General features: G+C 62.5%; 193 protein-coding genes, 1 rRNA gene, 1 other RNA gene, 5 pseudogenes and 1 riboswitch. Of the genes and pseudogenes, 75 read left to right on the forward strand and 125 right to left on the reverse strand.

All coding sequences use genetic code 11. The annotated features are described in order from the left end of the window. The 18 genes and pseudogenes from VQ071_RS16255 to rpoE all read right to left on the reverse strand — a co-directional run. Positions 1-224: ribosomal RNA gene (locus VQ071_RS16255) — 16S ribosomal RNA — on the reverse strand; the annotation flags it as partial. A gap of 366 nt (positions 225-590) precedes the next feature. Then, a complete protein-coding gene (locus tag VQ071_RS16260; RefSeq protein WP_340515155.1) occupies positions 591-857 on the reverse strand; it encodes a pro-sigmaK processing inhibitor BofA family protein in 267 nt (88 codons plus the stop codon). Beyond that, positions 854-1,147 (reverse strand): DUF2508 family protein, encoded by a 294-nt coding sequence (locus tag VQ071_RS16265; RefSeq protein ID WP_340515378.1) that lies wholly within the window; start codon positions 1,145-1,147, stop codon positions 854-856. Before VQ071_RS16265 ends, VQ071_RS16260 begins: the two co-directional genes overlap by 4 nt. A 152-nt stretch (positions 1,148-1,299) precedes the next feature. Then, complete coding sequence (gene recR, locus VQ071_RS16270; protein ID WP_340515156.1) at positions 1,300-1,899, reverse strand: recombination mediator RecR; 600 nt, start codon at positions 1,897-1,899, stop codon at positions 1,300-1,302. A gap of 17 nt (positions 1,900-1,916) precedes the next feature. Next, on the reverse strand, positions 1,917-2,228 hold the full coding sequence (locus tag VQ071_RS16275) for a YbaB/EbfC family nucleoid-associated protein (protein ID WP_340515157.1): 312 nt from the start codon (positions 2,226-2,228) through the stop codon (positions 1,917-1,919). A gap of 15 nt (positions 2,229-2,243) precedes the next feature. Then, on the reverse strand, positions 2,244-4,055 hold the full coding sequence (gene dnaX / locus VQ071_RS16280) for a DNA polymerase III subunit gamma/tau (protein ID WP_340515158.1): 1,812 nt from the start codon (positions 4,053-4,055) through the stop codon (positions 2,244-2,246). 35 nt (positions 4,056-4,090) lie between these two features. Then, positions 4,091-5,263 (reverse strand): ATP-binding protein, encoded by a 1,173-nt coding sequence (locus tag VQ071_RS16285; protein WP_340515159.1) that lies wholly within the window; start codon positions 5,261-5,263, stop codon positions 4,091-4,093. A gap of 161 nt (positions 5,264-5,424) precedes the next feature. Continuing rightward, an RNA gene (ffs, locus tag VQ071_RS16290) (signal recognition particle sRNA large type) lies at positions 5,425-5,688 on the reverse strand. 85 nt (positions 5,689-5,773) lie between these two features. Then, positions 5,774-6,196 carry a hypothetical protein gene (locus VQ071_RS16295; RefSeq protein ID WP_340515160.1) on the reverse strand — a complete coding sequence of 141 codons (423 nt, stop codon included), beginning with the start codon at positions 6,194-6,196 and terminating at the stop codon, positions 5,774-5,776. 74 nt (positions 6,197-6,270) lie between these two features. Continuing rightward, positions 6,271-6,468, reverse strand: coding sequence for a 50S ribosomal protein L31 (gene rpmE, locus VQ071_RS16300; RefSeq protein WP_090117667.1), 198 nt, complete (start codon positions 6,466-6,468; stop codon positions 6,271-6,273). 153 nt (positions 6,469-6,621) lie between these two features. Beyond that, positions 6,622-7,041: an ROK family protein gene (locus VQ071_RS16305; protein WP_340515379.1), complete on the reverse strand. Its 420-nt coding sequence runs from the start codon at positions 7,039-7,041 to the stop codon at positions 6,622-6,624. A 75-nt stretch (positions 7,042-7,116) separates the two neighbouring features. Beyond that, entirely contained in the window at positions 7,117-8,385 is a 1,269-nt protein-coding gene (locus tag VQ071_RS16310; protein ID WP_340515161.1) for a radical SAM protein, read from the reverse strand. 1,331 nt (positions 8,386-9,716) lie between these two features. Further along, a pseudogene (rho, locus tag VQ071_RS16315) lies at positions 9,717-11,063 on the reverse strand (transcription termination factor Rho); the annotation flags it as partial. A 70-nt stretch (positions 11,064-11,133) separates the two neighbouring features. After that, positions 11,134-12,384, reverse strand: coding sequence for a UDP-N-acetylglucosamine 1-carboxyvinyltransferase (locus tag VQ071_RS16320; RefSeq protein WP_340515162.1), 1,251 nt, complete (start codon positions 12,382-12,384; stop codon positions 11,134-11,136). 192 nt (positions 12,385-12,576) lie between these two features. Then, positions 12,577-13,431, reverse strand: coding sequence for a class II fructose-1,6-bisphosphate aldolase (gene fba, locus VQ071_RS16325; protein ID WP_340515163.1), 855 nt, complete (start codon positions 13,429-13,431; stop codon positions 12,577-12,579). A 188-nt stretch (positions 13,432-13,619) separates the two neighbouring features. After that, the gene (locus VQ071_RS16330) at positions 13,620-14,018 is read right to left on the reverse strand and encodes a response regulator (protein ID WP_340515164.1); all 399 of its coding nucleotides are present in this window, start codon (positions 14,016-14,018) and stop codon (positions 13,620-13,622) included. A gap of 135 nt (positions 14,019-14,153) precedes the next feature. Continuing rightward, positions 14,154-15,761: a CTP synthase gene (locus VQ071_RS16335; protein ID WP_340515165.1), complete on the reverse strand. Its 1,608-nt coding sequence runs from the start codon at positions 15,759-15,761 to the stop codon at positions 14,154-14,156. Between the two features lie 334 nt (positions 15,762-16,095). Then, positions 16,096-16,683: a DNA-directed RNA polymerase subunit delta gene (gene rpoE, locus VQ071_RS16340; RefSeq protein WP_340515166.1), complete on the reverse strand. Its 588-nt coding sequence runs from the start codon at positions 16,681-16,683 to the stop codon at positions 16,096-16,098. Positions 16,684-17,141: 458 nt separating this feature from the next. On the opposite strand from rpoE, the gene VQ071_RS16345 reads away from it, so the two are divergent. Beyond that, positions 17,142-18,314: a S8 family peptidase gene (locus VQ071_RS16345; RefSeq protein WP_340515167.1), complete on the forward strand. Its 1,173-nt coding sequence runs from the start codon at positions 17,142-17,144 to the stop codon at positions 18,312-18,314. A gap of 1,098 nt (positions 18,315-19,412) precedes the next feature. Here VQ071_RS16345 and argS (VQ071_RS16350) read toward each other — a convergent pair. Next, on the reverse strand, positions 19,413-21,086 hold the full coding sequence (gene argS / locus VQ071_RS16350) for an arginine--tRNA ligase (protein WP_340515168.1): 1,674 nt from the start codon (positions 21,084-21,086) through the stop codon (positions 19,413-19,415). 4 nt (positions 21,087-21,090) lie between these two features. After that, on the reverse strand, positions 21,091-21,486 hold the full coding sequence (locus tag VQ071_RS16355) for a DUF1934 domain-containing protein (RefSeq protein ID WP_340515169.1): 396 nt from the start codon (positions 21,484-21,486) through the stop codon (positions 21,091-21,093). A gap of 661 nt (positions 21,487-22,147) precedes the next feature. Between VQ071_RS16355 and argS (VQ071_RS16360) the strand changes: the two are divergent. After that, positions 22,148-23,524: pseudogene (gene argS, locus VQ071_RS16360) on the forward strand (arginine--tRNA ligase); the annotation flags it as partial. A 450-nt stretch (positions 23,525-23,974) separates the two neighbouring features. Beyond that, a pseudogene (locus VQ071_RS16365) lies at positions 23,975-24,232 on the forward strand (DALR anticodon-binding domain-containing protein); the annotation flags it as partial. An 862-nt stretch (positions 24,233-25,094) separates the two neighbouring features. Here the strand turns inward: VQ071_RS16365 and VQ071_RS16370 are convergent. Next, positions 25,095-27,323, reverse strand: a complete 2,229-nt coding sequence (locus VQ071_RS16370; protein ID WP_340515170.1) for a methyl-accepting chemotaxis protein — start codon at positions 27,321-27,323, stop codon at positions 25,095-25,097. 247 nt (positions 27,324-27,570) lie between these two features. Then, entirely contained in the window at positions 27,571-28,398 is an 828-nt protein-coding gene (speE, locus tag VQ071_RS16375) for a polyamine aminopropyltransferase (RefSeq protein WP_340515381.1), read from the reverse strand. Positions 28,399-28,569: 171 nt separating this feature from the next. On the opposite strand from speE, the gene VQ071_RS16380 reads away from it, so the two are divergent. Continuing rightward, entirely contained in the window at positions 28,570-30,678 is a 2,109-nt protein-coding gene (locus VQ071_RS16380) for a transglycosylase domain-containing protein (protein WP_340515171.1), read from the forward strand. 1,264 nt (positions 30,679-31,942) lie between these two features. Here the strand turns inward: VQ071_RS16380 and VQ071_RS16385 are convergent. The 3 genes from VQ071_RS16385 to VQ071_RS16395 form a co-directional block, all read right to left on the reverse strand. After that, positions 31,943-32,458, reverse strand: a complete 516-nt coding sequence (locus VQ071_RS16385) for a YwhD family protein (protein WP_340515172.1) — start codon at positions 32,456-32,458, stop codon at positions 31,943-31,945. Positions 32,459-32,761: 303 nt separating this feature from the next. After that, positions 32,762-33,625 (reverse strand): hypothetical protein, encoded by an 864-nt coding sequence (locus tag VQ071_RS16390; protein WP_340515173.1) that lies wholly within the window; start codon positions 33,623-33,625, stop codon positions 32,762-32,764. 55 nt (positions 33,626-33,680) lie between these two features. Then, the gene (locus tag VQ071_RS16395) at positions 33,681-33,836 is read right to left on the reverse strand and encodes a hypothetical protein (protein ID WP_340515174.1); all 156 of its coding nucleotides are present in this window, start codon (positions 33,834-33,836) and stop codon (positions 33,681-33,683) included. A gap of 99 nt (positions 33,837-33,935) precedes the next feature. On the opposite strand from VQ071_RS16395, the gene VQ071_RS16400 reads away from it, so the two are divergent. The 3 genes from VQ071_RS16400 to VQ071_RS16410 all read left to right on the forward strand — a co-directional run bounded on the left by VQ071_RS16400 (position 33,936) and on the right by VQ071_RS16410 (position 37,876). After that, on the forward strand, positions 33,936-36,074 hold the full coding sequence (locus tag VQ071_RS16400; protein ID WP_340515175.1) for a M1 family metallopeptidase: 2,139 nt from the start codon (positions 33,936-33,938) through the stop codon (positions 36,072-36,074). A gap of 13 nt (positions 36,075-36,087) precedes the next feature. Beyond that, positions 36,088-36,906, forward strand: a complete 819-nt coding sequence (locus VQ071_RS16405) for a hypothetical protein (RefSeq protein WP_340515176.1) — start codon at positions 36,088-36,090, stop codon at positions 36,904-36,906. A gap of 353 nt (positions 36,907-37,259) precedes the next feature. Continuing rightward, positions 37,260-37,403: riboswitch (cyclic di-AMP (ydaO/yuaA leader) on the forward strand. 5 nt (positions 37,404-37,408) lie between these two features. Continuing rightward, positions 37,409-37,876 carry a C40 family peptidase gene (locus VQ071_RS16410; RefSeq protein WP_340515177.1) on the forward strand — a complete coding sequence of 156 codons (468 nt, stop codon included), beginning with the start codon at positions 37,409-37,411 and terminating at the stop codon, positions 37,874-37,876. A 214-nt stretch (positions 37,877-38,090) separates the two neighbouring features. On the opposite strand, the gene VQ071_RS16415 is transcribed toward VQ071_RS16410, so the two are convergent. Genes VQ071_RS16415 through VQ071_RS16425 form a run of 3 tightly spaced genes read right to left on the reverse strand, consistent with a single transcriptional unit; the run spans position 38,091 to position 41,482 of the window. Continuing rightward, a complete protein-coding gene (locus VQ071_RS16415) occupies positions 38,091-39,392 on the reverse strand; it encodes a hypothetical protein (protein ID WP_340515178.1) in 1,302 nt (433 codons plus the stop codon). After that, positions 39,389-40,516, reverse strand: coding sequence for a DUF58 domain-containing protein (locus VQ071_RS16420; RefSeq protein ID WP_340515180.1), 1,128 nt, complete (start codon positions 40,514-40,516; stop codon positions 39,389-39,391). Before VQ071_RS16420 ends, VQ071_RS16415 begins: the two co-directional genes overlap by 4 nt. A gap of 3 nt (positions 40,517-40,519) precedes the next feature. Then, the gene (locus VQ071_RS16425) at positions 40,520-41,482 is read right to left on the reverse strand and encodes an AAA family ATPase (protein WP_340515181.1); all 963 of its coding nucleotides are present in this window, start codon (positions 41,480-41,482) and stop codon (positions 40,520-40,522) included. Between the two features lie 288 nt (positions 41,483-41,770). Here VQ071_RS16425 and VQ071_RS29330 point away from each other — a divergent pair, with 288 nt between their 5' ends. Further along, a complete protein-coding gene (locus VQ071_RS29330) occupies positions 41,771-41,902 on the forward strand; it encodes an AraC family transcriptional regulator (protein WP_445293303.1) in 132 nt (43 codons plus the stop codon). 77 nt (positions 41,903-41,979) lie between these two features. On the opposite strand, the gene VQ071_RS16430 is transcribed toward VQ071_RS29330, so the two are convergent. The 3 genes from VQ071_RS16430 to VQ071_RS16440 all read right to left on the reverse strand — a co-directional run bounded on the left by VQ071_RS16430 (position 41,980) and on the right by VQ071_RS16440 (position 44,041). Then, a complete protein-coding gene (locus VQ071_RS16430) occupies positions 41,980-42,843 on the reverse strand; it encodes an ABC transporter ATP-binding protein (protein ID WP_340515182.1) in 864 nt (287 codons plus the stop codon). Between the two features lie 108 nt (positions 42,844-42,951). After that, entirely contained in the window at positions 42,952-43,746 is a 795-nt protein-coding gene (locus VQ071_RS16435) for a polysaccharide deacetylase family protein (protein WP_340515183.1), read from the reverse strand. Positions 43,747-43,834: 88 nt separating this feature from the next. Beyond that, the gene (locus VQ071_RS16440) at positions 43,835-44,041 is read right to left on the reverse strand and encodes a DUF1657 domain-containing protein (RefSeq protein WP_340515184.1); all 207 of its coding nucleotides are present in this window, start codon (positions 44,039-44,041) and stop codon (positions 43,835-43,837) included. A 196-nt stretch (positions 44,042-44,237) separates the two neighbouring features. Between VQ071_RS16440 and spoVAC the strand changes: the two genes are divergently transcribed. The 3 genes from spoVAC to VQ071_RS16455 are packed head-to-tail and all read left to right on the forward strand — an operon-like array spanning position 44,238 to position 46,620. Next, positions 44,238-44,711, forward strand: coding sequence for a stage V sporulation protein AC (gene spoVAC, locus VQ071_RS16445; RefSeq protein WP_340515185.1), 474 nt, complete (start codon positions 44,238-44,240; stop codon positions 44,709-44,711). 9 nt (positions 44,712-44,720) lie between these two features. Next, positions 44,721-45,752, forward strand: coding sequence for a stage V sporulation protein AD (gene spoVAD, locus VQ071_RS16450; RefSeq protein WP_340515382.1), 1,032 nt, complete (start codon positions 44,721-44,723; stop codon positions 45,750-45,752). Positions 45,753-45,756: 4 nt separating this feature from the next. Beyond that, positions 45,757-46,620, forward strand: coding sequence for a DUF421 domain-containing protein (locus tag VQ071_RS16455; RefSeq protein ID WP_340515186.1), 864 nt, complete (start codon positions 45,757-45,759; stop codon positions 46,618-46,620). Positions 46,621-46,639: 19 nt separating this feature from the next. On the opposite strand, the gene VQ071_RS16460 is transcribed toward VQ071_RS16455, so the two are convergent. The 3 genes from VQ071_RS16460 to VQ071_RS16470 all read right to left on the reverse strand — a co-directional run bounded on the left by VQ071_RS16460 (position 46,640) and on the right by VQ071_RS16470 (position 49,271). After that, a complete protein-coding gene (locus VQ071_RS16460; protein WP_445293304.1) occupies positions 46,640-47,635 on the reverse strand; it encodes an ABC transporter ATP-binding protein in 996 nt (331 codons plus the stop codon). Between the two features lie 71 nt (positions 47,636-47,706). Further along, the gene (locus tag VQ071_RS16465) at positions 47,707-48,498 is read right to left on the reverse strand and encodes an ABC transporter permease (RefSeq protein WP_340515188.1); all 792 of its coding nucleotides are present in this window, start codon (positions 48,496-48,498) and stop codon (positions 47,707-47,709) included. Continuing rightward, positions 48,495-49,271, reverse strand: coding sequence for an ABC transporter permease (locus tag VQ071_RS16470; protein ID WP_340515189.1), 777 nt, complete (start codon positions 49,269-49,271; stop codon positions 48,495-48,497). Before VQ071_RS16470 ends, VQ071_RS16465 begins: the two co-directional genes overlap by 4 nt. 403 nt (positions 49,272-49,674) lie before the next feature. On the opposite strand from VQ071_RS16470, the gene VQ071_RS16475 reads away from it, so the two are divergent. Continuing rightward, positions 49,675-50,301 carry a DUF975 family protein gene (locus VQ071_RS16475; RefSeq protein ID WP_340515190.1) on the forward strand — a complete coding sequence of 209 codons (627 nt, stop codon included), beginning with the start codon at positions 49,675-49,677 and terminating at the stop codon, positions 50,299-50,301. Positions 50,302-50,332: 31 nt separating this feature from the next. Then, complete coding sequence (locus VQ071_RS16480; RefSeq protein ID WP_340515191.1) at positions 50,333-51,412, forward strand: DUF4190 domain-containing protein; 1,080 nt, start codon at positions 50,333-50,335, stop codon at positions 51,410-51,412. Between the two features lie 179 nt (positions 51,413-51,591). On the opposite strand, the gene VQ071_RS16485 is transcribed toward VQ071_RS16480, so the two are convergent. The 9 genes from VQ071_RS16485 to VQ071_RS16525 form a co-directional block, all read right to left on the reverse strand. Next, positions 51,592-51,855 carry an HPr family phosphocarrier protein gene (locus VQ071_RS16485; RefSeq protein ID WP_340515192.1) on the reverse strand — a complete coding sequence of 88 codons (264 nt, stop codon included), beginning with the start codon at positions 51,853-51,855 and terminating at the stop codon, positions 51,592-51,594. Then, complete coding sequence (ptsP, locus tag VQ071_RS16490) at positions 51,855-53,576, reverse strand: phosphoenolpyruvate--protein phosphotransferase (protein WP_340515193.1); 1,722 nt, start codon at positions 53,574-53,576, stop codon at positions 51,855-51,857. Before ptsP ends, VQ071_RS16485 begins: the two co-directional genes overlap by 1 nt. Before the next feature lie 69 nt (positions 53,577-53,645). Next, positions 53,646-54,803, reverse strand: coding sequence for a mannitol-1-phosphate 5-dehydrogenase (locus tag VQ071_RS16495; protein WP_340515194.1), 1,158 nt, complete (start codon positions 54,801-54,803; stop codon positions 53,646-53,648). Then, positions 54,800-55,237 carry a PTS sugar transporter subunit IIA gene (locus tag VQ071_RS16500; protein ID WP_340515195.1) on the reverse strand — a complete coding sequence of 146 codons (438 nt, stop codon included), beginning with the start codon at positions 55,235-55,237 and terminating at the stop codon, positions 54,800-54,802. The genes VQ071_RS16495 and VQ071_RS16500 overlap by 4 nt, the downstream gene beginning before the upstream one ends. Before the next feature lie 5 nt (positions 55,238-55,242). Then, positions 55,243-57,378 (reverse strand): BglG family transcription antiterminator, encoded by a 2,136-nt coding sequence (locus VQ071_RS16505; RefSeq protein WP_340515196.1) that lies wholly within the window; start codon positions 57,376-57,378, stop codon positions 55,243-55,245. A gap of 143 nt (positions 57,379-57,521) precedes the next feature. After that, the gene (locus tag VQ071_RS16510) at positions 57,522-59,018 is read right to left on the reverse strand and encodes a PTS mannitol transporter subunit IICB (protein ID WP_340515197.1); all 1,497 of its coding nucleotides are present in this window, start codon (positions 59,016-59,018) and stop codon (positions 57,522-57,524) included. Positions 59,019-59,446: 428 nt separating this feature from the next. Beyond that, positions 59,447-60,871: an MFS transporter gene (locus VQ071_RS16515; RefSeq protein WP_340515198.1), complete on the reverse strand. Its 1,425-nt coding sequence runs from the start codon at positions 60,869-60,871 to the stop codon at positions 59,447-59,449. A 131-nt stretch (positions 60,872-61,002) separates the two neighbouring features. Next, positions 61,003-61,401, reverse strand: coding sequence for a hypothetical protein (locus VQ071_RS16520; RefSeq protein WP_340515199.1), 399 nt, complete (start codon positions 61,399-61,401; stop codon positions 61,003-61,005). A 28-nt stretch (positions 61,402-61,429) separates the two neighbouring features. Further along, positions 61,430-61,963, reverse strand: coding sequence for a TetR/AcrR family transcriptional regulator (locus VQ071_RS16525; RefSeq protein WP_340515200.1), 534 nt, complete (start codon positions 61,961-61,963; stop codon positions 61,430-61,432). 241 nt (positions 61,964-62,204) lie between these two features. On the opposite strand from VQ071_RS16525, the gene VQ071_RS16530 reads away from it, so the two are divergent. The 3 genes from VQ071_RS16530 to VQ071_RS16540 all read left to right on the forward strand — a co-directional run bounded on the left by VQ071_RS16530 (position 62,205) and on the right by VQ071_RS16540 (position 64,135). Continuing rightward, positions 62,205-62,546, forward strand: a complete 342-nt coding sequence (locus VQ071_RS16530) for an antibiotic biosynthesis monooxygenase (protein ID WP_340515201.1) — start codon at positions 62,205-62,207, stop codon at positions 62,544-62,546. A gap of 158 nt (positions 62,547-62,704) precedes the next feature. Continuing rightward, the gene (locus VQ071_RS16535) at positions 62,705-63,544 is read left to right on the forward strand and encodes a 3'-5' exonuclease (RefSeq protein ID WP_340515202.1); all 840 of its coding nucleotides are present in this window, start codon (positions 62,705-62,707) and stop codon (positions 63,542-63,544) included. Positions 63,545-63,745: 201 nt separating this feature from the next. After that, a complete protein-coding gene (locus VQ071_RS16540; protein ID WP_340515203.1) occupies positions 63,746-64,135 on the forward strand; it encodes a hypothetical protein in 390 nt (129 codons plus the stop codon). 154 nt (positions 64,136-64,289) lie between these two features. On the opposite strand, the gene VQ071_RS16545 is transcribed toward VQ071_RS16540, so the two are convergent. The 9 genes from VQ071_RS16545 to VQ071_RS16585 form a co-directional block, all read right to left on the reverse strand. Beyond that, complete coding sequence (locus VQ071_RS16545; protein ID WP_340515204.1) at positions 64,290-64,721, reverse strand: DUF6157 family protein; 432 nt, start codon at positions 64,719-64,721, stop codon at positions 64,290-64,292. A 256-nt stretch (positions 64,722-64,977) separates the two neighbouring features. Further along, complete coding sequence (locus tag VQ071_RS16550) at positions 64,978-73,140, reverse strand: S-layer homology domain-containing protein (protein WP_340515205.1); 8,163 nt, start codon at positions 73,138-73,140, stop codon at positions 64,978-64,980. 419 nt (positions 73,141-73,559) lie between these two features. Continuing rightward, positions 73,560-73,916, reverse strand: coding sequence for an STAS domain-containing protein (locus VQ071_RS16555; protein ID WP_340515206.1), 357 nt, complete (start codon positions 73,914-73,916; stop codon positions 73,560-73,562). Then, positions 73,913-74,368 carry an ATP-binding protein gene (locus VQ071_RS16560; protein ID WP_340515207.1) on the reverse strand — a complete coding sequence of 152 codons (456 nt, stop codon included), beginning with the start codon at positions 74,366-74,368 and terminating at the stop codon, positions 73,913-73,915. The genes VQ071_RS16555 and VQ071_RS16560 overlap by 4 nt, the downstream gene beginning before the upstream one ends. A gap of 381 nt (positions 74,369-74,749) precedes the next feature. After that, entirely contained in the window at positions 74,750-75,883 is a 1,134-nt protein-coding gene (locus VQ071_RS16565) for a PP2C family protein-serine/threonine phosphatase (RefSeq protein WP_340515208.1), read from the reverse strand. Then, the gene (locus VQ071_RS16570) at positions 75,880-77,562 is read right to left on the reverse strand and encodes a PP2C family protein-serine/threonine phosphatase (protein ID WP_340515209.1); all 1,683 of its coding nucleotides are present in this window, start codon (positions 77,560-77,562) and stop codon (positions 75,880-75,882) included. Before VQ071_RS16570 ends, VQ071_RS16565 begins: the two co-directional genes overlap by 4 nt. Positions 77,563-77,566: 4 nt before the next feature. Then, the gene (locus VQ071_RS16575) at positions 77,567-79,492 is read right to left on the reverse strand and encodes a BTAD domain-containing putative transcriptional regulator (RefSeq protein ID WP_340515210.1); all 1,926 of its coding nucleotides are present in this window, start codon (positions 79,490-79,492) and stop codon (positions 77,567-77,569) included. Positions 79,493-79,726: 234 nt separating this feature from the next. Next, a complete protein-coding gene (locus tag VQ071_RS16580; protein ID WP_340515211.1) occupies positions 79,727-81,805 on the reverse strand; it encodes a sensor domain-containing protein in 2,079 nt (692 codons plus the stop codon). 30 nt (positions 81,806-81,835) lie between these two features. Continuing rightward, the gene (locus VQ071_RS16585; RefSeq protein WP_340515212.1) at positions 81,836-82,123 is read right to left on the reverse strand and encodes an STAS domain-containing protein; all 288 of its coding nucleotides are present in this window, start codon (positions 82,121-82,123) and stop codon (positions 81,836-81,838) included. A 151-nt stretch (positions 82,124-82,274) separates the two neighbouring features. Here VQ071_RS16585 and VQ071_RS16590 point away from each other — a divergent pair, with 151 nt between their 5' ends. Further along, positions 82,275-83,066, forward strand: coding sequence for an exodeoxyribonuclease III (locus VQ071_RS16590; protein WP_340515213.1), 792 nt, complete (start codon positions 82,275-82,277; stop codon positions 83,064-83,066). A gap of 166 nt (positions 83,067-83,232) precedes the next feature. Here the strand turns inward: VQ071_RS16590 and VQ071_RS16595 are convergent, their stop codons facing one another. After that, entirely contained in the window at positions 83,233-83,520 is a 288-nt protein-coding gene (locus VQ071_RS16595; RefSeq protein ID WP_340515214.1) for a DUF4183 domain-containing protein, read from the reverse strand. A 1,030-nt stretch (positions 83,521-84,550) separates the two neighbouring features. Here VQ071_RS16595 and VQ071_RS16600 point away from each other — a divergent pair. Beyond that, positions 84,551-84,961 carry a DUF4183 domain-containing protein gene (locus VQ071_RS16600; protein ID WP_340515215.1) on the forward strand — a complete coding sequence of 137 codons (411 nt, stop codon included), beginning with the start codon at positions 84,551-84,553 and terminating at the stop codon, positions 84,959-84,961. A 53-nt stretch (positions 84,962-85,014) separates the two neighbouring features. Here VQ071_RS16600 and VQ071_RS16605 read toward each other — a convergent pair whose 3' ends face one another. From VQ071_RS16605 to hflK, 3 genes are all read right to left on the reverse strand, one after another. Continuing rightward, complete coding sequence (locus VQ071_RS16605) at positions 85,015-85,968, reverse strand: stalk domain-containing protein (RefSeq protein ID WP_340515216.1); 954 nt, start codon at positions 85,966-85,968, stop codon at positions 85,015-85,017. Between the two features lie 65 nt (positions 85,969-86,033). Then, entirely contained in the window at positions 86,034-86,906 is an 873-nt protein-coding gene (gene hflC / locus VQ071_RS16610; protein ID WP_340515217.1) for a protease modulator HflC, read from the reverse strand. Beyond that, positions 86,903-87,955: an FtsH protease activity modulator HflK gene (hflK, locus tag VQ071_RS16615; protein ID WP_340515218.1), complete on the reverse strand. Its 1,053-nt coding sequence runs from the start codon at positions 87,953-87,955 to the stop codon at positions 86,903-86,905. Before hflK ends, hflC begins: the two co-directional genes overlap by 4 nt. 269 nt (positions 87,956-88,224) lie before the next feature. Between hflK and VQ071_RS16620 the strand changes: the two genes are divergently transcribed. Further along, the gene (locus VQ071_RS16620) at positions 88,225-88,806 is read left to right on the forward strand and encodes a hypothetical protein (protein WP_340515219.1); all 582 of its coding nucleotides are present in this window, start codon (positions 88,225-88,227) and stop codon (positions 88,804-88,806) included. Positions 88,807-88,966: 160 nt separating this feature from the next. Here the strand turns inward: VQ071_RS16620 and VQ071_RS16625 are convergent, their stop codons facing one another. Together VQ071_RS16625 and VQ071_RS16630 are read right to left on the reverse strand one after the other, a co-directional pair. Beyond that, entirely contained in the window at positions 88,967-89,905 is a 939-nt protein-coding gene (locus VQ071_RS16625; RefSeq protein ID WP_340515220.1) for an aldo/keto reductase, read from the reverse strand. A gap of 18 nt (positions 89,906-89,923) precedes the next feature. Continuing rightward, complete coding sequence (locus VQ071_RS16630) at positions 89,924-90,925, reverse strand: Gfo/Idh/MocA family protein (protein ID WP_340515221.1); 1,002 nt, start codon at positions 90,923-90,925, stop codon at positions 89,924-89,926. Between the two features lie 133 nt (positions 90,926-91,058). Here VQ071_RS16630 and VQ071_RS16635 point away from each other — a divergent pair, with 133 nt between their 5' ends. Next, positions 91,059-91,898 (forward strand): helix-turn-helix transcriptional regulator, encoded by an 840-nt coding sequence (locus VQ071_RS16635; protein WP_340515222.1) that lies wholly within the window; start codon positions 91,059-91,061, stop codon positions 91,896-91,898. Positions 91,899-92,088: 190 nt separating this feature from the next. Here the strand turns inward: VQ071_RS16635 and VQ071_RS16640 are convergent, their stop codons facing one another. Next, positions 92,089-92,466 (reverse strand): winged helix-turn-helix transcriptional regulator, encoded by a 378-nt coding sequence (locus tag VQ071_RS16640; RefSeq protein WP_340515223.1) that lies wholly within the window; start codon positions 92,464-92,466, stop codon positions 92,089-92,091. 118 nt (positions 92,467-92,584) lie between these two features. Between VQ071_RS16640 and VQ071_RS16645 the strand changes: the two genes are divergently transcribed. Continuing rightward, positions 92,585-93,598 carry a zinc-dependent alcohol dehydrogenase family protein gene (locus VQ071_RS16645; RefSeq protein ID WP_340515224.1) on the forward strand — a complete coding sequence of 338 codons (1,014 nt, stop codon included), beginning with the start codon at positions 92,585-92,587 and terminating at the stop codon, positions 93,596-93,598. 45 nt (positions 93,599-93,643) lie between these two features. Here VQ071_RS16645 and VQ071_RS16650 read toward each other — a convergent pair whose 3' ends face one another. The 5 genes from VQ071_RS16650 to VQ071_RS16670 all read right to left on the reverse strand — a co-directional run bounded on the left by VQ071_RS16650 (position 93,644) and on the right by VQ071_RS16670 (position 99,104). Next, positions 93,644-94,546, reverse strand: coding sequence for an aldo/keto reductase (locus tag VQ071_RS16650; protein WP_340515225.1), 903 nt, complete (start codon positions 94,544-94,546; stop codon positions 93,644-93,646). A 113-nt stretch (positions 94,547-94,659) separates the two neighbouring features. Continuing rightward, entirely contained in the window at positions 94,660-96,189 is a 1,530-nt protein-coding gene (locus VQ071_RS16655) for an extracellular solute-binding protein (RefSeq protein ID WP_340515226.1), read from the reverse strand. Then, entirely contained in the window at positions 96,186-96,821 is a 636-nt protein-coding gene (locus tag VQ071_RS16660) for a DUF4367 domain-containing protein (protein ID WP_340515227.1), read from the reverse strand. Before VQ071_RS16660 ends, VQ071_RS16655 begins: the two co-directional genes overlap by 4 nt. Next, positions 96,818-97,462 carry a sigma-70 family RNA polymerase sigma factor gene (locus tag VQ071_RS16665; RefSeq protein ID WP_340515228.1) on the reverse strand — a complete coding sequence of 215 codons (645 nt, stop codon included), beginning with the start codon at positions 97,460-97,462 and terminating at the stop codon, positions 96,818-96,820. Before VQ071_RS16665 ends, VQ071_RS16660 begins: the two co-directional genes overlap by 4 nt. Positions 97,463-97,628: 166 nt before the next feature. Beyond that, positions 97,629-99,104 carry a carboxylesterase/lipase family protein gene (locus tag VQ071_RS16670; RefSeq protein WP_340515229.1) on the reverse strand — a complete coding sequence of 492 codons (1,476 nt, stop codon included), beginning with the start codon at positions 99,102-99,104 and terminating at the stop codon, positions 97,629-97,631. 171 nt (positions 99,105-99,275) lie between these two features. Between VQ071_RS16670 and VQ071_RS16675 the strand changes: the two genes are divergently transcribed. Then, positions 99,276-100,088, forward strand: a complete 813-nt coding sequence (locus VQ071_RS16675) for a DUF6492 family protein (protein ID WP_340515230.1) — start codon at positions 99,276-99,278, stop codon at positions 100,086-100,088. 333 nt (positions 100,089-100,421) lie between these two features. Continuing rightward, positions 100,422-100,979 (forward strand): NADPH-dependent FMN reductase, encoded by a 558-nt coding sequence (locus tag VQ071_RS16680; RefSeq protein WP_340515231.1) that lies wholly within the window; start codon positions 100,422-100,424, stop codon positions 100,977-100,979. 131 nt (positions 100,980-101,110) lie between these two features. Here VQ071_RS16680 and VQ071_RS16685 read toward each other — a convergent pair whose 3' ends face one another. Beyond that, positions 101,111-102,349, reverse strand: a complete 1,239-nt coding sequence (locus tag VQ071_RS16685; RefSeq protein WP_340515232.1) for an MFS transporter — start codon at positions 102,347-102,349, stop codon at positions 101,111-101,113. A 164-nt stretch (positions 102,350-102,513) separates the two neighbouring features. On the opposite strand from VQ071_RS16685, the gene VQ071_RS16690 reads away from it, so the two are divergent. Together VQ071_RS16690 and VQ071_RS16695 are read left to right on the forward strand one after the other, a co-directional pair. Then, positions 102,514-102,861 carry a winged helix-turn-helix transcriptional regulator gene (locus tag VQ071_RS16690; RefSeq protein WP_340515233.1) on the forward strand — a complete coding sequence of 116 codons (348 nt, stop codon included), beginning with the start codon at positions 102,514-102,516 and terminating at the stop codon, positions 102,859-102,861. A 75-nt stretch (positions 102,862-102,936) separates the two neighbouring features. Beyond that, positions 102,937-103,641, forward strand: coding sequence for a hypothetical protein (locus VQ071_RS16695; protein WP_340515234.1), 705 nt, complete (start codon positions 102,937-102,939; stop codon positions 103,639-103,641). Positions 103,642-103,657: 16 nt separating this feature from the next. Here VQ071_RS16695 and VQ071_RS16700 read toward each other — a convergent pair whose 3' ends face one another. After that, complete coding sequence (locus VQ071_RS16700) at positions 103,658-104,110, reverse strand: SRPBCC family protein (protein WP_340515236.1); 453 nt, start codon at positions 104,108-104,110, stop codon at positions 103,658-103,660. A gap of 127 nt (positions 104,111-104,237) precedes the next feature. Here VQ071_RS16700 and VQ071_RS16705 point away from each other — a divergent pair, with 127 nt between their 5' ends. After that, on the forward strand, positions 104,238-105,053 hold the full coding sequence (locus VQ071_RS16705; RefSeq protein ID WP_340515237.1) for a helix-turn-helix domain-containing protein: 816 nt from the start codon (positions 104,238-104,240) through the stop codon (positions 105,051-105,053). 47 nt (positions 105,054-105,100) lie between these two features. Here the strand turns inward: VQ071_RS16705 and VQ071_RS16710 are convergent, their stop codons facing one another. Beyond that, entirely contained in the window at positions 105,101-105,910 is an 810-nt protein-coding gene (locus tag VQ071_RS16710) for an NAD(P)H-binding protein (RefSeq protein WP_340515238.1), read from the reverse strand. A gap of 304 nt (positions 105,911-106,214) precedes the next feature. Next, entirely contained in the window at positions 106,215-106,658 is a 444-nt protein-coding gene (locus VQ071_RS16715; protein WP_340515239.1) for a MarR family winged helix-turn-helix transcriptional regulator, read from the reverse strand. Positions 106,659-106,816: 158 nt separating this feature from the next. Between VQ071_RS16715 and VQ071_RS16720 the strand changes: the two genes are divergently transcribed. Genes VQ071_RS16720 through VQ071_RS16730 form a run of 3 tightly spaced genes read left to right on the forward strand, consistent with a single transcriptional unit; the run spans position 106,817 to position 108,458 of the window. After that, positions 106,817-107,383: an Hcp family type VI secretion system effector gene (locus tag VQ071_RS16720; RefSeq protein ID WP_340515240.1), complete on the forward strand. Its 567-nt coding sequence runs from the start codon at positions 106,817-106,819 to the stop codon at positions 107,381-107,383. Between the two features lie 39 nt (positions 107,384-107,422). Beyond that, a complete protein-coding gene (locus VQ071_RS16725) occupies positions 107,423-107,575 on the forward strand; it encodes a hypothetical protein (RefSeq protein ID WP_340515241.1) in 153 nt (50 codons plus the stop codon). Between the two features lie 37 nt (positions 107,576-107,612). Beyond that, positions 107,613-108,458, forward strand: coding sequence for a type VI secretion system tube protein Hcp (locus VQ071_RS16730; RefSeq protein WP_340515242.1), 846 nt, complete (start codon positions 107,613-107,615; stop codon positions 108,456-108,458). A 60-nt stretch (positions 108,459-108,518) separates the two neighbouring features. Here VQ071_RS16730 and VQ071_RS16735 read toward each other — a convergent pair whose 3' ends face one another. Then, positions 108,519-109,982: an alpha-amylase gene (locus tag VQ071_RS16735; RefSeq protein WP_340515243.1), complete on the reverse strand. Its 1,464-nt coding sequence runs from the start codon at positions 109,980-109,982 to the stop codon at positions 108,519-108,521. A gap of 212 nt (positions 109,983-110,194) precedes the next feature. Here VQ071_RS16735 and VQ071_RS16740 point away from each other — a divergent pair, with 212 nt between their 5' ends. Beyond that, a complete protein-coding gene (locus tag VQ071_RS16740; RefSeq protein WP_340515244.1) occupies positions 110,195-111,223 on the forward strand; it encodes an agmatine deiminase family protein in 1,029 nt (342 codons plus the stop codon). 271 nt (positions 111,224-111,494) lie between these two features. Continuing rightward, a complete protein-coding gene (aguB, locus tag VQ071_RS16745) occupies positions 111,495-112,370 on the forward strand; it encodes an N-carbamoylputrescine amidase (RefSeq protein WP_340515245.1) in 876 nt (291 codons plus the stop codon). Positions 112,371-112,972: 602 nt separating this feature from the next. Here the strand turns inward: aguB and VQ071_RS16750 are convergent. From VQ071_RS16750 to VQ071_RS16765, 4 genes are all read right to left on the reverse strand, one after another. Continuing rightward, positions 112,973-113,422 (reverse strand): YdeI/OmpD-associated family protein, encoded by a 450-nt coding sequence (locus tag VQ071_RS16750; protein WP_340515246.1) that lies wholly within the window; start codon positions 113,420-113,422, stop codon positions 112,973-112,975. A 31-nt stretch (positions 113,423-113,453) separates the two neighbouring features. Continuing rightward, the gene (locus VQ071_RS16755) at positions 113,454-113,858 is read right to left on the reverse strand and encodes a hypothetical protein (RefSeq protein ID WP_340515247.1); all 405 of its coding nucleotides are present in this window, start codon (positions 113,856-113,858) and stop codon (positions 113,454-113,456) included. A gap of 193 nt (positions 113,859-114,051) precedes the next feature. Next, positions 114,052-114,627 carry a DoxX family protein gene (locus VQ071_RS16760; RefSeq protein WP_340515248.1) on the reverse strand — a complete coding sequence of 192 codons (576 nt, stop codon included), beginning with the start codon at positions 114,625-114,627 and terminating at the stop codon, positions 114,052-114,054. A 283-nt stretch (positions 114,628-114,910) separates the two neighbouring features. Continuing rightward, entirely contained in the window at positions 114,911-116,026 is a 1,116-nt protein-coding gene (locus VQ071_RS16765) for a citrate synthase (protein WP_340515249.1), read from the reverse strand. A gap of 469 nt (positions 116,027-116,495) precedes the next feature. Here VQ071_RS16765 and VQ071_RS16770 point away from each other — a divergent pair, with 469 nt between their 5' ends. The 3 genes from VQ071_RS16770 to VQ071_RS16780 all read left to right on the forward strand — a co-directional run bounded on the left by VQ071_RS16770 (position 116,496) and on the right by VQ071_RS16780 (position 119,743). Continuing rightward, on the forward strand, positions 116,496-117,914 hold the full coding sequence (locus VQ071_RS16770) for an RtcB family protein (protein ID WP_340515383.1): 1,419 nt from the start codon (positions 116,496-116,498) through the stop codon (positions 117,912-117,914). A 7-nt stretch (positions 117,915-117,921) separates the two neighbouring features. Then, positions 117,922-119,268, forward strand: coding sequence for an ATP-binding protein (locus tag VQ071_RS16775; protein WP_340515250.1), 1,347 nt, complete (start codon positions 117,922-117,924; stop codon positions 119,266-119,268). A 91-nt stretch (positions 119,269-119,359) separates the two neighbouring features. Next, positions 119,360-119,743: a DoxX family membrane protein gene (locus VQ071_RS16780; RefSeq protein WP_340515251.1), complete on the forward strand. Its 384-nt coding sequence runs from the start codon at positions 119,360-119,362 to the stop codon at positions 119,741-119,743. Between the two features lie 233 nt (positions 119,744-119,976). On the opposite strand, the gene VQ071_RS16785 is transcribed toward VQ071_RS16780, so the two are convergent. Then, positions 119,977-120,546, reverse strand: coding sequence for a spore coat protein (locus VQ071_RS16785; RefSeq protein WP_340515252.1), 570 nt, complete (start codon positions 120,544-120,546; stop codon positions 119,977-119,979). Between the two features lie 190 nt (positions 120,547-120,736). Between VQ071_RS16785 and VQ071_RS16790 the strand changes: the two genes are divergently transcribed. Further along, positions 120,737-121,405 carry a hypothetical protein gene (locus VQ071_RS16790; RefSeq protein WP_340515253.1) on the forward strand — a complete coding sequence of 223 codons (669 nt, stop codon included), beginning with the start codon at positions 120,737-120,739 and terminating at the stop codon, positions 121,403-121,405. Positions 121,406-121,547: 142 nt separating this feature from the next. Here the strand turns inward: VQ071_RS16790 and VQ071_RS16795 are convergent, their stop codons facing one another. The 11 genes from VQ071_RS16795 to VQ071_RS16845 all read right to left on the reverse strand — a co-directional run bounded on the left by VQ071_RS16795 (position 121,548) and on the right by VQ071_RS16845 (position 139,018). Further along, positions 121,548-121,949, reverse strand: a complete 402-nt coding sequence (locus VQ071_RS16795; RefSeq protein ID WP_340515254.1) for a hypothetical protein — start codon at positions 121,947-121,949, stop codon at positions 121,548-121,550. A gap of 147 nt (positions 121,950-122,096) precedes the next feature. Then, positions 122,097-124,124: a beta-N-acetylhexosaminidase gene (locus tag VQ071_RS16800; RefSeq protein WP_340515255.1), complete on the reverse strand. Its 2,028-nt coding sequence runs from the start codon at positions 124,122-124,124 to the stop codon at positions 122,097-122,099. Next, positions 124,121-126,400, reverse strand: a complete 2,280-nt coding sequence (locus tag VQ071_RS16805) for a beta-glucosidase family protein (protein WP_340515256.1) — start codon at positions 126,398-126,400, stop codon at positions 124,121-124,123. The genes VQ071_RS16800 and VQ071_RS16805 overlap by 4 nt, the downstream gene beginning before the upstream one ends. A 951-nt stretch (positions 126,401-127,351) precedes the next feature. Beyond that, the gene (locus VQ071_RS16810) at positions 127,352-130,153 is read right to left on the reverse strand and encodes a glycoside hydrolase family 3 N-terminal domain-containing protein (RefSeq protein WP_340515257.1); all 2,802 of its coding nucleotides are present in this window, start codon (positions 130,151-130,153) and stop codon (positions 127,352-127,354) included. A gap of 101 nt (positions 130,154-130,254) precedes the next feature. Continuing rightward, positions 130,255-131,139, reverse strand: a complete 885-nt coding sequence (locus tag VQ071_RS16815) for a carbohydrate ABC transporter permease (protein WP_340515258.1) — start codon at positions 131,137-131,139, stop codon at positions 130,255-130,257. Positions 131,140-131,151: 12 nt separating this feature from the next. Next, positions 131,152-132,021, reverse strand: a complete 870-nt coding sequence (locus VQ071_RS16820; protein WP_340515384.1) for an ABC transporter permease — start codon at positions 132,019-132,021, stop codon at positions 131,152-131,154. A 295-nt stretch (positions 132,022-132,316) separates the two neighbouring features. After that, positions 132,317-133,870 carry an ABC transporter substrate-binding protein gene (locus tag VQ071_RS16825; RefSeq protein WP_340515259.1) on the reverse strand — a complete coding sequence of 518 codons (1,554 nt, stop codon included), beginning with the start codon at positions 133,868-133,870 and terminating at the stop codon, positions 132,317-132,319. 79 nt (positions 133,871-133,949) lie between these two features. Further along, positions 133,950-135,593 carry a response regulator gene (locus tag VQ071_RS16830; protein WP_340515260.1) on the reverse strand — a complete coding sequence of 548 codons (1,644 nt, stop codon included), beginning with the start codon at positions 135,591-135,593 and terminating at the stop codon, positions 133,950-133,952. Then, positions 135,568-137,346: a sensor histidine kinase gene (locus VQ071_RS16835; RefSeq protein ID WP_340515261.1), complete on the reverse strand. Its 1,779-nt coding sequence runs from the start codon at positions 137,344-137,346 to the stop codon at positions 135,568-135,570. Before VQ071_RS16835 ends, VQ071_RS16830 begins: the two co-directional genes overlap by 26 nt. Before the next feature lie 776 nt (positions 137,347-138,122). After that, entirely contained in the window at positions 138,123-138,680 is a 558-nt protein-coding gene (locus VQ071_RS16840; RefSeq protein ID WP_340515262.1) for a DUF2812 domain-containing protein, read from the reverse strand. After that, positions 138,680-139,018, reverse strand: a complete 339-nt coding sequence (locus VQ071_RS16845; RefSeq protein ID WP_340515263.1) for a PadR family transcriptional regulator — start codon at positions 139,016-139,018, stop codon at positions 138,680-138,682. Before VQ071_RS16845 ends, VQ071_RS16840 begins: the two co-directional genes overlap by 1 nt. Before the next feature lie 205 nt (positions 139,019-139,223). Between VQ071_RS16845 and VQ071_RS16850 the strand changes: the two genes are divergently transcribed. After that, positions 139,224-139,562: a CARDB domain-containing protein gene (locus VQ071_RS16850; RefSeq protein WP_340515264.1), complete on the forward strand. Its 339-nt coding sequence runs from the start codon at positions 139,224-139,226 to the stop codon at positions 139,560-139,562. Here VQ071_RS16850 and VQ071_RS16855 read toward each other — a convergent pair. Beyond that, positions 139,549-140,442 carry an AraC family transcriptional regulator gene (locus VQ071_RS16855; protein ID WP_340515265.1) on the reverse strand — a complete coding sequence of 298 codons (894 nt, stop codon included), beginning with the start codon at positions 140,440-140,442 and terminating at the stop codon, positions 139,549-139,551. The genes VQ071_RS16850 and VQ071_RS16855 overlap by 14 nt on opposite strands. Positions 140,443-140,569: 127 nt before the next feature. Here VQ071_RS16855 and VQ071_RS16860 point away from each other — a divergent pair, with 127 nt between their 5' ends. Together VQ071_RS16860 and VQ071_RS16865 are read left to right on the forward strand one after the other, a co-directional pair. Then, a complete protein-coding gene (locus VQ071_RS16860; protein WP_340515266.1) occupies positions 140,570-141,436 on the forward strand; it encodes a phytanoyl-CoA dioxygenase family protein in 867 nt (288 codons plus the stop codon). Continuing rightward, positions 141,417-142,229, forward strand: coding sequence for a TIM barrel protein (locus VQ071_RS16865; RefSeq protein WP_340515267.1), 813 nt, complete (start codon positions 141,417-141,419; stop codon positions 142,227-142,229). Before VQ071_RS16860 ends, VQ071_RS16865 begins: the two co-directional genes overlap by 20 nt. A gap of 3 nt (positions 142,230-142,232) precedes the next feature. Here VQ071_RS16865 and VQ071_RS16870 read toward each other — a convergent pair whose 3' ends face one another. Beyond that, entirely contained in the window at positions 142,233-142,913 is a 681-nt protein-coding gene (locus VQ071_RS16870; RefSeq protein ID WP_340515268.1) for an aspartate/glutamate racemase family protein, read from the reverse strand. Between the two features lie 140 nt (positions 142,914-143,053). After that, positions 143,054-143,560 carry a GNAT family N-acetyltransferase gene (locus VQ071_RS16875; RefSeq protein ID WP_340515269.1) on the reverse strand — a complete coding sequence of 169 codons (507 nt, stop codon included), beginning with the start codon at positions 143,558-143,560 and terminating at the stop codon, positions 143,054-143,056. A 171-nt stretch (positions 143,561-143,731) separates the two neighbouring features. Between VQ071_RS16875 and VQ071_RS16880 the strand changes: the two genes are divergently transcribed. The 8 genes from VQ071_RS16880 to VQ071_RS16915 all read left to right on the forward strand — a co-directional run bounded on the left by VQ071_RS16880 (position 143,732) and on the right by VQ071_RS16915 (position 150,891). After that, complete coding sequence (locus VQ071_RS16880) at positions 143,732-144,496, forward strand: SDR family oxidoreductase (protein ID WP_340515270.1); 765 nt, start codon at positions 143,732-143,734, stop codon at positions 144,494-144,496. Positions 144,497-144,733: 237 nt separating this feature from the next. Then, on the forward strand, positions 144,734-145,009 hold the full coding sequence (locus VQ071_RS16885; RefSeq protein WP_340515271.1) for a suppressor of fused domain protein: 276 nt from the start codon (positions 144,734-144,736) through the stop codon (positions 145,007-145,009). An 88-nt stretch (positions 145,010-145,097) separates the two neighbouring features. Then, a complete protein-coding gene (locus VQ071_RS16890; protein WP_340515272.1) occupies positions 145,098-145,748 on the forward strand; it encodes a GntR family transcriptional regulator in 651 nt (216 codons plus the stop codon). A gap of 196 nt (positions 145,749-145,944) precedes the next feature. After that, a complete protein-coding gene (locus VQ071_RS16895; protein WP_340515274.1) occupies positions 145,945-146,766 on the forward strand; it encodes a metallophosphoesterase family protein in 822 nt (273 codons plus the stop codon). Between the two features lie 120 nt (positions 146,767-146,886). Further along, a complete protein-coding gene (locus tag VQ071_RS16900; RefSeq protein ID WP_340515275.1) occupies positions 146,887-147,672 on the forward strand; it encodes a tyrosine-protein phosphatase in 786 nt (261 codons plus the stop codon). Between the two features lie 50 nt (positions 147,673-147,722). Then, positions 147,723-149,063, forward strand: coding sequence for an ABC transporter substrate-binding protein (locus tag VQ071_RS16905; RefSeq protein WP_340515276.1), 1,341 nt, complete (start codon positions 147,723-147,725; stop codon positions 149,061-149,063). 20 nt (positions 149,064-149,083) lie between these two features. Beyond that, complete coding sequence (locus VQ071_RS16910; protein ID WP_340515277.1) at positions 149,084-150,055, forward strand: carbohydrate ABC transporter permease; 972 nt, start codon at positions 149,084-149,086, stop codon at positions 150,053-150,055. Between the two features lie 17 nt (positions 150,056-150,072). After that, complete coding sequence (locus VQ071_RS16915) at positions 150,073-150,891, forward strand: carbohydrate ABC transporter permease (RefSeq protein WP_340515278.1); 819 nt, start codon at positions 150,073-150,075, stop codon at positions 150,889-150,891. A gap of 45 nt (positions 150,892-150,936) precedes the next feature. Here VQ071_RS16915 and VQ071_RS16920 read toward each other — a convergent pair whose 3' ends face one another. From VQ071_RS16920 to VQ071_RS16960, 9 genes are all read right to left on the reverse strand, one after another. Continuing rightward, positions 150,937-152,046 (reverse strand): Ger(x)C family spore germination protein, encoded by a 1,110-nt coding sequence (locus VQ071_RS16920; protein WP_340515280.1) that lies wholly within the window; start codon positions 152,044-152,046, stop codon positions 150,937-150,939. Further along, entirely contained in the window at positions 152,043-153,137 is a 1,095-nt protein-coding gene (locus VQ071_RS16925; RefSeq protein WP_340515281.1) for a GerAB/ArcD/ProY family transporter, read from the reverse strand. Before VQ071_RS16925 ends, VQ071_RS16920 begins: the two co-directional genes overlap by 4 nt. Then, a complete protein-coding gene (locus VQ071_RS16930; protein ID WP_340515282.1) occupies positions 153,134-154,561 on the reverse strand; it encodes a spore germination protein in 1,428 nt (475 codons plus the stop codon). Before VQ071_RS16930 ends, VQ071_RS16925 begins: the two co-directional genes overlap by 4 nt. 235 nt (positions 154,562-154,796) lie before the next feature. Then, positions 154,797-156,116 (reverse strand): extracellular solute-binding protein, encoded by a 1,320-nt coding sequence (locus VQ071_RS16935; RefSeq protein ID WP_445293300.1) that lies wholly within the window; start codon positions 156,114-156,116, stop codon positions 154,797-154,799. A 65-nt stretch (positions 156,117-156,181) separates the two neighbouring features. Further along, positions 156,182-157,036: a carbohydrate ABC transporter permease gene (locus VQ071_RS16940; protein WP_340515283.1), complete on the reverse strand. Its 855-nt coding sequence runs from the start codon at positions 157,034-157,036 to the stop codon at positions 156,182-156,184. 3 nt (positions 157,037-157,039) lie between these two features. Continuing rightward, complete coding sequence (locus VQ071_RS16945; protein ID WP_340515284.1) at positions 157,040-158,008, reverse strand: carbohydrate ABC transporter permease; 969 nt, start codon at positions 158,006-158,008, stop codon at positions 157,040-157,042. A gap of 69 nt (positions 158,009-158,077) precedes the next feature. Then, entirely contained in the window at positions 158,078-159,478 is a 1,401-nt protein-coding gene (locus VQ071_RS16950; protein WP_340515285.1) for an ABC transporter substrate-binding protein, read from the reverse strand. Between the two features lie 108 nt (positions 159,479-159,586). Then, positions 159,587-160,375 carry a response regulator transcription factor gene (locus VQ071_RS16955; protein ID WP_340515286.1) on the reverse strand — a complete coding sequence of 263 codons (789 nt, stop codon included), beginning with the start codon at positions 160,373-160,375 and terminating at the stop codon, positions 159,587-159,589. After that, the gene (locus VQ071_RS16960) at positions 160,372-162,153 is read right to left on the reverse strand and encodes a cache domain-containing sensor histidine kinase (RefSeq protein ID WP_340515287.1); all 1,782 of its coding nucleotides are present in this window, start codon (positions 162,151-162,153) and stop codon (positions 160,372-160,374) included. Before VQ071_RS16960 ends, VQ071_RS16955 begins: the two co-directional genes overlap by 4 nt. Before the next feature lie 206 nt (positions 162,154-162,359). Between VQ071_RS16960 and VQ071_RS16965 the strand changes: the two genes are divergently transcribed. The 3 genes from VQ071_RS16965 (at position 162,360) to VQ071_RS16975 (ending at position 164,896) form a co-directional block, all read left to right on the forward strand. Then, on the forward strand, positions 162,360-163,358 hold the full coding sequence (locus tag VQ071_RS16965) for a glycoside hydrolase family 43 protein (protein WP_340515288.1): 999 nt from the start codon (positions 162,360-162,362) through the stop codon (positions 163,356-163,358). A gap of 90 nt (positions 163,359-163,448) precedes the next feature. After that, positions 163,449-163,877 (forward strand): hypothetical protein, encoded by a 429-nt coding sequence (locus VQ071_RS16970; protein ID WP_340515289.1) that lies wholly within the window; start codon positions 163,449-163,451, stop codon positions 163,875-163,877. An 809-nt stretch (positions 163,878-164,686) separates the two neighbouring features. Next, complete coding sequence (locus VQ071_RS16975; RefSeq protein WP_340515290.1) at positions 164,687-164,896, forward strand: DUF378 domain-containing protein; 210 nt, start codon at positions 164,687-164,689, stop codon at positions 164,894-164,896. 131 nt (positions 164,897-165,027) lie between these two features. On the opposite strand, the gene VQ071_RS16980 is transcribed toward VQ071_RS16975, so the two are convergent. The 4 genes from VQ071_RS16980 to VQ071_RS16995 form a co-directional block, all read right to left on the reverse strand. Further along, positions 165,028-166,710, reverse strand: a complete 1,683-nt coding sequence (locus tag VQ071_RS16980; protein WP_340515291.1) for a helix-turn-helix domain-containing protein — start codon at positions 166,708-166,710, stop codon at positions 165,028-165,030. Then, positions 166,703-167,674: an ABC transporter substrate-binding protein gene (locus tag VQ071_RS16985; protein WP_340515292.1), complete on the reverse strand. Its 972-nt coding sequence runs from the start codon at positions 167,672-167,674 to the stop codon at positions 166,703-166,705. The genes VQ071_RS16980 and VQ071_RS16985 overlap by 8 nt, the downstream gene beginning before the upstream one ends. 209 nt (positions 167,675-167,883) lie before the next feature. Further along, positions 167,884-168,735 (reverse strand): NAD-dependent epimerase/dehydratase family protein, encoded by an 852-nt coding sequence (locus tag VQ071_RS16990; RefSeq protein WP_340515293.1) that lies wholly within the window; start codon positions 168,733-168,735, stop codon positions 167,884-167,886. After that, on the reverse strand, positions 168,732-169,814 hold the full coding sequence (locus tag VQ071_RS16995; protein ID WP_340515294.1) for a DMT family transporter: 1,083 nt from the start codon (positions 169,812-169,814) through the stop codon (positions 168,732-168,734). Before VQ071_RS16995 ends, VQ071_RS16990 begins: the two co-directional genes overlap by 4 nt. A 139-nt stretch (positions 169,815-169,953) precedes the next feature. Between VQ071_RS16995 and VQ071_RS17000 the strand changes: the two genes are divergently transcribed. Continuing rightward, positions 169,954-171,297: an aminotransferase-like domain-containing protein gene (locus VQ071_RS17000; RefSeq protein ID WP_340515295.1), complete on the forward strand. Its 1,344-nt coding sequence runs from the start codon at positions 169,954-169,956 to the stop codon at positions 171,295-171,297. A gap of 387 nt (positions 171,298-171,684) precedes the next feature. On the opposite strand, the gene VQ071_RS17005 is transcribed toward VQ071_RS17000, so the two are convergent. From VQ071_RS17005 to VQ071_RS17015, 3 genes are all read right to left on the reverse strand, one after another. After that, positions 171,685-176,235 (reverse strand): DUF7948 domain-containing protein, encoded by a 4,551-nt coding sequence (locus VQ071_RS17005; protein ID WP_340515297.1) that lies wholly within the window; start codon positions 176,233-176,235, stop codon positions 171,685-171,687. 293 nt (positions 176,236-176,528) lie between these two features. Continuing rightward, positions 176,529-176,717 carry a hypothetical protein gene (locus VQ071_RS17010; RefSeq protein WP_340515298.1) on the reverse strand — a complete coding sequence of 63 codons (189 nt, stop codon included), beginning with the start codon at positions 176,715-176,717 and terminating at the stop codon, positions 176,529-176,531. A gap of 483 nt (positions 176,718-177,200) precedes the next feature. Beyond that, entirely contained in the window at positions 177,201-178,025 is an 825-nt protein-coding gene (locus VQ071_RS17015; protein WP_340515299.1) for a sugar phosphate isomerase/epimerase family protein, read from the reverse strand. A gap of 183 nt (positions 178,026-178,208) precedes the next feature. Between VQ071_RS17015 and VQ071_RS17020 the strand changes: the two genes are divergently transcribed. Next, complete coding sequence (locus tag VQ071_RS17020) at positions 178,209-179,090, forward strand: AraC family transcriptional regulator (protein ID WP_340515300.1); 882 nt, start codon at positions 178,209-178,211, stop codon at positions 179,088-179,090. 953 nt (positions 179,091-180,043) lie between these two features. Here VQ071_RS17020 and asd read toward each other — a convergent pair. The 3 genes from asd to VQ071_RS17035 form a co-directional block, all read right to left on the reverse strand. Continuing rightward, positions 180,044-181,141, reverse strand: coding sequence for an aspartate-semialdehyde dehydrogenase (asd, locus tag VQ071_RS17025; RefSeq protein ID WP_340515301.1), 1,098 nt, complete (start codon positions 181,139-181,141; stop codon positions 180,044-180,046). 476 nt (positions 181,142-181,617) lie between these two features. Continuing rightward, a complete protein-coding gene (locus VQ071_RS17030; protein ID WP_340515303.1) occupies positions 181,618-183,390 on the reverse strand; it encodes a methyl-accepting chemotaxis protein in 1,773 nt (590 codons plus the stop codon). Between the two features lie 371 nt (positions 183,391-183,761). Beyond that, the gene (locus VQ071_RS17035; RefSeq protein WP_340515304.1) at positions 183,762-184,469 is read right to left on the reverse strand and encodes a tyrosine-protein phosphatase; all 708 of its coding nucleotides are present in this window, start codon (positions 184,467-184,469) and stop codon (positions 183,762-183,764) included. Between the two features lie 342 nt (positions 184,470-184,811). Between VQ071_RS17035 and VQ071_RS17040 the strand changes: the two genes are divergently transcribed. Then, on the forward strand, positions 184,812-186,227 hold the full coding sequence (locus tag VQ071_RS17040; protein ID WP_340515305.1) for a GNAT family N-acetyltransferase: 1,416 nt from the start codon (positions 184,812-184,814) through the stop codon (positions 186,225-186,227). 288 nt (positions 186,228-186,515) lie between these two features. Here the strand turns inward: VQ071_RS17040 and VQ071_RS17045 are convergent, their stop codons facing one another. Then, positions 186,516-186,887 carry a DUF4180 domain-containing protein gene (locus VQ071_RS17045; protein ID WP_340515306.1) on the reverse strand — a complete coding sequence of 124 codons (372 nt, stop codon included), beginning with the start codon at positions 186,885-186,887 and terminating at the stop codon, positions 186,516-186,518. Between the two features lie 51 nt (positions 186,888-186,938). After that, entirely contained in the window at positions 186,939-190,088 is a 3,150-nt protein-coding gene (locus VQ071_RS17050; protein ID WP_340515308.1) for a hybrid sensor histidine kinase/response regulator, read from the reverse strand. Positions 190,089-190,326: 238 nt separating this feature from the next. Between VQ071_RS17050 and VQ071_RS17055 the strand changes: the two genes are divergently transcribed. The 6 genes from VQ071_RS17055 (at position 190,327) to VQ071_RS17080 (ending at position 195,056) form a co-directional block, all read left to right on the forward strand. Next, positions 190,327-191,052, forward strand: a complete 726-nt coding sequence (locus tag VQ071_RS17055; protein ID WP_340515309.1) for a 3-ketoacyl-ACP reductase — start codon at positions 190,327-190,329, stop codon at positions 191,050-191,052. A gap of 20 nt (positions 191,053-191,072) precedes the next feature. Further along, complete coding sequence (locus VQ071_RS17060; protein WP_340515310.1) at positions 191,073-191,915, forward strand: AraC family transcriptional regulator; 843 nt, start codon at positions 191,073-191,075, stop codon at positions 191,913-191,915. 93 nt (positions 191,916-192,008) lie between these two features. Then, entirely contained in the window at positions 192,009-192,998 is a 990-nt protein-coding gene (locus tag VQ071_RS17065; protein WP_340515311.1) for an aldo/keto reductase, read from the forward strand. A gap of 149 nt (positions 192,999-193,147) precedes the next feature. Next, positions 193,148-193,720: an ImmA/IrrE family metallo-endopeptidase gene (locus VQ071_RS17070; RefSeq protein ID WP_340515312.1), complete on the forward strand. Its 573-nt coding sequence runs from the start codon at positions 193,148-193,150 to the stop codon at positions 193,718-193,720. Positions 193,721-193,728: 8 nt separating this feature from the next. After that, entirely contained in the window at positions 193,729-194,550 is an 822-nt protein-coding gene (locus tag VQ071_RS17075) for a hypothetical protein (protein WP_340515313.1), read from the forward strand. Next, a complete protein-coding gene (locus tag VQ071_RS17080; protein ID WP_340515314.1) occupies positions 194,547-195,056 on the forward strand; it encodes an NUDIX hydrolase in 510 nt (169 codons plus the stop codon). The genes VQ071_RS17075 and VQ071_RS17080 overlap by 4 nt, the downstream gene beginning before the upstream one ends. A gap of 320 nt (positions 195,057-195,376) precedes the next feature. Here the strand turns inward: VQ071_RS17080 and VQ071_RS17085 are convergent, their stop codons facing one another. Next, the gene (locus VQ071_RS17085; RefSeq protein ID WP_340515315.1) at positions 195,377-195,862 is read right to left on the reverse strand and encodes a heme-degrading domain-containing protein; all 486 of its coding nucleotides are present in this window, start codon (positions 195,860-195,862) and stop codon (positions 195,377-195,379) included. 98 nt (positions 195,863-195,960) lie between these two features. On the opposite strand from VQ071_RS17085, the gene VQ071_RS17090 reads away from it, so the two are divergent. Further along, positions 195,961-197,001 carry a LacI family DNA-binding transcriptional regulator gene (locus VQ071_RS17090; protein WP_340515316.1) on the forward strand — a complete coding sequence of 347 codons (1,041 nt, stop codon included), beginning with the start codon at positions 195,961-195,963 and terminating at the stop codon, positions 196,999-197,001. Between the two features lie 103 nt (positions 197,002-197,104). On the opposite strand, the gene VQ071_RS17095 is transcribed toward VQ071_RS17090, so the two are convergent. After that, a complete protein-coding gene (locus tag VQ071_RS17095) occupies positions 197,105-197,938 on the reverse strand; it encodes a 3-keto-disaccharide hydrolase (RefSeq protein WP_340515317.1) in 834 nt (277 codons plus the stop codon). Positions 197,939-198,440: 502 nt separating this feature from the next. Between VQ071_RS17095 and VQ071_RS17100 the strand changes: the two genes are divergently transcribed. From VQ071_RS17100 to VQ071_RS17130, 7 genes are all read left to right on the forward strand, one after another. Then, entirely contained in the window at positions 198,441-200,147 is a 1,707-nt protein-coding gene (locus VQ071_RS17100) for an extracellular solute-binding protein (protein WP_340515318.1), read from the forward strand. An 82-nt stretch (positions 200,148-200,229) separates the two neighbouring features. Then, a complete protein-coding gene (locus VQ071_RS17105) occupies positions 200,230-201,147 on the forward strand; it encodes an ABC transporter permease (protein ID WP_340515319.1) in 918 nt (305 codons plus the stop codon). A gap of 14 nt (positions 201,148-201,161) precedes the next feature. Further along, on the forward strand, positions 201,162-202,061 hold the full coding sequence (locus VQ071_RS17110; protein WP_340515320.1) for a carbohydrate ABC transporter permease: 900 nt from the start codon (positions 201,162-201,164) through the stop codon (positions 202,059-202,061). A 26-nt stretch (positions 202,062-202,087) separates the two neighbouring features. After that, a complete protein-coding gene (locus tag VQ071_RS17115; RefSeq protein ID WP_340515322.1) occupies positions 202,088-202,996 on the forward strand; it encodes an NAD-dependent epimerase/dehydratase family protein in 909 nt (302 codons plus the stop codon). 50 nt (positions 202,997-203,046) lie between these two features. Beyond that, the gene (locus tag VQ071_RS17120) at positions 203,047-203,499 is read left to right on the forward strand and encodes a VOC family protein (protein ID WP_340515323.1); all 453 of its coding nucleotides are present in this window, start codon (positions 203,047-203,049) and stop codon (positions 203,497-203,499) included. Positions 203,500-203,534: 35 nt separating this feature from the next. Then, a complete protein-coding gene (locus VQ071_RS17125) occupies positions 203,535-204,419 on the forward strand; it encodes a TolB family protein (RefSeq protein ID WP_340515325.1) in 885 nt (294 codons plus the stop codon). Positions 204,420-204,460: 41 nt separating this feature from the next. Beyond that, the gene (locus VQ071_RS17130; protein ID WP_340515327.1) at positions 204,461-204,904 is read left to right on the forward strand and encodes a VOC family protein; all 444 of its coding nucleotides are present in this window, start codon (positions 204,461-204,463) and stop codon (positions 204,902-204,904) included. Positions 204,905-205,085: 181 nt separating this feature from the next. On the opposite strand, the gene VQ071_RS17135 is transcribed toward VQ071_RS17130, so the two are convergent. The 6 genes from VQ071_RS17135 to VQ071_RS17160 all read right to left on the reverse strand — a co-directional run bounded on the left by VQ071_RS17135 (position 205,086) and on the right by VQ071_RS17160 (position 208,007). After that, complete coding sequence (locus VQ071_RS17135; RefSeq protein ID WP_340515328.1) at positions 205,086-205,292, reverse strand: hypothetical protein; 207 nt, start codon at positions 205,290-205,292, stop codon at positions 205,086-205,088. A 140-nt stretch (positions 205,293-205,432) separates the two neighbouring features. Beyond that, positions 205,433-206,203 (reverse strand): ABC transporter permease, encoded by a 771-nt coding sequence (locus VQ071_RS17140; protein WP_340515329.1) that lies wholly within the window; start codon positions 206,201-206,203, stop codon positions 205,433-205,435. Then, positions 206,204-206,962 carry an ABC transporter ATP-binding protein gene (locus VQ071_RS17145; RefSeq protein ID WP_340515330.1) on the reverse strand — a complete coding sequence of 253 codons (759 nt, stop codon included), beginning with the start codon at positions 206,960-206,962 and terminating at the stop codon, positions 206,204-206,206. 14 nt (positions 206,963-206,976) lie between these two features. Continuing rightward, positions 206,977-207,327: a DUF1048 domain-containing protein gene (locus VQ071_RS17150; protein ID WP_340515331.1), complete on the reverse strand. Its 351-nt coding sequence runs from the start codon at positions 207,325-207,327 to the stop codon at positions 206,977-206,979. Positions 207,328-207,354: 27 nt separating this feature from the next. Continuing rightward, positions 207,355-207,702, reverse strand: a complete 348-nt coding sequence (locus VQ071_RS17155) for a DUF1048 domain-containing protein (protein WP_340515332.1) — start codon at positions 207,700-207,702, stop codon at positions 207,355-207,357. Next, positions 207,699-208,007: a PadR family transcriptional regulator gene (locus VQ071_RS17160; protein ID WP_340515387.1), complete on the reverse strand. Its 309-nt coding sequence runs from the start codon at positions 208,005-208,007 to the stop codon at positions 207,699-207,701. The genes VQ071_RS17155 and VQ071_RS17160 overlap by 4 nt, the downstream gene beginning before the upstream one ends. Positions 208,008-208,191: 184 nt before the next feature. Between VQ071_RS17160 and VQ071_RS17165 the strand changes: the two are divergent. The 3 genes and pseudogenes from VQ071_RS17165 to VQ071_RS17175 all read left to right on the forward strand — a co-directional run. Continuing rightward, positions 208,192-208,401, forward strand: a pseudogene (locus VQ071_RS17165) (helix-turn-helix transcriptional regulator); the annotation flags it as partial. A gap of 234 nt (positions 208,402-208,635) precedes the next feature. Then, entirely contained in the window at positions 208,636-208,995 is a 360-nt protein-coding gene (locus VQ071_RS17170; protein ID WP_340515333.1) for a small multi-drug export protein, read from the forward strand. A 34-nt stretch (positions 208,996-209,029) separates the two neighbouring features. Next, positions 209,030-211,239: pseudogene (locus tag VQ071_RS17175) on the forward strand (preprotein translocase subunit SecA). A 20-nt stretch (positions 211,240-211,259) separates the two neighbouring features. Here the strand turns inward: VQ071_RS17175 and VQ071_RS17180 are convergent. The 4 genes from VQ071_RS17180 to VQ071_RS17195 all read right to left on the reverse strand — a co-directional run bounded on the left by VQ071_RS17180 (position 211,260) and on the right by VQ071_RS17195 (position 217,707). Continuing rightward, positions 211,260-212,369, reverse strand: coding sequence for a hypothetical protein (locus VQ071_RS17180; protein WP_340515334.1), 1,110 nt, complete (start codon positions 212,367-212,369; stop codon positions 211,260-211,262). Between the two features lie 178 nt (positions 212,370-212,547). After that, positions 212,548-214,143: a chitinase gene (locus tag VQ071_RS17185; RefSeq protein WP_340515335.1), complete on the reverse strand. Its 1,596-nt coding sequence runs from the start codon at positions 214,141-214,143 to the stop codon at positions 212,548-212,550. Beyond that, on the reverse strand, positions 214,140-216,296 hold the full coding sequence (locus tag VQ071_RS17190; protein ID WP_340515337.1) for a glycosyltransferase family 2 protein: 2,157 nt from the start codon (positions 216,294-216,296) through the stop codon (positions 214,140-214,142). Before VQ071_RS17190 ends, VQ071_RS17185 begins: the two co-directional genes overlap by 4 nt. Positions 216,297-216,738: 442 nt before the next feature. Next, the gene (locus tag VQ071_RS17195) at positions 216,739-217,707 is read right to left on the reverse strand and encodes a quinone oxidoreductase family protein (protein ID WP_340515338.1); all 969 of its coding nucleotides are present in this window, start codon (positions 217,705-217,707) and stop codon (positions 216,739-216,741) included. Positions 217,708-217,813: 106 nt separating this feature from the next. On the opposite strand from VQ071_RS17195, the gene VQ071_RS17200 reads away from it, so the two are divergent. The 3 genes from VQ071_RS17200 to VQ071_RS17210 all read left to right on the forward strand — a co-directional run bounded on the left by VQ071_RS17200 (position 217,814) and on the right by VQ071_RS17210 (position 220,942). Beyond that, positions 217,814-218,416 (forward strand): TetR/AcrR family transcriptional regulator C-terminal domain-containing protein, encoded by a 603-nt coding sequence (locus tag VQ071_RS17200; protein WP_340515339.1) that lies wholly within the window; start codon positions 217,814-217,816, stop codon positions 218,414-218,416. A gap of 126 nt (positions 218,417-218,542) precedes the next feature. Continuing rightward, on the forward strand, positions 218,543-219,427 hold the full coding sequence (gene dapA, locus VQ071_RS17205) for a 4-hydroxy-tetrahydrodipicolinate synthase (RefSeq protein ID WP_340515340.1): 885 nt from the start codon (positions 218,543-218,545) through the stop codon (positions 219,425-219,427). A gap of 216 nt (positions 219,428-219,643) precedes the next feature. Next, entirely contained in the window at positions 219,644-220,942 is a 1,299-nt protein-coding gene (locus VQ071_RS17210; protein WP_340515341.1) for an MFS transporter, read from the forward strand. Positions 220,943-221,014: 72 nt separating this feature from the next. Here the strand turns inward: VQ071_RS17210 and VQ071_RS17215 are convergent, their stop codons facing one another. After that, positions 221,015-222,607, reverse strand: a complete 1,593-nt coding sequence (locus tag VQ071_RS17215) for an ankyrin repeat domain-containing protein (protein WP_340515342.1) — start codon at positions 222,605-222,607, stop codon at positions 221,015-221,017. Between the two features lie 155 nt (positions 222,608-222,762). Here VQ071_RS17215 and hprK point away from each other — a divergent pair, with 155 nt between their 5' ends. After that, entirely contained in the window at positions 222,763-223,677 is a 915-nt protein-coding gene (gene hprK, locus VQ071_RS17220) for an HPr(Ser) kinase/phosphatase (protein ID WP_340515344.1), read from the forward strand. A 747-nt stretch (positions 223,678-224,424) separates the two neighbouring features. Continuing rightward, the gene (locus tag VQ071_RS17225) at positions 224,425-225,972 is read left to right on the forward strand and encodes an MFS transporter (protein WP_340515345.1); all 1,548 of its coding nucleotides are present in this window, start codon (positions 224,425-224,427) and stop codon (positions 225,970-225,972) included. 63 nt (positions 225,973-226,035) lie between these two features. Here the strand turns inward: VQ071_RS17225 and VQ071_RS17230 are convergent, their stop codons facing one another. The 3 genes from VQ071_RS17230 to VQ071_RS17240 all read right to left on the reverse strand — a co-directional run bounded on the left by VQ071_RS17230 (position 226,036) and on the right by VQ071_RS17240 (position 230,052). Beyond that, entirely contained in the window at positions 226,036-227,721 is a 1,686-nt protein-coding gene (locus tag VQ071_RS17230; RefSeq protein WP_340515346.1) for a methyl-accepting chemotaxis protein, read from the reverse strand. 298 nt (positions 227,722-228,019) lie between these two features. Further along, positions 228,020-228,820, reverse strand: coding sequence for a TetR/AcrR family transcriptional regulator (locus VQ071_RS17235; RefSeq protein WP_340515347.1), 801 nt, complete (start codon positions 228,818-228,820; stop codon positions 228,020-228,022). Between the two features lie 239 nt (positions 228,821-229,059). Continuing rightward, positions 229,060-230,052 carry a quinone oxidoreductase family protein gene (locus VQ071_RS17240; RefSeq protein ID WP_340515348.1) on the reverse strand — a complete coding sequence of 331 codons (993 nt, stop codon included), beginning with the start codon at positions 230,050-230,052 and terminating at the stop codon, positions 229,060-229,062. A 132-nt stretch (positions 230,053-230,184) separates the two neighbouring features. Here VQ071_RS17240 and VQ071_RS17245 point away from each other — a divergent pair, with 132 nt between their 5' ends. Beyond that, a complete protein-coding gene (locus VQ071_RS17245; RefSeq protein ID WP_340515349.1) occupies positions 230,185-230,634 on the forward strand; it encodes a MarR family winged helix-turn-helix transcriptional regulator in 450 nt (149 codons plus the stop codon). Positions 230,635-230,686 lie beyond the last annotated feature (52 nt).

A 230,686-nucleotide genomic window follows, 5' to 3' on the forward strand; every position in this document is an offset into this window, starting at 1 on the left:
ATTGCTCCGTGTTTCTCAGCAAGGTCATGCGACCTCGCTGCCTATCCGGTCTTAGCATTCGTTTCCGAATGTTATCCCGGTCTGAAGGGCAGGTTGCCTACGTGTTACTCACCCGTCCGCCGCTAACTCAGTATGTAGCAAGCTACAAACTAAATCCGCTCGACTTGCATGTATTAGGCACGCCGCCAGCGTTCGTCCTGAGCCAGGATCAAACTCTCCATAAAAGTGCTTTTGACGAAAGACGTTTCGTTAGAAACGACGACAATCAAACGCACCAGGGTAGTTCGACTTGCTCATGATAATGCTGGTATAACTTTTGCCTCAGCCTCGAAAGGCTTCAGCGTCCGTTTGTTTTAACGCTCGATGTTCAGTTTTCAAGGAGCAATCTTGTCTTCGCTCTCGGCCTCGTTCTCGGCGGCCTCTCAGCGGCGACTTGAATAATATATCACAACCACCTATTCCGATGCAAGCCATATTTTCTGGAAAGTTATCGGAATTTTCATCCGCAGTTTCTCAACCGCTTCAGGCGCGAAAATTAATTTAACATATCCGCTCATAGCTCGTCAACGTGTATTTGCAAATTAGTTCAACTAAATAATCAGCATATGCTGCAAGCCGAGCACGAGCGCGATGCCCGGAAGGCCGAGCAGCGTCACCGTACCGATCGTGGCAGGGTTCAAAGGCACGTGCCAGCCGGTGATCCACCCTGAGAAATTCAAGGCATAGATTGCGAATGCAGCCAGCGCGAGATGCGTGCCGAATCTCAACAGCCAGCCTCCCGGCGCGCTTCTTCGCAGCAGAAGAAGCAGCAGAGAGGCTGCAGAGGCAACCAGCATGATCATCCATACAGTCTTCATGCGCCCTCGCTCCCGAGCATGGCGGCATCCAGGCGAAGCTCCGGCAGATGCTGCGCAGCCCGCTCATCGTGCCATAACTTGCGCGCATGCCGCAGCGTCATATCCAGCTTTTGCTCGGCGGCTTCCAGCAGGTAGATCGCATAGTCCACCTGATCGACGCCCAGCGCGGCGTCGAACTGCGCGTGCGCGTGCCGCCACTCCGCCTCTGCTACCCGAACTTCGTCGATCAGCCGCTCTCTCTCCGACTTCAGCTGCTTCGCCGCCAGCTTCTCGCTTCTCCCTTTCAACATGCTCACCGCTCCCTCTCCTGAGTGTGATCGAGCGCCCGCAGGACAACCCGATACCATTTATATGTCACAGAAGCGGCATTCAGAATCAGGCAAAAACAGAAAAAAAGCGCACAAGGCGCTTTTCTCGTCGATATGATCATAAAAAAGTACTGTCAAAAAAGCTCGCGCCGCCCTTCGAGCGCCTTGGAGAGGGTGACCTCATCCGCATACTCCAGGTCTCCGCCGACCGGCAGACCGTGGGCGATGCGCGTCACCTTGATGCCGAATGGCTTCACGAGCCTGGATAAATACATCGCGGTAGCTTCTCCCTCGATATTCGCATTGGTCGCCAGGATCAGCTCCTGCACACGCTCGTCGCTAAGTCGCTGGACAAGCTCCTTGATCCGAATATCGTCGGGCCCCACGCCGTCCATCGGCGAGATCGCGCCATGCAGCACATGGTAGTAGCCGCCGAACTCGCGCGTACGCTCCATCGCGACCAGGTCCTTGGGCTCCTGCACGACGCAGATGACGGACGGATCCCGCGTCTTGTCCGAGCATATACGGCAGGGATCGGTGTCGGTAATATTGCAGCAGATCGAACAGTAGGTGAGATTGCGCTTGACGCTGACCAGCGCCTTCGCGAAGTCGATCGTATCCTCTTCCTTCATGCGCAGCACGTGAAAAGCCAGCCGGGCCGCGGTCTTGGGCCCGATGCCCGGCAAGCGGGAAAAGGATTCGATAAGCTTGGCAATCGGTTCAGGGTAAAACAAGAATCAGGCTCCGCCGCTTAGAACAAGCCCGGGATCTTCATGCCGCCGGTGTACTTGCCCATATCTGCGTTCGCCAACTCGTCCGCCTTGGTCAGGGCGTCGTTCACTGCGGTCAATACGAGGTCCTGGAGCATCTCGACGTCCTCGGGATCGACCGCTTCGGGCTTGATCGCCACGTTCATCAGCTTCTTGTGACCGTTCATGGAGACGGTCACGACACCGCCGCCCGCCGTGCCTTCGACCGTCTTGTCGCCGAGTGCCTCTTGGGCCTTCAGCATTTGCTCTTGCATCTTCTTCACTTGCTTCATCATTTGATTCATGTTGTTCATCTCGTTATATCCTCCTCAGTCTTCTCGTATGACAACCAATTCTTCTCCAAATAGACGAAGCGCCTCGTCGATCAGCGGCTCTCCTGGCGAATCTCCGCCGTCTTCCGGCACGAGCTTCAGCTCCTCCGGCGCCTCTGCCCCCGCGCCGCCGGAGGCATCCGAGGCGGCGAGCGCCTCCTGCCATTCCTTCTGCAGCAGCGTGGCCAGTTGGGTCGGACGCCCGAGCAATGCGCTCAGCACGCCCTCGATCACCTGGCGGTTGGCGGGCTTCTCCGTCGTCTCGCGGTGAATCGAGTTGCGGAAGGCGACGAGTATCGTGCCGTCCGCATAGGAGACGGGCTCCCCATCCACCAGCCAGGCGTGGACGGTGACTCGCTCTTCCTTGACGCGCTGCAGCGTCTGCGGCCACTTGGCCAGCGCCTGCAGCGCGTCGGGCGAGCCCTTGGCCGCCAGGAACGGCTCGACCTTGACGCGCGCGCGCAGCGGCGCCTTGGCCGCCCCGCCCGCGACGGCCGAGCCTCCCCCGCCGCGCGCCGCGCCCGCGCCGCTGCGGGCGAATCCGCCGCCGGTCGGCCCGCCGGCATCCGCCGCGACGCCGCCCGCGCCGGCGGCAGGGCCAGCGCGCGCCAGCTCCGCGAGCTTGCGCTCAAGGCCCGCGACCTGCTGCTGCAGACGCTGCAGGTCGGCCCCTGCGGCGGCTGCGGGAGCCGCCGCCCCGGCCTGTCCGACCGCGGCCGCCGCGCCGCCGTCGGAGCAGAGCTTGAGCAGCGCGATCTCGAACATCGTCTGCGGATGCGCTGCGTACTTCATCTCCGTCTGGTAGCGGTTCAGATGGTCGATGACCGCGAACAGCCGCTCCCGGCTGAATCCGCCGGCAGCCCGGGAGAGCGCCTCCGGATCGCTGACGCGGCCGGCGGCACTCTCGGTATCCGGTGCGAGCTGAGCCAGCAGCAGATCGCGGAAGTAGTGCATCAGCTGCTCCAGGCACTTGTCCGCGCTCTTGCCGGCCTGCATCATCTCGTCGATCTCGCGCAGCGCGGCGGCCGCGTCCTGATCGCGAATGGCGGCCGCCATCCGCACGAACTGATCGGCAGGCAGGCCGCCCGTCGCATCGACCGCGCCTTGAAGCGTGACCTGGCCGCCCGTGAAGGAAGCGATCTGGTCGAGCAGGCTGACCGCGTCGCGCATTCCTCCGTCGGACAGCCTGGCGATATAGCCGAGCGCATCGGGCTCGGCCGCGATCCCCTCTTCGCCGCAGATCTCCCGCAGCCGCTCGATCTGCTCGGAGAGCGGCACCCGGCGGAACTCGAAGCGCTGGCAGCGCGATATGATCGTCGCCGGCAGCCGGTGCGACTCCGTCGTCGCCAATATGAACATCACGTGCGCAGGCGGCTCCTCTAGCGTCTTGAGCAGTGCGTTGAACGCTTCCGTCGTCAGCATGTGCACTTCATCGATAATATACACTTTGCGCCGGACCTCGGTCGGCGCGTATTTGACCTTGTCGCGAATATCGCGGATCTCCTCGACACCCCGGTTGGAGGCCGCATCGATCTCGACGACGTCCATCACGGCGCCGGACGTAATCCTCCGGCAAGCGTCGCATTCGTTGCAGGGCTCCGGTGACGGGCCTCGCTCGCAGTTGACGGCCTTGGCCAGAACCTTCGCCGCCGTCGTCTTGCCCGTGCCCCTGGGACCGCTGAATAGATAAGCATGAGACAGCCGGTCTTCCCGGATGGCGTTCTGCAGCGTCTGAACGATATGTTGCTGCCCGACCATGTCCTGGAACGTCTGTGGACGCCAGGCACGGTACAAAGCCATATGGGCCATTCCATGTCGCTCCTGCCTATGGTGTATTGCATTTATTATACATCATCGTACGGTATCGCTCCACAGCCGGATGCCAGTCGGCCGTCGAGTGCGGCGACCGAGGGGAGCGAGACGCTGAAGACGGTGCCGGCAGCCGTCGAGACGACGCCGATATCCCCGCCCAGATCGTGCACGATCCGCTGGCAGATGGACAGGCCGAGGCCCGTCCCTTGTTCCTTGGTCGTATAAAAAGGATCGAATATGCGCGTCAACGTGTGCGGCGGAATGCCCGGGCCGGTATCGCAGACGTCGATCGAGACGAAGCCCGGCCGCGCCGGATCGGCGCGCCGTTCCCGGATCAGCAGCTGTCCGCCCTTGCCCATCGCTTCGATCGCGTTCTTGCCGAGATTTAAAATGATCTGCTTGAGCATCTCCTTGTCGGCGATCACCGGCGGCAGCTCCGGACTCGGCTCGTAGCTGAGCATGATATCGTGCAGGGTGGCCTCGTTGCGCAGCATGGGCAGCATCTCCTGCATCACGGCGCCGATGCGCAGCGACTCGAGCTTCGTCTCCCTGGACTTGCTGAGCAGCAGAAACTCGCCCACGAGCGCCTGTACGCGATCCAGCTCGGACAGCACGATTTTCGAATAATTCAGCTCCTTGTCCATGCTCCGCTCGTCGAACGACTTCTGCATCAGCTGGACGAAGCCCTTGATTGCCGTCAGCGGATTGCGGATCTCATGCGCAGTCCCTGCCGCAACCTGGCCGATCATCTTCAACCGGTCCGCGCGCCTGACCTGCTCTTCGAGCATCATCCACTGCGTCACGTCGCGAATAAGCAGATAAGCCCCGACCGTCTCGCCCGAAGATACCAGCACATCCCCGTCAACAGCGACCTCGCGCGGCATATCGTCTCTCGTCCACGTCAGCTTGCGGTTGCGGAAGGACTCCCCTTCGAGCAGGGACCGTTCAAAAGGAAGCTGCAGATTCATGCGTTCCGCCCATACGTCCACGGGCTGACCGATCCAATCCGCGCGGTTGCCTCCGAAGATTCCTTCGGCCATCGGATTCGCCTCTACGATGCGAAAATCGGCATCTACGAGCAATACGCCGGTCCACTCGTCGGCCAGCATGCGCTCCGCGAACAACCGGATGAAATGCTCCCTCCGCACACGCGTATCGCCCCTCCACTGCACGACCGTACCGGCCGCTCTTTGCTGACGCCACATATTCATTTTCCCCCTCCGCTCTGGCAGCTCGCTTGTTCGACACGCTCGACCTCTGTCCGCGCATGTTGGGGTATGCGCTTACGCAAAACGGAAAAAAACACACCTCGACGCAGTCTGTCTGCGCTGAGGTGTATTGATATAAGTAATTATTGGATTAAGAACCGTGCACCTGCCCTCGATCAATGCCATCCAGACGTACTTCGTACGTACGCTCCCGAAGGGCTACCCTCCAGCACAAGAACGTGACCACTTACGGCTGCTTCCTTCCGGACCTGACCGGGTTCATGGGCGTCCCTCGCGGAGGACCATTCGATCAACGCGCCGTGGCGAAGCCGGAACTGCGTGACATGACCTCAAACAGGAATTCGATCTCGCTATAGCGGATTGCGAGTGACAGGGCACCGCTACCTCCCCATCTAGCACGGCATGACTTAGTATAACGAATAACGACTGTCCGTGCAACTAAATCGGGGATATGCAGCTTCGGTAATCGTTCCCTGGTTCCCGGAATCAGCGATTGCCGTCCACCGTGCTGACGTGAATGTTGTATCTCGGAAAGTTAAAACGAAGCACGCTGGCCGCCTGGCTCTCCACCGTCTGCCGCTGCTGGGCGTCAAGTCCGGGCTTCAGCTTGACCGTGACATAGGCGTCCGCACCGTTGAAGGTCACGTTCGATCCGGCTACGCCGTTGAGATTTTTGATCGTCGTCGACATCATCTTGAAGTCATTGTCATAATTCAGCGCCATATGGCGTCCGGGTATGCGCGGATAGCTGCTCGTGCGTCCGAGCAGGCCGTCGTCCGCGTAGCTCTGCTGCTTGATGGAGCTCGCGTTCGAGCCGCCCGAGGCGCCGCATCCGGCGATCGGCAGCGCTGCGGCGATCAACGCCGCCGCGACCAGCATTTTGAAGCGGATTGCATTTGGACTGAGCATGAAAAAAAACCTCCCTTCGTATCCGTTAGGATGCGGAGGGAGGCTGCGCTCTATTCGTGGTTATACGGCTTCGATTAGATGCCGTACTTCTTCTTGAACTTGTCGATCCGGCCGCCGGCGTCCAGGAACTTCTGCTTGCCGGTGAAGAACGGATGGCAAGCGGAGCAGATCTCGACCTTGATGTTCGGGCGAACCGAGCCGGTCTCGAACGTGTTGCCGCAAGCGCATGTAGCCGTCGTGACGGAATACTTCGGGTGGATGGCTTCTTTCATCTTAGAATTCACCTCTTCTGCCCTGGAACGCATGCGGCTCCAGAGTTAATGACATACCTGATTAGTATATCACGAAGGGCAAGCGACCGCAATGCCTGTCCCTGAGGTCAGCGCCCTGCCGTCCTGCATACGGCTCCCCGGCGTATGCATGTCTCAGCAGCGGAGCAGCACGCTCCGCGCGGCGCCGATGAAGCCCGCCCGGTCGCCGAGTCCCGCGGCGCCGATCTCTACGTCGACCGGCTCGCGGAACACGGGCATGACCTTGGCCGATGTGCTCGCGCGAATCCGCGCGAGCAGCGCTTCGCCCTGCGCCGAGACGGCGCCGCCGACGACGATGGCCGGCGGGTTAAAAATATGAATCCGGTCCGCCAGTCCGACGGATATCTGCCCCGCATAGACATCGAGGACGCTTGCTGCGGCGGCGTCACCCTGCCCGGCGGCTTCGAACAGCGCGATCGGCGACGTCAAATCGGCGGGCAGCCCCCGCTCGCGCGCAAGCCGAATCAGCGCGGGCACCGAGGCGTACTGCTCCCAGCAGCCGCGCCCACCGCAGGTGCAGGGGAGCCCGTCCATCTGCACGATCAGTAGCCGAGCAAAAAAGCAGGAAACGAATGTCGAGGCATCCGATTCCTGCTCTTGGGCATTGCATCATACCCGGGCGACCGCCCGATTTTTCCGCGATGGCGGAAGGTGTGTATACGATCCGATGACGACGTCCGGCAGCTCCTCGCGGAAGATCTCCAACAGCGTCTTCATCCCGTAGATCTCGCCCTTGGCCTTGGGGATCAGGTTCAGATAGGCGTCAGGGTCGATGTTCAGGTTGCGCATCTGGATGAGCTTGAGCTTGGTGCGGCGGGCGAACTCGATCATCGCTTCGATCTCTTCCTCCCGGTCCGTGACGCCCGGGAACACCAGATAGTTGATCGAGGTGTACACACCCTGGCTCTCCGCGTACTTCATCGTCTTCTCGACGTTCGCGAGCGTGTAGCCTCGCGGCTTGTAGTAGGCATTGTAGTGCTCGTCGATGGCGCTGATCGTACTGACGCGCATCAGGTCAAGCCCCGCGTCCGTGATGGCGCGCAGATGATCGCTGAGGCCGGCGTTGGTATTAATGTTGATATAGCCGTTCGACGTATGCTCGCGTACCCGCTTGATCGCCTCGATGATCGTCTTGGCCTGCGTCGAAGGCTCGCCCTCGCAGCCTTGACCGAAGCTGATGATCGTCTCCGGTTCCTTGAGATGCTCGAGCATGATGTCGACGACCTCGTCGGCCGTCGGCTTGAACTTGAGCCGCGTCTGCGGAGAGACGAAGCCGCTGTCGTCGGGCTGCTCGGAGATGCAGCCGAAGCAGCCGGCGTTGCAGGCGAACGATACGGGCACGGCGCCTTCAAGACGCTGGAGGAACGTATTGGATGCCGTCAGGCATTCGTAGCCGAGCGCGCAATGGGACAGATGCTGGTACAGCCGATTGTCCGGATAGGCGGTCAGCAGTCTGTTCACTTCGACCTCCAGCTCCCGGCGGTCGCAATTGTCCGGATTCCAGGGCTCGGGATCGTCAGTGGCGGATGCGGCGACGTAGAAGCCTCCGTCCTTCCAGACGACGGCCGTGTAGCCGAACAGGGGGAACATCTGGGTCTTGTCGGTCTTGGTATAGCCCGGCACGTAGAAACGCGTGAAGCCCTGCGGCAGCAGCGCGCCCACCGCCTGGCTGCCCGCAGGCAACGCCTTCATCTCGCCCGTGACGGGATTCATCCCGATCGCACGAGTATGCGGCAGTCCGACCAGTGTGGCGCCCGCGGGCAGCGGGATCAGCTCGTCTTCAAGCAGCTCGACCAGCCTGTCGCCGCTCCGCGCAACGGCGTGAAGTTTGTCGTGATCGTATACATTGCCGTGCTCGTCGGCGTAAACCAGGTACATGGCGTGTAGCTCCTTTCGTGACTCGGACGCGCCCGAATTGTGATCGGGCGCGTCCTGAGCGGGACTTATTCGCTAGCGGGGCTGTTCTTGGTCTGGCGGCGTTGGCGCGGCGCCTTCGCAGGCGGCGCCTCGGCTTCAGCCGGTGCGGCTGGCGCCGGCGAAGCGGACGGTGCTGGCGTATCGCCTGCGGCGGCATCCGCTGCCGCGGACTTGGCGGCGCGGGAGCCGGTCTTGGCGCCGGCGGCTGCGCGGGTGCGCTTGGCCGCGGGCTGCGGCGCATCCGCAGCCGATGGCGCGTCCGCGGTCGCCGGTGCGGCCGCGGACGGCTCGCCGGCGCTCGCGGCAGACGCGCTGCGGCTGCCGCGAGCCGTGCCGGCCGTGCTGCGCGGCGAAGCTGCGCGCGTCTGGGTGCGCTTCGCCGGCGTCGCGGCGGCGGCATCGGCGCCGGTGGCCGGCGGCTCGGCCGCGGACGGCGCGGCCGATGCTGGCGCGGGCTTCGCGGCAGACGCCGCGGATGCAGGCGCCGACGCGGTCGACGCAGCGGCGGACGGCACGGTCGGCTGCGCGGTTTGCGGCGCGGCCGAAGATGGCGCGCCTGCTGCCGGCGTAGTCGGCTGCGCTGCCGTGGATGACGCCGATGAAGGCGCCCCCGCCGCAGCAGCGGACGGCGCGGGGGAACTCGCCCGGCCAGGCGCTGCCGACGAAGCCGGAGCCGACGGACGCGGCGAACGCGCGGTCGGCGACTGTGCGGCGCCGGATGTCCGTGTGGACGGACGCGGCGCGGGCGAAGCGGCAGAGCCGCCCGTCCGGGACACGGACGCCCCGGCACTCGATGCGGATGCGCCCGTGTTCGGCGTGTTCGGCGCGGACGCCCCGACGCTCGGCGTGGACGCACTCGCGCTCGACGTCGAAGCGCCCGTGTTCGGTGCGGATGCGCCCGCGTTAGACACGGACGAGCCTGCGCTCGGCGCCGAAGGCGTCACGGACGGCGTTCCCGCGGCCCCAGCCGCAGGAGACGACGGGGACTGGCTGCCGTTCGGCGAATTCGCATACGTGCCGGCGGACGACGGCGTCTGGCCGGCGGCGGAGCTGCCGCCTGCGGGCCGCGCGGTCGAGCCTTGCCTGCTGCCGTACGCCGAATAGGAGCTCGGATAGCCGGGGCGGCTGCTCGAATAGCTGCCGCCGCGCGGTCCGGCATTGTAGCTGCCCGGACGCGACTGGGACAGCGGCCTGCTGCCCGAGGTGCCGGAATAGCGAGCTCCGCCGGAGGCGGTGCCCGCAGATGCCGAGCCGTTGCCCGTGCCCGAACCGGACACGCCGGCAGCGCCGCCTGCCGGAGCAGATACGCCTCCGGCCTGCGAGCCGTCCGCTCCCTGACCGCCCGCAGCGCCAGCTGCCGAGCCGCCGCTCTGCCCCGGGCGCAAAGGACCGCGGCCCGGCGCATTCGCGGCGTTGTCCAGCACGGCCAGAAACTCCACGTTGGTCTTCGTGCCGCCCAGCTTGCGCAGGAACTGATCCACGAACTCGATCGAATCGTTCATGCTCTTGCGCAGCGTCCATACCTTGTCGAGCTCCTCCTTGGAGAGAAGCATCTCCTCGCGGCGGGTGCCGGAGCGCCGGATATCGAGCGCGGGGAAGATACGGCGCTCGGCGAGCTTGCGGTCGAGGTGGAGCTCCATATTGCCCGTACCCTTGAATTCCTCGTAGATGACGTCGTCCATACGGGAGCCCGTCTCGACGAGCGCGGTCGCGAGGATCGTCAGGCTGCCGCCTTCCTCCACGTTGCGCGCCGCGCCGAAAAAGCGCTTGGGCCGGTGGAATGCCGCCGGATCGACGCCGCCGGACAAAGTACGGCCGGACGGCGGCACGACGAGGTTGTAGGCGCGCGCGAGGCGCGTGATGCTGTCGAGCAGGATGACGACGTCGCGCTTGTGCTCGACGAGACGGCGCGCGCGCTCGAGGACGAGCTCCGCCACCTTGATATGGTGATCCGGCACCTCATCGAACGTCGAAGCGACGACCTCTCCCTTGACCGAACGCTGCATGTCCGTCACTTCCTCAGGGCGCTCGTCGATCAGCAGCACGAACAGATCGATATCCGGGCGATTAATCGAGATGCTGTTGGCGATCTCTTTGAGGAGGAGCGTCTTGCCTGCTTTGGGAGGAGCGACGATGAGGCCGCGTTGGCCGAGACCGACGGGAGCCAGGAGATCCATGATGCGGGTGGACAAGCGATGGGGCGACGATTCGAGTACGAGCTTCCGGTCCGGGAAAAGCGGCGTCAGCGCCGGGAAATGCAGTCTTTCTTGGGCCACCTCGGGCGTCTCGCCGTTGACGAGATTCACCTGCAGCAGGCCGAAGTAGCGTTCATTCTCCTTGGGCGTCCGGCACTTGCCGGAGACGAGATCGCCGGTTCTCAGATCGAACTTGCGAATCTGGGAGGCGGAGATATAAATATCCTCCGCGCTTGGCAGGTAATTGATCGGGCGCAGGAAGCCGTAGCCTTCGGGCAGTACCTCCAGCACGCCTTCGAGGAACATATGACCGCCGCGTTCGGCCTGCGCGCGCAGGATGGCGATCATCAGCTCTTTTTTGATCATCTGACTGTAGCCTGCGATCTGCAGGTCCTTCGCCAGCTTGTAGAGCTGGGTCAGGCTGAGCCCTTCCAAATCGGACATCTTAAAATCCGTCAATACAATCCCCACTTCATATTAGGATATGCGCACTCGCCCGAACGGCAGCCGCCGTTCAAGCTTCGCGCCATACGTCCGCGCCGAGTCCCCGCAGATGCTCGTCGAGCCTCTCATAGCCGCGGTCGATGTATTCAAGCCCGGTGATCTCCGTCACTCCTTCTTCGACGGTGAGCGCCGCCACGACAAGCGCCGCTCCCGCACGCAGATCCGAAGCTCTCACCTTGGCTGCGTTGAGCCTGCCGCCTTCGACGATCGCGGAGCGCCCTTCGACGCGAATCTGCGCGCCCATGCGCGCAAGCTCCGGCACGTGCTTGAACCGGTTGCTGTACACGTAGTCGGACAGGATGCTCACACCGGTCGCCTGCGTGAGCAGACTGGTCATCGGCGACTGGAGATCGGTCGCAAATCCGGGATAAACAAGCGCCTTGACGTCGACAGCCTCATAGTCCTGCTGGCCGACGACGCGGATCGATTCGTCCATCTCGTAGACGTGCACGCCCATCTCCTGCAGCTTGGCGGTGAGGGCCTCCATATGCTTGGGAATGATGTTGTCGATGAGGACGTCGCCGCGCGTAGCGGCGGCCATAATCATATACGTGCCTGCCTGTATGCGGTCCGGAATGATGGAGTGCCTGCACCCGTGCATGCGGTCTACGCCTTCGATGCGGATCGTCTCGGTGCCTGCGCCCTTGATCTTGGCGCCCATCGCGTTCAGCAGCGTCGCCACGTCGATGATCTCGGGCTCCTTGGCGGCGTTCTCGATGACGGTAGATCCCTTCGCCCTGGCGGCGGCCAGCATGATGTTGATCGTGGCGCCTACGCTGACGACGTCCATATATATTCTAGCTCCGCGTAATTCGTTAGCCTTGATGCGGATAGCTCCATGTTCATTGGTTACGATTGCGCCGAGGGCCTCGAAGCCCTTGATGTGCTGGTCGATCGGTCTCGGCTCGAAGTTGCAGCCGCCCGGCAATCCGATGGTGGCTTCGCCGAAGCGTCCGAGCAAGGCGCCCATCAAATAATAGGAGGCCCGCAGCAGCTTGACCCGGCCGTTGGGCATCGGAATCGATTGAATACGGGTAGGATCGATAGATAACGTCTCTTCTTGCCAGGCAACCCTGCAGCCCAGTTCTTCTAGCAGCTCGGTATAAATCTCGACGTCGCTAATATGCGGCAGATTATCGAGTCTGACTTCGGACTCGGCGAGAATGGCAGCGGGCAACAGTGCGATCGCGCTGTTTTTGGCGCCGCTGATGGAGACCGTTCCGCGCAGCGGACGTCCTCCGCGTATCATCAGTTTTTCCATGAATGCATGGTCCTCCTAGTAGATGCTTCATCTACTCCGGGGGCGCTGTGCGACACCGTTCGATGAAGGGCAGGGAAGACACCCTTCAAGGGCGTCTTCCCCGTACGTAAGACAGACGCCGTCCATCCGTACGCATGACCGGCTGCGGACAAGCCGCAGCGCGACGGAACGGATGGAGGCGGCGATGTTCAATTAAGCTTGGTTGCTGCTGCCGAAGAGGCGGATCTTTTCTTGAACGACGGCCTTCATCGCGTTGCGGGCAGGCGTCAGGTATTTGCGGGGATCGATGACGTTCGCGTCCTTGCCGAGCACTTCGCGGATCGCCGCCGTGCAAGCGACTTGGTTCTCGGTGTTGACGTTGATCTTGCCGGCGCCCGCTTGGATCGCCTTGCGGATCATGTCGTCCGGAACGCCGGAGCCGCCGTGCAGTACGATCGGCACAGGGATCTTGGAGACGACAGCTTCGATGATATCATAGTGAATCTTGACTTCGCCCTTGTACATGCCGTGAGCGGTACCTACGGCGATCGCCAGTGCGTCGACGCCGGTCTCCTCGTAGAAGCGGATTGCTTCTTCGGGCTTGGCCAGCGAAGCGTCTGCCTCGTCTACGCTCAGGTCGTCCTCGACGCCGCCGATCGTGCCGAGCTCGCCTTCGACGGATACGCCCATCGCGTGCGCAGCCTTGACGATTTCCTTCGTCAGCTTGATGTTCTCTTCATACGGATGATGAGAGCCGTCGAACATGACGGAAGAGAAGCCAGCGCGGATACACTTCATCGCGATATCGAACGTGCTGCCATGGTCGAGATGCAAGGCGATCGGAAGGCCGGATTTCTTCGCTGCCGCCTCCGCGATGGCTACCGTGTACTCGATGCCCATATACTTCAGCGCGCCTTCGCTGACGCCGAAGATGAAGGGGGATTTTTCTTCCATGGCGGCTTCGGTGATCGCTTGGGCGAATTCAAGGTTGTTCATGTTGAATTGGCCCACCGCGAACTTGTTCGCCTTCGCCTTGGGAAGGAATTCGTTCATTGATACGAGTGGCATATTGACTCCTCCTGCGATCTGAATAAGTCGTGTGCTGTCTTACGCCCGACTTGCATGCGACGTTATTATATCACAAATGAAAGAAGGATTGTAAAATGCCTGTCCCGTCACAAACCTGCCCAAAATCCGGGAAAATAAAAAACCGACGGGCGCCCCCGACGGTTCCACGCGATGCCTGCCTTCGCCTCTCAAGTACCTGCCGCATACCTCGGAGACGGCCCGCCGTCCGTCAGCTGCATGTTGACGGCGACTCTCAGCTCGTCGATGTCGAACGGCTTCGTGAAGTGCATGAGCGCGCCCAGATCGGTCGCCTCCTTGATCATGTCCAGCTCGCCGTACGCCGTCATCATGATCACCTTGACGTCCCGGTTCATCTCTTTGATTTTCTTCAAAATCTCGAGTCCGTCCATGCCCGGAATCTTCATGTCCAGCAGAACAAGATCCGGCGTGTGCATGCGTACGATCTCCAGCGCGGCACGCCCGTTCGCCGCCTGAAAGGTCTCGTATCCCTCCACGCTGAACACCTCGAGCAGCAAGATCCGAATGCCGATCTGATCGTCCACAATAAGCAATCTCTTCTTGGCCACTTCCTGATCCTCCTCTTCCTGTCATCTCCTATGTACCCGTATTCGCGCCTAGGCGATGAAATCCTTCCTCACATCTTACAAAACCGAAAAAAAGCCCCGGCATTTGCCGGAGCTGGAATAAAAATGTTGAACTTCTCAAGCTTCGGCGCGCTGCAGCGAAGCCTTGACGAATTCGCGGAACAGCGGCTGCGGCCGATTCGGACGCGAGATGAACTCGGGATGGAACTGCACGGCAAGGAACCAGGGGTGCCCGGGCAGCTCCACCATCTCCACGAGCCTGCCGTCCGGGGAGGAGCCGCTGATCTTGAGCCCCGTCGACTCGATCAGGTCGCGATACTCGTTGTTGAACTCGTAGCGGTGGCGATGGCGCTCGTAGATGAGCTCTTCGCCGTAGCACTCGGCGGCAAGCGTGCCCGGCACGATCTTGCACGGATAGAGGCCCAGACGCAGCGTGCCGCCCATGTCCTCGATATCCTTCTGGTCGGGCAGCAGATCGATGACCGGGTACGGCGTGGCCGCGTGGAACTCCGAGCTGTGCGCGCCGTCGAGCCCGGCCATGCTGCGCGCGAACTCGATGACAGCCACTTGCATACCGAGGCAGATGCCGAAGAAAGGAATATTGTTCTCGCGCGCATAGCGGATGGCCGAGATCTTGCCTTCGATGCCCCGGTCGCCGAAGCCGCCCGGAACGAGAATGCCGCCCACGCCGCCCAGCAGCTCCTGCACGTTGGCAGGCGTGACCTCCTCGGCGTTCACCCAGCGGATGTTCACTTCGGCGTCGGCGTCGATGCCGGCGTGCGCCAGCGATTCGACGATGCTGAGATATGCGTCGTGCAGCGCGACGTACTTGCCGACGATGGCGACCTCGGTCGTACGCTTGAGCGACTTGACGCGGTTCACGAGCTCGATCCATTGCTCCATGTCGGGCTTGTCCGCACCGCCGAGCTTCAGGTGGCTCACGACGTAGTCGTCGAGTCCCTGCTCGCGCAGCATCAGCGGCACCTCGTAGAGCGTCGAGGCGTCGCGGCATTCGATCACGGCATTCGCGTCGATGTCGCAGAAGAGCGCGATCTTGCGCTTGAGGTCTTCGGCCAGCGGATGCTCCGTACGGCAGACGATGACGTTCGGCTGGATGCCGATGCTCCGCAGTTCCTTGACGCTGTGCTGAGTCGGCTTGGTCTTCACTTCGCCGGCCGCCTTGATATAAGGGATAAGCGTCACATGAATATACATGACATTGTCCCGGCCGATATCGCTCTTGATCTGACGGATCGCTTCGAGGAACGGCAGGCTCTCGATATCGCCGACCGTGCCGCCGATCTCGGTGATGACGACGTCAGAGCCGGTCTCGCGTCCTGCGCGGAACACGCGGTCTTTGATCTCGTTCGTAATATGGGGGATGACCTGCACCGTGCCGCCCAGATACTCGCCGCGGCGCTCTTTGCTGATGACGGTGGAATAGATCTTGCCTGTGGTGACATTGCTGTTCTTGGAAAGGTTGATATCGATGAAGCGCTCGTAGTGGCCGAGATCGAGGTCCGTCTCCGCGCCGTCGTCCGTGACGAACACCTCGCCATGCTGGTAGGGGCTCATCGTTCCCGGGTCCACATTGATGTACGGATCGAACTTTTGAATCGTCACCTTGAGCCCGCGATTCTTGAGCAACCGCCCGAGCGATGCCGCCGTGATTCCCTTGCCGAGCGAGGACACGACGCCGCCTGTCACGAATATATATTTGGTCACCCTCTGTCATACCTCCCGCATGTGCCGCCTGGCATCATGTTAATCATCTCCAAAAAAACAAAAAAAGCGACACCCATTTAAATGGGGGCACTTTTTAAAAATAACGCTATTGAAATGCCTGCTTGAAAAGCCCAAGCATAAGTTTACCCGCTGGCCTCAGTGGTGTCAAGCCTCTGAAATCGGCCGGAACCGATCCCGAACTCGCCCTCCGCCGAACGCCGCAGCCCTTCTCCAACGCCGGAGCTTTAGCGCCGCACTTGTTCAAGCCGCAGCCTCCCGAGTCCCGGCCGGACTAATGAAAAGAGACGCCTTGGCGGCGTCTCCCTGGGCGCGATTAGCGTTCTTCTTCCTCGTCTTCTTCGTCCGCGTCTTCTTCCTCGTCGTCGTCGAAGCCGTCTTCGTCTTCCTCGACTTCGCCTTCGATGCCTTCTTCGTCCTCGGTCTCTTCGTCGATCGCGACCTCGTCATCGGTCTCGCTCGCCTCTTCGCCTTCGTCGAAGATCTCTTCGCGATCCTCGTCGAACAGGTCGAAGCCTTCCTCGGCCTCCGTGAAGGTCTCTTCTTCGTCCTCGCCGTACAGATCCTCGTCGTCCAGATCGTCGTCGTCGTTGATGATGCGAGGGCGCTTCGCCCCTCCCGTCACCGGATCGTCCGAACGGTCGACCGGATACCAGCGCTTCAGGCCCCAGACATTGCTGCCGACGCACGCGAAGCGGCCGTCGATATTAATCTCCGTATAGACCTGGGCGATAAATTCATTGATCTGCTCGGGCGAGAAGCCCCGCAGCTTGGCGATCTCCATCATGAGATCGCGGTAATAGAACGGCGTATTGGCAGCCTTAAGCACCTCGAAGGCCAGGTCAACCATCGGCATCTCCCGGATCTTCTCGGCGTCGAACTTCAGGACGTATTCCGCGCTCACGCTCTAAGTCCCCATCCTCTCTGTATGTTAAACGTTACCTTTACCCGTAGGTGTCAACCTTTAGTTAAACGCATTTGCGTTGAAAATGCAAGTATTCGCGCCAGCCGTCCGACGCGCCGCCGCGAGGCTCGGACCATGCCGGAATCCGCGGCGGGAACCGCGTCGATTGCCGTACTTGTATGGAGAATAGCGGCGCATGTCTCGCGGAAACGCCATTAAGCGAAGACGCAACTGCTGGCGCCTTCGCTTAATCGACTGTACCCTTCCGTGCTCCTCGGGAGGAGGAACCTATACGGGCGCGAGAGTCTCTCCGGCAAACTCTCCCTTCATACTATGTGCCGGGTCAGCAAATGACACCGCCTCACGCCCATTTTGCGAGGGCCCGGGTCATACTCCCAAGCCTCGCTCCGCTGGCGCACATAGTATGGGAAATCTAAGCCGGGAGGGAGACCAGCCACATGGATACGAGCGCGCTCCTTCGCCATCTCCGCCGTCAGCTCTCCGCCGGCGGAGAGTGGGACGCCAGCACGATCGTACGGTTCGTCAGGCCGGAGGAGGGGCGCCGTTTCCTGGCGGCGCTGGCGAAGATGCGGGCGCACGGCGCGGTGCTGCGGGCCGCCCGCCCGATCCGGGTCATCGGCGGCTTCAGCCTGCCGCTCCCCGCCTCCGCCCTGGCCTCGCTGCTGAATTACGGCTGCGTACTGGAGGCCGACCGCAGCGTGAAGGTCAGCCACGCGTTGCCCAAGCCGATCTTCCGCACGGACAGCAAGCTGGATATCCCCTGGGGCGTCCGCCGCATCCGCGCGCCCCAGGCCTGGAGCCGCACGACCGGGCAGCGGGTCAAGGTCGGGGTGATCGACACGGGCGTCGACTTCGATCACCCCGACCTGCGGCATGCGCTCAGCCGCGGCATCAACCTATTGCAGCGCACCTCGCTGCCGCACGACGACAACGGACACGGCACCCATATCGCAGGCACGATCTCGGCCGCGAACGCATCGCGCGGCATGATCGGGGTAGCGCCCCGGACGGAGATCCATCCGGTCAAAGCATTCGATTCGGACGGCTCCGCCTACGTATCGGACATTATCCTCGGCATCGAGTGGTGTATCCATCACGGCATGGATATCGTCAATATGAGCTTCGGCATGCCGAGCCGCAGCGATGCGTTGTTGAAGGCGGTGGAGAGCGCCTACCGGGCCGGCATCCCGATCGTCGCCTCCTCGGGCAACGACGGCAAGAAAGGCAGCATCGACTACCCCGCGGGCTTCGGCCATACGATCGCGGTCGGCGCCCTGGATCGGCGGGGGCGGATCGCGCGGTTCACGAACCGCAGCGCCTCCGTCGATCTGTTCGCGCCCGGCGCCCAGGTCGAATCGGCCTGGCCGAACGGCCGCCGGCGCGTCATGAGCGGCACCTCGATGGCGACCTCCCATGTCACCGGCGCGGTGGCGCTCCTGCTGTCTCTGCGGCCCGGCCTGTCGCCCGGCCGCATCCAGGAGATCCTGCGGCGGTCCGCGAAGCCGCTCGCCTACAACAAAGCTCCCCGGGGAGCCGGGGAGCTGGATGTGCTGCGCATGCTGAAGGCCGCCGACGATATGTCGGCCGGGGCGGGAATGACGTCGGGCTAGCCGAGCGTACAGTTGGCCGCTGGGCTAGCCCGGGGGCGGCTCGGCTGGGCGGGGCGGCCGGTTGGGCCACGCTTGGGGCGGGCGCTTGGCTCTGTTCGGAGCCCCGTTGGGACCGATAGCGGACTTTTTTGCCGCTATTGGCTCTTGTCCGCGCTCTGCCGGGACCGATAGCGGACTTTTTTTCCGCTATTGGCTCTTGCCCGCGCTCTGGCGGGACCGATAGCGGACTTTTTTTCCGCTATTGGCTCTTGCCCGCGCTCTGGCGGGACCAATAGCGGACTTTTTTGCCGCTATTGACTCTCCCTGGCGCCCTGCCGGAACCGATAGCGGACTTTTTTGCCGCTATTGGCTCTTGCCCGCGCCCTGGCGGGACCAATAGCGGACTTTTTTTCCGCTATTGGCTCTTGCCCGCGCCCTGGCGGGACCGATAGCGGACTTTTTTGCCGCTATTGGCTCTTGCCCGCGCCCTGCCGGGACCGATAGCGGATCTTTTTTCCGCTATTGGCTCTTGCCCGCGCCCTGATGGGGCCGATAGCGGACTTTTTTGCCGCTATTGGCTCTTGCCCGCGCTCTGGCGAGACCGATAGCGGACTTTTTTGCCGCTATTGGCTCTTGCCCTCGCTCTGGCGGGACCAATAGCGAACTTTTTTGCCGCTATTGGCTCTTGTCCGCGCCCTGGCGAGACCGATAGCGGACTTTTTTGCCGCTATTGGCTCTTGCCCGCGCTCTGGCGAGACCGATAGCGGACTTTTTTGCCGCTATTGGCTCTTGCCCGCGCCCTGGCGGGACCAATAGCGGACTTTTTTGCCGCTATTGGCTCTTGTCCGCGCCCTGGCGGGACCGATAGCGGACTTTTTTGCCGCTATTGGCTCTTGCCCGCGCTCTGGCGAGACCAATAGCGGACTTTTTTCCGCTATTGGCTCTTGCCCGCGCTCTGGCGGGGCCGATAGCGGACTTTTTTTCCGCTATTGGCTCTTGCCCGCGCCCTGATGGGGCCGATAGCGGACTTTTTTGCCGCTAAGTCGCATCTCGATTCGTGTGCCACAGCGCCGATACAAGCCCCGCGGCTTCGAATGCGACGGCCCTCGCCGCTTGCTCCTACATTTGCTCCGGCGCGGACACGCCGATCAGCCGCAGGCCGTTGGCCAGCGTATGTCGCAGCGCCGCGAGCAATTGCAACCGCGCCTGGCTCTGCGCAGCGTCTTCGGTGATAACGCGCTCGGCGCGATAGTAGCTGTGGAACAGCGCCGCCAACTCATACACGTAACGCACGATATGATGCGGCGCATAGTCCTTCGCCGAGTCCGCGACGGCGGCAGGGAACTCGCCCATCTTGCGCAGCAGGTCGTATTCGTGCTCGGTCGCCAGCAGCGACAGGTCCGCTTCGCTCACGGGCAGCACGGCGATGCCCTGCTCCTCCGCCTGGCGGAAGATGCTGCAGATGCGCGCATGCGCGTACTGCACGTAGAACACCGGATTCTCGTTGGACGTCGAGACGGCCAGATCCATGTCGAAGTCCAGATGCGTATCCATGCTGCGCATCGTGAAAAAGTAGCGGATCGCGTCGACGCCGACCTCGTCCATCAGATCCTCGATCGTGATGGCCTTGCCCGTGCGCTTGGACATCTTGACCTTCTCACCGTTCTGGAACAGGCTGACCATCTGCGCGATTAGCACCGTCAGGCGCTGCGGGTCGTGGCCGAGGGCGGCCATCGCCGCCTTGACGCGCGGGATATAGCCGTGGTGGTCGGCGCCCCAGATGTTGATCAGCTCGTCGAAGCCGCGCGCGAACTTATCCATATGGTAGGCGATGTCGGGCGTCAGGTACGTGTAGCTACCGTCGTTTTTGACGAGCACGCGGTTCTTGTCGTCTCCGAACGCCGTCGTATTGAGCCAGACCGCACCTTCTTCCTCATAGACGTGCCCCTGCGCGCGCAGCGCTTCGAGCGCGCCTTCGACCTTGCCGCTCTGATACAGCGAAGTCTCGCTGTACCAGCTGTCGAAGCTGACGCCGAACCGGCCGAGATCGCGCTTGATCTTGTCCAGCTCGCGCTCGAGGCCGTAGCTGCGGAAGTACTCGAAGCGCTCCTCGTCCGACTTCTCCAGCAGCCGCGCACCTTCGCGCTCGGCCAGCTCCCTGGCGAAGCCGACGATATCCTCGCCGTAGTAGCCGTCCTCCGGCATCGCGGCATCCTGCCCGAGCGCCTGGCGGTAGCGCGCCTCGATCGAGCGGGCCAGATTGCCCACCTGGTTGCCCGCGTCGTTGATATAGTATTCACGCGAGACGTCGTAGCCCGCGAATGCGAGCACATTGCACAGCGCGTCGCCGACCGCCGCGCCGCGCGCGTGGCCCAGATGCAGGCTGCCGGTCGGATTCGCGCTGACGAATTCGACCTGCACCTTGCGTCCGCCGCCTGCAGACGAAGAGCCGTAGCCGCCGCCCTGCTCCAGCACGGAGGCGACGACGGGCAGCAGGTAGCGCTTGTCCATGCGGAAGTTGATGAAGCCCGGACCCGCGATCTCGGCGGACATCACGTTCGCCCGCTCCTTGTCCATATGCGCGATGATCGCGGTTGCGATCTCGCGCGGATTTTTCTTCGCGATGCGCGTCAGCTGCATCGCGGCGTTGGTCGCGAGGTCTCCGTGCGCTTTGTCGCGCGGCACCTCGATCACAATGGCAGGCACCTGCTCCCGTTCCACGATACCCGCTCTGACCGCGGCATCCGCGATGACCTCTTTCAACACCTCATAGGTCTGTTCCAACACGTTCATGACTCTATTCCTCCCGTATATCCAGCCCGATCTCGAACCGGCCCATCTCCTGATCCTCGCTGCGCATATCGTAGCGCCAGTACAGCGTGCCGCCGGACGCCGCCAGCTCCGCCGTCAGCTCGTGCGTGAACGCCTCCACGGCCAGCGCTCCCTGTGGCAGGCGCACCGCGCCCTGCGTCGACGCCCCCAGCCGAAACGTCTGCTCGACGCCGACCTCTCCCTGCCGGACGACCCGAACGTCGCCCTGCAGAATCGAGACGGTCATCGCGTCCTGACAGCGCAGCACCCAGCCCGTCGCCATCCGGTACCACTGCCCGGCCAGCCGTTCCTCCGCCCATGTGCCGGATTCGCCGTCCTGCCGGCTGCGGAACACGACCGTCACGCGCCTGTAGTCCGGCATTCCGATCCGCTCCCGTCTGTCCGATTGTCTGTTATTACTATATACACAACGCCCTTTGAATTCAACGACAGGAGATGGCGCCGAGGCGGCCGATGCTCGCAAGGGCGGGAGACGACGACGCGCCACTCCGCCGTGCATGCCGCTTCGGTACGCCGCCGCAAAGCTCCCCCGCGCCACGCCCCCGTGCATGTCGTCGCCTCGGTACGCCGCCGCAAAGCTCCGCCGCGCTGCGCCCTCCATGCCGCCGCGCCACGCCGACGGGTGCGCCGCTCCCCCTCTTGCCCGCCCGGGCCGCCGCGTGCTATGATATGTGCCAATATCCAAGCGACGATGAACGGGAGAGTACCGGATCACAAGCCGTACCAGAGAGCCGGAGGGGTGGGACCCGGCACGGCGGGATCTTCGGGAAGCGGACCCGGGAGTCGGTCGCCCGAACCGGCCGGCGTATGCGAAGCATGGCCGCGGTAGGGCGGCCCGGCCTGACGGCCGTTATCCTTTTGAGCGGCGTTCAGTCGCAGGCCCCCCTGCCCGAGCGCTATAAGAGTGGCACCGCGGACCAACCTCCGTCTCTTGATGAGACGGGGGTTTTTTGCGTTCGGATTTTGACGCTGGACAATATCGGATGCTAACGCTCCCGAAAGAAGACGAGGAGGAGATCGACATGCTGTTGGAACAAGCCGCAGTCCTGCTGCACCCCCATGTACCGTTGGAAAAGGAGGAGCTTCTGCGCCGCCTTGAGACGCCGCCCGAGCCCGGGCTCGGCGACGTGGCCTTCCCGTGCTTCGTCCTGGCCAAGACGCTGCGCCGCGCACCTGCCGTTATCGCCGCCGGCATCGCAGAGGCGGTTAACGCCGGAGGAAGCGGCGTACGCGCCGAGGCCGCCGGCGGCTACGTCAACCTGTTCTTCGCCCCCGCCGTCTGGCTGCCGCGCATCGCCCAGGCCACCCTCGCGCCGGACTACGGCAGCTCGGACGCAGGCCGCGGCCGGCATGTCGTCATCGACATGTCCTCGCCCAACATCGCCAAACCGCTCGGCGTCGGTCATCTGCGCTCGACGATGATCGGCAACGCGCTGGCGGCCATCTACCGGGAATCCGGCTATCGCGTGACGACCGTCAACCATCTCGGCGACTGGGGCACGCAGTTCGGCAAGCTCATCGTCGCCTACCGCCGCTGGGGCGAGCGGGCCGCGCTCGAGACCGATCCGATCGGAGAGAGCCTGCGGCTGTATGTCCGCTTTCACGAGGAAGCTGCGTCCGAGCCTGCGCTGGAGGACGAAGCGCGCGAGGCCTTCCTGCGACTGGAGCAGGGAGACGGGGAGACGACCGCGCTGTGGCGCTTTTTTGTCGACGAGAGCATGAAGGAGTTCGAACGCGTCTATACGCGTCTCGGCGTCGGCTTCGACGAGGTGCTGGGCGAGAGCTTCTACAATGACAAGCTGGAGCCGGTATTGGAACGCTTGCGGGCGACGGGACTGCTCGAGGAGAGCGACGGTGCGCTGGTCGTCAGACTGGATGAGGAGGGGCTGCCGCCGTGCCTGATCCTGAAGAAGGACGGCGCCACGATCTATCCGGTTCGCGACCTCGCCACGGCGCTGTACCGCAAGCAAGTCATGCAGGCCGACAAGCTGCTGTATGTGGTCGGGGCTGAGCAGCAGCTTCATTTCAGACAGGTGTTCGGTGTATTGGGGAAAATGGGAGAGCCGTGGACGGGAGACTGCGAGCATGTACCGTTCGGCCTCATGACCGTGGAGGGCAAGAAGATGTCCACCCGCAGGGGCAAGGTCGTCTTCCTGGACGGGGTGCTGGACGAAGCCGTGCAGCGGGCGCGCGCAATCATCGCGGCCAAAAGTCCCGATCTGCCCGATCGCGACCGGGTTGCCGAAGCCGTCGGCGTCGGCGCGGTCGTGTTCGGCGATCTGAAAAACCGCCGGCAGCTATCCGTCGACTTCAAGCTGGAGGATGTCGTCAGCTTCGAGGGCGAGACAGGGCCGTATGTGCAGTACACGCATGCGCGGATCGCAAGCCTGCTGCGCAAGGGCGGTTACGGCCAGGCAGGTGCTGCTGGCGGGAATGGCAGCGGAAGTGCGACCGAGGAAACGGTCGGCGCGGTTACAGGCGATGCGAGTGAGTACGCTGGCGCTGGTGATGCGAGTGATTATGCGAGCGCCGGTGATGCGAGTGATTATGCGGGCGCCGGTGATGTGAGTGATTATGCGGGCGCCGGTGATGCGAGTGATTATGCGGGCGCCGGTGATGCGAGTGGTGATGCGAGCGCCGGTGATGCGAGTGATTATGCGGGCGCCGGTGATGCGAGTGATTATGCGGGCGCCGGTGATGCGAGTGATTATGCGGGCGCCGGTGATGCGGATTGGTATGCGGTCGGCACCGGAGGAGCGGAGTCGCATGCGGAAGGCGCCGAGGGCGTGGATGCGCAAGCGGCAGCCACACCAGCCGGCCCCGCCGACGACGGCGGCTATTCGGATGCTGCTTGGGCTTGCGCCAAGCGGCTGACGCAGTGGGGCGCAGCAGTCGCCAGCGCGGTCCAGGACAACGAGCCGTCCGCCGTCGCACGCTACTTGTTGGAGCTGTCGCGCGACTTCAACCGCTTCTATCACGACGGCAAGGCGATCCGCCCGGAGGACCCGGACGGCACACAGAGCCGCCTGCGCCTGTCGGCGGCAGCAGGCGCCCTGCTCGGCAAGGGGCTCAAGCTGCTCGGCATCGCCGCACCCGAGCGCATGTAAGCAGGCTCCTCGCATGTGGAGCCGCCGTTGTATCTAATGCATCGCGTTCTTCGCACCCATAGCGGCCTTTGAGGCTGCTATGGCACGCTTGCTGCACCCCTCCGCGCGTACGGGGGAATAAGGATGTGCCAGCGTCTTATTGGTCGGAAAAGCGCGCTATCACTCGGAATAAGAATGCGGCAGCGTCTTATTGGTTGGAAAAGCGTGCTCGCACCCGGAATAAGGATGCGCCAGCGTCTTATTTACCAGAAAAGCGTGCTCTCACCTGGAATAAGGATGTGCCAGCGTCTTATTTACCGGAAAAGCATGCTCGCACCCGGAATAAGGATGCGCCAGCGTCTTATTAGTCGGAAAAGCGTGCTCGCACCCGGAATAAGAATGCGTCAGCGTCTTATTGGTCGGAAAAGCATGCTCTCACCCGGAATAAGGATGCGCCAACGTCTTATTTACTGGAAAAGCGTGCTCGCACCCGGAATAAGGATGCGCCAGCGTCTTATTTGCCGGAAAAGCATGCTCGCACCCGGAATAAGGATGCGCCAGCGTCTTATTTGCCGGAAAAGCGCGCTCGCACCCGGAATAAGAATGCGCCAGCGTCTTATTTACCGGAAAAGCGTGCTCTCACCCGGAATAAGGATGCGCCAGCGTCTTATTTGCCGGAAAAGCATGCTCGCACCCGGAATAAAGATGCGCCAGCGTCTTATTTGCCGGAAAAGCGTGCTCGCACCCGGAATAAGGATGCGCCAGCGTCTTATTTACCGGAAAAGCGTGCTCGCACCCGAAATAAGGATGCGCCAGCGTCTTATTCCCGAACAAGCCCAGTCATAACGGCCCTCAAGGCCGCTATCTCGTCCGTCCCAAGCTCCTACCGCAGCCGCGTCTCGGTCACGCGGAACTGTCCGACCAGCTGCTGCAGGAACGCGGTGATGCCTTCGACGCTTTGCGATGTATGCCGCACGCCGGTGATCTCGCCGAGCAGACCCTGCACCTTGGCCTCGACCTCGGCGGAGATCGTGCGGTTCTCCATGCTGACGCCCGCGATCTTCTCCATCAGGGCGACGACTTCGTCCACGACCTGCGACTTCATCGCATCCTCGGACTTGGCGGCGCCCAGCGTCTCCGAGGCGACGGCGACGAGCTCCGTCCCCTCCTCGACCACCCGCGTCCCCTCCTCCATCGAGGCATATGCCAGCTGCGCATGCTCGTATATTTTGGCTACGATGCCGTGCACCTCTTCCGTCGACCGGCGCGTCGAGTCCGCCAGCTTGCGGATCTCGCTGGCGACGACGGCGAAGCCCCGGCCATGCTCGCCCACGCGCGCCGCTTCGATCGAGGCGTTCAGCGCGAGCAGATTCGTCTGCGCCGAGATCTCCTCGATGACGCCCAGCAGACCGCGAATCTCGCCCGCCGTGTCCATGAACACGCGGATCGTGCCGTTCGTCTGCGCGACGCGGTCCGCGATCTGCGACATTTTGCCGCCGATGCGCTCGACCTCGCCCTGTGCGACCTCGATCTGCTCGGCCGCCCGGCGCTCGAGCATCGCCAGCGTCTCCCGCATCTCGCCAGCCACATCCTTGGCCACGTCGATATCCTTGAGCTGCCTCCGGAGGCTGCGGATCATATCGTGGATCCGCGCGCTGACCCGTTCCGTCGACCCCGCCGTCGTCGCCGCAGACTCGTTCATCAGCCGCTGGCTGCTCGATACGTCGGATGCCGCCAGCCTCACCTGGAGCATGATGCCCTCGAGCGAATCGATCATATTGTTGATCCACTTCGCCAGATCGCGAATCTCGTCGTCGTCGTAATCCGCGATGCGAATCCGCTGTGTCAGATCTCCTTTGCCCTCGGCGTTGATGCGAATGAACCTGCTCAGGCTGCGCAGCGGCGCGGATACGCGACTGTCGCCCCGCTTCCGCATGAGCGCCATGGCGACCCAGCCGGCGGCCAGCGTGAACGCCAGCTCGCAGACGCCCGTCCAGACGGGGGACAGCACGGAGGCGAGATAGCCGACGAAGGCGGCGGACAAGACGGCGAACGACGCGACGCCAATGCCCAGCGGCCGGGCAACCCGCAGCGACACGCTGCGAATCCGGTACACCTCCTCCAGGTCACCCTCGCACATCATGCCCCAGCGGTCCGGGCAGTGCGGCAGCTCGAAGGTCACACCTTTGCCGATGACCGGAATGTGCCGATAATCCGAGTAGCCCGGGAATTCGACGAACAGGTTGCCGCCGTTGTTGATCGTATTCGCAACGCCGGGGTGCAGCTGCCCGGTAGCCGGATCGGTGAACATGAGCTCCAGCTCCGTATGCTCCTTCACCGAGACGATGCCCCAATCGGTCCGCACGCCGTCCTTCAGGTTCTCGCCGTGGGTGAAGGTGCGATCCTCGAATCGACTGCGGGAGAGGGCGGTGCCGGGTGCGATGTGGACATTCAGCGACGGCTTGGCCATAAACAGATAGTTGTCGCCGGAGTCCGGGTAGACGTGGCCCGATTCCCGCTGGATGAGGTCACCGATGACATCGTTCGGCACCCGCCCGCACAGCGCGCCCTGCCATTGCCCGTTCTCCGCCAGCGGCAATATGAAGAGCAGTGTCATCTTGTCATGAAAAGCGGACGAGCGGGCGCCGATCTCCAGCGTCAGCGGATCGGGATACGGGCCGAACAGGCACGGCCTCGGGCGTCCGCTGCCGGCGCCCCGCGCGTAGTCCATGCCTGCCGCGAATGCGGCGCCGCTTCCATACGCCCGTCCTCTGTGCGGCAGGTGGGTCGAGCAGGTGACAACCCCTTCGCCGTCGATCAGAAAAAGCTCGGTAAAGTCCGTCGCGCGCGTGTACGTCGAGCCCATCAGCCTCTCCAGCGCCTCGGCGGGCGCTGCCCGGTCTGCCGGCGTCTTGCCGCCGCTCGCCGACAGCAGCTGTTCGTGCAGCCGGTCCAGATGGCGCCAATAATCGCTCGTCCAGTCCTTCAGGAGCTGCATGCGCGTCTCCGCGATCCCCTCGAATATTTCCTCGATATCCTGCTTCAAATTTCGATTCAGCCTGTACGACCACCATAGCGGGAGACCCTTTTTGAAACCGAGCCAATCGAACATGCCGCCCCACCCCTTTTTACTATGTATGATGTCAGTAATTATATCATCATTCGACACCGTTTTCCTTATTTATCCGAACATTTATTGTTATTTTCAATATAATGTTATTGTTTTTGACGCAAACGTCCATAAAATCATTAAAAAACCCGCTCCCACAAAAGGGAACGGGTCGGAATAACGAAAAATGCTGACACGCAGCGAGTCGAGCCGTACGGATCGCTGAAGCGATGCGACCTGCGAGCGCGAGTTACTTGGTCAGATCCTCGACGAACTTCGGCAGCGCGAAGGCTGCGTGGTGCAGGCGAGGCGTGTAGTACTTCGTGTCCAGCTCGGGCAGGCTCGCCGCGTCGACGTTCAGCGGATCGTGCTTTTTGCTGCCCATCGTGAACGTCCACAGGCCGCTCGGGTACGTCGGGATGTTCGCCGTGAACACGCGCACGATCGGGAACACTTCCTTCACGTCGCGGTTGACGCTCTGAATCAGGTCGGCCTTGAACCAAGGGTTGTCCGTCTGGGCGACGAACAGGCCCTCTTCCTTGAGCGACTCATAAATACCCTGGTAAAACCCTCGCGTGAACAGATGCGCCGCCGGGCCGACCGGCTCGGTCGTGTCCGCCAGGATGACGTCGTACGTATTTTTATGATCGAGAATATGCTTGAAGCCGTCGTTCACCTGCACGTCGACCCGAGGGTCCTCCAGCTTGCCCGCGATCGAGGGCAGATATTGCTTCGAATACTCGATGACCTTGCCGTCGATGTCGACGAGCACCGCCTTCTTCACCTTCGGATGCTTCAGCACCTCGCGGATGACGCCGCCGTCGCCGCCGCCGACGACCAGCACATGCTCCGGATTCGGATGCGTGAACAGCGCCGGATGCGCGACCATCTCATGGTAGACGAACTCGTCCTTGACCGTCGTCATGACCATGCCGTCCAGCACGAGCATGTTGCCCCATTCTTCCGTCTCGATCATCGCCAGCTCTTGGAAATCCGTCTGCTCATGCACGTATGTTTGCTTGATCTTCGCCGTGATGCCGAAGTTTTCGGTCTGCTTTTCGGTGTACCACAATTCCATGGAGGACATGGGATCCCTTCTTTCCTGTCGGATTCGCACTAAACAAGTTGTATTATAGGTCATCGCGCGCAAAAAGCAATGCGGATTTGGTCGAGACGGGAATAAGAGGAAACGGACTTTTCCATAATAAGGGGTAGCTTGGAGTGGGCGGACGAACGAGGAGGAACGGAATTGGATCTGCATACGAAAGGAAACGCGGCGAGCGGGGGCGATCCGGCCGGCCATGCCGACGCGGCTCGTCGCCCGGATTCATCGGTCTGCGCCGAGCGGGCGGACGGGGGCAGACGGCGCCGGGGCGGATGGCGCCTCGCACTCTTGCTGGCCGGCCTGCTGCCGCTCGCCGCTGCCGCCGCGCTCCTGCTGGCGCTGCGGCTGGGCAGTCTGCCGGCGGCCGAGATGCCGCAGTCGACCCGCATCCTGGGCGCCGACGGCAGCGTATTGTCCTCGCTTCAGGGCGGCGTGAACCGCCGCACCGTCGGGCTCGCCGACATCTCGCCTTGGCTCGTCAAGGCGACGCTCGCCGTGGAGGACCGCCGCTTCTACGAGCACGGCGGCGTCGATCTGCGCGGCCTGGCGCGGGCGGCCTGGGTCGACGCGCGCCATCTGTCGCGCGAGCAGGGCGCCAGCACGCTGACCCAGCAGCTCGCGCGCAATCTGTACCTGAGCCACGAGCGCACCTGGACGCGCAAGCTCAAGGAGGCCTGGTACGCCGCCCTGCTGGAGCGCGAGTACAGCAAGGACAATATTCTGGAGCTGTACCTCAACCAGATCTACTACGGCAACGGCGCGTACGGAGCGGAGGCCGCCGCGCAGCTGTACTTCGGCAAGCCCGCGGCGCAGCTCAGCCTCGCGGAGAGCGCCCTGCTGGCCGGCATCCCGAAGGGACCGCGCTATTATTCGCCTTATACGCGGCTGCCGCAGGCGCGGCAGCGCCAGCGCATCGTGCTGCAGTCGATGGCGGAGAGCGGCGCGATCGACGCGGCGCAGCGGCGCGAGGCGCTGGCCGCGCCGATCGTCGTGCGTCCGCCCGAGGGCGACCGCGGGCAGACGGCGCCCTACTTCGCCGACTATGTGCGCAAGCTGGCGGCGAGCAAGCTCGGCATCGAGGAGCGGCTCGTGAACGAGGGCGGTCTGCAGATCTATACGACGCTCGACAGCCGGATGCAGCGCGCGGCAGAGGCCGCCGTGGAGCGGCAGATGCCTAAAGGGAGCCAGCTGCAGGCGGCGCTCGTGTCGATCGATCCGGCGACCGGCCAGATCAAAGCGATGGTCGGCGGCCGGCGCTACGTCGACAATCCGTACAACCGCGTGTTCGCCGCGACGCGCCAGCCCGGCTCCTCGTTCAAGGCCGTCGTGTACGCGGCCGCGCTCGACAGCCGGGCCGTCACCGCGGCGACGAGCTTCCGCAGCGAACCGACCGTCTTCTACTACGACGACTACCGCAAGGTGTACCGCCCGAGCAACTACAACGACCGCTACTTCGGCGCGGACATCGGGCTGCGGCAAGCAATCGGAGCCTCGGACAACATCTTCGCGGTGCAGACGCTTATGAAGGCCGGCCCCGACACGGTCATCGAGATGGCGCGGCGGCTCGGCATCACCGCGCGCATGGACGCCGTGCCGTCGCTGGCGCTCGGGACATTTCCCGTGAGCCCGTTCGAGATGGCGTCCGCGTACTCGGTCTTCGCAGCGGGCGGAGTCAAGCGGGAGCCGACCGCCATCCTGCGCATCGCCGACAGCGCCGGACGCACGCTGTACGAGGCGCAGCCCAAGGCGGAGCAGGCGCTGTCGCCGGCGCTGTCGTACGTCGTGACCGACCTGCTCGGCAGCGTGTTCGAGCCGGGCGGCACCGCCCGCCGCGTCGCCCATATGCTGCACCGGCCGACCGCCGGCAAGTCCGGCACGACCAGCTCCGACGCCTGGTTCGTCGGCTACACGCCGGACCTGGTCACCGCCGTCTGGGTCGGCTACGACAAAGGCAAAGCCATCACTTCAACCGAGGCGCACCGCGCCGCGCCGATCTTCGCCGAGTACACGGAAGCCGCGCTCGCGGACGTGCCGCCGCATCCATTCGCGATGCCGGACGGCGTCGTCGCCGTGGACATCGATCCTGCGTCGGGCCTGCTGGCGTCCGAAGCTTGTCCCGCGCGGATGCGCGCGGTGTTCCTCGCCGGCACCGAGCCCACCGGCGTCTGCGGCGACACCGGCGACGCCGGCACCCGCGAGCAGGACGGCCCGCGCTCGCTGTGGAGCAAGCTGCGCGGCTGGTGGAAGAGCTGACGCGCTGCCGAGCACCGGCGTGGGCTTATCCCGTTCGCTCATTGAGCGACGGGGATGAGCCCACCCCACGCCATTCCGGCCGAATAAGACGCTGACGCATCCTTATTCCGGGTGCGAGCACGCTTTTCCGGCGAATAAGACGCTGACACATCCTTATTCCGGGCGCGAGCACACTTTTCCGGCAAATAAGACGCTGTCGCATCCTTATTCCCGACGCGAGCACGCTTTTCCGGCGAATAAGACGCTGCCACATCCTTATTCCCGGCGCGTGCACGCTTTTCCGGCAAATAAGACGCTGCCACATCCTTATTCCCGGCGCGAGCACGCTTTTCCGGCGAATAAGACGCTGCCGCATCCTTATTCCCGACGCGAGCACGCTTCTCCGGCAAATAAGACGCTGCCGCATCCTTATTCCGGGCGCGAGCACGCTTTTCCGGCGAATAAGACGCTGTCGCATCCTTATTCCCGGCGCGAGCACGCTTCTCCGGCAATTAAGACGCTGCCACATCCTTATTCCGGGCGCGAGCACGCTTTTCCGGCAAATAAGACGTTGGAACATTCTTATTCCCGACGCGAGCACGCTTTTCCGGCGAATAAGACGCTGCCACATCCTTATTCCCGGCGCGAGCACGCTTCTCCGGCAAATAAGACGCTGCCGCATCCTTATTCCGGGCGCGAGCACGCTTTTCCGGCGAATAAGACGCTGTCGCATCCTTATTCCGGGTGCGTGCACGCTTCTCCGGCAAATAAGACGCTGACGCATCCTTATTCCCGACGCGAGCACGCTTTTCCGGCAAATAAGACGCTGCCACATCCTTATTCCGGGCGCGAGCACGCTTTTCCGGCAAATAAGACGCTGACGCATCCTTATTCCCGGCGCGAGCACGCTTCTCCGGCAATTAAGACGCTGTCGCATCCTTATTCCGGGTGCGTGCACGCTTCTCCGGCAAATAAGACGCTGACGCATCCTTATTCCCGGCGCGAGCACGCTTTTCCGGCAAATAAGACGCTGACGCATCCTTATTCCGGACGCGAGCACGCTTCTCCGGCAAATAAGACGCTGGCACATCCTTATTCCGGGCGCGAGCACGCTTTTCCGGCAAATAAGACGCTGGCACATCCTTATTCCCGGCGCGACAGCGAGTAGGACGACCGGGGCGCCCGCTCCCCCCTTCAAAATAAAGACTGCCTAAGACTCGCGCAGGATGATCCTGGCTGTCTCCGGCAGTCTTTTGCCCGTTGGTTAGCTTCTATTCCGTAGCCTCTATTCCAACTGGTCCTTCAGCTCTTCCGGCGAGCGGTCCCACCACTCGTAGTTGTGCGACTGCAGCAGCCGGCGGAGGGCCGCCTTGTCCTCGTCGCCCAGGTCCTCGAGCAGGAACTTGCGCTTGATCGCTCGGTCCATCCGGTTCACGTGCTCGGCCAGCACCTTCCAGCCTCGGCGGGCTTCGGTATCGATGAGCATCTCGCACGCCGTCGCGCCGCCGTAGAAGCTTCCCCGCTCGTCGCGGTCGACGGCTACCCATACGAGCCATACCTGGCGGCCGTTCGGGACGTTTTCTTTGTCCGGCGAGAACTTGATGCCCTTCTCCACCTTGCTCTTCGCGTGCATCGCGCCTACGTCGATATAGGCTTCGCCGTTGTCGATGATGACGGGCGACACCTGGCTCAGATCGATCGTGCCCGCACCGAAGCCTTTATGCTCCTTGTTGCTTACTACATTCAGCGCCAGCTTTTTCTTTTCCGGCTGCGGCTGCTGACCGTTTGCGTTCGTATCCACAACTCATCCTCCATCCTGTCCTCAATCCATAATTCCTATTTTAACGAAACGCACGCCAAAAAGCATCACGCCCCCCCACATGCTCGATGCTCGGGACTGCGCCTGCGCAAAGCCGCCAGCCGGCGGTTGTTGGGTTGGGATGCACGCACCTGCGACACTCCGGCCGATATATCGTCTTCCTCCTGGCAATGCCAGCCCTCAGCGAATTCGGCGAACACGCGCCGCCCCATCTCTCCGGACAGTCGCCTGACATAAAATTAGCCGCCTGCGGCAGTCTCCTGCACGGCAAGCGGCATGCTTCACTTAAATATCGTCGTTGTCCGTCCCCGGCCCCTCCGAATGGAGCAGGTCCACGGCTGCGATCGTCTTGCCCTGCGCATCGGTCAACGTCTGACGCTCCGGCACGAACGCACCGTATCGATAAGCGTAGGACGTCCGCAGCCATCCGATCGCGGTCCTGCTGCCGTCCACGTCCGACACGCCGCTCACGCGCTGGACGGCAACGATGCTTCCGGGCGCGCCCTGTGCCGCCGCTGCGCCGGCTTCATAGGACGTCACCGGCTCGACGGCCGCTCCCGAAGCCTTCGCAGCCGGGATAACACCGCTCAGCCCGCTCGCCGGATCGGTGAAGCGAACTCCGTCTCCGCCGGCCGCAGCGCGCAGCTCATAGCGCTCCGCCAGATCGGCGATGGTGAAGGCCGGGTCCGTCACATCGAACAACAGCTTGAATCCGTCCCCGCCGTTATAGACGCTAAGTCCGGTACCTTCCGCCGGCCGCGCCGTCTTCCGATAGACGAGCAGCTCAGGCGTACCGTCACCCGTCAGATCCTCGAAGCGGACGACAGGCGTCTTGTCGTATGCGATCTCCGCCGCCTGCATGAAGGCGAACTTCGTCGCGCCGTCGGTCAGCACGCGCCACCGGACAGCATGTCCCGCCGCATCCAGATCGGCCTTGATATCTACACCCGACCTGAGACCCAGCGACTTGGCCAGGGCGGGAGCATGGTTCGTGTATACGGTCTCCGTATGCGCGATCGGCAGAGGTCCGCCGCTGTCGGCACCGCCTGCCAAGGGAGGTTGGGCCAGCGCGATCGATGGGGAGCCCGCGAGCGCGACGGCCGTCGTGCTTGCCGCGATCAGGCGGATAGTGCGATGAATGGGGTTCATAACCATCCCTCCTTCTATATATAGTTGTACCCATTCTATGAGGGCAGCCAACCTTTTAGACCGGCTTGTCCAGCATCCTGCTGCCGCTCCGCCCGAACCGCACGCCCGCCGCGCCTTCGCTTGCACCTTCGCCTGCACCTTCGCTCGCGCCTCGCCTCCACTCGTTTTCCGCCTCACCGCCGCGCCCTCCCCGATCGGCTTGCAGACTCACACCGGCACCGCACGCTCCATTTGTATGGGACAAAGATATAATCCGCGGACAACCCACATATACATCTGCTAGACGCTTGTCAACGGGAGGGTTACCGTCATGCCCCAACGCCATATTTATCGTATCGCCGCGCTCGCCGTGGCCGCCGCCGTACTGCTCGGCACGTCCGGCTTCGGATTCGACGCCGCCTGGCAGTCCCAGTTCACCCTGCCCGCCTACGCCGCACAGACTGCGCCGCAGCTCTCGTCCTCGCAGCAGAAGGGTGCCGCAGCGGGTACCCTGGAGGCAGGGTCCGACCTGCTCGCCGAAGTTCCTGCCGAAGCGTCCGCCGAAGCCCCGGCCGCACATCCGACCGCAGCGCCGGACGGCGGAGCCTCCGCAGCCGCCGGTCAGCAGCAATCCGCCTCCACTCCCCAGACGCAGCCTTCCCCGCCGCCGGCACAACCGCAGTCTGTGCCGCTCAGCAAACGCATCGCCGATTATGACATCTCGGTCAAGCTGCAGGACGGCGGCATGCTCGACGCTTCCGAGACGCTGACCTGGACCAATCCCGGACGCAAGCCGGTGACGGACCTCTATCTGCACCTGTACCCCAACGCCTTCTCGCCGGGCAGCACCTTCATGAACGAGTCGAACGGCCAGCTGCGCGGCGTCAAGATGACCCCGGGCAAAGAGGGAGCCATGGCGCTGACCGAGCTCACGACCGAAGCGGGCGAGACGCTCCTGCCCCGCCTTCGCTACATTCAACCGGACGACGGCAACGCGAAGGATCTGACGCTCGTCGCCTTCCGGCTGCCCAAGGCGGTCGGAGCGGGTCAGAGCGTCACCGTCCGCATGAAGTTCACGGTCAAGCTGCCGCAAATATTCGCCCGCATGGGGCAGGCTGGCGACTTTGTCATGGCGGGCCAATGGTTCCCGAAGGTCGCCGCCTATGAGACGGCAGGCACGCGCGGGCGGACGGCCGAAGGCTGGAATCTGCACCAGTATCACGGCAATTCGGAGTTCTATTCGGACTTCGGCATTTACAGCGTGAAGATCGACGTTCCCGAGGACCGGATCGTGGCGGCTACGGGCTTCCAGTACAAGCAGCCCGTCGTGAAGGACGGCCGCAAGATTTATCAGTTCTACGCCGAGGATGTGCATGACTTCTCCTGGTCCGCCTCGCCCAGGTTCGTGACAGCGGAGGACTCCTTCTCATCGGCCGGCGTGCCGGGCGTCCGGATCAAGCTGTACCTCGACCCGCTGCATGCCGGCCAGGAGGAGCGCTACATGCATGCGGCCAAGTCTGCATTGGCCAAGCTTGGCGAGTGGTACGGCGATTATCCGTACACGACGCTGTCCGTCGTCATCCCGCCACCCGACGCGGAAGGTGCGGGCGGCATGGAATATCCGACGCTCGTCACGGGCGCCGCCGCCAAGGACGACAATCCGGGCTACGAGCTCGAGCGCACGCTCGTACACGAGATCGCGCACCAGTATTGGTACGGCATCGTCGCCTCCAACGAATTCGAGGAAGCCTGGCTCGACGAAGCGTTCACCTCCTACAGCGAGGAGAAGCTCATGGCCGCCATCTACGGCGTCGCGCCCCGCACGACGATCGAATCCCTCTATATGACGAATCCGCTGCCGCTCAAGCTCGATTCGTGGAGCTACGGCAGCTCGGACGCCTATGCCGAAAATGTGTACATGCGCGGCAAGCTCGTGCTCAAAGCGATCGAAGCCCGGGTCGGCGAAAAAACGATGTCGAAGGTGATGCGCACTTATTTCCAAAAATATCGCTTCAAGCATCCGGACAGCCAGGCCTTCCAGCGCGTCGTCGAATCCGTCACCAAGGAGGACTGGAAGGACTTCTTCTCGGCCTATGTCTACCGCGGAGAGACGGCCGACTTCGCAGTGGCCTCGGCCCGCACGGAGCCGGACGGCGAGGGCAGCTACCAGTCGAGCGTCCTGCTCACGCGCAAGATGGGAAGTCCGCAGGCCGTGACCGTGCTGTTCGGCTTCAAGGACGGCCAGACCGTCCGCAAGACATGGGACGGCATCCAGAATCACGTTCAACTCCGGCTGCAATCCGCCGCTCCGCTCGAATACGTGTCCATCGACCCGATGCTCGATGTCGTGCTCGATCACAGCAGGTACGACAATTATCTGAAAACCGAAGCGCCGAAGCGGCAACGCACCAAGCTCGACGTGACGCTGAGCCAGCTGATCGATGCGTTCATCGGCAGCATGGCCTGGTGAGGGAGGGATGAGAATGAACGACGCGATCCGCCAAGGCTGGACGACGACAAAACGCCACAAGTACGCGCTTGTCGCCCTCTTCCTGTACCGTTTGCTATGGGGCTTCTTTCTTTACCGGCTCATCGATTCCATCGTCGCTCCGGTGCTTGAGCGCTTCCCGGATCAGCATCCGCTCGGCGCCGCGGCCAAGCAGATCTTCGCGATCGAGGCGCAGTTCCGCCTGCTCAAGACGGATCTGGCCGATCGGACGCTGCTCCTGCTCGGGGGCATGCTGCTGCTCCGCATGCTGCTCACGCCGATTCTGAATGCCGGTCTGTATTATTCATTCGGCCATGACGACGATGGGGGCGGTACGCATGTGCTTCGGGGCATCAGAGAGGCTTGGAAAAAAGTAACGCTGCTGTATGCTGCCGAAAAACTGATCGCGCTGCTGCCGACTGTCTGGATCGTTCCGTTCGCACGGAGCGCCTACATGGCGGAGCCGAACGTCCAGGCGTGGATCGGTCAGATGCTCCCTTATGCTGCCGGCTGGGCGCTATGGATGATGGTCGTGCACCTGCCGTTTCTGTTCATGCAGTTCAGCGCAGCCGGCGGCGCCAGTCTGTGGCAGGGTGCGGTTCACGCCTTGCGCCGTCTGTTCCCGCTGCTGGCGGTGACGCTCCTGCTGCCGCTGCTCTCGCTCCTGGGCGCCGCAGCCGTCTCCGCGGCCTCGTTCCTCTGGACCGGCCTGGCGATCATCGTGCTGAACCAATCCTTTCATTTTATCCGCACCCTGCTGTCGCTCTGGACAGCCGCCTGCCAGCATCGATTGTGGCTGCGCGAGGATCAATGACCTCTGCAGGCAAGCTCGCGGCCAAGCATTGAAATACTCAAAAAGAGACGACGCGCGGTCCCTCCAAGGACCATGCGTCGTCTCTTTTTTTAACCGACTATTAATATTGGGTGAGAGGCGGGCATAGACTACGATCATACTCTTGCGACCGCACCCCCGTCGAAGACTTGCTTCCTCTTAATCTTTCTCATTTATTCATAGGCTCGGCCCATTTCTTGCCGGCAGCCCGCATCCCTTGCTACGTCTGGCTTTTCGGATGATGGCGACATATTCCTCCCCCTTTCGGACATTAAGGAATTCTAATCTTCAAGGAGCAGGAGTTGAGGCCTAAAAATCGAATTTCTAAAGCTAAGGTGCGAAAACTGCCGAATTCCCGCGCACGGGGAAACGGGGGAACCATTTTTTACTGGGTGAATTGACTTCGCCTCGCGCAGAAGTCATAGGGAACCTTCAACCGAACCCTCCAGCTAACCTCGTAGGCACCTGGAAGGAGCTTTCCGTTTTGCGTAAAGTTACAGTCCTCATCCTTGCTTTAACCTGCTTGCTTGCTTTCCAGATGGGCAGCGCGTCTGCCGCATCCAAGCTCGATTCGACCGTCTCCAAGCTGATCGGCATCGACTACGATTACGGCGGCACGACGACGAGCGGCTTCGACTGCTCGGGATTCACGGCCTATGTATTCAAGAAGTTCGATGTCACGCTGCCTCATTCGTCCAAAGGCCAGTTCGCGATGGGCGACAAGGTAGCTCGCGACGATCTGCGCCCGGGCGATCTCGTATTCTTCAATACGAGCGGCAGCGGCGTATCTCACGTCGGCGTCTACGTCGGCGACAACAGATTCGCGCATTCGGCCTCGAAGGGCGTGACGATCTCGGATCTGGATGACAAGTATTACGCGAAGCGTTATCTCGGCGCCCGTCGCGTGATGGACTCCGATACTTACAAGTCCGTGGCGATCGACCACGTGTAAGATTCGGCACAAGTGAGAGTTGCTTGCTTAGGCTAAGACCCGCCCCCAAAGCGGGTCTTAGCTGCTGCATGGAGTGAAAATGGAGAGGTATTAGTTGTATACCCGCATTCAAAAGGCGCGAAACAAGCTGTCAAAAAAAGTCCCGAATCCTCAGAAAAAGGATTCGGGACTTTTGGCATCTGGCGCGGATATTCCGCCTGACGGCGGTCCGTCCTCATCTCCGCCACGGGTAATCGGCGCCGAGACGTTCGGCCTCCTCCGGCTTCACGCCGCTGCCGTACCTGGCCTTGCCGTACAGCTCGCCGAGCTTCGCGGACATGGCGGCCAGCCAGCGGCGCATGTCGGACTGCTCCCGCTGTCCCCGGGGCGCGCCGCGGGCCGACTCCCATGCCTCGATCGCCCGGAGCGTCTCCGACGGCGTGTGCGAATCCCGGTGCGCATAGCCTTCGCGAACCGCTTCGTCGAGAACTGCGGCGTACAGGCTGCGAACCCGTGCCTCGGCCGGCAGGGCCGCCCACTCCTCGCGGCGAAGCGCAGGCTTGGCCTTGGAGCGCCGCCTGGCGAACAGCCGGCTGAGCAGCCGTTCTCCCTGGAGGAGGCTCTCGCGCTCCTCCGTATATCCCGGGTCTTCGTCGTTCTGGCGCTTGCCCTGGAGCATTCTGTCGTACCAGGTCTTGATGCGCTCGGACAGCCGACGCCACCAGACAGCGTTCAGCAGATAGCGCCGGCCGATCAGATAGACGGCGGCCAGCGCCAGCAGTGCGAGCGCGACGTACATGGCATACTCGAGCCACACCCAGATGCGCCCGGTGTCTGAAGCCTGCTCGGGAAAAACAGGCTGCTGTGCGGGCGGCTCGGTCTCGGGGGGCGGCTCGGGCGCAGGCTTGCCCTGGGGCATGAGCGCGATCAGCCAGCGGACGAGGCGGGCGATCGCCGGCCAGATCGGCACGCCTGCGAACGGCAGGAAGACGATGGCGACGAGCAAGCCCCAGATCGCCGCATACCGCCGGCCGGCTGCCGCGAGCCGGCGGGTGACGAGCCCGGCGCCCAGGCCGGCCTCGGACAGCGAGCTTGCCTGGACGAAGTAGATGCTGGCCGCCAGCCAGAGTATGCCGGCCGCCGCCAGCCACGGACGCGCGGCCGAGTCGATGCCAAGCAGCGGCGCGGCTGCGAGGACGACGGCATGCAGACCGACCGCAACCGAGCAGCGGACGATGCGCCGCCAGTCGTAGCGGGCGATCCAGGACAGCGCGCCGAGCGGCACGACAAGCGCCAGCAGCCATGGATCGACGGCGGCGGCAGCGGCAGCGAGGATGAGCACCAGCGCGACGTGAACGATGGCGGCAGGCATGCGGCGGCGCAGGATCGCTGGCAGCGCGCGGCCGCCAGCGGCGGCCAGCCAGGCGAGTCCGATCCAGCCGGCCAGCGGCAGCGACAGGTCCGCAAAGTCGCTGAGCAGGAGCAGCGCCGGATAAACGGCCAGACTGTCCGCCAGACTGCGAATGATCAGCTTCATGACATCCCTCCCGCTGCGGCTCTATGCGCTGCTGCCGGACGCTGTTGATGAAGCAGCAGCACCTCTACCCGATTGCCCGCTTGCCGCAGCCTGGCCAAGGCCTCCTCCTGCTTGGGCGTCACAAAAGCGGTAATCAGCAGCAGGTTCGTCCCGCGCATCCGGGCGCGAAGCAGGTCCTCCAGCAAATAGCCGAGCTCGAGCCGGACGACGGGTTCGAAGTCGGCCATCGCATCCAGCAGCGCGTAGAGCTGGCGCCGCCCGCCGGCCGGCTCGATGCGCAGCGGCACGCGCTCTGCGCCGCCGGCGCGGCCGTTGTAGATCAGCCCGGCGCGGCCGCCGGCGTCCAGCACCTGCTTCGCGGCGGAGGCCGCCAGGCTGATCGCCTCCTCGAAGCGCTCTGCCGAGATTCGCCGATTCGTGGCAGCATCCGCCAGCTCCGCGTTCAGCAGCACCGTGACGTCGCCCCCGATCATCGTCTCTCTGCGATTGACAAGCAGCTCGCCTGTTCTGGCGGTCGCGCTCCAGTTCACTTGCTTGAGCGCATCTCCGCTCCGATAGGCGCGTACGCCGGCCGTATAATAATGATCCTCGCGAAAAGCCTCCGGCGTGCTCATCGCACTCTGTATCCACTCGCGTGCCGCGCGAGGGATGTCCCGGGCCTGGAGCAGCCTCGGGTATACCGTGATCGCGCAGTCCGAGCCGACCGTGAGCGACCTGCCCGTCACGCCGAGCAGGTCGCCGTGCGTGATCGCGACGGACGCGATGCGATAGCGCCCCCGCTGCAGGCAGACGACCTCGTGCCGCCGCACGATCCGGGTGTACGGCCCGAGCGTGAACAAGCTGGCATGATTTTGCAGCGACTGGCCGACGCTGACGGCGAGATCGAGCTCCTCCTTGCCGAACCGCAGCGCGGCCGGCATCTGCGTCTCGACGCGCAGCCAGGGCAGCGGCAGCCACTTGGCGTTGACGAGGCGCTCCTCCATCCGGATCTTGTCCCCCGCAAAGGCATGCGGTACGTTGAACCTGCGCTCATACTGGATTCGCCGCAGTCCCAGCTTGCCGTACAGCAGACGCTGGACCAGTCCGACCGCAAGAGCGACGAGCAGCAGCTTGAAGATCAGCATGCGCTAAGCATAGACCGCATCCTGCTCGGCAGGCACGGCGGTGCGCTCCAAGATCTCGCTCACGATCTCCAGCGCCCGCCGGCCGCCTGCGAGCGGATCGTGCAGCACGAGGCGATGGGCCAGCACGGGCGACGCGAGCGCCTTGACGTCCTCGGGCAGCACGAAGTCCCGCCCGCGCAGCAGCGCCCTCGCTTGCGCCGCCCGCATGAACTGGAGCGTGGCGCGGGGGCTCGCTCCTATCGACGTATCTTCATGGCCGCGCGTCGCAGCCACGATCCCGAGCATATACGCCAGCACGTCGTCATGGCAGCGCACGTCCCTGAGCGCCTCCTGCAGCTGCAAAATATCGCCGACGCTCAGCACAGGCTCCGCAGCCGCCAGCGGGTCCGCGCTCATGAACCGGCGTACGATCTCCGACTCCTCGGCCGTCGTCGGATAGCCCATCGGAATGCGCAGCATGAAGCGGTCCAACTGGGCTTCGGGCAGCGGGAAGGTGCCGTGGCTCTCAATTGGATTCTGCGTCGCGATGACGAGGAACGGCACGGCGAGCGGATGCGTCTCGCCGTCGATCGTCACCTGGCGTTCTTCCATGCTCTCGAGCAGGCTCGATTGCGTGCGGGGCGTCGCCCGGTTCAGCTCGTCCGCCAGCAGAATATTCGTGAAGACAGGCCCCCGCCTCAGCTCGAAGGCGCCCGTGCGCTGGTTGTAAAAGTTAATGCCCGATACGTCCGACGGCAGCAGGTCCGCCGTGAACTGAATCCGCTTGAACTCGCAGCCGAGCGATCTGGACAGCGACTTGGCCAGCAGCGTCTTGCCGGTGCCCGGCACATCCTCCAGTATGATATGCCCCGAGGCCAGCAGCGCGATCAGCGCATACTCCGCCGCTTCGGGCTTGCCCACGACGATGGACGCAATCTGGTCCAGCACCCGGCCGGTCTTCTCCCGAACTTCTTTTAGATGAATCATGGCTATAGTCCTCCTCTGCCTCAAACGCTTTCAATTCCAGCTACCCTTCATATTACAGAGGCGTGGGCGGAATCACAAACAGCGTCGTCGAAGGAGGACATTCGCTAAACTTACGGGCACGATAAAAAAAAGGACAGGCGCTGAGCGGAGAACTCTCGGCACCTGTCCATCGGTTTGCGGCAATTACTTTGATCACTCATCGAACAAGCGGCTTAGCCCCTGCGAACGGCAGCTCCCAATCCCTCATGTAAAATTCAATCCGCCCGTATAGGGCAAGGGTATGAGGAAATTGCCGACGTTCATCATTTCTCCAAAGCATTTCGTAAAACGACAGGAATGACGCCGGGCGAATGGATTCATTCAAGCAGGGACAAAAAAAATCCCTGCCCGACCAGCGGCGAAGGGAATGAAACGCTTTAGCACCTGAGCAGCGAATCGACAGACAAAAAACGCCTCCTCAACCGCTAATGCGGCGAGAAGGCGTGTCAAGGCGTACGCTATACGACTGCTGCGGTCAGGCGGCCTTCTTCGCGGGCGGCCAATGCCGCCTTGTTCGCCGCCGGCTCCCGGCCGATGCCCTCTGCCAGGCCGTAAGGCAGGCAGAGCGGCGCGCCCGTGCGCGGATCGGGAATGACGTCCGCGTCGATGCCGAACACGTCGCGCAGCATCGACGGCGTCATCACTTGCTCGGGATGGCCCTCGTAGAGCACCGTGCCTTGCTTGAGCGCGACCAGATGCTGCGAGAAGCGGGCCGCATGGTTGAGATCGTGAACGACCATGATAATGGTGCGCTTCTGTTCGCGGTTAAGCTTCTCCAGCAGCGTCATGACCTCGATCTGATGCGCCATGTCGAGGAATGTCGTCGGCTCGTCGAGCAGCAGCACCTCGGTGCCCTGCGCGAGCGCCATCGCGATCCAGGCACGCTGCCGCTGGCCGCCGGACAGCTGGTCGACGGCGCGGTCGTGGAACTCGCCCATGCCCGTCGCCTGCAGCGCCCAGTCGATCATCCGGTTGTCCTCGGCGGACAATGCGCCGAATCCGCGCTGGTGCGGATAGCGGCCGAACGAGATGAGCTCGCGCACCGTCAGCCCCTCGGGCGAGGTCGGGTTCTGCGGCAGAATGGCGAGCTGCTTGGCGACTTCCTTGGTCGGCTGGCGGTGAATCTGCTTGCCGTCGAGGTACACGCCGCCGCTCTGCGGACTCAGGATACGCGCGAGCGACTTGAGGATCGTGGACTTGCCCGAACCGTTCGCGCCGACGAGAGAGGTAATCTTGCCATCGGGTACGGACAGATTCAGATCCTTCACGATACACCGGCTGCCATAAGCGAGAGTCAACTGATTCGTGCTTAACCGCGACATGTTTTCACTCCTCCGGCGAACGAATTCGCCTTTATGTTCATCTATATTCTGATAATCGTTATCATTATCAATCGTTAATAAGAATGATAATGGTTCTCAACAACAAAGTCAACGATTTACCATGTTTGATTTCGAATTTTTTAGCCGCAGCAGCTCCGATACGGTCACGAAGCGGTACCCTTCCTGCGTTAGCTTGGGAAGGATGATGCGGAGCGCGTCAATCGTCTGCGTCTTCCCGCTCACATAATCGTGCAGCAGCACGATATCGCCGCTGCGCACGTCGCTCATGATTCCTTTGACGATATGGCTCACGCCGGGCCGCGCCCAATCGTCCGTCGGATGGTGCCAGGACCACAGCACGGTCAAGAGTCCCTCCTCGCGTCCCACCGACAGCACCCGGCTGTTAAAAAAGCCTTCCGGCGGCCGGAACAGGACCGGCTTCGCCCCTGCGGCCAACGCGATGCTCTGCTGCGCCCTCGCGATCTCGCTGCGGATCTGTTCGTCCGAGCAGCGCAACAGCATGCGATGCGTATATGTATGATTGGCTACCTCATGGCCTTCGATCGCCTCCCGCTTCACGATCTCCGGGTACTGCTCGGCCTTCTTGCCGGTAATAAAAAAAGTCGCATGCGCATGATATTCGCCCAGCAAATCCAATATCGCGGGCGTATCGACCGGGTCCGGTCCGTCGTCGAATGTGAGCGCGATGACCTTGCCGTCCAACGGAACCTCCCAGATCGCCTCGCCTCTGGATTCATAGTAGGCTCTTCCTTGGAATGCCGGCTTCTGCGCATCCGCGCGGGCGCAAGAGAACGCGTTCGCCGTCAGGATGAGCGCCGTCGTTCCGATTGCCGTTTTGGCAGCCAACAGGCGAACAAGCGCCATCGCTTTAGATTTTCGCATCTCCTCGGTCTCCTCTCTTCGTGGAAAGGCGGAGCTCCGGCTTCCGGAACTCCGCTCCCAGTTCATCCAGACTTCCTTGTGCCAGCAGTTAGAAGCCTTTGTATTGCGGTTCTTCCTGCTCCAGCTGCTGCACGCGCTGCTCGACCTGGTCTACGATCTGCTGCGTCTGCGAAGCGGCATCGGTGAAGAGCTGCTTGGCCTGCTGGTTTTGCGTGCTGATCGCGAATTGCTCCAGGCTGGCCTGGGCGCTCTTGAGAGAAGCGACGGTTGTTTTAACTTGAGAAGCTACGGTCATCTGGGCTACGCCTCTTTCTGTTCGATAATGTTCCCGCAGCGGGACTCGTGTACTTTGCCCATTTGCACCCCGTTTCACAATTGTAAAAATTTAGTCCCCCTGCTGCCGACAGCCGAACGGGGGTAAAAAGAGCGCGCCGGAGGCAGACTCTATGTATACTGCCCGCAATTTGCGCATGCAAGGAGGACCTCGCACCGTGGCTAACAACAAAATCAAGAAGCTGACGCCCACACAGCAGGAATACCGGCAGCTCGCGCTGAAGCGCCAGCCGGCAAGGCCCGTACTGATGAATTGCCTGCGCGCCTTCCTCGTCGGCGGCCTGATCTGCGTCGTCGGCCAGGGGATACAGGAAGCATTCATGCACTTCGCCGGAATGACGCTCAAGCAGGCGGCCGCCCCTACGGTCGCCGTCCTGATCGCAGCTGCCGTGGCGCTGACCGCGATGGGCGTCTACGACAAGCTCGGACAATGGGCGGGCGCCGGTTCGGCCGTACCCGTGACGGGCTTCGCCAATGCGATGTCGTCCGCCGCCATCGAGCATCGCAGCGAAGGTCTCGTGCTCGGCACGGGCGCCAACATGTTCAAGCTGGCCGGCTCTGTCATCGTGTTCGGCACGGTGGCCGCGTTTATCATCGGGCTCATACGATTCGTATTCGGATATGGAGGGTGACCTATGACGATGCTGAAGGGACATCAGAGCTGGCAGTTCCGGGAGAAACCCGTCATTCTGTCGTCGGCCACCGTCGTCGGACCGTTCGAGGGGCGCGGACCGCTCGCGCATGACTTCGACATCGTGCACGACGACTCGCTGGTCGGACAGGACAGCTGGGAGAAGGCGGAGCGCACCTATCTGGAGGAAGCGTCCAAGATCGCGCTGCAGAAGGCGGGGATGACGCAGGATCAGCTCAGCTTCTACCTCGGCGGCGACCTGATGAACCAGATCACGAGCTCGAGCTACGCCGCGCGGACGCTGGCGATGCCCTACATCGGCCTGTTCGGCGCTTGCTCCACCTCGATGGAGGGGCTCGCGCTCGCCTCCTATCTGATCTCGACCGGGGGCGCCAGGTATGCGATGACCGGCACGTGCAGCCACAACTCGACGGCGGAAAAGCAATTCAGATACCCGACGGAATACGGCTCGCAGAAGCCGCCCTATGCGCAGTACACGGTAACGGGAGCAGGGGCCGCGCTCGTCGCCGGCGAAGGCGACGGGCCGCGCGTCGCGGCCGCCACGATCGGCCGCGTCGTCGACATGGGCATCACGGACCCGTTCAACATGGGCGCGGCGATGGCGCCGGCGGCCGTCGATACGATCATCTCGCACTTCCGCGATCTCGGCGTAGGTCCCGATCATTACGATCTCATCGTGACGGGCGATCTGGCGAAGGTCGGGTTCGAGCTGGCTACGGATCTTTTCGACAAGCATCGCATCCCGATGCACAAGACGCGCTACCGCGACTGCGGCATGATGATCTACGACTATGACAAGCAGATGGTGCAGGCCGGCGGCAGCGGATGCGCATGTTCGGCGGTCGTCACGTACGGCCACCTGCTGAACAAGCTGCGGGCGGGCGAGCTGCGCCGCATTCTCGTCGTCGCGACGGGGGCGCTCATGTCTCCGCTCGCGCTGCAGCAGAGCGAATCCATCCCCGGCATCGCGCATGCCGTCGCGCTCGAGGCGCCGGATCATCTGATGAACAAGGAGGGTTAACGTCATGCCGATGTGGGGACAAATTATTTTCCGCTCGCTGGGCGCCCTGATCGTCCTGTTCATCATGGCCAGGCTGCTGGGCAAAAAGCAGATCTCGCAGCTGACTTTCTTCGAATATATATTGGGCATCACGCTCGGCGAGCTCGCCGGCTTCATCTCCACGGACATCGAATCGCATTATTCGTACGGGCTCATCGCGCTCGCCGTCTGGTTCACCGTACCGTTCACGCTGGAGTATCTGTCCATGAAGAGCATCCGGCTGCGCCACCTGCTCGAGGGCCGGGGACGCGTCGTTGTCAAAGAAGGCAAGGTTATGGAGGATAATCTGAAAAAGGAGCATCTGACGACGGACGAGCTGATGGAGCAGCTGCGAGGCAAAAACGCGTTCAACCTCGCGGATGTCGAGTTCGCCGTCATGGAGACAAGCGGAGAGCTCAGCGTACTGCTCAAAAAAGAAAAGCAGCCGCTCACGCCCAGCGATATAGGGATGCCGAAAGTGCATGAGGTCGAGCCTCAGGTCGTCATTATGGACGGCAAAATGATGAGCGAGCCGCTCGCCACGGCAGGGCTCAGCCCCGGCTGGCTCGCGACCGAGCTGGAGAAAATCGGCGTGACCGTGGACAATGTGTTCCTCGGACAGGTCGACGCCTATCAGCAGCTGTATGTCGATCTGTATGACGACAAGCTGCAGGTGCCCGCTCCGCAAGGCAAGGCGCTGCTGCTGGCCAATCTGAAAAAGCTCGAGGCGGATCTGGAGCTGTACGCCGTATCGACCAAGGATGCCGCGGCCAAGGAGATGTACACGCGCACCTCGGCCGCGCTGGCGCAGGTGATCGGCGATCTCAAGCCGATGCTGCAGGGGCAGTGATGCAGGGCGGCTGTTCACCTCAATATATGCGGCTGACGATGTCCTCGAATTCGGGCTCCTCGACACGAATGTCGACGATGTCGCCCCATTCGGACAGCAGCCGCAGCACCTCCATGACGCCGATGTGCTCGCGATTGCAGCTGACCGCCGCTTCCCGGCCCTGGACATCGGTCACTGCCACCTCGCCGGCAGCGTCGGACAGGCCGCCTCCGATCCGCATGCCGGGCGTCAGCTTCGTCTCCCGGGCATAAGTCACGCGCACGGTCGTCGGCAGGCCGATCCGCGCCCGCAGCCGCTCCAGTCCGCCGTCGTAGAGCAGCTCGCCGCGGCTGATGACCATCACCCGCTCGCAGAGCGTCTCGATATCGTCCATGTCATGCGTCGTGAGCAGCACGGTCTTGCCGAACTCCGCATTGAGCAGCTTCAGATGATCCCTGATCTGCCGCTTCGCCGTCGCATCCATGCCGATCGTCGGCTCGTCGAGCACCAGCAGCGCCGGATCGTGCAGCAGCGCCGCGGCGAGATCGCCCCGCATCCGCTGCCCCAGCGACAGCCTGCGGACCGGCGTATCCCAGAATTCGCGCAGCTGCAGCACTTCCTCCAGCTTCGACAGCTGCCGCCGCTTCTCCGCGGCGCCGAGCCTGAATATCGCAGCCAGTATGTCGAAGCTGTCCTTGAGCGGCAGATCCCAGAACAGCTGGGAGCGCTGGCCGAACACGACGCCGATGTCTCTGGCTACGCGCCGCCTGTCCCGCTGCGGGCTGAGGCCGCCGATTCTGACCTCGCCGGCGCTCGGGTGGAGGATGCCGCACAGCATCTTGATCGTCGTCGACTTGCCTGCGCCGTTCGGGCCGATGAAGCCGACGAACTCGCCTTCTGCCACGCTGAGGTCCAGCGACTTCACCGCCGTCACGAGCTTCCGCTCGCGCGAGAACAGCGTCCGGATCTCCCTCAGCTTCCCTGCCTTGGGCACTGCGGTCGCGAATGTCTTGCTGAGGCCTGTCGCTTCTAACATCGCCATATTCGATTCCTCCGCTCGTAAATAGAATCATTGCCGTTACCCGCCAACTTGTGCCGATCGCTTCCTTATGTGCCCGTGCTCTGATACTTCCGGACGCCGACTTGCCACAGAGCGAGCGCCGCTGCCAGCGCCAATGCCGCCGCCGCGACGGTCGCCGGAATCGTCCATATGCCCCATTCGCCCTTGACGATGAACATCGCCGGCACGTAATTGATGAATCCGAACGGGATGACGGTGAGCAGCAGCGTCCGCAGCCAGTCCGGGAACAGGCTGAGCGGGAGCTGGCATGCGGTCGTCGAAGCGTTGTCGGTGAGCACGGACAGATCCTCGGTCCGCGTCGTCCAGAAGCCGACGGCCGCCGTCGCCAGCCCGACCGCAAACATAATGACGGTACCCGTACAGACGATCAGCAGCGTCGCCGGCACCGCCGTCCATCCGGCCGTGCCGTCCCGCATCAGTCTGCCCAGGCAGACGCCCAGCACGGTCAGGCTCTGCAGCAGCTCGCCGCCGACCATCCGCGTCCGTGACGTCACCACGGACAGCAGCAGCGGCATCGGCCGCAGCAGCAGCTGATCCAGCAGCCCGTTCACCAGATACGGCTCAAAGTTGTTGATGGCCGAACCGAAGCTGCGGTACACATACTTGGCCGTCATCAGCACGCCGTAGAGATAACCGATCTCCCAGACGTTCCAGCCCTTGATCGCGCCGAATGCATGCAGCAGCACCACCAGTCCGAGAAACTCGGCGACGGTCACGAGCGAAGCCAGCAGCGTCGTCAGCAGGAAGCTGAGCCGGTATTGCATCCGGGCGCGGACGTTGACCCTGTACAGCATCCATGAGATGCGAATCCAATTCATCCGCCCTGCACCTCCACCTTGCGGCGCACCGCCGACGTCGCCGCGAGGCAGGCCAGCGACAGCAGCACGCACCACAGCGCCGGCGCGAGCAGCGCTGCCGGCGCCGCATGTCCGAGATAGAGGCGGGTCGGGATATCGTTAAAAACCGGGTACGGAGACAGCCTCGACACCGTCTGCAGCCAGCCCGGCATCCATGCGACGGGCATGAGGAAGCCCGACAGCACGAAGCTAAGCGAATAGTTAAGCAGGCTGAACCAGCGGCTCTCCACCGTCCACAGCGCGGTCACCCCGATGCAATACGAGATGCAGACGGCCGTATAGGCGGCCATGAGCAGCGCCGGCAGCGTCCACAGCCAGATGAGGGGATCGGCAGGCACCGGCAGCCCGAACAGCAGCGTGTAGAGGACGTACAGCGGGACCGCGGTGAACAGCGCGTTGTAGGCGATGGAGCCCGCTTCCTTGCCCGCCGCGAACACGAACAGATGCAGTGGACGCACGAGATCCAGCGCGATCTGTCCCGTACGCACCCGGTCCTCCAATCCGAGGCCGTGCGTCGTCACGGTGAGCCACAGAATGACCTGGTTGAAGGCCATATAGGCGATCATTCCTTCCCTGCCGTAGCCTTGCAGCGCATGCTGCTCGCCGATCCCTTGCCATATCGAGATATAGATCATGCCGAAAATAATGCTGGCAACCGTTCGCGCCGCATGCGAGGCCGTGTACTGAAGCCGGCTCTCGTATCCGCTGCGGGCGAGCACCCATACAGCTGTCATGTGGGACCTCTTTTCCGCGATAGATTCGCTCTCCCGGGAAGAGCATCCCAAATCATAACAAAATCGCCGAAAAAGACTAGACTATTCTTTTCCGGCGTGCTATTCTAATATTATAGATGTCGAGGAAGCACATATCCTTTTCGATCAGCCAACACTGATCCCCCCTACTTAAAATTTACCTAAAAACCGCCTCTGGCGGTTTTTTTATGCTTGCATTAGGTAATAGGTTGGAGCCTGCCTGCGCTGGCATAGTGTCCATGACACGCTGCATAGGATAGGTATAGCATGCGCCTGGCAAGGTTCTGCAAAAATAGTGATTGTCGAATTGTGCCAACGCTTGTAAAATCAGTTTGAATCGGGACTGCTGTCCCGTATCTCTCGACGCAAAGGTGGAGTTGTCAAAATGGCCAACAGTTCGGAACTCAGGGCACGCGCAAGAGAAACACTAAGAGGCAAATGGACGGAGCCGGTACTGCTGATGCTGGTGTACGGCGTTGTGCTGACGGTGCTCGGATTCATCGAGAATATCCCGCTGGTCGGCTGGGTCGCTTCCCTGCTGGTGACGGGACCGCTCATGCTCGGTCTGTACGGCTATTTTCTGGATCTCGTACGTGAGCGGGGGCCGAGCATCGCAGGACTGTTCAGCGGCTTCAGCCGTTTCCCCGAAGCATTCCTGTTGAATCTGCTGGTCGGCATCTTCACCGTCCTCTGGATGCTGCTGCTCGTCATCCCCGGCATCATCGCGGCGATTCGTTATTCGCAGGCCTTCTTCATTCTTCGCGACAATCCGGGCATCGGCGGCCTGGAGGCCATCCGACGCAGCAAAGCGATGATGAACGGCAACAAAGGGCGCTACTTCGTCTTCGTGCTCAGCTACCTCGGATGGATCATTCTGGGCATTATTCCGTTCGGCATCGGCATGCTGTGGGTAGGTCCTTATATGTACACCGGATTCGCACACTTCTACGAGGAACTGAACCGTGCCGCCTATACGGAGCCGCCGATCCAGCCGGGATTGAACTTCCAATAAAACTTCGCTTGTCTGAAAAGGAGTCTTCTCCATGAACAACGACGATTCGAACGCACCCTGGGACGCCTCGCCTGCGCCGGACACTGCCGGCGCAGGCGCAGACAACGCTGCAGCGGCCGGATCGGAGCAGAGCCCCGGCGCCTCGGACGCGCCGGCTGCTGCCGATGCTCGCGACGAGCGGGCGGACGCACCCGCCGCTGCCGAAGGAAGGCATACGGCCGGGCAACATGATGAACCGCGTCCGGGATCGCAGGACGCGGCAGAGCGAGGGGGCGCCCATCGGGAAGCCGCAGCCGAGCAGCACCCGCAGGGCGGCTACGACGCACACGGGCCGCAGCAGGGCGGCTACGGCGTGCATGGGCCGCAGCAGGGCGGCGGGCATGCCGGACAGCCCTATCAGGGCGGCTATGGCGCGCATGGGCCGCAGCAGGGCGGCGGGCATGCCGGACAGCCCTATCAGGGCGGCTACGGCGCGCATGGGCCGCAGCAGGGCGGCGGGCATGCCGGACAGCCCTATCAGGGCGGCTACGGCGCACACGGGCCGCAGCAGGGCGGCGGGCATGCCGGACAGCCCTATCAGGGCGGCTACGGCGCGCACGGGCCGCAGCAGGGCGGCGGGCATGCCGGACAGCCCTATCAGGGCGGCTACGGCGCGCACGGGCCGCAGCAGGGCGGCGGGCATGCCGGACAGCCCTATCAGGGCGGCTACGGCGCACATGGGCCGCAGGGCGGACATGCCGGGCAATCCGCCGGCTGGCAGCAGCCGCAGCAGCACGGATACCCGCCTCCCTATCCTTATGCCCCCGCCCCCCGCACGAACAGCAAATCGATCGCTGCCATGATACTCGGCATCGGCGCCATCGTCATCCCGTTCATCGGCTTCTTCCTCGGGATCGTCTCGATCATCGTGGCGTCGCTCTCCCTCAAGGAGATTCGCGCGCGCGGCGAGCAGGGCAACGGCATGGCCGTAGCGGGCCTGATCTGCGGGATTATCGGCGCGGTATTGTACTTGGCGTTGATCGTGCTCATGATTATCGGCATCGTCGCCTCTACCGACGACAACAACTATTATTACAACAACGACTTTTCCAACACGATTTTAGAAGCGTAGATGGCAATCGGCCACCTGGCATAGCTCCCCCCTCAAGCTGACTCCGGCATCGCGCCGGGGCCGGCTTGTTTGTTTTTATTGGCCCCACAACGACAACACCCCTTGGAACGGGGCAGCGAGCGTCGGGCTCTCCATGCCTGTTCCAAGGGGTGCGCTCGTGAAGCGGGGCTAGCCCTGGCTTATTCTTCGTATATTTTGGACAGCAGCCCGCCAAGCTCGCGCAGCGCTTCTTCTTCGCGCTCGCCGTCGACCTCCAGCGCAACCTCGTCGCCCTTGGCCAAGCCGAGCGAGAGCAGGCCGAGCGAGCTCTTGCCGTTCACCTTCTTGGACCCTTTGATCAGGCTGACCTTGCAGTTGTATTGCGTCGCCGCATGGACGAAGATTTTGGTCGGGCGGGCATGGAACCCGGACGGATGGATGACGGTAAAGGTTTCGGACAGCATTAGACAAGACTCCTTTGTTCTACGAATTGTTTGACTTCCTCTTGCGTGCCGAGCTGGAGCGCCTCTTCGGCGAGACCGGCCCACTCTTGTCTGGACAGACGACCGATCAGCTCGCGGGCGGGCAGCACGGATGACGCGCTCATGCTGAATTCGCCGAGACCGAGGCCGAGCAGCAGCGGGATCGCCGTCAGATCGCCCGCCATCTCGCCGCACATGCCGGTCCACTTGCCTTCGCGCTCCGCCGCACGGATGACCATGCGCACCAGACGCAGGACGGAAGGGTGATACGGCTGGTACAAATACGAGACCGCGTCGTTCATCCGGTCCGCCGCCATCGTATATTGGATCAGATCGTTCGTGCCGATGCTGAAAAAGTCGACTTCCTTGGCCAAGTAATCCGCATTGAGCGCAGCAGCCGGAATCTCGATCATGATGCCGACCTCGATATCGTCGGCTACGGGCACGCCTTCGCGCGCGAGCTTGGCGCGTTCTTCGGCCAGCAGCGCCTTCGCCTGCCGCAGCTCGCTTGCCACTGCGATCATCGGGAACATAATGTTGAGCTTGCCCGCCGTACTGGCGCGGAGCAGCGCGCGCAGCTGCGTGCGGAACACGTCCTCGCGGCTCAGACAGAACCGCACCGCCCGCAGGCCGAGGAACGGATTGCTCTCCTTCGGCAGCGCCAGATAAGGCAGCTCCTTGTCGCCGCCGATGTCGAGCGTGCGGATGACGACGCGTTTGCCGTTCATTTTGGCCAGCACATGGCGGTAGGTCTCGTACTGCTCCTCTTCCGTCGGCAGCGAGCTGCGCCCCATGTAGAGGAACTCGGTGCGGAACAGCCCGACGCCGTCGGCGCCGTTCTCCAGCGCCTTCGCGACATCCTCGACGCCGCCGATGTTGGCCGCGAGCTCGACATGAACGCCGTCCGCAGACACGGAGGGCTCGGAAGCGAGCCGCTTCAGCTCCGCCGTCCGGGCATCGTAGGCTTCCTTCTTCGCGCGGAAGGCGGCGAGCTCCTCTGCGCTCGGATCGACGACGATGCGGCCTTCGTTCGCATCGAGGACGATCGTCGCCCCGTGCGGGACGCCGGCTGCGGCTTTGCCCGCTCCGACGATGGCGGGCAGCTCCAGCGAGCGCGCCATGATGGCGGAGTGCGAGGTGCGGCTGCCGATCTCGGTGACGAAGCCGCGCACATAATCCAGGTCCAGCTGGGCCGTGTCGGACGGCGTCAGATCCTGGGCCACGATGACCGTCTCCTCCGTGATGCCGGACAGCGTCGCGTACGCGCGCCCCTGGAGATGGCTCATCACGCGGCCGGACACGTCCAGCACGTCCGCCGCCCGCTCGCGCAGCATCTCGCTGTCCATCCCGCGCAGCATCTCGACGATCATCGCCGTTACTTCATGCAGCGCATACTCCGCGTTCACCGATTCATTTGCAATCTGCTCCAGGACGGCGTCGACGAGATCGGGATCGTCGAGCAGCATCAGATGGGCTTCGAAAATCTCCGCCTTCGCAGCGCCCAGCCTGCGCTCGGTCGCCTCGCGGATCGCGTCGATCTCCGTCTTCGACCGGGCGACGGCGGCGCGGAAGCGCTCCGCCTCCGCGGACGCGTCTGCGACCTCGGCGCGCTCCGGCGCCTCCGCGACGGCGTGCGCATACCGGAACGCCTTGGCGATGGCGATGCCGGGAGAAGCGGCAATGCCGGTTAACTGTTGTGACATGATGCATCTCTCCTTTTATTTAAAAGCCGCGCGGACGCGAGCTTCGTGCAGTGGCCGCGAACCGGGCCGTCATCCCGGCAGCCGTGCCGCCAGCGTCTCGTACTGCATCATCGCCAGCCGGTGCAGCGGATGGTCCGGCTGCAGCGACGAATATGCCGTCAGCGTCTCGGCTGCGCCCTTCTCCCTCAGCGAACGCTGCAATTCGACGGACTCCGGATCGTCCGGTTCGTCGAAGCACAGCGCGGCGGCCATGACTTTGGCGAGCGCTCCAGGCTCCAGGCCTTGCGCCAGCGCCTGGAGCGCCGGACTGACCAGGCGGTCGTTGGGCGACAGCTTGCGGATCGGCGACCGGCCGACGCGGGCGATCTCGTCGGTCAGATGAGGATTGCGGAATCGCCCGAGGGTCGTCTCGATATAGTCTTGATGCGCTGCCGGGTCGAAGCCGTGCTTGCGGACGACGACGGCGCCGGTCTCTTCCAGCACCGTGCGAACCTCGCCCACCAGCGCCTCGTCCGCCATCGCCTGCTGGATCGTGTCGTAGCCCAGCAGGTTGCCGAGATACGCCGCCGAGGCGTGGCCCGTGTTGACGGTGAACAGCTTGCGCTCAATATACGGCGTCAGATCGTCCACATAGTGCACGCCCTCGACACGCTTGAAGCCGGGGAACATGGCGGACGCATCGACCGCCCACTCGTAGAACGGCTCCACCGTCACCGCCAGCGGATCTTCATGATGCTGGATCGGCACGATCCGGTCCACCGCCGCGTTCGGGAAGGCGCAGACTTCGTCTGCCCCGCGCTGCGCCGCTTCGTCCAGATGCGCATATACATGCGTCTTGAGCTGGGCGCTGCCGCCGAGCGCATTCTCGCAGGCGATCAGGTGCAGCGGGCCCGCCCCTGCGGCGAGGCGCCGCTCGATGCCGCGGGCGATGCCGGCGGCGATATGCTTCAGGATGTTCACGCCGACGGCGGTTGTGACGAGATCGGCCTCTGCGACGGCGGCGGCGACCGCTTCGAGGTCGGTGCCGTCGATCGCCGTCACGCCTGTCACGGCAAGCCGCTCCTGCTTGTCGTCGGCCAGCGTCACCGTATATTCGCCGCGCTGGCGCAGCGCCTCGACCAGCGTCTTGTTGACGTCGGAGAAGACGACGTCATAGCCGGAGCGGGACAGGAGCAGGCCGATGAACCCCCGGCCGATGTTGCCGGCGCCGAAGTGGAGAGCCTTCATGCCTCCGCACCGCTCTCGAAAATCTCGATCATCTCGGCGGGCGTCTTGGCGACGAGGATGCGGTCCATGTTCTCGTCATCCGAGCAGATCATCGCCACGTTCGTCAAAATGTCCAGGTGGTCGTCGCCCACGGCGGCGATGCCGATGACCAGGTGCGCCTTCTCCCCGTCGCCGAAGTCGACGCCGGCCGGCAGCTGCACGATCGACAGTCCCGTCGATTTGATCGTGCCCTTGGATTCGCTCGTCCCGTGCGGGATGGCGAGACCGCCGCCCATGTAGGTGGACAGCGAGTTTTCCCGCTCGATCATGCTGTCGACGTATGCAGGCTCGACATGCCCTGCCTCGACCAGCAGTTGTCCAGCCAGCCGGATCGCCTCGTATTTGTCGGCGACGGATGCGTTCAATTTCACTTTATTTTCGGATAGGATGCTCATGTTGGTCACTCGCTTTCGGTTTTGGTTAGAAAAAAGCTGCGGAGATGCGCGGTCAGCCGCTCCCGGATGGCCGCCTCGTCGCCCGCCTCGAGCAGTGCGATCGTCTCCTCGTCAAGCAGCATCGCGCTGATCTCGCTGAGCACCTCAAGACGCTCCCGCGCGAGCGCCCGCGGGGCCAGCATGAGCAGGAAGCGGTCCAGCGAGACGGGCGGCCCGTCGTCCTGCGGCAGATCAATCGGACGTCTCAGTCTGTAAAGCTTAAGCGTGGAGCCCGTAATCTCCGGCGCCCGCGTATGGAAGAGCGCGAGGCCCGTGCCGGGAATCATCTGACTGCCCTGCTCTTCCCGCCCGAGCAGCCTGTCGCGCACGGCTTCCGGATCGGCCAGCAGGCCCTGCGCCGCTTCCCGGCGGCATACGTCGTCCAGCGCCGAGAACAGATCGTCCGCGTCCTCGCCCAGCTCAATCGCGCGGAATCCGTCGACGAGCGACACGATCTCGTCAAGCGTCGTCTTCAGGCCCTGCAGCCTGGCGAAGCCGTCCGCCGTCCCGGCGGGCGAGCCCGCCTCGCGCTTGCCGGAGTCGGCGCGCCCCCGATCCCACGGCGCTGCGCGGACGAATGTCCGCAGCCTGTCGGCCTCGCCTTGGGTGAGCAGCGGACTGACCTTGATATATTGCCTCGAATCAAGCGGCAGATCGATCGTAGAAATAATAAGATCGTACATATCCTTATCCAGACGGGCCGCCTCGTACCAGGACACCCGATCCGCAATCTGAATCTGCGGCAGCTCCTTGCGGATGCGCATCTGCAGCAGCTTGGAGCTGCCGATGCCGCTCGTACACACGAGGATGGCGCGCACGTCCCGCTGGAGCTGCCTGAGCCGCTCCTGGGCGGCGCCGAAGTGCATGACCAGGAAGCCGACCTCTTCATCCGGCACCGCCAGATGAGGCAATGCCACATTCGCCGCTTCTCTCGTCGCGGCGAACAGCGCGCCGTAATCCCGGCGGATCTGCTCGAGCAGCGGATTGCGGATGCGCTGCCCTTCGTTCAGCCGCTGGATCGCCTGCTTCAGATGCTCGAAGAGTCCCTCTCTCAGCGAGCGGTCCTCGTCATAATCGGCGCCCGTCGACGCCTGCATGAAGCGGATCAGCTTGCGTACCGCATCCGCCAGCGCCAGGTCGTCGCCGGGCAGCAGCGCGAGGTCTTTGCCGCGCGCATCCTGGAGCAGCTCGGCGGCGTAGGCGATCTCGGCCGGGCCGAGCGTCACGCCCGGCCGCTCCGCGAGCTGCGCCGCCAGCTTCGCGGCCTCGTCCGCGGACGGCTCCTCGGCCGCCAGTCTCTGCCCGGTTCCGGCATTCGCCTCCGGCGCGCGCGCTTCCCGCGGCGGCGGATGGAACGGCACAGGCGCGTCCGCCATCGTACGTCCGTGCCTGATCCGGTGCAGCGCGATCGACAGGCGGATCAGCAGATCCGTGTAGATCTGCTCATTCAGGCTGCCGGTCCATCTGCTCTCCAGCCGCCACAGCGCGCTCTCGACGTCCGGCATGTCCTCGCGTCCAGCCAGCTCGAACAGCATGCGGTCGAGCGGATGGGCCGGCGCCTCGCCCCGGCTCGCGATCAGCTCGGCATCGTCGAGCCGCAGCTTGATCAGCTGCCGGATCGTCTCGCGCAGCTCCGCCTCCCCGCCGGCCAGCTCCACGCCGTAGCCGCGGCGGCGAATGAGCGTGACGCCGAAGCGCTCCACCCACCCGGCCAGCTCCTCAAGATCGCTGCCGATCGTCTGCACCGTCACCTTCAGCTCGTGCGCCAGCGCGAATTGCTTGACGGGCTCGCGCTCGCGGAGCAGCAGGCAGAGCAGGTAGATCTGGCGCTCGTCGGGGGAGAACTCGGCCTCCTCCGACGAGCCGACGACCTGGCCCAGACGCGCCAGCGCGGCCTCGTCTCCCTGCAGCGCGATGCCCGAGCCGGACTTCTTCACCAGCGACACCGCTTGCCCGGCCAGCAGGTCTTCGACCGCTCCCAGCTCGCGATGCACGGTGCGCGAGCTGACCTGAAGCCCGGCGGCGAGCTCAGCCGCCGTCATCTCCCGCCCGCTTCGCAGCAGCAGCTCCAGAATGCGGCGGGTTCGGTTGGATACGCTCATGGACGGATCATTCCTGTCTATCCAAAATGGGCTGAACGCCGGCGATTGGATCGCCAGCGTCAGCCATATCGATATGTCAGGTCGGACGCAGCCGCTCAGCCCGGCCGTCGGTTCCCGTTTATTTTGCCGGCACGCGGCCCGAATCAGGTCAGCCTGTTCACCAGCACGTCGTATTCCGGACTCTTAAGGAAGTTGTCGATGGAAATATGCTCGGCATCCGGCGCTTTGGACCGGGCGCGATCCGTGAGCGACTTGTGCGTAATAACGATGTCCGCGTCGCTCGGGATGTCGCTGATCGCCGTGTTGATGACCGTAACGTCCGATCCGGCTGCCTTCATTTTTTTGCGCAGGATCGATGCGCCCATGGCGCTCGAGCCCATCCCGGCGTCGCACGAGAAGACGATCTTGCGTACGTCCTCCTTACTTTTAACCGCCGCTGCCGCCGTCTGAAGCCCGGCATCGACGACCGCTGCATTCGACATCGCACGGGCAGATGCGGAGCCCACGGCCGAAGCCGCTACTGCCGCTGCCGGCGTGCCTGCCGCCTTCATCGCCTTCATGCGGCTTTGCGCTTCCTCGATGTCCTCGTCCTCCGCATTTTTCTTCGTCGTCTTCAGCAGCAGCGCCGATACCGCGAACGATACGACAGCCGCCGTGAGCACGCCGCTCAGCACCTGCAGCAGGCCGCCCTTCGGCGCCATCGCGATATAGGCGAAGATGCTGCCCGGCGACGGCGGAGCGACGAGGCCCGCGCCGAAGATGGAGAAGGTGAACGTGCCGGTCACGCCGCCGGCGATGACGGCGAGGATCAGGCGCGGGTTCATGAGAATGTACGGGAAGTAAATCTCATGGATGCCGCCGAAGAAGTGAATGATCGCGGCGCCCGAAGCGGACTGGCGGGCGGTGCCGCGGCCGACGAACATGTAGGCGAGCAGGACGCCGATGCCGGGACCCGGATTCGATTCGAGCATGAACAGAATCGACTTGCCCGTACGCGACGCTTCGTCGAGTGCGATCGGGCTCAGCACGCCGTGATTGATCGCGTTGTTCAGGAACAATATCTTGGCCGGCTCGATGAGGATATTGGCCAGCGGGATCAGGTTGTGATTGACCAGGAACTCAACGCCGCTCGACAGCCAAGTCGTCAGTTGCTCGATGATCGGCCCGACGCCCGAGTAGGACAGCAGCGCGAGTCCCGCGCCGATGATGCCGAGCGAGAAGTTGTTGACCAGCATCTCGAAGCCGGCTTTGATCTTGCCCTCGATCGACTTGTCGAACTGCTTGAGCACCCAGGCTGCGAGCGGTCCGCAGATCATCGCGCCGAGGAACATCGGAATGTCCGTGCCGATAATGATGCCCATCGTCATCAGGGCGCCAATGACGCCGCCGCGCTGCTTGTGCACCATCGTACCGCCGGTATAGCCGATCAACAGCGGCAGCAGATACGTGATGGTCGGGCCGACGAGCTTTGCGAGATATTCGTTGGGCAGCCACCCGGTCGGGATGAACAGCGCCGTGATGATGCCCCACGCGATAAATGCGCCGATATTCGGCATGACCATGCCGCTCAGGAATCGTCCGAACTTCTGGACGCCCACTCTTATGCCACCGCTTGAAGCAGAACGCTGTGCTTGCTCCATTTCGGTTCCTCCTTTAAAATGAACCGCTTTCTTTTTGCGGGAATCCGCAAGCGGTCGATATGTAATTATCGTACCTGTGCCCCATTCCGGCGGCAACAGAAGGAAATCGCGAATTTGTCAATCATACTGTTGACAGCATTTGATGATTTTATGATTCGACGCCCCGGGGACCGGCAGCGATATGCAGATTCGGAGAGGAATAGCGGGTGAAGCCCATCCTGCAAAAAGTGCGGGGCGGCGCGTCCCATCGGCGACATTTAGCCCCACCGGCGGCATCCAACATGCATTTTTGCGCGGTGCTCTCGAGCGTACACCATGCAAAGTGACACAGCCGAGAGCCGGGCAGGCAAAGCAAAACCGCCAGGAGCATTCGCCCTGACGGTTTACATAAGATCGCTACAAAACAGGCTGCCGACAGGTTGACGGCGTTATTCGGCGACTGCGCCGGCCGCGATGCCTCCGCGGGGCTCGCGAACCGTTCCGCGCGATCGCCGGTAGAAGAACAGCGTCGCGAGAAACGCGATCCCGAGCATCGCGGCATAGACGTACAGCACGGGGATGAGATGCGCGCCGAACTGGTCCGGCGTGGCGATCTGCCCGCCGTGGCGGAAGACGAGGCTGCCGATGGCGATGCCGAACACGCCGCCCAGCTCGCGCGTGGCGTTGGAGACGCCGCTCGCCTCGCCTGCAGCGGCTTCGGGCACGGAGGAGAGCACGCCCTCCGACAGCGGCGTGAGGCTGAGGCCCATGCCGAGGCCGGCCAGCACCATGCCTGGCGCCAAGTATGCGAAGGAGAACACCGCTCCGTGGATCGCGATGAGGATCGCGAACAGACAGAGCGCGGCCGTCTGCAGCAGCAGGCCCGTCAGCAGTACGCGCCGGACGCCGAGTCTGCCGATGACGATGCCCGCGAGCGGTGCCGCGACCATCGTGGCGCCTGTCCATGCCATCTCGCGGACGCCCGCGCCGAGCGCCGAGTAGCCCTGCGCCTGCTGCAGGAACAGCGTGAGCAGGAAGATCGCGCCGAAGATGCCCGCATTCAGCCAGAAGCCCGTGACGATCAGCGAGGAATATTTCCGGTTCCTGAACAAGGACAGCGACAGCAGCGGCGACGGGTGGCGCCATTCCCGGCGAATGAATACGGGCAGCAGCAGCAGTCCGCCAGCCAGCGAACCCCACACCTCGAATGCGTCCCATCCCGCTTCGTTGCCGCGCACGAGACCGAACACGATGCCGAGCATCGAAGCGGCGATCAGCAGCAGCCCGATCAGATCAAGTCGCTTTTCCGCCCCCTTCGATTCGCGCAGCCAGCGCCATCCGAATACGACGGTGAGCGCGCCTACCGGCACGTTGATCCAGAATATCGTCTGCCAGGGCGACCCGTTCACGATCAATCCGCCGACGAGCGGCCCCGTCGCCAGGCCCAGGCCCGATACGCCCGATACGATCCCGATCGCCGCAGCTCTGAGCCGGGGCGGGAACGCGGCGCTGACGAGCGTGAGACTGATCGGCGCGATGGCCGCTCCTCCGACACCCTGCAGCGCCCTTGCCAGCGTGAGTCCGACGGCATGCGTGCTCAGCGCCGAAGCCAGCGAACCGAGCGTGAATACGGCGATGCCGAGCAGGAACACCCGCTTGCGACCGTAGCGCTCGCCCAGCATCCCCATCGGGATGAGCAGCACTGCAAACGTCAGCGTGTAGCCGTTGGTGAACCACTCGAGATCCGCCAGGCCGGCGTCGAAAGATCGCTGGATCGACGGAAGCGCGACACCGAGCACCAGCGTATCCAGCATGACCATGAACAGCGCCAGACAGATGACGGCCAGCATCCGGTTTCTTTGAAGCGTAGACATGTGCAATCACTCCTTATTTATCGATAAATAAATTGATGCCCTTAAAAAATCCGCCCGGCATCATCGCAGGCGGGAAAGGCAAAGGCGGCTGTCCGGTACTGCAAGGGGGCCGGACGACGCCCCCAATGTTGTCAGGTTAAGAACCCTGCCGCTCCCCGGCGCATGGTCTTCATGAATAAATTGTGCTTGGTCTGTTTGTTGCGTTTGAACGAGCGATCCTGGACGACAGGGATGCGGCTACGTTGAAGTTCTTCCCCAAACCGTTCATGCAATACATCCTTAAAAGGGGAGATAACTGCCAAACCGCAGTTATTTTCTCCTGCGCCAGGACATCTGGCGGCGATAACTGCATTTATACAGTTATTTTCGAGTCTGAGCCGGATGACGGTCGATTTTCGCGAGATTAACTGTATATTCGCAGCTATCGCTCCGATAAATGCCGCCACCACGGAGATTAACTGTATATTTGCAATTAACCTGACAACATTGACGACGCCCCCCTCCCCGGCGTACCGCGCGATCGGCGGCAAGCGGCGCATGCGCCTGCCAGACCACGCTTTAATCCGCCTCCGGCTCGCACCACGGGATCAGCTCCGGCAACTCCAGCACCTGGGACAAGGCGATGAGCAGACCCGTGCCGACGAACATGCTAGTCTGGGCGGACGCATCGGGAATGCCGGCATTCGCGAATCGCTCCCTGATCCTGCGATAGATGATGCTGAACTTCTCCTTCGACGCCTGCCGAATGGCTGGCTCAGGTATCGCGTGCGACTGCATGATGAGCAGAATCTCGTTGCGGTGCGTGCCCAGCAGCTCGTCGAAGGCATACCCCATGCGATCCGCCAGCTCGTCGGGCGGACTCTCTACGCCGGAGAAGGCATAGACGAGACGATCGAAGCCTCTGTCCAGCACGGCGAGGAACAGCTCCTCCTTCGTCTTGAAGAAGTGGAACACATATGGCTGCGTCACGCCTACAGCCTTGGCTACGAGCGCCGTCGTCGTCTTGTAATATCCCAGCTCCGCGAACAGCTGCGCTGCGGCGTCGAGAATCTGTTCCTTACGGTTCGGCGCTTGATCGTCCTTCGGTGACATAAGCTGCAGCTCCATATTTTTATTTATTGATTAATAAATAACATGAGAATAAGCCTGCCGTCAACCTTTCTGTCGCAACAGCTCATGACTCCCGACTTCAAGTGATCGGCCATCCTCGCCATTGTCGTAAATCCGCGAACTTCCATAACCGCCGCTTCCCTTTTGACAATGAGAATCAATATCGTTTAGACTGTAAAAAGCAGGTTGTTCCGTACTTATTATCGCTTAGGGGGCTACTCGCATGCTCATCCAAACCCGCACGATCGTCGTGCAAAAAGGAAACGCGGACAAGGTCGTCGAACGGTTCAGCAAGGAAGGTGTGCTGGACGAGCGCGAAGGTCTGATCGATATCAGCGTCATGGTGAACAAGTCAAGGAAGCTTGAGCATGACGAAGTCGTGGTCCTCATCCGCTGGGAGTCGGAGGATGCCTGGAAAGCCTGGGAGAAAAGCCCCGAGCATATTCAGGGACACCGCAACAGCCGCGGACAGCAGCCGCCCGAATACGTCGTCAGCACGACGGTCAACATGTACGAGGTCCCGAAGGTGCGGCCCGGCAAAGCCGGCGCCCGGCCGTCGGCGTAATGCCCGCTGGAGCCAAAGCTTGAGCCGAAGCGCGTCCTGTCATCATCGGGGCGCGCTTTTTGCGATGGGACAGCTTGAGCGCATGCGGAAGGCCGGAGGGGAATTGGCCCGCGATTTTTGATAATATAAGGTTATCTGCATAATCGGGGGTCGCTATCGTGGACTACATCATATTGGATATCGAATTCAACGGGCGCAAATTCGCCAGCGAGCTGCCGATGGAGGTCATCGAGATCGGCGCCGTGCGGCTGAACGGCGACTTGACCGCCGTGGACGAATTTTCGGCGCTGATCAAGCCCGTCTACTTTTCCAAGCTCAACAGCTTCATCAAGAAAAAAACCGGCATTCCGCAAGAGGACATCGACCGCGCGGACGGCTTCGTGCCGGTCATCCGCTCGTTTCTCGCGTGGCTCGGGCGCAGCGAGGAGTGCCGATTCGTCACTTGGGGCGGCGAGGACTTCAAGCGAATCGTGCTGGACACGCGCATGCACAAGCTCGACGACGCATACTGGATGTCGGCCGTCTACTACGACCTGCTCAAGGTATACCTGCGCAGCCGGGGCCTGACCAACGACGTCAGCGTCGAGGCGGCGCTGGCGGATCTCGGCATCCCGTCCGAGGGCTCGGCCCACCGGGCGCTGGACGACGCGCGGATGACGGCGGAGATCTTCCGCAAGACATTCGTCGCGCTGAACGCCGAGACGGATGCCAAGCAGTACAAGGATACGTTCAGCAACGCCAAGGAGCGGCGCACGGTCAAGAACGCGATTCGGCTGGCCCAGTCGCAGAAGCTGACGCCGACCTGGGAGCTGATCGCGGCGCAGCTGATCGCGGGCAAGCTCGATCTCTCGGACCCGCGCAAGGCCGCCGAGCTGAAGGCCTACTTCGAGGTGGAGGCGGCCAAGGCGCCGAAGCCGAGGAAAAACGTCTCCCCCGCGCAGGCAGGCGCAGGAGAGAGCAGCAGCCCTTCGCCACAGCAGGAAGAGCGTGGGCAGTGAGTCTCCCTATCGCCTGAAGCTGCCGCCAAGTCCCGCTGCCGATCGCCTTGCACCACGCTAGAATATAATTAAACGGAATGTAGGACTGCAGTACTTTTTTTCCCGAAAATATTATATATTTTTCCATTTTTCTCACTCCCGAATGAAGAAGCTGCTATTATACGCTGTGATAGCATCACACCCGGGAGAGGTGCAGCCGACATGTACGCCATTGAAACTTCCTTCAAAACGTTCACGCTGGATCATGAGAGAAAAATGGGGCATCACGAGTGGAAAGGATACGGCAAGCCGGAGGAAATCAAGCAATTTTACCTGGATGCGATCGCGCTGCTTAAAAGCAAGGGCTACAAAAAGTGGCTCTGCGACAATCGCAATCAGCCCACGCTGAACCAAGAAATTCAGGATTGGGCAAGAGATGTATTTTTCCCGACGGCGCTGGGGGCCGGCATCAAGTATTTTGCGTTTGTAGAACCGGGAAAGCTGATTCCCGGCAATACGCTGAAAAAGGTGTTTAACGAGGCGGCGCCGTTTCAGTCCGAGTATTTTAAGTCGATCGACGAGGCGCTGGAGTGGCTGGATCTGATCAAATAGGATCGGCGCTGCCCGCGGCGATCGCGGCGAGCAATTGCGGCGGATAGCGGCGGGCGACGGCGGACGGATCGCAACGAGCGGATACGGCGAGCGATCGCGGCAATGCAAGACAGCCTGATACCGGGTTCGAGCGGTTGCAGGCTGTTTTTTGTCGTTACGCCTTTTTGTTGCGCATCGCCTTCAGCACAGTGACGCCCTCGACCTCTCCGTCCGCGAAGCGGCTGTATTCCGGCGATTCCTTCGGCACGAGCGCGAGCTTGCCTTCGGCGTTGAAGTGCAGCCCCCAGCCGTATTTTTTGGGCAGCATCGAGGCACGCATACAAGCCTGCGATTTGCCGAAAAATTCGGCCCGCAGCTCGGCCCCGCGCAGGCGCCGCTCTTCCGGAGGAATTTGTTTGTGCCGGACATAGGTCTCGAACAGCAGCTCTTCCTGGCTATACCCGTAAGGATGGTCTGCAGCCAGCTCGTACTCGATGCCCGGCTTCGTCTTGCCGGAAGCCTTGTCCGGAGGCACGATGCCGTAATCGGCAGGACAGTCCTCGGACACGGCGATGAAGGTGTTGTAGTAATTCAATTCCACACGCATAGCCTCCTGCTCTTGTATTCGGTGCCTGCAAAACAAAAGCGCTTATAGTCCCAAAATAACATTAATCTCGCCGGCGTACAATTCGTCTCCGCAACCGGGGATGCGATCAAGCCGAGGCGCTATCGTGGCGTCTGCCGTGACGTCTGTCGTGACGTCTAACGAGGCGTCTGCCGCAGCGCCAGGCCCGCTCATGCGAACAGCCGCCCTCCTGCCGATATTCGGCGGGAGGGCGGCTGCTCTGGCTTGGCTCGATCTATTAATATGCCGCTTGGTCCTCGTCCCTCAGGCCGGCGAGCGCCAGCACGAGCTTGAGCGCTTCGGCGCGCGTCGCCTGGCCGAGCGGCACGAATCGGCCGGCGCCCCGGCCCTGGAGCAAGCCTGCGCGCGCGGCCAACGCGACCTGCGTCCGCGCCCAGGCCGGGATATCGGCCGCGTCCGCGAAGGCGGGTTCGGCCTGTTCGGCTCCGGGTTCGGTCCCGGGTTTGGCTCCGGGTTCGGCCCCGGCTCCGGTCGCCGCCCCCGCGTCGCCCAGCGCCCGCGCGACGATGACCGCGAGCTCTGCGCGCGTGATCGTACGGCCGCCCCGGAAGGCGCCGTCCTCGTAACCGCCGATCCAGCCTCTGGCCGCGACCGCCGCGATATGCGGCGCCGCCCAGACCGGGATCGAAGCGGCGTCCGCGAAGCCGGCCGCCGGCGCAATAACGGGCGAGCCCGCATCGTCATTCGCCGCGCCCGCTTCGGCTGCGAGCCCCAGCGCCTTCGACAGCAGCACGGCGAATTCGGATCTGGTGACGGAGGCGTTCGGGCGGAACGTGCCGTCCGGATAGCCCGACACGATTCCCTTCGCCAGCGCCTCCCCGATGAGCGCTTCGGCCCAGTGTCCGGCAATGTCCTTCGGCGCGGCCGCAGGCTGCGGCCCCCCGGGAACCGCCAGCACGACGAACTTCGCGAAGCGGTCCGTCCGGGCGACGATCCAGTCGCCGGACAGCTTGCCGCCGACGGAGACCCATTTGCCGGCACGCTCGTCATAAGCATAGACGGCTACCGTGTCTCCCGTCTTCGGCTTCCCGGTCAGCTTAAGCCGAAGCTCCGCCTTCGCGGCAAGCTGGCCCGGATCGGCAATGGCGACCTCGAACACGGCGCTGAGCCGCGTCGTTCCCGAAGGCAGCGCCGGATAATCCGCCGCCTTCGCGAGCGTCGCGCGGAACGCGCGGTCCAGCGCGCCCCGCGGGAACAAGACCGCCGCCTCGTCGCCGAGGGTCAGCTTGCCGGCGCGCCCGGCGGGCACGTCGAGGACGCCTTCGCCGACGACGGGCTCCGCATTTGCGGACGATCCCCCCGCCCCGCCGACGCTGCCCGGCCCGCCGGTCTGGCCGTTGCCGCGGACGATCGCGATCTCATAGTACCGCTTGGTTCTGCCGTCCGCAGCCGTGACTGCGACGAGCACCGTCTCTTCTTCAATATGCGCGGAGACGGCAGTATCCCGGCCGGCCGGCATGCCGTTCACCCGGACGGAGGCGCCCGGATCGCGCGAGGACGCCTTCATGCGCAGCGTCGATACCCCTTCGGACACAGTCACGCTGTACGCCTTCGTCTCCGGCGAGAATGCCGGAGTCAGCGCGTAGCCTTCGACGGCGAGCGACGCCAGAGCTGCGTCGGCGGAGGCGCGCTGATTGGCGACCTGCGCGGAGCCGCCGCCATAGACGTTGCCGCCCGCGTCGCGGACCGCCCCGGCCGCTGCGGTCACGACCGCCTGAGCGCCGGATGCCAGCCCGACAGACAGCGTGAGACGGACCGAGCGGCCGTCCTGGCCGTAATCGGCGCCCGTAACGGCGACCGGCACGCCCGTCACCGCGAAGCTCGCCCGCGAGAGCGGCGACGCGATGTCGAGCGCCTCGTCGAAGGCGACGACGATCGCCCTGCCGTCCGCCGTCGCGACGGCCGACGAGATGCCTGGCGCGGTCGTATCCCGCGCGGTCAGGACGACGCTGGCCGCATAGTCCGATGCCATCGCCGTGCCCGCGTAGCTGACGACGCTGCCCGCGTGAACCGCCACGCCGACTGTCTGTCCTGCCGTCGCCGGCGTCGTGCCGACGAAGCGGAAGCCGCGCGCCAGCTTCACGCCGCCCTCGCCCGTTCGCTCGTCGATCGGCTCGACCGTGCCCGCCAGCGGCTGGCCGCCGACCGTCACCTTGACGCCTTCGTCCGCCAGCGTCTGCGCGGCGACGTACTTATCGGTGCGAATGACGATGACGACACCGCCGTCCGCCGCTACGGAAGCCTGCGGCGCGCGCTCGATCCGCGGCGCCGCGTAGGAGATCATCGGCACATTGACTTCCAGCTGCGGCGGGGGGACGTCGAGCTCGGCGCTTCGCGCCGTCTCATAGCCCGCCTTTTCATAGACGACCTGCCACTTGCCCGGCGGCACGTCCCAGCCGTAGCGGCCGAGCGCGTCGGTCGTCTGCGGATTGGTCTGCCCGTACCAGTCGGCATCCCACGGCACATAGCTGCCCGTAGTACTATCGCGGTAATAGACGGTCGCCTTCGCCCCGGCGATGCGATTGTCCGGGAACGTCTCGTACACATAGCCGCTCGGGTCGTAGATCCACACCGGCGTCGCGACCGGATTGCCCAGATGCGTCTCGGATACGGCGCCATCCTGATCGTCCGGCTCGCACTTGCCTTGCCCGGACTTGTTCACGAGGTCTGTGAGGCGCTCGGTCTGATGGCTGATGTTCGCATCCAGCGCCGCGCCGATCGCCATGCTCGCGCCCATGAGTGCCAGCGAACCGCCGAAGGTAGCCGGCGCCAGCACCGCGCCGGCGATCATCATGCCCCACTTGGCCGCCTCGACGCTGATCGCCTGTACGGCCAGATCGTTGATCTTGTTGCCGAAGTAGCCCGCCATCGCCGGGTTGCATTGTCCGATGCGGTCCGCGAGGTCGCCGAGCGCCTGCATGTTGTCGGCCACCTGCCCGCGTCCGTCGACGGCGTTCTTCGTGTCGTAGATCGAAGCGGCCCCCTTGCCGGCCTGACCCGCCACGTCTTTCTCGTTCCACAATACTTTGGCGCCTACCTTGACGAGGCTGCCCAGACCGCTCGCCACGCTCGCGATCCGGACCGCTTTGGCCTTCGGTGCGACTGTACCCGCACCCGCCGCCGAAGCGAGCAGGGCGAACGCCTCGCCGGGATTGCCGATCCGGCTCTCCGGGACATAAGCGGTGATCGTGACGCCCAGCTGTCCGTCCTCGCCCTGCTCGAACGTATAGCCGACGCCATAAGCCTCGACGCCCAGCGCCTCGGCCTGCGCCAGCTCCTCCGCCGTAGGCGTGTATGCCGCGCCCCGCTCCAGCGACAGGTCGACATGCATGGCCAGATGGCCGGCTGCCGGCAGCTTGATATCGGCGGAGCCGTGGAGTGCGCCGGACGCTGCCGCCTTGAACGCTGTCGAGCCGGTGATGCCGTAGCTTCGCATGCCGGGCGGCAGCGCCGCCTTGAAGTCCGCCTCGCTGTCGATGCGCGGCAGGCCCGCCGTCTTGATGTCATAGGTCACGTATATATTTTCCGTCATCGTGCCCGAGACGTTCATGGCCGCGTAGTACACGCCGTCCCGCAGCTCCGCCGCCGCCGCGACATCGCGGCCGTTCGCCACGAGATGCACCTGAACGTTGTCGACGCGCTCCGGATGGTTGAACGTCGCTTCGAAGTGGAAGTCCCGGCCCGGCACGACGACGTACGGGAACCTGACGGGACCGGCCGATACGTCCAGCGATACCCGTCTGCCGTCGCTCTGCTCCAGCGTCAGCGTGCGGAGCGACGGACGATCCGGATCATACTGGACCGCAGCTCCCTGCACGACCAGCCGCTCGCCGGCCAGCTCGCTCTCCGCGCGAAGCTCGAATACGCGGGCTCCCTTCGGATCGGGAACGCTCGCATTCAGCCGCCAGTAGCCGCCGGGTCCGGCTACCGCTTCGCCGACCGGGATGCCGGACGCATATACGGCGACAGTCGCGCCTGCCGGCGCTTTGCCTTCCAGATTCCAGCTCAGACTGGCGGTCACCGCCGGACCCGAGATCGACAGCGGCTCGTTCGTCAGCTCGACGGAGCCGGCCAGCTCCGTGCGCCTGTCGCCGTCCGGGCCGAACGCGATCCGTCCGGACGCAGACAGCTTGCGGTCGGCCCCGGGCTGCAGCGCGATCTGATAAGACAGCGCTCCCGCCTGACCGGCGGTGAGATTGCCCGCCTGCACGGAGAGCACGGCGCCGTCGATGCTGTAGGCGGCGGCCGCGCCGTTCAGCACGACCGATTGCGGCACGACAGTCGTCCCCGCCGGGATGTCCGCCAGCAGCACTGCGCGGCGCGCATCGGCGCCGGCCCGGTACGACAGCTTGAGCTTCGCCGTCTGTCCCGGCGCCAGCTCAGGCGGATAGGCGGTCAGCCCGGTGCCTTCCCGGCCGGCGAACGTGCCCTGCTCATCGGTCAGCCGCAGCGTACCCAGGTCCACGTTCCCCTGGCCGTGTTGCGTAAATACGGCGGATGAGCGCAGCAGCCCGCTCGTCACCGTGAGACGGTATTGGCCCGCGGCGGAAGGAACGGCCAGCTTGAGCTGCTCCCCGTAGCCGTAGCTGGTCTCGCCCTCCAGTCCCGCGTTGTACCCGTCGCCATCGCCTCCGAGTCGCTCCAGCAACGCTTGCCACACGCCGATATAAGCTGCGCCGCCCGCAGGCAGCGCAATCTTCGCGCTCAGCGGCACGCTTGTCTGCTCGAGACGCAGGTCGACCTCGTTCGTGCCCTCTTGGAGGACAATCTCCTGGCGGTCGGCGCTGAGGCCGCCCTCTCTGCCGTCCGCGGAGACGAGGAGCTTGTCGCCCGCATAGCCGCGCACCACGTTCGTAGCGCTCGTCACGAGACCAAAGCCGCCGATCTGGATGTTCAGATGAATGCCGGTCGTCCAGTCGATCGGCAGCGGCCCTTGCCACTGACCGCCTGCATAGCGGGTATACAGGTTGATTTTGATTGTCTGAACGGGCGGCAGCTTGATCTGCGCGTTCGCCGTCACCGTATCGCCGCCTGAGAGCACAGCGGTCTGGCTCGTCGTGGAGCCGTCTTCGCCTCTGAACACGAGCTTGGCGGAGCCTGCCGGAGCCTCGATGCCGTAGTTGCCCGCCGCATCGGTCGTCGCGGAGAAGTTCGCCGGACCGTCGGACAGACCGATCGTCAACTGCACGTTCACATTTTCCGCCGGACTGCCGTCCTGCCGCGTGACCTTGCCCCGCACATTGCCCCATGGACGCCGCTCCACGATGACGGTCCGCTCGTTCACGGCGCGGTCCAGCACGATGTCGGCGATATGGTCCGTCCGGTAACGCGATGTCTGCACCCGCGGCTCGACCTTGATCGGACTGCTGCCTTCGGGCCACAGCGTCTCGCCGGTCGCACCCTCGTCATTCGTCATCTCCCACACGGTCTGGCCCGACTTCGCGGTCAGCATCACCCAGGTGTTCCGAAGGGGGCCTTGTTCGTCCGCCAACCGCAGCCGCAGCGCACGCGGCGGATCGATGTCGATGTGCTGCTGCGCAGTCAATCCGGACCGCACCGCGGAGCCCTCGATCTCATGCACGACACGATCCCGCGCATCGAGCAGGCGGATGGTCATCCGCTGCCCGCCCTTCAGTCTATCGAACGTGAGCACGGCCGAATCGACATCGCCTGCGATCGCCTTGCTCTGCGCGAAGTTGCCGCCGGGGCCCGATACGTTGACCTTGTACCCCGCCAGACTCTGCGTCGACGATACGGTCAGCTTGAGAGACGCCTGGACGGCGATCGGCATGCCTGTCGCCTGAAGGGCCGGTGTCGTCGTGCCGTCGGCGTACGTCTGACGCGCCTCGAGCTTGGTCAGCTTTTCTACGCCTTCGGCAAATGTATAGACTGCCGTATAAAGGCCCGGTTGCTCCGCACTCTCCGTCAGCAGAATGACGGTGGTCGCCGCTCTCGGCGCTCCCAGCGGCGTCTGACCGCCGCCGTCGGCCAGCCAGGTCGTATAGGTGACGGTCGCGACGCTCGTCAGTCCGGCCTGCCCGCGGAGGGAGATCGTCTCGGCGGCGCCGATCGGCACCGCTCCCGCGTACACATTGGTCCGGCTGAGCGAGACGCTGCCTGCGGGCTGCGCGGGCGTAGTCGCCGTACGCGCCAGCGTCTCGTAGACGACAACGCCGCCTGCGTAGCCCACGATCCGGAATTTGTACGCCGACGAGGGCTTCAATCCCTTGACGACATACGAATGCGCCTGCCCGTCCGTCTCGCCGACGACGCGCGGCGCAGCGGCGTCTGTCGCATCGATCACCTCGTACCGCTCGGCCGAGCCTGCGGCGGTCCAGGCGAGCAGCGCATTGCCGTCCGGCTGCGCGGATACGGTCAGCTCGCCGGAGACGGGGCCGCCGGCGCCGGACGTCCGCGCCGCGATCGGCCCGAGGCGCACGCTCTCGTTGCCCGCGGCATCCACCGCGGCAACGTAAAATACATAGCCCGTGTCAGGCGTCAATCCCTCCGCCCGGTATGACGCTGCCGACGTCTGAACGTATTCGCCGCCCGTCGCGGCACGATAGACGCGATAGCCGGCCACGCCCGTATTGTCCGAGGCGGCGGGCCAGGCGATCGTGACGCTGTCCAACGCGGCGGCCGATTGCTCGCCCGCGGCGTTCGCGGGCCAGGTCGGGGGCGTGACATCCTGGCCGCCGACGACGCCGTACGTGTATACCGGCCCGCCCGTGCTCGTGTTGTAGGCGGCGCCGACCGCTTCGATCCGGTACGACAGCTTCGTCTTGTCCGTCGGCGGCGAGGCGGCCGTGAAGGACGTGCCCGCCGTGCTGCCGATCAACGACTCGATCGTATAGTAGGAACCGAGCAGCGGGTTGGCCTGGATCTGATAGATTTTGTACCTGATCGCCCCCGCAGGCGCAGCGCCGGTCCAATTGAGGACGATGCTGCCGCCGACTTGTTCGCTGCCTGCCACAGAGGCGCCGCCCGGCCACACCGGAGCGTCTCCTGGACTTAGCGCCACCGCGACGGAGGAGCCCTCCGTATAGGCGAAGCCGGCGTTCGACAGCGACGGATGCTGTCCCGAGGCGGCATTGTCCAGACCGCCGAGATTGGTCATCCGGTCGTTGTCGAGATCGTAGTCGTACAGTACGAGCGGATTATAGGTAAACTGCTTGTGCAGCCCCGTCCGCAGGTTGGTGGCGTCGGATACGAAGCCGACATGCCGGCCGTTCGGGCTAATATCGGGATCGTAGCTGCTGCCGTCGGAAGGCGCGGGCGCACCTGCGGTCGCGGCCTTGCTGATCAGGCGCAGCGCCTCCCCGGCAGGCTTGGTCGCATCGTATAAATATACGTTCTGCTTGCCGGTGCTCCCGCCGTTCGTCAGCTCCGCCGCCGAGGCGAAGACGACCCGCAGGCCGTCCGCGCTGATGGCGGGCGCCGGATCGCTGTTGTCCTGCGACGTCAGATCGGGGACGACGTTCAGCAGCGTCCGCGTCTCCGAACCGTCCGCTTCGGCCCGGTACAAATAGAAGTCCGGCGCATACCTCGACAGCGTATAGTCGTCCGAATTTTCGTGATAGACATCGGCCCGGTACGCAATCGAATCCCCGTCCTCGTCGATGGCCGGCATGAACGCGCTGCCGACCGCGGGATCGCTGACACGCCGGACCTGGATGCCGTTATCCTCCCGGAAGTATGTATAAATCGAATACATGGCGAACGCCTCCGACGCGGGAGTCAGATTGTCGGCGCCCGACTCGTACGCGACGACGCGTCCGTCTCCGCTGATGGCGGGATTGTAGCTGCCCTGGTTCGCAGCTTCGCCGGTCTCGCTGACGCTCGCGAGCGCCAGGGTGTCGCGGTCGCGCCCGAAGTCTGCGGCGGCGCGCTCGTATACGTAAATACGGCTGTAGTTGTCCACCTCGTCCGGCGAGAGCCCCGCAATCTCGGGATCGTCCGACAGATTCGTCGCCAGCGATTCGAACGCAATCCGGCTGCCGTCGTCGCTGATGACAGGTCTGCGGCTGTCGGCATTGGCCGGCGTACCGTCCGGCTTCGTGTCGAGCATCGACGTCTTGCCCGTGAGACGGTCATGCACGTAAACATGCGACGTGTTGTTCGGCGTTCCCGTCCCTGCCGCATACATCGCCTGCGCTGCGGACTCGAATACGACATAACGTCCGTCGGGTGTCGTGTCCACGCTGAGCAGCATGCTGCCGTATACAAGCTCGCCGTTCAGCGCGCGGTGAACCTGCTCCTGCAGCGTCCAGTACGGATCGGCGCCCGCAGCGGCGGATCTCCCGTACGAAGCCGGCAACAGGAGATTCGCAATGATCGCCGCAGCCAGCAGCAGCGGCAGAACTAATTTGATTTTTCTCAACCGATATTCCCCTCCCGTGAATGCATTGCGCATGATAGCGATTATACGGAGCGGAACTTACAATCGGTTTACAAGAGGTTGCCCGCGCGCGATCGCGATCGCAATCGGGATGAAGTACAGAAGCGCCTTACAGCACGAAAAAAACCTGCAAATATGCAGGCTTTGGGCGGTCCGCCGATATGCCGATGCCAAAACCTTCATATACGCAGGCTTTTCGACCATACGGGACGTGATCGTGTTTTTTTTGTCAAAAAGGATGTACGATTGCAGGAATCTGCACCTGAAGCCGGAGTTGGCGGCAAAAAGGATGTATGGATGCAGGCTTGTGCGGGGCATGCCTGATCGGTCCGGTGTGCGTACGCTCGGTCAGCTGCGCGGTGTACGCGCGGAGGACTGCCACGAAAAAAGCGCGGCTGCCGTCAGTCGCCGGACAGCCGCAGCAAAAGCGAGTATTCGTCCGGATAGAGCAGGATCAGCTCCGTCAGCCCGACCAGCCTGAACATTTTCTGATAATGCGCACTCACGCCGATGCCGTAGATTCGGTACCCCGCCCGCTTGCCCGCGTTGGCAAGCCGGATCAGCAGCGCGATGCCCGCGCTGTTGACGATGCCGACTGCGCCGAAGTTCAGCACCAGATTGGGTCCCTCGTCCAGCCCTTCGCCCCATTGCCTGCGCTCCAGCAGCGCCGCCTCCGCCTGCCGGGTCAGATTGCCCGCCAGATCGAGGATCAGCCCCCGCTCGAACGGGCGCTCCGCAATCGTCAGCTCATCGTTCACGTCGACTCCTCCTCTCCGCCTGCGCCAAGGCCGGCGAATGCCAGCTCGACGCAAAATCCGCGCTCGGTCCGGTACGCACGCACCTCGTCCGCATACTCGCGCATGAACCGCAAGCCCCACCCGCGCGGCTGCTCCCAATCAAGCTTGTCGGCCGCTTGCAGGCACAGACGATCCGGCTCCAAGCTCGCTCCCTCGCCCTGATCGGCGATGCGGAAGACGTATTTGTCCGGAAGGCCCCACATCGTCACCGTGACGGGCAGGGTGCGGTCGCAGCGATTGCCGTGCTCGATGGCGTTGAGACAGGCTTCGCCTACGGCCGTCGAGATCTCTGCCAGACGATCCGGGCTGCGCGCATCTCCGCCCAGCGCCTCCGCCAGCTCCCGGAGCACGAAGACCTCCTGCCCGAGCTCGCTCGGCACAACCCATTCCCGCAGCGGCTCCGTTCCGTCCATCCGTTTGTCCTCCTCGCCCTCGCCGGCCGCCCGCATGGGGCGCGCATCGTTTGCTCCCACCGTATCACCCCGATCCTTACAAAAGTCTTACACATCCGCCGATGTGCGAAAGCCGGTTGCTCGATTAGTAAGAGCGTTGAGACCCGGTACGGGTGTTGGATCAGTTCGTGCGTTGATTCAGTTCGTGCATTGGATCAGTTCGTGCGTTAAGTCAGTTCCAGCGTTGGATCAGTTCGTGCGTTGAGTCAGTTCGTGCATTGGATCAGTTCGTGCGTTGGATCAGTTCGTGCGTTGGATCAGTTCGTGCGTTGAGTCAGTTCCGGCGTTGAATCAGTTCGAGTGTTGAGTCAGTTCGAGTGTTGAGTCAGTTCGAGTGTTGAGTCAGTACAGGCGTTCGATCAGCACAAGCGTACGGTCGTCGGTGTCAAGCGCGCGGCTGCTGCCGGGTCCCGCTCGGGACGCGATATCCGCTGCGGCGGCCGACGCTGCGTCCAGCTGTTCCATCAACCGCTCAAGCTGCCGGAAGGAATCGAGCCGGGGATCGAGCGAGCGCAGCAGCGCCTCAAAGCCGTCGAAGCCCAGCATGCCGCCGTCCGGACCGGCGCATTCGATCATGCCGTCCGTGAACAGCGCGAGCCGGGCGCCGGGCGGGAGCGGGATCGTCACGCTGCGGTACGCCGACGTGTCCGCGATACCGAGCGGCAGCGAGGACACCTCGATCTCGGACAGCTCGTCCCCGGTCAGCAGGTACGGCGGCATATGCCCGGCGCTGGCATAATCGACGGCGCCCGACGCGCGGTCGAAGATCGCCAGTCCGGCCGTGACGTAGGTCTGTCCCTGCAGCGCGCCGCCGAGCGTCCGGTTCAGCCGGCCGAGCGTGTCCGCAGCCGAGCCGCCCAGCCGGATCTCGCGCCGGAACAGCGCCATGACGCCCGACATGAGCAGCGCGGCCTGCATGCCCTTGCCCGCCACATCGCCGATCAGGACGGCAACCCGATCTTCGCCGAGCGGCACGATATCGTACAGATCGCCGCCGACGGCGGCGGTCTGGCGGCAGACGGCCGCGATGCGGCAGCCCGCCGCTTCGCGCCGCCCGGCGGGCAGCAGGCGCCGCTGCAGGCGGTCCGACAGCCGCAGCTCCCGCTCCGCCGCCGCGAACCTGCGGGCAGTATACGCCTGCAGATCGTTGAAGGCCATGCCGAGCTGGCCGAGCTCGTCCGTGGTCGCGATCTCGATGCGGCCGCTGTGCGGCGCGCCCCTCCCTTCGAGCATGCCGTACATGCCGTCGATCATGTCCCGCAGCCGTCTGCGGAAGCGGGCCGCCACGTACCGGAACCCGGCGAAGCACGCAGCCGCGACGGCCGCCGCGAACAAGAACAGCCGCGCCAGTCCGGCGGGATCTCCCGGGACATGCCAGACGCGCAGGTAGAGCAGCAGCAGCCCCGCGCCCGCTGCCAGCAGGCTCAGATACATCGCCATGAGCGACAAAATAAAAGTCGGCGAGCGCTGCTTCACGGGTCGACCGCCTCCTTCGCGGCCAGCAGCAGGGCGACCGCATCCCCCTGTGCGCGCGGCCCCGAAGCCGCGCGCATGCGCATGAGACCCGCCGCCAGCTGCCGGGCCAGCGGCTCCCCGGGCTCCAGGGCCGCGAGCGCCCGCCCCCCATCGTCCGGCGGCAGCCCGTCCGACCGCACCTCGTTCGACCGCACCTCGTTCGACCGCACCTCGTTCGACCTCACCTCGTCCGGCGGCCGCAAACCCGGCAGCCCGCCGGTCCGCAGCGCCGCCTCGGCCGCGGCGGCCGAATACAGGCAGACGCGGTCTCCCGCGCGCAGCCGCAAGCGCTCGCCGGCGGCCAGCGGCCTGCCTGCGTCTTCGGCATCGGCTCCGCGGCGCAGCCAGCCCCGCATGCCGCCCTGCAGCGCGATCGCGACCTCGCTGCCCGCCGCGTCCGCCACGACGACGCCTGCGGACAGCTCCGCCCCCGCAGGGTAAACCTCCTGCAGCACCGCCCCGAACCGCTCCAGCATTGCCTCCGGCGTCCCATGCCCGTCCAGCTCGGCGCGGAGCAGCAGCATGGCCGCGGACATCTGCAGCGCCGCCGGCAAGCCCTCGCCCGAGGCGTCGCCGACGACGGCCGCGAACCCGCCTCCCCGCAACGGCGCCACATCGTAAAAGCCGCTGCCGACCTCGGCGGATGTCTCGGCCATCGCCGCCAGATCGAATCCGCCGAGCGTCTGGCGCGCAGGCGGCAGCAGGCCGAGCTGCAGTCCCCGCGCGAGCCGCAGCTCGCCGGCCATCTCCTCATAGTCGCGGTGCAGCCGCTCCTGCAGCCGGTTGAACGCGACCGCCAGCTCACCGATCTCGTCCGAGGCGAGCACGGGCATCTTGGGCCGCGCAGCGCCGCGGTCGCCCAGCAGCAAGGCGCGCAGACCCGAGGCGAGCAGCTGCAGCTCGCGGCGGAAGCCCGCGGCGAGCATGACGAGAATCGCGCCCGCGAACAGCCACTCCAGCCCGACGAGCGCGAGCAGCACGGCCCACCGGAACGGCTCGTGCTTGGCTTCGGCGACCCAGACGTACCACAGGACGGACAGCAGGTTGATCATCAGCAGGGCGCCGAAGGTCGTCGTCAGCAGCGTCAGGAAGCTGCGTCCCTCGAGCCGCTCGCTCTGCACATGCGCCAGCCGGGCGAGCGCCGGCCGGATCAGGCGGCGCGAGACGGAGTAGTACAGGATCGCGGCACTGGTGCCGACGCACAGCTCGTACATGAAGCTGCGGATGAAATTTTGCCAATAGGAGGCGCCCACGTGAAGCAGCGAGTGGCCGATCAGCGCATAGTGGATGACGTGATACGCCGGGATGGCGACGACGGCGTACAGCACCGTCCATACGAACAGCTCCCACGGCAGACGCAGCAGATTGCGGAACGCCCGGGCCTCGGCGCCCGCCGTCTCCCCGGATACGCCGGCGCGGGCGGCCGCGCCGAGACGCCGCCATACGAACAGTCCAAGCCCGACAACCAGAATCAACAGGATGAGCGAGGTCAGCGGGATCGCGATGCGCATCTGAAAGGCGAGCGACAGTCGCTTGATAAAGTAGCTCTCGAGAAACGACCAGCAGAGTACAAGCGCGCCGCCGGCGGCGAACAATACGAGGAAACGCGGCATGAGCGGAGACCCGGGCTTCAGCGGCATCGTGCTAACCCTCCAGCAGCAGCCGGGTCCTGGCGACCGGTGCGGCACCGAGCTCGCTGCCGAGCCGACGCTCCAGCTGTCTGTAGATGTCCTCGGCCTCCGAGCGCTTGCCCCGCTCGCAGAGGAAGGCGATCAGGTCCTGATGCGCTTCCTCCAGCAGCGGCTGCAGGCGAATCCGCTCGCGCATCCGGCTCTCGGCCGCCGCAGCGTCCCCTGCGGCGGCGGCGGCTTCTCCGAGACGGCGCAGCGCCTCTCCCTGGCGCTCCAGCTGCGTCTCGCGCAGACGCAGGAGCCAGTCGGCGTACGGCAGCTCCGGCGCGAGCGCGCCATAGAGCGGCACCGCCTCCTCGTACAGCGCGAGCGCCGCGCCGCGATCGATCGGCCACAGCCGCACGGCAGCGTCCGTCAGCCGCTCGTACCGCTCGGCATCCGTCTCGGGTACGAGCCCTTCCTTGAGCCGTGCGAAGCCTTCCCGGACGACGATGCCCTGCGCCTCGCCAAGACAGCCGGCGATGACCTGCTTGAGCTGGTGGGACGTGACATAGAAGCGATTGTCGGACTTGTCCCCGTCGGCATCGGGAAACAAATCGGCCACGAGCTGCTCCCGCAAAGCCGCGCGTCGGGGACTGAGCAGCAGGTACAGCAGCAGCTCCTTGGTCTTGGTGCGCTTCCAGCGGACGCCGGGCACGTCGGTGCCGTCCTCCCGCACGAACCGGACGCCGCCGAACAGCTTGATCGTGCGCCCGGCGCAATCGTCCGCGCCGGCGCGGGAGACATCGCCGCCGTCCGGTCCGGCAGCGGCGATATGATCTCCGCCTCGCGCGCGATCGGCAGTCCCCGCGCTGCCGCCCGGCCCTCCGCTGTCCGCAGCCCCGCCATCCCCGGCCGCTTGGCCGAAGCGGCGGTCCAGCAGCCGGCGGGCCTCCGCCAGCCGCTCGCCGGACGCCGGGATCGGGCCGAAGCCGGCGAGCGCATGCGCCTCCGCCAGCATGGCCTCCGCTGCGGCGGCATCCCCCCATGCGGCCGCGGCTTCCAGCCGCGCGAGCGCCCAGTCCAGGCGGAGCCCGATATCGGGCTCCCGATCAAGTCCCCGCGCCTCCAGCGCGGACGCGATGCGCGCGAGCGCATCGGGCGCCGCCCCTTCGCGGGCGGCTACCGCGAGCTCGAGCACGCCGGCGATGCGGTCGTATGGGCAGGGCAGCCCCTCCCTGCGGCCCAGGCAGGCTTCGAGCGCGGCGCGCGCCCCCGCCGTATCGCCGCGCCGACAAGCGCGCACCGCGTCCGCGCAGTGCGGCAGAGCCGCGCCGATCCGACCGAGCGCCGCACGCTGGCCGAGCGACATGCGCAGCGCGCTCCACTGGGCGTCCGGCAGCTCGCCGGCATGCCGCGTCAGCGCCTCGAGCAGCGCGAGCGCGGCGCGTTCGCCGTCGCCGGCCCGGTCGAAGGCGGCGACGGCCTCGCGATATTCGCGCAGGACATCCGCTTCGTCCTCCAGGAGCAGCGAATGCCCGATCGCGAGCGCCCACGGGACTTCGCCCGGCATGCGTTCGCCGCCGCCGTGCGCCCGCTCCTCCAGCAGGAAGCGCAGTATCGATTCCGCCTCATGCGGCTGTCCGGTCCGGATATGGACGACGGCGAGCAGCGACAGCGCGACCAGCATCGGTTCGTTGAGCGAGCCTGCCGCGAGCCCGCTCACCGCGCCTTCGAGCCGCGCTCCCGCTTCGGCCAGCTCGCCCCGGCGGAGCATGCCTTCGGCTTGCGCCAGGCGCAGCAGCGGCGAAGCCTCCAGCCGCTCGGCCGGCAGCGCGGACAGCAGCGACGGGGCGATCCCCCGTCGCAGCAGCGCTTCATTTTCCAGTTGGATCACAGCTTCCTCGATCCGATTGTCCGCCAGCGCCGCCCGTACGCGCTGCTCCAACGTCTGCTTCATCGCCGTATCTCGCCTCTGCTTGTTGTAAGTAACGCTATAATTCGACAATTGCGAGACCGAGTCCTGCTGACAGCGGGGAGAGACGGCAACTTTAGAGACGACAGGCTGCCGGGGTGGGCGCCTGCGGGCGTCGTTCGGCGGCAGACAAGCCGCCTGTCGCCGCAGCAAAAAGAAGCCCTTCCCCGGTCGCGTTCACGATCGGGAAACAGCCTCTGTGGCATCTTAATCCGTCGCTTAATGCGCGGGCGGCAGATACCGGTCCGCCAGATCGCCGGGCGCCATCGGCCGATCGATGAAGAAGCCCTGCGCAATATCGCATCCGAGCTCGCGCAGCCTCCCCCATTGCGGCTGTGTCTCCACACCCTCGGCGACGACGCGCAGGTCCATCCCTTGGGCCATCTGAATGATCGCCCGCGTGAGCACCTCGCTTTTCGGATCCGAGATCAGCTCGCTGACGAAGCTCTTGTCAATCTTCAGAATGTCGATCGGCAGCTGCTTGAGATAGCCGAGTGCGGAGTAGCCCTTGCCGAAGTCGTCGATCGCAATGCGGAAGCCCGCCGCCTTGAGCTCGCGCAGCACCGATATGACCGCGTCCATATCGACGATGCCGAAGCTCTCCGTAATCTCCAGCACAATCTGATGCGGCTCGCAACCGGCTTCGGCGACGATACTCCGGATCTGCTCCGCCAGATCGGGCGCCACGAACTGCCTGCCCGACAGATTGACCGCAATCGCGGGCACGGTCCGCGATTCGCGGCGCCATACGCCCAGCTGCCTGCAAGCCTCGCCGAGCGCCCATCTGCCGATGTCGCGTATCTGGCCGGTCTCCTCCGCAATCGGGATGAACTCGCCGGGCGCGATCATGCCCAGCTCGGGATGACGCCATCTGAGCAGCGCCTCCATGCCTGTCAACCGTCCGTCGGCGAGAGACACCTGCGGCTGATAGACGAGCTGCAGCTCTTCGCGACCGATGGCGAATCTCAGCTCCCGCTCCAGGTGCAGCCTGCGCAGGAAGGCGCTGCTGATTCCCTCGTTGAAAAGCTGCGGACCCGCTCCCTGCGACTTGGCCTCGTACATGGCCAGGTCCGCATAACGCATCAGCGCCTCCAGATCGCCGCCATGATCCGGATACAGACTGATGCCGATGCTGGCATTCATATAAATCTCGTTGTCCGCACCGCAGAACGGCTGCTCCAGCAGCGCCGTCACCCGGCGCGCCGTCTCCAGCGCCTCCTTGGCCCCCTTCAGTCCCCGCAGCACGACGATGAACTCGTCTCCGCCGAACCTCGACACGATGTCCCCGGCGCGGATCGCGCGCCTCAGCCGCTCGCCCATCTGCCGCAGCACCTTGTCCCCGGTGTCGTGTCCCATCGAGTCGTTGACGAACTTGAAGCGGTCCAGGTCGATGAACAGCACACCCAGCCGTTCGCCGCTGCGGCGGCAGCCGTGCAGGACGTCCTGGAGCATGTCCTGCAGCAGCGCGCGGTTGGGCAGGCCCGTCAGCGTATCGTAGTGCGCCAGATACTTGAGCCGATCCTCCGATTGCTTGCGCTCGGTAATGTCCTTGAACATGCCGATGTAGTTGGTCACGGCGCCATGCTCGTCGCGCAGGGTCGTGATCGTCAGATACTCCGGATATATCTCTCCGTTCTTGCGCCGGTTCCAGATCTCGCCCTGCCAGCTGCCGGCTGCGAGGATGCTCTCCCACATATGCCGGTAAAACTCCCTGCCGTGCCGGCCGGATCTGAGCAGCAGCGGCGTATGACCGACCGCCTCCTCCTCCGCATATCCGGTAACCGCAGTGAACGCGCGGTTGACGGACAGGATGCGCAGGTCCGTATCGGTGATCATGATCCCTTCTCCCGCGTGGCTGAACACCTGCGCATGCAGCCGCAGCTTGGATTCGGCGCGCTTGTAATCGGTCAGATCGAGGAACATCGCCATATAGTTGTGCAGCTCGCCCTGATCGTCCTTGACGGCGGAGATCGACAGCCACTGCGGGTATACCTCGCCGTTTTTGCGGCGGTTCCAGATCTCGCCCTTCCACCTGCCGTCGAGATGGATCGCCGCCCACATCCGGGCGTAGAATTCGGCCGTCTGGCATTCGGACTTCAGAATGCTCGGCGTACGCCCGACGACCTCCTCCTCGGCATACCCCGTAATTCTGGAGAAAGAAGGATTGACCTGGGTGATACGGGCATACCGGTCCGTGATCATGATGGCTTCCTGCGAGTCGCGGTAGATTCGGCCGTAAAGGGGCAGCATTGTCTCTTCATCCGCTCCTGCGCTCGCGGAAGCACGATATACGCTCATGCTTGTGCCTCCCCTGATGCCTTCTGGTTGTCATTTGAGCAGCCCGATCGCTTCAAGCTTCGGCCGAAGTCGCAAATCCCCGCCGCGCAGCTCGAATGCCGCTCCGATGCCGACGGTCAGATTCCTCACCGCCAGCAGCAGCCCCAGGCCCGAGCTGTCCAGATCGGTCACATGCTCCAACTGGAGCACGACGCGGGACAGGCCCGGCCTCAATTCGGGGAACATCAGCCGACGCAGCTCGATCGCTTCGGCCGCACCGATCTTGCCCGACAGAACGAAGTGCAGCGTGTCGTCCCGCCGCTTGATATCGCACTCCATGACATACCTCCCGCGGGCAGCTGTAACCATGCTACCCTTTCTTATACACTGGGAGGATTCGACTGTATGTGACAAATATCACAGTTTACCGAGGTCGCGGACAAGAGGTAGAATGGTGCAAGACGATAATAGGGAGCGGGGAGACGGACCGATGAAGCTGGCATCGTGGAATGTGAACGGGCTGAGAGCTTGCATGAATAAGGGGTTTGGCGATTACTTCGAGGCATTGGACGCCGATCTGTTCTGCGTGCAGGAGACGAAGCTCCAGGAGGGACAGCTCAGTCTGGACCACGGGGAACGGTACGAGCAATACTGGAATTATGCGCAGCAAAAAGGGTATTCCGGCACGGCCGTGTTCACGAAGCGGACTCCGTTGTCGGTGCGCTACGGGATCGAAGAGGACGCGGAGGACGAGGGGCGAATCCTGACGCTGGAATTCGCAGGCTTCTATCTCGTCAACATATATACGGTCAACGCCCGCCGCGACCTGTCGCGCCTCGCGCTGCGGATGACGTGGGAGGATCGGCTGCGCGCCTATCTGCTGCGGCTCGATGCGGTCAAGCCGGTCGTCGTCTGCGGCGACCTGAATGTCGCGCACGAGGAGATCGATCTGAAAAATCCGAAGCCCAACCGGGGCAACGCCGGCTTCACGGACGAGGAGCGCGGCAAGATGAGCGAGCTGCTGGGCGCGGGGTTCATCGACACGTTCCGCCACCTGTACCCGGACCGCGGCGATATGTACACGTGGTGGTCCTACATGCCGGGCGTGCGCGCCCGCAACGTCGGATGGCGGATCGACTACTTCCTCGTGTCGGCACGGCTCGCGCCGTACATCCGGGAGGCGTCGATCGACTGCCAGGTGACCGGCAGCGACCACTGTCCGGTCCTGCTGGAGCTGGACGACGCGGTCTGGGACGGCATCGAGCCGGCCGCGGCAGACTGATTCGTGCACGGGGCACTCCCGCAGGCCGTACAGGCGACCGCGTACGGGGCATCGACGATCGCCGGGACGGGGGCCCGCAGGCTACGGCTACGGCGCCCGAGGCCAGTCGTTCCATCATCGGAACGGCCGGTCTCGGGCCCGTTTTGTACAGTGCGCGCTGCATCGGCTAGTCACCCGTCACTTCGACATTAAAGCCGACGATCTGCACCATGACAGGCGTGCCTGCATAAAGGGTCGCCGCTCCAAGCTCGATCGTGAGCGACGAGGCCGTCAACGTGTAAATATTCTGCTCCTGCGGCACCCCGTTCAGATAGAGCATGGCGTAGGCGTTCGGACCGAGCCCTGCAAACGACGCGGCCGGCACTCCGTTCACGGCAAACTGCGCTGCGCCGATAACCGTGTCGCCGCTCGCATCGTCCTCCAGCAAATAGGTGTACAGGACATTGCTCGGCACCACCGAGATGCCGGTCGGCAGCGGTCCGGCGGGGCCGGTGGCTCCAGTAGGACCCGCAGGTCCGGCTGAGCCGATAGATCCGGCAGGGCCGGTGGCTCCGGGGGGACCGGCAGGGCCGACAGGTCCGACAGAGCCGGCGGCTCCAGGAGGACCAGTGGAACCGACAGGTCCGGCGGGGCCGGTGGCTCCAGTGGGACCAGCAGGGCCGACAGGCCCGGCAGAGCCGGCGGCTCCGGGGGGACCGGCAGGGCCGACAGGCCCGGCAGAGCCGGCGGCTCCGGGGGGACCGGCGGGGCCGGCTGGGCCGGCGGGACCGATAGGTCCGGCGGATCCGGCAGCTCCGGCGGGACCGGGCGTGCCTGGAGCGCCGGGCGGCCCGGCGAGGCCGATTGCGCCGGCAACGCCCGGCGCTCCCACGGGGCCGGCGGGGCCCGCTGCCCCCCGCTCGTCCGGCAGGCCTGGCGCGCCTGCGATACTGCCCCCGCCGCTCGGATGAATTGCCTTCCGAGCGGCGGGGGTTCTCCGGCAGCGCGAAGCGGCGGCGATGCCCGCCCTGCCGCAGCCCTTCTTCCTTCGCCCGGCCAAACACGTTTTCCGCCCACCGGCCGCCTTAACCCGACCGCGCGGGCGCTTGCAGTCCTGCTTCCTCCCGGACCGAATGCCGCACTTGCATCGCATTCCGGCTTTGCTCATGGAGAACCCTCCTTTCCTCCATCAGCTTATTGTATGCCGTGCCGCTCCGAACCGGTGCCCGGGGCTGACGCAATGAAGCACATCAGCGCGGAATAACGACGTTATCGGCTGCCTATGGTGTAACGCTCTGAAATTACGCCTGTTCAGCAGCAAAGGACGCCCAACCAGCAGCGCTCCCGGTCATCCGAAGCTCTCCTCATGCCGGATCGGCTCCTTCCGGCTCATTTTAGCCGGATGACGCGGGGAATGCGCCGTAGCCAAATGGCGCGGCCGGCATGTACTAAACTTAGAGCCGGGGCCGTCATGGCAATTTTCCCGGTGCGGGGAGGTGAATGCGATGCCTGTCATTAAGCCTCTCATCGTCGCGATCGCCAGCGCGCCGGTCGCGACCGGCGGCGTCATCACGACGAGTATCACGCCTGCTGTGACTCGCTACTACGCGGTCCTCACGGCCGGCATGATCGCGGACGGCGCGACGACGATCCCGGCGGCCAGCTTCCTCGACGATGCGGACGCGCCGGTGACGACGCTGCCTGTGCCCGCCGGCAACAGCTACTACAACGTCTACCTCAACGGCACGCTGCAGCAAGGCGGCCTGTCCACACTGACCGACGCCAGCCTGGTGCTGGCGACGGACGATGTGACCGCAGGCATGCCCGTCCTGCTGGAATTCGGCACCTTCGGCGGCGACTCCGCGCTGACGACGCCTCCGACCATCTCGGCACCGACGATCACGATCATCTCTTAAGCAGCAGAAGGCCGGTCCCTCTCGGGGCCGGCCTTCTGCTGCATATCTATCGATTACGGACTGATGAATTGCTGCGTCCAATAGCTGCGATAGTCGGAATCCGTATAGTAGGCGTATCCGACGCCGAGCTGGGCGTAGTCGCCCAGCATGTTGGCGAGATGGCCCGGGCTGTTCTCCCAGCCGGCGACGACGGCTTCCGGCGTCCGCTGGCCTGCGGCGATGTTCTCGGCCGCCGCCCGGTACTTGATGCTCTGGCTCTTCATCATCTCGAACGGATCGCCGTAAGTCGGCGAGTCGTGGCTGAAGTAATCCTGCTCGCCCATGTCGGCCGACTTGAGGCGCGCGACGAGGGACAGCGGCACGCTCAGCGCCAGCGGCTTGGTCTTGCCGTGCCGCGCGCGCAGATCGTTCGTCCGGAAAAACACTTCGATCTCTTCGTTCGACAGCTTGAACAGATCGCCGCTCAACGCATATTGCTTGAAGGTCATGTCCGCTTCCTTGAGCGGCGCGCCGGACGTGTCGATGACGGCCGTCTTCGTCGCCGCGCGCCATTCGAGCGCGTGCCCGGTCAGCTCGGCGCTCGCCCGCAGCGGAATCATCGTGCTGTCCGACAGCAGCTGCGCCGCCACATCGAGCTTGACGACGTACGCGGTCTGCCGACCGGACGCGTCCGTCAGCGTGCGCTCGACGTACGGCGAGCCGATCTTCATGCGCAGCACGGTCCCGCCGCCCTGCGCGGCCTTCATCGTCGCCGTCACGAGCCGCGTGTCGGCATTCCAGTTCATCTTCGCGCCCATCGCCTCGAGCATGGCGCGCGCAGGCACGAGCATGCGCCCCGCCTGTATGACCGGCGCCGCCTCGGCGAAGACGACGGGCTTGCCGTCGACGATCGCATTGGCGGCGCCCGCCGCCGAAGCGACACCGCTGCCGCCGGGCGCCGGCGCAGCCAGCCCGACCGCCAGCAGCAGCGCCAGTCCCGTCCTGCTCATCCAACCTCTCCCGCTCATCGGATCGCCTCCCTCTATGCTGTCTATTTACCCTGATGCCTGAAGGCAATCTCCTGCGCAGTCGTCTACCGCTCACCGAGCAGAATCTTGGTGTACGGCGAGTCTGCGGGCAGCATGATGACCGGTTCGCCCTTGAACGTCGTCGTGTAGCTCTGGAGCGTGCGATACAGCTTGTAGAACTTCGGGTCCTTGCCGTACGCGGAATTGTAAATGCGCGCCGCCTCCTGCTCACCCTCCGCCACGATCTTCTTGGCATCGGCCTCGGCCTGCGCGATCAGCTCCTGCGCCTGACGGTCGGCGTTGGATGTGACCTTGCGGGATTGCTCGTCGCCTTCGGATAGATAGCCCGCCGCGATCGACTGTCGGTCGGAGATCATCCGGTTGTAGACGCTCTGCTTGTTCTCGTCGGGCAGATCGGTCTTCTTGATGCGTACGTCGATGATGTCGATGCCGTAGTTCTGGTTGGTCGCGACGTCCTGCACGATCTTGGTAATCTCGTCGTTAATGTCGCCGCGCGACGTCGTCTCGCTGATGATGCTGCCGTATTCGATCTCGGACAGCTTGCGCCGCAGCGCGTTGTAGATCGCGTCCCCGATGCGCCCCTCCGCCGCCGATACGGTCTGCAGCGAACGCAGGAAGCGATGCGGGTCGCTGATCCGCCACACCGAATAGTTGTCGACGATGATCGGCTTCTTGTCCTTGGTCAGAATCGTCGTCGGCTGACTGTCGTAGATGCGCTGATACTTGGGCAGCGTGCGTACGGATTCAATGAACGGCATCTTAAAATGAATGCCGGGGGACTGGTGGATGCGCGTGGCCTCGCCGAACTTCAGCACGACCTTGTACTGTCCCTCGCCGACGACGAACATGGAGCCGGAAAGAAGGATGATGAGCAAGAGGGCGCCTGCGCCGGTCATGACCCATTTGCGTGTACTCATTGGCCGGCACCTCCTTGGGCAGCGTTAGGTTGGGTCGTTGTGCCGCCGGATGTACCGCCGTTCTTCGCGCCGCTGTTTTTGAGGAAGCTGTCGAGCGGCAGATAGTTGACCGTGTCACCGCTGCCGTCGGTGACGATGACCTTGGCGTTCGGCAGTACTTGCTCGAGCGTCTCGAGGATGAGGCGATCGGCGGTGACGTCGGGATTTTTGACATATTCGTTGTAGACGGCGTTGAACTGCGCGACATCGCCCTGCGCGTTCAGAATACGGGACTTCTTCTGGGCCTCAGCTTGCTCGAGGAGCGCCTGCGCCTCGCCCCGCGCCTTGGGCAGCCGGTCGTTCACGTACTTCTGCGCCTGGTTGATCTTGGTGTTCTTCTCCTCGCGCGCGTTGGTGACTTCCTTGAACGCCGTCTGGACCTGGCCTTCGGGCGGCTCGATATCCTGGAACTTCAGGTCGATGATATGGATGCCCGTGCCGTACTTCTCCTGGATCTCCTCGAGCTTCTTCTTGACGTCGGTCTGGATGACGGTCTTGCCCTCGGTGATCGCATAGTCGAGCTTGGTGGAGCCGATGACCGAGCGGATCGACGCGCTGGCGGAGTTGCGAAGGAACTGCTCAGGGTCGTCGATGTTGTACAGGTAATCGCGAATGTTCGACACCCTCCACTCGATGACCGCGTCGGCGGAGACGATATTCTCGTCGCCGGTAATCATGAGCGCCTCGGATTCGACCGCCGTCACCTTGCCGCCGCCATCCTCGCGATAGCCGATGTGCAGCTTCTGCGTCAGATTGGCCGGCACCTTCACGACTCGCTGAATCGGCGACGGCAGCTTGAAGTGCAGACCGGACTTCTCCTGCGTCGCCGTGTATTTGCCGAATGTGAGGATGGCAGCCTGCTCCTGCTCCTGCACCGTGTAGAACATCGTCGAGCCGAACCAGATTACGATGACCGCGATGATGCCGATGATAATGAGCCGCCAAGTCCGCTTGGGCAGCTGCGGCATTTGGTACACTTTTTGCGTGTTGCCGCCTTGAAAGACTTCCATGCGCGTTCCCCTCCCCGTGAGTATATAAGAGTACATACGCCCGAAAGCGGGATGCGTTGCTATAAATGGTGGCAGAGGCGGGGGATGGCGGGTTCAGAGTAGTTAATTTAGTTTAAGCTCGGTGTCTTGTCCTCAGGAAAAAAAGAAAAACGGCCGTTCTACGGGTCACTTTTTTAATGTTTTTTTCGTCTCTTTATAAAGAAAAAGATATTTCGATGTAGGCGTTCGCTGTTGGAAGATAATAATATAGGCTTTTAGGAGGTGCCAAGATGAAAAAATGGATCTCTATTCTCTTATTGGGCCTTTTGCTGACTGGATGTGCTGAGCGGGGTAACGAAGCTTTGAACCATAATACACAAGAAGTAACTCCAACTCCTAGCAGTACTTCTATATCCAATCCAAGTCCAGCCGTGGAAAGCCCTTCCCCGACCGGCGGCGACTATGATCAAAATCTCATACGTGAACGGATGAAAGGCAAGGAACGGAAAGGAAAGCTTAAGATCGACGACATTAAAAACAATGGTTTGGACAAAGAACTATTAAAAACAGTAAATGTTTATTTAAAGGCTATGCAAGAGCAAGATAAAGACAAGATTCTTGAGATGAGGCATCCCAAAGCTTTTCAAGAAGGAAATATTCTGAGTTTATATACCAGTTCCACTTATATGAGTTCTGTGGATGAAGTATCGTTAGATAGTAAAAGGAAAAAAGAAGTGGCAAAAGAATATGATCTAGATGCTAGCAAAATTGCGATAGTTGTTGTGAATGTTACAAGTACTTCGGGTACCAAGGGAAGTGCAAACTTAATTTTTGTAAAAGATGGAAAATGGATGATTTACAAAACTGATTAAATCCCCTTATAACCTACAGAACGGGTATGCATGAACAAAGAAGGGCCGAGAAGTATCCCCGGCCCTTCTTTGTTTTTCTAAATTTTTTATTCCTCGTCAATTTCAAGCCATTTTGTTGGTTCCTTCGTATCTCGAATATCCAGAACGCATCCGCTAACCTTTATACCGTCTCGCGCTTCAGATCGAGCCAGTCCATCTCTTCTCTCGTCAACGTGAGGCGCATCGCTTCGTCGCAGGAGCGCAGCTCGTCGGCGTTGCGCGCGCCGATCAGCGCGCAGGTCGGGAACGGCTGGTTCAGCACGTAGGCGAGCGCGATCTGAATCGCGGTGACGCCTTTGTCGGCGGCGAGGCGTTCGGCGCGTGCGAGGCGCTCCCAGTTGTCGTCGCTGTAGAACACGCGCACCAGATCGGCATCGCTCCGGTCGTCCGGCCCGAACCGGCCCGTGAAGAAGCCGCGCGCCTGCGACGACCAGGAGAGCAGCGGGAGCTGATGCTGCTCATGCCAATCGATAGTCGCCGCGTCCGCCGAGACGGCGTCCTTCCAGTATGGCTCCTTGGCCTTGGCCAGGCTCAGGTTCGGGCTGCTGAAGGTGAAGCCGACGAGGCCGTGCGCAGCCGCATATTCGTTGGCCGCCTGCAGACGTTGCCACGTCCAGTTGGAGCCTCCGATCGCGCCGATCGCGCCCGACTCGATATGTTCGTTCAGCGCTTCGACGATGACGCCGACCGGGACGTCCGGGTCGTCGCGGTGCAGCGCGTACAGCTCGATATGGTCCGTCCGCAGCCGCTCCAGGCTCACGCGCAGGTCGTCGGCGATCGCCTGCCTGGTCACGCGCGGGCCGTTGTGATCGTGATGCGCGCCCTTGGTCAGCACGACGATCCGGTCGCGGTTGCCCCGCTCCTCCATGTACCGTCCCAGCACCTCTTCGCTCTGGCCGCCGCAATATATGTGCGCGCTGTCGACGGCGTTGCCGCCGAGCGCCAGGAAGGCGTCCATATTGGTCGCAGCCAGCTCATACGAATCATGGTAAAAGTAATCCGTGCCCTTGACCAGGCGAGAAACGGGCAGTCGCGAGCCCGGAATCGTAATAAAATCCATCTCTTGTCGCCTCCTAATCTATTGAATCTCGATGCGCGCGCGCTCCCGCGTGGAGCGCAGCACTGCGTCGATGACCTTCATATTGTTCACGGCGTCGTCCGCTCCGAACGACTGCGCCGCCCCGTCCAGCACCGTGCGGGCGAAGTCGTCGCCCTGCAGTGCGTACTGATTGGCACGGGACACCTCGATCTCCCGCCGCTCGCCGCCGGACACGACGAAGAAGTTGTACCCGCCGTCCGGGCCTGCGACGAAGGCCGACGGCACCTCGATGCTGCCCTTCGTCCCGAGCACCTCGAGCGTATTGCGCGAGGCGGCCCACATGCCGCAGTCGAAGGTCAGCGCCACGCCGTCCGCGAACTCGACGAGTCCGGACGCCATCATGTCCACGTCGTCGTGCTCGGGGGAGAACAGCGCGTGCGCCGTCGCCGCTTCGGGCTCGCGGCCGAGGATCAGCCGTGCGGCGCTGATCGGATAGCAGCCGACGTCGTATACGGAGCCGCCGCCCCAATCGCGGCGGTAGCGGATGTTCTCGTGATGGGCCGCGTTGTTGAACGTAAAGGCGCCGTGGATGCCGCGCAGCTCGCCCAGTTCGCCGGCCGCGACCAGCTCCCGGATCAGCCGGTATCGAGGGTGATGCCGGTACATGAACGCTTCGGCCAGATGTACACCCATCTCGCTGCAAGCTTCGGCCATGCGCGCGGCTTCAGCGGCGTCGAGCGCGATCGGCTTTTCGCAGAGCACATGCTTGCCCGCCTCCGCAGCGCGGATCGTCCACGGGAGATGCAGGTGATTGGGCAGCGGTATGTACACCGCATCGATCGAATCGTCGGCGAGCAGCGCCTCGTAGCTGCCGTAGGCGGTCCCGATGCCGAGCTGCTCCGCAGTACGCTGCGCCTTGTCCGCATCGCGGCTCGCGATGGCGGCCACTTCGCTCCGCTCGGACTGCTGCAGCCCCGGAATGACCGCACGCACCGCGATGCCCGCGCAACCGAGAATGCCCCACCTTAGCTTGCGTTCCATTGACATATATCCTCCTTCAACCAAGCACATATTAATAATATATTGTCATTATAATTAGCGAGCTTTAAAATTAAAATAATAGCTTATTGAACTGCAGTTATAACGATATTGTCACCTAGAAAGGCGGGACGCCGTGAAGCGGCAGACGCATCTGTTGACCCTCTCCGACAGCCCTTATCTCGTCATGCCCGAGTCCGTCGGCATCTACCGCGACTCCCCCGACCATACCGTACTGCGAGAAGCCGGCATGCCGAACAACTTCAACATTCACTATGTCGCGGCCGGGCGGGGCTACGCGGAGACCGAGTCCGGCATCCATGAGCTGCGGCGCGGCGATGCCGTATTGTACTTGCCGCTGCAGCGGCAGCGCTATTACAGCAGCGTAGAGGAGCCTTGGGATATACGCTGGGTTCACTTCTATGGGCCAGAGCTGCGCGATTATCTGGCGAGACTCGGGTTCCACCGGTCCGCAGTCTGCTCGTTGAGATACACGGAGGCGTGGGAAAACGCGCATCTGGAGCTGCTGGAGGAGGCAGAGGCTCATCAACTGCTGCGTCCCGTCAGGCTGTCCATGCTGACGTACGCGCTTCTCTCCGAATTCGCGCAGCAGGCGGTGCCTGCGACCGGGGCCAAGGCGGGGCGGACCGACCTGCGGATCGCGGAGCTGCTGCCCCACATGCAGCGGGAAGCCTGCCGTCCCTTTAATCTCGAAGATTGGGCCGGCCGCGCCGGCGTCAGCCGCCATTACTTCTGCAAGCTGTTCCGCCAGGCGACGGGAATCGCGCCGATGGACTTCGTGACTCGCTGCCGGCTGCAGATGGCCAAGCAGTGGCTGCTGGACCGTCCGGCGCACACGATCGGACACATCGCGGAGGAGGCGGGCTACCCGAGCGCCAGCTACTTCAACAAGCGGTTCGCGGAGCATGAAGGCGTCACGCCTACCGAATACCGGCGGCTGTTCGGCAAGGCTTAGACTTGCCGGACGCCCGCCGAGCGCCGGCAGGTACCCAGTCGGACATGGGAGCCTCGCCGCCCGCACGACACCTATAGCCCGCACGACGCCCATAGTCAGCGCAAAAAGCCGGAAGCCTCGACGAGGTCTTCCGGCTTTTCGCAATATTCGCAATATGTTGCAGCGGCCGGCGGCAGTGCCGCCCTCCCGTTCAGCCGGGCAAAGCGTCCTTCTGCGCGGCATCGTATGCCTCGCGCGCATTACTCACGGACGCATAGTGCTCCGCCGACCACCCCTTCAGCAGACGCAAAAAGGGAAGCAGTGTCGTGCCGAGCGGTGTCAGCGCGTATTCTACGGCCGGCGGGACGACGGGCGTTACTTTGCGGACGACCAGGCCGTCGCGCTCCAGCTGCTTGAGCGTCTGGGTCAGCATTTTCTGCGAGATGTCCGCAATCCGGCTCTTGATGGCGCCGTACCGGATCGTCCCGCCCTCCAGGGCATAGATGACCAACGCCGTCCATTTGTTCGAGACAATCTCCAGCGCCCGTCTGTAACTGCATTCCTCGATCGAGATATCGGGCTCCCTCACAGCCGCCGGCCTCCTTTACGCACCTTGAAGTTCGTATGCCACACTAAAGTGCCTTCTTACTAAAGTTTAGTAAATCAATTATCGTATGTCTATTCCCTATTCAAGGAGAGTGGCATTCATGAAAGCATACGTCATCCAAGGGGGCTTCGGCCTCGAACATGTCGTACAGATCGACCGTCCGATTCCCGAGCCCGGCCCGGGCCAGGCGCTCGTCCGGCTCAGGGCCGTGTCCCTGAATTCCCGCGACATCGGCGTCATCGAGGGCTTCTACGACCCTGCGCACACCGAAGGTCTGACTCCGGTATCCGACAGCGTCGGCGAGATCGTCGCACTGGGCGAAGGAGCGACCCGATTCAAGATCGGCGACCGCGTCAGCGCCATCTTCGCGCAGAGCTGGATCGAGGGTGAGCCGACGCAGGCGAACTGGACGTCTACGCTCGGCAGCCCGCTGGACGGCCTGCTGGCCGAGTACGCAGTGCTGCCGGAGGCGGGGCTCGTCCGCGTGCCCGATTATCTGACCGACGCGGAGGCCGCGACTTTGCCTTGCGCAGCCGTCACTGCCTGGCATGCCGTCGTCGAGGAGGGGCAGGTGCGCGCGGGCGACACGGTCGTCGTGCAGGGCACGGGCGGTGTCTCGCTGTTCGCGCTGCAATTCGCCAAGCTGCACGGCGCGCGGGTCATCGTCACCTCCGGCAGCGAGGAGAAGCTCGGCCGCGCGCTGGCGCTGGGCGCGGATATCGGCATCAACTACAACAAGAACGCGGATTGGGACCAGGCCGTACTGGCGCATACACAGGGCCTCGGGGCGGATCATATCGTAGACGTCGGCGGCGCAGCGACGCTGAACCGGTCCGTCTCGGCGCTCAAGGTCGGCGGCCGGATCAGCGTCATCGGCCTGCTGTCCGGCGCCGCCGTCGCCGACTTCGCCATCGTGCCCGCCATTCTGAAAAAAGCCCGGCTGCAAGCGATCAACGTCGGCAGTCGGGCGATGTTCGAGTCGATGAACCGGGCGATCGCCCTTCACGGGCTGCGGCCGGCGGTGGACAGCGTATTCCCGTTCGAGCAAGCGGTGGATGCGCTCCGCCGCCTGAAGGCGGGCGCTCACTTCGGCAAGATCTGCATCGCCTGCTAAGCGGCAGGCCCCGCCGTCCGCCGCTGCCGCTACGCCCTCGCGCCGTCAGCGGTGCAGCGCGTAGCGGTTCGCCGAGCTGACGCTGCGGATCGCCGCCAGCTCGGCGTCGGTCAGCGGCGGCACCTCGGCGGCCGCGAGGTTCTGGAGCAGCTGCTCGCGCGAGCTCGCGCCCGGGATGGCGGCGGCGACCGCCGGATGGCCCAGCGGGTAGCGGATGGCGAGCTGGGAGAGGCTGCGCGCGGGCGATGTCAGATGCGCCAGCTCGCCGCGCAGTGCGACCAGGTCGTGCGGCTCGTAATCGAGCACGCTCTTCGTCGGCTCTCGTCCGTCCGCCAGTGCGCCGCTCGCCACTGGCCCTCTCGCGATGACGCCGATGCCCGCCTCCGCGAGCAGCGGCAGCACCGTCTCCTCGGCTCTGCGGTCGACGATGCTGTACTGGCTCATGACGCTGGCGATTCCAGAGCGCGCGACGTACTCGCGGATGACGTTCGGCCGGATCGAGGAGATGCCGTACGCCCGGATGACGCCCTCTTGCTTCAACTGCTCGAACGCCTCGATCGTCTCGTCGATCGGATCGTCCAGCGTGCCGCCGTGGAGCTGGTACAGATCGATATAATCCGTGCCGAGCCGCTTCAGGCTGTCCCGGACCGCCGAGAGGATGTATGCCTTGGAGGCGTCCCAGGACCAGCCTTCCTGCCCCGGAATGCGGCGATTGCCGACCTTCGTCGCGAGCACGACTTGCGCGCGCCGGCCGCGGATGGCCTTGCCCACCAGCTCTTCGTTGCGTCCGCCGTCGTACAGGTCCGCCGTATCGAGCAGCGTGACGCCCCGGTCCAGCGCCTCATCGAGCAACGCGAGCGCCTTGTCCTCCTCCGTGCCGAGCGACATGCAGCCGAGCCCGATCTCTCCTACATATAGCCCGGATGCGCCCAACGGGTTCTTTTTCATCCGCATCTTCCCCTTTCTGTGCCACGAACCTTCCGCTGTCCTACGGCTTTTTTCTACAAGTATATCAGGATTGCACGGCGACCGCTCGGTCCCGCAGCGCCGGCGCCGGACGCTTATCCGCCCGTGGCCGCCCGCGCCGAGCCGAATACGTTGAGATCGAACGACTCGAGTCCCGCCGACTTGCGCTTCTCGTCGAGCGCGCGCTGGCCTTCGGCCACAATCTGCGCGAGCGCTTCGTCGTCCGTCAGCTTGCCCGACACCGCCGCCTCGATCGCATCTGCCGCTATATGCTGGAATGCCTGCGAGAACCCGACCGGCACCAGCGTATCCGATATTCCGGTATCAGGCCCGAGCGCATAGAACGCGGACAGATCGCGCCCTCGCGCATCCCGCTCGTAGCCCTCTCGTGCGAGCAGCCCGGTAGTAGAACGGGAGATCAGCTTCATATATTCGTCACTGTGCAAAAAGGAAAGGAACGTCCAGGCCAACGCCGCCTGGTCCGTGTCGCGGTTGATCGCGTAAATGTCGCTTAGTTCGAACAATGTCGTCCGCCCGGGCGATGCCGGATCGACCGGCGCCGGTACGATCCCCCAGTCGAATGCGGCCTCCTCGCCGCCGCGCGCCTGGATGTCCATCATGCGCAGCGTCAGCACATCGTCCACCGCCATCGCGGCCTTGCCTTCGGCGAACGCATTGCCGCCCAGGCTCATCGAGAACGAGCCGTCGCCATTGTCGCTGAGCGGCGCCTTCGGATACGCGACAGCTCCGCTGCGGTAGCCCTCCATCACCTGCTTGAACACGCGGGACCAGGACTGCGACCCGTACTGCAGCGACGTCCGCTTCGGATCGAGAGCCGCCAGCTTGCCTGCGGCGCCGATCCGCTGCACGAGGTCGAACGGACTTACCGTGAAGGTGGGCTGGTAGAGCCCGTACAGCGGCTGGCCGTCACCGTCCCGCTTGGGGAACCGCCCGGCAAGCCGCAGCGCCTCCTCCCAGCTGATCCCGGAGGCCGGATACGGAATGCCGTAACGGTCGAACAGCGTCTTGTTGTAGTACAGCGCGCGGCTCGTAAAATGATTGCTCAATCCGTACAGATGCCCGCCGCCGCCCTCCTTCAGCAGTTCGATCACGCCCGGCACGAAGCCGTCCAGGTCGAAGCCCGACCGCCGGATCGGCAGCTCCAGCTCCTGCAGCCTGCCCTTGTCCGCCAGGGCACGGTAGATGGGCGGCTCCATCAGCAGCACGTCGGGCTGGCGCTTGTCCAGCACGCGCTCATAGTCGGCGACGAGATCTCCGTCTCCCCTCGTAGCGGACAGGTCGACGACCTCGAACGAGACCTTCGGATATCGCGCGATGAACAGATTGCCGATATCGCGGTAAAAGGCTTCCTCGCTCGCATACATGACCGTCAAGGTCTGTTCCTCGTCGTCTGCCTCATACGGCTCCCAATCCTCTTCCTCCGCAGGCGTCCGCGTGCCCGGCGCCCCGGCGGACGCGCTCGCCGCGGCCGTCTGCCCGCCGCCCGGCGAAGCAGACGGCTCGGCGGCGTCCCGGCAGCCAGCGACCGGCCACGCCAGCAGCAGGATCGCAGCGGCGGCCAGCGTCCGGTACAGCCGCGGGGGACTCCCGCTCCATATGCTCATGGCTTCTGGTCCTCCTTGATCCGCAGCGTGATCGAGCCTGCCATCTTGCGGGCGTCCGATTCGTCCACCTTGCCGGACAGCGTATAGCGGGTACGCTCGTCCTGCCATACAAGCTCCAGCGTATCCGCAGTCAGCCGCTTCATCCAGGCTGTCCGCCCCGACAGCTCGATCCGCTCGTAGCCTGCCCGCTCCCACGCCTTCGCCGTCTCCTCCGCCTCCTTGCTCCTGCGCTGGATCAGCTCCAGCACGTCCGTCCCCGCAGCATCCTCGTAGCGCAGGACTAGCTCCGGCTCCGCGCCTCGCTGGCGCACGGCTTCGATCTCGGTCATCGCATAGCCGGCAGGCACGAAGGACGGCACCTTCGCGACATTCGCCGCAGGCGGCTCCGCGTCCGCCCCGAATACGCCGGGCATGAGCGCCAGCGCCGCGAAGACGGCCGCGGGCAGCAGGATCGGAGCGCCGTACCGCCACAGGCGGCCTCGTCTCAAGCCTGGCAGTGCGCGCGTGCGATGTGCCGGCTGCGCGGCAGCCTTGTCCAACCGCAGCAGTACGCGCCGCTTCAAGCTCTCCTCCGCAACCGTACCGTCCAGCTCGCGCGCCAGCGCCGCCTTAATTTTCTCCCCGGGATTCATCGGTCCTCGCTCCCTTCTCCGGCTTGGTCCAACGCATGACGAAGCAACTGCCGGGCCCGGTGCAGCCGGCTGCGCACCGTTCCCTCCGCCGCTTGCAGCATGTCCCCGATCTCCTGTGTCGTCAGTTCGTGATAATAATAGAGCAGCACGACCGTCCGATAGGGCTCGTTCAACCTCACGATGCGCTCGTACAACTCACGGTTCTCCTCCGCCCGCAGCACGCCGCCCTCGACGCTGTATGTCCGGTCGGCAGGCGGCGTCCGCTCCGTCTCCTTCCAGGGCCGGTCCATCAGCAGCACTCTGCGCCACCAGGAGGACTTGCGCATGTCCAGACAGACGCGGATCGCCACCTTCAGAATCCACGGCTTCGGGTGGGGCGCTTCACGCACGCGATCCAGCGCGCGATACACTCGCAGGAATGTCTCCTGATAGGCGTCCTCCGCCTTGTGCCTGTCCCGCAAGTAAAAATACGCGGTCCGCAGCACGGCATCTCCGTACATCGTCATATAGTGCTCCAGCCAGTCGCGGTCGGCAGCACGGTCGGCGCTGCCGGCGCTGTCGGCGTTCTGCGGTCCGTCTCCGTCCGGCGCGACGTCTTCCCTGACTGCGGCCAGGCCGGCCTCCAGCTTTGGCGCATGCAACCTCCATCACCGCCCTTCCTGCACTGTATACGAGCCAGCCTGCGTCCGCGCTCCCGGCCGGCCGCCGCAGTCCGGCTTAACGGCAAACATAAAGAAAAAACCGCCAGGGGCGATCGTGTCCCGACGGTTCTCCGGTTCTCTATTGTATATCGCCTGCCGATAATCCTCATATGCCGAGCCGCGCCCGCTTGCCAGCGTCCGGGTCCGAGACGATCCCCGTCCCTGCCGGCGCGCCGAACTTCATCGTCAGCCGCTCGGGCTCTGCGTACCGCGGCCAGGGGAGATTCGCCGTCCCCGGCGCACCCTGCTTCGCGAAGGCGAGCCAGGCCGCCTGCATCTCGCCGGCCAGCCGCCGCGCGTCCGGGCCCAATGCCACGCCGAGCTGACGCTCGAGTTGCGGCAGGTTGCCGAAGACGAAGACGATCTCCCGCGTATGCAACGCTCTGGCCAGCTCCGGATGCGCCGCCGAGGTCCAGTCGAACCGGTACATCCACACCGGCGCATGCCGGTGCTGCGCAAGCGCGAGCTGAAGCGCGGACCGCCAGAAAAAAAGATCGGTGATCGCCTCCGCCTGCCCCGCCGCCGTATGCGGATAGGCGCGCAAGAGCGGCTCCGCATCCGCAATGCCCGTCATCAGCTCGACGCCGCGGATCGCGCCCTCCATCGGCATGGGCGCCATATCCTCGCGAATAAAATAATGCCCCTCGTGCAAATTCGTGCCGATCAGCAGCGGTACGCCAGCCGCCGCGCCTGCCGCAATCGCCTCGAGCGGCTCTGCCGGCAGCTCCGCGACGCCCGCGACCGGCTGGAAGATCATCGCCGGGCCTCCGCCCAGCATTCTCGTCAGCTCCTCCGCCGCCTCGAGGATGGCTGCCGCCGGGAGCGACTTCAGTTGATGCGCTTCTGCCCGCTCGATGCCCAGCAGCAGCAGGATGCTCGCGACGATCTGGTCCGCCTGCTCCGCGGTCAGCGTCTGCGCCGCGCCGCTCTGCAGGATGGCGCGGCCGAACAGCCCCTTCGCGGCGGGCATCGCGAGCAGGGCGGCGATGCTCATCGCACCCGCGGACTCGCCGAACGCGGTGACCTGCGCCGGATCGCCACCGAAGGCCGCGATCTCGCGCCGTACCCAAGCCAGCGCGGCGATCTGGTCGAGCAGTCCGGCATTAGAGGCGAAGCCGGCGCCGAGCGGCGCCAGATGCATGAAGCCGAAAGGGCCGAGCCGGTAATTGATCGTGACGACGATGACCTCGCCCCGGTTCGCGAGCTCCGCGGCATCGTAGGCGGGATTTCCCCCGAACCCGGTGACGAATGCGCCGCCGTGAATCCAGACCATGACGGGCAGCGGCCCCTTCGCTTGCCCGGGCAGGGGCGCCCATATATTTAAATAGAGACAGTCCTCCGAAGGCGGCGGCGTATCCGCGCCGAGCGCGTACTTCTGCGCGGGGTCGCCCGGCTGGAGCGCCGGAGGCCCGAACGTCGCAGCCGCTCGGACGCCCTTCCACGGCTCCGGCGGCTCCGGCGCCGCGAACCTGCGCTCGCCGACAGGCGGCTTCGCATACGGAATGCCCTTCCACACGGCGGCGCCGTTCTCGATTCGTCCTTCCAACCATCCGATGCTTGTCTTGATCCGCAAGTCGCCCACAGCCGCGCACCCTCTCCTGTCAGCCTTAACATATCTTATTATCAACCTCTCCTGCGTGATTTTCCAGTCCAGTCGCCCAAGCCGATGCCGGGGAGCTTCATACGCTGTATCGTATCGGCGGAATCAAGCAAGCAGCGGTTACCGCACGCGGAAAGGAGCGGCGAGGCACAGATGGCACTCTCCAACCGGAGCGAAGGCAAGCCGGGTCCCCGCATCGACGTGCTGATCCCCGCGATCGACAAGGATCTTGGCACCCTCCCTCATGTGATCGACGGCATCCGCAAACAGGTGAAGCATCCGATCGCAAGCTTCATGATCGTCTCCCCCGACAGCGAACGGATCAAGGCGCTATGCCGCAAAAAGGGATGCAGGTTCGTCGACGAGCGCAAGGTGCTGCCAATCGGCAAGAAGGATATCCGCTACGGGACGAAGCGCTGGAATCGCGCGGGCTGGCTCTACCAGCAGCTGCTGAAGCTCGCGGGCAGCAAGCTTGGCGCCGCCGGCCACTATCTCGTGGCGGACGCGGATACGGTGCTGATCCGGCCGCATCGGTTCATGACGGGCGGCAGACCGATCTTCTATTGCCGCAGCTGGAGCCAGGGCGAGTACTTCCGTACGTATCGCAAGCTGCTGGGAACCAAGGCCTCCGCGCCCCGTTCCTTCGTGACCCACTACATGCTGTTCGACAAGACGAAGGTCGGCCAGCTGAAACGAAAAATCGAGGCGCGTCACGGCAAGCGCTGGTACAAAGCGATCATCGGCAGTATCGACAAGAGCCGGCAATTCGGCTTTTCGGAGTTCGAGACGTACGGCAACTTCCTGCACGGCCGCAATCCGCGCGGCATCGTCATGAAGCCCGCGCTGAACAAAAGCCTGCATACATCATATGCAAGCCTGTCGCCGGCCAGTCTGCGGCGGCTCGCGGGAAAGTACCGGTCCATCTCGTTCCACAAGCGCAAAATCTATTCGAGGCCCGGCGTTTAAACGTGCGGGAGCAGCCCAAGCGCAGTTCGCTTGGGTTTTTTAGCCGTCCGCCTCATCGTTCGTTGTCTCCGGCGAGCAACGTTTCTCGTCACTGCGACAGTCTCGCGCTCCCCCCTCGAACACAGCCGTTGCTGCTCCAAGACACTTTTTACGATCATACGGAAAACTGAGCCCAGGACGGCCGGCGCACGCCGCTCCGAAGCTTGATCCATCCCGCCATCTGGGCTACGATATGGGCGAGGCACGCTCTCTCCTCCGCAGCACCATGACGCACCGCCGCACCTTGAACGCGGAGAACCGGCTCCTACATACTCCCGGATGGAGGAATCATTTATGCTCAAGATCGCCATCATCATCGGCAGCACGCGCCCCGGGCGCAAAGCGGAGGACGTCGCCAAGTGGGTGTACGAGATCGCCTCGAAGCGCGACGACGCGGCATTCGAGCTCGTCGACATCGCCGAGTATGCCCTGCCTGTATACGACGAGCCGATCCCGCCTATGATGGGGAACTACAAGCACGCGCACACGCTGGCCTGGTCCGAACGGATCAACGGCTTCGACGGGTTCGTGTTCGTCACCCCCGAGTACAATCACTCGACGTCGGGCGCGCTCAAGAACGCAATCGATTATCTGTACCACGAATGGAACGACAAAGCCGCGGGCTTCGTCGGCTACGGCAGCGCGGGCGGCGTCCGTGCGGTCGAGCATCTGCGGCAGATCGCCGGCGAGCTGAAGATGGCGGACGTCCAGGCGCAGGTGCTGCTGTCGCTGTTCCACGACTTCGAGAACTTCAGCACGCTGAAGCCCGGCCCCAAGCAGGAGACGTCCGTGAGCAACATGCTGAATCAGGTCGTCGCTTGGAGCGGAGCGCTCAAGACGCTGCGGGTATAAAGGAAATAATCGAGAGGCCGAGCCACGGCGCATGCCGCGGTTCGGCCTCTTGCTTTGTGTGCGCTCCCGATTGGCGCGAGGACGGTCGACCGCTTCGCATATGCAGGTGCAGGCGCGCAGACAGGCACGCCTCACTCCCGCACGGGACGGCCGGCGCCGCCGCTCTCCGGGGCGAGGTGTCCGCCGCCGCCTGCCGGGACGCGGGCGCTGCCCTTGGCGAAGGACACCAGCCCCGCCGACAGCGACAGCAGCGCGAACACGAGGGCGGCCCACGGGTGATACCGGACCGTGGAGGTCGCGTCGGCGAGCAAACCGCCCGTCACGGAGCCGATCGCCACGCCCAGATGCAGCAGCGAGGAGTTGAGCCCGAGCACGATGTTGGCCGATTCGGGCTCGATCCGGACGAAGTGCGTCTGAATTGCCGGGATCGCCAGGGAATAGGCCAGCATCCACACAGCGGCGGCAGCGATGCCTCCCGCAAGCCCCCCGGCCGCGGAGGCGAATGCTGATGCCGCCACCGGCAGCAATGCCAGAGTCACCGTCATGACAATCAAGCTCCGCACGATCACCGCAGACGTGCCGAATCTGTCGACCGCGCCGCCGCCGAACCGCGTGGCGACCGTGCCCGCCAAGCCCAGCAGCAGCATCGTCAATCCTGTATAGGATAATTTCAGGCCGAGGATGTCCTGGAGGAAAGGCACGAAATACGTATTCAGCATGGAGATGCCCGACGAAAACAGAAGCGACATCAGCAGGCCCGCCGCGATCGCAGGCCGCCCGAGCACGGCGAACTGGCTGCCGAAGCCGGCCGGTGCGTCGCCCTCTACCTCCGGCATGAGCCGGAGCACGCCGAGCATCACGAGCAGGGCGCCGCCACCGAGCAGCAGGTACATGCTCTGCCAGGACCAGCTGTTCGCCAGCGCGATGCCGACCGGCGCGCCGAGCACGGCGGCGGCGCTGAACGCCATCATCAGCGTGCTCATGGAGCGGCCCAGCTGCGCGGCAGGCATGAGCTTGGGGAGCGCGCCGAGCGCAGTCGCGAGATAGACGCCCGCGCTGGCGCCGAGCAAGGCGCGCAGCGCGATCATCGCCGCGTAGCCATCCGCGGCGTACGAGAGCAGGCTGCCCGCGGCGAAGACGAGCAGGGCAGCAGCGAGCAGGCGGCGCCGCGATACCCGCTGCGTCAGCGAGACGACGACCGGCGTGCCGATGGCGAAGCCGAGGGAGAACGCGGTGACGAGCTGCCCCGCTTGAGCGATGCTGATCCCTGCATCCTGAGAGATAATCGGCAGGATACCGACGACGGCCAATTCGGCGAATCCCGTCAAAAACGTGCCCAGCGTGAGCATATACAAGATCGTGCGGTTCATCTATTACCACCTCTTATATTTGTCTTGGAGCTTCATGCCCCTTGTAGCGACAGTATAAGCGCGGTACTATAAAAAAGTAAGAACGCAATTTGTTTGGGGATAATCCTGTTTAATGGAGTAACTTACTTATATTAAGCTTGGTGGTCGAAGGAGGAATTTCGCGTATGTCTACTTCCGATCAAGACAAACCGATCTGCGAGGTTTTGCAGGTGCTCGGGGCCAAGTGGTCCTTCGTCGTCATTGCGGAGCTGCAAAAGGGACCGAAGCGGTTCAACCGGCTGCAGCGCGACGTCGCCATCGTCGGGACCCAGTCGCTCACGGATACGCTGCGCCATCTCGAGCAGAGCGGCATCGTGCGGCGGGAGGTCTACCCGACCGTGCCCGTGACGGTCGAATACAGCCTGACGGCCAAAGGGATGGACTTCCAGGCCGCCCTGGCGGAGATGGAAAAGTGGGCGCTGCGCTGGCGCGATCCGGAAGCCGCGGCAGCGCAGACGGCCGGCGAGGGTTAACGGTCGGATAGGCTGTCCGAGCGCACGGCGCGGCGATCGCCAATCGTAGATAAGAATGCCGCGCATCGTTATTCCGTGCCGTGGACCGATTTGCGAGCACATAAGGATGCCGCACATCGCTATTCCGTGCCGTGGGCCGATTTGCGAGCACATAAGAATGCCGCACATCGTTATTCCGTACCGTGGGCCGATTTGCGAGTAAATAAGAATGCCGCACATCGTTATGCCGCGCCGTGGGCCGATTTTCGAGTAAATAAGAATGCCGCACATCGTTATGCCGTGCCGTGGGCCGATTTGCGAGCACATAAGAATGCCGCACATCGTTATTTCGTGCCGTGGACCGATTTGCGAGTATTTAAGGATGTCGCGCATCGTTATTCCGTACCGTGGGCCGATTTGCGAGCACATAAGGATGCCGCACATCGTTATTCCGTGCCGTGGACCGATTTGCGAGCACATAAGAATGCCGCACATCGCTATTCCCTGCCGTGGACCGATTTGCGAGCACATAAGAATGCCGCACATCGCTATTTCGTGCCGTGGACCGATTTGCGAGTAAATAAGGATGCCGCACATCGCTATGCCGCGCCGTGGACCGATTTGCGAGCACATAAGGATGCCGCACATCGTTATGCCGCGCCGTGGACCGATTTGCGAGCACATAAGAATGCCGCACATCGTTATGCCGAACCGCTCCTGCAAAAAAATACAGCCCATCGGCAGCGTCGCCAGCAGACGGCGCGCCGAATCGGACTGTACTTTGATCGATTCTATAGCTAACGAGCGACGAAACCTTTTACCAGCCCAGATCGAGCGTCTTGCCGGTCTCGACGTAGGACTTGATGTTGCTGAGGATGATCGGCCAGCTTTGCTGTGTGCTCTCGTAGGACGGGTGTCCCTCCGGCCACTGGTCGTTGACGAGTGTCACCTTGGTGCTCGCGCCCATCGGCTCGAACGTCATCGTGATGCGCGTCTCCAGCTCCGCATGGTTTTCACGGTAGGATGACCCCGGATGCTCCACGTAGCTCATCTGGCTATAGGGCTCGAACGTCAGTATCGTACCGTATACGTGGACGGTGCGATCGCCGTCGTTGCCCGGGCCGACGTAGGCGTACGGTGCACCGGCTTCAAACGTGGACTCCAGCACGGAGCCGAAGAAGATCGCGCGCGTGCCCTCCGGCGAGACGAGCGCATCCCATACTTGCTTCGGCGTGCCGCCGATATAGATCGTATACTTCAAGTCTTCCATCCTGTTCCCTCTTTCCCTGGCTCGATTTAAGAATTGCGGCGTATGCTGCGGACTGCTAGTATCGATGGTAACGGACCGGCAGCGGTTTGTATTGCAAAAATGCGACAATGCCTGGAGGCAAATTGCCATGAAGCCCATCGATCGCCCTCTGGACAAAGCCATCCTCAAGCCGGATGAAGCCGCGCGCAAGTTCGACTTGAAGCTGTACGCGCCGACGGCCGCGCTCGCGGACTGGATCGAGCATTACTGGACGCTGACGTGGGACCTGCGGGAACACGCGCCGTTCAGCCAGAAGATATTGTCCTATCCGAGCATCAACCTGACGCTGGAAAATGATAACGGCGCAGCTCTTGCCGACGTGTACGGCGTGCCGAGCGGCACCTTCACCCGGACGCTGACGGGATACGGAGAGTGCTTCAGCGTCAAGTTCAAGCCCGGCGCGTTCTACCCGTTCTGGCGCGAGTCCGCCGCCCGACTGACCGGCCGCCGGATCGCCGTCGGCGAGCTGTTCGGCCCCGCAGGCGAGGCGCTCGCGGGCCTGCTGGCCGACGTGCCCGCAGCCGAGGCGCGGCTCGCCGTCATGGAGCGCTTCCTGCTGGATCTGCGGCCCGAGCGGGACGAATCGGCCGAGCTGGCCGGCCGGATCGTGCAGGCCGCGTCAACTGACCGCAGTCTGCTCCACGTGGAGGATATGGCGAGCCGATACGGGATGAGCGTGCGGACGCTGCAGCGGCTGTTCGGACAGTATATCGGCGTGTCGCCGAAGTGGGTGCTCCAGCGCTTCCGGCTGCATGAGGCGGCCGAGCGCATCCGCCAAGAGAAAATATTGGATTGGGCCGCGCTATCGCTGGAGCTGGGCTACTACGACCAGGCGCACTTCACGAGAGACTTCAAGGCTGTCGTCGGCGAGCCGCCCGAGTCCTATGTGCGCGAGCTGGGCTGAGCTGATCTGAGCAGATGCGACCCGGACGCTCCGAACCGAGCTGTGGCCTACAGCCCCCGGTCCGCAAGCCAATCCTTCAGGCCGCGCAGCGGTGCGCCGGCGAGCCGCTCCAGGTCCGGGGAGACAGCCGCCATCTCGGACAGGGGAAAAAGCGCGTACGCATCGCTCTTCATCGCCGGGTCGGCGTGATGTGCGACCGGCCTGCCGGACCGCTCGGACAACGCGCGGGCCAGATCGCCCAGGCGCCACGGACGTGCAGCCGTCAGCTCGTATACACGTCCCTCGTGCCCGCGCTCCGTGAGCACAGCAGCCGCGGCTGCTGCCAGATCCTCTCTGGCGGCCGTGTTGAACTGCCAGTCGCCGGGCGGGCTGAGCAGCACGCCGCCGCTCAGAGCGGCGCGCCAGCCCAGCATGTCGATGATGTCCATATAGTAGGCATTGCGCAGGATCGTATAGCCGAGCCCGGATTCGCGGATGAGCCGCTCGGTCGCCAGATGCGTCCCGTGCAGCGGCAGGTGCCCCCGTTCTGCATAAGCGATGCTCGTATAGACGATCCGGCCGACCTTCGCTTCGGCCGCGGCATGAACTGCCGCCCGGTGCTGCCGGAGACGCGCCCCCTCGTCCCGCAGCGGCGAGGAGATGAACAGCAGCGTATCGGCGCCCGCGAATGCCTCCTCCAAGGAGGCCGGGACATCGTAGTCCCCATAGCGAATCTCGACGCCGCGGCTGCGCCATTTCTCCGCTTTTTCCGGATGCCTCGCCGTGATGGCGATACGGTCGGCAGGCACGCGCCGGAGCAGCTCCTCCAGCACGAGCGAGCCTAAATGCCCGGTGGCGCCGGTCATCACAATTTTCATACTGAACCCCTTCTTCCTTCGCAAATAGTTAAATGTTTAACAAAATGTGCAAAGCGTGCCGATCCAGTCGAATGTTCACCGATTCACTTGCCGCCGCGCAACGGAGCACCGTACAGCGGAGCACTGCGCAACGGAGTATCTTACAGCGGACCACTGCACAACGGAGTATCTTACAGCGGACCACTGCGCAACGGAGTATCTTACAGCGGAGCACTGCGCAACGGAGTACCTCACAGCGGAGCACTGCGCAACAGAGTACCGCACTGCGGAGCTTAGCGCCCCGCCCACCCCGCTCCGCCTCGGCTCAGCCCCTCAGCTTGGCGAGCAGCTCGAGCAGCTGCCGGAGCTCCGGCGTCTCCAGCCGGTTCATGAGCCGCTCCAGCACTTCCCGGTTGCCGGGCAGCGTGTCCAGCAGCAGCCGCTCCCCCGCGGGCGTCAGCGTCACGCGCCGCCTGCGCCCGTCCTCCGGGTCGCCCGCGATCCGCACGAAGCCTTCGCTGGCCAGAGGCCCGAGCAGCACGCTGATATTCGCCTTGGTCACGCCGATGCGCTCGGCCAGCATGGAAGGCAGCAGCGAGCCGCCCGCCTTGGCAAGCTCCACGAGGATGCGGACGCGGGCGCCGTTCATGCCCTGCGACTGCCAATACTTCTCGGACGCGGCGATCAGGCTCGCCGTCGTCTCCACCAGTTCAAAAAACGCGCCTACCTTGGGCGGCTGCTCCGACACATACTTTTGCAGATCATCCATGTCTACTTCTCCAGTTGATTAAATGCTTAACTACTTTGAAATTTAAAGGATGCAGGCGATATTGTCAACATCAAGCCGGCGCAGAAGAGATCTAGGCAAAATGTATAACCTATGATACTATTGATACGATTTGTATCACTCATAGGGAGATGATCGTTTTGTTTGCACGCTTCGTGCCAAAAGCATCCTTTTTACTGCTCGCCTTCCTGATCTTTGCCGTCGCCTCGCCTATATCCGCCTCCGCCGCCAGCGGTTCCTACGTCCTGCTGACGCTGGACAAGATCAGCGGCGAGAGCAAGGTCGCGGGCGCCAAAGGCGCCATCGACCTCTCGTCCTTCTCGTTCGCCGCGGCGAATCCGGTATCCATGCAAGGCTCCGGCGGCGGAGCCGGCAAGCCGGATTACCAGGACCTCGCCTTTACAAAGTTCCAGGATTCCGCAACCCTCCCGCTGCTGGAGAGTCTGACGACCGGCAAGTCGATCAAGAGCGGCACGATCGCCTTTTACCGCAGTCAGAGCACGAAGCCTTACTTGACGATCAAGCTGGAAAACATCTTCGTCACCTCCGACTCGCTCAGCGCGGGCGGCGATGCGGATCGTATCGCCGAATCCTTCACGCTGCGTGCCGGCAAGATGACGTTCGTCTACGAAGCTACCGATCCAAAAGGCCAGCCTGTCCCTGCGCAGACGTACGAGATCGACCTGATCAAAGGCACGAAGGGCTAATCCCGCACCCTCACCACGCTGCAAAGGAGATGTATCGTCATGCATACGACAAGCGCCGAAAACCCGAAGCTGACCTGGCGTCCGCCCGCACTCGAAGTGCTGCGTATCGAGAAAACGATGGAGGACGGCGGTCACTGGGCATTCACGCCGACAGACGGCTTCTACAAGCGCAGCCTGCTGCTGGACAGCTGATCCGGTGGCAATCGTCCCGACAAAGGAGTAGATCGATTTGTTCGCCAGATTATTGCGGTTAAGCCTGGCAGCGGCCATCGTCTGCGGCATGCTGCTCTTCTCTCCCGCTCCGCCGTCCGCCAGCGCGGCGGCAAGCGACCTGCCCCCGATCCTGCTCACGCTGGACGGCATCAAGGGCGGCTTCGACAGCAAGGACAAGACCATCAAGGACGCGATCGTCGTAAACAGCTTCGGCTATGGCGTCCAGGCAGCCGCCCCGGCCAGCGGCGCGGGCGGTTCCGGCAAGCCGGCATACGACGATGTCACGATCGCGAAGCAGCTCGACACCGCCTCGCTGCCGCTGTTGAAGGCATTCGCCGAGGGCAAGGCTATCGCCAGCGGCTACTTGTACTTCCAGACCCGGAGCGCGGGCGAGAGCCGGACGTACATGGTCGTGCACCTGACGGACATTCGCGTGACCGCGCACAATCTCGTCTCGGACGGCGACACGCCGGGAGAATCGATCGGGCTCAGCGCCAAGAGCGTGCTGTTCAAGTACATACCGGTCAAGCCGGGCGACAACGGCGGCACCGATCCCGATCCCGACGCCTCCGTGCTGACCAAGTACCGCTTCGAGCCGATCCAGGCCGTCACGGCCCAGGGCAATCCTTATATCAAAGGCTTCAAAGTCACGCTGCAGGCCACCGGGGCCCAGGGCGAATCGCTGCAGACGCAATACCGGATCAACGGCGGCGCGTGGATCGACTATGCCGATCCCTTCGATATCTACGCGGCGGACACGCATACCGTAGAGTACTTCAGCACCGGCGCGGACGGCCGTGTCGAAGCGGCCAATGTCATGGACTTCGACAAAGGCACCTTCACCGGCCACGGTTCCTATTAGCGCAGCCTCCCCGCACCAATAAACCGACGCAGCCGCGTCGGTTTATTGGTGTGCGGCCGCTCAGTCGGGATCAGGCAGCGCCCACACCGATACGCTCCCGCCGCCTACGGGGAAGACGCCGCAGCCGTCCTCGCCGATGACGACCTTGTCGTCCAGCGTCCGCGTGAAGTCGACCCATTCCTCGCCCGCGCGGTGCTCGCCGACGAACATTTTTTTCTCGCCGCCCTCGCCCGTACAGACGACGACCGCACACCCGGACCGCGCGATCTCGTCCGTCCCGCGCCGCACCCAGCCGATCAGCCGCGGATCGTCGAAGTAATCCTCCTGCTCGCCGTATGCCTTGTGATGGCGGCTGTAGAGCAGCGGGTCGATCGCCAGCTTCTTGCCTTCAATCTCCTCTGCGTCGCCGCCGATATGGAAGTAATCGCCGTAGAAGACGCACGGATATCCGCCTTCGCGCAGCAGGATCAGCGCATAGGCGCTCTGCTTGAACCAATCCGCGATCCAGGATTCGAGCGCCTCGCCCGGCTGAGAGTCGTGATTGTCGACGAAGGTGACGGCGTTCTGCGGATTCGTCTGCACGAGCGTATCGTCGAAGAGCTTGGTCAGATCATAGTCGGCCCCTTTTTCCGAAGCTTCGTGAAGATTGTAGTGCAGACGCACGTCGAACAGGCTGATGCGTCCGCCGACATGCTCGAGGAACTGCTGGCAGGCGCCCGGATCGCTGTTCCAAAATTCGCCTACGATGAAAAATTCGTCGCCGCGCTCGGCATAGATCGTATCGGTGAACTCCCGCACGAAAGTATGGTCGATATGCTTGATCGCATCGAGCCGGTAGCCCGCGCAGCCGAGCGTATCCGCGAGCCATTTGCCCCACTCGATCATCTCCCGGCGCACGTCCGGATGGTGGTAGTCGATATTGGCGTACATGAGATAGTCGTAGTTGCCGAAGGCGTCATCGACGTTCTCGTTCCACCGCTTGCCCTCTCCTACGATCCGATAGATGCCCTGCCGGTCCGCGCGCGCGTCGCAATCTGTGCCGTTGAAGTGCTCGTAGTTCCACTTAAATGAAGAATACCGATCCCCGCGGCCCGGAAAGTCGAACTTCGTCCAGCCCTCGATATCGAACGGTTCGGATATGTCCTCCAGCCGGTTGTCCGCCTTGACCTCGACGACCTGGAACGTCTCCGTCCCGTCCGCGCCCGCCTTGTGATTCATGACGAGGTCCGCGTAAATGCCCACGCCCGACTCCCGGCATGCCGCGATTGCCTCAAGCAGCTCCTCCTTCGTGCCGTACTTCGTGCGCACCGACCCCTTCTGGTCGAACTCGCCGAGGTCGTACAGATCGTACACGGCATATCCCGTATCCTCAGGGGAGACGGCCTTCGCAGGCGGCGGAATCCAGACGGCGTCGATGCCGCGGTCCTTGAGCTTCGGGGCGAGCTTCGCCAGGCGGCGCCAGTGCTTGCCGTCGGCCGTGACATGCCACTCGAAAAATTGCATCATCGTATGATTGCGCTCCATCGGCGAGCCTCCATTATATGTAGCTGCAGCAGCTGCGAATTTGTCCGGCATTGATCCGTCCTTCCAACGATTTACCTCAACGGCAGCCGGCGTAAACAAGTCGGGGGCGGCGTACGTACGGATGCGTTGAGATCGCGGCCCGATTCGTATATGATGATGAAGAACTTAAGCGGTATCCGCTTCATCCCAATAGCAAAGCGAGCTGATCCTTCTTGTACCCACGAGACCTCCAATATAAAATGCCCGCCGAATGGGCGCGGCACGAACGCACCTTCATGTCCTGGCCCGTGCGGGACTCCATGGTGTATCCCGACGACCATGAATTCGTGTGCAGCGGCTACGCACAGGTCGTGCGGGCGATCGCCGAATTCGAGCCGGTCGGCGTGTTGGTGAATCCGGACGATCTGGCGCTCGCCAAGCAGCATCTGGACGCGCCGAACATCGAGCTGATCCCGATCGAACACAGCGATGCCTGGCTGCGGGACAACGGTCCGACGTTCCTCGTCGGTCCGGACGGCGGACTGGCCGGCGTGAACTGGCGGTTCAACGCCTGGGGCGGCAAGTATGCGCCCTGGGATCTCGACGACGCGGTCGCGCCGCAAATTCTCGAACGTATGGACGTGCGCCGGTTCGACGCGCCCGTCGTCATGGAGGGCGGTTCGATCCACGTCGACGGCGAAGGCACGCTGCTGACGACCGAGGAGTGCCTGCTCAACGTCAACCGCAATCCCGAGCTCGGCCGCGAGCAGATCGCGGAGCTGCTGCGCCAGTACGTCGGCATCGACAAGATCATCTGGCTGAGCCGCGGCCTCGCCGGCGACGAGACGGACGGGCATGTGGACAACATCGCCTGCTTCGCGGCACCGGGCAAGGTCATCATTCAAGTGTGCAACGATCCGGAAGACGAGAACTATGCGATCACGCAGGAAAATCTGCGCATACTGCGCGAGGCGACCGATGCCAAGGGACGGCGGCTCGAGATCGTCGAGCTCCCGCAGCCGCCGCTGGCGACGTTCGAGGAGAGCCGGCTCACGCTGAGCTACCTGAACTTCTACTTCGTCAACGGCGGCATCATCCTGCCGGTCTTCGGCGGCGCCGCGGAGGAGACGGACCGCGAGGCTGCGCGCATCCTGGCCGAGACGTTCCCCGACCGCCGCATCCGCACGGTAGACGGCATGGCGATCATCAAGGAGGGCGGCAACGTCCACTGCACGACCCAGCAGATGCCGGCGCGAGGCTGAGAAGCGGCTGCGGAGACGCGGGTGGCGTTCGGATAATTACTCCAAAATAACTCATTCGATTCGCCGCCCGCTCCGCGCGCCCGATAAATGCCGAACGGCAGCTAATTCACCGGTTTCGCTGCCTTACGGCGCCTTTCCCGCAAATTAACTGCACTTTGGCACTTATCCGCGCCAACCCCGCCCTATGCTGCTCGATTAGATGCATCTTCACAACTAATGATTGCTGTCACCGGTATGCTCGAATCCACACACACTGAAGGAGGCTATCCCCGTGAGAAAGGTCAAAGTCGCGGCTACCCAGATGAGCTGCTCCTGCGACATCGACGAGAACATCGCCAAGGCGGACAAGCTCGTACGCGAAGCCGCGGCGCAAGGCGCGCAGATCATCCTGCTGCAGGAGCTGTTCGAGACGCCGTACTTCTGCCAGAAGGAGAAGTCGGACTACTACGTCTACGCGACCGAGCTCGAGCGCAACAAAGCCGTGAACCACTTCAAAGCGGTCGCCAAGGAGCTGCAGGTCGTGCTGCCGATCAGCTTTTACGAGAAAAAAAACTACGCCCGCTACAACTCGCTCGCGGTCATCGATGCGGACGGAGAGATTCTCGGCCACTATCGCAAAAGTCACATTCCGGACGGTCCCGGCTACGAGGAGAAGTTCTACTTCAACCCCGGCGACACCGGCTTCAAAGTATGGAACACCCGGTACGCCAAGATCGGCGTCGGCGTCTGCTGGGACCAATGGTACCCCGAGGCTGCGCGCTGCATGGCGCTCATGGGCGCGGAGCTGCTGTTCTACCCGACGGCGATCGGCTCGGAGCCGCAGGACGGCTCGATCGACTCCAAGGATCACTGGCAGATGTGCATGAGAGGCCACGCTGCCTCCAACCTGATGCCGGTCATCGCCTCGAACCGCATCGGCCGCGAGGAGGACGAGGATTCGTCCATCGACTTCTACGGCTCCTCGTTCATTGCAGGCCCGCAGGGCAACATGATCGAGGAAGCGGGTCGTACGGAGGAAACGGTGCTGACCGCCGAGTTCGATCTCGACCAGCTTGAGATCCAGCGGATCGAATGGGGCATCTTCCGCGACCGCCGGCCGGAGCTGTACCGCGTCATCGCCTCGTACGACGGCAGCACGACGTTCTGATGCAAAAAGGACCGCCCACGTTGAACGTTGGGGCGGTCCTTTTTGCATGCGCGCGGGGCCGGATGGGCTCGGCGGCGGCCTGGGCGCGAGAGAGATAGCCGGTTCTGTCGGCTAGCTCGCGGGCCGAGCGGCCTTGGCGGCTGCGTTAGCCGATTCTATCGGCTATCTCGCGGGTCGAGCAGCCGTAAAGGCTGCGTTAGCCGATTCTACCGGCTATCTCGCGGGTCGAGCGGCCTTAAAGGCTGTGTTAGCCGATTCTATCGGCTATCTCGCGGGCCGAAGCGGCCTAAAAGGCTGCGTTAGCCGATTCTATCGGCTATCTCGCGGACCGAGCGGCCTTAAAGGCTGCGTTAGCCGATTCTACCGGCTATCTCGCGGACCGAGCGGCCTTAAAGGCTGTGTTAGCCGATTCTATCGGCTATCTCGCGGGCCGAGCGGCCTTAAAGGCTGTGTTAGCCGATTCTACCGGCTATCTCGCGGGCCGAGCGGCCTTAAAGGCTAGCCGATTCTATCGGCTATCTCGCGGGCCGAAGCGGCCTTGGCGTTAGACCTTGGCATTGAGCCTTGGCGTTGGACCTTGGCGGCTGCGTTAGCCGGTTGGCCTACACGACCTTGCCTTCGCTCAGCGCCTGCACCGCCTTGTCGATGCGCCGGCGGCGCGTGTCCTCGGTCTTGGCGCCCTCGACGGAGAGCACGATGCGGCTCTTGTTGCTGTACGAGAGGCCGCTGAAAAAAACCTGCGCCTCCGGCGCCCCAGCCAGCGCGGCGGCCAGATCGTCGGGCACCGCCACCTCGCGCGGATCGGTGTCGGGCTTCAGCTCGACCTCGATCTCGTCGCCCGCAGCGACGCCTGCCGCCTCGCGGTTGTCCGCGCTAAGCGGAAGCATGTAGCGCCCGCCCATTACGGCCACCGTGCTGCGATATGTATGGGCGCCGATCGTTACGTATACGGCGGGCTTTTTGCCTGCACCCAGCGATTCGACCGCCTCCGCCGGCACCTCGATACCCGTGGCCTTCTTGCCGCCCAGCTCGACTATCGTCTTGAATTTCATCGCAACCTGCTCCCTTTTCTCCAAAATTGCCTCAAGAGGCACCGTACGCAGAGATCAACAATCCCAATATAAAAGCTGCACCGGAGAGCGGCGTCATCGCACGCTTCTCCTTCGGACTGCGGGAAGCCAGATTGCCGAGCATGTTAAGCCCCAGAAAAGCAGTAATAACCCAGCATAATACGCTCGTCCATGCGAACGAGCTGTCAATGGCGACCGTCCCGGCATGAAGCAGATAGACGAAACCCATCGCGAGCAGCAGAAATGCCGAGAGCAGGCTCCATCTGCGCAGCCTGTGCGGGAGTACGCCTGCATGGCGGCCTCCCCAGCCGTATTCCCCGTAGGGCATGCCGGCGTACAACATGAGCTGGAATATCGCGACCGCGGCGAGGATGACGGCACATACGACCGAGGCTGTCTGTAACCAAGAGGGGTTCACCAACATGTTCCTCCTCAGAAGGCTGTGATCACTCCTAGTATTCGCGCTGTTGGCGGACATTCCTTCTTGAAAAAGCAGCGGCAGCCTCGCGCGCGCGAGGCTGCCGGTCTAACGCGATATAGGATGGCCCGGGGCCAGGCAGCTAGCTGAGACGCCAAATAACGGCGCCGTCGGCTGCTGCGTCAAGACGGCGTCAGGATGAGCGCCGCCGTCGCTCCCATGGCGTGCCAAGCAGCGGAAGCGCCCAGCGGTCGAGCCCGTACCAGCCCGCGACCTTCCAGGCCAGCACCAGCCAGGTAGCGAGGACGAACAGCAGCGGATTGGTGCTCAAGGTGCCTGCGAACAAGTAACTGACGTTCATGATGCCGCCGAAGAAGGCCGCGATGCCCGTCAGCAGTCCCAGTATCAGCCCGATTCCGACCAGGATCTCGCCCCAAACGACGATGTAGGAGAATACCTTCGCGTGCGGGAGTACCGTATGTTCCAAAAAGTTGGCGTACCAGCCGGTGACGTCGGCATGCTCCGCCGCAGGATCGGACTTCGCGATTGCGCCTTTGACGAAGCCTGTCAGAGCCGCTCCGGCTTTGTCCCCGGTCCACGCGGATTCCCCGAGCTTCCCCCATCCCGCGCTCAACCACTCATAGCCGACGTATACACGCACGATCAGCCAGATCCAGGCGGAGCGAGAACTGGAGAATAAAAAACGCGACACCGGGTTGTCATGCACGATGATTTCTTTGCCATAAGAATTTCGTTCTACTTTGGCCAAGCTTATCACGCTCCTAATCGACGCAAATTTTTTATATTCCATTTCCTATCCATTTTATACCCTGAAGCGTAGTCTGTCAGCCCGGTTCGACGGTGGGGCGCTCCATAGCACCATACTGGTGCGATCGCGGGCTAGTCGGCCGCGCACGGCTCGGCGCGGGACGCGCCTTAGCACCACATCGGTGCGATCGCGGACCAGCCCGCCGCGCCCGGTTCGGCGCGGCGGATGTGCCCGGCAGCATTTGGCGTATGCGGCCCGCACCGCCGGCTTAAGGCGCGGCCCGTCAGCCGATCGACGCGGGCTGCTCGGCCGGCATGGCGCCGACGTATGCGGATTGCGGCCGGAAGATGCGGTTGTGACCGGCCTGCTCGAGCATATGCGCCGTCCAGCCGACGACGCGCGCAGCCGTGAATGTCGGCGTGAACAGCGCCGTCGGCAGCGCGATCGCCTTCATGATGGCGGCGGCGAAAAACTCGACGTTCGTATGCAGCCGCCGCCCCGGTTTGTACTCGGCGAGCAGCCGCGTCGCCGTCTCCTCTACATGCAGGGCGAGCGCGAACGCCGGATCGTCGCCGGTCAGACCGCGCGTCACCGCGCGCAGCGCCTCGGCCCGCGGGTCGACGGTCTTGTAGATGCGATGGCCGAAGCCCATCAGCCGGCCGCCGCGCTCCAGCACCGCGCGCAGCCAGGGCTCGGCGCGCTCCTGCGTACCGATCTCCTCCAGCATGGCGATGACCTCACCCGGCGCGCCGCCGTGCAGCGGGCCGCCCATCGTGCCGATCGCCGCGCTGACGGCGGGATACAGGCCGGCCTGGGTCGACAGCGCGACCCGGCCCGCGAAGGTGGATGCGTTCATGCCGTGCTCCATGCCGAGGATCAGATAGGCGGTCAGCGCCGTGGCGTGATCCGGCTCCGGCTGCCGGCCGGTCAGCATGTACAGGTAGTTCGCGGCGTGATCCAGCGCCGCGTCCGGCTCGATGGGCGCCAGTCCCCCGAGGCGGCGATGCCGATAAGCGACGATGCTCGGGACGAGTGCGGCGACGCGCTCCGCCTGGTCCGCCCGAGGCGGCCAGGCAGGCTCGGCCCCATCGGCGAGCGCAGCCGTCGCCGCCTGCAGCACGCCCATCATCGGCAGCGCCGGGGGCAGCGCGTCGAGCAGGCGGCGCAGCGTCTCCGGCAGGACGCGCTTCGCGGCCAGGCGCTCCTTCAACGCCGACAGCTCGCGGTCATCCGGGAGCCGGCCGTACCAGAGCAGATGCGCCGTCTCCTCGAAACCCCGACTCATCGCCAGGTCCTTTGCCCAATAACCCCTGTATACAAGATGTCCCCGCTCGCCGTCGACGTGCCCGATCCCGGTCTCCGCCGCCACGATGCCTTCCAGTCCGGTTACGCTTGCCATGATTTATTCACTCCTTTTGTTGTTAATTTCAATATAACGTCGTAATTTAATTATGTATATTTATTGTATTTTTTATGGATGAAAGATTATATTTATCGACTTTTAATCTGATAACCGTTTCTAATCGCACTCATCAACTTTTTTCATCGAAATGGTTGACAGGGTTTGGCTATCTCGCTTAATATAGCCATTATCTCATCAGAAAGGAGGCCGGCCGACATGACCGCTATTCGACTCCCCCGCCGCTACGACGCACGGACGCAACTGAATATGCCGCTCGATGTCCGCCGGCCTCTACGGGCCGCTCCAGGAGACAGACCCGGATAATGCTCGATCCCGCAGGGGAAGAGGGCAATGAATCCGGCATAGTTTGACGTATCCGGGGACTGCGAGCGAATCGGCTTGTGGTCCTCTTTTTTTGTATTTCGGAAAATTAAAACGATAAGAGGTTAAAGAAACTGCGATGAATATGAACGAAACTTATTACCGGCGCATCGATCTGCCCGCGGGCGATCTGCATGTATACGCCGGGGACGCACTGTTCCGCGCCATGGGCGCCAAGCCGCTCGAGATGGCGAACAACAATCTGCAAATCCCGAACATCCGCTATATGAGCTACACGCCGGACGCCCATGTCGGGGTCGGCACCTGCATCGGTACGACGGCCGTCTGGGGAGCGGACGAAGGCTTCGTCTCTCCGACGATCGTCGGCAGCGATATCGGCTGCGGCATGCGGGTGCATCTGACGAACCTGGACGCGGACGACCTGAAGGACGTCAAGCTGCGGCGCAAGCTGGTCAAGGCGATCGAGAAGCGTATTCCGACGGAAAATCACGCGCGCGGACATTTCTCCGACATTCGGCTGGAGGATGTGCTGATCAAAGGGCTGCACGGGCTGCCGGGGAAATATGTGCCGGACGCCTATACGCCGCGCCGGGCGACCTCGCTCACGCATGTGGAGCATGCACGCTTCCGCTACGACGAGGAGGCACTGAACCGGATTCCCGAGCATCTGTGGCACCGGGCCCATCGCCAGCTCGGCACGCTCGGCGGCGGCAATCACTTCGTCGAGCTGCAGGCTGTCACGCTGGACGAAGGCAACCGGGCGATCGGCGAACGCTGGGGGCTGCGCGACGGCCAGGTCATCGTCATGATTCACTCGGGCTCGCGCTCGTGGGGCGGCGCCGTCAATCAGCACTGCGGCTCCGAGGTCGTCAAGACGATGCACAGGCTCGGCCTCGGCACGGCGGACCCGAAGCTTGCGTTCGCGCCGCTGGACAGCGAGGCCGGCGCCACGTACGTCAACCTGATGTACGCCGCGCTCAACTTCGCCGTCGCGAACCGCCATCTGCTCGCCTATGCAGTGCGCGACGCGCTGCGCGAGACGCTCGGCGCGCAGGCGGAGACGCGGACGCTGTACGATCTGATGCACAACTATGCGCTGGCGGAACGGCACGGCGAAGAAGCGCTGTTCGTACACCGCAAGGGTGCGACCCGCTCCCTCCCGCCGGGCCATCCGGACAATCCCGAGCCTTATATGGAGACCGGGCACCCGGCGCTCATCCCCGGATCGATGGGGACGTCCTCCTACCTGATGGTCGGCTTGCCGTCCGGGGAACGCAACTATCACTCGATCTGTCACGGCGCGGGCCGGGTGCGCTCGCGCAATGCGACCAAGCAGCTCGTGACCGTGGACGAATTCGCGGCATCGCTGCGCGTCGGCCAGGAGGACGAGGTCGTCGTCAACCATCGCGCGCTCGAAGCGATCATCGACGAATCGCCGCAGGCTTACAAAGATGTAGACCAAATCATAGAAAGCGTTGCGGGCGCGGGCCTGGCGGCCGTCGTCGCCAAATGCCGGCCGCTCGCAACCGTCAAAGGAGTATAAATCACAGATGACAGCAATCACTCAAAAGGCGCAGCGTCCCTTCCTCATCCGGCGAGCCGACTATTCGGCCGAATCGGTAGGCATGCAGGCTTACTTCGACTACACCGCGGCCGTGCGGCGCATCGCGGATTGGCTCTGCGAGCGCTACGGCTGCGAGTTCCATCTCTATTATCAAGAATATAGCAACGACGCCTGGGACAGCCTTGCGGACGACATCCGCAGCGGGTATGCGGGCGTGAAGCACGCGGCCAGCCTGTTCGACCTCGTCGAGACGCGGAACTTCAAATACGCGTCCGACCCTGCGGATGGCGCAGGACGCGGCCAGGACCGCGACCAAAGCCGCCCGTCCGGCGGCGCACACGACATTCGCATGTCCGTCCGCAACAACTTGTTCGTCTATACGGCCCATCGTGTCGCCTTCGCCCGCATACCGAGGCTTGGCCGTTACGGAATGGACTACGAGGATCTGATCTTCGCGGAGAGCGATGCGCATCTCGATCGCTTCCTGACGGAAATGCGCGAGCGGCAGCTGGCGGACCGGCAGCTGATCGTATTCACGGATACGAAGGACGGGCTCGAGCGCAGCCGCGAGACGGCGGAGCGCCCGGTCGACCGGGCGGGCGTGTTCATGGACGAGACGCTCAAATCGCAAATTTACCGATCGGTGGATACGTTCTTCGCGGACGACCGCAGCTTCTACCAGACGTACGACGTCCCTTACAAACGGGGCATCCTGCTGTACGGCAAGCCGGGCAACGGCAAGACGACGCTCGTCAAGTCGATCTCCGCCACCGTGAACGCGCCGGTCGCCTACTGGCAGATCACCGAATTCACCGGCAGCGAGTCGATCCAGCAGGTGTTCGACGCCGCCATGAAGCTCGCGCCGATGGTGCTCGTCGTCGAGGACATCGACTCGATGCCCGAGTCGTGCCGCTCGTACTTCCTCAATACGCTCGACGGGGCAACGTCGCGGGAAGGCATCTTCCTCATCGGGACGACGAACTATCCGGAGAAGATCGATCCCGCGCTCATGAACCGTGCCGGGCGCTTCGACCGCGCCTACGAGGTGAAGCTGCCGACCGAACCGCTGCGGCTCGCTTACCTGACCTACAAGGGAGCGGGACGGCTGACGGATGAGGCGGGGATCGCCCGGATCGCCTCGCTGACGGAAGGCTTCACCTTCGCACAGCTCGCCGAGCTGTACGTCTCCGCCGCGCTCGAGCTGCATCAGACCGGCGAGGCGGATTGGGAGCGGCTGGTCGCGGGCATGAAGTCCGACTTGTCCAAGGGGCGGAGCCGGGAATGGATGACCGACAATGCGGGACGCAGAATGGGGTTCGCGGCGGGGAACTGATGTATACGATCGTATACTGTTCGCCGGGCCGGCGATCATGCTAATTTATGGACAGCAGGATCGCAACACAGTCGAACGGAGGTCCCCGCACATGTATGAAATATCGGTCCACATCGTCCGCCTGCTGCTCGGACTCGTATTCGTCGCCGGCGCCGTCAACGGATTGTTCGTGCTGGCTGGCAAGCGCCCCTTCATGCCCGTCAACGCGCGGGCGACGGGCGATCTCGTGAACGCCGGATACTTGTATCCGCTCGTAAAGGTAACGGAGCTGGCCGCCGGGCTGCTGCTCCTGACCGGATTGTATGTACCCGTCGCCCTGCTGCTGCTCGCGCCGGTCGTGCTGTGCATTTTGCTCGCCCACATGCTCCACGACAAGCCGCTGATCTGGGCGGGCCTGCTGCTGCTGGCGCTGGAGCTGTACCTCGGCGGGGCATATTGGACAGCGTTCGCGCCCCTGTTCGAGACCGGCCTCTAGAGGGCCGGTTGCGGCTGAAGGAGCTTGACTGAAGGCGGGGCGCGCGAGCGGCCACCGCGCAATTGTCGGGGACGGTCGTCTCGCTGTACAAGGGGAGACCGGCCGCTCCGCGGCGGCCGTCACCGGGTCCGGCGCCTTCGGCGGCGGCCGCGGGATCATAAAACCGAATGCGAAAAAACCGGCGCGATCGCTCGCACCGGCTGTACGGCTTCCGGATGCTCGGAAGCCGTTTTCTATTGATACACGCTCATCGGCTGATGATGCGGCACCTCCCGGTAAATCTGCCCCATCGTCTGCAGCAGATTGCTCGGCGCGGCGCTGATCGGATACCAGCCTTTGCGGCCCATATACGACCATACCTCGTGCGCCTGATGCGAGCACATGCGGAACGCATCCTCCAGAAACGCGCGCAGCTGCGGCGTCCCGCACTCGAACGCGGCCCAAGCGTATTCACGGCCCGCGCGCTTGAGCGTCAGCAGGTAGGAGGTGGCGATCGCCCGGTCGTCCAGCTCGGCGAGCTTCACCTTCGGCTCGATGGACGGATACGGAGGCGCCGCCACCGGTAGCAGAGCCGTCATCGATAACCCCGGTACTTCCAGCCGCTCGGTGGAGCCGGTCATTTTTGTCGCAAATTCGACCTTCATATTGTAATCCTGGATGTGGACCTGATACTGGCGGGAGATGATCTCCCGCAGCTCGGCATCCTGGACCTGATTCAGGAACAGCGCCATCGATTGAATCGAGTTCGTGCAGCTCATCAGCAGTTCGTTCAGCTCAAGCGCCTCGTGGGTGCCCAGATTCAATTGGTATTCTCCCCTTTTATGCGGATACATGCCAAAAGTAGTATGCCAACCGGGTCGCCGGATATGCAGTCTACGTCCATGCGAAGGGCTTTGGAATCAATTACGCCGAATTCCTTGCGCGTGCCTTCCAGCAATTTCTATACTAAACGGGTGTATCTTCAATCATCCACTGTGGGAGCGTGATGTAGCAATGAAGAAAAAGCTGACCGCAGCCGTCATCGGGCTGTCCATGGTCGCCAGCATGGGCGCAGGCGCGTACGCCGCCTCGAATCTCACGCCTATCAAGGCTTATCTGAACTCCGGCCTTAGCTTCAAGGTCAACGGCACCCCGTTCCAGCTGCAAAACGGCAACGGCGGCACGCTGGCGCCCATTACTTACAATAATACGACTTATCTGCCGATCCGCTCCGTCTCGGATGCGCTCGGGATTGCGGTAAATATTGACGCCAAGGGCGTCATCCAGCTCGGCGAGCAGGTCGAGGGCGTCTCGATCGTGAACGGCTTCAGCGGCGATCTGCGGACGAAGGACCCGGCCAAGACGGTATACGACGGCAAGGACTACAAGGACGTGTATCTGAACAACTTAAGCGGCAGCCGCAGCGCCTCGTTCATGCTCTATCCGAAGAAGAAGTACCAGAAGCTGTACCTGCAGGTCGCCGCCATCGGCAAAGACATCAAGGAGTTCACCGTTCAAGACAGCGACACGGATGTCGAGCTGAAGACGACGCCGATCGCCATGAGCGACGGGTTAATGACGGTTGAGGTCGATATCGGGGGAGCGAACTCCCTGTACGTACACGCGGAAGCTTCCGACGGCGGATCCGTGTTCGTTCCGCTCCAGACCTCTTATTTCAAATAATAGAAGACGGAAATTGGCTAGAAAAAAGGCTACCTTCGACTCCCAGGCTTCGGACAGCATGGGCGAAGGTAACCTTTTTTTTGTGGAGGGCGCTGACTTGCACGGAAAACTCACGCTCACGACGAGCTGCGCAACTTCGGCTTTATGGCCGCTTGTGTCCCGTTTTTGTCATGATGAACCCCAATAGTTCAAGCAATAGGCCCACCGCCAGTCCGAGCGCGAGCAGCTCCATATAGACGAGCAGACTCGCCAGATCCTCCCACCCTGTCCGATCGCGCGACACGACGAGCGCCATACAGAGCAAGCCGATCAGATTGCCTGCCTGAATCGACAGCGCGAGCCATCTCGCTCCAAGCCAGCCGGATAGCGCGGCGACCGCGCTCACGACGAGGGCGATCAGGCAGAAACGAAAAGCGTGAACGCCAGTCCAAGACTGCCCCAAGACGGTAAATCGGACTAGCCACAGCAGCAGCGTCGTGACGAGCCAGGATGCCGCAAACCAGGCGAACCACTGCTTGCTTCTGGAAACGGGAATGACGCGCATGCGCTCTCATCCTCTCGACCGCAGGGACCAGGCCCCGCCGGCGGCGTATTGTATGAATACGCTTATTATGGCATAGAACGAAGGGGCACGCACACGTTATGGCATTGAACGAAGCGGCACGCACACGTCTGCCCGATCCTGCGGTCCCTAGTGTCTGACGTCCTGCAGCCGCTCCTCGTACTGCCCGTGCAGCTTGCGCAGCGCGCCGACACTCTCGGCGAGTCCGCCTGCGCGATTGCGCAGCAGCCACAGACGCTCGAACTCCGCGAGCGCCGCCGACAGCTCCGACTGCAGATGCGCGGTCCAGGCCCGCTCGGCCTCCGCGTCCGGAAGCTCCTGCTTGAAAATAAGCCGGTGCAGTCCCGCACCCTGCTCGATCAGGCGCAGCGTGTTGGCAAGCTCGGCGATCGTAATCTCGGCGTCCGGTCCGGTCAGCTCGAGCCGCGCCAGCTCTTCCCGGCGCTCGGCAAGCCAGTCCGCGAGCTCCGCGTAGCGGTAGTCGAGCACGAACGGCGTGCCGCTGCCGCCCATGAGCCGCTGAATCTCGACCGTCACCGCGAGCTGCCGCTCCAGCTCCTCGCGTGTCTTCAAGCCGCCGTTCAGCACATAGTTCGTATAGGTCATATTCTCCGCCGAGCTGCGCTCCAGATGATAGTAGCGGCCCAGCTCGAGCAGGAAATCCCCGGCGCGGCCGCTGCGGTCGCGCAGCATCCGGCGGGAGACGTGCTGCGCCATCGGAGCCTGCGCCTCCAGGTTAACGTCGGGCTGCCAGGCGGCTCCCGCCGCGTAGGCATAGGCGGGGTAGCTGATCGCGAGCGCCTGCCAGTGCCCGCCGTCGCCCCAGTCGCAGACGAGCAGCCCGCCGGCGCCGTATCGCTTGCCGTTCCGCGCGGCGTCGGCGATGTTGGCGAGCATATTGTCCGTCCGTCCCGCGAGCGAGGACCAGGAGCTGGTGCCCGGACATACGTAGTAAGGAATGCCGCTCTCCTGCAGCCTGCGGCAATGCGGCTCGTACGGCACCGGCGCGTCGTAGTTCCAGTGCAGCACGATGACGTCGTCCGGCAGCGCCTGGGCCGCCTCCGGGTAGTGCGCGAGCACATCCCCCCACATCAGCGTCTGCTTGCCGTGTCGGCGCACGATGTCGATCATCTGCTTCGCATAATCCACATAAAGGCGGCCGATGCCGATCTCGTCGGCCCGCGCCTTGCTGGCGCCCGTGCCGAGCCCGAACGGCTCGTCGAGGCTGATGTTCGCGTATTCGGAGCGGAAGTTCGGCAGCAGCTCATCGAACAGATCCCGCGCGAGCGCCACGGACCGCGGGTCAGCCGGGTTCAGCGTCAGCGGCGGCAGCTTGAACGGCAGCGGCGGCGGCGCAGGCATGCCGTCCGGATGCTCGGCCAGCTCGCGGAACGCCGGCTTCGCCAGCCACGGCCCCATATGGCCGAGGCAGTTCTGGTTCGGCACGAGGTCGATGAAGCGGGCGGCCGCGTAGGCGTCCAGCGCCCGGTATTCGGCGGCCGTCACAGGCGTCGCATCCGGGAAGTGCTCGGCATACTTCGCGTAGTCGAAGGCGAAGCCTTCCATATAAAGCTGCAAGTGGTTGAACTTGAGGCCGGACAGCAGATCGATGAGGGCGTAAAGCGTCTCCATCTTCGGAATCTTGCCCCGGCCGATGTCGAGCATGACGCCGCGCACGGGAAATTCAGGCGCGTCCTCCACGACGCAGTGCGCCCACTCGCCCGACTCGCGCTGGCCGTCGATCATCTGGGCCGCGGTGAGCAGCGCATAGTGCAAGCCTTGGGCGGTGGAGGCGGACAGGCGCAAGCCCTCCGCGTCCCACGCCAGCTCGTAGCCCTGCGGGTGCAGCGCTGGGTCGTGAGCGATACGCGCGGACGCCGCGGGCGCATCCGGCGGCGCGGGGTGTGCTGCCGCTGCAGGCGGGTGCGTTGCCGCGGGCGCATCCGGCGGCGCGGGGTGTGCTGCCGCCGCGGGCGGGTGCGTTGCCGCAGGGAGCGCCAGCGCGGCGGCGAGCCGCTCGGCCGCGCCGGCCGCCTCGGCGAGATGCGCGGCAGCGGCGTCTATTGTCAGCAGCTCGAAGCGCGCCGGCGCGGGCGAGCTGCCGCCCGTCGCCGCGTACCGCAGCGGCTGCGGGTACAGATATGCTGGCGCGGTCATCGCGGCGCCTCCTCTCCGTTCATGCTGCGCAGCGTCGCCGTCAGCGCCTCCTCGGTGAACTTGCCGCCGCTGAAGGAGAGCAGCCCGCGCAGCGGCATATGCGCCATAAACGCCTTGAGCATCTCGGCGTGCTCGGACTCAAGCGCCGAGGCGAACGGCAGCGCCGCGATCAGCTGCTTCACGAACGCCGCGCCCGCCTCGGTCCGCTCCAGCTCCGACAAGGTCGAGTTGCGATGGAAAGCCGCGCTGCGCACGGCGGTCGACGTGACCGCCACGGAGCCGGACAGCGCGATGTCCCGCGAAGAACGGCCGATCAGAATCTCGAAGTCGCCGGACTCGACCGTCCACTCGCCAGCGTCGGCGTCGTAGTAGGCGAAGCTGCGCTTGTCCAGCTCGAACGTCACGGTCTGCGATTCGCTGGGCGCCAGCGCGAGCTTGGCGAATCCCTTGAGCTCCTGGTCCGGCCGGATAACGCTGCTGTGGGCATCGCGCACATACAGCTGTACGACTTCCTGGCCGGCGCGGTCGCCCGTGTTGGTGACGACGGCGGATACGGTCAGCGTCTCCTTGTCGCTCAGCGACTGGCGGTCGAATGTGAGCTCCGAATAGGCGAACGTCGTGTAGCTGAGGCCGTGACCGAACGGGAACAGCGGCTCGATCCGCTTTTTGTCGTAGTAGCGGTAGCCGACGAAGATGCCTTCGCGGTACTCGACGCGGTCGCCCTCGCCGGGGAAGAACAGGTAAGACGGATTGTCCTCGAGCCGCGCCGGGAACGTCTCGGCGAGCCGGCCCGACGGGTTGGCGTCGCCGAACAGCAGGTCGGCGATCGCGCCGCCGAGCGCCTGACCGCCCAGATAAGCCTCGAGCACGCCCTTGGCGTCGCCGAGCCATGGCATCTCGACCGGCGCGCCGTTGCTGAGCACGACGACCAGGTTCGGCTGCACCGCTGCGACTGCTGCGATGAGCGCGACCTGGTTGGCCGGCATCCGCAGGTGCGTGCGGTCGAAGCCTTCGGATTCGTAGCGCTTCGGCAAGCCCGCGAACAGTACCGCGACATCGGCCGCGGCCGCCGCGCTCACTGCCTCGGCGGTCAACGCCTCGTCCGGCGTCTCGGCATCGAGCGCATAGCCTTGGGCATAAGCAAGCGCAGTGCCCGCGCCCGCCGAAGCAGCGAGCTCCTCGTAGATGTCGTCGAGGCGCGTGGGATTGATCTGCGAGCTGCCGGCGCCTTGGTAGCGCGGCGTCTTGGCCATTGCGCCGATGATGGCGAGCTTGCCGGTCTTGGCGAGGGGCAGGATGCCGTCCTCGTTTTTCAGCAGCACCATGCTCTCGCGGGCGACCTCGCGCGCGAGCCGGTGATGCGCCTCGGCGTCGTAGGATGCGCCGGGGCGGCGCGCGTCGGCGGCCTTGAAGACGATGCGCAGCAGGCGCGCGACGGCCGCGTCGAGCTTGGCTTCGGGCAGCGTGCCGTCCTTGACGGCGGCTATGATCTTGCGCTCGCCTTCGCCGAGGCTCGCCGGCATTTCCAGCTCGAGTCCGGCGGCCAGCCCCCGGGCCCGCTCGTCGACCGCACCCCAATCCGAGACGACGAATCCCTCGTGGCCCCATTCTTCCTTCAAAATATCGGTCAGCAGCCGCTCGTTTTCCGACGCATATTCGCCGTTGACCTTGTTGTACGCGCACATGACTGTCCACGGCTGGGCCTGCTTGACGGCGCCCTCGAAGCTCGCGAGGTAGATCTCGCGCAGGGTGCGCTCGTCGACGACGGAGTCGCTCGTCATGCGGCGGTGCTCCTGGTTGTTGGCCGCGAAGTGCTTGAGCGAGCTGCCGACGCCCTGGCTCTGCACGCCCATGATGTGGTGCGCCGCCATCTCGGACGACAGGTACGGGTCTTCGGAAAAGTATTCGAAGTTGCGTCCGCACAGCGGGGAGCGCTTGATGTTGGCGCCCGGCCCGAGCAGCACGGCGACGTCCTCCGCCTGGCATTCGCGGCCGAGCGCTTCGCCCATGCGGCGGATGAGCTCGCGGTTCCATGAGCTGGCGACACCCGCCGCGGACGGGAAGCAGGTTGCGGGCACGCTGTTGAACATGCCGAGAATGTCGGCCGACGCCTGCTGCTTGCGCAGGCCGTGCGGGCCGTCGGTCACCATGATGGACGGAATGCCGAGGCGCTCGATGCCCCGTGTGTGCCAAGTATCTGCGCCCGAGCACAGACTCGCCTTCTCCTCCAGCGTCATCTGCGCGATCAGCGCTTCGATGTTGCGTGTCTCGCTCATGCGTGAATCCCTCCTGTGTTGAGTAAAATTGGTCGTGAAGGTGGTGATGGTGTGAAAGTAGCACCCGACGGGCGACAGCGTTCGGTCGCGGGGGCCGGGGGCCGGGGGCGATAGCGACTGGGCTGCGGGCGATAGGGCCAGGCCGCGGGCGATAGCGGAAGTTTGTTCCGCTATTGGCTCGGCGGGGGCCGGGGCTGCGCGCGATAGCGGAAGTTTGTTCCGCTATTGGCTCGGCAGGAGCCGGGACTGCGGACAATAGCGGAAATTTATTCCGCTATTGGATCGGCAGGAGCCCGGATTGCGGACAATAGCGGAAATTTATTCCGCTATTGGCTCGGCAGGAACCGGGGCTGCGGGCGATAGCGGAAATTTGTTCCGCTATCGGCCCGGCGGGGGCCGGGGCCGCGGGCGATAGCGGAAATTTGTTCCGCTATTGGCTCGGCAGGGGCCGGGGCTGCGCGCGATAGTGGAAGTTTGTTCCGCTATTGGCCCGGCGGGGGCCGGGGCTGCGCGCGATAGCGGAAGTTTGTTCCGCTATTGGCTCGGCGGGAACCGGGGCTACGGGCGATAGCGGAAATTTGTTCCGCTATTGGCTCGGCAGGAGCCGGGACTGCGCGCGATAGCGGAAGTTTGTTCCGCTATCGGCTCGGCAGAAGCCGGGGCCGCGGGCGATAGCGGAAGTTTGATCCGCTATTGGCTCGGCAGGGACCGGGGCTGCGCGCGATAGCGGAAGTTTGTTCCGCTATCGGCTCGGCAGGAGCCCGGGCTGCGCGCGATAGCGGAAATTTATTCCGCTATTGGCTCGGCGGGAGCCCGATTATACGTACGATAGCGGTCAGTAAAGCCGTCAGTTACTGGCGGGAACCCGATTGCGCGAGCGATAGCGGTCGTTATGGCCGTTAGTTACTGGCGGGAACCCGGTGATGCGAGCGATAGCGGTCGCTGGGGCCGTTATTCGCCGGCTGCGCGCTCCAGCAGCTCGAACGAAGCGGTCTTGAGATCGCGGCTGTTGGGGCCGACCATGACGCGGAACTCGCCGGGCTCGGTGCCGTAGCCGCCGGTCGGCGACCAGAAGGCCAGGTCGGCCTCGCCAATCTCGAAGGCGATCTCTTGACTCTCGCCGGGGGCCAGCACAGCTTTGGCGAAGCCCTTCAGCTCTTTGACCGGGCGCACGATGCTGCCGCATACGTCCTGGACGTACAGCTGCACCGTCTCCTCGCCCGAAGGACCGGCAACGTTGGTCACGGTCACGCGCGCCGTCAGCTTGGCGCCCGGCGTCAGCGTCTCCCGGTCGAGCCGCAGCTCGCCGTACTCGAACTGCGAGTAGCCAAGCCCGTAGCCGAACGGATACAACGGCTCGTTGGGGCCGTCCAGGTACTTGGAGATGAATTTCTCGCCCGCGTTGGTCGCGGTCACCGGCCTGCCCGTGCGGAAGTGGTTGTAGTACACCGGCACCTGTCCCTCGTGCAGCGGAAAGCTCATCGCAAGCCGCCCCGACGGATTGTATGCGCCGGTCAGCACGTCCGCGATCGCATGGCCCGCCTGCGAGCCGAGGAACCAGGTCTCGAGGATGGCGCTCGCATGCCCCTCGAACCAGGTCAGGTCGAGCGGGCGGCCGTTCGTTAGCACAAGGACGACCGGCTTGCCTGTGCGGACGACTGCGTCCGCCAGTTGGAGCTGCGGCGCAGGCAGCGAGATGCGCATGCGCGAGGCGGCCTCGCCGGACATGCCGCTGTCTTCGCCGAGCGCGAGCACGACGACATCCGCCTGCTCGGCCTGCGCCAGAGCGGCCTCGATGCCGCCCTCGATCGGCGCGTTCACGCCGCAGCCCTGGGCGTACAGCAAGCGGTCCGCGCTATAGCCCGCAGCTTCGAGGCCCTCGTACAGGGTCGCCGTCTCGTGCCCGAAGCGGGAGAACTGCCACGGCCCGAGCAGATCCTTGCTGTCCGCGAACGGACCGATGAGCGCGAGCTTGCCGTCGCCGCGGGGGCCGCAGCGCCGAGCGACTTCGGCCGGCAGAGCCGTCCCGGCTGCCGATCCGCCCGCCGATCCGGCTTGGGTCGGCGCAGCTGCCGCAGCATCTGCACCGCGAGCCTCCGCGGTCGCACCCGCGACCGACACGCCAGCCTCGTCCGCCGCGCTGTCCGCCGCCTCCGCCGCGCCGACGGCTGCCTCCTCCGCCGTGCCGTCCGCTGCCTCCGCCATCCGCGCTGCCGACACACCCGCGCCATCCAGCCCGCCTAGCGGCAGCAAGCCGTCGTTCTTGAGCAGCACGATCGACTTGGCCGCCAGCGCGCGGCTCGCCGCGAGATGCGGCGCGCTGAAGTGCAGCTCCGCCTCCAGCTCCGGCCGAACGTAGCGATACGGGTCGTCCATCAGGCCGAGCTTGTACTTGAGCGTGAGGATGCGGCGCACGGCGTCGTCGATCTGCGTCTCCTTCAAGCGGCCGTCCGCGACGAGCTGCGGGATATGGTCGTATGCGCGCGTCACCATCTCGATGTCCATCGTCGCGTCGACCGCCTTCTTGGCGGCTTCCTGCGCGTCGCGCGCATGGCCGTGCTGGACGATCTCGTCCACGGCGCCGTAGTCGGAGATGAGCACGCCGTCGAAGCCCAGCTCGTCGCGCAGCAGATGCTTCAGCAGCGGCACGCTCGCCGCGACCGGCACGCCTTGGTAAATGTTAAAGGCGTTCATGACCGAGCCGGCGCCCGCCTCGATGCCGGCTGCGAACGTCGGCAGGTACACATTGCGCAGCGTCGCCTCGGAGATGTCGACCGTGTTGTAGTCGCGCCCGCCCTCGGCGGCGCCGTAGCCGATGAAGTGCTTGAGGCAGGCGACGATCGTATCCGTGTCGTGCAGCGAGCCCGTCCCGTCGGCGCCGCCCTGGAAGCCCTCGACCTGCGCCCTGGCGATCAGCGCGCCGAGGTACGGGTCTTCGCCGGCGCCCTCGACGACGCGACCCCAGCGCGGGTCGCGCGAGATATCGACCATCGGGCCGTGATTGTACACGATGCCCGATACGGTGGCTTCGCGGGCCGCGATGGCGCTCGCCTCGCGGATCGCATCCAGGTCCCAGCTGCACGCCCAGGCGAGCGGCACGGGGAAGATCGTCTGGGCGCCGTGGATGATGTCGTTGTTGAACAGCAGCGGGATGCCGTGCGGCGACTGCTCGACGGCGATCCGCTGCAGCTCGAACACGCGGCTCACGTCGAAGGCGCCGAGCACGGAGCCCGCGCGGCCTTCGGCGACGAGCTGCTCCGGCGGGTCGGACTCGACCGCGGCGCCGAAGGAGAAGTTCGAGGCCATGCACTGGCTCATCTGGCCGACCTTGTCCGCGAGCGACAGCTTGGCGAGCAGCGCCTCGACCTCGGCGGCGATGTCGGCCTCGCTGCGCGGCCGCACGTCCGCCCGGCGAAGCGGCGCGACCTCCGCCGCCAGCGAGCCATACAGCGACGGGCCGCGTCCGCGCGCGCCGCTCAGCGGGAACGTGCCGAACAGCGGCAGCGTCAGGCTGCCCTCGAACGTGTCCGCGCCGAAGCGCAGCTCCACGCTGGCGGTCTCGCCCGGTCTCCAGTACGCGCCGCCGCTCGCCCGCAGCGTAGCTCCGTCGACCTCGACCCGGTCGAACCGGACCGGCAGCGGGAACGGCTCCATCGCCATGTCGAGCGCGTATGCCGCCTTCTTCGCCACCTTGAACTGAAGCTTCAGCTTCAGTCGGGGCGTCTCTATGAACGTATGCCACAAACCGAGCATTGTATCGTTCCTCCTCGTCGTTCGCGTTTCCGCATGCGCTTTCTCTTGCAATTCGATTCATGGTTCATGGTTCAAGGTTCATGCTTGATGCTTGCCGGGGTTCAGCCCTTGACTGCGCCGATCGTCATGCCCTTCACGAAGTACTTCTGGAAGAACGGGTACGCAATCAGGATCGGCACGACGCCGATGACGGCGATCGCCATCCGGAACGTCTCGCTCGGCAGGGCCGCCAGCGCTTGGCTGCTGCTCGCGCCGCTGTTCGTCGTCAGAAACTGGATGTCGTTCATGATGCGGTTGAGCACGTTTTGCAGGCTGAACAGGTTCGGCTTGGTTACGAAAATGAGGCCGTTGTTCCAGTCGTTCCAATACGCCAGCCCCTGGAACATGCCGACCGTCGCCAGAATCGGCAGCGACAGCGGCAGGACGATGCGCCAGTAGGTCTTGAACTCGCCCGCCCCGTCGATGGAGGCGGATTCGAGCACGGCCGCGGGGATCGTCGTCTTGAAGAAGGTGCGCATGAGCAGCACGTTGAACCCGTTCATGAGCAGCCAGGGGAGCAGCAGCGCCAGCAGCGTGTTCTTCACGTCGAGCAGTTGCGTGTACACCATGTAGGTCGGCACGAGGCCGCCGTTGAACAGCAGGGTGAAGAAGACGACGAAGGCGATCGTCTGCCCGCCGGGCAGATCCTTGCGCGACAGCGGGTAAGCGAGCAGCGACGTGATGACGAGGCTCGCGGCCGTGCCGATGACCGTCACCAGCACGGTGATGCCGTAGGCGTGGAAGATCTGGCTCGCCTGGTTCCACAGGTACTCGTAGGCGCTGAAGCTGATGCGGGCCGGGAAAAACGAATACCCGTTCGTGACGATCGTTTTCTCGTCGGTGATGGAGGCCATAAACAGCAGGATAAACGGCAGGACGCAGGCGAGCGACAGCACGATCAGGACGATATGCGCGATCCATTGCCAGTTCCGATTTTCTCGATCCATGTCGATCACTCCTTAGAACAACGCGTTTTCCTTGTTGATTTTGCGGACGATATAGTTGGAGATCATGACGAGCAGGAAGCCGACGACCGACTGGTAGAAGCCCGCCGCGGAGGACATCCCGATATCGCCGAGCTGCATGAGCCCGCGGAACACGTACGTGTCGATGACGTTCGTCGTCTCGAACAGCGCGCCGGAGTTCATCGGAACCTGGTAGAACAGCCCGAAGTCTGCGTAGAAAATGCGGCCGATGGCGAGCAGCGTCAGCATGATGATGACCGGGGTGATCATCGGGATCGTGATCTTGCGGATCTGCTGCCACTTGGACGCGCCGTCGAGCCGCGCCGCCTCGTAGTATTCGCCGTCGATGCCGATGATGGCGGCGAGGAAGACGATGCAGTTGTAGCCGACGCCTTTCCAGAGATGCACAAAGGTGAGGATGTACGGCCAGTACTTGGGCTCCGTGTACCAGGCGATCGGGTCGATGCCGAGCGCGGGCAGCAGCGTCTTGTTGAGGAAGCCGGTGTCGGTGCTCAGCATCGCGTACACGAGATAGCTGACGAGGATGATCGAGATCAGAAACGGCAGAATGATGACGCTCTGGTACAGCCGCGAGGCGAAGCGGTTCTTGATCTCGTTCAGCAGGATGGCGACGATGATGGCGAGACCGAGCCCGAGCACGATAAAAGCGGCGTTGTACAGCAGCGTGTTGCGGGTGATGAGGAGCGCGTCGCTCGTCTTGAACAAGTATTCGAAGTTGTCGAAGCCGATCCAGTCGCTGCCCCAGATGCCCTTGCTGTAGTCGATGTCCTTGAAGGCGATGGACAGGCCGAACAGCGGCAGGTAATTGTTGAGGACCAGGTATGCGAGTCCCGGCAGCAGCATGATATAAAGCGGTATATACCGGCGAAGGCTGCGGCGTTTGGTGCGGTGCGCGATTGTGGCCACCGTGTTCTCCCCTTTCTGTGTGTCGGCGCGGGCGTGATGCCGCCTCTGTATGCTCCGATTGTAGCCGAGCGGGCCTCAAGCCCTCTACCGCTTGGGCGACTTCCGGTTTGCGCTTTGCCGACTATGTGAGGGAATGGTATGAAGGCGGCTCCGATGCCGAGCGCGGACATTCGAAAATCGCAGCCAAAAACCCGGCCGATACGTCTCGGCCGGGTTCGTTGTCATGCCTCGATTACTTCGCTGCGTTGGCCTGCGCCCACGCGTCGAGCTGCTTTTGCTTCTCGGCGACGATCTTGTCGATGCCGGCCGCCTTCAGCTTGGAGATGAACTCCGGCAGCACCTTGTCCGGGTCCACGCTGCCCGTCTCGAGCGGCAGCTTGTACTGGGTGACGACATTGGATACGGCGGCGAACTCCGACTTGACCGCAGACGCGTCGAACGTGAAGCCCATCGCCTTGGAATGCATGGCGCTCTTGTTGAATTCGTCCATCTTCTTCCAGATGTCGGCATCGCTGCCCTCCATCGTGTAGGAGAGGAACTGGTTGCCGAACATCCAGCCGAGCGGCATGTTGTACGTGGTGTTGCCGGCGTTGACGCCTTCGGGATACTTGATGACGCCGTCTTGTCCGTCGGCCTTCACATAGTGCTTGCCTTCGATGCCCCAGTCGAACAGGTTGACGATATCCTTGTCCGAATACATCAGGTTGAGGAACTTCATCGCCGCCTCATGCTGCTTGGAGTTGACGGGGATGCCCCACATCACGTTCGAGACGGTGCCGGTTCTGGCGACGATCGGCGTGAGCTCCTTCGTGATGACCGCCGTGCCTGCCGCGGCGCCTTCCTGCTCGGCCATGCCCGGCTTGAGCGCAGCGAAGTAGGCGAAGCCTTTGCCGGAGCGGAGCAGCTCGAACGTCGACGTCTTGTTCGTCGCCGCATCCTTCATGACGTAGCCGTCCTGGTACCACTGCCGGAACTTCGTTACCAGGTCCTTGTATTCCTGCGACGCGTACAGGTTGACGACCTTCAGGTCGTTGTCGTAGTTCGGCAGCACGCCCATCGAGTCGCCGAGACTGTCGTACGGCATATAGGCGTCCAGGAAGGACATGCCGACGCCCGACGGAATGAGCGGCGCGAAGCCGGACTCGCCGTCCTTGACGGTCTTCAGCACGGCGCCCAGGTCGTCCAGCGTCTTGATGGCGTCGACGTCGATCTTGTACTTGTCCACCAGGTCCTTGCGCATGATGACGCCGTAGCTGCTCGCCAGGTCCCGGATCGTCGGCACGCCGTAGATGGCGCCCTGAATCTTGGGCACATTAATGTAATCTGCTCCGACGGCCGTCTTGATGCCTTCGCCGTATTGGTCCAGCAGCTCGTCAAGCGCGACGAGCTGATTTTTGGCGACCATGTTGCTGTACAGTCCGCCGTTCACGTACATCAGGTCCATCTTCTCGTTGCTGGTGAACATCAGGTTGACCTGCTGCACCCATTCGCCCGAGCTGATCGCCTTCAGCTTGACCTTGACGTTGATCTTGTCCAGCGCGATCTTGTTGATCGCTTCCTCGATGTTCGGGATCTCCGGGATCGCCGTGCTGATCATCGGGAATGCGACCGTGATCTCCTCGGTCTTGCCGCTCGGTTGGGCCGAAGCGCTGCCCGAAGGCGATGCCCCGCCGGACGCCGTGCCTCCGGATGCGGCACCGCCGTCATTGTTGTTGCCGCCGCAGGCCGACAGCACCAGCGCCGTGGTGAGCAGCAGCGACGCCGCCGTTACGTTTTTCTTGCTCATGAGTATGTCCCCGCCTTTGCTGTTCTTGTATGAGGCTGTCTCTATTGTAGGCAAGCGCCCCATGCCGCCTCTGCTCCGCTTACGACTTCCGGCTGTCACTTTGCCGACTTTGTTCGGCGGTGTTGCCGGCGTCCGCGTGCTGCTGACGGTATTCGGCGGGGCCCGCGTTCATGTACTTCTTGAACATGCGGGAGAAATGCGAGAAATTGGCGTAGCCGATCCGCCCCGCGACGGCGCTGACAGGCATGTCGGTATGAGCCAGCAGCTGGGCGGCGATGGCGAGCCGCTGCTGCAGCAGATAGTCGGAGATCGACTGCCCGGTGTCCCGCTTGAAGATGCGCGTCAAATAGTCGGGGTTCAAAAAGACATGCGCCGCGATATCCTCGCGGGAGATGTCGCCCTCCAGATGCGCATGAATATAAGCCTTCGCCTGCTCGACGACGCTGGGCGAATGCTCCAGCGCAGCCGCATAGTCGAGCGACTTGTTCACGGCATGGCGCACCCAGGCCAAGGCGTCGTGCGCGGAGCGCGCGGCGCGGGCGTACAGCTCGGCGGACTCCCGGTCGCCGAGCAGTTGATGGGCCTGGATGCCCTTCACCTGGAGCACATAATGGATCATCTGCTGGAAGTCCTGAATGAACGGGTTCAGCAGCGCCGGGGTCAAGCCGCCGGATCGCACCTGCTCGCCGATGAAGTCCTCCGCGCCCTGCAGCACCTTGTCCCGCGCGCCCTCCTTGAGCAGCATCGCCCAGACGCCCATGTCCGGCAGCGCATGCGGACGTGCAGCAACGGGCAGCTCGCCCGGCAGGAACACGCGGCTGTCGTAGGCGACGTTGTCCGCGTCCCGCTCGAGCAGGCGCCGATAGGCCTCCGCGATCTCGTGGCCGCGCGCGGGCTCGCCGATATAGCAGGCCACGTCGCAGTAAAAGTACCGCGGACACGCCTGCATATATGCCTCGCACGCAGCCTTGAGCCGCGCGGGATCGGCCGCCTCCCGCCCGTCGCCGCCGAGCAGCGCCAGCATCGTCTCGTCCGCGGGCGACAGCAGCAGTCCGCTCTCGTGGCGCTCCAGCACGAGCTCCTCGGCAGAGTTGCGCAGCGCGTACTCCATAATTTTTTTGTCGCGCAGCGAGAAGTCCCTGTACCACCTGCGGATGCGGATCAGCACCGGGAGGAAGCGCAGCTCGCCCGAGTACGGGATGTTGCGCTCCTCGGCGGCTCTGCGGACCGCCTCCGGCTGCGACGGAATATCGTTGCCGAGCACGTCCAGCCAGAACCGCTCGACGAGCAGCGGCTGATGCTGCACCCAATACTTGCCGTACTGGCTGAACGCGCTGCGCTCGCTCTCCTCGTCGATCTTGCGCAGCGCCTTGCGCACCGCCGCCTCCAGATCGGCGTAGGGAATCGGCTTGAGCAGATAGTCCAGGCTGCCCAGCTGGATCGCCTGCTTGGCGTACTGGAAGTCGGCGTGGCAGGTCAGGAAGATCGTCTCCGTCCGCGGATGCTGCGCCCGCACCCACTCGAGCAGCTGGAGGCCCGAGCCCTGCGGCATCTCGATATCGCACAACATGACATCGATAGGCGTCCGTGCGAACACGGCCTTGGCCTGCTCCGCGCCGTGCGCGGTCAGCACCTCGGATAGGCCGAGCGCCTCCCAATCCACGCCGGACCGGATGCCCTCCACCGCGATCGGTTCGTCATCTACGATCAACAATCTGCGCATCTTCCGTCCGCTCCCTTCGGTCCGCGCCCAGCGGCACGGCGATCTCCGTCACCGCGCCGTGCGGGTCGTCGTTGTAGCATTCCATCCAGGCTGCATCCCCGTATTGCAGGCGCAGCCGCTCGCGCACGTTCCACAGCCCGATATGCTCCCGCTCCTCGTCGGCCAGCAGACTGCCGGAGCGGAATACCTCCAGCGCCTCGTCGGAATAGCCCTCGCCGTCGTCTCGGACAATGAGGCACAGCATCGGCTCCTCGGCCAGGTCGTCGAGCGTCGCCTCGATCGTCAGCGTCGTCTGCCCGTCCGCCCGGACCGCGTGCTTGATCGTATTTTCGACGATGGTCTGGAGCATGAGCGGCGGCAGCTTCGTCGCGGCCAGATATTCGGGCACCTGAATCTCGCATCGCAGATGGTCTCCGAAGCGCAGCTGCTGAATCCGCAGATAGTTGCGGATATGCTGCAGCTCGTCCCGCAGCAGCACGAGCGACTGCTGGCTCTGGAACATATAGCGGAAGTACTGGACAAGCGACATCGTCATCTCCTGAATAAGCTCGTACTGCTTGACCTGCGCCAGGTTGTACAAAATATTGAGCGCGTTCATAAAAAAGTGCGGATTGATCTGCAGTTGCAAATGCTTGAGCTCCGCGCGCTGCTTGTGGAGCTGCTCCTCGTACACGTCGATCTTGAGCGCCTCGATCTGCGAGATCATCGTGTTGAAGGTACGGTTCACGAGTTGGAACTCGTCCGGCGCCGGCGCCTCCTCGATGCGCGTGCTGAAATTGCCTTGACCGAGCAGGCGCATGGCGCCGACCATCCGGCGCAGCGGCAGGAGCAGCACCTGGCGCAGCAGCCAGAAGCCGAGCGGCAGCATGAGCAGCGCGATGCCGATGACGATCGCCGTCGCACGGGTCAGATACGGCAGGTTCTCCAATATCGAAGCGTTCGGAATCGCCGCCGCCAGACTGAAGTCGCCCTTGACCGAAGGCTCGCCCACAATCAGGTGCGAGTGGCGGTGGCCGGACAAGTAGTAGCCGTCGAACCCGCGCGAGAAATCCAGCTCCTCGTCCGCGAGCGGCTGCGTGCTGTACAGCTGCTCGCCGTCGCCGCTCACCATGAGCACGGCGCTCCGGTCGCCCGCCCGCGTGCTGCGCAGCGGCTCTACCAGCGAGGACACCTGAACCCAGGCGCCAATGTACAGATTGCCGTCGCCGAAGATGCGGACGAGGTGGTATCGCCCGCCGATCGACTGCGTCCGCCAGGTGGCGTTCGTATACGCCGGGTGCTCGGCCAGCGCGGTCGCCGTGTCCTCCATGGCCGCCCGCATCGCGACCAGCTCCGGGTACGTGAACGAGCCCCGGTACGCCTCGACGATATCGTTTCTCGCGATCGAATACACAAAGAAACCGTCGATATACGGATACACCGTCAGATCCGACGACAGCTTGCGCGAGACGGCGCTTTTGGCCAGCATATACGTATCCTCGGATACCGTCTCCCCCATCGTCTGCACGTTCGGGTCCGTCGTCTGGAGCGCGATCATATGCCGCTCCGCCTCGGTCAGCTGGTCATCGATTTGCTTCATATAAATGCGGATCAGATTCTCGTTGGACATGGCCACCTGGTTGTGCACGACGCCGATGCTGTACTGGTTGTTGTAAATAAGCAGCGCGATGAGCGGCAGCGTCACGGCCAATAGGCCAAGCACCAGCTTGACCCGGATCGAGCGCCAAGGAATATGGGCCAGTCGGCTGAACATGCGGGTTCCTCCGATCGGTGATGACACGTGTCCTTCCAGCTTACCTGCATTCACAAGTATTAACTACCCCTGCGCCGACTAATCGCTAGCAGTTTTCCGACTATGGAGGCGAACCATGGAGCGGACCATGCTGCGACTACGCTCGCTCGCTTGCAGCCGCCGTCGCCTCGTGTGACAGCGCGTGGGGCCGATTTGCGAGTAAAAAGAATGCCGTGTGGCGCTATTCCGAGCGTGAGGCCGGTTTCCGAGCAGATAAGAATGCCGCACATCGTTATTCCGAGCGAGGGGCCGATTCTCGCACAGATAAGAATGCCGCACATCGTTATTTCGAGTGAGGGGCCGATTCTCGCACAGATAAGAATGCCGCACATCGTTATTTCGAGTGAGGGGCCGGTTTTCGTACAGATAAGAATGCCGCACATCGTTATTCCGAGCGTGGGGCCGACTTCCGAGCAGATAAAAATGCCGCACATCGTTATTTAGAGCGAGGGGCCGACTTCTGAGCAGATAAGAATGCCGCACATCGTTATTCCGAGCGTGGGGCCGGTTTCCGCACAGATAACAATGCCGCACATCGTTATTCCGAGCGTGGGGCCGACTTCTGAGCAGATAACAATGCCGTATATCGCTAAAAGAGCCGGCCTGCACGGCCGACCCTTCTAATTTTTCTAGCGGCGTACAGCCTCAATGCCTCGTCCGCGGCCCCGCTTATTCCGCCCGAATCCAAATGACGCCTGATTCAGCGAGCTTGCTTTTCTCGCTCGCTCCCTGCACCGCTACTCCCCGTCGATCTTCTTGATCTTCCCCTTAATCTTCATGATGCCGTACCCGAGCAGCGTGAACAAACCAACGTAGATGACGAGCAGCGGTCCCGTGATTCCCCAGCGCACGGCTCCGTCGATTCTGGAGACGATATTGGTCATGTTGATGCAAAAGATCCCGGCATTCAGGAGCAGCATGACGATCATCAGGCGCTGGATCTTCCTGTAGTGTCCGACGAGGGACTCGCGGTCCGTATAGAGCTTGGGCGTCTCGCCGGGCTCCCAGGGTCTGCGGAAAAAGTGCCAGATGCCGGCATACGTGCTCACGTATTCCCACCCGATCTCCCGGTACAGCTCGATGTACTCGTCCAGCTTGCCGTTCTTCTTCGTGAGACCCCCTTGATAATCAAGGCCATACGTGTATCTGACCGTGTCGTCGCGCTCGAACTCGCTTCTGAACGCGCCGCCCTTCGTCATATGCAGCCCGCCGGCCGACAGTTCGTTCAGCCACCGCTCTTCCTTTTCGTAGTCCCAGCTCATCCAGCTGTGCCATCTTTTCTCCGTCCGCACCATCACAAACCCGCTCCCTTCAATGCGTGTCGTCCCGCTTCCAGCAATTCTTCGAGCCTGCCGACCTCCGCCGCCAGCACCTCGCGCCCGTTCTGCGTGATCGCATACATCTTGCGTCTGGCGTCCGCGCCCTCGGCTCCCGGATGATGATCGATGAGCCCCTTGCCCTGCAGCGTACTCAGCGCAGTGTACAGCGTGCCCGCTCCGAGCTTCACCCGGCCTCCGCTCATGCGCTCGACCTCCTGCATCATGCCGTAGCCGTGCGACGGCTCCGCATACAGCGTCACCAGAATGTAGTAGAACGCCTCCGTTAGCGGCAGCATCTGTTTCCATTTGTCCAAGTTCGGTTGCCTCCTTTAACTGCACATGCATCGCAACTCGATATATCGTATGTCGTTATAATAACAACAGATATATCGACTGTCAATATAGTCGCGGCAAAAAGTTCTGCTGCCCAAGCTGCGGCACATAACCTGCTAGTGCGGGAGGCACGTCGGCCATTGTCGGAAACGGCGGTACACACGGAAAGGGGAGCTGCGCATGACTGTGGCGGATCGAACGGATGGCGATAACGGGGCGGGCGGGTTGGAGGTTGCACTCATTGCGGGGCATGCACGCGCGGTGCCCGGCGAGACGATTTTCTACGCTGTGCGCGTGACGAATACCGGCAGCTTGGCGGCGTGCAATGTCTGCATCTCCGACACGCTGTCCGGCGACTCTGCCTGCATACCGGGGCTGGCGGCCGGCGAATCCGTCGCGGTGCCGCTTCGGCATCTGATTCCGGCATCCGCACCGCCCGGCGCACGGGTCGGCGAGGTAATCGCCCGAGCCGACGGGGCAGCGCCTGGCGCCGCAACTTATTCGATCGTCGTCACGAGCGCCTGATTGAGGATCGGGAATGCGACGAGCGGTACATGCCGGGCGCCATGCCGCGGTGCGTCTTGAAGCTGTTCGCAAAATGGCTGATGTCCACAAATCCGCAATATTCGGCGATCCGCGCCAGGGAAAGATCCGTATTGCGCAGCAATTCCTCGGCGTGCGCGAGCCGCAGACGGATCAAATATTGATGCGGGGGCAACCCGAAGCGCTGCCGGAAAACCTCGCGAAAACGCGACACCGACAGATGCGCTCTTCTCGCCATGTCTTCGATGGACAACGGGTCCGACAGATGGAAGGACAAGTAGGAATGGACCCAATCCAGCCCGCCCGCGGATGTCGGACGGGCAGCGTCGGATCTGGCGTGATCGCGGAGGATATCGTGCACGAGCTGCGTGCCGCAGGCTTGCGCGGAGAGCTTGCCGTAAAGGTCCGGGGAGAGCCAGTCCGCAATCATGCGGTTCAACAATTGCGCGTACTTCGCGGAATGAGACGGATGCAGGACGACAGGCAGGGAGATGCCCGGGATGTCATTCAATCTGGGCTGCATGAGATGCGCATATTGTTCGAGATTCACCTGGCCGGGGCGTGTGGGGAAGCTGCGGTCACGCTCCGGATGCCAAAAAATATCCATGTGGACGAAGGGCGTCTCGTTCGCGGCGCTCGCCGACAGATCATGCGTCGTTCCCGGCTGAAGCAGGCAGAAATCCCCTTCGCCCAGTCGATAGACGGCGCCGTCCGCTTCGATCCGCAGCTCGCCTTTTTTGATATGGATCATCAAGTAATCGAGCAGCTTGCGCTTCGGAGAGTAGTACGCTGCCCTGACGGGAAAATCGCACTGGCGAATATACGGTACGATCGGCAAATCGTCGATAGCGCGAAGTGTCATGAGTCAATCCTCAATATCGTCATTTTTTACAATCAAAAGCATCATTGCACACAAATCATTGGCTGTCAAAGCTTAGTAATATGGGTGTGTAAGCCATTACACATCCGAAAGTGAGTGGTCGAGGATTATGGAATTTACAAGTGTAAACGAGCTGCCTGAACTGAATTCGGAAGCGGCGCTGACCGCCGAGCAAATCGCAGGTTATAATAGGGACGGACATACGATCGTTCGAGGGCTGCTGCAGCCGGAGGAAGTCGCCGTCTATCGCCAGGTCATCGGCGAGATCGTCAAGACGCACAACTATCATACCAAGCCCCTCGAAGAGAGGGACACGTACGGCAAGGCGTTCATTCAGATCGGCAATCTGTGGCAGCTGAGCGAAGCAGCCAAGCGCTTCGTACTGGCCAGAAGATTCGCGAAGGTCGCGGCGGAGCTGATGGGGGTCTCCGGCGTCCGCATCTATCACGATCAAGCGTTGTTCAAGGAGCCGGGAGGCGGCCATACGCCCTGGCACCAGGATCAGATCTATTGGCCGATCGACTCCGACAAGACGATCACGATGTGGATGCCGCTCGTCCCCGTATCCGAGGAGGTCGGCTCGATGACGTTCGCTTCGGGCTCGCACAAGAACGGATACATCTCGAAGCAGGAAATCTCGGACGAGTCCCATCGCACCTTAAAGTCGTACATCGAGGGCAAGCAGCTCCCGACCGTCAATTATGGCGCGCTGGCTGCGGGAGACGCCACGTTCCATGCGGGCTGGACGCTGCACAGTGCGCCCGGCAATCCGACCGACCAGATGCGGGAAGTGATGACGATCATCTACATCGCGGACGGCCTCACGATCGCCGAGCCGGACAGCAACGCCCGCAGAGGCGATCTGGCCGCATGGTTTCCGGATCTGAAGCCGGGCGATCCGGCCGCCAGCGCGCTCAATCCGCTAGTCTACTCAACCTCACTGGAGGCAGATGCGAATGGAGATCCAACGATTTAAAGCATTATGGGGCATGGAAGGCAGCATGGAGCAGCAGCTCGCCCGCGCGGCCGCAGCCGGCTATGCCGGTGTCGAGGCGCCGCCGCCGGAGGAGTCTGAGGCGGAGGCATTCGCAGCGGCGCTCGAAGCGCATGGACTTGCCTATATCGCGCAGATATTCGTCTCCGGCGCGTATGACGCGGAGTTCAAGGAGCGGGCTTCGTATGCCGCCCGCTTCAAGCCGCTGCTCATCGTCTCGCACAGCGCCAGAGACAGCATGAGCGAGGACGAGCAGGACCGCTTTTTTGACCGGGCGCTCGCGGCGGAGGCGGACCTCGGCATTGCCGTCGGCCACGAGACGCACAGGCAGCGGGCGATGTTCACGCCCTGGACGACGGCCAGGCTGCTGCGGCGCTTCCCGTCGCTGCGTCTGACCGCCGACTTCAGCCACTGGATGAACGTCTGCGAGTCGCATCTGGACGATCAGCAGGAGCATCTGGCTCTCGCCATCGAACGCACGGTTCATGTACACGGCAGAATCGGGTATCCCGAAGGGCCGCAGGTTCCGCATCCGGGCGCGCCGGAGTATCGGACGGAGCTTGAGATTTTCGCCGGCTGGTGGCAGCGCATCTGGGCGCAGCAGGCTGCGCAAGGAAAGCCGTTCACCACGTTCACCGCCGAATTCGGGCCGCCCGGCTACATGCATACGCTGCCCTTCACGGGCGCGCCGGTCGCGGACCTGTGGGAGGTCAACCAATGGATGACCGACTATGCCACGCGCTTGTTCGAGGAATGGCAGCTTAAGCCTCGATAAGTTTCACTCTTCGTAGCCGTGTGCGCGCGCCAGCGCCTGCACGGCTTTTTCGAGCGGCCGCAGCGGATGGCCGATCGTCACGCCGCGCGCGGACCCGGTCAAGCGCGCGGCGTCGACCATCGACAGCTGCGCGACGGAGACGGGCCTCGCCGGATCGGCGTCCAGCAGTCTGTCCAGCGCTTGGCGGACGAGCTTGACGGACGCCTCCTTGTCCCCGCGCATGACCAGCTCGAATGCCTCCGGCAGCACGGCGGTCTCGATCTGCGGCTGCGCGTACCCTTGACTCGCGGCGTAGGCGCGCAGCCTGCCGCTCGTTCCCTCGACGGTCGCCGGGTTCGTGAACAGCAGCATCTGAGGGCCGGCGCATCTGCTAATCTCCGCGAAGAACGGCTCGTCGATCTTGAGTATGGGCAGCTTGATCCGGAGCCGCTCCTCCTCCAGCAAAGCGATATAGTTCGTGCAGGTGATCAGGATGGCGTCCGCGCCGGCTGAGGCCATCCAATCCAGCTGCCAGGCGACATGCGCCTTCGCTTGCTCGTCGATAAACGACGCATCCGCAGCCATGCGCGCGATCAGCCCCGGATCGACATAGTGCGTCCATGTCACCCCTTCGGGTACATTAAGCCCGCCGATATATCCGATATTGGATTCATGCGCATGCAGGCAGGCGATGTTGAGACTCATGCCGATCCCTCCGATTGTAGTAATCCATCCCGGCCCCAGCGGCCGGATCACACGCATATGACGGTATACCGCGCTCCCGACTGCCGCCCGTCGTCAACCCTGGCTGCGACTCTCGCATCCGCGCCGACGAACCTTGCTCTTCATATTTCCAGCCGCCAGTCGTTGCACCGCATCATGTTGCCCGGGGGATATTCGAACTCGATCTCGCCGGTCGGCGTGAAGCCGAGCTTGCGGCATACCGCGTTCGATGCGGGATTGTCCGCGCCCGGATACGCATGGATCGCGCGACGCGCGCCCTCTGTGCGGGCATGCGCGACCGCCCGAGAGACGGCGGCCGTCGCCAGTCCTCTGCCCTGATACGCCGGCAGGATGCCCCAGCCCATCTCGTACACCGGCTCGCCATGCCACGTCCGGTCCCAATAGCCGACGCTGCCGACAAGCTCGCGCCCCGGGAGCAGGACGACGGCGAACATGCGGCCCGTTCCTATGCCGGCAATGCGCAAGTACCGTTCGTGACGCTCCGCAACCTGCGCGTCTGTCTCCGGCCCGCCGAGATGCTCGGTCATCTCCGGCGCGTTCAGCCCGCGCAGCAGGTCGAAGTGATCCTCGGACCAGGTTGCGAGTTCTATGTTGATGCGATCGGTCATGTGTGGCGGCCCCTTTCCGGCGCTTGTCCTATCCTCCCATTCTAGCAGCACGCGCGCGCAACAGCTATCCTCGTGAAGCTGCGGCAGTCGCCGCCGCGAATTGAAGCGCAACATATCTAAGGAGCTCCCGTGCTATAACTGGTCTTGTAAAAAATAGAAGGAGCTGATCGTATGACGAGGCGGAACGGGAAGGTTGCATTGGTGACGGGGGCGAGTCGAGGAATCGGGCGCAGCATCGCGCTGCGGCTCGCCGCGGACGGCGCGACCGTCGCGGTGCATTACGGGAGCAACCGGGATCGGGCGGAGGAGATCGTCCGCGAGATCCGGACCGGAGGCGGCTCGGCGTTCGCGATCGGCGCCGATCTGGCGAGCGCCGGGGGGATCGAGGCGCTGTTCGAGGCGCTGGACGGACGGCTGGATGGGCCGGCGGGAGGCACGCGGCTCGATATATTGGTCAACAATGCCGGGATCGGCCAGCAGATCGGCATCGGGGAGACGACGGAGGCTTCGCTCGACGAGGTGCTGAATATCAACGTCAAGGCGCCGATTCTCGTCATCCGGGAGGCGCTGAAGCGCATGAACGACGGCGGCAGCATCATTAATTTGTCTTCGGCCGTGACGCGCATCCCGCTGCCGAATCTGCTCGGCTACAGCGTGTCCAAAGGCGCGATCAACACGCTCACGCTGAACCTGGCGCAGGAGCTGGGCGGACGCGGCATCCGGGTCAACGCCATCCAGCCCGGCATCATCGACACCGACATGAACACAGCGACGCTGCAGGACCCGGGAGGCCGGGCGTTCGCCGCCGGTCTCTCGGTGTTCGGCCGCTGGGGCCAGCCCGAGGACGTGGCCGACATCGCCGCCTTCCTCGCCTCGCCCGACAGCCGCTGGGTAACCGGCCAGCTCATCGACGCGAGCGGGGGCTCGCGGCTGTAGCCGCCGCTCTGGCCCGGCCCTAGGTGCGGCCGAGTGCTGTCGTTCGACAGTACATCGCGCACTACCGCGCCTTGAACCGGCCAAGTGCTGTCGTTCGACAGTACATCGCGCACTGTCGCGCCTTGAACCGGCCAAGGGCTGTCGTTCGACAGTACATCACGCACTGCCGCGCCTTGAACCGGCCAAGGGCTGTCGTTCGACAGTGCATCACGCACTGCCGCGCCTTGAACCGGCCAAGTGGCGGCAGCGTATGCAGACAATACGAAGCTTTCCAGCATGATCGTATCGATTCCCGAGACAATCCCTTCGGCCAGAAATTTTTTCACGCTGACAGCCGCGCCGGGGAAGGACGTTCATTTCTTTAGCCTTGTACCACTCTACAAGGAAGAGATGGACTTCAAGCTCAATCAAGGACACGAAGCGTTGTTCGACAAACTGGAAGCCGCCGGCGTCACCGAATTGATACAACCGGACCGCAAAAACGTCTGCAAGAAGAGGTTCGGGCTGTTTTGAGTTCAATAACCGTGCATTGCCCGCCAGCAACCGACAAGATATACTAAATGGATATTATCATCGGCAACGATTCAAAGGAGATAGACTTATGTCCGATCTGCCTCTCGCGGAAGTGGCCTACCAGGAGCTCCGGCAGCGGCTGCTCAGCGGTCAATATCTGCCCGGCCATCTGCTCTCGGAGAGCGAGCTGGCGAGCGGGCTCGGGATGAGCCGGACGCCGGTCCGCGCCGCCGTCATGCAGCTGGAGAAGGAAGGGTTCCTGGAGACGCTCGTCAAGCGCGGTATCCTCGTCAAAGGGATCGACGTCAAGGAACTTTACGATATGTTCGATCTGCTGAATGCGCTGTATCTGTTCGCGCTCGACCGCATGGAGCAGCATCAGTTCGAGCCCGAGTTCGAGCGTCTGCGCCACTATCTGGACCAGGTGAACGAAGCGAGCGAACGGAAGATGCACCGCGAGTATTATGAATCGGGCCTCATGTTCATGAGCACGCTGCTGTCCACGATCGAGAACCGCAGCATCATGGAGACGTTCGACCGCTACAGGGACAAGGTGCTGTACTTCGTCGTCGCCTACCGCTCGACCCAAGGCTCGAACCGCCCTTACACCGGCAAAAAGCTGTACGCCGAAATTTACCGCCATTTAACCGAAGGGAACTTCGTCGAGGCGAAGGCCGCCATCCAGGCGTCCAAGCGGAACTCCCGCGAGGAGCTGCTGCGCAACGGCTACAAGCTCTGAAAAACCGCGGCACGACGCCGCTTTTCGACCGAACCTCATACTCGCACCTCACCCCGGAGCGCATCGCTTCCGGGGCTTTTTGACGCGTCCGCACATTTTACACAACACCGCAAGCTCGTTTATACCGTCCTTACATACAAGATTGATAATTCTTGTATACAAGATCACTTCTCAAATCCAAGGAGGCTAACCCAAGATGAAAAGCATGAGATTCGTCCACCTGACCGATACGCACATGAACGCGCCAAGCTCCGACGGCCCCTTCGCCAAGTTCAAGCTGGCCGAAAAGGTCAAGCAGACGTGCCGCCACATCCAGGAGGCGAACATCGCCCCCGCCTTCGTGCTCATCACCGGCGACCTGTCGCATGAAGGCGACGCCGCCGACTACGCCTATATCCGCACCGTGCTGGACGAATGCTCCGCGCTGGTCGGCGCGCCGGTGCATGTCGTGCTCGGCAACCACGACCATCGCTCCGCGTTCCGCCAAGGCTATCTGGGCGAGACGCCATCCGAAGAAGCCTACTACTACTCGCACGACATCGACGGCCTGCGCCTGATTGGCCTCAACTCCCAGACGCCCGGCCGCCACGACGGCGAGATCGACGCCGCACAGCTCGCCTGGCTCTCGGACGAGCTGGCACAGCCCGCTCCGCTCGGCACGATCGTCGCGATCCATCATCCGATGATGAGCGTGCGCGGCATGCCCGGCGACCATCTGCTGGCGAACCGTGCGCAGCTCGGCGAAGTGCTCGCCGGCACCGACGTCATCGGCGTCATGGCCGGACATGTCCACTCCAACAATGTCGGCACCTACCGCGGCATCGTCAACGTCGCAGCCGCCGGCACGGCGTTCACCGGCGAGATGGCCGACGCGGACAACTACAAGATGGTTAACTTCTGCGGCTACAACGTCGTCGACGTGAGCGAAGAAGGCATCTCGATCCAGACGACCGTGCTGCCGACCTCGAACGAAGAATACTTCCGCTTCCCGATCGCCGCACTCGCCGTCCAGCACTGATCCGCGCGAATTAGCCGCAGGTGCCGTCGCTCCGGCGCGAGGCGAACGCATCCGCCACGACGACGGCGCCCCGGCATGCCCGACCGACATCGCTAATCGATAACCGAGGAGAGACGCATCATGACGACGATTCAAATGCCGGCCTGCCTGCTGCCGCTGGAGGGCGTCTACAACTTCCGCGACATGGGCGGACTGCGCGCCGAAGACGGACGGACGGTCAAAAAGGGACTGCTGTACCGCGCCGCCGAGCTGACCGGGCTCACGCCGGCCGACCACGAGGCGCTGCGCGCCATCGGCCTGAAGCATGTGTTCGACTATCGCAACCGTGCAGAAGCCGACGAGAAGCCGGACCCCGCCATCGGGGAGGCCGTCTACATCCGCGTGCCCGCCAACGAAGCCGCCGAGAGCGCGCCCCATGTGACGATGGAGCAGCTGTTCGCGAGCGGCATGCACGAAGCGTTCTCCGAAAATATGCTGGACAGGCTGTACGCCACACTGCCGATCAACAATGCGTCCTACAAGCAGCTCATGGCGCTGCTGCGCGCGCCGGAGACGAGCCTGCCGCTCGTCCATCACTGCGCGGGCGGCCGCGATCGCACTGGCGTCGGCGCGCTCCTCATACTGCGGACGCTCGGCGTGCCGTACGAGACGATCCTGGAGGATTACCTGCTGTCGAACGTGACGCTCGAGAAATTCCATGCGCAGATGTTCGACATGGCCGCGCGCTACCTCGACGAACAATCGCTTGAGAAAATGCGGCGCACGATGGCGCTGCAGGAGCGGTATCTGGACGCTACGATGAACGCCATCCTGGCGGCACACGGCACGTTCGAGCAATATCTGCTCGCCGAGTTCGGCATCGACGCCGAGGATCGCGCACGCATCCAGGCGTATTGCCTGGAATAGACCGTCCGGATATGCAGTCAACCATTATTGAACAGGGGGCAAATCATTCAATGAAACCGTACTTGAAAGGCACCGCGCTGCTGCTCGCGATCGCTGCTGCCGCCAGCCTGTCCGCATGCGGCTCCACCGCAGAAGGCGAAGCCGACGCCGCTGCCGCGCCTGCCCAGACGGAGCTTGCCAAGCTCGATCCCGCGCATCCGACCAAGGTCACGTTCTACTCGTACAGCCTGGCCTACCCGACGATGAAGCCGGGTATGGAGCAGTTGATCAAGGAGTTCAACGACACGGTCGGCAAGGAAAAGGGCGTCGTCGTCGAAGGCGTCGCAGATGCGACGATGCAGCAGTACAAGGCCGATATCTCGGCGGGCAAGGAAGTCGACGTCGTGCAGCATACGTTCGGCACGCTCGACAGCTCCCGCATCAGCCTCGGCTTCCAAGCCTACGAGGACGTATTCCCGAAGGCGGAGCTGGACGCGCATCTGCAGGGCATCTCCCCCAACGCGCTTGAGCTCGGCAAGATCGACGGCAAGATGTACGGGCTGGCCTTCACGTTCAGCACGCCGATCGTCTTCATCAACGGCAAGCTGTTCGAGCAGGCCGGACTCGATCCCGCGCAGCCGCCGAAGACATGGGCCGAGATCAAGGAAGCTTCGCTCAAGATCAAGGCCGCCACGGGCAAGGACGGCTTCGGCCTCACGCCGACCAACGGCTGGATCACCGAAGGCCTCATCCTGAGCAACGGCGGCGAGGTGCTGTCGAAGGACCGCAAGTCGGCGGAATTCGCAAGCCCCGAGAGCGTCGAAGCGATCGAGACATGGAAGGATCTGTACCAGAACGGCGCCTCCGCGCCCGGCACGGAGACGGAGCTGGTCGAGCAGTTCATGGCCGGCAACCTCGGCATGTACGCCTCCTCGACCTCCCTGTACAGCGGCATCAAGAAGGCGTCGGAAGCCGGCGGCTGGCAGGTGTACGGCGCAGGCATGCCGCAGTTCGGCGACAAGCCGGCCGTCCCGGTCAACTCGGGCAGCGTGCTCGCCGTCCGCGGCAGCACGCCTGAGAAGAATGCCGCCATCTGGGAGTTCATCCGCTTCGTGACCGGCGACCGCGGCTATACGATCATCACCTCGCAGATCGGCTACCTCCCGCTGCGTACGGCCCTCGCCGACGATCCCAACGGCCTGAAGGACTTCGTCGAGCAGAACCCGCTCTACCGGATCAACCTCGAGCAGCTCTCCCATATCCAGCCGGTCGCCATCTGGCCGGGCGAGTACGCGACCGAAGCGGCTACGGCGTTCACGGACGCCATCGTCAAGTCCGTCATGACCAAGGACGGCGACGTCAAGGCGACGCTGCAGAAGGCGCAGGACGATATCAACAGCATGATCCAGTAACGTAATGAAAAGGAGCCGTCATGAGCCAAGCCATCGATAACGCCTACGCGCCCCCCCTCGCGGGGAAGCCGCCCGTAGCCTTGGACCGGCAGCGCACGAGGTCCAGGGCGCTTCGCATGCTGAAGCCCTGGCTGTACCTGCTGCCTGCGCTCGTCCTGCTCGGCGTCTGGATGTACAGGCCGCTGCTGTACACCTTCTATCTGGCCTTCCACAAGTGGAGCATGGTGCCCGGCACCGAGCCGCTGTACGTCGGGCTCGACAACTTCACGCGGCTGCTCGCGAACAAGAGCTTCGTCGGGTCGATCGGCAACACCGTGTTCTATACCGCTCTGCTGCTGCCGTTCTCCATCATTATCCCGCTTGCGCTGGCGACAGTCACCCACCATATGGAAGGCCGCATGAAAAACGTGTACCGCGCGCTGTTCTTCATCCCGATGATTCTGGCGCCGGTATCGGTGAGCGCGATCTGGCGGTGGCTGTTCCACCCGTCCGGCGGGCTCGTCAACGTCGCGCTGCTGAAGCTCCATCTGATCGACACGCCGATCGCCTACTTCTCGGACCCGTCCTTCGCCAAGTGGATCATCCTGCTCATCACGGGCTGGAAGATGATCGGCTTCAGCACGATCATGTTCTCCGCCGCCCTGACCGGGATCAACCGCGAGTATTACGAGGCCGCCTCGCAGGACGGCGCGGGCAGCATGCGGCAGTTCTGGCATATCACCATCCCGCTCATGTCGCCGATGATTATTTTCATGCTGACGATGAGCATTCTGTTCTCCAGTCAGTGGACGTTCGCGTACATCGACATTCTGACGACGGGCGGGCCGTACGGCACATCGACCAACGTCTACTACGAGATGTACAAGTTCGCCTTCTCCAATCTCAACGCGGGCTTCAGCTCTGCGGCGGCGCTGCTGTTCTTCGTCGTCTTCGGCGTCATCTCGCTCGCGCTCAACTCGCTGTCGCGCCGCTTTTCCTTTTACGACAACTAAGACGGGAGGAACCGCCCATGAATCGAACCAAACCGGCGGTGGCGATCCTGCAGCACGGGCTGCTGTCGCTCATGTGCGTGATCGCGCTGTTCCCGCTGTACTGGATGCTGAGCTCCTCGTTCAAGAACGAGTCGGACATCTTCAAGTCCGACTTCCTGCCGCCGAGCCCGATCTTGAGCAACTATGCCTACGCGTTCGAGCAGCTGCCGATCTTCCGCATGATGTTCAACTCATTCGGCGTATCGGTGCTGATGACCGCGCTCCAGCTGTTCACCGGCCTGCTCGCGGCGTACGCGCTCGTCCGCTGGCGCTTTCGCGGACAGTCGCTCATCTTCACGCTGCTGAGCCTGACATGGCTCATTCCTTTCCAATCGATCATGATCCCCAACTACGTGCTCGTCAATGACATGGGTCTGAACGAGACGCTCATGGGCATCGTGCTGCCGTTCGCCGTGTCCACCTTCGCCATCCTGTCTCTCTACCAGAGCTTCCAGGCGTTCCCCAAGGTGCTCATCGAGGCGGCTTGCATCGACGGACAGAGCGACTTCGGCATCCTGACGCGGCTCATCCTGCCGAACATCAAGTCCTCGGTCGCCTCGCTCGGCATCATCCTGTTCATCAACGGGTGGAACGAATACTTGTGGCCGATGCTCATCACCAAGAAGATGGAGAACGCGCCGCTGCAGATCGGACTCAAGCTGTTCGTCAACTCCGACTCCAACATGTGGGGCTCGCTGATGGCGGCCACCACCGTCTCCTGCCTGCCGATCCTGCTCATCTACCTGCTGCTGCGCCGCCAGATCGTGGATTCGTTCGTGCGGTTCGGGATCAAGTGAGGGCGCTTCGTAAACTCAGCCGGCTAGCCGGGTAAGCGAATTGTCTTATTGGCGGAGCAGCTTCAACCCCTCGTTAACCATATGGGACTCCAGCTTCACCGAGATCTTGGCCTGCCTGTATAGCGCAGGCCATTCCTTGTGCCTCGCGGTCGGCAGCGACGCTCTGAAGCGGTTGCCGAATCCGAAAATATCGGACTCCCGGGCCTGCGTGACGCTGAACACTTTGGCGGCCCGGTCCTCCAGCAGCCTGTCGATGGTCTGCTCGATGTTCTGTTTGTTCATCGGCTTCGTATGCGAGGCGTCCATCAGCTTCATCACGACACGTATGACGATATCGATGTCGGGCCTGCCCTCGGCCCATGCGGTCCGGATCCGCGCGCTGGACGTCTCGACCTTCACGTTGGCGCCGCCCGCCGTCTCGATCTCGAACGGGGACAGCTTCCCTGTGACGAGTTCGTAGATCAGCGACTCGTCCGGCGTGAGTGTGCCTGCCGCCCGGTCTCCGCTGAAATACATGTTGCCCTTCAAATAAAATTGAAAGGTATCGTCCGCGGCAATCAGCGGAACAAAATTTTGCTGGAGCGGATTGTAATGCTTGTTGAAAACCTGCCAGAGCGTGACTTTGTTTTTCTGCGGCGTGCCCCCGGCGTACTTCTCGAAAAATAGTCTCGTGTACACGCCCGATAATTCTCCCGACGGGTTCGGCCTCGTGAAGATGGGGTCCATATCGCCTTCGATCAGCGCGAACACGGCGCTGATCGGCAATATCCGGTCTCTCACGGCAAAGTCCAGGAAGGAATAAATCCCCTTCTCCTCGGCCAGCTTCTTGTCGACAAAAACAGCTCTCGTCTGGGAGAGGTCCAGGTATTTGGGCATCCGCGCCCGCAGTCGGTCCAGCGCGTCGACGACCGTCTTGCCTCGCTGGCTGGCGGCCAGAAAACCTTTGTCATTGCTCGTGGTCCCCTGCTGCGCATGGGGAATCGGAAATCTCACCCATATCGTCACGCCCCGTTCGTCGTCGCGTGCGATTCCCATCGCACCGACGAGCATCCGGTTGTCGATATCCCTGATGTCCCAGCAGCCCTGCAGGAGCGCGGTCGGGACAAGCAGGCACAGCACGGCCAGCCAGCGGCCCCATTTTGAGGATAACCTCATGCGCGGGCCCCCCTCCCCTTCGCAAGACGCGCCAGCAGCAGCACAAGCGGCGGCAGCGCCAGCAAATACAGACGGACGGGCGTTTCGAGCCATACCCCTTTCTCGATCCAGTCCCACGATGGAATCAGCAGAGCGGACACATACGTGCCGATGCCGACGATCGCGTACGCGGGACGCGCCGGCAGGAACGGCAGAATAGCCCGGAGCGCGGCGACAAGACTGTGCATCATGAGGCTGAGGGTCAGGATGACGAACAGAATGGCGGCCGAGATGAATACGGCGGTCAGATTCTCGACGATCAGCCAGTAGTGGCTGATCGAATCCATCTTGGTCAGGAAAGGAAAGGCCAGCACCTTGGAAAACGCCGGACCGAACGTCAATACGGGCAAATATACCGTGCCGAACATGACGGGAAGGAAGCAGGCTGCGGCTGCGGTGTACGGCAGCCAGAGCCTGTCGGGACGGCGCGCATGCTGTCCGCATGACGATAAATACAAAAAGCCGACCCAGACGTAGGAGGAGGAATAAAACGCTCTGCTGTCCAGAAACGACAGGTGGCCCGGATCCCAGGGCTCGTGCAGCGTGAAGTCGAGATCGCTGAATCCAAGCAGGGTGAGGCCCACTGTGACGGGGATGCCGACGACGATGAACACGGCAGCGGCCCGCACGATCGAAGCGATGCCGCCAGCGGCCAGAAACATCGCCACGAATACTATGCAGTGCAGCGCCCAGAGCGGGGTCGCATGCAGAATCGTCATCGAGATAATCTCGGCGTGCGCGCGGGCAATCATCACCATCGCCCGCCAGACATGCCAGGCGAACGGCAGCGCGAACAGCAGCAGCCCGGGCAGGCCGAGCGTGCGTCTCAGGACGGCGAACGCGTCCAGTCCCGGATGCAACGCCATCAGTCCGGAGAACGTCTTGGCACCCAAGACTCCGACCAGCACGCCCGTCAGAATCGGCATCCAATAGCTGCCCTCTGTAGAATGAAGCACCAGGTACGGGTACAGGAAATAGGATGTCGCGCCGAAAACCGCCAATATCAGGATGAAAAACTGGGTCGAGGAGAGACGAAGCGCCGCATCGTTCATCCTGCCCGCCCCTTGGGCGCCCGGCTTCGTCGCTTGAAACGCGGGAGGATGTCGCCGGCGTAAGTCCTCGCCCGGGGACCCGCCGGCGTAAGATAGGCCACGCCGAACGATTCCAGGCGCGACAGGAAGACGACGAGCACGGCAAAGCAAACGACGAGGCCCAGAATACCGAGTACGCCGGCCCCGATCAGCACGAAGTACTTCAGGACGCGCTGGACGAGCCCCATCTGATAGTCCACGACGATGAAGTTCGTCAGCGCCGTCGTCGCGGCGACGATCACGAGCAGATTGCTGACGATATTGGCCTGGATGATCGCCTGGCCGAGCACGACGCCGCCGACCATCGTGACCGTCGCGCTGATCGTGCGCGGCAGCCGGACGCCGGCTTCGACGATGCAATCCAGCAGGAACAGAATCAGCAGCGCCTCCACCAGCACCGGATACGGCACGCCCTCCCTGCTCCCCGCGGCGGCCAGGCTGATCTCCAGCCGGTTGACGTCGATATTGACGGAGGAGATAGCGACGTAGAAGCCCGGCAGGAACAGATTGATGATTAAAGCCATAAAACGCAGCATTCTTAAAAAAATGGCGATCACGGGCGTTAAATAACGGTCCTCCGCCGCCTCCCAAAAATCCGCAAAGGCGCCCGGCGCCACAATGGCAAGCGGCGTACCGTCCATGATGATGACGAGTTTGCCGCCCAGGAGCGAGCTGGCGAGCCGATCCGGACGTTCCGTCGTCACGGCGAGCGGGTACAGCAGGATGGACCTGCCGCCGAGCAGCCGCAGCAGCTCGCCTGTATCCTGGAGGCCGTCGATCTCAATCTTGGAGAATTGGTCCTGAACGCGGCGCACGAGACCTTCGTCCGTGATGCCCTGCATATAGAAAACACCCGCGCGGACGGGCGTCACCTGTCCGACCGACGTCTCCCACAGCTTGAGCTTCGGCGTACGCATACGCTGGCGAAGCAAGGCGACATTGGTGCGATAGCACTCGTTGAACGCATACATCGGCCCCTGAATGACATTTTCCGTCTGCGGCTGCTGGACGCCCCGCTGCTGCCAATCCCCCGTCTCCAGCACAATGCCCGCCGCCGATGCGGCCGTGCACAGCACGGTTCCTCCCCTGCACAGCGCCTCGACGCAGGCAGGCAGATCTCCTTCCGTGTACTTCGTTCCCACATATCGCTCGATCAGCGCAGCGTCCTCGCTCCCGGACGCGGGCTCCATAGAAAACAAAAGATGCTCGGAGCCCACCAGCGTGGACAGATAGCACAGATAGAGCTCGTCCGAAGCCGCCGCCCCGATCCGGACCGACTCGAAGTCCGCCATATCCTGAAACGAGCCGCGCAAGCCCGCCAGCAGTCCCGGCCCGGGAGCGGGCTGCAGCGCGTGCCAGATCGATCGCTTCCGATAACCGCCCATGCTCTGCTCCCCCTCGCATCGTTAACAGCAGATTTTCCTTCATTATTCCGGGAGAGGAGCCTGATTATACCCTCGGCGCCCTCGGCAGCGGCACCGGGCCGCAGGCCGGACAACGCAAAAAAGGAACAGAGCCCGCTAGCCGCTCTGTTCCTCATACCTCATACCTCATACAGCACCGCCGCAGGCCGGAGCGCGACGGTCCGCCAACCGCCCGCAAATCGCCCGCTCCCGCCTGTCACTGTCCTGCCTTGACCGCCTTGTCGTGCGCGGACGCGAACTGCTCCGGCGTGACCGCCTTGCCGAACAGCGCCTGGATCTGGTTCAGATGCTGCTCGGCGGCGCCCGGCTTCAGCAGCACGTCGGCGAACAGCGTGACGCTCGTCGCCCGGTTCATCTCGCTCAGCAGGTCGATATACAGCTGCGGCAGCTTCACGGCCGCCGTGTCGACCTTGGTCGCCGGGATGACGCCCGCGTCCGTGACGGACTGCTCGCCCCACCGCTTCACGAAGTACTCGACGAACGACTTGGCCTCCGCCTTGACCTCGGAGTTCTCGGCGACGAACAGACCGACGCCCGGCCCGCCTACCCAGCTGTCGATGTTGCCCTTGCCCCCGTCGATGGTCGGGAACTTGAAGAAGCCGACGCTGTCGCGGAAGTCCTGCGGGATGTCCTGGTTCGTCGTGAAGTTGGGCAGCTCCCATGTGCCTACCATATACATCGCGGCATGCCCGCTCAGGAACTCGGCCTTGGCCTCGTCGTTGGACAGGCCGTTGAAGCCGGGATTGAATGCGCCCGCGTTCACGAGGTCCTGTACGTACCGGGCCGCCTGGACAAGCCCCGGATCGGCGAACGAGATCCGGCCGTCGATGGCATCCGCCAGCGTGCGGGAGCCTGCGATGCGGTCGGCCAGATACATGTACCACATCGAGCCGGTCCAGCGGTCCTGATTGCCGAGTGCGATCGGCGAGATGCCACCCGCGGCCAGCGTCTCGACGACGTGCCGGAACTCCGTGTAGGTCGTCGGCGCCTGAAGATGGAACTTCTCGAACAGCTTCTTATTATAGTAGACCGGCGCGATATTGAATTCGAGCGGCAGCGCGTAGGTCTTGCCGTCGATGGCGTAGGCCTCCGTCGTGCCGGCCACGAACGAATCCCGCAGCTCGCCCTGCAGCAGATCGTCGAGCGGCGTGAACAGCTCGCCCTCGACGAACGGCTGCAGATATCCGGCCGCCCATGTCAGGCCGACGTCCGGCAGATCGTTGACGGCGGCGAGCACGCGGATCTTCGCTTTGTATTGCTCGTTGTCGAGCACTTCCTGCTTGATCTTGACGTTCGGATGCGCCGCCATGTACTCCTCGACGATCTTGTTCACGATCCGGTGCTGGCCGAGCGCACCCGATTCGGGCCACAGATGCATCATCCTGATCGTCACCTGATCGCCCGAATCCGGCTCGACTGCCGGACGCTCGTTCGAAGCTCCGTCGCAGCCCGCTATCGCGAGGGCCAGGCCTGCAGCCAGCGCCAGCGCCGTTGCCGCCCGAATTTTTATGCGCACGCTCGTATCCTCCACCGCATGTCATGCCGATTCCGCCTGGGGCGCGCCGGGCGGCACGAGGATGTCTACTCTTTGACGCCGCCCAGCGCCACGCCTGCTATTATATACCTGGACAGCAGGAAGTATATCACAAACAGCGGGAGCGCAGTAAGGGCGAGCCCCATGTAGATCGAGCCGAACTCCGTCTTGTAAATATCCCCTTTGAGCAGGCTGACCATGATCGGCAGCGTGTATTTATCCTTCTGCGTGAGCAGGATGAGCGGCATGAACAGGTTGTTCCAGCTCGCCACGAAGGCGAAGATGGCCTGCGTCGCGATCGCCGGCACCATGATCGGCAGGACGATCCGGTTAAACGTATAAAGCTCCCCGGCGCCGTCGATGCGCGCCGCCTCCACCATCTCGATCGACAGCGTCGCGAGCAGGTACTGGCGCATGAAGAACACGATCGCAGGCGCCGCGATCGCGGGCAGGATCAGCGGCAGCAGGCTGTTCGTCCAGTGCAGCTGGTACATGAACTTGTAGAAGCCGATGGCGCTCGCCTGTGCCGGAATCATCATGACGAGCAGGATGAACGTGAAGAACGCCTGCCGCAGCTTCCAGTTGTATACGACGAGCGCGTAGGCGGTCAGCGACGAGAAGTAGACCGCGCAGATCGTCGAAAAGCCCGAGATGATCAGCGAGTTGAAAAAGCCCTTGATCGGATCGAAGCTCTTGCTCAGCAGCACGTCCAGATTCGTCTTCATATGCGTGGACGGCAGCAGGGACAGACCGCTCTGGATCTCCGCCGTCGAGCGCGTGGCGTTCACGAACATGATCCAGAACGGCAAAATGCTGAGCAGCGCAAGGGCGATGCAGACGATGTACACGATCGTCCGGTTGACGTTAAGGGAGGCTTTGGATTCGACTCGAATGTTGGCCATGAATTACATCCCCCTTGCCGCCGCTTGCGCAGCCTTCTTCATTCTCTTTTGCGCCTTCTTGAGCCTGGCGGCATCGCGGTCGCGCATAAGGTAGAACAACAGGCCCGCCAGAACCGCCGCGATCGCGAACATAATCATGCTGGCCGCCGCCGCTTTGTTGAACATATAGCTGCCCTTGAACGCTTGGCCGTAGATGAACACGGACGTCGTGAGCGTCGCATCGTCCGGGCCGCCGAACAGGAACAGCTGCGGGATGTCGAACAGCTGCAGGCCGCCGATCATCGACGTGATGAGCGTATAGAGCATGATCGTCTTGAGGCTGGGCAGCGTGATGCGCATGAAGGTCTGGAAGCCGTTGGCCCCATCGATCGAAGCCGCCTCGAACAACGCGGGATTAATGCCCATGACGCCTGCGATCAGGATAATCATCGTATTGCCGTACCACATCCAGAATTGGATGAAGGCGACGATGCCCCGTGCGGTCGTCTTGTCCTGGAGGAAGTTGACCGGCGCGTGAATCCAGCCCAGGCTCTCGAACAGACTGTTCACCGGACCCATCGGGTAGGAGAACAAAGAGTTAAAAAGCACGGCGATCGTACTCGCCGTGATAATATTCGGCATGTAGAGCAACACCTTGAACGCGCCTTGACCCTTCACCTTCAGACGCTGGTTGGTGAACCAGGCGGTGAGCAGGAGCGCGAGCCCGATCTGGGGAATAAAGTTCAGTATCCAGATGAGCGCGGTGTTGGTAAGCGAGATGCGGAACGATGTGTTGTGCATGATCAGATCCGCGAAGTTGCCGAAGGGATTGTCCAGGAAATGGACCGGCTTCGGGATGACGCCTTTCATATCGGTGAATCCGATGACCGCCGTGTACAATACCGGATAAAACGAAAAAACCAAAAACGCGAGAATAAAAGGCAAACTGAAAATGTAGCCGAATCTCGAATAGTTGACTCCCTTGCGGCGCATGGCTACCACTCCATCCATTTATATAAAGGGGCGGGCTATGAACCCGCCCCTTCGGCGCAGCGTGCCGTATTATTCGCTTTCGATACCGAGCTGGTCCTTGACCTTTTGCTTGAAGTCGGCGATCGTCTTGTCGCGGCTCTTCGTGCCGTTGGCGTACTCGCGCACCTGATCGCGCCAGATGAGGTTGATCGACTCGTCGTACTGCGTCAGGTTTTTGCCGGTCGCATTGGCGTTGGCCGGTACGAACACGTCGAACATGTTCTGTCCGCCGAGCAGCGCGACTTCACCGTTGGACTTCGACATGACGACGCTCGAGGCGACGCTGTCCTTGGTGCCTTGCTCGCCGGCCTTCATCGTGCCGTTCGCCCAGTAGTATTGGAGACCGGTCTCGGACGTATCGAGCGTGACCCACTTGACGAAGTCGGCCACGGCCGCCTTCTTGGCGTCGTCCTTGAGGACGGCCTTGTTCGCGAGCAGCCAGGTGCCGCCCCAGAAGAAGCCGGTCGGCGATTCCGTCACGGCCCAGTCGCCGTTCGTGTCCTTGACCTGGCCGTTCATGACGTAGTTGATGAGCCAAGCCGGACCGAAGAAGCCGAAGATCGGTTGCTTGCCGGTGCCGGACATGTCCGCGTACCATGCTTCCGTCCAGTCCTTCGTGTCGTTCGAATAGCCGTTGTCCTTGAGCTTCTTGGAGAGATCGAGGAATTGCTCGCGCTTCGGATCGATATGGAGCTTGCCGTCCACGATCCAGCCCTTGTCGGAGCTGTTCTCGATCGGATGCCAGATGTCGCCGTCGCCGGACACGATGCCGTAGCCCTTGGCCTTCAGCTTGGCGGCCGCGTCATAGAATTTGTCCCAGCCGGGGCCGACTTCGGTCTTGATCGTCGCGGGATCGTCCGTGCCGAATACGTCCTTGGCGATCGAGCGGCGGTAGATGAAGGCGCCGCCGGTCGCTTGGTAGGCGAGGCCGCGCAGCGCGCCGTCCTTGCTGCCGATGTCGACCGAGTATTGAGCGATGCCGGCATCCTTCACCATCTGGTCGTCGAGGCCCAGATCGGCATAGTTGGCGGCATAGTCGGAGGCGTCGCCTTGCGTATATTTGAGGACGAAGGCGGATTCGGCTGCGTACAGATCAGGCGCGTCCTTGCCGCCGCCGGCGAGCGCCTGGTCGAGCGCAGGCTGATAAGCGCCGTCCGTCGTCGCGATGACGGTCGTCTTGAACTCGACGTTCGCGTCCGGATGCGTCTCCATATACTTTTTCGTCATATTCGGAATTTCGTCCGTGAAGCTCCACAGGTTGATCGTGACCTTTTCCTTCGACTTGCCGCTGTTCGAGGCGGCGCTCGAAGCGCCTGCGTCCGAGCTGGCTGCCTGGCTGCTGCCTGCATTGTTGGAGGAGTTCGAGCCGCACGCGGCCAGAACGGAGGACAAGAGGAGAATGGCGGTGCTTGCGGTTAGAGCGCGTTTCATTTTTTTAGCCTCCCTTTTTTACGACACAGTCACTTTGTAATCGCATACACAGTATAGAACTAGAAATGTAAGCGCAACAGTGAACTGCCGTTGGGAGAAACTCCACTTTTATTGGATCGACGGATCGGTGTCCGCCGCTTGCTGCCGATACTGTCTGGGGCTCAAGCCTTCGTTGTCCTTGAACACCTTGATGAAGTATTTATCCGTCTGGTAGCCGACCTTCTCGGCGATCTCCCAGACCGGCGATTGGGTGGCGACGAGCAGCTCCTTCGCTTTTTGCAGCCGAATCCGCGTCAGGTAATCGCTGAACGTCATGCCCGTCTGCTCCTTGAACAGCACGCTGAAATAGCTCGCGTTCAGGTGGAGCTGCTCCGCGACCTGCTTCATGCCGATCGCCTCGTGCAGATGCTCGTATATATAACCGATTGCATCCTTGATGGCGGTGCCGTACCGCGCCTCGTCGCGATTCACTTCGAGCAGCTTGGGATCGACGAGCTTCTCCATCGCGTCCAGCCGGTCCCTGCCGCTCACGAGCTCGAATGCGCGCTCCACGGTGCCGATCAGGATCCCTTTGTCCAGCGGCTTGAGGATATAGTCGAATGCGCCGAGCTGCAGCGCCCGCTTCGCATACTCGAATTCGGCATGGCCGGAGATGACGATGACGACGGGCAGCGGTCCGCGCGCCGCGAGCGCCTCCAGCATCTGCAGACCGTCGATCTCGGGCATGCGCACGTCCGTGATGATGATATGGGCCTGATTGGCATTCAGCCACGAGAGCGCTTCGACCCCGCTCGCGGCGATCTCGATCCGATGCCTGCCCGCCGACCAGGCGGCGAGCGTCTTCTGGATGCCGAGGCGTGTGCGCGGCTCGTCGTCCACGATTAACAGCGTCTTCACAGCAGTTCGACTCCTCCCGGTGGAATAGTGATATCAAAGCGAACGATCGTGCCGACGCCGGTCTTGCTCTCGATATGCAGCCTGCTGCCGCGTCCCGCGATGTCCGGATAGTACAGCTTGAGACGCCGCTCCACATTGGACATGGCCACCCCCGCCCCCTTCTTGGAGGAAGGCAGCGCGTTTTCGCCCTCGATTTTCCGCATGAGCTTAGCCAGCGTCTCCTCGTCCATCCCGAGTCCGTCGTCGATGACGGCGATCGTCGCGATCCCCGGCTGCTGCGACACAACCTGAATCGTGACCGAGCCCGGACCGATGCGGCTCTCCACGCCGTGCAGGATCGCGTTCTCCACGAGCGGCTGTATGATCAGCTTGGGAATCGGCACCTGCATGAGCTTGTCGTCGGCGGCGATGCGCCAGCTCAGCCGATCGATCAGGCGCATCTTCATAATTTGCAAATACCGCTGCGCATGCTCCAGCTCGTCGCGCACGGTGACCCATTCGTCGTTGCCCCCCGTACTGCCGATGACATAGCGGAACAAGCCCGACATGGCGACGACGATGCCGGCCAGCTCCTCCTCGCCCTTGTCCTCGAGCGACCAATAGAACGCTTCCAGCGTGTTGAACAAAAAATGCGGATTGATCTGCGCCTGCAGCGCCTTGAGCTCGGTGCGGCTCTGCGTGATCTCCTTCTCGTACACGACCTGGATCAGCTCGTTCATATGCGTGACCATCTGGTTGTAGGTGTTGTTGAGCTCCCGAATCTCCAGCGAAGCGATCGGCGGCGACGGGGACAGATTCTGCTTGAGCCCGCCGAGCCGCGCGCCGCGCATCGTCCGCATCAGCTTGAGGATCGGCCGGGTGATGAGCGTGGACAGCAGCAAGGTCAGCAGCAGAAAAGCGACGGCGCTGATGCCGATCGACAGCAGAATCGCAGTCCGCAGCACCGAGATCCCCTCGGTCGAGGCGCGCACCGGGGTGAGCAGCACGAGCGTCCAGCCGGTCGCCTGGGACCGCTGCCGCACGGTCAGCAGCGCCTCGCCTCCGACCGACACCGTCGCGCCCTCCTGCGCGAGCACCTCCCTCGCATCGTCGGCCGCGAGGTCCGAGGTGATCGGATCGCCCCTCCCGTCGGCGAGCAGCATGTATTCGCCGCCCCCCTCCGCATCTCCCGCGAGCGGCTCGCTCATCTCGAAGTAATCGCGGCTCAGATGGACCGCCAGATAACCGCCCGCCGCATAGCCGCGGTCGATGAGCCGGATGCGGCGCATCGCGAGCACGGTGTCGGGCTGCGCCCGATCGAGCCCCAGCCATACGAGCCGTCCCTTCGCGCGGTCCGTCTGCTCGATCATGTCCGGCGTGACGCGCGCGCTCAGCCTGGTCTCGTCGAGCGGGAACAAGCGGCGGTAATCGGTCGTATACAGCTCGAGCGAGCGGATGCCGGACGAATAAGCCATATAGGTGCTCGCGATCTGGAGCAGCGACTGGCGCTCGTTGAATTCGGCGCGGCGGCCGTCCGCTTCCTTCAGCAGCAGCTTCTGCACGTAGTCGTTGGTCGCGAGCTGGGTCGTCAGCGAATCGATCTGATCCAGCAGCGCGTCGAGCCGGCCGTTCGCCTGCACCGCTGTCTGCTGAATATGCTTTTCGGCGCTGCTCCGCAGCAATACGGATACCTGGCCGTAAATATAAATGCCCGCAAAGGTCAGGATGACGATCATCGTCAGCGTAAAGACAGCGAATATTTGGTTTCGTAGCGTGTTCATCTCGCTCAGCTTGGCCAATCGTATCGCCACCCGTTTTCACACGAATCCAATCCCGTCTACTGTATCACAAAGACTGATTCGCCAGCCAACGGTTCATCTGGGGAGGATGCAAACATCTAAAAATAATAGGATAAAACCTAAACGTTGTGAGGTTCCGAGACATTGCGAAGTCTGCTAGTATATAGGAAAATGCCGCGATAGCGCTTACAAATGGAGGGTCACGGATGACGACGACAGGAACGAATGCTAACCGACCGCTCGTAACGCATATTTACACGGCGGATCCTTCCGCCCACGTCTTCGAAGACAAGCTGTACATCTATCCTTCCCACGATCTCGATCATGAGATGACGTCCAACGACAATGGCGATCAATACGATATGGAGGACTACCATGTCCTCTCCATGGACGAAGAGCTGACGACCGCCGTCGACCACGGCGAAGCGCTGCACCTGCGGGACATCCCCTGGGCGAGCAAGCAGCTATGGGCGCCCGACGCCGCCTGCCGCGACGGCAAGTATTATCTGTTCTTCCCGGCGCGGGACCACGACGGCATCTTCCGGATCGGAGTCGCTGTCGGGGAGAGGCCGCAAGGCCCATTCCGGCCGGAGCCGAGCTACATCCCCGGCAGCTACAGCATCGACCCCGCCGTCTTCGTCGACGACGACGGCAGCGCGTACATGTACTTTGGCGGCCTGTGGGGCGGCCAGCTCGAGAAGTGGCAGAGCGGCGACGGGTTCCAGGCGGATGCCGAAGGTCCGGCGGGCACGGAGCCCGCGATCGGGCCGCGCGTCGCCAAGCTGTCGGACGACATGCTGTCGTTCGCGGAGGCGCCGCGCGAGATCCGCATCGTCGACGAGGCCGGCGAGCCGATCCTGGCCGGCGACGAAGACCGCAGGTACTTCGAGGGGCCGTGGATGCACAAGTACGACGGGCGCTACTACCTGTCCTACTCCACCGGCACGACCCACCAGATCGTCTACGCGGTCGGGGACGATCCGTACGGCCCGTTCGTCTTCAAGGGCACGATCCTGACACCGGTCATCGGCTGGACGACGCATCACTCCATCGTGCAGTACCGGGACAAGTGGTACCTGTTCTACCACGACAGCTCCCTCTCCGGCGGCGCCGACAACAAGCGCTCCGTCAAGATGACCGAGCTGCGCTACCGTGCGGACGGCACGATCGAGACGATCGATCCGTACCCGGAACAGCAGGGCTGAGGATAGGCGCAGCTGGAGCGGCGGCTGGGGTCGGCGGAGAAGCTGGAGCGGCGGCCGGCGACGGGGCGCAGCCTGGAGCGGCGGCCGGCGATGGGGCGCAGCTGGAGCGGCGGCTGGCGACGGGGCGCAGTTGGAGCGGCGGCCGACGATGGGGCGAAGCTGGAGCGGCGGCTGGCGACGGGGCGCAGCCTGGAGCGGCGGCCGACGACGGGGCGAAGCTGGAGCGGCGGCCGGCGACGGGGCGAAGCTGGAGCGGCGGCCGGCGACGGGGCGCAGCCTGGAGCGGCGGCCGACGATGGGGCGCAGCTGGAGCGGCGGCTGGCGACGGGGCGCAGCTGGAGCGGCGGCCGACGACGGGGCGCAGCTGGAGCGGCGGCCGGCGACGGGGCGCAGCTGGAGCGGCGGCCGGCGACGGGGCGCAGCTGGAGCGGCGGCCGACGACGGGGCGCAGCTGGAGCGGCGGTCGGCGGAGAAGCTGGAGCGGGACGCAGCCTGGCGGAGAAGCGCCGCATTGCGTAGAACAGCCCAAACGCCTCCACTACAGGAGGCGTTTGGGCTGTTTGGCGCGCGGCGAGGGCCATCGCCTCCACTACAGGAGGCGATTGGGCTGTACGGCGCGCGACGGGGGCCATCGCCTCCACTACAGGAGGCGATTGGGCTGTACGGCGCGCGGCGAGGGCCATCGCCTTCACTACAGGAGGCGATTGGGCTGTTTGGCGCGCGGCGAGGGCAATCGCCCCCACTACAGGAGGCGATTGGTCCGTTTGGCGCACGGCGAGAGCCATCGCCTTCACTACAGGAGGCGATTGGTCCGTTTGGCGCGCGACCAGGGCCATCGCCTTCACTACAGGAGGCGATTGGTCCGTTTGGCGCGCGGCGAGGGCCATCGCCTCCACTACAGGAGGCGATTGGGCTGTACGGCGCGCGACGGGGGCCATCGCCTTCACTACAGGAGGCGATTGGGCTGTACAGCGAGCGGCGAGGGCCATCGCCTTCACTACAGGAGGCGATTGGGCTGTACGGCGCGCGACGGGGGCCATCGCCTTCACTACAGGAGGCGATTGGTCCGTTTGGCGCGCGGCGAGGGCCATCGCCTCCACTACAGGAGGCGATTGGACTGTACGGCGCGCGGCGAGGGCCATCGCCTCCACTACAGGAGGCGATTGGACTGTACGGCGCGCGGCGAGGGCCATCGCCTCTACTACGTTTGTTTCTTTGTTAAGAAGTAACATAAGCGCCATATGTTCTGCGTAGCTTATGAGTAGATTCCACTTGCAAATGGATGTGTCACATCGAGCTTTCAAATTTGCCAAGGGGGTTGACTCGATTTGAAAACGTTGAATGCTGTCGCGCTCGCTGTGCTGATTATCGGAGGGTTGAACTGGCTGCTGGTTGGTGTGTTTAAGTACGATTTGGTGTCCGATCTGTTCGGCGGGCAGGAGGATGTCGTGTCCCGGATCATCTACATCATCGTCGGCGTCTCCGCGCTATACGCGCTCAAGTTTTTCAGCGATGTCAGCGGCTCGCGTGGCCGGTAAATCCGCAACGCCGCTATCAAGAAAAGCCGGACGGCCGCCTTTGCAGGCGCCGCCCGGCTTTTACCGCGCTTATCGGAGGCGATAGGACGGGAGCACTCCGTCACACATATTGCTATTGCTGCCGCTGCTGCTCACCGCCACTGCACGCTCCCTCGCGCCGATCGCCGCGCAGCGGACGGCGGCTCGTCTCCGAGCCACTCGGCCAGCTCGAGCAGGGCTCGGCTCAGCGGCTCGGCCGCATATTCGTTGACGGGCGCCGCAAAAAAACCGTCGTGCACCCGCGCATGCACCTTGCCCTCGCGGACGGCGGGCAGGTCCCGCCAGGTGTCCGCTCGCGTCAGACGCTCCCAGGCGGTTCTGGCAGCCTCGTCCTGCCCCAGTCGCACCAGCATGCGGTCCGCCCCGATGCCCGCCAGCTCCTCCGGCTCAATCGGCCTGGCCCACCAGTCCTGCCCCAGCCCGGATGGCACGGCGCAGCCAAGATCGTCGTAGAGCAGCGTCCCCGCGCGCCGGCCGCAGACGGACACGCCTTGCCCGCCGACGCTCAGCATCAGGACAGCGTCCGCGCCGACGACGCGGCCGACCCGCTCGCGCACCTCCTGCGCACGGCGGTCATAGCGGTCCAACCAGCCGGCCGCCTCCGCTTCCAGCTCCAGAAACCCGGCCACGCTCCGCAAATGCCCGCGCCAGTCCGCCGCCCAATCCAGGAACAGCGCAGGCGCCACCTCCCGCAGTCGGTCTTGCTCCGCCTCGGGTATGAACGCGCCGATGCCCACGATCCGGTCCGGCCTCGCCGCGCGCAAGGCGGCCAGATTGAATTCGTATTGATGACTGAGCCGCGTCGTGACCTCGCAATCGTAGCGGTTGCGGTAGCGGTCCGTCCAATACTGGTCCATCGGCGCCGCGAGCGGGATCGTCTGCAGCGCCAGCAACTGCCCGATGTTGATCCAACTGTAGGCCGCGATCCGCCGCTTCTGATTGCGCTGATAGACGGCCGGCGCGACACCGGTCTGCTTTTTGAACAAACTGCTGAAGTAGCTCTCGTTCTTGTAGCCGACCCGGTACACGATCTCCCCCAGCGCAGGGCCGCCCGGCTCCCGCATGAGCCGCTTGGCTGCTCTCAATCTCAGCTCCGTCCGGTAGTCGATGACGCCTCTGCCGTACCGCTCCTTGAACAGCCGCATGAAATGGTAGCGGCTCAGTCCCGCGATGCCCGCCAGCTCGTCGATCGTCAGCTCGTCGGCGTACCGCCGCTCTAGCTCCAGCCTGGCCGCCTCCAGCGCCAGCTCCGTCCGCTGCTCCCGATCGTGCAGCGCCAAGCCGAGCAGCTCCAGCAGTCCGGCTTCGCAGCGCAGCCGGTCCGACGGCGCGCCGCTTCGCCAGCCGGCGCAGATCGCCCCGTATAGCTGGCCCGCCAGGGAGGCCGGCGATATCTGCGCCTCCGCCGGCAGCGGCAGCGGCGCGTCAGCGGGCACGGCCGTCAGCATGCCGGGATGCTCGCCGGACGGGCCGAATGCGGCGAAGGACAGCAGCAGCAGCTCCAGCGGCTGTCCCGAATAGTTCGTCAGCTCGATCAGTTGGCCCGGACGGCAGACGAACAGATCGCCCGGCCGCAGCACCCGTATGCGGCCGTCGATGACAAGCTGTCCGCCGTGCGCGTTGGAGAGCAGCAGCGCACGCGTATCCGTTTCGACGAACCTGCGCTCGGTCGATGGCGACTGGGGCGCATCGCGGATCGTGCGGACATCCAGCAGCCGATAACAGAGCAAACCCGGGGCCGGTGGCCCCAGGTCGTCGCTATTGTCCCTATTCATGCACGTTTTTCAGCACATCGTCGATGATCAAGCCGCCGGCGATGGAGTTCAGGTTGAACCAGTAGCCCGAGTCCGCCTCGAACACATGCCCTTCCTTGACCGCCTTCAGCTGCTGCCACAGCGGATTGTCGGTCGGCGGCGCCTGACGGCCCGGACCCGACAGCACGAAAATATAATCGACGTCCGCAAGCTCCGCCAGTTGCTCGGCCGAATACGACTCATAGCTGCCCTTGAGCACCGCCGGCTGGCCGAAGCCCAGCGCCTGATACAACGTCACGCCGCCGTAGAAGTCGGAGCCGAACAGCTTGAAGCCCTTGTCGGCAGCTTGCAGCAGCACCGCCGTCTTCTCCGACGGCAGACTGCCGAGCTTGGCCTTCGCGTCCGCCAGCTTCTCGTCGTAGCGAGCCAGCGCAGCCGCGGCGGCGTCCTGCTCGTTCAGCAGCGCTCCGAGCTTCTCCAGATTGCCCCGCCAGTCCGCATCCGAGGTGGACAGCACGAACGTCGGCGCGATCTTGGCGAACTGCTCGTAGCTGCCGCTCGGCGCGTAGGCCGACGTCAGGAAGATGATGAGGTCCGGGTTGTAGGAGAGCACCTCCTCGGGCTTGAGCCCGTCGTCCATGCGCAGGACCGGTACATCCGAGAGCTTGTCTTGCAAATATTGCTGCGGCACGCCCCCCGCGCCCCACTGGGCCACGGGCTTCATGCCGAGCGCGGACAGCGGGTCTTCGAGGAACGGTGCGACGATTCGCTGCGGATGGTCGGGCACACGGACCTCGTGCCCATCCGCGTCCGTGAGCAGACGGCCATCCGCTTCGCTCGCGGCCGGGCTTGCGGACGGCTGCGCCGTTGCGGCGGCGGACGCCGTCTGGCTGCTCGCCCCGCCCTTGTCGCCGGAATCGCCGCAAGCGGCCAGCAGGAAAACAATAAGTAAGATCGTAGCAAATTGCGCGAGTCGTGAGGACATATTTATTCAGTAGCTCCTATACAAGTGATATTGATTATCATTATTAACTTAGTATAGAAGCATTTGTCCCGAATGTGAATGAGGCATCGTGCTGTTTTTTTGAAATGTGGCGCATAATGGCTATCCTTCAGCAGAGCCGCCGGCCGCCGCCGTCGATGGCGCATCGCTGCGAAGCCCGCCCGCCGCAGCCTCCGGGCAAGGCGCTGCTATCAGCCGAGCGTCGCCGCGAAGCCGTCCCGCCAGTCGGCATAGCGCGGCTGCCAGCCGAGCCGCCTGGCCTTGGCGTTATCCGCGCCGCGCTCGCCGCGGGCGGCGCCCGGCTGCCGCTCCGGCGCGGGCGCGCCCAGCAGCGCCGCATAATACGGCAGCCACTCGCTGCCCGGCGCCGGGCGGTCGTCCGCGATGTTCACCGCGCCGGACGGCCAGTCCAGCGCGAGCAGTGCCGCCCGTGCGGCGTCGTCCACGTGGACGAACGACGCCGTGCCGTCGGTGGCGGGCAGCGCGCCGAGCCGCGCCTGGTCCGCCATGAAGCCGTCCCGGGCATACCAGGTGCCCGGCCCGTAGAACAGCCCGTAGCGGAGGATCACCGCTTCGGGCATGTCCGCAGCCGCGCTCTCCAGGGCGTGCACGCCCTGGATGGTGGCGCTGCGCGGCGGCGGCGCGTCCAGGTCGAGCGGCTCCTCCTCGCTCGCGGGACCCTCGCCCGGCGCATACGCCCAGCAGATGCTCTGCGCGATCATCCGCCGCGCGCCCGCAGCCAGCGCGGCGTCGACGAGATTGCGCGTCCCCTCGATCCGGATGCGCGAGTTGCTGCCGAAGTCGCGCTCGCCAAGCGACGTCAGCTGATGAATGACCGTCTCCGGCTCAGCCTCGCGCACCGCCGCGAAGACGGAATCCCGGTCGAGCGCGTCGAGCACGACCGCCCGCATGCCCAGCCGCTTGAGCTCGGCCGCCTTCTCGGGGCGGCGGGTGAAGCCCGTCACTTCGTGACCGGCTGCCAGCAGCATCGGGATCAACGGCTGTCCGATGGCGCCGGTGGCGCCTGCAACTGCAATTCTCATCTGATATCGACCTCCGGGGATATGGATGTGGATGGAGCATTCGCAGCAGCGGCGGCACGCGTCGGCTCTGTCCGTGCGAGGCGAGCCGATCCCGCTCCCGCTTGTGCGGAGGGCGGAGCCGCCGTCTCGCCCTTGGCCGCAGGCCGATCGCGCCGCCGCCCGAAGCCGCGGTAGTTGGCGCCGATGACGCCCGCCAGCAGGCAGATCGAACCGATCGTCTGCGCCCCGCTCCAGTGATCGCCCATCAGCAGTACGCCCGACAGGATCGATATCAGGTTGCCGAGATTGGTGAACAGGCTCACCTTGAACGCTTCGATCCGGGCCAGTGCGACGTTGGACAGCCAAGACGATACGAGCGATGACATGATCGCGATATACAGCAGCGGCAGCCAGAAGCCCGGTGCGGAAGATGGCGCGAGCAGCGCGGGCATCGTTCCCTGTACCGCGTGGCGGACCAGCGCCAGCGCGACGAAGATCATGCAGCCGGTCCGCATCATCGCATAGCTGAGCTGGATGGCGGTGTACGCGGCTCTGTGCCGCCGAACCAGCACGCCGTACAGCGCCAGCATGGCCGCCGACAGCAGCATCATCGTGCCGCCGAGCACGCTCATCCCCTGGAGCCCGCTGCCTCCGGCGCTTGTCATAAATACGAGGCCGCCGATCGAGACGAGCACGGACAGCATTTGGAACAGGCTCGCCCGTTCCTTCAACATCAGCGCGCCGAGCAGCAGCGCGAAGATCGGGGCGGTCGACGAGAAGACGCCTGCGCCCGACGTCGTCGAGGCGGAGATCCCGATCGCCTGGAAGGCGAAGAAGGCAGTCGGATAGATCAGGCCGACCAGCAGCAGCGGCCGGCGGCTCGTCCCCGGCTCCGGCTTCGGGATACGAATCCAGCCCAGACGCGCCGGGACGGCGAGCACGGCGTAGGACAGCGCGAACCGGTAGGCGAGCATGTCGAGCGGGTCGGCATGCTGCAGCGCGAGCTTCGTGAACATGAAGGAAAATCCGATGATGATCGCGTATAATAAAGCCAACGTATAGGTGGCTGCGGAGCTTTTTTCGCTTGCCGGTGTCGTCATGGCCTTTCCTCCTCGTGTCCGATTGCTGTGCCGGCCGGCATCACTTCGTGTTTCCAGCATAAGACATCGGGCTGCTTCGAGCCATCCATTTATACTCAAACTGTACCGGTACAATTCGCATGCTGGGAGTCGATCGACCATGATGAGATACGAAGCGCTGATGCGCGATATCGAACAAAAAATCGAGGACGGCCGTCTGCGCGGCGGGCAGAAGCTGCCGTCCATCCGGGAGGCTGCGGCGGCGTACGAATGCAGCAAGAGCACGGTCATCCGCGCGTACGCCGAGCTGGAGAAGCGCCATTTGCTATATTCCGTCCCGCAGAGCGGCTACTACGCCGTGCTGCAGCGACGGGAGGAAACCTCCGCCTCCTCTGCCGTCTCGTTGAACCTCTCGGCCGTCGCGCCGGACCCGGATGTTTTTCCGTATATCGACTTCCAGCACTGCATCAACAAGGCCATCGACCGCTACCGCAACCATCTGTTCACCTACGGCACGCCCCAGGGGCTCCCGTCCTTGCTCCAGGTGCTGAGCAGGCATCTCGCGTCCTATCAGGTGTTCGCACCCGCGGATCGGATCTCGATCACCTCCGGCGTGCAGCAGGCGCTGTCCATCCTGACGGCCATGACCTTCCCCTCCGGCAAGCGGACCGTGCTGGTCGAGCAGCCGACCTATGCGATCTTCATCGAAATGCTGGAGCTGCTCGGCGTGCCCGTGCAGGGCATCGCGCGGACGGAGACGGGCATCGATCTGGACGAGTTGGAGACGCTGTTCCGGACGGGCGACATCAAGTTTTTCTACACAATCCCGCGGTTCCAGAACCCGCTCGGCTCCTCGTACGCTGCCGGGACCAAGAAGGCGATCGCCGAGCTGGCGCGGCGCTATGACGTCATCGTCGTGGAGGACGACTATCTCGCGGACCTGGAGACCGATCCGAAGGCCGACCCGATTTATGCCTACGATTCTTCGCATGTCGTCTATCTGAAGAGCTACTCCAAGATTTTGTTCCCCGGCCTCCGCGTAGGCGTCGCCGTGCTGCCGCCCGACCTGCAGGCCGTCTTCGCCAAGCACAAGCGGTTCGCCGATATCGACAGCTCCATGCTGTCGCAGGCGGCGCTCGAGATCTACATCCAGAGCGGGATGTTCGCCCGGCGGCGGCGCGCGATCTCGGAAGCCTACCGCAGCCGGATGCAGCGGCTCGTCCGGGCGATGGACGCCTGCAACGATACGCCGGACGTGCGGCATATGCGGCCCGAGTCGGGCATGCACACGCATCTGGCGCTGCCGGCTTCGCTGCGCCCGGAGACGCTCGTCGACCGGCTCGCCAAGCGGAGGATCGAGACGCGGGACGCCGATGCGTGCTTCCTGCGCGGGTTCGTCAAGTGGCCCATGCTCCAGCTCAGCATCGCGCAGATCGGCGAGGAGCGGATCGACGAGGGCGTCGCCGCGATCTTCGCGGAGATCGGGCGGATGCGGCGGGGTTGAGGCGGGGTTGAGGCGCGGGCGAGCGGCGCAGCGGCAGCCAGCGATAGGCGCAGTGAGAAGCTCCACTGCCCCACAGCGTCCCCGCATGACCTGCAGCGCCGGGCCGCGATGCTTAAGCGAGCCTCCGAGCATGTTCTGCCGCGCATGTCCTGCTTGGCTTTTTCCCGAGAGCCGGGCTTGGCATCATTGTGGATGCTCTCGGCGAGCATCCCGACGATGCGCGCCGCATCGCCTTCCCTCAGCGCGTCCATTAAAGACAATATGATGGAGCAAGCCCATACGGCTGCGGATAAATTTTGTGCGGCAGCGGCAGCTGGGACATAGATGAAGCCGGATTCCTCCCGGGAACCCGGCCTGCCTTCCCTATCCATGCTCCGATTCCTGCCCCTATTCCTCCTCCTCCGCGATCACGCGCACCGAGGCCGTCGCCGTGCGCTTTGGCCCGTTGTCCGCGCTGAAGGTCACGGGGCTCGCAATGACGGTGTCGTCCTCGACGTCCGGCAGCCGGAACGGCACGCGGATAATCTCCTCCGCACCGATATCGAAGCGCTCGATCCGGACGAACAGATCCAGCAGGCGCGCCGTCAGCACACCGTTCAGCAGGTCGACGTTACCCGTATTGCGCAGCGTGATCGTAAAATGAACGATGTCGCCCGGACGGCCCTCCGCGCGGTCCACAGTCTCGGTCAGCAGCACGTCCGGCAGCGAAGCCGCCACGATGTCGACCGATGCCTGCTGCAGCGGCGACTGGTCCGAGAAGACGTTGACGTCGTTGCGGAAAATTTGGCCGCCGACGGCGTTCGCCGGAATCTTGAACGGCAGCGTCAGGATGCGGGATTCCCCCGGCCCGAGCGCCGGCATGACGGTGCTGAAGCCGAGCAGATTGTCGATGACGCGTACGTGGGTCAGCGTACGATTGGGCACATCCGTCAGTGTCCGATCCGACACATTGACGATCCGGATCGTCTTGATGACGGTCTCCCCCGGTCGTGCGACGTCCGGCGTCGCCTCGACCTCGATGGAGAGCAGCGTGGACGGCAGCGCCACGACGACGCGGGCCTCGCTCGTCGCCGGCGATCCGCTCTGGTTCTCCAGCCAGTTCACTGTGACGCGATTGGCGATCTCTGTCCCCTGCACTGCTGCCGCTGACACGGTATACGCGAGCTCGACCTCGGTCGTCGCACCCGGCGCGATGACGGCGATCGCGACGACCGCGCCGGTCAGCGAGTCGGCGACGCTGACCCCGGTCGCAGGATTGGCGCCCGTATTGGTCACCGCCACCGCATACCGAATCGTCTCGCCCGGCGCGGCCACATTCCGGTCCGGCCGCTTCGTGACGGCGAGCGTCGTCGGCGCGTCCGGCACGGAGATGACGACGACCGCGGCCGCCGCAGTCTGCGGCGGCGTCTGATCGGACGAGGCCGTCCATTCGTTGTCGATCACACTGCCGTTCGGCGCGCCGGCGGGCACGACATACGAGCCGGTCCGGGTCACGGTCGCTCCCGGCGCCAGCGTCGGGAGCGTCTCGAGGATGCCGAGCAGCGGATCGCTCAGCGCGATGCCTGTCTGTGCGGCCGCGAGCGCGTTGGTCACCGTCAGCGTATAGACGATCGTGTCGCCGGGCGCGGCCGTCGTGCGATCCGCGACCTTTGCCACGGTCAGCCCGACGGCCGCGACTGCGACAATCGCGCTGACCTGCTGTGCCCCCGTCTCCACGGCCGTGGCGGTCAACTGATTGACGATGTCCGAGCCGACCGGCGCCGACCGCGGGATCGTGTACGGGACGGCGAATTCGAGGCGCTCGCCGACGGCCAGACGGGGCACGGTGCGGCTGAAGCCGAGCAGCGGATCGTCCAGCCGGACGTCCGTGAGCGGCACGTTGCCGATGTTGTCGATGATGATGGTGTACTGCAGCGTATGCCGCGGCGCGGCCGAGGTCACGGAAGGCAGCTTGCGGACGCCGAGCAGCGGTGCGGCGATGACGCGCACGTCGAAGCTCGCGGTCGTCGACGGCGTCTGATCGCTCGTCGCGGTCGCCGTATTCGTATACGTCTGCGGCGGCGTCTCAAGCGGCACGAGGAACGGCACCTCAAAGGAACGCGTCTCGCCGATCGCGAGGCTCGGCACCCGGAAGTCCATACCGATCGTATCGTCCGCGATGACGACATTCGTCAGGACGACGTTGCCCGTGTTCTCCACTTCAAGCGTGAACAGGATGGACTCGCCCGGCAGCACGGCGATTCTGTCCGCGGACTTCGCCAAGCCGAGCCGCGGCGCGGGCAGCACCTCGACCGCCGTGCCTACGCGCTCCGGATCCGGCAGATTGTCGGCCGTGATCTCGGCTACGTTGGCGATTGTCAGTCCGATCTCCTGACCCTGCGGAATCGTGAACGGCCAATCGATCTGGAAGCTCGTGCCCTGCGCCAGGTTGCCGATGAACTGGTCGAAGCCGAGGAACGGATCGAAGATCCGGACGTTGATCAGCTCCGTATTGCCTCCGTTCCTCAGCGTGATCGTGAAGGTTACCGTCTGGCCGGGGATAGCGGCGGGCGGGCTGACCGTTTTCGCAGCGAATAGCCTCGGGGTCTCGACGACCCGGATATGCGCGATCGCCGACACCGGGTCCCGCAGCTGATCCGCGCGCGCAAACACTTCATTGACGATAATGCCGGGCGGATGATCCGGCGGTACCACGAAGTCGACGACGAACACCTGTATCTCGAAGGGAAAGAGCTCGGGCAGCACTGTGAAGAAGCCGAGCTGCGGGTCCTCGACGATGACGTTCGTGAGCGGCACGCCTTCATTCAGCAGCTCGATAAAATAACGTACATGCTCGCCCGGCCGCACCTCGAAGCGGTCGGTGAACTTGTTCAGCTTCAGCATAGCCCGACTCCCGAACTTCGTCACAAACGCGTCGATCCCTCTCCTGACGGGCTGGAAGGCGCCGGGCGTCGTCGGGAAGTCGTAGGAAAACGTCTGGCCTGTCACATAAATATCGCCGGCCGGGTCGACGGCCACGCCGTTGCCCAGATCGGTCGCGCTGCCGCCGAGATAGGTCGAGTAGGACAGCGACGACCCGAACGGGTCGAGCACGGTCACGAATGCATCGGCTTCCCCGTTCAGGAAAGGCTGGAACGCATCGGGCGTCACCGGATAATCGTTGGACGTCGTCTGCCCGGTGACGATCGCTTCGCGGGCAGCGTTGAGCGTGATGCCAAAAGGGGTATTCGAGCCGTGCCCGCCGATCAGCGCGGAGTAGATCAATCCCGTGCCGGCCGGATTCAGCTTGGTGACGAATACCCGGCGAATGCCCAGCGGCGTGACGAACGCGCCCGGCGTCAAGGGAAAGTCCGGCGACGTCGACTGGCCGGTCACATAGGCATTGCCCGCATCGTCGATCGCGATGCCGTTGATGTCGTCATTGCCCGGAGAGCCGAGTATGGTCGAATACACGAGCGCCGTCCCCGTCGGATTCAGCTTCGCGACGAAGCCGTCGATATCGCCCTGCAAGGTCGTCTGGAACGCGCCCGGCGTCGTCGGAAAATCGGGCGCCACCGTCTGGCCGCCGATAAAGGCATTGCCTGCCGCGTCTACGGCGATGCCGAGCGCATCGGTCGTGCCTCGGCCGCCCAGATACGTCGAGTAGACGAGAGCCGAGCCCGCGGCGTTCAGCTTGGTCACGAACGCGATCGGGATCGACGACGGATTCGTCGTTATGAGGGCGCCCGGCGTCACCGGGAAGTCCGGCGAGTCCGTCTGTCCGACCACGTACGCCTCGCCGGCGGCATCGACGGCGATGCCGTAGCCGCTGTCCCCGCCCGTCCCGCCCAAGTAGGTGGAGTAGACAAGCGAGCCGCCGTCCGGACTCAGCTTGGTGACGACCGCATGTGCTCTCGCCGAAGCGACGACAGGCTGGAAGGCACCCGGCGTCGTCGGATAATCGCCGGAGAAGCAGGAGCCCGTCACATAGGCATGGCCCCCCGCGTCCACCGCGATGGCTTGCCCGATGTCCCTGGCGCTGCCGCCGATATAGGTAGAGTAGACGAGTCCGGTGCCAGTCGGATTAAGTTTGGTGACGAAGAAGTCCTCGGCGCCCCGCAGCATCGTCTGAAACGCGCCCGGCGTCACGGGAAAGTCCGCCGACACCGTGCTCCCTGTCACATAAGCGAAACCTGCGCCATCCACGGCGATCGCGTTGCCTTCCTCCGTGCCCGATCCGCCCAGATAGGTCGAATATTCAATGACCGGATCGATGACGAGCGGCAGGCTGCCGTCATAAGGCTCCGTCAGCTCGAATCCGATCCAGGCGCCGCCTTCGGGACGAGGCTCCGTCCTGTACCGGCAGCCGATCTCCAGGCGCCGGCCCTCCGCCTCCTGATAGGCGACGGGGGCACGATCTGCGATCTGACCGAACGGCGTGTCGAGGAGCAGATCGCCCGCCTCGTCGATCCGCGCGCCGCCGCTGCCTTCGTAGGCGAACCGGATATCCTCCGCATGTGCGCCCGGCCGCAGCAGCCAGTCGAACTTGAGCTTGCCGCCCCGCCCTTGGACGGCCATGTCGATGCCCGGCCACAATTCCCGGTAGGCGACGCTCCGATACAGGTCCACGCCCTGGATATGACGCGAGCTGTCCCCGCCGCGGAGATAGTTGTATTTGCCCGGGTCCCGCCATACCCCTTCCGGCTCGCCCGTGCCGCCCCGGCCCTCGAAGCGCAGCGCCAGGACGAAGCCCTCGACGATCTCCTCGTCTTCCCGCTTCGACCTGCTCTCGAAGAAGGTCATGACCATACGATCCGCTTCAAGCGCGCATCTGAACCTTCCCTCTTGTGCCGCGAAGCGCGTATTTTCGTCGAATTGGCCTTCATTTCGCGCGAACAAGAGCGGCAGGCTGCCATACGAACGGACGGCTCTTGCCCAGCCGTATTCCGCAACGTTCAACCACAGTCCCTCCCCATGCATATATGACTAGGGTATGAGCGATCGGAGCGTATATGCTTCGCGCCGGCCGCCCTTTGACGAAGCATGTCAATATAACGGTGCTATGGCGCAAAAACAACCCTGCTGTCCGCCAACAGCAGGGTTGCTCGATTGATCGATGCATGCCATGTTCACATGATTATCGTACAGCGCTCCGACGGCTCCGTATTCAGGACAGTTCTCAGGATTGCTATTCATGGCAGGGCAGCTCCCCTCCCTCTGATTGGCCGGGTTCTCGGCTTGTCCCGCAATATTTAGAGGACGACCGCTACGATCTCGGAGATCGGTATGAATACCAGACCCGCTGCCGGGACGACAAATACGGCATTGCCGGCATCGAACCCCGCCCACTTGGCTCCGAGCAGGAAAATCCCGCCCTTAATCGCAATCTCCGCAACGACCGTCCCTACTGAAATTCGACTTAATATGGCTTCGGCTCCCACCGATATCCCCTCCTCTCTCCTTTTTGAGGACACCCCTGCAGCTGTCGGTCTGCAATGCTCGTCCCGCAGCACTGAACGAGCCTCCCGACGTACGGCTGAATACGCCTTTGGCTGGGCGCCCCGATCCGCGCCTGCTTGATGTTTGAATCGGAAGCTGCGGATTTTGTTTGATGAAGGCCTGGTCGCCTGTATATTTCATAGGGCTTGGCACCTCCTAACCTTTTGGATTAGTAATAGTTTATGATGCCGTCACGCGCATGCTTGGGTTGAATAACTTGTACAATCGCTTGTTTTGACTGTGGCTGCGGTTGCGTGGGTAGACACGGCTTCTTCGTTGGCCGGGCGTCGATGAGATTTGATTTCTGGCATGCCAAAAAAAGACCGTTCGGGGGTCGCCCTGACGGTCTTCGTTCGCTGGCAGCAGACAGCCGCACTATAACTATAACCTCGCAGCCACTCGCTTGCAGCCATCTGCGCCGGAGACTAAGCCTGCTGCAGCCACTGCTTCAGATCGTCCGTCGTGCGCAGGATGTCCTGCCGCTGAGCTTCGCCGGTGATCTCGCGCTCGATGATATAATCGCCCGCGAAGCCGATCTCACGCAGCTTGCGCACGAATGCGGGGAAGTTCACCTTGCCCGTGCCGGCGCGGACTTCCTCGCCTAGATTGTCGCCGTCCGTCGGATAGAGTCCATCCTTCACGTGAATGTTGCGCACGTAGTCGCCGATCGTGTCCAGCGCGTCGATCGGATTGCCTTTGCCGTACAGGATCAGGTTGGCCGGGTCGAGGTTGATGCCCAGATTGGACGTGCCGACCCGCTGGATCGTGCGCAGCAGCACGACAGGCGTCTCCTGCCCCGTCTCGAACCAGAAGCCGATCCCTTTGCGCTCGCAATACGCAGCCACTTCGCGGATCGCTTCCACGACCGGCGGGTAGGCCGGATCGGTCATATTCTCCGGGATGAACCCGACATGGGTGATGATCGCCGGCGCGCCGATCGATGCCGCGAAGTCCGCCCACTTCTTCAGCGCCTCGATCCGCTCCGCGCGGTAAGTCTCCGGCACCAGCCCGAGCGTCAGCGGCCCCTGCGTGAAGTTCCACTCCGCCGGTCCCGGCACCCCCGCCCATACTGCACATATGCGCACGCCTGCCTCGCGCGATTCCTTGACGACCCGCGCTGCCACCTCCGGCGTGCAGTCCGCCATGTTCCACGAGCTGAGCTGGCATACGCCAAATCCGTATTCGGCGACCGCGCTGAACATATTGCCCTGCGCGCCCGTATCGATCGTATGAATGACGCCGATCTCCATCTGAATATTCCCTCCTGCTTCGACTGTGGTCGCGATGAGCGTCCTGGCCGCGATACGGCGGCCCGTTAGCCCCATCATAGCGTTTTCCATAAACCGTTGATTTAGAAAATATGTCGGCATAGTTGCACATTGGTTTGCATAATCGGACGGAATATTTATACTTAAGCTCGGAGGGGACGGACGATGGACTTTATCAAGCACCGCCTGCGCCAGCAGATCGTCGTGAACGACATATACACCTGCTACTACTTCGAGCAGTCCAATCGGGAGCAGTATATCGCGGAGAGCCACGATTTCTGGGAGATCGTATACGTCGACAAGGGCGAGGTGAACGCGAACACCGGATCGGGGTATTACCGGCTGAACCAGGGCAACATTCTCGTGCATAGTCCCAACGAATTCCATCAGCTCGAGAGCACGGGCAGCAAGGCGCCCAACCTGTTCATCGTCACCTTCCGCTGTGACGACGAAGCCATGGGCTTTTTCGACGAGAACAAGCTGTTCCGCATCGGGCGGGACGAGCATGCGGTGCTCGCGCGGCTCATGAAGGAAGGCCTGGACAGCTTCGGCCTCAATCAATATCCGATCACGCCCCGTCCAGATGCCGCGTTCGCCTCGGAGCAGCTGTTCAAGCTGTACCTGGAGCAGCTGCTGATCCTCATCATCCGGCGCGCACGGACGGGCGGGCAGCAAGCGGGGCGTCTGTTGTCCACGACGACGGAAAATCAGAGCGCGCACATGGGACAGCGCATCATCGCCTATCTCGAGCGGCATCTGTCGGACAAGGTCACGCTGGACAGCTTGTCCGCGGAATTCAGCATGAGCCGGACGCAGCTCAACATCCTGTTCAAGCGGACCGTCGGCATGGGCATCATCGCCTACCTCAACCGGCTGCGGATCGAGCGCGCCAAGGCATATATCCGCGAGGAGTTTTACAACCTGACCGAGATCGCCAACCTGCTCGGCTACAGCAGCGTCCACTACTTTTCCCGTCACTTCAAGCAGACCGTCGGCATGACGCCGTCGGAGTACGCCAGGACGATCAAGGCGCGGGGCGGCGAGTAAGCGGGGGATGGCACACGTCCGCCTCGTGTCGCGCCCCCTGCCGCCCCGGAGAAGCGGCATTGTTCCTATCCGAGACTACTTTGTCCGCACGCCGCCACCATTGCGCTCGTTTGTTCCTACCTGAGACTACTTTGTCCGCACACCACTACGATCGCGCTCGTTTGTTCCTACCTGAGACTACTTTGTCCTCACTCCGCCACCATTGCGCTCGTTTGTTCCTATCTGAGACTACTTTGTCCTCACTCCGCCACCATCGCGCTCGTTTGTTCCTATCTGAGACTACTTTGACCTTACTCCGCCACCATTGCGCTCGTTTGTTCCTACTTGAGACTACTTTGTCCTCACTCCGCCACCATCGCGCTCGTTTGTTCCTATCTGAGACTACTTTGACCTCACTCCGCCACCATTGCGCTCGTTTGTTCCTACCTGAGACTACTTTGTACGCACACCACTACCATTGCGCTCGCTTGTTCCTACCTGAGACTACTTTGTACGCACGCCGCCACCATCGCGCTCGTTTGTTCCTATCTGAGACTACTTTGTCAGCACGCTGCCACCATCGCGCTCGTTTGTTCCTATCTGGGACTACTTTGACCTCACTCCGCCACCATTGCGCTCGTTTGTTCCTACCTGAGACTACTTTGTCCTCACTCCGCCACCATCGCGCTCGTTTGTTCCTACCTGAGACTAATTTGCCCGTGCGCCGCCACCATCGCGCTCGCTTGTTCCTACCTGAGATTACTTTGACCTCAATCCGCCACCATCGCGCTCGTTTGTTCCTACCTGAGACTACTTGGCACGCACGCGCATCGGAAACGAACAAGTAAAAGCCGACTTTACCATCCATCCCGTGGGTGACGGCGATACGCACTCTGCTGCATCGCTAAAAAAGCTCCCCCGGACGATACGCCGGAGGAGCCGAGGACGCCGCTGCGGAAGCGGCAAACTATGCGTTATTGAACGGCCGGCTTGGCCGTGATGTAGCCTTCGGCCTTGAGCAGCTCCGCGATCAGCACGGCGCCGCCCGCAGCGCCGCGCAGCGTGTTGTGCGAGAGGCCGACGAACTTGTAGTCGTACAGGGAATCCTCGCGCAGTCTGCCGGCCGAGATGCCCATGCCGCCTTCGATGTCGCGGTCGAGCTTCGTCTGCGGCCGGTTGTCTTCCTCGAAGTACGTGATGAACTGCTTCGGCGCGCTCGGCAGTCCCAGCTCCTGCGGTCGGCCGCTGAAGCCCGCCCAGCGCGAGAGGATCTCGTCCCGCGACGGCTTGCGCTCGAACGAGACGAACAGCGTGGCCAGATGGCCGTCCGTGACCGGGACGCGGATGCACTGCGTCGTGATCTGCGGCTCGCTGGCAGCGTGGATCGCGCCGCCCTCTACGCTGCCCCAGATGCGCAGCGGCTCCTGCTCGCTCTTCTCTTCCTCGCCGCCGATGTACGGAATGACGTTGTCCAGCATCTCCGGCCAGTCCGTGAAGTTCTTGCCGGCGCCGGAGATCGCCTGATAGGTCGAGGCGACGACCGTCTTGGGCTTGAACTCCCGCAGCGCGTGCAGCAGCGGCACATAGCTCTGGATCGAGCAGTTCGGCTTGACGGCGATGAAGCCGGTTGCCGTGCCCAGACGCTCGCGTTGGGCGGCGATCACGTCCAGATGCTCGGGGTTGATCTCCGGGATGACCATCGGCACGTCGGGCGTCCAGCGGTGCGCGGAGTTGTTCGAGACGACGGGCGTACCCGTCCTGGCGTACGCTTCCTCGAGCGCCTTGATCTCGTCCTTCTTCATATCGACTGCGCAGAAAATAAAGTCGACGTCCGCGGCGACCTCCTCGACCTTCGAGGCATCCTGCACGACGATGGACTTGACCGCCTCCGGAATCGGCGTATCCAGCTTCCATCTGCCCTGCACGGCCTGCTCGTACGTCTTGCCCGCCGAACCTGCGCTGGCCGCGATGGCCGTTACTTTAAACCAAGGATGCCCATCCAGCAGCTGAACGAATCGCTGGCCGACCATTCCCGTTCCTCCGACGATACCTGCTCTCAGCAATTGCGACACTATGATCGATCCCCTTTCGAGTCGTATTTATATCGTATTTGATCCGATACTGCTTACCCTCTATTACATGTCAACCGCGCTTCCTCCGGAACAACAAAAAAATCCCGTCTCCAAGACTGACAGCAGTCTCAGGGACGAGATCAGACTCTCGCGGTACCACCCCGGATTCGCGGACACGTCGCCGTCCCCGCCTCTTCGAGTACGGCATGGCCCCGCCATGCTTATACCCTAGCTCTGTAACAGGAGCTCCTGGCACGCCACCCTCCGCTTATTCCCCGGATTCCGGCGCGCTGCTCAGAGTCTTTTTTCGATAACGTCCTCTTTGCCCCTTCTCAGCTGCCGGGGCTCTCTGTCCAAGAATCCGTGTATCTACTCTTCTCTTCATCGCATTTCGTCGTGCCATCATTTTAACGGATACAGGCTTAAAGATAAACTGTTTTCCGCAAAATAAAATTAGCAATTTTTCGAAAAGCGCATCACAGCTTGAACTGGGCGACCGCCGCGTCCAGCACGGCTCCCCGCCGCTTGAGCTGCTCCGTCTGGTCGACGATCCGCCGGGCGGCCGCCAGCTGGCTCGCCGACATCTCCTGCAGGGTCGACGCGTTGTCCGACGTCTGCACCGAGATCTGCGACATCTGCTCGACCGATGCCGCGACCTCCTCCGAGCCCGCCAGCACCTGCTGCGAGGCTGCGGAGATGCCCACGATATGGCCGTCCACGAAGTCGAACCGTTCGATCGTGCGGTCGAACAGCGTCTCCACCTCGATGGAGAGCGCCTCGCCTCTGGCCATCTCCTCGGCCTCCGCGGTCATCGATTCGCCGATCCGCGCGGACTCCTGCCGGATCTGCTGCAGGAGCGAGGTGACGCGCGCCGCGGAGGAGGCGGACGCCTCGGCGAGCTTGCGGACCTCACCGGCTACGACCGCGAAGCCGGCGCCGTGCTCGCCCGCCCGCACGGCCTCGATCGAGGCGTTGAGCGCCAGAATCTTGGTCCGGTCGGCGATGCCCGCGATCGCTTCGAGCGCCGGCTCGATCTCGTGCATGCAGTCGCCGAGCACCTGCACGGACGCCTTCGTCCGGTCGGCGACCTCGGACATCGATGCGACCTGCGTCTTGAGCTGGCCAATGGCCGTCCTGCCTTGCTCGGCCGTCGACAGCGCGTCCGAGGAGGCGCCCGCTACGCTCGTCGCGGCTTCGACGACGCGCTGGATGGCGAGCGTGATCTCCTCCATCGATCGCGCGCTCTCCTCCGCGCCCACGCGCTGATGCCGCGCTCCGTCGGCCAGCCCGGCGGTCGATCGCTCGAGCTGCACGCTCGAGGCGACCATCCCGTCCGCTTCGGCCCCGAACTGATCTGCAGCGTGCAGCAGGTCCTGTGTCGTCGTCTTCACATCGCGCACGACGGCGCCGAGCGTGGCGCCCAGCCGCTCGATCATCCCGAGCATCGCCGCGTACGCCTGCCCGATCTCGTCGCCGGAGCGCACGCGGGTCCCGCCCAGATGGCGCTGGGCGTCCGCAAGATCGCCGCGCGCGATGGCCTCCGCCCCGCGGACGATTCTCCCCAGCGGCCGCAGCGTGCGGGACAGGAACCACGCGATGAGCAGAAACACGACAAGCGTCGCCAGCCCCATCATGATGAAGAGCGGCACGCTCTTGCGCAGCACGTCACGATAAATCTGCTTCGAGACGGATACGTCCGTATCGATGCCCAGCGCCCCGATCACCTGGCCGTTCGCGTCGCGCAGCGGCGCAAACGAGGAGATATAATCGCCGTATTCCGGATTGTGGATGATGCCGGTCTTCGCCGTGCGGCCCGCGAGCACCTCGTCGATCGCCGCCTTCGGCATATCGGTGACCTCGCCGATCGGAGACGCGGACGCATCGTCCTTGGGCTGGCCATCGATCAGGATAATTGGCTGTCCCTGTTCATCGATCTTGACCGTGTATACGTAGAACGCCCCGATCTGCTGCCGATACCGGTCCAGCTCCTTGCGGATGGTCCAGTAGAGATCACTCTCCTTGGCATCCTTCATAAAGCTCCCGTAGGCTGCCATATCGAAGCTCCCCGCGTACGCTTCGGCGACATGCATGCTGAAGCTGCCGATCGCTTCTTCGCTGGCTTGCTTGGTGTTGCGGATCTGCAGATAGACGAGCGCGGCCGACAGGAGAACGAGAACGGCCAAGATCATCATCGACAGCTTCACGACGAGGCGGCTCCCTAGCCCGGACCTCCGATTCATGCGAGTCATGCGTGTCATGCTCCCTTTGTCTATGGATGGCGACAGATTTCTCTAAATTTCCTCTCAGTCGACATTACTAATTCGCCTCCGCTTCGGCTTCTCCTCCTGTCGCCCCGGTCAAAACGACAGAAATCCAATCGCGGCGGCTGCCGTTTGACGAAAATTCACAAAATCCACCCGACTTTTCGGCGGAAAAGCGGCCAGCGGGCCCCCTTCATCAGGAGTCGAACAACGCGGGGCGCAGCAGCAATGCCTTCGCCGTCCGCAGCTGCTTCGCATCCAGCTGTCGCAGCATGGCCCGGACAGCGGATATTCGCGACGCGCCGGAAGTCGGCTTCCTTGGGACAGCACGGCGCTGAAGCTTGCCTCAAGCGCCAATGCTATCCGGCGACGATGCTCCGCATGCGGGCCTCCAGCTCAGACCTCGCCTCGGCGCCCGCCAGCTCCTCGAACACGGCCATGCCTGCGCCCAGATTCGGCTTGCGGTTCACATTGTGGGCGTCCGTGGCGATCGTGTGCACAAGGCCGGCCTGGATGAGCATGCGCCCATACCTTTGCGGCTCGGCTCCGAAGTTGCCGACCAAGCTGTCCGCCGACACCTGCGTCCACACGCCCAGCTCGACAAGCTTCGGCAGCAGCTCCGCATCGTCTCTGAAGAAGGCATGACGCTCCGGATGCGCGAGCACGGGGGTGACGCCCGCATCCAGCAGCCGCTCCACAATCTCCGGCGTGGCCGGATCGTAGCCGCTCCAGCGCTGCTCGATGAGCAGATGCGTGCCCGGCCTGCCCAGATAAGCGAACGAGCGGCTCCTCGTATGCGCAGCCACGAACTCCGCGCTGACGATCTGGACTTCGTTGCCCGGATGGAGGCGAACGTCGATCCGCTGCCGCTCAAGCTCCCGCTCGAGCTCCTCCAGCTTGCGGTGTACGACATCCGCCGTGGTGAGGAATACAGGATGGAAATGAGGGGTCGCGATGATGTCCCGAATGCCGTCCTCATAGGCAATCCGGGCCATCGCGACGGATTCCTCCAAATCCCGCGCACCGTCGTCCACCCCGTGCAAGATATGGCAATGAATATCGATCATGCTGACATGCCCCCCGTTAGTTTTTTAACAGAAACCCTCCAGCTGCAATTATATCAATGTCCCCGGGCGAAAAGGCATGCTTGTGTGTGCGCTGGAATGCGGCATATGTTCATAAGGATCGGCAATTCGCGGCACAGCAAAGTTTTTTCTTGAAACATTTGGAAATGTATCCGAAAATAAATATGGTTGGCGTGCGATCGCCATCAACCATAATTCTGGTATCCAAATATACATTCGAAGGAGTGATGGTGTTGTGAATAACTGCAACTTGAAGAAGCCGATGAGAGGTCGTTGCCGGTGAGCGACTGAACCTCTCATGCGGCACTGGGAGGCTACATCCAAATGATGTCATTAAAAAACATGGTGCGCGGATTGGAAAAGGACGCCGTGGCCCAGCAGTTCATTCAGCTTTGGGATCATGATGCACATACGTTAAAGTTTTGGAGGGCCAGCAGCAACTTCGTCTACACGTTCGAGAGGCGAGGCAGCCGGCAATTCCTCCGATTCGTGCATGAGACAGACAACAGTCTCGTGCGCATTCAGGCGGAGCTTGATTATATGCGGTTCCTGGCAGCGAGCGACTATCCGACAGCAGCTCCTGTCCTCTCCATCCACGACAACCGGGTCGAAACTGTAGAGACGGCCGGCGACGGACGTTATTACGGCGTTGTATTCGAGCAGGCCGCAGGCTCCCCTATTCCGATGGAACAGATGACGGATCAGCATGCCGAAGCGTGGGGAGGTTCCCTGGCTGCGCTGCACCAACGATCCGAACAATATTCGCCCGGCCCGGCAGCGCGCGGCAGCTGGCACGATGCGCTGCTGTTCATCTCGTCCGTACTGCAGCGCCACCCCGACGAATCGGGTGCCCGGCTGGAGCTCGATCGGTTGCGGGAACAGCTCTCCGCGCTTCCGACAGACGCAGCGCACTTCGGTTTAATCCACTATGACTTCCAGGCCGACAATCTCTTCTACTTGTCCGGGGAGTCGCGCTATTGCGCGATTGACTTCGACGATGCCATGTACCATTGGTACGCGATGGATATCGTATCCGCTCTGGCTGATCTTGCCGAACTGCATGACGACGACGCCCGGCGGGTACAAGCACATTTTCTAACCGGGTACCGTGCAATTCGGCCGCTTAGCGAGCGCTGCCAGCAGGCGTTTCCTTTATTCCGACGGTTCGCGGAGCTCTATACTTTAGCGAGGCTTCTGCGCAGCGTGGAGGGTATAGCGGACGATCTCTATCCGTCCTGGGCGATCGGACTTAGAGACAAGCTGCTGGGAATTTGCGAGCGGATTCGAAAAAATTATCGGCCGTGCATCAGTTTCAGACCGATCGATCAACACAATTGGTTCGCCTGCACCGAGCTTGAGGTAGCGGATGAACAGAAAAAAGTTTTTCCCGTCTCTACAGTCTACTGGCTTGCAGAATCCGCTTATTGCGGGTTTACGCCCCTTGCCATATACGCCAGCGGCCAGCCGGCGGGCCTCGCAGTGTACGCGGTCGATCCCGACGATGGGAGCTGCTGGATCATGGCCTACATGATCGATCGCCGCTGCCAGCGCAGGGGAATCGGACGCGCCGCCATGGAGGCGCTTGTCCGTCACATCAGAGATACGTATGCCTGCGACAGCATTGTACTCGGACATCGGCCGAACAATAAGATAGCAGCGGATCTGTACGCTTCGCTGGACTTCATCGAGACAGGCCGCACCGAGCAAGAAGTCGTGCGCACATTGAATCTCGCAAAATAATATTGAGATCACGCGGTTGCGCGAGCGGCTGCGGCAGGCGGCTTGCCCATATCCTGCCGCAGCTCTGCAATCGCATCGAAGCGGATGACGCCATCTACACTGATCAATCGTTCGTTCATGTATATGCCTCCCGCGTGATAAGAAATAAAAAAACACAGGCCACGGGCCTGTGCATGCAGTAATCGAAACAAGAAACTGAAAATGAACGCCATCGGTCACAACCCGTAAACCGACTTGTCGTCCGGCATCGGATCGCTCATGGCGATTTTTAATGTCATGCGATGGAAACTAGGCGATATCGTGAAGCGCTCGAAGCGCATCCTGTCTATCTTTTAAAAAGAATACCTGCTTGCCCTTGTTGCATTCGTAAATAAAGTCCTTCAAGCTCTTGCTGTCATAGGCGTCGAGATCCCCTACAATCGCGAGCTTCACATTGTAATTGACATATTTCTGCAAGATATCGCCTGCCAGGCCGGTCTTAAGCTCGAAGAACGCCTCCGTCAGATTCGACTTTTCAAGCAATATTTTATGGCATTCGTTGTGGTTGTAATAAATAGACGCCATTAAATCCAATGCATCCTGGGCGTTATGTATGATGACGTCAGGGCTGTCTACAATGGCGATTCTGGAATTGTCCTGTTGGTCGATGGATATGTTCATCGTGAACCTGCCTCTCTTGTCTGAAATATGCGTTGGTCGGATCGCGAACCGTCAAGACGATCGTCGGCCGGGGACAGGGACGGTGAAAGAGACGATCGTCCCCTCCCCGGGATGACTGCGAATGAGCAAGCCCTTGCCGCACAGCTGCTTCAGCCGCCGGTCGGTATTCGCCAGTCCGATCCCCGCATGTCGGCCGAGCCGCTCGCCCGAATCCGGCTCCAGCGACGACGGCAGCACGGACTGCATGCCGACTCCGTCGTCCTCGACCGAGATGAGCACCTCGTCCTCCCGCTCCCGGATCCGAATCCGGATCTTGCCGCCCTCGGGCCGTCTGAGCACGCCGTGCCGGACCGCGTTCTCCACCAGGGGCTGGATGGACAGCGGCGGCACCTCCGCCAGAAGATGCGCATCCGCATCCCATTCGACCTGAATCCGGTCGCCGAATCGTTCCTTCTCGATGTACAGGTAGGAACGCACCAGGCCCAGCTCCTTGTGCAGCGGCACCCATTGATCCGAGATCGTCGAGTCGAAGCTGGCCCGCAGATAGTCGCCGAAGGCGGACAGCAGGTCGCGCATGCGGACGGTGTCGACATCCCCGAGCGCGGCGATGGAGTTGAGCGTATTGAACAGGAAATGCGGCTGAATCTGCGCCTGCAGCCACGCCGCCTCCAGCCGCTGCTGCTCGCGGGCGGCGCGGGCCACGTCCGTCAGCGCCTTCACCCGCATCCGCAGCTCCTGCGCGTCGACGGGCTTGACGATGTAGTCGTTGGCCTCCGCCTTGAAGCCCGCTTCGATGTCCTCCGCCCGATGTCGGGCCGTGAGCAGCAGGATCGGCAGCTCGGAGGGCGAGAAGATCGCGCGGACGGCACGGGCGACCTCATAGCCGGACATATCCGGCATCATGACGTCCGCGATCAGCAGATCCCATACGCCCGTGTTCAGGAGCGCCAGCGCTGCGGCGCCGCCGGTCGTCGTCGTGATGGCGTACCGCTCGGGATCGAGCACATGCTGCAATATTCTTAAGTTGACCGGATCGTCGTCGACGGCCAGTATGCGGCAGCGCTCCGTGTGTGAAGCGCCCGGCTCCGCCCATGAGGCGCCCGCGCCCGCGTCCGCATGCGAGGCGGCCGGCGTCTCGGGAGCGGCATCCGCCCCGGCGCTTGCGGGCGGCTCATCCTCTCGCAGCAGCCTGGCCGCGGCGACCTCGCCGGCCGCCGCAACCGCGCCCGTGTCGGCCGCCTCCGCCGTCGGCAGCGTGAACCGGAAGACCGTGCCGACGCCAGGCGCCGAGCGGACCGTCAACTGCCCGCCGTGCAGCTCCACCAGACGCTGGGTGATCGCCAGGCCGAGCCCGAAGCCCGCCGCATTCGTGTCCGCCTGCATCTCGCCCTGCTCGTAGGGCCGGAAGATTCGGCGCGCCGTCTCCTCGTCCATCCCGATTCCCGTGTCCGCGACGCGAACGACGACCTGATCGCCCTCCTTTTCCGCTTCGATCGAGACCTGCCCTGCCTGCGTGAACTTGACCGCATTGTGCAGCAGGTTGAACAATATCTGCACCAGTCTGTTCTCGTCCGCCAGCACCGCAGGCAGCGCATCCGGCACCCGGTTCTCGAGCCGCACCGGCTTGCCCTCCGCCATGAACCTGACCATGTCCAGCATGCCCGCAGCCTCCGTCTGCAGCCGGAGCGGCTCCGGATGCACGCGAAGATGATTGTCCCTCAGCCGGTCCAGATCGATCAGATCGTTCAGCAGGAAGGCCATGCGCCTGCCGACCGACAAGAGCAGCGCGAGACGCTCGCGGTTGACCGCCTCGTCGGTTCGCGCGCCGCTGTCGAGCACGGCCTGCGCCATGTTCAGCATGCCGTGAAGCGGATTTCTCAGCTCGTGCGAGGTATGGACCAGGAATTCGTCCTTGCGCCTGTCTGCCGCCTGGAGCCGCTCGGCCAATCGGACGGTCTCCGCAGCATTGCGGAAGTACCGCTTGAACCAATACAACGCGAAGGCGACCAGGAAAGCGAGCATATCGAAGGGATAATAGCCGACATCCAGAACACTCGAATAGCTGAAGATGCCCCATATTAAATCCGAAGCGATGGCCACCGTGCCGAGCAGCAGGTAGATGGCGTCCGGCGTGCCGATGCGGACCGCGCGGTAGAGACAGATCGGTACGGCGACGTACGACACGAGCAGCAGCGCCGTATGGAGCCCGTCCGCATAGGGGAGGGTGATCACCTTGATCGGCGAAGCCAGCACAAATAGGCCGAAGGCGAAGCATGCCGCGAAGTACCAGCGGGAATGACGACGGAGCGGGAATTCGGGCAGGAGGCTCCTCACATATTGCAGCAGCAGCGCCGCCGTGACCAGATACGACAGGTAGAACACTTTGCCGGCCGCCTCGAAGCCGACCCCGAACCAGGCGGTCAAGAGGCGCTCCGAATTGCTCAGCACGGTTAGCGCTCCGCAGACCCCGAGCAGAGCGAAGACCAGGAGCGGCCGCTGCCGGGTGCCGATGAAGTAAAGAGCGACCGCGTACAGGGCATGCATCATCAGCAGCAAAATAAAGGCGGCCTGCGCTCCGATGGACAGCCAGTAGGCCCGCTCCATCGCCCGTGCGGCGCCAAGCCTGATAGGCTCCGTCATGCCGCCGATGGCGCGGTTGTCGTAATTGGCCGCCTGCAGCACGAGGTCCAGCACGCGGCTGTCGGGGGTGAACGTGACGGAATAGGGCACGATGCGAGCCGTATAAGCGGATGCGCGGTCCGCCGGATGTCCGGCGCCGCCCAGCAAGTGTCCGTTCACATACAACGCCGACGACGCGAATAGCCCCGGCACGCGAACCGTCAGCTCCGGCAGACTCCCGGCAGGCAGCGTGATGCGCAGCCGGTACGTGCCGTATCCGACGGCGGACTTGAGGTCCCCGGACCAGCTGCCCGGCACCGCCGCCGTGACAGCCGCGGCGCCCTCCGAATCGAAGATGCCGGCCGGACCGGGCACGGCCAGCAGCGACGGGTAAAATGTCCATTGTCCCGCGAGGGAGAGGATCGGCTTGGCGGCGGGATCCCACCGGCTCAGGTCCAGCAGTCCGCTCTCCGCCCGGGCTGTGGCGGCATGCGTCTGCACGCCGATCCAGGTCATGCGAATGCCTGTCAGTACGAGCAGGAACAGCCCGACGACGACTAAGATTTTTCTTCTTTTTATCATGATGTACGGTTTCGACAGAAGCGAGGAATATCCTCTAATAGCCCCTCATCCAAGCCGCCTATTCATCGAAGCGGTTGCCGCCCTTGCCGCAATGAGGCGGAGAGCCTGACCCTGCCGATGAACGCGGCCGACCGCGAGGCAGCACTCGATTGCATGGACGAATTGTCCGCAGGAATCGCCGATGGATTATAATAAGGGCAGAGCATCATCTACTATCGCAAAAAAAGGAGTGTCTACCGTGGCGCAGACGATTAAAGGAAAAGTGGCAATCGTGACCGGAGCCGGGAAAGGGATCGGCAGAGCCGTCGCGCTCGAGCTGGCCAGAGAAGGCGTGCACGTCGGCCTTATCGCCCGCACGGAGAGCGATCTGCTGGAGGCGGCGCGCGAGATCGAAGCGCTGGCCGTCAAGGTTGACTATGCGGTAGCCGACGTCTCTTCATTGGCGCAAGTCGAACAAGCCGTCGACCGGATTACCCGGGAGATCGGCACCGCCGATATTCTGATTAACAACGCGGGGATCGGAACGTTCGAGAAGCTCGTCGAGATGGACCCCGAACATTGGAAAAAAATCATCGACGTGAATCTGCTGGGTACCTACTACGTGACGCGCACCGTGCTCCCGCAGCTGATCGCCAAAAACAGCGGAGACATCATCAACATCTCCTCGACGAACGGGCTGAGCGGAGCACCCGGCTCCAGCGCCTACAGCGCTTCGAAGTTCGGCGTCATCGGCCTGACGGAATCGCTCGCGCAGGAAGTCCGCCGCCACAATATCAGAGTCACCGCGTTGACGCCGAGCACGATCGCGACCGATCTCGCCAAGAGCTCCTCCTTGATCGCGGAAGGCAAGGACGAGCAGTATATGCATCCGGAGGATATGGCGGAATTCATCGTAGCCCAGCTGAAGCTGTCTCAGCGGATGTATATCAAGACGGCGAGCATGCTCAATACGAATCCTTTCTAGGGGTGGAAATGGCCTCACGGATGAAAGCACTCCACGACAATCCGGATCGTCCGTTCCGCGATAATCCGGATTTTTATGTGTCGCACTTCGGCAAAGAGGATTGCATGCCGGGCCATGCCTTCGGGCCCGGCGTGCGCGATCATTACAAGATTCACTTCGTCCATCGGGGGACCGGCGTCGTGCAGGCCGGCGGGCGCACGTACAAGCTGTCTGCGGGACAGGCCTTCCTGTCCTTCCCGGACAAGGTTATTTTTTATGCGTCGGATGCGGAGGAACCGTGGACCTACTCGTGGATCGGATTCCGCGGCGATCGGGTGGCGGACGTGCTGGCGCGGACGCGGCTGACGCCGGAGGCGCCCGTATTTCCGATGGATATGCGATTGATGCCGAACCTGTACGAGCTGCTGCGGGAGGCCGGGGATCGCCCCGTCAACCGCGACCTGCGGCTGACATCGCTGCTGATCGACGTGCTCACGTCGATGGTCGAGCTGCTGCCCGCATCCGCGGATGCGGGCGCCGCCTTGTCTGTGTCGCCCCGCAAGCAGGATGCCTACGTTCACCGGAGCCTGGACTTTCTCCACTGCCACTTCAGCGAGCCGGTCACGGTCGCGCAGCTGGCGGCGGCGCTCGGATTGGACCGCAAATATTTGTCGGTCATATTCAAGGCGGCCACCGGGATGCCGCCGCAGCAATATTTGCTGCATTACCGGATGGAGCGGGCCGGAGAGCTGCTCAAAAAAGGGCAGTATACCGTCGGGGAGGTGGCGCGCTCGGTCGGCTACCGGGATGCGCTGCTGTTCTCGAAGATGTTCAAGAAACTGAAGGGCGTGCCGCCCAAGCAGTATGGTCAGCTCGCAAAATAAGACATCATGCCATATTTATCTTCCTTGCGGATATGGGCTTATCCCCCGAGGCGCACTATAATGAGCCTATCCGCATGAGAAGGAGCGATCGAGATGACCTATATGGCAAGGCAAGAACGATACGACGCGATGACATACAATCGCAGCGGCCGCAGCGGCCTGAAGCTCCCGGCGATCTCGCTCGGACTGTGGCACAACTTCGGCGGCATCGACAAGTACGAGAACGGCAGAGCGATGGTGAGGCGCGCATTCGACCTGGGGATCACGCACTTCGACCTGGCGAACAATTACGGCCCGCCGGCCGGCTCCGCCGAAGAATCGTTCGGACGCATGCTGAAGGACGACCTGCGGCCTTATCGGGACGAGCTGATCATCTCCACGAAGGCCGGCTACTATATGTGGCCCGGGCCGTACGGCGAATGGGGCTCCAAGAAGGGTCTCGTCGCCAGCCTGGACCAGAGCCTGAAGCGGATGGGACTCGATTATGTCGATATTTACTACCATCACCGGCCCGATCCGGACACCCCGCTGGAAGAGACGATGGCGGCGCTCGACCTCGTCGTCCGTCAGGGCAAAGCGCTGTACGTGGGCCTCTCCAACTATCGTCCGGAGCAGACGCGCGAGGCGTCGCGCATATTGAAGCGGCTCGGGACGCCGTGCCTGATCCATCAGCCCAACTACTCGATGATGTCCAGATGGATCGAGGAAGGGCTGCAGGATGTACTCGACGAGGAAGGCATCGGCTCGATCGTATTCTCGCCGCTGAACCAGGGCATCCTCACCGACCGATACCTGAACGGCATCGCCCCCGACTCGCGTGCGGCGGGCCCGAGCGTGTTCCTGCGCACCGAGGGCATCGACGAGACGCTCGTCGCGAAGGTCCGGCAGCTGAACGAGCTGGCGGAGAGCCGCGGGCAGAAGCTGTCGCAGATGGCGCTGGCCTGGGTGCTTCGCGGCGGCCGCGTCACGTCCGCATTGATCGGCGCGAGCAAGGTCGCTCAGATCGAGGATGCCGTAGGCGCGCTGGCTCAGCCTTCCTTCACGCAGGAGGAGCTGGATCGGATCGATCGCATCTTGGCATAGAGGGGTTTAACCTGGGCTCTCAAGTATGAGTAAGGTTATATAATTATTCAAGAAAAAACAGGAACTCATGTTCCTGTTTTTTCTTGAATATGCGAACAAACTGTTGTAAACTGGAAGTCAAAGGTGAATTATTCATATTGGAGGTTTATATGTTCTACTCGAAAGAGACTATTGCTCAAATCGTTGAACGTGTTCACTTCTCGCTCTATCGGTTTGACTCAATAACTTTTAATCTGGAACCTCCCTTTAATGCCGAAGCCGCGATCAAAGCATTCGGTGGAGTAGTTACCAAAAAGGTCACTGATTCTAGTGCTTCAAGTTTTAGTATAGGTGAGGTTCGGCCACTTGAGCCTTATACCGAAAAACGCTTTGAAGTGAGCATACCTTTGGATGAGTACCCTCCCCGGAAAAATTTCACTCTTGCACATGAACTAGGCCATGTTATTTTGCATTTCCAATGGGCCGATCAAAATCAGTGGGAGAAGAATTGCAAGGAAATTGAAGTTCTTAAACGGGATTTGAGTCCAAATCGGATTGAGTACGAAGCCAATTATTTCTCAGCCTTCTTTTTGATGCCAGAGAAAAATGTACGAGCTGATGTCAGTCAATATCTTTCCGGCAGTAATATGTCCTCCAATCTACTTATTGAAAAGTTAGCAGAGAGGTATAACGTGTCTCTAAAAGCAATGGAAATTCGACTTAGTCAACTCGGCATTATGTGAGGTCACACATGCTCAAACATCCCGATCTTGACTTGCAACATTTTCCGCCCGCTAAAGGCTCGAATACACTAGACCGCCTTAAGTTATTCATATCCTTTGACATTGTAGGATCTACCGAACACAAACAAAAAAACCCAACTTCGTGGCAAAGCGACTTCAATAAATTTTATGTCGAGATCGAAGATAATATAAAACTTCTTAATTCTGCTATTAATGATCGAGGAACTGATGTCTATAACATCCGGCCGTGGAAACGCCTCGGAGATGAGGTTGTCTTTGAGACCGATATTATTTCCAGTAAATATTTATTAAAAGCGCTTAACGAGGCCTTCACGATATTGCATAAAACCGCGCACTATCTTGAAAATATTGAAAGTGCCAAACCATTTCTAAGTTTGAAAGCCGCTGCTTGGATTTGTCCTGTCGATCATAAAAACAATATTTCTCCAGAAGGCACAAACGATTATATCGGCAAGCATATTGACGAAGGTTTTCGCGTGGCTGGAAACTTCGCAAAGAGAAGGCAATTTGCTATAAGTTGCGAGCTTGCTTATTTGGTTGCTTACTTCAACGAACACTCTTCCTTAGAGCCATTCTACTTTCTAGGATACAAACCATTAAAAGGTGTATGGCAAGGTAGCTACTATCCGGTAATTTGGTTCTCTAACGACATTGAACAATCGTTAGATCATCTCCCCTACGACCAGCAAGAGAAGTGCGAACTGACTAATTTACTTAACGCAGACAGCAAGTTGAACTGCCGCAAAATGAAATCCAAGTTAGACGGCGTGATTAAGACAAATAACCTAAGTGTTCATATACTGCCATGATTGAGTACTTGGAATCAAGACCAGAAATCATTTATAGAAGAGAGGATTTTCCGGTTAAAGTGGAGGTTCATAACGCGATCATTTGCTATGACGAAGAAAACAAAAAATTTCTCCTACATAAGCGGCCATCTGATCGCAAAGTGGGTGCCCATAAATGGGCCGCTCCCGGTGGACAAATTAATATAAATGAATCTTTGGAGTTGTCCTGCATAAGGAAAGCTTACGAGGAATTGAATGTAAAGGAAATCACCCCAAGAATGGACATCGTTGTCCCCTATTTTATTCATTCAGAGGAGACGGGAGTCGGTATAAATGGTTTTCGAGTGCTATGCCTTCTCTCTCCAACTGAATGTCAGAAATTTATTGAAAAAGACGATCCCGACGAAAAATTCAAATGGTTCTCCCTTTTGGAGCTGGAAGAATTGAAAGAGGAAGAAACCGTCCCCAATTTATATGCAGAAATATGCACCTTACTAACCTACTACAATTCTAGTAACAAGGTTTAAATATCAGGATTGTGATTCCACGGAACGAGCAAGGCCAGCAATCTCAATTTTGAGCGTTGCTGGCCCGATTCTTATTAAGACAACGCCAGAAACCTCGAGTTGACTATCGACGAACTCAAAGTCTAAACAAGACGGGAATGGGAATGAATTCCGTCGAAGAACCGCTCGCATCATTAGGCGCACGCTAATCGATCGTTGTTCGCGTTTATGGGCGTCCAATTTTGACGTCGGCTCATACCGCACGCCGGTTGACCGGATAAGAGACATTTCTTGCGCCGTACAGGCATCAGCATGATCGCCTATTCGGCGTCTTCATCCGCTCAAGAGCCCCCGTTCGACTGCTCCAGCAGCTCCTGCAGCACCGTCGTGATCAGCCGGTGATCCTGATCGCCGCTCAAGCCGGATACGGCGATGACGCCGATGACGCCGGCGCCCCGAACCCGGATCGGGAAGGCGCCATTGTACGGCGCGTATTCGGAAGGGTCCAGGAAATAACGCTCGGCGATCGTCCGCCCGGACGCGCTGAGCTCGGCCTCCATGTAGTAGGAGCTGTGCTGGAAGCGTTCGACGACTCTCGCTTTGCGCAGCGCCCAATCGTCGTTGTCCGCCGAGGTGCCCGGACAGGCGAAATGGAACAGCTGATGACCGCCCCGGCGAATATCGACAGTGACGCTCTGATTCGCCGCCAGCGCCTTGTGCGCGATCGCAAGCCCGACTTGCAGCGCCGTCTCGTTCGTGAAGGATGCGAATTGAAGCCGCTCCTCCTCCGCCAGCAGTTCCTTGAATAGCTCATTTTCCTTCTTCATGCGGGATTCGCCCCTTTCGGATATAGATTGACAACGTTTTACAGCTTTGTGTATGATGAAAAATAAACACGCGTTCATAAAACGCAAGGATGGTTAACATGAAAATAGCGAAAGCCAACAGTACCGAAATCGCGCGACTGGCCGGCGTATCCAGAAGCACGGTAAGCCGCGTCATCAACAACTACGCCAACGTGCCCCCCAGAACGCGCGAGAAAGTGCTGGCGGTCATTCGCCAACATAACTATGTCCCCAACATCTCCGCTCAGATCCTCGCCGGCAAGCGCACGCGGACGATCGGACTTTTCCTGATCTCGCAAGGAAACGTGGCGAGCGACGCGCTCACCAACATGCTGATCGTCAGCGTCATCGAGAACGCCTCCGAATACGGCTACTATGTGCTCACCCATATCATTAGAGATACGCACGACACGGAGTCGATCAAGGATGTGATGGATATATTCTATCAGCACCGCATCGATGGCGGCATCTTCATCGGCGCGGCGAGCCGCGAGCCGTTCATCGAAGATCTGGTCAAGGCGGGCTTCACGGTCGGCGTCGTGGACCAGGAGCTGGCGGAGCGGCCCGAGCCGAACCGGATCGTCTCCACCTTCAACAACGATGCGGGCATGAAGATGGCCGTCGCCTACTTGTCCGGCCTGGGCCACACGGATATCGGCACGATCAACGGCAATATGAACCGTTTGTCCGGCCGCACCAAGTACGACGGCTTCCTCTCCGCCATGCGCATGTGCAGCCTGCAAGTGAACGCGGACTGGGTGCTCGAAGGCGACTTTCAGGAGAACAGCGGCTACGACGCCGTTCAGGCGCTGGTCGGACGCGGGATCGCGCTGCCTACGGCACTGATCGCCGCCAACGACAGCGTCGCGTTCGGCGCGATCCGCGCGCTGAAGGAGCATGGCGTGCGCGTACCCGAAGACATGTCGGTCATCGGCTTCGACGACCATGCGATGAGTGCCAAGCATCACCCCGCGCTGACCACGATTCGCGTCGAATTCGCGGACATGCTGAAGCGGCTGACCACCTGCCTGATCGCCGCCATCGAGGACGAGACCGCGGTCGCCAGGGAGATCGTCTCCGACTGCAGCCTGGTAGTGCGGGATTCCTGCCGCAGAATCTGACCTGCGGATCGTCTCGCGCATACGCATCTCCGCCCTTCTCCGGCCCCTTCTTGCGAAGCGGGCCTCTTGCTGTGCGGCGCCTCCGGCCTGTCCCGGGCTGCGGCTACAGCTCCCGGATGCGGATATTGCGCCATCTGCAGGCCGCGTTCGGCCCCCATCTGGCATCGCCCATCCCGGGGTCGTTGTCGTGGACTTCGAACGCGATATGGCCCTTCGCGCCGAGCAGCTCCCGGACGGCCCCGGCGTCGTACGACGGGTGTCGGAGCGTAGCCGCATCGACCTCCGATATTTTCCGCCCGTTGATATGAACGGTGATGCGCGGGATCTCCCCTTCGACCCGAATCCGGAATTCGTTCCAGTCGTCCCACTGCCAGACGGACAGAAACTGCTCTCCGGTCGCCGCGTAGTCGAGAAGCGCCGGCTTGTCCGGGGTCATGGGCTCCAGACTCGAAGCCGGGTCCTCCAATCGCAAGCCTGTCGGGCGCCCCTCGCCGTCCGTCTCCGCGTCAAGCGTGAAGGCGATCCCGTGGAAGCCCCCGATGCCGTTGCCGTACACGCCCCCGATATTGCCCGATCTGCGGTGATCCAGCAAGATCTGATAGCCCTGCGATCCGAGCGTGGACGCGCGGACGAGTACGCCCGTATCCGCCGGCCAATCGGGCTTGGCCTCGAAGCTCAATTCCATGTCGCCGTATACGCCGTCGCTGAGCAGATAGCCGCCGTAGCCGCAGCCGGGCGGGTTCTGGCGGCCCACGATGGCCCCTTCCTCCACCGTCCAGCTGCCGGTCGTCTGCGAAGCGCGGACGTACGCATCCGACGTCGAGTCCGGCTGCGGCGCTCCCGGCGCGCGGGCGACCGGGAGCCGGGGAACGGCATGCCAGCCCGCGAGCGTCTCGCCGTCGAAGAGAGGCGTGAATGTATCGTCTGCGGATGCCATGAGTGCTCCTCCTTACTGTCGTTTTGAAGTCAATTCTGCCTGATTATAGCATTAACGCGCGTTTAGTCAACGCGGATTGTATTTGGAAAGCTATTTTCATTCTTAAAACGTGTAAAACAGGGATTGACAGCGCTTTATTTTGTTGTGTATGATGAGCCCATAGACGCGCGTTTACAGAATAAGCCATCGAACATGTCCAATCGAGTCTTGTCATTCGCTTGGATTTATTATTTCCGATGAATGAACGCGTGTTTATAGGGCGGATAGCACACTTGAGCGCTAAGCTTAAATGTTTTCCAGGCTTGCTACGACAAAATAAACGCGCGTTCATCAAAGTTTGGATGCAGGCCTGCCTTTTGCGTCTGCCCATGAACCCGGACTCACCGGCGAGGCCTCGCCGGCCGGTGACAGCGCGCTCGCGGCGAGGCTCAAGCGCTCCGGTTCGATCCGCTCTGCTCGACCAGGTCCGAGGAAGGCCACTATTTATTTGGAGGGGTTGTCCGTGAAGAAAACGAATGCCAAAAAAGCTTTGCCGCATGTCATGCTTGGCCTGGCCGCGATCGTGAGCCTGTCGGCTTGCAGCAGCGGTTCGAATGCGTCCGATTCCGGCTCCGAACAGCAAGGCTCGGCCAGCGCCCAGGCAAGCACCGTCGCCAGTCCGGCGGACCCTGCAGGCAAATACGACAAACCGGTCACGATGACGTGGGCCGTCCAGACCGCGGCCGCCTCGAAGCTGCTCGACGGCGATACTTGGGACAACAACCGCTGGAGCCGCCTGATCCAGGACAAGCTCAACATCAATCTCAAGGTGGCGTTCTCGGCAGACAGCAGCACCGATGCATACAACAACAAGCTGAACGCCGTCATCGCCTCCGGCGATCTGCCGGACGTATTCAAGACACAGGATGCCAACGTGTTCCTCCAGCTCGCGCAGAACGGCCAGCTGGCCGATCTGACCGACGTGTTCGACAAGTATGCGTCGGACTCGCTCAAGGCTTACAAGGAGCGCTTCGCCGATTCGTTCAAGGGCGCGACGATCGACGGCAAGCTGTACGCGATTCCCCGCATGAACGACAACTTCCACGAGGCGCCGTTCTTATGGATTCGCGACGACTGGCTGAAGAATACGAATTCGCAGCCGCCCACGACGATTGAAGAGATGGTCGCGCTCGCGGAGAAGTTCGCGAAGGGCGATCCCGACGGCGACGGCATCAACGGCAACACTTACGGACTGGCGTTGAACAAGGACCTGATCAAGGCCGGCCACGGCAGCCTCCTCGGCCTGGCGGCGGCCTACGGCGTCCCCGGCTACGGCGAGAGCGTATTCTACCGCGACGCGGACGGCAAGATGACCTTCTCCTGGATTCAGCCGGGCATGAAGGACGCGCTCGCCCAGCTGGCCGACATGTACAAGAAGGGGCTCATCAACAAGGAGTTCACCGCCAAGAACGAGTCGGCGCTGGTCGAAGACATCACCAGCGGCAAGATCGGCATGGCCTACGGCAGCAACTGGGGAACCTGGTATCCCTACAACAATGTCTACAAGAAGGACGGCGTCATCGTCCGCCCGTACGCCATCCCGACCAAAGCGGGCATCGACTACAAGATCGGCATCGAGAGCAACGCCGTCGGGCAGATGACGATGGTCAGCAAGAGCTTCAAGCATCCGGAAGCGGCCATCAAAGTTCTCAATCTGTACGATCAGACCGTCAACTACTCGAGCAAGGAAGATTATCTGAAGTACTGGGCGGACGAACAATACCGGCTCTCTCCGGTCTATATCGACCAGCCCGGCGAAGTGTACGCGGCCGACATTCTGAAGGCGCTCGACAAGGGCTCCTCGGACGATCTGCCGCCGGGCGCGAAGCCGAACTACGACTATATCAAAGGGTTCGAGGACGGTTCGCTGGCCAAGGATGACAATGCGTTCGGCAACTGGGGCCAGATGTCCAAGTCAGGCTCGCTGCCGATCGTCCTGAACAAGTACATTCCCGACAATGCGCTCGTGCAGAGCGTGCTGGGCATCGAGCGTCCCGAAGCTTGGCTCACGAACGCTTCCTCGCTGGACACCTTGACGATCACGGCCTTCACGGACATCATCACCGGCGCGAAGCCCGTCGATTCCTTCGACACCTTCGTCAAGCAGTGGCTGAAGGCCGGCGGACAGCAGACGCTCGACGAGCTCGACAAGCTGTATCCCGCTAATTGATCTGGACGCCCGGACTGCGGAGCGGAGAGGAACCCTCTTCGCGGCCCGGGCGGCCGAAATACCAGAAAGGCGGTGACAAATCGTGTTATCCAGACTTCTCCGCTCGGACCGGCTCGCCCGGGAAATCCCGCTGTACCTGATGATCCTGCCCGCCGTTATTCTCGTGGCCGTCTACAGCTACGGATCGATGGCCGGCGTCATCATCGCCTTCCAGAAGTTCATCCCTGCCAAGGGGCTGTTCGGTCATCAAAAGTGGGTCGGCATGCACAACTTCCATACCTTGTTCGCGATGCCCAACATCGGTCCGGTCATTCGCAATACCGTCGTCATCGCCCTGGGCAAGATCATCGCAGGGATCGTCGTGCCGGTCGTATTCGCGCTGCTGCTGAACGAGATCCGCAGCCTGCTGGCCAAGCGGGTGTTCCAGACGCTCGTGTACCTGCCGCACTTCCTGTCGTGGGTCATTCTGTCGGGCATTCTGATCAACCTGCTCTCCCCGAGCGAGGGCGTTGTCAACGTCCTGCTCTCCAAGCTTGGGATGGAGCCGGTCTTTTTCCTGGGCAATGCGCACGCTTTTCCCCCGACCATGATCCTCAGCGACGTATGGAAGACGTTCGGATTCGGCTCCGTCATCTATCTGGCCGCGCTGGCGGGCATCAATCCGGCGCTCTATGAAGCGGCCGTCATCGACGGCGCCAACCGCTGGCGGCAGACGCTGCACGTGACGCTGCCCGGCATCACCCCGATCGTCGTGCTGATGACCGTGCTCGGCTTCGCCAACATTCTGAACGGCGGGTTCGACCAGATCTACAACATGTACAGCCCCGTCGTCTACTCGACCGGCGACATTCTCGATACGTTCGTGTTCCGGCTCGGCATCGAGCAGGCGCAATATTCCCTGTCCACCGCCGCAGGCCTGTTCAAGTCGGGCGTATCGCTCATCTTTATCGTCGTCTCGTACTACCTGGCCGACAAATTCACCGGATACAAAGTATTCTAGCGGAGGATGGGATTATGCAAATACGAACATCGGCATCGCGCAGAATATTCCTGGTGGGCAATGTCGTACTGCTGACGCTGGTCTCCCTGGCCTGCATCGCGCCTTTCATTAACTTGCTGGCGGTATCATTCTCCGACAAGACCGCCGTAGCCGCGGGCGAAGTCACCTTCTGGCCCGTTCATTTCACAACCGTGTCCTACGAATTCATCACGAATTCCTCGAAGTTCTTCGATTCCCTCGTCGTGTCGCTCAAGCGGACGGCGATCGGCGTGCCGCTCAATCTGCTGCTGATCATTCTGACGGCGTATCCGCTGTCCAAGTCCAGAGGGGACTTCCGGGCCCGGCCCTACGTCTCCTGGTTCTTCGTCATCACGATCCTGTTCAATGCGGGACTGATCCCGACCTATATGGTCGTCAAGAGCACCGGCCTCATCAACTCCATCTGGTCGCTGCTGCTGCCCGGCGCGCTGCCCGTCTTCAGCATGCTGGTCGTGATGAACTACATGCGCAGCCTGCCCAAGGAGCTGCTGGAGGCCGCGTATATCGACGGCGCCAATCACGTGCAGACGCTGCTCCGCGTCGTGCTCCCCGTGTCGGCGCCGACGATCGCCACCGTGACGCTGTTCGCCTTCGTCGATCATTGGAACAGCTGGTTCGACGGCATGATCTATATGAACCGGATCGAGAACTATCCGCTGCAGACGTATCTGCAGACCGTCGTCGTCAATCCGGAGGAGTTCATCCGCAACAACACCGATCTCAGCGGCAACCTGTCCAAGTACTTGTCCCTGGTCAGCGCGCGCACGACAGGCGCCGCGCAGATGTTCCTGGCCATGATCCCCATTCTGTGCCTGTACCCGTTCCTGCAGAAGTACTTCACGACCGGTCTCGTGATGGGCAGCGTCAAGGAATAAGATGATAGGGAAAGGATGCGTCTGCTATGAAAATATTCGTCACCGGCGGCACCGGGTTCATCGGCTCGTATGTCGTCAAGGCCATGCTCGATCATGGTCACGAGTTGACCCTGTTGGCCCGCAATACGAACAAGGTGCCGGCCTTCGCCGCGGATGAACGCATTCGCCTCGTAGAGGGCTCCATGGAGGACAGTCAAGCGATCGCCCAAGGGCTGGAGGGCCAGGACGCCTGCATCCACGTCGCGCTGTCGTGGCTCGGCGGCACGGCCGAAGAGAACGCCGTACACGAGACGCTGCCTACGATCCGCCTGTTCCAGGCGGCCGCCGAGGCCGGCGTCAAGAAGATCCTCTTCACCTCGTCCATCGCCAGCTTCGGCACGGCGCGGCACGACGACGCCGGCTATATTCGGCCGATGAACTACTATGGAGCCGCCAAGGCCGCGTCCGAAGCGTATCTGATGGCGATCGCCTACGAGTATGGCCTGCAGGCGAACGTGATCCGGCCGGGCTACACCTTCGGCAATCCGTGCGTCGAGGGCGGCCCTCTCTATCCCGACCGCAAGCTCGTCGATATGGTGAAGAGCGCCCGCGACAATGCGCCGATATCCTTCGTCCAGAATGACGGCACCCAGTTCATCTGGGCCGGCGATCTCGCGAAGGTATACGTCGCCCTGCTGCACGCCGACATCCGCGAGCACAACCGCGGCTACTACACCGCCGTCAGCACGGAACATCGCACCTGGGCGCAGATCGCGCAGATGGCGGTCGACCTGCTGGGCTCGCAGAGCCGGATTGCGCTGATCGACAAGGGCCGTCCGGAGCCGGACGGCATCCCGATCGACGTCTCGCGCATCCGCGAATCGTTCGGCTATTCCTTCACGGCCGACGAACAGATGAAGCAGCATCTTCTCTACTTAAGCACGCTGGAGCTGTGACGCGGCTGCCGCCGGGACTACGCCCAATTCAACCGAAAGAAGGACATCCGATGAAAAACACGCTCTCTTTTGACGGCTTCATCCAGATCGCCATCGTCGTGGAAGACATTCAAAAAGCCGCACAGACGTGGGCGCGCTTCTTCAACATCCCCGTCCCCGAGATCCGCTACCAGCCGCCCGCGCCCAATCCCGATCTCACCTATCGCGGCAAGCCGGCCGAGTACGGGTTGAAGCTGGCGAACATCGAGGTCGGCTCCTTCGTCATCGAGCTGCATGAGCCCGACGAGCGGGACAGCACGTTCCGCGAGTTCCTCGACAAGCACGGCAACGGCGTCCATCATCTGGGCTTCCAGGTCGGCGACAAGCGCGATGCGATCGTCGGCGAGCTGGAGGAGATGGGCTACGCGATGCGGACGATCGGCTATTATCCGGGCAGCAGCTGGACGATCGTGGACAGCGAGGACGATCTGGGCGTCAATCTGAACATCAAGCCGCGGGCATAGCAGCCCGTCCGGCGCAGACAAGGGAGACGAGCATAATGAACCGATTGAAGGAACCGCGCAGGATCGAAGCGAGCCCGATCATCAGCATCCTCGAGACTGTCGACATTCACAGCGGCAAGCGGCGCGTCCTGGCCGAGTTCGACCATCTGATCGAAGCGCCCAACTGGACTCGCGACGGCAGCCGTCTGATCTACAACAGCCGGGGCCGGCTGTACGAATACGACCTGGCTGCGGGGAGCAGCCGCGAGATCGACTCGGGCTTCGCGATCCAATGCAACAACGACCATGTCCTCTCGCCCGACAATGACCGCGTCGCCGTGAGCCATCATACGCACGAGGACGGCCAGTCGCGCATTTATATTTTTCCGTTGGAAGGCGGACAGCCTGCGCTCATCACCCCGATGGCCCCCAGCTATCTGCACGGCTGGTCGCCCGACGGCGGCACGCTCGCCTACTGTGCGGAGCGGGACGGCCAGTACGACATCTACACCATTCCCGCCGCCGGCGGCATCGAGACGCAGCTAACCGATGCGCCGGGGCTGAACGACGGCCCCGAATACTCGCCGGACGGACGGCATATCTGGTTCAACTCCGTACGGTCGGGACTCATGCAGGTGTGGCGCATGAACGCCGACGGCAGCGAGCAGGTGCGCATGACGTTCGAGGACGACAGCAACAACTGGTTCCCCCATGTCTCGCCCGACGGACAATGGGTCGTCTACATCGCCTACCGCAAGGGCGACGTCGATCCCGGCGATCACCCCGCGAACAAGCAGGTGGAGCTGCGGCTCATGCCCGCCGCAGGCGGCGAGTCCCGCACCATCGTCCAGCTGTTCGGCGGACAAGGGACGCTCAACGTGAACTCGTGGGCGCCCGACAGCCGCACATTCGCGTTCGTCAGCTACAGACTTTCCGAGTAAATCTTAATCAAGCGGCGCATACGCATAAAGGAGCAGACAACATGCTTAACACCATTCTGGGCACGACCTTCGTCTGTCAGATCGCGATGGTCGTGCGCGACGTAGAGAAAGCCACCCGCAAATTCGCCTCGCTGCTGAACGTGCCGGTTCCCGATATCATCACCGCCAACCATGACGGCAGCGACACCGTCACCTATCGGGGCGAATCGACGCCCGGCAGAGTCAAGCTCTCCTTTTTCCATATGGAGAACACCGTCATCGAGTTCATCGAACCGACGGAAGACCCGACCACGTGGAAGGAATTCCTCGAGACGAACGGCCCGGGCGTCCACCATATCGCCTTCAAGGCGAAGGACCGCATGATGCCCACCGCGGCCAAGCTAGAAGAATTCGGCTTCCCGGTCATCCAGAACGGCGACAAATACGTGTATGTCGACAGCACGGACGATCTGGGCGTTATTTTGGAGCTGCTCGATATCGATTGATTGTCGGCTCGCCGGCGCATGGACAAAAAGGGCGCAGACACCGCAGTGGTGTGTGCGCCCGCTTTGATTTGCTTTTTTACCGGCGACATAAATCAAGGATGCAACTATCTAGCTCTCACCCGGATTTTTAACTGCAGCCACAATCGCTTCGTCTGCCTCACACGCTACGTAGAATCGAAACTTACGGATAACGAGCTCGGCTATCTTGAATCATTTGACGCAATCGGGGGGCGGAGGCAACTTCAGCGTTAATCGAAAGCGGATCTTCTTCTTGAAGCACAATGGTAAAAGTCCCTTTTCCCGGAATAAAAATCTGCGAAACTGAATTTGTTCTGCTCATCCTGCCGATATGATCAAACAATTCGGATTCGGTCTGCACTTTTCCCACTCCGCCCACCTCCGCTTAGAATGTTTTTATTAAATCATGTTCGGCTTCAAACTCACCTGGCCGGAGGGAGCAGCGGACGGCTGGCGAGCGGACGCCGTGCAGCCTGCTCTCTGGTTATGTCGAACCCGCTAACACCGACATCAAGCGGCATGCCGATTGTAGGCGCGCACCGCAAACAGATAGGCGACGATCAGTATCCCCAGGCACCATGCCAGCGCAACCCAGATGTCATGGCCTGCCGGCTGACCCGACAACAGTGCGCGGATCGTCTCTACGATGGAGGTCACCGGCTGGTTCTCGGCGAAGGCGCGAACGACGGTCGGCATCGACGCGGTCGGCACGAATGCCGAGCTGATGAACGGCAGGAAGATAAGCGGATAGGAAAAGGCGCTCGCGCCTTCCACCGACTTGGCGGACAGGCCGGCGATGGCCGCGATCCAGGTGAGTGCCAGCGTGAACAGTACGAGGATGCCGGCTACGGCGAGCCAGGGCAGAACCCCTGCCGACGAGCGGAAGCCCATCGCGAGCGCTACGAGAATGATGACGGCAAGCGAGAGGACGTTGGAAACGACCGAGGTCAGTACATGTCCCCATAGAACAGTAGAGCGCGCGATCGGCATGGAGTGGAACCGCTCGATGATGCCCCGCTGCTTATCCAGGAACAGGCGGTAAGCCACATACGCCACGCCGCTTGCAATGGCCATAAGCAGTATGCCGGGCAGCAGGTAATTCACATAGTTGTCCGTACCGGTGTCGATCGCGCCGCCGAACACGTAGACGAACAGCAGCATCATGGCGATCGGCGTGATGCACACCGTGAAGATCGTGTCCATGCTGCGGAAAATATGGCGCATGGAGCGTCCGAGCATCACACCCATATCGCTGAAAAAGTGGCTTTTGGCCGCTTCCATTCAGATCGCCTCCTTCTTGCCGACGATCGCGAGGAATATTTCCTCCAGCGTCGGCTGTTTTTCAACATACTCCACCTTGGCTTGCGGGAACCGCTTCTTCAGCTCCGCGAGCGTGCCGCCCGCAATAATCCGGCCCTCGTGCAAAATCGCGATCCGGTCGGCGAGCTGCTCCGCTTCCTCCAGATACTGCGTGGTCAGCAATATCGTCGTGCCGCCGGCGGCAAGCTCCTTGACGATCTTCCACACCTCGATGCGCGCCTCGGGATCAAGTCCGGTAGTCGGCTCGTCGAGGAAAATGATCTGCGGCTTGCCCACCAGACTCAAGGCGATGTCGAGCCGGCGCCGCATCCCGCCCGAATAAGTGGAGGGCTTGCGGTCGGCGGCGTCCGTCAGGCCGAAGCGCTTCAGCAGATCGTCCGCCACTTGGCGCGGCCGATCGAGATGCCGCAGCTTGGCGATCATGATCAGATTCTCCCGCCCGGTGAGCACCTCGTCTACCGCCGCGAACTGTCCGGTCAGACTGATCGCGCGCCGCACCTGCTCGGGCTTGGCCGCGACCTCGAAGCCGTTCACGACGGCGCTGCCCCCGTCCGGCTTGAGCAGCGTAGCCAGGATTCTGACCATCGTCGTCTTGCCCGCGCCGTTGGCGCCGAGCAGGGCGAAGATCTCGCCCCGCTTCACTTCCAGATCGACGCCCTTCAGCACTTCCTTGCCCTTGAAGGATTTTTTAAGTCCTTTTACTTCAATGGCGTTCTCCATGCCGATCTCCTCCTTCACTTTTTCTTATCCGCCAGCTTTTTCATCGCTTTGTTAACGGCCTGGTTTGCGGTTTCCTGAGCGATGTCGGCGTACGTTTTCGAATCCTTGATCAGCTCGTCGCAGAAAGCCGCCACGTCGCTGCCCGTCACTTCGAGCACGCCCTTGCCCGACGCCGCGCCCTCTTCGAACAGCTCGACGATCCCTGACAGCAGCCCCGTCCCCTCGGTCAGTTCGACAGGTCCGACCTTAAACAGGTATTTTTGAATCTCTTTGTACACGAACTGATAATCTTGCGGGAGCGTCTTGACGCGCGCCACATGCGCCCGCCATTCCTTTTTGCCTTCGATGATATCTCGAATGTTCATTTTATTTCCCTCCTATTTGCCCAATTCTTATTTGCCTAATTTTTTGGCAATCGTATGGTTGAGCTGCTCGCGCCACTTGTCGCGGTAGGACTTGGCACCTTCTTCGCCTGCCAGCGCCGCGCAGAAGCCTTGGATATCGTCGCCCAGCACCTCTTGGACATGCTGTCCATCCGCTGCCGATTGCTCGAGCAGGCCAAGCACGCCGTCGAGGATGGGCATCAGGTTGCGGCCGCTGAAGCTGGAGTACGACCAGATATGGCCGTTCACTTCTTTCCACGCCGCCTGATAATCGGCCGGCAGCATTTTGACTCTCGCTTCGAAGTCTTTCATTTCTTTCGTCATATCGCTGCCCGTGATTTTTTCCCAGAAGTTCATTGTGTTTTCTCCTTTAGCTCGTTCATTTTGGACGATACGAACTCCCACTTTTCCCAGAACTTCCGCAGCTCCTCGCGTCCGGCCTCGTTGATCGCGAAGAACTTTCGCGGCGGGCCCATTTCGGAGGGCTTCTTGGTGATCTCCACCAGCTTGTTTTTTTCAAGCCGGATCAGGATGGTGTACACCGTCCCCTCCACAACATCTGCGAAGCCGAGGGCGTTCAGCTGCCGCGTGATTTCGTAGCCGTAGGTTTCTTTGCGGCTGATAATTTCAAGAACAGAGCCCTCAAGCACGCCTTTGAGCATTTCCGTTAAGTTTTCCAAAGCGTATTCACCCTTCGCTATTGTGTATGACAGGTATTCTGTATGACAGGTATTCTGTATGACTGGTATGCAGTATTACTTACTACCACTAAAAAGTAACACGCAGTACCGGGGGCTGTCAATAGCGCCTGCGGGAAAATTGATCCATCTAATCTTCACACTTGGGATACCGCTCGATCCTGCCGCTCGCGAACTGAGGGCACGCTTTAGATGGTCGCAGCAGGACTTGGCGGATGCCATCGGAGCTACTCGCCAGACGGTAGGCCTGATCGAGAAAGGAGACTGCTCCCCTTCGATCACACTCGCGCTCAAGATTGCCGCAGCCTTCAAGTTACCCGTCGAAGAAGTGTGTGCTTTACAAGAGGAGGACTACGATGCTGACACGAATGATGCGCTCGCCATTACTCTCAACCACATTGCTTCTCGTGACGATATCTACTACAGCTGCTGTTTGCCGATCGCTGCGATTGCCGTCATATTGCTGCCGCACAGTGATGTTCTTGCACTGATCGCTTTTGGCCTATTGGGATTGGGTCAATATCTCGTTTATCGTCTGACCAATTGGAAGTACAGCCGTGTCTGATTGTATAATATGGGCAGGTGACCGTTCGTGGTGGAGTGGGGAAGTCAATTTGACGCCGCCGGTTGGCAGTATTTGATTTTGTTTGTTCTTGCCGCACTCCCGTGGCTCGACGTATTTCTAGTCGTACCGCTGGGCATTGCTTGGGGTTTATCCGCTATTATAGTAGGCATCATCGGATTTGTCGGCAACCTGTTAACGGTTGTCGCGTTATGCATGTTCTCCCGGCAGTTGGCCGCTTGGCGCGAACGGCGCAGGATCGCCAAGGGCAAAGCGCGCGGGACATTGTCCAAAAGGGAAGCGCGCGCAAAGCGACTGTGGGAAAGATATGGCCTCCCCGCATTGGCTTTCCTGGCCCCTGTCGCTGTAGCTTATATGAACTGGATTTGAGTCGTGTATGACTACCGAGGAGAGATCAGCTTCCATGAATCTGGCCGTCAAGTGGATGCAGCAGTTCAGAGAACGAGATACCCGACTTAAGCTGAGCGGCTATCGGGCCCGAGTCGCGCTCATCAGGCAACGGAACCTGGAAGCATGGGACGATCAGCGGCTGCAAGCGGAATCTCTCCGGCTGAAGAAGGAAGCACGATCAGGTACGCCTTTAGACGAGCTGCTGGTCGATGCCTATGCGCTCGTCTGCGAAGCAGCGAAGAGAACACTCGGATTGCGGCCCTACGATGTCCAGATCATGGCTGCCGTCGCGCTGCATGAACGATTGTTGATCGAGCAGCAGACCGGCGAAGGCAAGACGCTCTCTGCCGTTATGCCTGCGTATCTTAATGCGCTAACCGGCGAAGGCGTGCATGTGCTGACCTTTAACGATTATCTGGCGCACCGGGATGCGCAGTGGATGGGCCCGATCTATCGTTACCTCGGATTAACGGTGCGCTCGGTTCAAGCAGGCATGAGCTTGCCGGACAAAAGGGAAGCATACGCCGCAGATATTACCTATGTGACGGCCAAAGAAGCGGGATTCGATTTTTTGCGCGATACGATCGCACTGAGCGAGGCCGATACGGTGCACCGCCCTTTCCACTATGTCATCGTCGACGAAGCGGATTCGCTGCTTCTCGACGAGGCGCGGGTGCCGCTCGTGATCGCCGGCGAGCCGGGCGCTTCCGGCAGCGACGGCATTCGCTACGCAGAAGTAGCCCGGCAGCTCGAGCACGATGCGCATTATGACTTCGACGAGTTCAAGCGGAACGTTTATCTGAACGAAGCGGGCGCCGCGAAGGCGGAATCGCTGCTGGGATGCGGCAATCTGTACGACAGCCATAACAGTCATCTGTTAATGTCGCTGAATTGCGCGCTGCATGCGGAATCGCTGTTAAAAAGAGATGTCGACTACATCGTTCGGGACGGCAAAATCGAGTTGATCGACGCATATACCGGCCGCGTGGCGGAGAACAGGCATCTGCCGGACGGACTACAGGCTGCGCTGGCGGCCAAAGAAGGGCTGCAGTCGACGGCCGGCGGGAAAATTCTCGGCACGATCACCCTCCAGCACTTCCTGAGCCTGTATCCGAAGATTTGCGGGATGACGGCGACGGCGCATGTCTCCGCCATCGAATTTGAGAGCATCTATATGCTGCAGGTCGTGCAGATTCCGCCGAACCGGCCGAACCGGCGGCTTGACCATCCGCACCGGATCTACACCCACAAGGAAGCCAAGCTCAAGGCGCTTGTACAAGAGATCTCGTCCGTCCATGACACGGGACGTCCGATTCTCATCGGCACGTCAAGCGTCGAGGAGTCGGATATGCTGGCGGAGGCGCTGGCCGCCGCCGGCGTGCCGTGACGGTGTCTACGAATATGGCGGGACGCGGCGTCGACATACGGCTTGGCGGCGGCAGCCCCACGCAAGCGGCCATCGTCGCCAAGCTGGGCGGCTTGTACGTGATAGGTACGCATGTGCACGAGAGCGTGCGGATCGACAACCAGCTGCGCGGGCGCGCCGGACGACAAGGCGATCCGGGCGCTTCCGTTTTTTTCGTCAGCCTGGAGGACGAGCTGATCCTGCAATTCGGCATCGACAAAGCGATTCCGCCCAAGTATCGCGGCCATAGGCAGGATAGCGCGCTCGAAGAATCGATGCTCAACAGCAATATCGCGCATATTCAGCGCGTAATGATGGGCCAGAACTTTCATCTCCGCCAGGAATTGAATCTTTATTCGGATATGCTGGAGCAGCAGCGGCGTATCGTGCACAAGGAGCGGCTCGGCATCTTGAGAGGCGAGACGTCGATGACCCCTTCGGAGCAGAGAGTGCGGCTTTATTATACCGACAAGTTCTGGGCCGACCATCTGGCGTATGTGTCTTACATTCGCGAGAGCATCCACTTGAACAGTCTTGCGAACCGCAATCCGATCGATGAATTCCATATGCAAATCATCCAGGCATACGAGCAAATTGCCGCAAAAATAAATCGGGAGTCGGTCAATATGCTCGTCAGGCTCGGGGGCTCGAACGATCCGGCGATGTGGGAAAAGTTCGGGCTGAAGAGTCCCACTTCCACTTGGACCTATATCATCAACGATCAATACCTGCAATACCTGCAGACGCCTGGCTCATGGGGCTTTGAGACGGTGATCGCCTATTGGATTCGCAAGATGTTGAGGGCGGCTCTCCGATAAAGACTCTGACATCGCACCGACTATACCAGCCCTTTGGACCGCAGCAGATCCTGCTTTTTGGGGGGGACGCTCTTTAACAAGTCCTTTATTCCCGCTCCTTCCTCGTCAATAAATATTACAAAATCGTCGGTCAGACCAGGAAGCATGCTCGCCAGCGCCTCCTGGTTCAACGCCATAGCCACTTCGCGCCATAGCTTCCTGGCGTTGCTCCACCAGGAGCCCTTCATCTCCCAATACTGAATGAGCCGTTCGAAGCGGGCCAGCAGCTCCTTATTTTCAATCGACTCCTGATAACGTATCGGGTGCTCGCCTAAATACCAAATATCGTGCTTGCTCTGATGTTGGCGAAGCTGCTCGCTGCGAATGCTCTCCAGGCCCGGCTGGAAAATGGGATCCCGAACAGTGTCAGGCTCATCGTGAAGATACACGCCTATACAGAAAAGCTGCTCCGGGGCGGCCCTCCGGCAGGCTGCCTCGATCGTCCGGCGCGCCTCCTCGATCAACCCCTTCTTCACTGCTTCCCGCAGAACCGCCGCTTGCGATCCGGATATATCCATAAAAATGATCTTGCTCTGGCCGTCTGTTATCTGCGACAGCTTGCCATTGTCGGCGTAGCTGAGGTCATACTGATACTGTTGGGGCTTCTGTCCGTGCGAGTGCGAATATCGGTTAATCTGTACGAGTCTGCTGTGCCGGTATTCATAGTATTCTTCATAATGCCACGCGGCTTCCAACGTCCTCCCGCCCCGCACGATAAATTGCACATACCGGATCGGCAGCCCGTCTTTGAACACAACCTCCTCCACGGAGTCAATCTCCCCGGATTGGTACAGACGGTTAATCAACAGATTCTCGCTGCGGCTGTAGCAGCCTATGGCATCTCTTAAATAATCCCACTTTGTAATCCATATGTCCCCTCGTTCGTCGCGGCCGTATGCCGTCATCTGCTCCTGCCTGCTCACCCGTCCCCGGGACTCATGGTTCCGCTCAAAATAATACGGCGTCAAGTCGTATCTTTTACCGGTTGCATACTCCCATCCGGCGACATGGCGCTCCGCTTCTTCCTTGTAGGCTTCCATGTTCTCGTGAGCTTCCTCGCAAAGTGCCAGATAATAGGCTCTATCGATCATGACGATTCCTCCCGTGACTGTCTCCTACTTTATATGCAACCATGCAAACGCAACCGAAGCAACAAGAAATTATGGAATATGGTTCCAGACCCGGCCGGTTAAAAAGCAAACGACCCCTGCCGAATGCAGGAGTCATTTGCGGACAGCCCTTTCCTGGTCAACTCAAGGCAGCAGCTGTTTACTTGCCGCCTTTCTGCAGCCTTGATAATACGGCATCGATCTGAGCCTGGGTGAGCGGCGCCCACGCGGAGCTGTCGGGGTCCGCTATTGCCGAGGCGGGACTCTCGCCCTGGCTCCACCATCTGGCTTGATAGGCTGCGCCTTCGAAGATAACCCGCTGTCCGGCCTCATATACAGCCTTGTCTAGCCAGAGCGGATACGTATCCTTCGGTATGGCAGGCTGTGGAACCGGTTTTTCGCCGGGCAACACCGGCCCGATGAGATTCCAGGGCGTCTCCCACGACTGGAGCACCGGATCGTCGGGCACGTCGCCTTTGGTCCACCACTTCGCCTCATAGACATTGTGATGCTGTACGACCTTCTGACCGGCATGGTATGTGGTTGTCGGCGACCAGATCGGATAGGGGCTGGTCGCCGGGTCATCGGGCTGCTGCCGACTGGCCGACACTTGATTCGATGCCGTGATGAGACCGGCACTCGTATCCATGCTTCCGTCATAGCCCATGCCCAGCACATCCGCAAAGCCGTACTGCGTCTGCTGCACACCGCTGCAGGCGTCCGAGACGACGCCGACGTCCGCATAGTTGCTTCCGCACTTTATATCCCGATTGGCCGACCACATGGACATCCGGCCGACACCATGCGACAGAGCGAACTCGTTCAGAGCCTGTGCGTCAGTCAACGTAAACACTTCGTTTCTGTAATCGTTCTGGCCGATCATGGGCGTCGCCCCGATCTTCGACCATAAGGCGGTATCGCTGAGATGCATGCCTGCCTGTTCATACAAAATCTTGAGCTGGCGCTCCGTCTGTATCAAGGCGCTCTCCGAAGCGGCCAGCATCGTCTGATCCGACGCCCGGCTTGAGCCGTAGTCCATCGTCATCACATTTACGCCCGCCAGATCGACGCCGTGCTTGAGCAGCTGTGCGACGGCGTTCGTACCGTCCGGACTCAAGCCTTGCGGCGAGACCGGCAGTGTCACCCATACCGCCAGCTGCTTGCCGGCTGTCCGTCTTTCCGACTGCAGCTTGGCCATCGCCGCAGCGCGGCGGCTGCCGGCGGCCGCATCCGCAAGCCCGGCCTTTTCGAGATCCAGATCTATCGTCGTTAACCGATATCGGTCGACCACCGATCGATAGGCGGATAACAGTTTATCCGCTGCCGTACATCCGACCGCCAGCTCATTGTTTTTTAAGCCGCCGAAGGACACGGCCACACTGCCCCCCTGCTGCTGCAGCCGGGCAATGCGACGATCCAGTTCGAGACTGTCGCCGGCTTGGTCCAGCGTGTATGAACCGCCCCATGATGGGGTGCAAGGATCAGCCGGATCGGCGACAATGAACGCAAGAACGGCGTCCCGATGTTCGGTGGAGCCCAGGCGCTGGAACATGAACATCGGGGTAGCCGTGACGTCGACATACGGCGCGAACCATTGATTGTTCACCGCTGCCCGAGCGGCCCCTAACTTGCCCAACAGGCCGGCAGCGCCGAAGAAGCCGCCGGCGGCCAGACCGGCAAGGAGCGTACAGAGCAGCAGCAGCCGGAATATCGACAATCGCCGTTCCCCGACCATATTCTTCGTGACGCCGCTCATGAGGACATCACTTCATTTTGTTCGAGATGCGGGGCACGGGTATTTAATGCAAGCGGATGCGACGCGCGATTGGACAGCCTCGTCTCTGCATCGCCATGATACAGAATGGCTTGCCAGCCCACACGCTGTGCAGCACCCGCCGGCTCCTGCCCCGTCTGCTTGTTCTTTACCGGGACGTACAGCCAATTAACGATGCTGAGCCATACGTCGACAATGGTGTTTTTGATGCCGATGAACTCCACGACTGCCCATGCGGCAGTGAATGCATTGAATGCCGCAAACGCAGCATTTCCCCAGTTCTCCAGCACGATGCCCCGCCACAAAATAATCAATGAAATTAAAATAATGAGCAGCGGCGATATAACGTACAGCATGGGGGACATGGTGCGCTCCTTTATTTTGGGCGTCCGGGCAAACGGTATTTTTTTGGCGCTTAAAGCCTGCTGCATCGATTTGAGCACGCCGGCCAGATTCACGGGCAGCAGAATTAAGTTGAAGCCGTAAATCCGGAAGATATCGCTCCGTTTATAGCTGCTATACTTCAGATCGCTGGACATCGCCAGGAAGTAAGGCAATGCCGCCAGAAGGATAAACGGACTCAGGAGGCGTCCGTCAATGGGATAGGCCAACAGAAATAACAGCCCGAAGCTTGCCCACGCAATGGAAGCCAGATAGTTCAGACGAAGGAAGATCTCGGCCTTCGCTATCGCCTTTCCTTGTCTCTTGCGGTCCCGTACCAGCGCCCACAGCTTCGGCAGCACGATAAGTCCCCCGTTCGCCCATCGGCGCCGCTGTACGATCAGCGAACCAAAATCGGGCGGCGTAGCGCTGTAGCTCAGACGTTCGGGATAGTTGACGAGCGTCCAGTCATGTCTGGCCAGATCGACGCTGGATTCCGTATCCTCGATAACTGTGCGGTCCTGAATAAACCTCCGTATCTCGAAGCCGCCTACCCATTCCGTCTCGCCGATGTCTTCCAATGCCGACTTCCGTATGATCGCATTCGCGCCCACCCAGAACGTGGCGTTGTAGTACGTCATGCCCTGATGCAAAATATGCTGGATGTCCGTCGTCGCCCCGGCAATCCGTTCGATGCGGGTAGCGGCTCCGCGGAAGGAAGAATACGGCGTCTGCACGACCGCAACACGGGCATGATCCGGCTGCTGCATGAAGTACACCAGGCGCAGGCAGTAACCGGGACGCAGGATGGAGTCGGCATCCAGGGTAAGTACGAATTCGCTGTCCGGAAATGCAAGGCGCTCGCCGTCCCCGGTCTCGGTCGCGGGCACCAGTATCGGACCGTCAGGCGTATATACCTGCGTATACGTGCGACCCATGAGCCCGATATAGGAATTCAAGTTCATGGCTTTATTCGGTTCATGAGATAATGAAGCGAACTTTTTCCGTTCGAAGACAGCCAGCTCCTTGTCAAATATCCAGGTCAAGCGCCGATAGAGCTGGCCGATCCTCGTGACGGGAAGACTCACCCGCTCATTGTAGGAGGCAATCAACGCTTCGCGCACGAGGCGCAGCTCCTTCGATAAACCGCGCACCACATCATCTGCAAAAAAACGCCCGACATGATCGCCGCTCTCTTCCCTTTTGACCAGCTGATCCAGCCAATTCGCCGCCCAGGCATAGTGTGCGGCCAGCTCCTTCGCGACCTCCGGTCCGGCATGCGACGACGATGCCTGTTCGCCGAGGAACGCCGCCAGCCTGGACTCGCACAGCCGACGGGGCTCGGCGAATAAATCCGCAATCTCCTTGGCCAGCTGCCGCGTGGCGTTGAGTCGGGCGATAGCCGCAGGGGCGGTCGGATAGGGGGCGTCGTCCAGCAGGAGCACAATTCGAATGCGCGGATACTCCTGCAGCGCGGCGGACAGCAGCGTCTTGCGAACAACCTCCGGCTCTTCGTCATACGACGGTATCAATACGGTGATCGCCGGCTGGTTCTCCTCGAAGTATCGATCGATCTCCGCGCGAGGTACACGCACATGCCTGCCGAATCGCTGCAAGGCGCCCTGTCGTGCGAGCAGATACATGAGCGCCGAAAAAGTGAGCAGCGTGACAATAATCAAATATCCGAGTGACTCCATCACGAACTGGAACGTATTCGGCCCCTTGAAATACTGCTTGATAATCGTGTTTATCACATAAACGCTCCAAAAGCCGACCGTCAAAATAATAGCTAACCGGCTATTCACCATCTTCCGGGTGGACGGCTTGTCGTGGAATATAGACAGCGGCGTTGCGTGACGCTCCGTCCCCCACTGCCGCTTCCGTCTCTTTGCCAGCTTCCTCGTACGCCGCACACGTGACATAGGATGCGCCGGACCTCCTCCAACATGATAACTGCACCAACCTTTGTATAACACCCGACGGCCACTGGTTGTCTTTGGCTGTAAATCATATGGACAGAGCGCTCATTATATGCTGGATTTCGGGAGTTCTCTCACTCTGCTCGAGATCTCTAGCGGCGAATACTACAGCGCCATAAAAAATACATCGTCAGGGCGTATACGCCGCATGACGATGTATTTAAATCTGCTTACTGTTATAGGCCACTACGCACCTCACAATGCCCTAAAGTTCCCCTTAAGTTACGATCACGATGCGTTTACCTTCAAAATCTTTACGCTGCCATATCCGCTCGATGTCCCGCAGTTCGACTACATCGACGTCCATTCTTAGCTTGTCTTCCTTTAGCCAATCCCACACCATGTTCGTACCTTCTTGCATGGTTTCCCCAGTAAGACCAGCCGCACCTCCGTAAATTTCGAGCCCGGTCGTTCTCAGCATTTCCGCCGACAACGCGATCGTCTCACCCGCCTTTTCGCCGATTTGAACAAGCCGTGTACGCTTGCCTGCTAAACGGATTTCGTCAGGGACCATCGATCGTATAAGCGCTTCGGTCGGACTGCCCCACAAGAAATCCAAAATCACATCGTAGCCTTCCCCGGCTTCCCGCCTAAACGTCTCGGTGAGTTCCTCTTGCGGCTGCTTAAGATCGATAACGGCATCCGCCCCATACTCCAATACCCGCTTCATTGATTCGGGGTTTCTGCCCGTACCGACGATCCGGCCTGCGCCGAGCATCTTGGCGATCTGAACAGCAAGCTTGCCCGACACGCCGGTCGCGCCGTTAATGAGGACCGTCTCTCCCGACTTCATACCTGCAACCCATTTCAGCGGAAATAGCGCCGTTAATGCCGAAGATGGAACGGAGGCAGCCGTGATCGCATCAACACCATCCGGAATAGGAACAGTGTAATTCGACGGCACGACCGTCCACTCTGCCATTGCGCCGAACGGTGCTTTGACGCCGCCGAAGCCGACCAACCTTCCGTCCGGCGTCTCGCCAACACCGTCAAACCCGACAATGGCCGGTAGTTCGGATAGAAATTGGCGACTGGCAAAGTGCGTTCCTTTCGCCATTGCCTTATCGATGTTCTCGAGAGCAACGGCTTTGACACGAATGAGAATCTCGCCTTCCCCGGGATTCGGTTTACGAAACTCCTCGTAGCGAGGATTTTCTCCAAACCCATGCAGTACTGCCGCTTTCATGTGTCCATCGCCTCCTTAACATCGTTAAATTTAACACTGTTAAGGTAACTCTTTTGTGGTACAATGTCAACAGCAAAGATGCCCGCATGTCAGAAAGGAACTCCCCATGGCTCTTCATAAAACTACGATCGTCAAGGAAGCCCTCGCGCTGCTTCAAGAAGGCGGCCTCGAAGGCGTCTCGCTCAGAAAGCTGGCCGCGCGATTGGACGTACAGGCCCCTGCCCTGTACTGGCATTTTAAAAATAAAGCCGTTCTTGTCAATGAGATGGCGGATGCTATTCTGCAAACGCAATTTGCTACGTTCGCCCCACGTAAAATTGACGAAACTTGGGCTGCATGGCTGATGAATATGATGCAGCGCCTCCGCAAGACGATGCTCTCCCATACCGATGGCGCGCGAGTCATCGCAGGCGCACACCTTTCCACCACAATGCTTGCCTTTAGCGAGTCCACGATTAATACGCTCGTCGAAGCAGGTGTCGCCTTGCGGGAAGCCCGGCTCATCGTGTTGACTGCCACACGTTACACGTTCGGCTACGTCATTGAAGAACAGACCCCGATGCCGCCTGAAGGAAGCGTCAAGATCGACATGGAAGCTTTCAAAACAAACTACCCGACGGTCATAGCCGGCATCGAGGACTATTTCTCTTCGGGAAGAACGATCGATGACTTGTTCAACGACGGATTAAAGCTGATTATCCGAGATTAAGTCCCCCCTGCCGGCAAGCAAGGAATCGATATCTGTGATGCAGTGCATCGAACATGATGAATAACGCTCACAACGCCTTCCATGCTAAATTAAAGGAATGGAAGCCGATGAGGAGTTGGGGATACAATGCTGAGCGAACGCGACCTGAACGGCATTTTCGTGCCGACAATTACACCGTTTTCGGACGATGGGGCGTTGGACCTGGCGTCTTACCGGCGGTATCTGGATGCCCTGCTCGGCCATGACATTCAAGGGCTGGTCGTAGGCGGCACGACCGGCGAGGCTCCCACCGTAGAGTGGGACGAGACGATCGCGCTCGTGTGCGCGACTATGGAAGCCGTTCGGGAAAAGGGAGTCGGCCTGCCGGTCGTCGTCGGCACGGGTACGAATAGCACGGCTGCCTCGGTCATGCGAACGGAGCACGCCGGACAGATCGGCGCCGACGCGGCTCTTGTCGTCGTGCCGTACTATAGCCGGCCTTCGCAGGAGGGCATTGTGGAGCATTTCCGCCGCGTATCGCAAGTCGGCGTGCCCGTCATCGTGTACGAGATCCCGTCCCGTACAGGCGTGCGGCTCGAGGCGGATACGGCTCGCCGGATTATGGAGCTGGACGGCGTCATCGGCATGAAGGACAGCACCGGCAGCACCGCGCTGCTCTCTGCGCTGGTGCCGACCACCGGGAAGCCCGTGCTGGCCGGCGAGGATGCGCTCCTCTGCGATATGCTGCTTGGCGGCGCCCGCGGCGGGATACTCGCGTCCGCGAATATAAGGACGGACGACTATCTCGACGTGTACCGGCGATTCATGCGGGGCGATGCGGCTGGCGCCAGAGAGGCGTTCGAGCGGCTGCTGCCCTGGATCGAGCGGCTGTTCAGCGAATCCAATCCCGCGCCGCTCAAGTGGCTGCTGGCCCGCCGGGGCGTCATCGCATCCGATGCGCTGCGGCTGCCGATGAGCCCGATATCGGCGGCGCTGCGGACGGAGCTTGATGCGCTGCTGCTCGCGCAGTAATTGCAGGAGCCGCGGAGGCCGACGGTCAGGTCTGGGTAGGCCGAACATCGCTATAATTGCTTAATTTGCGACTGCTGACGGACCGTGGCCTCCAAGCATGCCTTTTGCGCATGCTTTTTTCACATCGTTTGCCGGTTGCATGAACTACATGAACTTCGCCTGATTTCCGATAACGAATCATAGCCTTAATTGATGTACATACGAGAGGGCGGCTGGATGATGAAGATGCAAGCATATACGCAAGCAGAACTGCGCGCACTGCAAAAACGAACGCTCGCGATCGTCGTGATCGCGCAGCTGTTCGGAGGTGCGGGGCTCGCGTCCGGCATCGCCGTCGGCGCTCTGCTGGCGCAGGACATGACCGGATCGGAAGGTCTGGCCGGGCTGTCGACGACGCTGTTCACGCTTGGCTCGGCGGTGTCGGCCTTCTCGGTCGGACGCATGTCCCAGCGCCTCGGACGGCGGGCGGGCCTGACGGCGGGATTCCTGGCCGGCGCTGTCGGCGCACTGGGCGTCGTGGCGGCAGCAGCCTGGGACAGTCTCCCGCTGCTGCTCGTCTCGATGCTCGTCTACGGCGCCGGCACCTCGACCAACCTGCAGGCGCGATACGCCGGCACGGACCTGGCCGAGCCGGGCCAGCGGGCCAGAGCGGTGAGCATCGCGATGGTCATGACGACGTTCGGCGCGGTCGCCGGCCCCAGCCTGCTCTCGCCGATGGGCCGCGTAGCGGACGCGTGGGGCATACCGTCCCTCGCCGGGCCGTTCATCCTCGCGGCGGCGGCGTTCGCACTGGCCGGCCTCGTGTTCGCCGTCCTGCTGCGGCCGGACCCGCTGCTCGTCGCCAGAGCTGCCGCCGAAGCCATGGCTCCCGCGGCTACGACTGCGGCCGAGGCCGCTCCGCAGACCGAAGCGCCGCCGGAACGGGCCAGAGGCCGCGGCATCGTCGTCGGCGCCTCCGTCATGCTGATCACCCAGATCGTCATGACCGCCGTCATGACGATGACACCGCTTCATATGAAGCATCACGGACACGGACTGGACGACGTGGGCCTCGTGATCGGCGTACATATCGCCGCCATGTTCCTCCCCTCGCTCGTGACCGGCGTGCTCGTCGACAAGATCGGACGCATCGCGATGGCCTGCGTCGGAGCCGCGACGCTGCTCTGCGCGGGCATCGTCACCGCGCTCGCGCCGGGCGGCTCGATGACGTGGATGCTCATCGGACTGGCGCTGCTCGGCCTCGGCTGGAACTTCGGCCTCATCAGCGGCACCTCGATCATCGTAGACGCGACGAGCATTCGCACACGCGCCAAGACGCAAGGCTCCGTCGACGTACTGATCTCGCTGGCAGGCGCGACGGGCGGAGCCTTGTCCGGCGCAGTCGTGGCGATGTCCAGCTTCAGCGCGCTCTCGCTGGCAGGCAGCGCACTCGCGCTGCTCGTCATTCCCGTGATGCTCCGGTTCCGCAGCGGCGCCCGTCGGGCAAGCGCAACCGCCTCGACCCTGGATCTGTAGCCGCACAGCGAAGAGACCGCCTGCGTCAGGCGGTCTCTTGCTGTTAGCGTCTTCTGCAAGGTTGTCTCCGGCCTAGCCCTCCGTTGTCGGAATCGCAATCTCATAGTAGGGCTGATCCTCACGAATCTCGATCGGTACCGCCGACGCGGAGGGCTTGATCTCGCCTTCACCCTGTACGATGTCGATGTAAAACTTCCCCGGAGGAAGGTATAACTCAAAGACGCCTTGTGCCGGATGAAACAAATATATTTGACCGGAGACAGCATCGATTATATAGAGTATACCGTACCACTGCGCCGGGTCGCCCGCCAGCACACGTACCTTGGCGTTCAGCTTCGGCAGTTGCAGCGTCACAGATCCGGATGCCCCGTTTTGAATGTCTATCGCCGGCTGCCGATGCAGCACCCATCCTTTTCCATACACCATTACGAATTCCGGCTGATAACTTCCTGCCTCAATATAGACTTGTGTTGTGTTGAAGGATACGCTTACCGGCAACGGCGCGCCTCCTGGCAGCGGACCGGTCCCCGCCAGCGGCCTCAGTTGTGCCGAGCCCTCCTCGAGTGCTGTCCCTTCGGCTGTCCTGAAGGCGAGCGGCACCAGCGTCTGGCTGGCCCCGCGAACGAGCCATTCCTCCACGCCGCGGGATTGAGCGACCGCTCTGGGCGTAGTACCGTTGCTCGACTTCTGATCCGGATCTCCGCCATACCGCAGCAACTCCTGAATAATCTCGAAGCTCCCTGATCCGACGGCATGATAAAGCGCATCGGGCGTCACCTTAGCTCCATATTGCAGCAGTAGTCGAATCGTCTCATAGGATGGAACGCGGGTCACTTCCGTACCGTCCGGCCGACTCTCGCTGCTTCTCATGCTGGCCTGCTCCAACAAGGTTGTGCGTGTATAAATATCCCACAGATTCGGTTCCAGCCCGCGCTTCAGAAGCGCCTCCAACGTATCGGTCGCCTGCATGTCGCTCGGGTGCAGCAGCGGCCATATGAGCATCGGCTTGTACGTCCCTCCGCGCTCCAGCAGCAGATCCGCAGCCTGCGGCCTATGGTTCAGAATAGCGTAATCCAACGCCGTCCAATCTGCGTAGCCGTTCACCTTCGCATTCGTCTCGACGCCGCTGTCCAGCAGCTTCCGCAGCAGCTTCACGTCCCCTTGCTTGGCCGCCTTATGCAGGCTCGCGGCGAACTCGTTCATTTTCTGCTTGCTGTAGCTGAACGTCAGCTTCCTTGTCTCGTCGTCATAGCGCCAAGCATCGTATTCAAGCAGGCCGCCCGCCAGCTCTAACGGGATATAGAGTATGCCCTTGACGACTGTGGGCGCATACGCCAGCTTGACCGCCTTGCCGTCTATGAAGGCTTTGGTAGAGTTGGTCGTACCCGACAGACTGCGGCTCTCCAGCGTTGCGGTAAACGATTTGTTCTGAAATTGAGAGCGTGCTCCAACGGATTGAAAGAAAGCGCGCGCCGGGACCATGATCACTCGATTAAGCCGGATCGTCTGAAGCTGCAGCGTCAATTGCTGCTTGGCAGCAGGCGCTGTCGCCGCGGCATGTGCAGGGGCTATCGACTGAAGCGGCGTCGATATAGGAAGGGCGGCAATCAGCAAGGCGGCAGCTGCGATCAAAGCGAAGCGGCCGGGACGGAGACAGATGGACATCGTTCAAGCTCCTTTATGGATTATTCTCCCTTTCTACCACGATACAGGAACGCTGTCTATGGAATTCTCATCGCCTCGCAGGAATAAGACTTCACGCCGGGGAATACATCGGGTAGAGTACTATAGACACGCCGCAATTGGAGGAGGAACGCCGCATGAAGTCCATCACCGTACAAAGTCTGGCCGACCAGTTCAAACTGGAGGTGCTGGCGGGCGCAAGCTGCCTGGACCGGCATATCTCCCGTTCGCGGGCGCACCGCCCGGGGCTCGAGTTCGTCGGATACTTCGAGTTTTTCCCGATGGAGCGCGTGCAGGTGCTCGGCCGCAAGGAAGTTACGTATCTGCTGCAGCTGAGCGTCGAAGAACGCTTGCTTCATATCGGCAATATCGTCAAGTACCATCCGCCCTGCTTCATCGTGACCGCGGGACAGCAAGAGCTGCCCTATCTGAAAAAGTTCTGCGACGAGGAGGGCATCCCCCTGCTGCGGACCGCGGAGCCGACGACGGAGTTCATCGCGAAGCTGGACGGCTATCTGTTGAAGGCGCTCGCGCCCGAGCAATCGATCCACGGCGTCTGCGTGAACGTATCGGGCATCGGGGTGCTGCTGCGAGGCAAGTCGGGCATCGGCAAAAGCGAGACGGCGCACACGCTCATCCGCAGAGGCCACCGGTTCGTGGCGGACGACATCGTCGTGCTCAAGAAGCTCGGCCCCGCGCTGCTGGTCGGAACGCACAACGAGACGACCCGCGAGTTTCTCGCGCTGCGCAGCGTCGGCCTGATCAACGTCGTGCGGCAGTACGGCCGCAGGGCGTTTCAGGACGAGACGCGTATCGTGCTCGACATCGAGCTGGCGACGTGGCGGGAGGGAGAGCTCAGCAATGCGCTGGAGCTGGAGCCCAGGTTCACGGATTATATGGGCGTGCAGATCCCCCATATCGAGATCCAGCTGCAGCCGGGCCGCGACGTCGCCGGTCTGATCGAGGCGGCGGCCAACAACTGGTATCTCAAGCAACTCGGCTACAGCGCGGCGGAGGAGTTCATGCAGCGGATCCAGAGCAACATGCATTGAGGCAGCCAGAGGGATGAAGCAGGTTTTCCTGCTTCATCCCTTTTTTTGTGTGCGGATGATCCGGGCGACGCATGTCTCAATTGGCCCATACGCCCTGTCCAGCGCAACGGGGCACACGATGGGGGTGTTATGCGGTAGTATCGTGCAACGGGCCGGATTTGGACCGGAGAGGGCCGCGTTACGCGGTAGTATCGTGCAACGGGCCGGATTTGGACCGGAGAGGGCCGCGTTACGCGGTAGTATCGTGCAATGGGCCGCGTTGGCGCCGGGAAGGGCCGCGTTACGCGGTAGTATCGTGCAACGGGCCGCGTTAGCGCCGGGAAGGGCTGCGTTATGCGATAGTATCGCACAACGGAACGCGTTGGCGCCGAGAAGGGCTGCGTTATGCGGTAGTATCGCACAACGGACCTCGTTGGCGACGGAGAGGGCTACGTTACGCGGTAGTATCGCACAATGGGCCGCGTTGGCGACGGAGAGGGCTACGTTACGCGGTAGTATCGCACAACGGACCTCGTTGGCGCCGAGAAGGGCTGCGTTACGCGGTAGTATCGCACAACGGGCCGGATTTGGACCGGAGAGGGCCGCGTTATGCGGTAGTATCGCACAACGGGCCGGATTCGAGCCGGGAAAGGCCGCAGCTCATTCTAATTATTGTGATTCTTTTTAGTGTTGACCATATACTGTTTATATAATATACTGTGTCTAAGAATAACTGTTTACGACGCATACAATAAGGAGAGATTTCAAATGACAAACGCAACTCCAGCCGCTGCCGCACGCGCCGGCAGCAAGGAATGGACCGCGCTCGGCATTCTGTGTTTGCCGCTGATGGTCGTATCGATGGACGTCTCGGTGCTGTTCTTCGCCGCACCCGCGATCGCCGCGGATTTGCAGCCGACGGCTACCCAGCAATTGTGGATTTTCGACGTGTACGGCTTCATCCTCGCCGGTCTGCTGCTGACGATGGGCGCCATCGGCGACCGCATCGGACGCCGTCGCCTGCTGATGATCGGATCGGTCGGATTCGCGCTCAGCTCGCTGCTGGCGGCGTTCGCCCAGACGGCCGATACGCTGATTGTGGCCCGCGGCATCTTGGGAATCGCAGGCTCGACGCTCATGCCGTCGACGCTGGCGCTGGTCCGCACGATGTTCCAGGATGCGGCGCAGCGGACCAAGGCGATGGCGATCTGGAGCGCCGTCATGGCCGGCGGCGTCACGCTCGGGCCGATCGTCGGCGGACTGCTCCTCGACTCCTTCTCCTGGGGCTCCGTGTTCCTCATCAATATTCCGGCGATGGCGCTGCTGCTGATCATCGCACCGTTCCTGCTGCCCGAGTCCCGCAGTGCCGTACGCAGCCGCATCGATATCGCCAGCTCAATCCTCGCACTCGCCGCCATTCTCCCCGTTACGTACGGCGTCAAGACACTCGCGGAGGATGGCTGGGCGATGACGCCCGCCATCTCGCTCGCGGCAGGTCTGCTCGCAGGAGCGGTGATGATCCGGCGTCAGCTGAACCTTCCCAACCCGCTGCTCGATATCCGCGCCCTGATGGATCGGCGAACCGGCGGTTCGATCCTCGTCAACCTCATCGCGACGTTCACGCTCATGGCGAGCGCCTTGATCAACACCCAGTTCCTGCAGTCCGTGCTCGGCTACTCCGCATTCGCCGCATCCCTCTGGAGCGTATTGCCGTCCGTCGTCGTCGGCGCGGCTGCGCCCATGGCCGCCAAGCTGTCGCTGACGCACGGGAGGCCGCGCGTCATGGCCGGAGGCTTCGCGCTGTCGGCGATCGGATTCGGCATCCTGACCCAGGTTCGCCTGGAAGGCTTCTCCCCGCTCGCCGTCATGCTCGTCGGCGCCGGGCTCGTCGCAGCAGGCATCGTCTCCGTCATGACGCTCGTCGCCGACTACGTGGTCGGCGTCGCGCCGGCCGACCGCGCAGGAGCCGTCGGCGGCCTGCTCGAGACGTCCAGCGAGCTCGGAGGCGCCTTCGGCATCGCCCTGCTCGGCTGCGTCCTCGCGGCCTTCTACCGCCATGCCGTCTCCCCGCTGCTGCCCGCGAAGCTCGCGCCGGCAGCGGCCCGCGCGGCCGAGCAGACCATCGCCGGCGCTTCCACCGCCGCGCGGCAACTGCCCGCAGACACCGCGGCGCAGGTGATGCATGCCTCCCGCGATGCCTTCATGACCGCCATGCACGCCACCTGCCTCGTCTCGGGCGTCCTCCTGCTGCTGACCGCCGCAGCGACGATCGTGCTGCTCCGCGAGCGGCAGCCGGCGGCGGGCCTCGCCGCCTGACCGCATCAGCGCACAAAAAAGCTGCTTCAGGGTTGAATCGACCCTGAAGCAGCTTTTTTATATTTACGCTTTAAACCGGCTTATCGCTTGCTGCAGCTCCTGCGCCATCATGCTCAATGCTTCCGCCGAAGCGGACACTTCTTCCATCGCCGCATTTTGCTCTTCGGAGGCAGCGGCTACATTTTGCGAATGGGCTGCGGACTGCACGGCGATTCGGGCGACGTTTTGCATCGTTGCCAGCATGCCCTGCGCACTCGCATTCACTTGTTCGATGATGGAAGCAACCTCCTGCGACTCCATGGCCGCTTGTTCGACGAAGCCGGCGATCTCCGAGAAGGACTGGCCCGAGCGGTTCACCGTATCGATGCCCTCCTGGACGACGGATGTACCCGCATCCATCGACCGGACAGCTTTGCCCGTCTCCGTCCGCATCTCCTCGAGCACCGTGCGCACCTGACTCGCCGCAGTACCGGATTGCTCGGCCAGCTTTCTGACCTCGCTGGCTACGACCGCAAATCCGCGGCCGTGCTCGCCGGCCCTTGCGGCTTCGATCGTCGCGTTCAGCGCCAGGAGGTCGGTCTGGGAGGCGATCTCCGTGATCCAGCCTACAATTTGGTTGATCTCCTTCGACTTCTCGCCCAGCGCGCGCACAACCTCCGCCGTCTCGCCGACGGCTTGTCTCACGAGACCCATCTGCTCGATCGCTTTAGACACAACCTCGTGGCCTGCACCGGCCTTGTCGTTCGCGGTCGCCGCCAGCTCGGCAACGCGCTGAATGGACGCAGCGGCCTGTTCCATTCCCGTGGAGATGTCGCCGGCAGCCTGCTCGGCCGCCGCGGCGCTGGACGCTTGCGCGGTCGAGCCCGCAGCCACTTCTTGGATGGCGGCGGCTATTTGCTCGGTGGCTTTGCCGGTCTGCTCCGCGCTGGCCGACAGCTCCTCGGAGGTGGCGGCGACTTGATCGGTGTTGGCGCCCGCTTCGTGGATCAGCTGCCGCAGACTCAGCTTCATCCGGTTGAAGGCATCTGCCAAGCGACCGATCTCGTCTTTGTTTTTCACCCGGATGTCGGCTTGCGTCAGATCGCCCGACGCGATGACCTCCGCGCCGGCGGCCAGCGCCAGAATCGGACTGGCGATGATTCGCGAGATCAGCAAAGCCACGCCGATCGCCAGCGCCAGTGCTATCAGGCTCAGGATCACGACCATGGCGTTCACGGAGGAGACCAACCGGGTGTTGGCTGTGGTTCCCTCCTCCATCAATTGAGCCTGATCCTGGGTGATCTGATCCGCCACGTCCCTGATCTCCCTCGCAACAGGGGACGCGTTATCGACGAAGTAATTGACGGCCGCCTCCCGGTCGGTACGCAGCAGTTCGATTACCTTGTCCGATTCTCCTTTGAACCTGGCGTTGAGCACCGCCAGCTTGGCCAGCGCCTCCCGGGTCTCCGCCCGCCGGGCAAGCCCGTCCGTCGCCGCGATCGCGGCGTCCAGATCGGATATGAGCGTGATCAGCGTATCCTCCGCCCCTTGCTCCTGCAGCAGCACGGCACGCAGATTGCTGTTTTCCCTGGAGGCATAATTTTGAATATCTTTGGCCTGCACCAGAATTGCAGCACGGCGATCGATCAAGTCCGAATAGGACGTGTCGATCCTTTGAATTTGCGCATAGGATAGACTGCTGATCACACCTAGAAGGACGATGACACCCAAAAACCCGGACATCAATTTTTTCCTAATTGTGAAATTCATGTGACTGACCCCCCCGTTGCTGAATGGTTGATTCCCACAGATATATCGACAAGTTTAATCATAATTTAAGGCCTTCGAGCGAACCTAAACAAATTGTGTAAAAATTCCGTAAATAAGGATCACAATTCGCAAACTCCCCAATATTGTCAAATTGGAGCGTGACGCACCTCGACCACCCGGGCGGAAAAGCGGCCATGCACCGTCCCGCCTGCCGTCACCAAGCGCCAAAAGGCACAAAAAAGCCGCTTCGGGGCACCCCATCGTCCCCTAAGCAGCCATTTTCGTTCGAACAGTAGACTTACTTGACCGCCCCGCCGTCCCTTTTGACATGCAGATATTGATCGATCCCGTCCAAAATCCGCTCCAATCCGAAATCCATGTCGTTGCCTACGGCATCCTTCTCCTCGCCGTTCTCGTCGGTGTAAGCACCCGATACCACGATCGGATGCAGGCTCGGATATTGCTCCGGCTTCACGAGCGCGCGCAGCGCCGCCGAATAATGCACCCCGCCGAACTCCTCGGCGTTGGAGCCGGCCTGAACCGCGCGGTCCATGTCGCGTTGGATCATGCCGTAGGAGCGCGCATAGCTGCTGAGGAGCAGCACGAAGGACATTTTCTCGTAATCGTTCAGCGGCATATCCCGCATCGGCCGCAGCGCCCAGTCCACGACGCGGAGATTGTTGGGCGAGATCGGAATGCCGAAAATCGGAATGTCTCCGTACCACGGATGAGCGCGGAAAATGTCCACTGTTCCCCTCACGTATTCGCGCATCTCCTCCCGCCATTCATGCGCAGGCCTCGCCGGCGGCAGGGGTATGTCGCATGCCTTGTCCTGCATGAGCAGCAGCAGGTCGTCCTTGCTCGGGATGTAGCGGTAGAGCGACATCGCAGTAAAGCCGAGCTCCGCCGCCACCCGGCTCATCGATACGGCGGCGAGGCCGTCCCTGTCCGCAATCTCTACCGCCTTCCCGACGATCTGGTCGATGCTCATCTCCCGCTTGGGTCCCCGCTGCGGAGGCTTGGCCAGCCCCCAGGCGAGCGCCGCGCCGGGCGGCAGCAATTTTCCCGCTTCCTCCCGCGTCATATCGTTGTTGTTCATTTGTTCTACCTCCGTGCTGCCGGAAGCCGCCGCATCCGCCAATATGTTTACTTGATAAACAGTATATCACAGCAACGATGTATTGTAACGCCGCGAGCACGCGCCTGCAACTTGCAGCCATCTAAGCTGTCACGCTAAACGCATGTCCCCACGGCATCGCCGGGTAAAGAAAAGGCGGTGCCGGGAGGATATCCCAGCATCGCCATTATTAGCGGCTGCCTGTGCCGCATCTCTCGGACTCAGGTCGGCGCTGAGTCCTTGTCCGCATGCGTCGGCACGAATACGATTCGCCTCCCCGAATCGGAGGGCGAAGTCCACACTTCTGCCACCTGAGACAAGGGAACCGGCATCGCATCGACCCGGAGCCGGCCGGCTACGATCTCATCGATGAGCGTCGGGAACTCGGCAAGATAGCCTGCCGTCGTGACCGAGCCCTGGCCGCTGCCGAGCAGGCGGAAGTCCGCGGACCGCAGCGCGACCGAAGGCACTGCAGCGACTGGCCCTGCGACAGAGCCAATCTGAATCCAGGACAGCGTCCGGCTTCGGTCCGACCTTCGCTTCAATAGCGGGAGCATCGCGAGCTCCGCCGGCTGGCCCCACAAATAATCGATAACGACGTCGACCTCGGAAGCCGCTGCGGCTACCCGGTCCGCGGCCTCCTCAGGATCGCCCGCCAATGAGACGACCTCGTCTGCGCCAAGCGCGGCGAGCGCCCGGAGACGGTCCGCATCGCGTCCCGCGCCGACGACCCGGCTCGCGCCGAGCAGCTTGGCGATCTGGACCGCCATCTGTCCCGAATTGCCTGTGGCGCCGAGCACCAGCACCTGCCCGCCAGGTTGAAAATCAATCCTTCGGCGGAGCGCCACCCACGAGGACATGGCAGGGTTCATCGCGGCGGCGACCGCGACGGGATCGGCACCCTCGGGCAGCGGCACGCTGCGGCGCAGGTCTACCGCCGCTTTGTCGGCCATCGTGCCGTACGGAGTATCGGGCGCGACGAAGTACACCATGCCGCCGTCCGGCAAGCGCGCTACGCCGTCGATGCCGGGGATAAGCGGCAGCGTCTCTTCGCTGGTGTAGTGGGACCCGTTCGCCTGCGACCGCACGCGAGGGTGCAGGCCTGCGGCCAACACGTCGGCGATGACTTCATGACCGCCCGTCGGCTGCGGCACGTCGATTGTTCCGTATGCCGGGGCCGCTTGAAAAGAACGCACAACTGCTGCATGCATCATATAAAAAGCCTCCCATTGTGCTTTGCACACCATTTAGTTTGTTATACAAACAATTTAGTTTGTTTCACGTACAAAGTCAATGGCGGCTGTGCTACAATGTGTACATATAGCAAACGAATGCAGGTGAAACCTATGAACAACGAGGCTGCGGACGGGTGCGGCGAGCTGTCGGTTATCGACAGCCTGGTCCAGCTGTCCTTTGTCATCCAATCGATCCTGGGCCGGATCGGCGCCGATCACGATCTGTCGATCGTCCAGATACGCCTGCTCGGCATCCTCAGGGATCGGGAGCCGACCATGCTCCAGCTTGCCCGGCATCTGGGACTCGACAAGTCCAGCGTCACCGGGTTGATCGATCGCGCTGAGCGCCGGGGATTGGTCGAACGCACCGCGACGCCCAACGACCGCCGCGGGTTCAATGTCAGGATGACCGCCGCCGGACGGGAGCTCGTACGGACGGCCGGCGCGGAGATCGAGCGGCAGATTATGGACGTCGCAGCCAGCCTGAGCGCAGCCGAGCGCGCGCAATTCGCCGCCCTGGCGACCCGGCTGATCGGCGCCCCCGCTAGCGGCGAACCGTGACGACGCGCGATGAAAGCCGGGACATTCCGGCAGCAGCGGCTTCACCGTTCGT

The sequence above is a fragment of the Cohnella sp. 56 genome (assembly GCF_037963805.1).
Lineage (GTDB): Bacteria > Bacillota > Bacilli > Paenibacillales > Paenibacillaceae > Cohnella.

Excerpts from the sequence above, each read along its gene's own strand:
- VQ071_RS16260 (WP_340515155.1), bottom strand. The coding sequence starts at position 857 with ATGAAGACTGTATGGATGATCATGCTGGTTGCCTCTGCAGCCTCTCTG.
- VQ071_RS16265 (WP_340515378.1), bottom strand. The coding sequence starts at position 1,147 with ATGTTGAAAGGGAGAAGCGAGAAGCTGGCGGCGAAGCAGCTGAAGTCG.
- VQ071_RS16275 (WP_340515157.1), bottom strand. The coding sequence starts at position 2,228 with ATGAACAACATGAATCAAATGATGAAGCAAGTGAAGAAGATGCAAGAG.
- dnaX (WP_340515158.1), bottom strand. The coding sequence starts at position 4,055 with ATGGCCCATATGGCTTTGTACCGTGCCTGGCGTCCACAGACGTTCCAG.
- VQ071_RS16285 (WP_340515159.1), bottom strand. The coding sequence starts at position 5,263 with ATGTGGCGTCAGCAAAGAGCGGCCGGTACGGTCGTGCAGTGGAGGGGC.
- VQ071_RS16295 (WP_340515160.1), bottom strand. The coding sequence starts at position 6,196 with ATGCTCAGTCCAAATGCAATCCGCTTCAAAATGCTGGTCGCGGCGGCG.
- rpmE (WP_090117667.1), bottom strand. The coding sequence starts at position 6,468 with ATGAAAGAAGCCATCCACCCGAAGTATTCCGTCACGACGGCTACATGC.
- VQ071_RS16305 (WP_340515379.1), bottom strand. The coding sequence starts at position 7,041 with ATGGACGGGCTCCCCTGCACCTGCGGTGGGCGCGGCTGCTGGGAGCAG.
- VQ071_RS16310 (WP_340515161.1), bottom strand. The coding sequence starts at position 8,385 with ATGTACCTGGTTTACGCCGACGAGCACGGCAATGTATACGATCACGAC.
- VQ071_RS16320 (WP_340515162.1), bottom strand. The coding sequence starts at position 12,384 with ATGGAAAAACTGATGATACGCGGAGGACGTCCGCTGCGCGGAACGGTC.
- fba (WP_340515163.1), bottom strand. The coding sequence starts at position 13,431 with ATGCCACTCGTATCAATGAACGAATTCCTTCCCAAGGCGAAGGCGAAC.
- VQ071_RS16345 (WP_340515167.1), top strand. The coding sequence starts at position 17,142 with ATGGATACGAGCGCGCTCCTTCGCCATCTCCGCCGTCAGCTCTCCGCC.
- argS (WP_340515168.1), bottom strand. The coding sequence starts at position 21,086 with ATGAACGTGTTGGAACAGACCTATGAGGTGTTGAAAGAGGTCATCGCG.
- VQ071_RS16355 (WP_340515169.1), bottom strand. The coding sequence starts at position 21,486 with ATGCCGGACTACAGGCGCGTGACGGTCGTGTTCCGCAGCCGGCAGGAC.
- VQ071_RS16370 (WP_340515170.1), bottom strand. The coding sequence starts at position 27,323 with ATGTTCGATTGGCTCGGTTTCAAAAAGGGTCTCCCGCTATGGTGGTCG.
- speE (WP_340515381.1), bottom strand. The coding sequence starts at position 28,398 with ATGGAATTGTGGTACACCGAAAAGCAGACCGAAAACTTCGGCATCACG.
- VQ071_RS16390 (WP_340515173.1), bottom strand. The coding sequence starts at position 33,625 with ATGAACCCCATTCATCGCACTATCCGCCTGATCGCGGCAAGCACGACG.
- VQ071_RS16400 (WP_340515175.1), top strand. The coding sequence starts at position 33,936 with ATGCCCCAACGCCATATTTATCGTATCGCCGCGCTCGCCGTGGCCGCC.
- VQ071_RS16405 (WP_340515176.1), top strand. The coding sequence starts at position 36,088 with ATGAACGACGCGATCCGCCAAGGCTGGACGACGACAAAACGCCACAAG.
- VQ071_RS16415 (WP_340515178.1), bottom strand. The coding sequence starts at position 39,392 with ATGAAGCTGATCATTCGCAGTCTGGCGGACAGTCTGGCCGTTTATCCG.
- VQ071_RS16420 (WP_340515180.1), bottom strand. The coding sequence starts at position 40,516 with ATGCTGATCTTCAAGCTGCTGCTCGTCGCTCTTGCGGTCGGACTGGTC.
- VQ071_RS16425 (WP_340515181.1), bottom strand. The coding sequence starts at position 41,482 with ATGATTCATCTAAAAGAAGTTCGGGAGAAGACCGGCCGGGTGCTGGAC.
- VQ071_RS16430 (WP_340515182.1), bottom strand. The coding sequence starts at position 42,843 with ATGTCGCGGTTAAGCACGAATCAGTTGACTCTCGCTTATGGCAGCCGG.
- VQ071_RS16435 (WP_340515183.1), bottom strand. The coding sequence starts at position 43,746 with ATGCGAAAATCTAAAGCGATGGCGCTTGTTCGCCTGTTGGCTGCCAAA.
- VQ071_RS16440 (WP_340515184.1), bottom strand. The coding sequence starts at position 44,041 with ATGACCGTAGCTTCTCAAGTTAAAACAACCGTCGCTTCTCTCAAGAGC.
- spoVAD (WP_340515382.1), top strand. The coding sequence starts at position 44,721 with ATGCTGAAGGGACATCAGAGCTGGCAGTTCCGGGAGAAACCCGTCATT.
- VQ071_RS16455 (WP_340515186.1), top strand. The coding sequence starts at position 45,757 with ATGCCGATGTGGGGACAAATTATTTTCCGCTCGCTGGGCGCCCTGATC.
- VQ071_RS16460 (WP_445293304.1), bottom strand. The coding sequence starts at position 47,635 with ATGTTAGAAGCGACAGGCCTCAGCAAGACATTCGCGACCGCAGTGCCC.
- VQ071_RS16465 (WP_340515188.1), bottom strand. The coding sequence starts at position 48,498 with ATGAATTGGATTCGCATCTCATGGATGCTGTACAGGGTCAACGTCCGC.
- VQ071_RS16470 (WP_340515189.1), bottom strand. The coding sequence starts at position 49,271 with ATGACAGCTGTATGGGTGCTCGCCCGCAGCGGATACGAGAGCCGGCTT.
- VQ071_RS16475 (WP_340515190.1), top strand. The coding sequence starts at position 49,675 with ATGGCCAACAGTTCGGAACTCAGGGCACGCGCAAGAGAAACACTAAGA.
- VQ071_RS16480 (WP_340515191.1), top strand. The coding sequence starts at position 50,333 with ATGAACAACGACGATTCGAACGCACCCTGGGACGCCTCGCCTGCGCCG.
- VQ071_RS16485 (WP_340515192.1), bottom strand. The coding sequence starts at position 51,855 with ATGCTGTCCGAAACCTTTACCGTCATCCATCCGTCCGGGTTCCATGCC.
- ptsP (WP_340515193.1), bottom strand. The coding sequence starts at position 53,576 with ATGTCACAACAGTTAACCGGCATTGCCGCTTCTCCCGGCATCGCCATC.
- VQ071_RS16495 (WP_340515194.1), bottom strand. The coding sequence starts at position 54,803 with ATGAAGGCTCTCCACTTCGGCGCCGGCAACATCGGCCGGGGGTTCATC.
- VQ071_RS16500 (WP_340515195.1), bottom strand. The coding sequence starts at position 55,237 with ATGAGCATCCTATCCGAAAATAAAGTGAAATTGAACGCATCCGTCGCC.
- VQ071_RS16505 (WP_340515196.1), bottom strand. The coding sequence starts at position 57,378 with ATGAGCGTATCCAACCGAACCCGCCGCATTCTGGAGCTGCTGCTGCGA.
- VQ071_RS16510 (WP_340515197.1), bottom strand. The coding sequence starts at position 59,018 with ATGGAGCAAGCACAGCGTTCTGCTTCAAGCGGTGGCATAAGAGTGGGC.
- VQ071_RS16515 (WP_340515198.1), bottom strand. The coding sequence starts at position 60,871 with ATGTCTACGCTTCAAAGAAACCGGATGCTGGCCGTCATCTGTCTGGCG.
- VQ071_RS16525 (WP_340515200.1), bottom strand. The coding sequence starts at position 61,963 with ATGTCACCGAAGGACGATCAAGCGCCGAACCGTAAGGAACAGATTCTC.
- VQ071_RS16530 (WP_340515201.1), top strand. The coding sequence starts at position 62,205 with ATGCTCATCCAAACCCGCACGATCGTCGTGCAAAAAGGAAACGCGGAC.
- VQ071_RS16540 (WP_340515203.1), top strand. The coding sequence starts at position 63,746 with ATGTACGCCATTGAAACTTCCTTCAAAACGTTCACGCTGGATCATGAG.
- VQ071_RS16545 (WP_340515204.1), bottom strand. The coding sequence starts at position 64,721 with ATGCGTGTGGAATTGAATTACTACAACACCTTCATCGCCGTGTCCGAG.
- VQ071_RS16560 (WP_340515207.1), bottom strand. The coding sequence starts at position 74,368 with ATGGACGGAACGGAGCCGCTGCGGGAATGGGTTGTGCCGAGCGAGCTC.
- VQ071_RS16570 (WP_340515209.1), bottom strand. The coding sequence starts at position 77,562 with ATGCCGCTGAAGCCCGGGTCTCCGCTCATGCCGCGTTTCCTCGTATTG.
- VQ071_RS16575 (WP_340515210.1), bottom strand. The coding sequence starts at position 79,492 with ATGAAGCAGACGTTGGAGCAGCGCGTACGGGCGGCGCTGGCGGACAAT.
- VQ071_RS16580 (WP_340515211.1), bottom strand. The coding sequence starts at position 81,805 with ATGAGCGTATATCGTGCTTCCGCGAGCGCAGGAGCGGATGAAGAGACA.
- VQ071_RS16585 (WP_340515212.1), bottom strand. The coding sequence starts at position 82,123 with ATGGAGTGCGATATCAAGCGGCGGGACGACACGCTGCACTTCGTTCTG.
- VQ071_RS16590 (WP_340515213.1), top strand. The coding sequence starts at position 82,275 with ATGAAGCTGGCATCGTGGAATGTGAACGGGCTGAGAGCTTGCATGAAT.
- VQ071_RS16600 (WP_340515215.1), top strand. The coding sequence starts at position 84,551 with ATGCCTGTCATTAAGCCTCTCATCGTCGCGATCGCCAGCGCGCCGGTC.
- VQ071_RS16605 (WP_340515216.1), bottom strand. The coding sequence starts at position 85,968 with ATGAGCGGGAGAGGTTGGATGAGCAGGACGGGACTGGCGCTGCTGCTG.
- hflC (WP_340515217.1), bottom strand. The coding sequence starts at position 86,906 with ATGAGTACACGCAAATGGGTCATGACCGGCGCAGGCGCCCTCTTGCTC.
- hflK (WP_340515218.1), bottom strand. The coding sequence starts at position 87,955 with ATGGAAGTCTTTCAAGGCGGCAACACGCAAAAAGTGTACCAAATGCCG.
- VQ071_RS16620 (WP_340515219.1), top strand. The coding sequence starts at position 88,225 with ATGAAAAAATGGATCTCTATTCTCTTATTGGGCCTTTTGCTGACTGGA.
- VQ071_RS16625 (WP_340515220.1), bottom strand. The coding sequence starts at position 89,905 with ATGGATTTTATTACGATTCCGGGCTCGCGACTGCCCGTTTCTCGCCTG.
- VQ071_RS16630 (WP_340515221.1), bottom strand. The coding sequence starts at position 90,925 with ATGGAACGCAAGCTAAGGTGGGGCATTCTCGGTTGCGCGGGCATCGCG.
- VQ071_RS16645 (WP_340515224.1), top strand. The coding sequence starts at position 92,585 with ATGAAAGCATACGTCATCCAAGGGGGCTTCGGCCTCGAACATGTCGTA.
- VQ071_RS16650 (WP_340515225.1), bottom strand. The coding sequence starts at position 94,546 with ATGAAAAAGAACCCGTTGGGCGCATCCGGGCTATATGTAGGAGAGATC.
- VQ071_RS16655 (WP_340515226.1), bottom strand. The coding sequence starts at position 96,189 with ATGAGCATATGGAGCGGGAGTCCCCCGCGGCTGTACCGGACGCTGGCC.
- VQ071_RS16660 (WP_340515227.1), bottom strand. The coding sequence starts at position 96,821 with ATGAATCCCGGGGAGAAAATTAAGGCGGCGCTGGCGCGCGAGCTGGAC.
- VQ071_RS16675 (WP_340515230.1), top strand. The coding sequence starts at position 99,276 with ATGGCACTCTCCAACCGGAGCGAAGGCAAGCCGGGTCCCCGCATCGAC.
- VQ071_RS16680 (WP_340515231.1), top strand. The coding sequence starts at position 100,422 with ATGCTCAAGATCGCCATCATCATCGGCAGCACGCGCCCCGGGCGCAAA.
- VQ071_RS16685 (WP_340515232.1), bottom strand. The coding sequence starts at position 102,349 with ATGAACCGCACGATCTTGTATATGCTCACGCTGGGCACGTTTTTGACG.
- VQ071_RS16690 (WP_340515233.1), top strand. The coding sequence starts at position 102,514 with ATGTCTACTTCCGATCAAGACAAACCGATCTGCGAGGTTTTGCAGGTG.
- VQ071_RS16700 (WP_340515236.1), bottom strand. The coding sequence starts at position 104,110 with ATGGAAGACTTGAAGTATACGATCTATATCGGCGGCACGCCGAAGCAA.
- VQ071_RS16705 (WP_340515237.1), top strand. The coding sequence starts at position 104,238 with ATGAAGCCCATCGATCGCCCTCTGGACAAAGCCATCCTCAAGCCGGAT.
- VQ071_RS16710 (WP_340515238.1), bottom strand. The coding sequence starts at position 105,910 with ATGAAAATTGTGATGACCGGCGCCACCGGGCATTTAGGCTCGCTCGTG.
- VQ071_RS16715 (WP_340515239.1), bottom strand. The coding sequence starts at position 106,658 with ATGGATGATCTGCAAAAGTATGTGTCGGAGCAGCCGCCCAAGGTAGGC.
- VQ071_RS16725 (WP_340515241.1), top strand. The coding sequence starts at position 107,423 with ATGCATACGACAAGCGCCGAAAACCCGAAGCTGACCTGGCGTCCGCCC.
- VQ071_RS16735 (WP_340515243.1), bottom strand. The coding sequence starts at position 109,982 with ATGGAGCGCAATCATACGATGATGCAATTTTTCGAGTGGCATGTCACG.
- VQ071_RS16750 (WP_340515246.1), bottom strand. The coding sequence starts at position 113,422 with ATGAAATTCAAGACGATAGTCGAGCTGGGCGGCAAGAAGGCCACGGGT.
- VQ071_RS16765 (WP_340515249.1), bottom strand. The coding sequence starts at position 116,026 with ATGGCAAGCGTAACCGGACTGGAAGGCATCGTGGCGGCGGAGACCGGG.
- VQ071_RS16770 (WP_340515383.1), top strand. The coding sequence starts at position 116,496 with ATGAACGAAACTTATTACCGGCGCATCGATCTGCCCGCGGGCGATCTG.
- VQ071_RS16775 (WP_340515250.1), top strand. The coding sequence starts at position 117,922 with ATGACAGCAATCACTCAAAAGGCGCAGCGTCCCTTCCTCATCCGGCGA.
- VQ071_RS16780 (WP_340515251.1), top strand. The coding sequence starts at position 119,360 with ATGTATGAAATATCGGTCCACATCGTCCGCCTGCTGCTCGGACTCGTA.
- VQ071_RS16790 (WP_340515253.1), top strand. The coding sequence starts at position 120,737 with ATGAAGAAAAAGCTGACCGCAGCCGTCATCGGGCTGTCCATGGTCGCC.
- VQ071_RS16795 (WP_340515254.1), bottom strand. The coding sequence starts at position 121,949 with ATGCGCGTCATTCCCGTTTCCAGAAGCAAGCAGTGGTTCGCCTGGTTT.
- VQ071_RS16800 (WP_340515255.1), bottom strand. The coding sequence starts at position 124,124 with ATGACCGCGCCAGCATATCTGTACCCGCAGCCGCTGCGGTACGCGGCG.
- VQ071_RS16805 (WP_340515256.1), bottom strand. The coding sequence starts at position 126,400 with ATGAGCGAGACACGCAACATCGAAGCGCTGATCGCGCAGATGACGCTG.
- VQ071_RS16810 (WP_340515257.1), bottom strand. The coding sequence starts at position 130,153 with ATGCTCGGTTTGTGGCATACGTTCATAGAGACGCCCCGACTGAAGCTG.
- VQ071_RS16815 (WP_340515258.1), bottom strand. The coding sequence starts at position 131,139 with ATGGATCGAGAAAATCGGAACTGGCAATGGATCGCGCATATCGTCCTG.
- VQ071_RS16820 (WP_340515384.1), bottom strand. The coding sequence starts at position 132,021 with ATGCTGCTGCCGGGACTCGCATACCTGGTCCTCAACAATTACCTGCCG.
- VQ071_RS16825 (WP_340515259.1), bottom strand. The coding sequence starts at position 133,870 with ATGAGCAAGAAAAACGTAACGGCGGCGTCGCTGCTGCTCACCACGGCG.
- VQ071_RS16830 (WP_340515260.1), bottom strand. The coding sequence starts at position 135,593 with ATGCGCAGATTGTTGATCGTAGATGACGAACCGATCGCGGTGGAGGGC.
- VQ071_RS16835 (WP_340515261.1), bottom strand. The coding sequence starts at position 137,346 with ATGTTCAGCCGACTGGCCCATATTCCTTGGCGCTCGATCCGGGTCAAG.
- VQ071_RS16840 (WP_340515262.1), bottom strand. The coding sequence starts at position 138,680 with ATGGTGCGGACGGAGAAAAGATGGCACAGCTGGATGAGCTGGGACTAC.
- VQ071_RS16855 (WP_340515265.1), bottom strand. The coding sequence starts at position 140,442 with ATGACACTTCGCGCTATCGACGATTTGCCGATCGTACCGTATATTCGC.
- VQ071_RS16860 (WP_340515266.1), top strand. The coding sequence starts at position 140,570 with ATGGAATTTACAAGTGTAAACGAGCTGCCTGAACTGAATTCGGAAGCG.
- VQ071_RS16865 (WP_340515267.1), top strand. The coding sequence starts at position 141,417 with ATGGAGATCCAACGATTTAAAGCATTATGGGGCATGGAAGGCAGCATG.
- VQ071_RS16870 (WP_340515268.1), bottom strand. The coding sequence starts at position 142,913 with ATGAGTCTCAACATCGCCTGCCTGCATGCGCATGAATCCAATATCGGA.
- VQ071_RS16875 (WP_340515269.1), bottom strand. The coding sequence starts at position 143,560 with ATGACCGATCGCATCAACATAGAACTCGCAACCTGGTCCGAGGATCAC.
- VQ071_RS16880 (WP_340515270.1), top strand. The coding sequence starts at position 143,732 with ATGACGAGGCGGAACGGGAAGGTTGCATTGGTGACGGGGGCGAGTCGA.
- VQ071_RS16890 (WP_340515272.1), top strand. The coding sequence starts at position 145,098 with ATGTCCGATCTGCCTCTCGCGGAAGTGGCCTACCAGGAGCTCCGGCAG.
- VQ071_RS16895 (WP_340515274.1), top strand. The coding sequence starts at position 145,945 with ATGAAAAGCATGAGATTCGTCCACCTGACCGATACGCACATGAACGCG.
- VQ071_RS16900 (WP_340515275.1), top strand. The coding sequence starts at position 146,887 with ATGACGACGATTCAAATGCCGGCCTGCCTGCTGCCGCTGGAGGGCGTC.
- VQ071_RS16905 (WP_340515276.1), top strand. The coding sequence starts at position 147,723 with ATGAAACCGTACTTGAAAGGCACCGCGCTGCTGCTCGCGATCGCTGCT.
- VQ071_RS16910 (WP_340515277.1), top strand. The coding sequence starts at position 149,084 with ATGAGCCAAGCCATCGATAACGCCTACGCGCCCCCCCTCGCGGGGAAG.
- VQ071_RS16915 (WP_340515278.1), top strand. The coding sequence starts at position 150,073 with ATGAATCGAACCAAACCGGCGGTGGCGATCCTGCAGCACGGGCTGCTG.
- VQ071_RS16920 (WP_340515280.1), bottom strand. The coding sequence starts at position 152,046 with ATGAGGTTATCCTCAAAATGGGGCCGCTGGCTGGCCGTGCTGTGCCTG.
- VQ071_RS16925 (WP_340515281.1), bottom strand. The coding sequence starts at position 153,137 with ATGAACGATGCGGCGCTTCGTCTCTCCTCGACCCAGTTTTTCATCCTG.
- VQ071_RS16930 (WP_340515282.1), bottom strand. The coding sequence starts at position 154,561 with ATGGGCGGTTATCGGAAGCGATCGATCTGGCACGCGCTGCAGCCCGCT.
- VQ071_RS16940 (WP_340515283.1), bottom strand. The coding sequence starts at position 157,036 with ATGGCCAACATTCGAGTCGAATCCAAAGCCTCCCTTAACGTCAACCGG.
- VQ071_RS16945 (WP_340515284.1), bottom strand. The coding sequence starts at position 158,008 with ATGCGCCGCAAGGGAGTCAACTATTCGAGATTCGGCTACATTTTCAGT.
- VQ071_RS16950 (WP_340515285.1), bottom strand. The coding sequence starts at position 159,478 with ATGAAACGCGCTCTAACCGCAAGCACCGCCATTCTCCTCTTGTCCTCC.
- VQ071_RS16965 (WP_340515288.1), top strand. The coding sequence starts at position 162,360 with ATGACGACGACAGGAACGAATGCTAACCGACCGCTCGTAACGCATATT.
- VQ071_RS16970 (WP_340515289.1), top strand. The coding sequence starts at position 163,449 with ATGGGGCGCAGCTGGAGCGGCGGCTGGCGACGGGGCGCAGTTGGAGCG.
- VQ071_RS16980 (WP_340515291.1), bottom strand. The coding sequence starts at position 166,710 with ATGAATAGGGACAATAGCGACGACCTGGGGCCACCGGCCCCGGGTTTG.
- VQ071_RS16985 (WP_340515292.1), bottom strand. The coding sequence starts at position 167,674 with ATGTCCTCACGACTCGCGCAATTTGCTACGATCTTACTTATTGTTTTC.
- VQ071_RS16990 (WP_340515293.1), bottom strand. The coding sequence starts at position 168,735 with ATGAGAATTGCAGTTGCAGGCGCCACCGGCGCCATCGGACAGCCGTTG.
- VQ071_RS16995 (WP_340515294.1), bottom strand. The coding sequence starts at position 169,814 with ATGACGACACCGGCAAGCGAAAAAAGCTCCGCAGCCACCTATACGTTG.
- VQ071_RS17000 (WP_340515295.1), top strand. The coding sequence starts at position 169,954 with ATGATGAGATACGAAGCGCTGATGCGCGATATCGAACAAAAAATCGAG.
- VQ071_RS17015 (WP_340515299.1), bottom strand. The coding sequence starts at position 178,025 with ATGGAGATCGGCGTCATTCATACGATCGATACGGGCGCGCAGGGCAAT.
- VQ071_RS17020 (WP_340515300.1), top strand. The coding sequence starts at position 178,209 with ATGGACTTTATCAAGCACCGCCTGCGCCAGCAGATCGTCGTGAACGAC.
- VQ071_RS17030 (WP_340515303.1), bottom strand. The coding sequence starts at position 183,390 with ATGACTCGCATGAATCGGAGGTCCGGGCTAGGGAGCCGCCTCGTCGTG.
- VQ071_RS17035 (WP_340515304.1), bottom strand. The coding sequence starts at position 184,469 with ATGATCGATATTCATTGCCATATCTTGCACGGGGTGGACGACGGTGCG.
- VQ071_RS17040 (WP_340515305.1), top strand. The coding sequence starts at position 184,812 with ATGATGTCATTAAAAAACATGGTGCGCGGATTGGAAAAGGACGCCGTG.
- VQ071_RS17045 (WP_340515306.1), bottom strand. The coding sequence starts at position 186,887 with ATGAACATATCCATCGACCAACAGGACAATTCCAGAATCGCCATTGTA.
- VQ071_RS17050 (WP_340515308.1), bottom strand. The coding sequence starts at position 190,088 with ATGATAAAAAGAAGAAAAATCTTAGTCGTCGTCGGGCTGTTCCTGCTC.
- VQ071_RS17060 (WP_340515310.1), top strand. The coding sequence starts at position 191,073 with ATGAAAGCACTCCACGACAATCCGGATCGTCCGTTCCGCGATAATCCG.
- VQ071_RS17065 (WP_340515311.1), top strand. The coding sequence starts at position 192,009 with ATGACCTATATGGCAAGGCAAGAACGATACGACGCGATGACATACAAT.
- VQ071_RS17070 (WP_340515312.1), top strand. The coding sequence starts at position 193,148 with ATGTTCTACTCGAAAGAGACTATTGCTCAAATCGTTGAACGTGTTCAC.
- VQ071_RS17075 (WP_340515313.1), top strand. The coding sequence starts at position 193,729 with ATGCTCAAACATCCCGATCTTGACTTGCAACATTTTCCGCCCGCTAAA.
- VQ071_RS17080 (WP_340515314.1), top strand. The coding sequence starts at position 194,547 with ATGATTGAGTACTTGGAATCAAGACCAGAAATCATTTATAGAAGAGAG.
- VQ071_RS17085 (WP_340515315.1), bottom strand. The coding sequence starts at position 195,862 with ATGAAGAAGGAAAATGAGCTATTCAAGGAACTGCTGGCGGAGGAGGAG.
- VQ071_RS17090 (WP_340515316.1), top strand. The coding sequence starts at position 195,961 with ATGAAAATAGCGAAAGCCAACAGTACCGAAATCGCGCGACTGGCCGGC.
- VQ071_RS17095 (WP_340515317.1), bottom strand. The coding sequence starts at position 197,938 with ATGGCATCCGCAGACGATACATTCACGCCTCTCTTCGACGGCGAGACG.
- VQ071_RS17110 (WP_340515320.1), top strand. The coding sequence starts at position 201,162 with ATGCAAATACGAACATCGGCATCGCGCAGAATATTCCTGGTGGGCAAT.
- VQ071_RS17115 (WP_340515322.1), top strand. The coding sequence starts at position 202,088 with ATGAAAATATTCGTCACCGGCGGCACCGGGTTCATCGGCTCGTATGTC.
- VQ071_RS17120 (WP_340515323.1), top strand. The coding sequence starts at position 203,047 with ATGAAAAACACGCTCTCTTTTGACGGCTTCATCCAGATCGCCATCGTC.
- VQ071_RS17125 (WP_340515325.1), top strand. The coding sequence starts at position 203,535 with ATGAACCGATTGAAGGAACCGCGCAGGATCGAAGCGAGCCCGATCATC.
- VQ071_RS17130 (WP_340515327.1), top strand. The coding sequence starts at position 204,461 with ATGCTTAACACCATTCTGGGCACGACCTTCGTCTGTCAGATCGCGATG.
- VQ071_RS17140 (WP_340515329.1), bottom strand. The coding sequence starts at position 206,203 with ATGGAAGCGGCCAAAAGCCACTTTTTCAGCGATATGGGTGTGATGCTC.
- VQ071_RS17145 (WP_340515330.1), bottom strand. The coding sequence starts at position 206,962 with ATGGAGAACGCCATTGAAGTAAAAGGACTTAAAAAATCCTTCAAGGGC.
- VQ071_RS17150 (WP_340515331.1), bottom strand. The coding sequence starts at position 207,327 with ATGAACATTCGAGATATCATCGAAGGCAAAAAGGAATGGCGGGCGCAT.
- VQ071_RS17155 (WP_340515332.1), bottom strand. The coding sequence starts at position 207,702 with ATGAACTTCTGGGAAAAAATCACGGGCAGCGATATGACGAAAGAAATG.
- VQ071_RS17160 (WP_340515387.1), bottom strand. The coding sequence starts at position 208,007 with ATGCTCAAAGGCGTGCTTGAGGGCTCTGTTCTTGAAATTATCAGCCGC.
- VQ071_RS17180 (WP_340515334.1), bottom strand. The coding sequence starts at position 212,369 with ATGATCGATAGAGCCTATTATCTGGCACTTTGCGAGGAAGCTCACGAG.
- VQ071_RS17185 (WP_340515335.1), bottom strand. The coding sequence starts at position 214,143 with ATGAGCGGCGTCACGAAGAATATGGTCGGGGAACGGCGATTGTCGATA.
- VQ071_RS17195 (WP_340515338.1), bottom strand. The coding sequence starts at position 217,707 with ATGAAAGCGGCAGTACTGCATGGGTTTGGAGAAAATCCTCGCTACGAG.
- VQ071_RS17200 (WP_340515339.1), top strand. The coding sequence starts at position 217,814 with ATGGCTCTTCATAAAACTACGATCGTCAAGGAAGCCCTCGCGCTGCTT.
- dapA (WP_340515340.1), top strand. The coding sequence starts at position 218,543 with ATGCTGAGCGAACGCGACCTGAACGGCATTTTCGTGCCGACAATTACA.
- VQ071_RS17210 (WP_340515341.1), top strand. The coding sequence starts at position 219,644 with ATGATGAAGATGCAAGCATATACGCAAGCAGAACTGCGCGCACTGCAA.
- VQ071_RS17215 (WP_340515342.1), bottom strand. The coding sequence starts at position 222,607 with ATGTCCATCTGTCTCCGTCCCGGCCGCTTCGCTTTGATCGCAGCTGCC.
- hprK (WP_340515344.1), top strand. The coding sequence starts at position 222,763 with ATGAAGTCCATCACCGTACAAAGTCTGGCCGACCAGTTCAAACTGGAG.
- VQ071_RS17225 (WP_340515345.1), top strand. The coding sequence starts at position 224,425 with ATGACAAACGCAACTCCAGCCGCTGCCGCACGCGCCGGCAGCAAGGAA.
- VQ071_RS17230 (WP_340515346.1), bottom strand. The coding sequence starts at position 227,721 with ATGAATTTCACAATTAGGAAAAAATTGATGTCCGGGTTTTTGGGTGTC.
- VQ071_RS17235 (WP_340515347.1), bottom strand. The coding sequence starts at position 228,820 with ATGAACAACAACGATATGACGCGGGAGGAAGCGGGAAAATTGCTGCCG.
- VQ071_RS17240 (WP_340515348.1), bottom strand. The coding sequence starts at position 230,052 with ATGATGCATGCAGCAGTTGTGCGTTCTTTTCAAGCGGCCCCGGCATAC.
- VQ071_RS17245 (WP_340515349.1), top strand. The coding sequence starts at position 230,185 with ATGAACAACGAGGCTGCGGACGGGTGCGGCGAGCTGTCGGTTATCGAC.